173 protein-coding genes, 3 tRNA genes and 1 pseudogene (2 of these 177 cut by a window edge) are annotated in these 230686 nt (G+C 46.3%); 73 read left to right on the top strand and 104 right to left on the bottom strand.

Annotated features, from left to right (window positions below):
* Together OP864_RS14030 and pruA are read right to left on the bottom strand one after the other, a co-directional pair.
* Nucleotides 1-230: the beginning of a dihydrofolate reductase family protein gene (locus OP864_RS14030; protein ID WP_270098780.1), read on the bottom strand. Its footprint begins 301 nt before the window's first position; only the first 230 of its 531 coding nucleotides appear in the window; the start codon lies at nt 228-230; the stop codon falls past the left edge of the window.
* 202 nt (nt 231-432) lie between these two features.
* Nucleotides 433-2061: an L-glutamate gamma-semialdehyde dehydrogenase gene (pruA, locus tag OP864_RS14025; RefSeq protein ID WP_015693840.1), complete on the bottom strand. Its 1629-nt coding sequence runs from the start codon at nt 2059-2061 to the stop codon at nt 433-435.
* 246 nt (nt 2062-2307) lie between these two features.
* Here pruA and OP864_RS14020 point away from each other — a divergent pair, with 246 nt between their 5' ends.
* Complete coding sequence (locus tag OP864_RS14020) at nt 2308-3129, top strand: mechanosensitive ion channel family protein (RefSeq protein ID WP_041329737.1); 822 nt, start codon at nt 2308-2310, stop codon at nt 3127-3129.
* 576 nt (nt 3130-3705) lie between these two features.
* Here the strand turns inward: OP864_RS14020 and OP864_RS14015 are convergent.
* From OP864_RS14015 to OP864_RS13965, 11 genes are all read right to left on the bottom strand, one after another.
* On the bottom strand, nt 3706-4146 hold the full coding sequence (locus OP864_RS14015; protein WP_015693836.1) for a hypothetical protein: 441 nt from the start codon (nt 4144-4146) through the stop codon (nt 3706-3708).
* A 280-nt stretch (nt 4147-4426) separates the two neighbouring features.
* Nucleotides 4427-4858, bottom strand: coding sequence for a hypothetical protein (locus OP864_RS14010; protein WP_270098779.1), 432 nt, complete (start codon nt 4856-4858; stop codon nt 4427-4429).
* 28 nt (nt 4859-4886) lie between these two features.
* On the bottom strand, nt 4887-5318 hold the full coding sequence (locus OP864_RS14005) for a hypothetical protein (RefSeq protein ID WP_270098778.1): 432 nt from the start codon (nt 5316-5318) through the stop codon (nt 4887-4889).
* 45 nt (nt 5319-5363) lie between these two features.
* Nucleotides 5364-5840 (bottom strand): hypothetical protein, encoded by a 477-nt coding sequence (locus OP864_RS14000; RefSeq protein ID WP_270098777.1) that lies wholly within the window; start codon nt 5838-5840, stop codon nt 5364-5366.
* A 2-nt stretch (nt 5841-5842) separates the two neighbouring features.
* Nucleotides 5843-6358: a hypothetical protein gene (locus OP864_RS13995; protein WP_270098776.1), complete on the bottom strand. Its 516-nt coding sequence runs from the start codon at nt 6356-6358 to the stop codon at nt 5843-5845.
* On the bottom strand, nt 6304-6828 hold the full coding sequence (locus OP864_RS13990; RefSeq protein WP_270098775.1) for a hypothetical protein: 525 nt from the start codon (nt 6826-6828) through the stop codon (nt 6304-6306). The genes OP864_RS13995 and OP864_RS13990 overlap by 55 nt, the downstream gene beginning before the upstream one ends.
* A gap of 649 nt (nt 6829-7477) precedes the next feature.
* Complete coding sequence (locus OP864_RS13985) at nt 7478-8260, bottom strand: hypothetical protein (protein ID WP_270098774.1); 783 nt, start codon at nt 8258-8260, stop codon at nt 7478-7480.
* The gene (locus tag OP864_RS13980; RefSeq protein WP_270098773.1) at nt 8196-8750 is read right to left on the bottom strand and encodes a hypothetical protein; all 555 of its coding nucleotides are present in this window, start codon (nt 8748-8750) and stop codon (nt 8196-8198) included. Before OP864_RS13980 ends, OP864_RS13985 begins: the two co-directional genes overlap by 65 nt.
* A 45-nt stretch (nt 8751-8795) precedes the next feature.
* On the bottom strand, nt 8796-9050 hold the full coding sequence (locus OP864_RS13975; RefSeq protein ID WP_270098772.1) for a hypothetical protein: 255 nt from the start codon (nt 9048-9050) through the stop codon (nt 8796-8798).
* 82 nt (nt 9051-9132) lie between these two features.
* Nucleotides 9133-10068, bottom strand: coding sequence for a hypothetical protein (locus OP864_RS13970; RefSeq protein ID WP_270098771.1), 936 nt, complete (start codon nt 10066-10068; stop codon nt 9133-9135).
* 57 nt (nt 10069-10125) lie between these two features.
* Nucleotides 10126-10593, bottom strand: coding sequence for a hypothetical protein (locus tag OP864_RS13965; protein WP_270098770.1), 468 nt, complete (start codon nt 10591-10593; stop codon nt 10126-10128).
* 1850 nt (nt 10594-12443) lie between these two features.
* Between OP864_RS13965 and OP864_RS13960 the strand changes: the two genes are divergently transcribed.
* From OP864_RS13960 to OP864_RS16935, 7 genes are all read left to right on the top strand, one after another.
* Complete coding sequence (locus OP864_RS13960) at nt 12444-22961, top strand: T9SS type B sorting domain-containing protein (protein ID WP_270098769.1); 10518 nt, start codon at nt 12444-12446, stop codon at nt 22959-22961.
* 504 nt (nt 22962-23465) lie between these two features.
* Entirely contained in the window at nt 23466-24500 is a 1035-nt protein-coding gene (locus OP864_RS13955) for a rod shape-determining protein (RefSeq protein ID WP_002656579.1), read from the top strand.
* A 104-nt stretch (nt 24501-24604) separates the two neighbouring features.
* On the top strand, nt 24605-25450 hold the full coding sequence (mreC, locus tag OP864_RS13950) for a rod shape-determining protein MreC (RefSeq protein WP_270098767.1): 846 nt from the start codon (nt 24605-24607) through the stop codon (nt 25448-25450).
* Nucleotides 25440-25943 carry a rod shape-determining protein MreD gene (locus OP864_RS13945; protein WP_270098766.1) on the top strand — a complete coding sequence of 168 codons (504 nt, stop codon included), beginning with the start codon at nt 25440-25442 and terminating at the stop codon, nt 25941-25943. Before mreC ends, OP864_RS13945 begins: the two co-directional genes overlap by 11 nt.
* Before the next feature lie 319 nt (nt 25944-26262).
* On the top strand, nt 26263-26961 hold the full coding sequence (locus OP864_RS13940) for a DUF4230 domain-containing protein (protein WP_270098765.1): 699 nt from the start codon (nt 26263-26265) through the stop codon (nt 26959-26961).
* A gap of 13 nt (nt 26962-26974) precedes the next feature.
* Nucleotides 26975-27274, top strand: coding sequence for a rhodanese-like domain-containing protein (locus OP864_RS13935; protein WP_270098764.1), 300 nt, complete (start codon nt 26975-26977; stop codon nt 27272-27274).
* Between the two features lie 275 nt (nt 27275-27549).
* Nucleotides 27550-28047, top strand: a complete 498-nt coding sequence (locus OP864_RS16935) for a 30S ribosomal protein S16 (protein WP_284701528.1) — start codon at nt 27550-27552, stop codon at nt 28045-28047.
* Between the two features lie 58 nt (nt 28048-28105).
* On the opposite strand, the gene OP864_RS13925 is transcribed toward OP864_RS16935, so the two are convergent.
* The 3 genes from OP864_RS13925 to OP864_RS13915 form a co-directional block, all read right to left on the bottom strand.
* A complete protein-coding gene (locus OP864_RS13925; RefSeq protein ID WP_270098763.1) occupies nt 28106-29119 on the bottom strand; it encodes a hypothetical protein in 1014 nt (337 codons plus the stop codon).
* Nucleotides 29120-29219: 100 nt separating this feature from the next.
* Entirely contained in the window at nt 29220-29933 is a 714-nt protein-coding gene (locus OP864_RS13920) for a hypothetical protein (protein ID WP_270098762.1), read from the bottom strand.
* A gap of 35 nt (nt 29934-29968) precedes the next feature.
* Nucleotides 29969-30697, bottom strand: coding sequence for a DUF4412 domain-containing protein (locus OP864_RS13915; protein WP_270098761.1), 729 nt, complete (start codon nt 30695-30697; stop codon nt 29969-29971).
* A gap of 444 nt (nt 30698-31141) precedes the next feature.
* On the opposite strand from OP864_RS13915, the gene OP864_RS13910 reads away from it, so the two are divergent.
* Together OP864_RS13910 and OP864_RS13905 are read left to right on the top strand one after the other, a co-directional pair.
* Nucleotides 31142-31792, top strand: coding sequence for a peroxiredoxin-like family protein (locus OP864_RS13910; protein WP_270098760.1), 651 nt, complete (start codon nt 31142-31144; stop codon nt 31790-31792).
* Nucleotides 31793-32284: 492 nt separating this feature from the next.
* Nucleotides 32285-32908, top strand: coding sequence for a redoxin domain-containing protein (locus OP864_RS13905; protein ID WP_270098759.1), 624 nt, complete (start codon nt 32285-32287; stop codon nt 32906-32908).
* 63 nt (nt 32909-32971) lie between these two features.
* Here OP864_RS13905 and OP864_RS13900 read toward each other — a convergent pair whose 3' ends face one another.
* The 3 genes from OP864_RS13900 to OP864_RS13890 form a co-directional block, all read right to left on the bottom strand.
* Nucleotides 32972-34012: a glycosyltransferase family 9 protein gene (locus OP864_RS13900; protein WP_270098758.1), complete on the bottom strand. Its 1041-nt coding sequence runs from the start codon at nt 34010-34012 to the stop codon at nt 32972-32974.
* Nucleotides 34013-34014: 2 nt separating this feature from the next.
* Nucleotides 34015-34623: a DUF4254 domain-containing protein gene (locus OP864_RS13895; protein ID WP_015693797.1), complete on the bottom strand. Its 609-nt coding sequence runs from the start codon at nt 34621-34623 to the stop codon at nt 34015-34017.
* Between the two features lie 235 nt (nt 34624-34858).
* Nucleotides 34859-35842: a potassium channel beta subunit family protein gene (locus OP864_RS13890; RefSeq protein ID WP_270098757.1), complete on the bottom strand. Its 984-nt coding sequence runs from the start codon at nt 35840-35842 to the stop codon at nt 34859-34861.
* A 113-nt stretch (nt 35843-35955) separates the two neighbouring features.
* Here OP864_RS13890 and rpe point away from each other — a divergent pair, with 113 nt between their 5' ends.
* From rpe to OP864_RS13875, 3 genes are all read left to right on the top strand, one after another.
* Nucleotides 35956-36621 (top strand): ribulose-phosphate 3-epimerase, encoded by a 666-nt coding sequence (gene rpe, locus OP864_RS13885; protein ID WP_270098756.1) that lies wholly within the window; start codon nt 35956-35958, stop codon nt 36619-36621.
* 392 nt (nt 36622-37013) lie between these two features.
* Nucleotides 37014-37952 (top strand): methionyl-tRNA formyltransferase, encoded by a 939-nt coding sequence (fmt, locus tag OP864_RS13880; protein ID WP_270098755.1) that lies wholly within the window; start codon nt 37014-37016, stop codon nt 37950-37952.
* A 49-nt stretch (nt 37953-38001) separates the two neighbouring features.
* The gene (locus tag OP864_RS13875) at nt 38002-38742 is read left to right on the top strand and encodes a hypothetical protein (protein ID WP_270098754.1); all 741 of its coding nucleotides are present in this window, start codon (nt 38002-38004) and stop codon (nt 38740-38742) included.
* A gap of 36 nt (nt 38743-38778) precedes the next feature.
* On the opposite strand, the gene OP864_RS13870 is transcribed toward OP864_RS13875, so the two are convergent.
* Nucleotides 38779-39543, bottom strand: coding sequence for a cyclase family protein (locus OP864_RS13870; protein WP_270098753.1), 765 nt, complete (start codon nt 39541-39543; stop codon nt 38779-38781).
* A gap of 327 nt (nt 39544-39870) precedes the next feature.
* On the opposite strand from OP864_RS13870, the gene OP864_RS13865 reads away from it, so the two are divergent.
* The 3 genes from OP864_RS13865 (at nt 39871) to OP864_RS17005 (ending at nt 42879) form a co-directional block, all read left to right on the top strand.
* Nucleotides 39871-40992 carry a chorismate mutase gene (locus OP864_RS13865; RefSeq protein WP_270098752.1) on the top strand — a complete coding sequence of 374 codons (1122 nt, stop codon included), beginning with the start codon at nt 39871-39873 and terminating at the stop codon, nt 40990-40992.
* Nucleotides 40993-41203: 211 nt separating this feature from the next.
* Entirely contained in the window at nt 41204-42643 is a 1440-nt protein-coding gene (locus OP864_RS13860; protein ID WP_270098751.1) for a NupC/NupG family nucleoside CNT transporter, read from the top strand.
* Nucleotides 42644-42687: 44 nt separating this feature from the next.
* Nucleotides 42688-42879 carry a hypothetical protein gene (locus tag OP864_RS17005; RefSeq protein WP_432423424.1) on the top strand — a complete coding sequence of 64 codons (192 nt, stop codon included), beginning with the start codon at nt 42688-42690 and terminating at the stop codon, nt 42877-42879.
* 670 nt (nt 42880-43549) lie between these two features.
* Here the strand turns inward: OP864_RS17005 and OP864_RS13855 are convergent.
* The 9 genes from OP864_RS13855 to OP864_RS13815 all read right to left on the bottom strand — a co-directional run bounded on the left by OP864_RS13855 (nt 43550) and on the right by OP864_RS13815 (nt 50423).
* Nucleotides 43550-44332 (bottom strand): hypothetical protein, encoded by a 783-nt coding sequence (locus OP864_RS13855; RefSeq protein ID WP_270098750.1) that lies wholly within the window; start codon nt 44330-44332, stop codon nt 43550-43552.
* A gap of 9 nt (nt 44333-44341) precedes the next feature.
* Nucleotides 44342-44653, bottom strand: coding sequence for a hypothetical protein (locus OP864_RS13850; protein ID WP_270098749.1), 312 nt, complete (start codon nt 44651-44653; stop codon nt 44342-44344).
* The gene (locus OP864_RS13845) at nt 44625-45407 is read right to left on the bottom strand and encodes a hypothetical protein (RefSeq protein ID WP_270098748.1); all 783 of its coding nucleotides are present in this window, start codon (nt 45405-45407) and stop codon (nt 44625-44627) included. Before OP864_RS13845 ends, OP864_RS13850 begins: the two co-directional genes overlap by 29 nt.
* Before the next feature lie 12 nt (nt 45408-45419).
* Nucleotides 45420-45890: a hypothetical protein gene (locus OP864_RS13840; protein WP_270098747.1), complete on the bottom strand. Its 471-nt coding sequence runs from the start codon at nt 45888-45890 to the stop codon at nt 45420-45422.
* Nucleotides 45891-46480: 590 nt separating this feature from the next.
* On the bottom strand, nt 46481-47116 hold the full coding sequence (locus OP864_RS13835) for a hypothetical protein (protein ID WP_270098746.1): 636 nt from the start codon (nt 47114-47116) through the stop codon (nt 46481-46483).
* Between the two features lie 33 nt (nt 47117-47149).
* Nucleotides 47150-48040, bottom strand: a complete 891-nt coding sequence (locus OP864_RS13830) for a hypothetical protein (protein WP_270098745.1) — start codon at nt 48038-48040, stop codon at nt 47150-47152.
* A 35-nt stretch (nt 48041-48075) separates the two neighbouring features.
* Nucleotides 48076-48921, bottom strand: coding sequence for an Imm53 family immunity protein (locus tag OP864_RS13825; protein WP_270098744.1), 846 nt, complete (start codon nt 48919-48921; stop codon nt 48076-48078).
* A gap of 72 nt (nt 48922-48993) precedes the next feature.
* Nucleotides 48994-49818, bottom strand: coding sequence for a hypothetical protein (locus OP864_RS13820; protein WP_270098743.1), 825 nt, complete (start codon nt 49816-49818; stop codon nt 48994-48996).
* A 47-nt stretch (nt 49819-49865) separates the two neighbouring features.
* Nucleotides 49866-50423: an ankyrin repeat domain-containing protein gene (locus OP864_RS13815; RefSeq protein ID WP_270098742.1), complete on the bottom strand. Its 558-nt coding sequence runs from the start codon at nt 50421-50423 to the stop codon at nt 49866-49868.
* A gap of 855 nt (nt 50424-51278) precedes the next feature.
* Here OP864_RS13815 and OP864_RS13810 point away from each other — a divergent pair.
* From OP864_RS13810 to rffA, 3 genes are all read left to right on the top strand, one after another.
* Complete coding sequence (locus tag OP864_RS13810) at nt 51279-51989, top strand: pirin family protein (protein WP_489886455.1); 711 nt, start codon at nt 51279-51281, stop codon at nt 51987-51989.
* 29 nt (nt 51990-52018) lie between these two features.
* Entirely contained in the window at nt 52019-52642 is a 624-nt protein-coding gene (locus tag OP864_RS13805; protein WP_270098740.1) for an NAD(P)H-dependent oxidoreductase, read from the top strand.
* Between the two features lie 228 nt (nt 52643-52870).
* Nucleotides 52871-54010: a dTDP-4-amino-4,6-dideoxygalactose transaminase gene (rffA, locus tag OP864_RS13800; protein ID WP_270098739.1), complete on the top strand. Its 1140-nt coding sequence runs from the start codon at nt 52871-52873 to the stop codon at nt 54008-54010.
* Here rffA and OP864_RS13795 read toward each other — a convergent pair.
* The 3 genes from OP864_RS13795 to OP864_RS13785 all read right to left on the bottom strand — a co-directional run bounded on the left by OP864_RS13795 (nt 53991) and on the right by OP864_RS13785 (nt 59544).
* Nucleotides 53991-54611 (bottom strand): 3'-5' exonuclease, encoded by a 621-nt coding sequence (locus OP864_RS13795; protein ID WP_270098738.1) that lies wholly within the window; start codon nt 54609-54611, stop codon nt 53991-53993. The genes rffA and OP864_RS13795 overlap by 20 nt on opposite strands.
* Before the next feature lie 257 nt (nt 54612-54868).
* On the bottom strand, nt 54869-57139 hold the full coding sequence (locus OP864_RS13790; protein WP_270098737.1) for an OmpA family protein: 2271 nt from the start codon (nt 57137-57139) through the stop codon (nt 54869-54871).
* A 122-nt stretch (nt 57140-57261) separates the two neighbouring features.
* Nucleotides 57262-59544, bottom strand: coding sequence for an OmpA family protein (locus tag OP864_RS13785; protein WP_270098736.1), 2283 nt, complete (start codon nt 59542-59544; stop codon nt 57262-57264).
* 20 nt (nt 59545-59564) lie between these two features.
* On the opposite strand from OP864_RS13785, the gene OP864_RS13780 reads away from it, so the two are divergent.
* Nucleotides 59565-59849, top strand: a complete 285-nt coding sequence (locus tag OP864_RS13780; protein WP_270098735.1) for a hypothetical protein — start codon at nt 59565-59567, stop codon at nt 59847-59849.
* Nucleotides 59850-60129: 280 nt separating this feature from the next.
* Here the strand turns inward: OP864_RS13780 and acs are convergent, their stop codons facing one another.
* The 8 genes from acs to OP864_RS13740 all read right to left on the bottom strand — a co-directional run bounded on the left by acs (nt 60130) and on the right by OP864_RS13740 (nt 71169).
* Entirely contained in the window at nt 60130-62031 is a 1902-nt protein-coding gene (gene acs, locus OP864_RS13775) for an acetate--CoA ligase (protein ID WP_270098734.1), read from the bottom strand.
* A 228-nt stretch (nt 62032-62259) separates the two neighbouring features.
* Entirely contained in the window at nt 62260-62628 is a 369-nt protein-coding gene (locus OP864_RS13770; RefSeq protein WP_270098733.1) for a response regulator transcription factor, read from the bottom strand.
* Entirely contained in the window at nt 62625-65312 is a 2688-nt protein-coding gene (locus tag OP864_RS13765) for a sensor histidine kinase (RefSeq protein WP_270098732.1), read from the bottom strand. The genes OP864_RS13770 and OP864_RS13765 overlap by 4 nt, the downstream gene beginning before the upstream one ends.
* Nucleotides 65309-65506, bottom strand: coding sequence for a hypothetical protein (locus OP864_RS13760; RefSeq protein WP_270098731.1), 198 nt, complete (start codon nt 65504-65506; stop codon nt 65309-65311). The genes OP864_RS13765 and OP864_RS13760 overlap by 4 nt, the downstream gene beginning before the upstream one ends.
* A 342-nt stretch (nt 65507-65848) precedes the next feature.
* Nucleotides 65849-67669: a sodium:solute symporter family protein gene (locus OP864_RS13755; protein ID WP_270098730.1), complete on the bottom strand. Its 1821-nt coding sequence runs from the start codon at nt 67667-67669 to the stop codon at nt 65849-65851.
* A gap of 25 nt (nt 67670-67694) precedes the next feature.
* Complete coding sequence (locus OP864_RS13750) at nt 67695-67979, bottom strand: DUF4212 domain-containing protein (RefSeq protein ID WP_270098729.1); 285 nt, start codon at nt 67977-67979, stop codon at nt 67695-67697.
* A gap of 20 nt (nt 67980-67999) precedes the next feature.
* The gene (locus OP864_RS13745; RefSeq protein WP_270098728.1) at nt 68000-69226 is read right to left on the bottom strand and encodes a porin; all 1227 of its coding nucleotides are present in this window, start codon (nt 69224-69226) and stop codon (nt 68000-68002) included.
* A 674-nt stretch (nt 69227-69900) separates the two neighbouring features.
* The gene (locus OP864_RS13740) at nt 69901-71169 is read right to left on the bottom strand and encodes a pentapeptide repeat-containing protein (RefSeq protein ID WP_270098727.1); all 1269 of its coding nucleotides are present in this window, start codon (nt 71167-71169) and stop codon (nt 69901-69903) included.
* 254 nt (nt 71170-71423) lie between these two features.
* Between OP864_RS13740 and OP864_RS13735 the strand changes: the two genes are divergently transcribed.
* From OP864_RS13735 to OP864_RS13725, 3 genes are all read left to right on the top strand, one after another.
* A complete protein-coding gene (locus OP864_RS13735; RefSeq protein WP_270098726.1) occupies nt 71424-72449 on the top strand; it encodes a beta/alpha barrel domain-containing protein in 1026 nt (341 codons plus the stop codon).
* A gap of 69 nt (nt 72450-72518) precedes the next feature.
* Nucleotides 72519-73901, top strand: a complete 1383-nt coding sequence (locus OP864_RS13730) for a hydroxymethylglutaryl-CoA reductase, degradative (RefSeq protein WP_270098725.1) — start codon at nt 72519-72521, stop codon at nt 73899-73901.
* A gap of 229 nt (nt 73902-74130) precedes the next feature.
* On the top strand, nt 74131-74655 hold the full coding sequence (locus OP864_RS13725) for a shikimate kinase (RefSeq protein WP_270098724.1): 525 nt from the start codon (nt 74131-74133) through the stop codon (nt 74653-74655).
* Here OP864_RS13725 and OP864_RS13720 read toward each other — a convergent pair.
* Both OP864_RS13720 and OP864_RS13715 read right to left on the bottom strand, forming a co-directional pair.
* The gene (locus OP864_RS13720; protein WP_270098723.1) at nt 74624-75694 is read right to left on the bottom strand and encodes an HU domain-containing protein; all 1071 of its coding nucleotides are present in this window, start codon (nt 75692-75694) and stop codon (nt 74624-74626) included. The genes OP864_RS13725 and OP864_RS13720 overlap by 32 nt on opposite strands.
* Before the next feature lie 5 nt (nt 75695-75699).
* Entirely contained in the window at nt 75700-76092 is a 393-nt protein-coding gene (locus tag OP864_RS13715) for a hypothetical protein (RefSeq protein ID WP_015693751.1), read from the bottom strand.
* 525 nt (nt 76093-76617) lie between these two features.
* Between OP864_RS13715 and OP864_RS13710 the strand changes: the two genes are divergently transcribed.
* Nucleotides 76618-78444, top strand: coding sequence for a hypothetical protein (locus OP864_RS13710; RefSeq protein ID WP_270098722.1), 1827 nt, complete (start codon nt 76618-76620; stop codon nt 78442-78444).
* Here OP864_RS13710 and OP864_RS13705 read toward each other — a convergent pair.
* The 8 genes from OP864_RS13705 to OP864_RS13670 all read right to left on the bottom strand — a co-directional run bounded on the left by OP864_RS13705 (nt 78441) and on the right by OP864_RS13670 (nt 86267).
* On the bottom strand, nt 78441-78614 hold the full coding sequence (locus tag OP864_RS13705; protein ID WP_270098721.1) for a DUF6435 family protein: 174 nt from the start codon (nt 78612-78614) through the stop codon (nt 78441-78443). The genes OP864_RS13710 and OP864_RS13705 overlap by 4 nt on opposite strands.
* A gap of 55 nt (nt 78615-78669) precedes the next feature.
* Nucleotides 78670-79380, bottom strand: coding sequence for a tRNA1(Val) (adenine(37)-N6)-methyltransferase (locus OP864_RS13700; protein WP_270098720.1), 711 nt, complete (start codon nt 79378-79380; stop codon nt 78670-78672).
* 46 nt (nt 79381-79426) lie between these two features.
* A complete protein-coding gene (locus tag OP864_RS13695) occupies nt 79427-80380 on the bottom strand; it encodes a hypothetical protein (protein ID WP_270098719.1) in 954 nt (317 codons plus the stop codon).
* A 43-nt stretch (nt 80381-80423) separates the two neighbouring features.
* Nucleotides 80424-80708 carry a DUF2158 domain-containing protein gene (locus OP864_RS13690; RefSeq protein ID WP_002656666.1) on the bottom strand — a complete coding sequence of 95 codons (285 nt, stop codon included), beginning with the start codon at nt 80706-80708 and terminating at the stop codon, nt 80424-80426.
* Between the two features lie 137 nt (nt 80709-80845).
* A complete protein-coding gene (locus OP864_RS13685; RefSeq protein ID WP_270098718.1) occupies nt 80846-81346 on the bottom strand; it encodes a hypothetical protein in 501 nt (166 codons plus the stop codon).
* A 621-nt stretch (nt 81347-81967) separates the two neighbouring features.
* The gene (locus OP864_RS13680) at nt 81968-83164 is read right to left on the bottom strand and encodes a DUF1501 domain-containing protein (RefSeq protein ID WP_270098717.1); all 1197 of its coding nucleotides are present in this window, start codon (nt 83162-83164) and stop codon (nt 81968-81970) included.
* A gap of 10 nt (nt 83165-83174) precedes the next feature.
* A complete protein-coding gene (locus OP864_RS13675) occupies nt 83175-84560 on the bottom strand; it encodes a DUF1800 domain-containing protein (RefSeq protein ID WP_270098716.1) in 1386 nt (461 codons plus the stop codon).
* Between the two features lie 114 nt (nt 84561-84674).
* The gene (locus tag OP864_RS13670; RefSeq protein WP_270098715.1) at nt 84675-86267 is read right to left on the bottom strand and encodes a leucine-rich repeat domain-containing protein; all 1593 of its coding nucleotides are present in this window, start codon (nt 86265-86267) and stop codon (nt 84675-84677) included.
* A 537-nt stretch (nt 86268-86804) separates the two neighbouring features.
* Here OP864_RS13670 and dnaE point away from each other — a divergent pair.
* A complete protein-coding gene (dnaE, locus tag OP864_RS13665) occupies nt 86805-90335 on the top strand; it encodes a DNA polymerase III subunit alpha (protein WP_270098714.1) in 3531 nt (1176 codons plus the stop codon).
* Between the two features lie 74 nt (nt 90336-90409).
* Here the strand turns inward: dnaE and OP864_RS13660 are convergent, their stop codons facing one another.
* From OP864_RS13660 to OP864_RS13640, 5 genes are all read right to left on the bottom strand, one after another.
* Nucleotides 90410-90964: a hypothetical protein gene (locus tag OP864_RS13660; protein WP_270098713.1), complete on the bottom strand. Its 555-nt coding sequence runs from the start codon at nt 90962-90964 to the stop codon at nt 90410-90412.
* Nucleotides 90957-92357 (bottom strand): AAA family ATPase, encoded by a 1401-nt coding sequence (locus OP864_RS13655; protein WP_270098711.1) that lies wholly within the window; start codon nt 92355-92357, stop codon nt 90957-90959. The genes OP864_RS13660 and OP864_RS13655 overlap by 8 nt, the downstream gene beginning before the upstream one ends.
* 1363 nt (nt 92358-93720) lie before the next feature.
* Nucleotides 93721-94860: a restriction endonuclease subunit S gene (locus tag OP864_RS13650; RefSeq protein WP_270098710.1), complete on the bottom strand. Its 1140-nt coding sequence runs from the start codon at nt 94858-94860 to the stop codon at nt 93721-93723.
* 214 nt (nt 94861-95074) lie between these two features.
* Nucleotides 95075-96580 carry a type I restriction-modification system subunit M gene (locus OP864_RS13645; RefSeq protein WP_349294458.1) on the bottom strand — a complete coding sequence of 502 codons (1506 nt, stop codon included), beginning with the start codon at nt 96578-96580 and terminating at the stop codon, nt 95075-95077.
* Between the two features lie 375 nt (nt 96581-96955).
* Nucleotides 96956-100354, bottom strand: coding sequence for a DEAD/DEAH box helicase family protein (locus OP864_RS13640; RefSeq protein WP_270098708.1), 3399 nt, complete (start codon nt 100352-100354; stop codon nt 96956-96958).
* A 650-nt stretch (nt 100355-101004) separates the two neighbouring features.
* On the opposite strand from OP864_RS13640, the gene OP864_RS13635 reads away from it, so the two are divergent.
* The 7 genes from OP864_RS13635 to OP864_RS13605 all read left to right on the top strand — a co-directional run bounded on the left by OP864_RS13635 (nt 101005) and on the right by OP864_RS13605 (nt 110183).
* Nucleotides 101005-101904: an Rpn family recombination-promoting nuclease/putative transposase gene (locus tag OP864_RS13635; RefSeq protein ID WP_270100810.1), complete on the top strand. Its 900-nt coding sequence runs from the start codon at nt 101005-101007 to the stop codon at nt 101902-101904.
* A 219-nt stretch (nt 101905-102123) separates the two neighbouring features.
* The gene (locus tag OP864_RS13630; RefSeq protein WP_270100809.1) at nt 102124-102999 is read left to right on the top strand and encodes an Rpn family recombination-promoting nuclease/putative transposase; all 876 of its coding nucleotides are present in this window, start codon (nt 102124-102126) and stop codon (nt 102997-102999) included.
* A 158-nt stretch (nt 103000-103157) separates the two neighbouring features.
* Entirely contained in the window at nt 103158-103502 is a 345-nt protein-coding gene (locus OP864_RS13625; protein ID WP_270098707.1) for a ComEA family DNA-binding protein, read from the top strand.
* On the top strand, nt 103477-104010 hold the full coding sequence (locus tag OP864_RS13620) for a ComEA family DNA-binding protein (RefSeq protein WP_270098706.1): 534 nt from the start codon (nt 103477-103479) through the stop codon (nt 104008-104010). Before OP864_RS13625 ends, OP864_RS13620 begins: the two co-directional genes overlap by 26 nt.
* Before the next feature lie 271 nt (nt 104011-104281).
* Complete coding sequence (locus tag OP864_RS13615; RefSeq protein WP_270098705.1) at nt 104282-105541, top strand: T9SS type A sorting domain-containing protein; 1260 nt, start codon at nt 104282-104284, stop codon at nt 105539-105541.
* A gap of 162 nt (nt 105542-105703) precedes the next feature.
* Entirely contained in the window at nt 105704-106330 is a 627-nt protein-coding gene (locus tag OP864_RS13610; protein WP_270098704.1) for a hypothetical protein, read from the top strand.
* Nucleotides 106331-106448: 118 nt separating this feature from the next.
* Nucleotides 106449-110183, top strand: coding sequence for an nSTAND3 domain-containing NTPase (locus OP864_RS13605; protein ID WP_270098703.1), 3735 nt, complete (start codon nt 106449-106451; stop codon nt 110181-110183).
* Nucleotides 110184-110413: 230 nt separating this feature from the next.
* On the opposite strand, the gene OP864_RS13600 is transcribed toward OP864_RS13605, so the two are convergent.
* The 4 genes from OP864_RS13600 to OP864_RS13585 all read right to left on the bottom strand — a co-directional run bounded on the left by OP864_RS13600 (nt 110414) and on the right by OP864_RS13585 (nt 112020).
* Nucleotides 110414-110502: transfer RNA gene (locus tag OP864_RS13600), tRNA-Ser, on the bottom strand.
* Between the two features lie 61 nt (nt 110503-110563).
* Nucleotides 110564-110638: transfer RNA gene (locus OP864_RS13595), tRNA-Pro, on the bottom strand.
* A 20-nt stretch (nt 110639-110658) separates the two neighbouring features.
* Nucleotides 110659-110750 (bottom strand) — tRNA-Ser (locus OP864_RS13590).
* A 106-nt stretch (nt 110751-110856) separates the two neighbouring features.
* A complete protein-coding gene (locus tag OP864_RS13585) occupies nt 110857-112020 on the bottom strand; it encodes an OmpA family protein (RefSeq protein WP_270098702.1) in 1164 nt (387 codons plus the stop codon).
* A 413-nt stretch (nt 112021-112433) separates the two neighbouring features.
* Here OP864_RS13585 and OP864_RS13580 point away from each other — a divergent pair, with 413 nt between their 5' ends.
* The 10 genes from OP864_RS13580 (at nt 112434) to OP864_RS13535 (ending at nt 122979) form a co-directional block, all read left to right on the top strand.
* Nucleotides 112434-113708, top strand: a complete 1275-nt coding sequence (locus OP864_RS13580) for an aspartate kinase (protein WP_270098701.1) — start codon at nt 112434-112436, stop codon at nt 113706-113708.
* Between the two features lie 224 nt (nt 113709-113932).
* Complete coding sequence (locus tag OP864_RS13575; protein WP_270098700.1) at nt 113933-114244, top strand: hypothetical protein; 312 nt, start codon at nt 113933-113935, stop codon at nt 114242-114244.
* Between the two features lie 9 nt (nt 114245-114253).
* Nucleotides 114254-116047, top strand: coding sequence for an ABC transporter ATP-binding protein (locus OP864_RS13570; protein WP_270098699.1), 1794 nt, complete (start codon nt 114254-114256; stop codon nt 116045-116047).
* A 1-nt stretch (nt 116048) separates the two neighbouring features.
* The gene (locus OP864_RS13565) at nt 116049-116498 is read left to right on the top strand and encodes a 5' nucleotidase, NT5C type (RefSeq protein ID WP_270098697.1); all 450 of its coding nucleotides are present in this window, start codon (nt 116049-116051) and stop codon (nt 116496-116498) included.
* Nucleotides 116499-116521: 23 nt separating this feature from the next.
* Nucleotides 116522-116668 carry a hypothetical protein gene (locus tag OP864_RS13560; protein WP_270098696.1) on the top strand — a complete coding sequence of 49 codons (147 nt, stop codon included), beginning with the start codon at nt 116522-116524 and terminating at the stop codon, nt 116666-116668.
* Nucleotides 116669-117351: 683 nt separating this feature from the next.
* Nucleotides 117352-119439: a polyphosphate kinase 1 gene (gene ppk1 / locus OP864_RS13555; RefSeq protein ID WP_270098695.1), complete on the top strand. Its 2088-nt coding sequence runs from the start codon at nt 117352-117354 to the stop codon at nt 119437-119439.
* Entirely contained in the window at nt 119426-120454 is a 1029-nt protein-coding gene (gene hemE / locus OP864_RS13550) for a uroporphyrinogen decarboxylase (RefSeq protein WP_270098694.1), read from the top strand. The genes ppk1 and hemE overlap by 14 nt, the downstream gene beginning before the upstream one ends.
* A gap of 288 nt (nt 120455-120742) precedes the next feature.
* Entirely contained in the window at nt 120743-121108 is a 366-nt protein-coding gene (locus OP864_RS13545) for a CoA-binding protein (RefSeq protein ID WP_270098693.1), read from the top strand.
* Nucleotides 121109-121118: 10 nt separating this feature from the next.
* The gene (locus tag OP864_RS13540; protein WP_270098692.1) at nt 121119-122285 is read left to right on the top strand and encodes an NAD(P)/FAD-dependent oxidoreductase; all 1167 of its coding nucleotides are present in this window, start codon (nt 121119-121121) and stop codon (nt 122283-122285) included.
* Nucleotides 122272-122979, top strand: a complete 708-nt coding sequence (locus OP864_RS13535; protein WP_270098691.1) for a methyltransferase domain-containing protein — start codon at nt 122272-122274, stop codon at nt 122977-122979. Before OP864_RS13540 ends, OP864_RS13535 begins: the two co-directional genes overlap by 14 nt.
* A 274-nt stretch (nt 122980-123253) precedes the next feature.
* On the opposite strand, the gene OP864_RS13530 is transcribed toward OP864_RS13535, so the two are convergent.
* The 4 genes from OP864_RS13530 to OP864_RS13515 are packed head-to-tail and all read right to left on the bottom strand — an operon-like array spanning nt 123254 to nt 126430.
* Nucleotides 123254-124291 carry an RluA family pseudouridine synthase gene (locus OP864_RS13530; protein ID WP_270098690.1) on the bottom strand — a complete coding sequence of 346 codons (1038 nt, stop codon included), beginning with the start codon at nt 124289-124291 and terminating at the stop codon, nt 123254-123256.
* A gap of 6 nt (nt 124292-124297) precedes the next feature.
* Complete coding sequence (locus OP864_RS13525; RefSeq protein WP_270098689.1) at nt 124298-124690, bottom strand: hypothetical protein; 393 nt, start codon at nt 124688-124690, stop codon at nt 124298-124300.
* The gene (lipB, locus tag OP864_RS13520) at nt 124680-125408 is read right to left on the bottom strand and encodes a lipoyl(octanoyl) transferase LipB (RefSeq protein WP_015693707.1); all 729 of its coding nucleotides are present in this window, start codon (nt 125406-125408) and stop codon (nt 124680-124682) included. The genes OP864_RS13525 and lipB overlap by 11 nt, the downstream gene beginning before the upstream one ends.
* Before the next feature lie 29 nt (nt 125409-125437).
* The gene (locus OP864_RS13515) at nt 125438-126430 is read right to left on the bottom strand and encodes a bifunctional phosphoglucose/phosphomannose isomerase (protein ID WP_270098688.1); all 993 of its coding nucleotides are present in this window, start codon (nt 126428-126430) and stop codon (nt 125438-125440) included.
* A 113-nt stretch (nt 126431-126543) separates the two neighbouring features.
* Here OP864_RS13515 and OP864_RS13510 point away from each other — a divergent pair, with 113 nt between their 5' ends.
* Nucleotides 126544-126918 carry a YraN family protein gene (locus tag OP864_RS13510; RefSeq protein WP_270098687.1) on the top strand — a complete coding sequence of 125 codons (375 nt, stop codon included), beginning with the start codon at nt 126544-126546 and terminating at the stop codon, nt 126916-126918.
* A gap of 85 nt (nt 126919-127003) precedes the next feature.
* On the top strand, nt 127004-127645 hold the full coding sequence (locus OP864_RS13505; RefSeq protein WP_270098686.1) for a carboxypeptidase-like regulatory domain-containing protein: 642 nt from the start codon (nt 127004-127006) through the stop codon (nt 127643-127645).
* A gap of 226 nt (nt 127646-127871) precedes the next feature.
* Here OP864_RS13505 and OP864_RS13500 read toward each other — a convergent pair whose 3' ends face one another.
* The 4 genes from OP864_RS13500 to OP864_RS13485 form a co-directional block, all read right to left on the bottom strand.
* Nucleotides 127872-128291: an RNA-binding S4 domain-containing protein gene (locus tag OP864_RS13500; RefSeq protein ID WP_270098685.1), complete on the bottom strand. Its 420-nt coding sequence runs from the start codon at nt 128289-128291 to the stop codon at nt 127872-127874.
* A 271-nt stretch (nt 128292-128562) separates the two neighbouring features.
* On the bottom strand, nt 128563-129507 hold the full coding sequence (locus OP864_RS13495) for a response regulator receiver protein (protein ID WP_270098684.1): 945 nt from the start codon (nt 129505-129507) through the stop codon (nt 128563-128565).
* A gap of 4 nt (nt 129508-129511) precedes the next feature.
* Entirely contained in the window at nt 129512-132247 is a 2736-nt protein-coding gene (locus tag OP864_RS13490; RefSeq protein ID WP_270098683.1) for an N-6 DNA methylase, read from the bottom strand.
* A gap of 570 nt (nt 132248-132817) precedes the next feature.
* Nucleotides 132818-133471 (bottom strand): hypothetical protein, encoded by a 654-nt coding sequence (locus tag OP864_RS13485; RefSeq protein ID WP_270098682.1) that lies wholly within the window; start codon nt 133469-133471, stop codon nt 132818-132820.
* A 499-nt stretch (nt 133472-133970) separates the two neighbouring features.
* Between OP864_RS13485 and OP864_RS13480 the strand changes: the two genes are divergently transcribed.
* On the top strand, nt 133971-135092 hold the full coding sequence (locus OP864_RS13480) for a CapA family protein (protein ID WP_270098681.1): 1122 nt from the start codon (nt 133971-133973) through the stop codon (nt 135090-135092).
* A 3-nt stretch (nt 135093-135095) separates the two neighbouring features.
* Here OP864_RS13480 and OP864_RS13475 read toward each other — a convergent pair whose 3' ends face one another.
* Nucleotides 135096-138092 (bottom strand): caspase family protein, encoded by a 2997-nt coding sequence (locus OP864_RS13475; protein ID WP_270098680.1) that lies wholly within the window; start codon nt 138090-138092, stop codon nt 135096-135098.
* A gap of 158 nt (nt 138093-138250) precedes the next feature.
* On the opposite strand from OP864_RS13475, the gene OP864_RS13470 reads away from it, so the two are divergent.
* The gene (locus tag OP864_RS13470; RefSeq protein WP_270098679.1) at nt 138251-139939 is read left to right on the top strand and encodes a M3 family oligoendopeptidase; all 1689 of its coding nucleotides are present in this window, start codon (nt 138251-138253) and stop codon (nt 139937-139939) included.
* A gap of 138 nt (nt 139940-140077) precedes the next feature.
* Here the strand turns inward: OP864_RS13470 and OP864_RS13465 are convergent, their stop codons facing one another.
* The 3 genes from OP864_RS13465 to OP864_RS13455 form a co-directional block, all read right to left on the bottom strand.
* Nucleotides 140078-140224: a hypothetical protein gene (locus OP864_RS13465; RefSeq protein WP_015691258.1), complete on the bottom strand. Its 147-nt coding sequence runs from the start codon at nt 140222-140224 to the stop codon at nt 140078-140080.
* Between the two features lie 535 nt (nt 140225-140759).
* Nucleotides 140760-141368, bottom strand: coding sequence for a hypothetical protein (locus OP864_RS13460; RefSeq protein ID WP_270098678.1), 609 nt, complete (start codon nt 141366-141368; stop codon nt 140760-140762).
* 216 nt (nt 141369-141584) lie between these two features.
* Nucleotides 141585-142157 carry a hypothetical protein gene (locus OP864_RS13455; RefSeq protein ID WP_270098677.1) on the bottom strand — a complete coding sequence of 191 codons (573 nt, stop codon included), beginning with the start codon at nt 142155-142157 and terminating at the stop codon, nt 141585-141587.
* Nucleotides 142158-142665: 508 nt separating this feature from the next.
* Between OP864_RS13455 and OP864_RS13450 the strand changes: the two genes are divergently transcribed.
* The 7 genes from OP864_RS13450 to nadB all read left to right on the top strand — a co-directional run bounded on the left by OP864_RS13450 (nt 142666) and on the right by nadB (nt 150598).
* Complete coding sequence (locus tag OP864_RS13450; RefSeq protein WP_270098676.1) at nt 142666-143133, top strand: DUF2441 domain-containing protein; 468 nt, start codon at nt 142666-142668, stop codon at nt 143131-143133.
* 39 nt (nt 143134-143172) lie between these two features.
* The gene (locus OP864_RS13445) at nt 143173-144132 is read left to right on the top strand and encodes an acetyl-CoA carboxylase carboxyltransferase subunit alpha (RefSeq protein WP_270098675.1); all 960 of its coding nucleotides are present in this window, start codon (nt 143173-143175) and stop codon (nt 144130-144132) included.
* Nucleotides 144133-144137: 5 nt separating this feature from the next.
* Entirely contained in the window at nt 144138-144668 is a 531-nt protein-coding gene (locus tag OP864_RS13440) for a DUF6913 domain-containing protein (protein ID WP_270098674.1), read from the top strand.
* A 1-nt stretch (nt 144669) separates the two neighbouring features.
* Entirely contained in the window at nt 144670-145563 is an 894-nt protein-coding gene (gene dapA / locus OP864_RS13435) for a 4-hydroxy-tetrahydrodipicolinate synthase (RefSeq protein WP_270098673.1), read from the top strand.
* Between the two features lie 269 nt (nt 145564-145832).
* The gene (locus OP864_RS13430) at nt 145833-147470 is read left to right on the top strand and encodes an NAD+ synthase (RefSeq protein ID WP_270098672.1); all 1638 of its coding nucleotides are present in this window, start codon (nt 145833-145835) and stop codon (nt 147468-147470) included.
* A 406-nt stretch (nt 147471-147876) separates the two neighbouring features.
* Nucleotides 147877-148989 carry an anhydro-N-acetylmuramic acid kinase gene (locus OP864_RS13425; RefSeq protein WP_270098671.1) on the top strand — a complete coding sequence of 371 codons (1113 nt, stop codon included), beginning with the start codon at nt 147877-147879 and terminating at the stop codon, nt 148987-148989.
* 4 nt (nt 148990-148993) lie between these two features.
* Complete coding sequence (gene nadB, locus OP864_RS13420; RefSeq protein WP_270098670.1) at nt 148994-150598, top strand: L-aspartate oxidase; 1605 nt, start codon at nt 148994-148996, stop codon at nt 150596-150598.
* Between the two features lie 240 nt (nt 150599-150838).
* On the opposite strand, the gene OP864_RS13415 is transcribed toward nadB, so the two are convergent.
* The 3 genes from OP864_RS13415 to OP864_RS13405 form a co-directional block, all read right to left on the bottom strand.
* On the bottom strand, nt 150839-151339 hold the full coding sequence (locus tag OP864_RS13415; protein WP_015693679.1) for a type III secretion system chaperone family protein: 501 nt from the start codon (nt 151337-151339) through the stop codon (nt 150839-150841).
* 14 nt (nt 151340-151353) lie between these two features.
* Nucleotides 151354-153486, bottom strand: coding sequence for an NAD-dependent DNA ligase LigA (gene ligA, locus OP864_RS13410; protein ID WP_270098669.1), 2133 nt, complete (start codon nt 153484-153486; stop codon nt 151354-151356).
* Between the two features lie 376 nt (nt 153487-153862).
* Nucleotides 153863-154027 (bottom strand): hypothetical protein, encoded by a 165-nt coding sequence (locus OP864_RS13405; RefSeq protein WP_270098668.1) that lies wholly within the window; start codon nt 154025-154027, stop codon nt 153863-153865.
* 159 nt (nt 154028-154186) lie between these two features.
* On the opposite strand from OP864_RS13405, the gene OP864_RS13400 reads away from it, so the two are divergent.
* Nucleotides 154187-155476 (top strand): serine hydrolase, encoded by a 1290-nt coding sequence (locus tag OP864_RS13400; RefSeq protein ID WP_270098667.1) that lies wholly within the window; start codon nt 154187-154189, stop codon nt 155474-155476.
* A gap of 45 nt (nt 155477-155521) precedes the next feature.
* On the opposite strand, the gene mnmC2 is transcribed toward OP864_RS13400, so the two are convergent.
* Both mnmC2 and folE read right to left on the bottom strand, forming a co-directional pair.
* On the bottom strand, nt 155522-156211 hold the full coding sequence (mnmC2, locus tag OP864_RS13395; RefSeq protein ID WP_270098666.1) for a tRNA (5-methylaminomethyl-2-thiouridine)(34)-methyltransferase MnmC2: 690 nt from the start codon (nt 156209-156211) through the stop codon (nt 155522-155524).
* A gap of 302 nt (nt 156212-156513) precedes the next feature.
* Nucleotides 156514-157209, bottom strand: a complete 696-nt coding sequence (gene folE / locus OP864_RS13390; protein WP_270098665.1) for a GTP cyclohydrolase I FolE — start codon at nt 157207-157209, stop codon at nt 156514-156516.
* A 286-nt stretch (nt 157210-157495) separates the two neighbouring features.
* On the opposite strand from folE, the gene OP864_RS13385 reads away from it, so the two are divergent.
* Entirely contained in the window at nt 157496-158938 is a 1443-nt protein-coding gene (locus tag OP864_RS13385) for a phytoene desaturase family protein (RefSeq protein ID WP_270098664.1), read from the top strand.
* 161 nt (nt 158939-159099) lie between these two features.
* Here the strand turns inward: OP864_RS13385 and OP864_RS13380 are convergent, their stop codons facing one another.
* The 4 genes from OP864_RS13380 to OP864_RS13365 form a co-directional block, all read right to left on the bottom strand.
* Nucleotides 159100-159870: a Rossmann-like and DUF2520 domain-containing protein gene (locus OP864_RS13380; protein ID WP_270098663.1), complete on the bottom strand. Its 771-nt coding sequence runs from the start codon at nt 159868-159870 to the stop codon at nt 159100-159102.
* Between the two features lie 6 nt (nt 159871-159876).
* A complete protein-coding gene (locus OP864_RS13375) occupies nt 159877-160314 on the bottom strand; it encodes a hypothetical protein (RefSeq protein ID WP_270098662.1) in 438 nt (145 codons plus the stop codon).
* Nucleotides 160315-160370: 56 nt separating this feature from the next.
* The gene (locus tag OP864_RS13370) at nt 160371-160958 is read right to left on the bottom strand and encodes a methyltransferase domain-containing protein (protein WP_270098661.1); all 588 of its coding nucleotides are present in this window, start codon (nt 160956-160958) and stop codon (nt 160371-160373) included.
* Between the two features lie 176 nt (nt 160959-161134).
* On the bottom strand, nt 161135-161800 hold the full coding sequence (locus OP864_RS13365; protein ID WP_270098660.1) for a YggS family pyridoxal phosphate-dependent enzyme: 666 nt from the start codon (nt 161798-161800) through the stop codon (nt 161135-161137).
* Nucleotides 161801-161889: 89 nt separating this feature from the next.
* Between OP864_RS13365 and OP864_RS13360 the strand changes: the two genes are divergently transcribed.
* Nucleotides 161890-163632 (top strand): peptidase domain-containing ABC transporter, encoded by a 1743-nt coding sequence (locus tag OP864_RS13360; protein WP_270098659.1) that lies wholly within the window; start codon nt 161890-161892, stop codon nt 163630-163632.
* Nucleotides 163633-163672: 40 nt separating this feature from the next.
* On the opposite strand, the gene OP864_RS13355 is transcribed toward OP864_RS13360, so the two are convergent.
* A complete protein-coding gene (locus OP864_RS13355; protein WP_270098658.1) occupies nt 163673-164476 on the bottom strand; it encodes a hypothetical protein in 804 nt (267 codons plus the stop codon).
* Between the two features lie 236 nt (nt 164477-164712).
* On the opposite strand from OP864_RS13355, the gene OP864_RS13350 reads away from it, so the two are divergent.
* Nucleotides 164713-165165, top strand: a complete 453-nt coding sequence (locus tag OP864_RS13350; protein ID WP_270098657.1) for a hypothetical protein — start codon at nt 164713-164715, stop codon at nt 165163-165165.
* An 81-nt stretch (nt 165166-165246) separates the two neighbouring features.
* Entirely contained in the window at nt 165247-165513 is a 267-nt protein-coding gene (locus OP864_RS13345) for a hypothetical protein (RefSeq protein ID WP_270098656.1), read from the top strand.
* 230 nt (nt 165514-165743) lie between these two features.
* Here OP864_RS13345 and OP864_RS13340 read toward each other — a convergent pair whose 3' ends face one another.
* Entirely contained in the window at nt 165744-167051 is a 1308-nt protein-coding gene (locus OP864_RS13340; RefSeq protein WP_270098655.1) for a DUF2851 family protein, read from the bottom strand.
* Between the two features lie 427 nt (nt 167052-167478).
* Between OP864_RS13340 and msrA the strand changes: the two genes are divergently transcribed.
* Together msrA and OP864_RS13330 are read left to right on the top strand one after the other, a co-directional pair.
* On the top strand, nt 167479-168027 hold the full coding sequence (msrA, locus tag OP864_RS13335) for a peptide-methionine (S)-S-oxide reductase MsrA (RefSeq protein ID WP_270098654.1): 549 nt from the start codon (nt 167479-167481) through the stop codon (nt 168025-168027).
* Nucleotides 168028-168090: 63 nt separating this feature from the next.
* Nucleotides 168091-169110 (top strand): hypothetical protein, encoded by a 1020-nt coding sequence (locus OP864_RS13330; RefSeq protein ID WP_270098653.1) that lies wholly within the window; start codon nt 168091-168093, stop codon nt 169108-169110.
* A gap of 11 nt (nt 169111-169121) precedes the next feature.
* Here the strand turns inward: OP864_RS13330 and OP864_RS13325 are convergent, their stop codons facing one another.
* From OP864_RS13325 to argH, 15 genes and pseudogenes are all read right to left on the bottom strand, one after another.
* Complete coding sequence (locus tag OP864_RS13325) at nt 169122-169526, bottom strand: hypothetical protein (RefSeq protein ID WP_015693659.1); 405 nt, start codon at nt 169524-169526, stop codon at nt 169122-169124.
* A gap of 71 nt (nt 169527-169597) precedes the next feature.
* Nucleotides 169598-170860: a vWA domain-containing protein gene (locus OP864_RS13320; RefSeq protein ID WP_270098652.1), complete on the bottom strand. Its 1263-nt coding sequence runs from the start codon at nt 170858-170860 to the stop codon at nt 169598-169600.
* 2 nt (nt 170861-170862) lie between these two features.
* Nucleotides 170863-171456, bottom strand: a complete 594-nt coding sequence (locus tag OP864_RS13315; RefSeq protein WP_270098651.1) for a hypothetical protein — start codon at nt 171454-171456, stop codon at nt 170863-170865.
* 34 nt (nt 171457-171490) lie between these two features.
* Nucleotides 171491-172285, bottom strand: coding sequence for an undecaprenyl-diphosphate phosphatase (locus tag OP864_RS13310; RefSeq protein ID WP_270098650.1), 795 nt, complete (start codon nt 172283-172285; stop codon nt 171491-171493).
* 497 nt (nt 172286-172782) lie between these two features.
* Nucleotides 172783-173100, bottom strand: coding sequence for a DUF3098 domain-containing protein (locus OP864_RS13305; protein WP_270098649.1), 318 nt, complete (start codon nt 173098-173100; stop codon nt 172783-172785).
* A gap of 4 nt (nt 173101-173104) precedes the next feature.
* Nucleotides 173105-173992: a cell division protein FtsX gene (locus OP864_RS13300; protein ID WP_270098648.1), complete on the bottom strand. Its 888-nt coding sequence runs from the start codon at nt 173990-173992 to the stop codon at nt 173105-173107.
* 5 nt (nt 173993-173997) lie between these two features.
* Nucleotides 173998-175530 (bottom strand): 2,3-bisphosphoglycerate-independent phosphoglycerate mutase, encoded by a 1533-nt coding sequence (gpmI, locus tag OP864_RS13295; protein WP_270098647.1) that lies wholly within the window; start codon nt 175528-175530, stop codon nt 173998-174000.
* A 308-nt stretch (nt 175531-175838) separates the two neighbouring features.
* Entirely contained in the window at nt 175839-177098 is a 1260-nt protein-coding gene (gene clpX / locus OP864_RS13290; RefSeq protein WP_270098646.1) for an ATP-dependent Clp protease ATP-binding subunit ClpX, read from the bottom strand.
* 113 nt (nt 177099-177211) lie between these two features.
* Nucleotides 177212-177916, bottom strand: a complete 705-nt coding sequence (locus OP864_RS13285; RefSeq protein WP_015693650.1) for a ClpP family protease — start codon at nt 177914-177916, stop codon at nt 177212-177214.
* Between the two features lie 201 nt (nt 177917-178117).
* Nucleotides 178118-178555, bottom strand: a complete 438-nt coding sequence (locus OP864_RS13280) for a hypothetical protein (protein ID WP_270098645.1) — start codon at nt 178553-178555, stop codon at nt 178118-178120.
* 316 nt (nt 178556-178871) lie between these two features.
* Nucleotides 178872-180791, bottom strand: a complete 1920-nt coding sequence (locus OP864_RS13275; RefSeq protein WP_270098644.1) for a hypothetical protein — start codon at nt 180789-180791, stop codon at nt 178872-178874.
* Nucleotides 180754-181323, bottom strand: coding sequence for a hypothetical protein (locus OP864_RS13270; protein ID WP_270098643.1), 570 nt, complete (start codon nt 181321-181323; stop codon nt 180754-180756). The genes OP864_RS13275 and OP864_RS13270 overlap by 38 nt, the downstream gene beginning before the upstream one ends.
* Nucleotides 181324-181500: 177 nt before the next feature.
* Nucleotides 181501-182400 carry a hypothetical protein gene (locus tag OP864_RS13265; protein WP_270098642.1) on the bottom strand — a complete coding sequence of 300 codons (900 nt, stop codon included), beginning with the start codon at nt 182398-182400 and terminating at the stop codon, nt 181501-181503.
* A 730-nt stretch (nt 182401-183130) separates the two neighbouring features.
* Nucleotides 183131-184093 (bottom strand): annotated as a pseudogene (locus OP864_RS13255) (amidohydrolase family protein).
* Between the two features lie 71 nt (nt 184094-184164).
* Complete coding sequence (gene argH, locus OP864_RS13250; protein WP_270098639.1) at nt 184165-185502, bottom strand: argininosuccinate lyase; 1338 nt, start codon at nt 185500-185502, stop codon at nt 184165-184167.
* Between the two features lie 314 nt (nt 185503-185816).
* On the opposite strand from argH, the gene OP864_RS13245 reads away from it, so the two are divergent.
* From OP864_RS13245 to OP864_RS13225, 5 genes are all read left to right on the top strand, one after another.
* Complete coding sequence (locus OP864_RS13245; RefSeq protein WP_270098638.1) at nt 185817-187223, top strand: FAD-binding oxidoreductase; 1407 nt, start codon at nt 185817-185819, stop codon at nt 187221-187223.
* Nucleotides 187224-187758: 535 nt separating this feature from the next.
* Entirely contained in the window at nt 187759-192027 is a 4269-nt protein-coding gene (locus OP864_RS13240; protein WP_270098637.1) for a PKD domain-containing protein, read from the top strand.
* A gap of 254 nt (nt 192028-192281) precedes the next feature.
* A complete protein-coding gene (gene ffh / locus OP864_RS13235) occupies nt 192282-193625 on the top strand; it encodes a signal recognition particle protein (protein WP_270098636.1) in 1344 nt (447 codons plus the stop codon).
* A gap of 368 nt (nt 193626-193993) precedes the next feature.
* Nucleotides 193994-195142, top strand: coding sequence for a methionine aminotransferase (locus tag OP864_RS13230; RefSeq protein ID WP_270098635.1), 1149 nt, complete (start codon nt 193994-193996; stop codon nt 195140-195142).
* 342 nt (nt 195143-195484) lie between these two features.
* Entirely contained in the window at nt 195485-198043 is a 2559-nt protein-coding gene (locus OP864_RS13225) for a protein-disulfide reductase DsbD family protein (RefSeq protein WP_270098634.1), read from the top strand.
* A 60-nt stretch (nt 198044-198103) separates the two neighbouring features.
* Here OP864_RS13225 and OP864_RS13220 read toward each other — a convergent pair whose 3' ends face one another.
* Both OP864_RS13220 and OP864_RS13215 read right to left on the bottom strand, forming a co-directional pair.
* The gene (locus OP864_RS13220; RefSeq protein ID WP_270098633.1) at nt 198104-198961 is read right to left on the bottom strand and encodes a hypothetical protein; all 858 of its coding nucleotides are present in this window, start codon (nt 198959-198961) and stop codon (nt 198104-198106) included.
* 24 nt (nt 198962-198985) lie between these two features.
* Nucleotides 198986-200227: a hypothetical protein gene (locus OP864_RS13215; protein WP_270098632.1), complete on the bottom strand. Its 1242-nt coding sequence runs from the start codon at nt 200225-200227 to the stop codon at nt 198986-198988.
* Between the two features lie 441 nt (nt 200228-200668).
* Here OP864_RS13215 and OP864_RS13210 point away from each other — a divergent pair, with 441 nt between their 5' ends.
* From OP864_RS13210 to OP864_RS13185, 6 genes are all read left to right on the top strand, one after another.
* Nucleotides 200669-202099, top strand: coding sequence for a hypothetical protein (locus OP864_RS13210; RefSeq protein ID WP_270098631.1), 1431 nt, complete (start codon nt 200669-200671; stop codon nt 202097-202099).
* A gap of 10 nt (nt 202100-202109) precedes the next feature.
* A complete protein-coding gene (locus OP864_RS13205; protein ID WP_270098630.1) occupies nt 202110-202499 on the top strand; it encodes a hypothetical protein in 390 nt (129 codons plus the stop codon).
* A 51-nt stretch (nt 202500-202550) separates the two neighbouring features.
* Entirely contained in the window at nt 202551-204050 is a 1500-nt protein-coding gene (locus OP864_RS13200) for a hypothetical protein (protein WP_270098629.1), read from the top strand.
* Between the two features lie 196 nt (nt 204051-204246).
* Nucleotides 204247-207738: a hypothetical protein gene (locus OP864_RS13195; protein ID WP_270098628.1), complete on the top strand. Its 3492-nt coding sequence runs from the start codon at nt 204247-204249 to the stop codon at nt 207736-207738.
* 52 nt (nt 207739-207790) lie between these two features.
* Nucleotides 207791-208999, top strand: coding sequence for a hypothetical protein (locus tag OP864_RS13190; RefSeq protein ID WP_270098627.1), 1209 nt, complete (start codon nt 207791-207793; stop codon nt 208997-208999).
* A 134-nt stretch (nt 209000-209133) separates the two neighbouring features.
* Nucleotides 209134-210054 (top strand): peptidoglycan recognition protein family protein, encoded by a 921-nt coding sequence (locus OP864_RS13185; protein ID WP_270098626.1) that lies wholly within the window; start codon nt 209134-209136, stop codon nt 210052-210054.
* A 363-nt stretch (nt 210055-210417) separates the two neighbouring features.
* On the opposite strand, the gene OP864_RS13180 is transcribed toward OP864_RS13185, so the two are convergent.
* Nucleotides 210418-212745, bottom strand: coding sequence for a hypothetical protein (locus tag OP864_RS13180; protein WP_270098625.1), 2328 nt, complete (start codon nt 212743-212745; stop codon nt 210418-210420).
* Between the two features lie 325 nt (nt 212746-213070).
* On the opposite strand from OP864_RS13180, the gene OP864_RS13175 reads away from it, so the two are divergent.
* Both OP864_RS13175 and OP864_RS13170 read left to right on the top strand, forming a co-directional pair.
* Nucleotides 213071-219208 (top strand): alpha-2-macroglobulin family protein, encoded by a 6138-nt coding sequence (locus OP864_RS13175; RefSeq protein WP_270098624.1) that lies wholly within the window; start codon nt 213071-213073, stop codon nt 219206-219208.
* A 274-nt stretch (nt 219209-219482) separates the two neighbouring features.
* Complete coding sequence (locus OP864_RS13170; RefSeq protein ID WP_270098623.1) at nt 219483-221711, top strand: hypothetical protein; 2229 nt, start codon at nt 219483-219485, stop codon at nt 221709-221711.
* Nucleotides 221712-222081: 370 nt separating this feature from the next.
* On the opposite strand, the gene OP864_RS13165 is transcribed toward OP864_RS13170, so the two are convergent.
* From OP864_RS13165 to OP864_RS13150, 4 genes are all read right to left on the bottom strand, one after another.
* Entirely contained in the window at nt 222082-227046 is a 4965-nt protein-coding gene (locus OP864_RS13165) for a DNA repair ATPase (RefSeq protein WP_270098622.1), read from the bottom strand.
* Between the two features lie 426 nt (nt 227047-227472).
* Nucleotides 227473-229605, bottom strand: a complete 2133-nt coding sequence (locus OP864_RS13160; protein WP_270098621.1) for an SPFH domain-containing protein — start codon at nt 229603-229605, stop codon at nt 227473-227475.
* Between the two features lie 84 nt (nt 229606-229689).
* Nucleotides 229690-229929 carry a DUF6406 domain-containing protein gene (locus OP864_RS13155; protein ID WP_270098620.1) on the bottom strand — a complete coding sequence of 80 codons (240 nt, stop codon included), beginning with the start codon at nt 229927-229929 and terminating at the stop codon, nt 229690-229692.
* A gap of 70 nt (nt 229930-229999) precedes the next feature.
* Nucleotides 230000-230686: the 3' portion of a C2 family cysteine protease gene (locus OP864_RS13150; protein ID WP_270098619.1), read on the bottom strand. It continues 126 nt past the right edge of the window; 687 of the gene's 813 nt are visible here — the last part of the coding sequence; its start codon lies beyond the right edge, outside the window; the stop codon is at nt 230000-230002.

Here is a 230686-nt window from a genome sequence, read left to right as displayed (position 1 = left end):
CGACTAAATACAAAGGTTGGCTTCCCCTGATAAGGCCACGCTATCCCAAACGAACAAATAGCCGCATAGGTTTTTTGGCCCATCAATAAAAGGTCAATGCTGTCGTAAAAATCAGTGTAGCCAAAATCTTCTCCCTTGGGGTTAGGCAGTTCCTCCAACCAGTCTAACTCCCCATTAGGGCCAGCAATATAACCATCCAATGATTGAGCAATATAAAGTTTGATTTGCATAAGTGGATCACCTCCTTTTTTGGGCCTGTCTTATTTTTTGCGAAACAAATATACAGAAGCTATTTTAATTTGGTTCAAATATAAGTCCTTAAAATATTATCTGCGCTAAAAAGTGACAACAGCAAATGCCCCTTTTAGCTACAAAAAAGGCCCACTACAAAGCGTTGTAGTGGGCCATAATTTATTTTGCTAAGCCTTTAGCCTACTCTTCCAAGAAAGGATAACGGTAGTCTGTAGGAGAAACAAAGGTCTCCTTAATCGTACGTGGAGAAACCCAACGCAACAAGTTGAGGTAAGAACCCGCCTTGTCATTGGTTCCCGATGCACGACCACCACCAAAGGGCTGCTGACCAACAACGGCTCCAGTTGGCTTGTCATTTACATAAAAATTACCCGCTGTGTGACGAAGCTTTTCAATCAATTCGTTAATCACCAAACGGTCTGTAGCAAAGATAGCCCCCGTCAAAGCATAAGGAGAAGCGGTATCCAAGGCCTCAATAGTGGCATCCAATTCCTCATCTTCATAGACAAAGATGGTCATTACTGGACCAAAAAGCTCTTCTTTCATGGTCACATAATGAGGATCTTTAACCACAATTACGGTAGGCTCAATAAAGTAGCCCTCTTCCTTAGAATGATTGCCCCCAGCAATGATTTCTGCGCCCTCATCTTTTTTGGCTTGCTCAATATAAGCCGTGATTTTATCATAGGCCCGCTCATCAATTACGGCATTGACAAAGTTACTGAAATCTTCTACAGTCCCCATTTTTACAGTCTTCAGATCAGCAACTAGCTTCTCTTCTACTGCAGGCCACAAGCTCTGCGGAATATACGCTCTCGATGCTGCCGAACACTTCTGCCCCTGATACTCAAATGCACCACGCAAAAGGGCCGTAGCCACCTGATCCGCTTTGGCATCTTTATAGGCCAAAACATAATCCTTTCCGCCTGTCTCCCCAACAATACGAGGATAAGAACGATAGTTGTGAATATTCTCCCCAATGGTCTTCCACATATACTGAAAGGTCTTGGTGCTGCCCGTAAAGTGCAAGCCAGAGAGCTCCGGATGCTTAAAGCATACCTCTCCCGCTACAGGACCATCTGCAAAGACCATATTGACCACCCCAGCAGGCAAGCCCGCCTCCATAAAGAGGTCCATAATCACTTTGGCCGAGTAAATCTGCGTATCAGAAGGTTTCCAAACCACTACATTCCCCATCTGAGCAGGAGCTGCACATAAGTTGGCACAAATAGAGGTAAAGTTAAAGGGCGTTACCGCAAAGACAAAGCCCTCTAAAGGACGATGCTCCAAACGGTTCCAAATCCCTGCCGCCGAATTGGGCTGGTCGCTATATACCTGCTCCAAATAAGCCGCATTAAAACGGAAAAAGTCTACCATCTCGCAGGCTGCATCAATCTCCGCCTGAAAAACATTCTTCGATTGCGCCAACATCGTAGCCGCATTCATCCGATCCCGATAAGGCCCCGCCAACAATTCTGCCGCACGAAGAAATACCGCCGCCCGCTCTTGCCAGGGCGTGTTCTCCCAGCTACTTCTTGCCGCCAAAGCCGCATCAATAGCCATATTTACCTCTTTGGCCCCTCCCTTATGGTAGTGCCCCAATGTATGTTTAAGCTCATGCGGAGGATGAATGCTCACCAAATTGCCGGTGCGCACCTCTTTTCCCCCTATAATCATAGGAATTTCTAATTCCTGCCCCTTCAATCTCGCCAGTTCGGCTTTGAGTGATGCCCGCTCCGGACTGCCCTTGCGATAGGCTTTTACTGGCTCATTCTTAGGTGTCGGAATCTTGAAAAAAGCATTGGCCATATTAGCTGTGTTTTTATATAAGAACAAAGCAAGCTCTGTTCAACATGTAAGCAATGCGGCTAAAATAGAGAATCAGCTCTGGCTTACAAAAAAAGCCCGTCTAAAAGTTTTTTTAAGCTTTTCTGTGACCTACGGCAAAGATGCCCCTCTCTATTTTGCCTTTTGGGAAAGTTACTCCAATTTATTATTTTATCTTGCAACCAATTACACCATTTACTAACCCTTTTATTCTTAATTTTAAATTCCATGATGAATATTGAAGAAATTATCAAACTAGTTACCGAACTAGCAATTACCTATAGCCCAAAGATTTTTGGAGCTGCAGTAATCGCCTTTGTAGGCTTCTGGATTATCGGTAAGGCCACCAAGATGTTGGCCAAAATGCTAGAGAAACAAAAGATCGACGACTCCCTACGCCCTTTTCTCGTCTCGCTTACCAATATGACCCTCAAGGTGCTTTTGGTCCTCAGTATCTTTAATGTACTAGGCATCCAGATGACCTCTTTTATCGCTATCCTCGGTGCAGCTGGACTTGCCGTAGGTATGGCCCTATCGGGTACCCTGCAAAACTTTGCAGGTGGGGTAATTATCCTCATCATCAAACCCTTTAAGGTCGGAGACGTTATCCAAGCCCAAGGCTTTACCGGTGTGGTCAAAGAGATCCAAATCTTTAACACAATCCTCAAAACACCTGACAATCAGACAATTATCATCCCCAATGGCGGCCTCTCTAATGCCTCTATGACCAACTTCTCTACAGAACCTTACCGCCGCGTAGACCTTACCGTAGGCGTAGGCTATGGAGATAGCACCCAAAAAACTAGAGCCGTCCTCAACGATATTATCGCCCAAGATAAGCGCATCCTCCAAGAGCCCGCTCCCCCCTTTATCGCCCTAGCCGAACTAGCCGATAGCTCGATCAATTTCACGGTTCGCCTTTGGGTCAAATCTTCTGATTACTGGGGCGTAACCTTTGATATGAATGAAAAGATCTACAATCGCTTTAATGAAGAGGGCCTCAATATCCCTTACCCTCAAATGGATGTGCATATCCACAAAAATGATTAAGGCCATAAGACTTTCCTAACTACACTAACTATCTGGTCCGAGACTGCTGTCTTGGACCTTCTTTTTTTGGGGCCTGCCGCCAAAGGCGGCCGGGCCCTTTCAGGGCTCGCAGGTCTGCTCGGCCCTGCGGGCTTCGCCCTTGGTCTGCCGCTGCGCGGCCACCCTTACAGGCCCCTAGGCCTGCGGCCCTTCGGGCCTGTAGGATGGATATATATGTACCTGTAGGTTGAAACCTACAGCAACAAAAGTAGCCAAACTAAGCGTAAAAAAATGAGCCGAAGGTTAAAACCATCGGCCCATAATGAGTTGTAATAAACAGCAAACAAGGGCTTTAGCCCGCCAGTTTGCTCAGACCCACAACCATGGGCTTCAGCCCATGGGCGCAAAACTGCCCAGCCGCCAAAGAAGAAAGACAGCTGAGCGGCCTAGCGATGGTAGGCAGTGCGGCAAAGCCGCAGACCAAGCAAAAACTTGTTTTTTGCGCAGGGCCGAGCGAGCAGCGAGCTGCCGAACGTAGCGCCCGCCGAAGGCGGGAGGCCCCAGAAAATCATAAAATTCGTCAAATATAGAGGGCTTTTAGTTCTCCTTTTCTTTATTTAAAGCATTTAATATCAGAGATCTAAAAAGAAATATTGTAAATAAAACCATTGGCGCAAAACTAGTTGCCAAAACGTTAATCCAAAACCTTCTCAAATAAATAAAATCGCCCAATATTGGCACATAAGGCGATTTATTCACAGTAGATACGTACATTAAAACTTCATCTCCTGGCTGAAGTGGTGGACAATCCTCTCCTAAATCATTCTTTGTATAAATAAATGGATCATTATCTATCGAAAAACTTAGTTGCAAACTGTCTAACTCCTTTAAAACCACAACTCCATATACTTCCTCACCTAAGTAATAAGAATAAATTGGAGAAAAAGATGGCTTCATGAATAGTGACACAAATAAAATAAAGGCAAAAACCAATATAGTCATTAAGAGCAACTTTAACCAAATTGAAAAAATTTGCATAGGTTTTTTTTTGAGTACTTGTAAGACAAGAGTATGATATTAAGTCCGTTATAGCTCCTCCCTTCTAAGAAAAAGCTAAAGTACTAAATTCCCCCAGCTAGAAGGAGCGAAGCGACTGGCCACAACAAGGCTGGAAGCCGCAGTTCGACGACCAACGGGAGTAACCGATGTGCAGCAGTGGCCGCAGGGCCGAGCGACCCGACCAACGGGAGCCGACGCAGCGAAGCAAGTAACAGCGAGCTGCCGAAGGTAGCGCCCGCCGAAGGCGGGAGGCCCCATATTAGATTAAGAAGTTAGAGTATATCGATTTAGGATTATTTAACCACTCTAAAAACAGTTTTTCATCTGCTGTAGCCAATGGAAATCCTTCTAGCGACTGATATAATATCTCATCCCAATGTGCTATAAATGAACTTGTGGATATTTTCAAGATAGGCTTACCATATCTCAATTGTAAAAATACCTCCTCATATTCAGACAAAGGCGATTTTTTCAAACGAGCAGTAATATCGTCTACATCTAGTATATCCCATTTAAGGTTGTAGGCTGTCTCAAAAGTATCCCAAGCGATATTTCCTAGATAAGAAGTAGCCCGATAATTTTTAATTTGAGCTAAATGGAAATATTCAATTATTCCCTTTCCTCTAGCCTCCTCCACTAAGCTAAAATCAGCAGCAAAGGGCGCTAATAATGGATGTTCTAGATCTTTCATATTTAATTTAATTCCCTAATCGTTTTGCCTAGCTGCTCCGTACTAAATCAAACTTTTCCCTTAATTTAAGCAAGAAGTTTTCGTCTTTTGATGTAATCTCCCAGAAAGATGAATCGATCAACTCAATACAATATTGACATGATTTTTTCATTTCAGAATCACTTTCGTATCTCTTCAATTTATTTCTGTCCATATCGGCTATCAGCAAAATCTCTATAATTTGTGTGCATGCTTCTCCTAATTCAATAAGGTTTTGCGATGAAGTGAACTGCCCATTTTTAGATTCATTAACCTTCTTTTCAAAATCCAGCATAGGGAAATCTTCATCTTTGGCCATGGCTTCCAGCCACAAAATAGACCATTTATACTTCTCAGGAGTATCTATATTAGATAATATATCTAATAACTCAATTTCTAAAACAGTTGAGTTTAAGCTTGTAATTTTGATTGTGTTTTGCATTAGGTTATCGTTTTAATAGGTCAGATTGAGGATTTTAGGCCCCAACTACTCCAAATCAAGCTCAACAAAAGTACGTTCTTTTTCAGAAAACCCTATTCGCCTCAAATACCTCCAGTCTTTGGCGCTAAAATCTTGTTGAGTTAGGCCAAAATAAGTTTCCAATGCCTTTATTTCTAATATAATAGGCTGATCTCTTTCCAAAACTTTAAAGAAAGCGATTCCCTGATTTTTCTTAAATCCTGCTACTTTCAAAAAGAGATCTCGTTTTTTGTCATAGGCTACATAATGAGGAGCTGCAGCGTCTTGCAATTGAATGCGAAACAACAAAACAGAGGGAAATTTAGGGCCCCTCAAGCACTGCATATTAGCAGCATCTAATGCCGCAATGCCATCTGCATAAGAGGCATAAGCAGTAGAGCCCAAGCAAAGTAATTTGGCCTTAAAGTACGTATTAGACAAGCTATCCTGAGCCAATAAAGCGGCTGGCCACAAAAAGAAAAAGTAAATCACAAATCTCCACACAACTAATATACTTTTATTTCTTTTTCCATCTCCTCCGCACAATTTACCCTCCGACTCTGCTTTCTTGGAAAATGCCCCGAAAAATCTCTACGAATCGCTTTCTCGCCCCAAAATAAACGCCGCACTCGAACTCGCCTTCTAAAGGCTGAATATTCTCGCTGATCAAATCCTGCTATTCGATAAAATTGCCGCCGCCGCTCTTCATACACTAAGTAAAAAACACAGGAATTATAACTATCCGCTGCTTGCTTCGAACTGATTTTAATCAAATAAAAGCCCTTTAATTTCTTCGCCTTATAAATCTCTGCAGGCTGCTGCTGCAACAACGCTAAAAGACTATCTTTTGGAAGCTGACGATATGCAGAAACCGTTAATAATTTAGCTTGCATCAACAAACTATCTACCCCCTGCCCTTTTGCCCAAAAAGGCAAAACGAAAAAAGTAAGTAGTGCTAAAACTCGCATTAAAGCCTGCTGTGAAAATCTCCAGCTAAATACAACCATTTTAATGCCTTGCAATCTTCTATATTTTTTGTTTCTAAATCTTCTATTTTAAATACTCCACGACGATCCGAATAATATAAAATCCTACTCAATTCACAAGCATTCTCCTGACTATCGTGGTAATGATATTGTTTTTGCATAATGAGGTATATGAGCTCCCCAGTATCTCCTAATTCATAAGTAGTGAGCAGCTTTGAGCTCAGGAAACCAGCCCTCATATTTAAGTAAGCTTGGCCTGAAGTTACATAAAACATTTTCTGCTCAGGATTGACTAAAGAGGCCAAATCAACCTTATGCAACTCATTAAATGTTGAGTTGTAAAATAAGGCAGAAAGCGTGTCATTTCGACTAGCAGTCATTAAAAGTCCAGACTTAATATTGCTTAACTTTAAATCCGACAACTGTTCCGAAAAAGTTTTAGTGCTTAAATCTTGAGCATTAAGGTTTATGGCTAATAATAGTAGCCCAACAACAGTTCTAAACATCCATCTATTTTATAGTATTCTGAATTTCCCAGAGCGCCCCCTTTTCCCCCTAGATGATAAACTCTCCCCCTTTGGCGCCTGCTTATCCTCAAAAAATAATGCGACAAGACTCCTTCTCAAAAAGAGCCTATATATTTTTTTTTTGGGGCCTGCCGCCAAAGGCGGCCGGGCCCTTGCAGGGCTCGCAGGTCTGCTCGGCCCTGCGCCGCTTTCAGCGGCTCGGTCTGGCCTGCGGCCACCCTTTCAGGCCCCTAGGCCAAGTCGCTTCGCTCCTTTGCGGCGGCTTCGCCGCCTGTAGGATGGATATATATGTACCTGTAGGTTGAAACCTACAGCAACAAAAGTAGCCAAACTAAGCGTAAAAAAATGAGCCGAAGGTTAAAACCATCGGCCCATAATGAGTTGTAATAAACAGCAAACAAGGGCTTTAGCCCGCCAGTTTGCTCAGACCCACAACCATGGGCTTCAGCCCATGGCCCAAAACTGCCCAACCGCAAAAGAAGAAAGCCCAAAGAAAAAAGACAGATGAGCGGCCTAGCGATGTGCAGGGGTGGCCGAAGGCCAGACCAAGGCGGCAAAGCCGCCGCAGGGCCGAGCGAGCAGCGAGCCCCGAAACGTAGCGCCCGCCGAAGGCGGGAGGCCCAAAAAACTAGTTCATATTCCAATCCATATCACAGATACTTTCATCTGATAAAATCAACTCTAATTTTTCGAGATCTGGCTTCATTAGAATACTAAACTTAATCTCTTGTTCCTCCCCATTTTTGTCCATACAGCTACTCTTCCTGAGCCCCTCAAATACCACATCTAAATACCCATCGCCATTAACATCCTCATTTTTAAAGGCTAAGCTATCATTTAGATAACGCTGGCAGTAGCTATCTGGGGTCCGTATAAAAACAGGTATACTACAATGTCTAAGGGAGGACCATTTGAGTTTAGGCATCCCAGAAATAGCATCAAAGCCAAATATAGTATAGTAGGCTCTTTTGCCTCCTTGGTCTATGCCGCTAAATACATAAGTATCTGATGAGGTATTAAGTTTAAGCAGAAAATATTTCTCTAGAGGGATATAAAAGAGCGTATTTAGCCGCTTAGACCGTAGACAATAATACTTGCTCGCTGCTATGCGAGGCCTTCCTTCTTGCTTCAGATTCAACTCATAGAGCTCAACAGCTCCCATATTGGCCAGATCAAACGCTCTTAAAAAGCGACTATCTGCTTCCACTTCAGAGATTCCATTTTCAATTTCTATGCGATCTAAAATAGCTGCTATAGAAATATTGTTGGCCTCCTCTACCATATAGATAATCAGATTTTCTTCTGAAATAGAGCGGTAGGAAAAAGCTTTTTCGCTTGCCTTTTCATCAGGCTGTCTCGACTGACAAGCCAGGCTGCAGACGAAAACAACAAATAGCCAATATCCTCTCATCAGCTTCTTTGTTTTTAATTACTTGTTCTACAGTATAATTAGATAGTTCTTCATAGCTTATAAACAGAGAAGACTTAGCTACATCTTCAAAAACAACCTCTATCCCTGTTTTATATAAGTCGATACAATTACCTTCCCTTAACGTTCTTCCTTCCCTCAAATCCTCCTCACAGAAACCGTCAATTCTATCTTGATGAATTAACTCTCCATCCTCATTAAGGATAATTTTTCTCAAAAGAAAACATTGCTCTCCGCCAACTGCCCTAAAGGTCCAGCTAACATAAACCGCATTATCTGCTATTTGCTTAAATTTTACATCTTTAAGCAAAGGCGGTAGTATAAGTGTATCAAAGACGAGCAACTCTCCCTGAACACAATTTTTAAAAAATAAAATTGTATCTCCTTGGCCTTTTACCTCCATCTTATCACATTGACTGTGAGCTAAAACGGAACAAAAAAACATTAGCAACAAACTTATACTAGTCTTCATTTTTATTGTTTTTTGGCTGGGCTGAGCTTTTTACAACAAGAGCATCTATTCTACAGTCCTTATCCGCAGATGGGTAACTACAAAAAATAAAACGGCAAGTAGAATCAATAAATCCAAAAATTGATTTAAAAAGTCTAATTGCAACAGTGACATTATTAGAAAACCCAATGCATCTATTCTTTCTATTTCTATGCCCCAAAATACGACTTTGGGCGTACTTCTAGCTCGACCTCGCTTAAGGTAAAGGATATTCCCTGCAAGTAAAATAAGTAAGGTAACTATTTCTATAAATAGAATCATACTCGCTGCTTTTGATTAAATAGACCTAAAAACAGTTCAACTTAGGCCACTACTAGCATTTTATAATGGCTGCGACTTAAAATCACTGCAGACCTGGATAGTCAATAAAAATCCGTTCTCCCTTTTCCAAATACTCCCATTTACCAACTCTTAACGCCCATTTTTCTTTTTGACAAGCATAAGTAGTATGATAGTTTATTGATTCTTTAGGATTCCAATAAAATTTATTTTTAGGCTCTGGAATTCCTAAATCAAATTTTATGTCTTCAGCTAAATCTAGTATCCTATAGTTTGGTGCAGGATAGCTTTTTGACGATATACAAAACTGTCCTTTTATGTATCCATCTTGGTTTTCTTCCCCAAATTCGAAGTATAAAGTATCAGCTTGCAAGAAACCTTGAAAAGCAAATGTATCCACTTTTAAATTAAAGCTATCTCCCTCCACAATTTGTAGATGATATTTAGGCCATTTAAATTTTACCGGTAGTCCTAATAATGCTGTTTTTTCTAACTTTCCGACTAAGTTAATATAATGCTCATCCTTTGCAAGTGAATCTGCCGATACCTCAGTGCTATGATAGTAACCCAAAGATCTTTCTCCATCACGACTATAGTACCAATGCCCTATACGCAATGGAATTCTTTCGATAATCCAGCTATTGCTTCGCTCTCCAGTCTTATTTTTTTGAGGTTTTAGTACATATTCAGTAGGAATCTGAAACTGCCCCTTGATATAATAACTAGCTAAAGAGTCACCCAATTCAAAGTGGATTTTAGATCCAGACCTTTGTCCTTTGAATAGAAGACTATCTACTACGAACCTAAAGCTATCTTCTTCATTTATCTCAAAAGAATAACAATTCTCTATATCTGGGAACCCATATACCCCCCATTTTCCGTCACCAGACGGAAAATAGAACTGCTCCACTGGCTCTGCTGTTGCCTCTCTTTTCTCTAACCTCAACAATTGACATGAATTAAAAATAAAAACTCCTGCCAACAAGTAAACAAACTTCATAACATATTTTTTAGCCCCTAAATATCAGCTGCCTTCAGCCGCTGCAGTACCTAATAGTTATTTTGCAAAAACGAGAAGAATACTTTTGGTTGTTGTGATATTCATAGATGGAGGGCTTGGTTCTGTTGCATAATAATTAACAGCCAAACAAGTCCTTATAACTTTTGCTTTTTTCCGCGTTCGTCTCAATAAGCGCCTTAACTTTTTAGGGCTAAGTCTTAGACCATGAACTTGCACAGAATCTACTTCTGTTAAGGACTTATTTAAAAAAACTTTTAACCTAATTCCCTCCTTTAAGTCTTCACTCAACTCCTTTTTAACTTTTTTATCGCACTTAAGAAGATGGCCTAATTCAAGGATAAAAACAGCCCTATTCTCAAACCCAAACATCTCTGCATGTTCAGGTCTTTTCTTGTAATTTTCGATAAAACAACTATCTTCTTGAGCATATAAACTACTCGCTGCCAAGATAAATATAATTATTATAGCATAATACATAAACATTGATTTCATATCTAAATCCATAGTTCCAACTTCTATTTTCTCAAAATAGCTGTGCAGTATCAGTAAATATCTTTATTCTTTTTTTGGGGCCTGCCGCCTGCGGCGGCCGGGCCCTTTCAGGGCTCGCAGGTCTGCTCGGCCCTGCGGGCTTCGCCCTTGGTCTGCCGCTGCGCGGCCACCCTTTCAGGCCCCTAGGCCAAGTCGCTTCGCTCCTTTGCGGCGGCTTCGCCGCCTGTAGGATGGATATATATGTACCTGTAGGTTGAAACCTACAGCAACAAAAGTAGCCAAACTAAGCGTAAAAAAATGAGCCGAAGGTTAAAACCATCGGCCCATAATGAGTTGTAATAAACAGCAAACAAGGGCTTTAGCCCGCCAGTTTGCATAGCCCCACAACCATGGGCTTCAGCCCATGGGGCCAAAACCGCCCAGCTGCTAAAAAACGCTTTCTTTACCTCTCCTTTTTCACCCCCCAAGAAAAAGTTGAGGGACTAATAAACTAGGGCGATGGGGTTGCACAAGCCCAAAATAGGGCTCCTCTAAGGTAGAGCTTAGGTCTAAGAACCCTAAAGTAGCACTTCTCTACCGCATTTTTTAGCTTAGAAAATGGAAGAGGCCACTTATTTAGCTCAAGCTATCGGTCTAGCACCCCAAATTAGGACGCTCCTACTGCTTGATAGACGTCTGAAACTGCATTGTATAGGTCCAAAAACCCCAGAGGGGACGTCCCGAACTCCATGAGATACGTCCTCCAACCCCAGAGGGGACGTTCCGAACTCCATGAGGGACGTCCCCCAACCCCATAAGGGACGTCCCGAACTCCATGAGGTACGTCCTCCAACCCCATAAGGGACGTTCCGAACTCCATGAGGTACGTCCTCCAACCCCATAAGGGACGTCCCGAACTCCATGAGGTACGTCCCCTAACCCCATTGGGTACCTTCCTATACCCCAAAATAGACGTCCTAGGACGTCTATTTTGGGGTCCTACAACCTATATTATGTAGTTCCACAACCTATACCGTACAGTTCCCTAACGTATATCATGCACTTAGCCAACGTATATTATACACTTCTACAACCTATATCATGGAGTTCAGGACGACTCTTATGCAGTAGAGGAACCTATAACGAACAGTTTAGTAACTGTATTCAATGACTTTGACAACCTATATCGTAGAGTTCAGGGCAACTAAGAAGGAGTTTTACCAATCATTGCCTAGAGATAAGCCCCTAGGCAGAGTCTGTTTAAAATTTTGTGTCTGCTCTTTCCTGCGCCTAGGGACAAGCCCCTAGGCTAGCTTTTTCAGACAGCCCTCTGCGAGGGCCTTTGGATATGGCCCTTCTCTGCAAAAACAGATGAGCAAGGCCAGCTATATGAGCAGTTGAGACCCTTTAGGGCTGACTCCATTGGATTAGCCTAGGGGCTTGTCCCTAGGCGATGAATAACGGGCGGCGAAGCCGCCATGGCCGAAGGCCAAACGGCAAAGGCCAAATGAAAGCCCTGCCACTTCTATCCTTTGCTTTAATTTCCTGCTATTCTGCGTTATTTTTCTCAGCCATAGCTACAGCTATGCCTTTAAAAAATGCCTGGACTAGCCTCAAATTTTTATCAAAGGATGGCCGAAGCGCAGGACTTCCATTTGGCCTAGCGATGTGCAGCAGTGGCCGCAGGCCAGACCAAGGCCGTCAGGCCGCAGGGCCGAGCGAACAGCGAGCTGCGCAACGTAGCGCCGACGAGCGAAGGGAGGCGGAGGCCCCAAAAAAACAGGGTCCTTGGCAACAAGGAGGCAGGAAACAAACGTTTAGTGAAGAACTGCTAAGGATTTCTTATTTTTAGCCTTCAATTTTGTTGGACAAAAAACAGCTATATGCGACATATCTATCTATTTGGCCTTCTGTTCCTCTGCAGCTGGAGCTTGCAGGCCCAAGTTCGTCTAGAAGTGATCATCAACTCCGGAACGGCTGGGACCAGTTGTACAGATGGGATTTTTGGTGGTAGTCCAGACCCCCAATGGCGCGTCAATGTAGAAAGCCAAGGGTGGACGACCTACCCTCAATCTGGGGCTTGCTTTACCGACGCCCCCAACACCCAATACGATGAAGAATTTATTTGTGCAACAGACTATCCGGCCAATATCCAGCTCTGTTTTAGAGCCTTTGAGGATGATGGGGCGGCCTGTGTGGTGGACCAAACTTGTCTGGCCCAGATTTGTCAGAACTTTGCTACCCCAGCGCCAGGTAGCTCCCTCAATTATACCCTAAGCATTCCAAACTGTTGTGGGAATAGCAGTTGGGGGCAGGTAGATTTTACGATTCGGGCAACGGGAAGCTTTGTAAATGCGGGCCAAGCCTATGACCAAATTTGTAATGCCATCAATCTGGGGACCCTCAATAGCAATAGCTCTATTGGAGACAATGGACTGAGCAACTACGGGAACTTCTGTGCAACAAATACCTTAGAACCTAGTCCCTGGGGCAATGCCAATGAACAAGGCGTTTGGTTTCAGTTTACCACCGGCCCCAACCCCAGTGCTAGTCTCCGCTTTGAGGCCATCTCGGATCCCCAAAACCTAGGGGATGGCATCGACCTGCAATTGGCCCTTTATGAAAGTTCTAATGGCAGTTGTAATGGCGCCCTTAGCCTAGTGGCCGAAGACTATCAGGGGGCAGGTGCCCTCTATGATGAAGAAATGAGCGTAGAATGTCTACAACCCAATACCACCTACTTCCTTTTGGTAGATGGCGAAGATAGCGGCATCCCCTTTACCGATGGCGGCCAAGGCTACTTTGGCCTAGAAATCTTTGACCTTGGCGTACAGCAATCAGCCGATAGCATTTGTGCGGCCACTCATCTGGGGCCTGTTCCTACTGGGGGGCAAGTACAAACCAATGCCCTCAGCCAGTCAAACCTCTGTGCAGGCAATGCCAACGAGCCCGTTCCGGGCAACTGGAGCAATGAGCAGGGCGTTTGGTTCTCCTTTGAAGCCCCTGCCTCTGGGCATGTTATTATTGAGGCCAATAGTGACCAACCCGCCCCTTTTGGGACCGATGCGGTAGACCTTCAGCTCGCCCTTTATAGCAGCTCGACCAACAACTGTACAGGAAGCCTCAGCGAAATAGATAGCGATTATGATCCAACTGGCTTTGGAGAAGAACTAGATGTACGCTGCCTAGAAGCTGGCCGCATCTACTATATCATGGTGGATGGCTCTACCTTAAATGTAGATGGTATCTTTGACCTAGAAGTACGAGATGGCGGGATTCCGCCTGCGCCCAATGATGAAATTTGTAATACCATTGCCCTGGGTGCCCCTGCTCCTGGCGGCACCGTTGGACTTACCGATCAGAACAACTACTGTGCAGACAACCTCTTTGAGCCCATCCCCAACAACTGGGGAAATGACCGTGGGGTTTGGTACACCTTTGTTGCCCCGCCTTCGGGTAAAGTAGAGATTCGGGCAGAAAACCAAAGCTTTTTTGGCTCTGACCAAATTGATCTACAACTAGTAGTTTATGATGCGGCCAACCAAAGTTGCAACGATCCCTTGACCGAAATACAGAGTGAGCATGATGGAATTGGAGTGGTCTGGGATGAAAATATGGAAGTAGAATGCCTTACTCCAGGCAGAACCTACTTTTTGATGGTAGATGGAGAGGGGGCCCTTTTTGACCCCGACCTTCAAGAAGGCATCTTTGACCTAGAGGTTTATGGCGATCCTCGTGATCCTCCTGCAACAAATGACGATCCTTGTAATGCCATCTATTTGGGTGATCCAACGGGAGGACAAATTGGAACAAGTCCCGGCCCACAACATGGTAGCCAAAACAACTTCTGTGCAACAGGAGCTGGAGAGCCCAACCCAGGGGCATTCAACCCCAATCAGACCGTTTGGTATACCTTTACGGCCCCTGCTAGTGGTAATGTAGAAATAGAACTCAGCTCAGACGATCCCCTTAATGGCGTAGACCCTATTGATCTGCAAGTAGCCGTTTGGGAGGCGGCCAGTTGTACGGGCAGTTGGCGAGAAATGAACAGCGGCGACGACCTAGTTGTCTTTGATTTGGACCTAGAGGTCTATTGCTTAAACCCAGGGCAAATCTATTATGTGCAAGTCAATGGGGCAGATTTGGCCATCTTGGACCCAGAAGAAGGCTATTTTGATATTACCATTACAGAAATACCGCCTATTCCCGTAGCGCCCAACAACCTCATCTGTAATGCCATTCCCTTAGGAGATCCCTTTACGAACGGGCCACAAAGCATCACGAACCAGCACAACCTTTGTGCTGATGCCATTGGCGACCCCAATCCAGATGACTTTGATGCGGATCAAACCGTATGGTACAGCTTTAGCACCCCGGCCACAGGAGGACCTTATGCGGTAGACATTTCGGCCACCACCTTTACCCCTTTTAGCTCTCAAGATGCCATTGATATTCAGCTAGCCGTTTTTGAATCCTCTAATAACAGCTGTACGGGTATCCTCACTGAGGTAGAAAGTGATTATGACCCCGGCTTCTTTGATGAAGACATGGACGTACAATGTCTAGACGCAGGCAAGACCTACTTCATCATGGTGGATGGTTCCTTTCTAGATGTACAGGGTTACTTTGATTTGACGATTAGTCAGGCGCCCTCCGTACCCATTCCAACCAACGACCTCATTTGTAATGCAGAAGCCTTGGGGGCCGTACCTATTGGGGGCAGCATCAATAACAACATCAACTACGCTAACTTCTGTGCAGAAACAGAGCCCGGAGAGCCCTCTCCTTTTAATATTGAGCAGACAGTTTGGTTTAGCTTTCAGGCGCCTGCACATGTGGGGGCCAGTACCTCTTCGGAGGTCAGCATTCGCCTAGAGTCTGATCCCAACAATCAAGGCAATGGAGTAGACTTACAACTAGCCGTTTACCGTTCTTCTAATGGCAGTTGTACGGGCAACCTACAACTTTTGGAAGAGGGGGTAGACAATCCCACCCTTAGCTTTGATGCGGAAGTCAATTTAACTTGTTTGCTCCCGGGAGAGACCTATTGGGTCCAAGTAGATGGCTCTTTGATTGATGTAGAAGGCTATTTTACCATAGAAATTATAGATGATGGCGCGGGGAGCTTTCCCGCCAATGATAACATCTGTAATGCCACGCCTTTGGGGGCGGTACCCAATGGGGGCAGCATCAACAATAACGTCAGTTACAATAACTACTGTGCTACGCTAGAGCCCAATGAGCCTAACCCTTCGGCCTTTGCTGCCGATGAAACCGTCTGGTTTAGCTTTGAGGCCCCAACTTCTGGGAACATCAGCATCAGCTTAGAATCAGACCCCGCTAGTTTGGGCGACAACCCCAACTTACAGCTGGCGCTCTGGTATAGTCCGGGCGGAACCTGTGCTGGACCTTGGCTAGAAATGGGCAGTGATTACGATCCCCTGCTCAATGATGAATCAATGAGCATTACCTGCTTGGTTCCGGGGGCCACCTACTATCTACAAGTAGATGGACAAGAGGATTACTTTGGGGTAGAAGAAGGCTACTTTACTATAGAAATTGAAGATGATGGAGGAAGCACAACCTTCCCCTATAATAATAATATCTGCGATGCCTATGACTTTGGTCTCCCCACGGGCAACTTTGCCACTTTAGGCAATGAGACCAATGAATGTGCAAATGTAGAATTGGGCGAGCCTGGCTTGGGCGGCTATGCCGAGCATACCGTCTGGTATCAGTTTACAGCCCCTCCTTCGGGCCGGGTAGAAGTTGAGGTAGAAAGTAATGACCCTATCTTTGGCATTGACCCCGAGGTCTATATCTTTGGCTCTTCAACGAATAGTTGTACAGGCCAGCTCAGCTTAAGCGATGGATCGAACCTACCCACTGCTATTATCACCGAAAATGTCGAGGCGACCTGCTTGACCCCTGGCAATATCTATTTCATCCAAGTCGATGGAGAAGGTCTCAATCGAGAAGGAGAATTTAGCATTCGAGTTCGAGATATGGAGCCCCTCTTTGGTACAGGGCAACCCAATGACCCCGAGCCCGTCAATAACTACTGCCAAAATGCGATTAGTATTCCCGTTCAATCGGAATCTTGCACCAATGGTACCGGCAGCTGGAATAGCTACAACTATGGCGTTCCTACCGCTAGCCAACCAACTAGCTGTGGCCAAAACTGTGGAGAAACTTGGTACAGCTTTACTATGCCCAGTAGTGGAGTGGCTTTGGTAGAAGGAAATGATGATGGCATTAGCTCCTCCTCTCCTATTGGCGACTTCTCGGACCTTGTGGTGGTGGCCTATACTGGCGGCTGCGGCAATCTCCAACAAGTTGCCTGCGGTAGCGGTGGCCTTAGCGGAGATGTCGGCTTTGAGATTGCGGCCCCTCCGGGTAGCCAAATTCTCCTCCAAGTCTTTAATGATGGCGGAGATGACGATAATGAAAACTTTGAGCTTTGTGTATCAGAAGGCTGTGGGGCCGACAACTGCCTCAACGCTATAGCCTACCCCATTCAACCCAATGTTCCCTACTGCTTTAACACGGCTTCTGCCACTGGAGAAGGGGTTGCAGGCGGCGCTCCTGGCTATTTTGAATGTGGAGAAGGCGATGATCCAGAGCACTCCCTCTACTACTACTTTGTATCCGACTGTAATGGAAGTGCAGTAACCTTAAGTATTATCAATGCCACCTCTAGTGGAAACTGTATCGGGGGCACCGTTCCTGGGGATGGCTTTAATATCTCTTTCTTTCAGGATAGCAGCCCTTGTGATAACAACCCCGATGTGCTGGTAGATTGCCAGAGCTTTAATAGCTGTATGACCCAGCCCATCAACTGGTCCTTTACTTATAACAACCTACAGCCCAACACCCCTTATATTGTCCAAATCGATGGGGGCTTTAACTTCCTTGGTGGAAGTAATAATGGGACCTTCATGATTCAGACGACCACTAGCCCTGTGCCCATGCCAACCTCTACCCCTTCGGGTTGTGGCAGCAATAATGGTACGGCCACGGCAACTACGGTGGGGGGAACCCCTCCCTTCAGTTTCCAATGGTCCAATGGTGCAGTAGACTCTATCATTACCAACCTGAGTCCAGGCTGGTATACTGTTACGGTCACTTCTTCTGGACCTGGAGGTTGCTCGGCTATTGATAGTGTTTTTGTAGATAGCACTAATGCCTTAGGGCTTCAGCTGGCCTCTCAAAGAGATGAAAGCTGCTTGGGAAGCTGCGATGGCTCTGCCACGGTTTTGCCACTTTCTGGTTTGGCGATTAACTACAACTACTTATGGGATGCTGCTGCAGGCAGTCAAACGACAGCCACGGCCACAGGCCTTTGCGCAGGGAGCTATAGCGTTACCGTAAGTAGTAACAATGGCTGTCAGGATAGCATGACGGTCCAAATTGGCAGCCCCAACCCTGTACAAGCTAGCTTGGTCAATGGAAGCCTGCCACAATGCCCTGGCCTTTGCGATGGCTCTGCAGCCATCACGGCTACTGGCGGCAGCATTTCTACCGACTACTACTACCAATGGTCTCATGGAGATAGTACCTCTTTGGTCACTAATCTTTGTGCAGGCAATTATAGCGTGACTATTAGCGACCGTAATGGTTGTTATGATACCCTACAGCTAAATATTCCCGTACCGCCTAGTCCTATACAAATCAGTTTACTGGCTAGTCAGGACCTCAGTTGTGCAGGAGATAGCTCTGGCAGCTTTAGCTTAACGGCTGCAGGGGGACAAGCGCCCTATACCTACATTATGGCTGGAGATAGCAACCAAACGGGACAGTTCTCGGCCTTAGCCGCAGGCAACTATTTGGTCCAGGTGATTGATGATGTAGGCTGTACAGATACAATTTCGGTCAGTATTCAAGAACCAACGCCCTTAAGCGCTGGCATTAGTATCGACCAAGATTATAATGGTAGTCCCATTTCTTGCTTTGGAGCCGCTGATGCTGCCCTTAGTGCAACAGCAACAGGAGGAACGGCCAACTATAGCTACAACTGGAGCACAGGAGCAAGCAGCAATAGCCTGAACGGATTGGCAGCAGGGAATTATAGCCTTACGGTTAGCGACCAGAATGGCTGCCAAGACAGTAGTAGCATTAGTCTACAAGCACCTGACTCTATTCAGTTGAATATAGATACCCTTAGCTTCTATAATGGCTATACAGTATCTTGTGCCTCAGCTACAGACGGCCAACTAGAAGCCATTTATAGTGGCGGATGGGGCAGCCTTCAGGGCCAATGGAGCAACGGCAGTAGCCAAGCCCTACAAAATAGCCTAGCTGCGGGTAATTATTGCTTTAGCGTGACGGATATCAATGGCTGTCAGGCGAGTAGTTGTGTTTTACTCACAGCCCCCGACACCCTACTACTAGATAGTGTACAACAACAAAATATCATCTGTGCAGGTCAACAGAATGGGGAGTTGAGCGTCTTTATGCAAGGTGGTTTGCCTCCCTATAGCTACCTTTGGTCCAATGGTCAAAGGAGCAGCAATATTAGTAATTTGGCGGCAGGAAACTACCAACTTACCGTAACCGATGCCAACGGCTGTAATTGGCTAGGCAGTTGGACAATTACAGAGCCCACGCCCTTGGTCCTACAACTAGATGCCGATTCTGTGCGATGTAATGGCGGAGCAGACGGAAGTATCTCTGCCCTACTAAGTGGAGGCATTGCGCCTTATAGCTACCTTTGGTCCAATGGACAGAGCAGTAGCAGTATCAACAACCTAGCAGCAGGCCCCTACCAGCTTACGGTCACCGATGCCAATGGCTGTAGTATTGTTGCTTCGGCCCTTGTACAAGAGCCCGCCAATGCCGTTATTGCCAATGTATTGAGCAGCCAAAACCCAAGCTGCAATCAAGGAACAGATGGTTGGATTGATGCCGATGCCCAAGGGGGAACCCCCAACTATAGCTTCCTTTGGTCTACAGGAGATACAACAGAGGATCTCCAGCAACTGGCGGCAGGGAACTATAGCCTTACCGCTACCGATGCTCGAGGTTGTCAGGCCACAACAAGCATACAACTGATGGCCCCCTCGGCTATACAGCCCAGTATTAGTGTGTATAGTAATTATCATGGGGCCAGCATTAGCTGTGCAGGCGCTAGTGATGGAGCCCTTACGGCCCAAGTACAGGGCGGAACCGCCCCTTACCTCATCAGTTGGTCTACTGGGGAAAATACGGCCCTAATTCAGAATCTCTCTGCGGGCTGGTATACGGTCAGCTTTAGTGATGCCAATGGCTGTACCGCTGTTGATAGTATAGAACTTAGCGCCCCCTTGCCCCTTGCAGCCCAGCAAACAGTTAGTGCCGCTAGCTGTGCCAATAGCTGCGATGGACAGATTGTCTATCAAGCAGTAGCTGGCACGGGAACCCTAGGCCAAAATGGCTATGAATACCGCCTTTTGGGCCCCGGCCAAAACGGTCAGCTCTTTGGTCCCAACAACAACTGGAGCAACCTCTGCGCAGGCTGGTATGTTGTTCAGTTGCGAGATGGCAACGGTTGCCAAATTCAAGATAGCATAGAGATTACGGCGCCCGCTCCCCTACAACTACAGCTTAGCCAAAATGATCCTAGTTGCTTTAATGGCAACGATGGAAGCCTAACAGCTTTAGCCACAGGAGGAACAGCCCCCTACACTTACCTTTGGTCCGATGGACAAACAACAGCTACGGCCACTAACTTATCCGCAGGGAGTTATAGCCTAAGCCTAACGGATGCCAATGGCTGTATTTTGGTCCAAACAACTAGCTTGCATAGCCCTTCTCCCCTAGCCATCAACTTCCAAGTAGATTCGGCCAGTTGTGCGGGCAGTAGCGATGGGGCCATTTTAGCGATTGCAACTGGAGGAACAGCCCCCTATAGCTACCTTTGGTCCAATGGCCAAATGGGCCGACAAGCCCGAGGCTTGACCGCAGGGAACTACCAATTGACAATTAGCGATGCCCAAGGCTGCCAGTTTACCGCAAGTACTACCGTAGAAGAGCCTAGCCCCTTGCAAATTCAATTGCAAAGCAGCACCCCCAACTGTCAGGGACAAAACTCTGGAACGGCCACAGTGGTCGCTACTGGAGGAACAGCCCCCTACACTTACCTTTGGTCCGATGGACAAACGACAGCTACTGCGACTAACCTTGCCGCAGGCAGCTATCAATTGATTGTGACGGATGCTAAGGGTTGTCAGCAAAATGCTAGCGTTCAATTGAGCCAACCCACAGGCTTAGGCCTGGCCATTAACCAACTGCAGGCGCCTAGCTGCCATAATGCAGCCGATGGGGAACTAGAAGCCGTAGTAGTTGGCGGAACAGCCCCCTATCAATATAACTGGTCCAATGGTAGCAGTACCGCCAATGCCAATAACTTGGCGGCGGGCTGGTATAGCCTGACAGTTAGCGATGCTGGCGGCTGTCAACTGGTCGATAGTTTTGAACTTTTGGCTCCCGCCGCCCTACAGCTCAGCTTAAGTAGCCAAGCAGCGGGCTGTCTGCAGGGACAAGATGGAGAAGCTACCGCTAGTGTACAAGGCGGAACCCTTCCCTACAGCTTCCTTTGGTCCAATGGGGCTCAAACGCAGCAAGTAACGGGCTTGGCGGCAGGAAACTACCAACTTACGGTCACCGATGCCAATGGTTGTAGCATTCAGGGCCAAGTGGTTGTTGATGAGCCAGCTAGCGGCTTAGTAGGCTATATCAATGTACAGGATGCGCTCTGCCAAAATGGAGCATCGGGCCAGCTCACGGCGATTATTAGTGGGGGTACGCCCTTGGCCAATGGCGACTACAATTATAGTTGGTCCAATGGCGGAAATACCGCTATTCTCTCTAACCTTAGCGCTGGAAACTATAGCCTTACGGCTAGCGATGCCAATGGTTGTACCCTGAGCCTAAGCGCCCAAGTTGGCGAGCCTACAGGCATACAACTGACCTTAGTGAGTAGCCAAGATCCTCGCTGTGCAGGCGAGCTAACTGGTCAAGCCCAACTACAGGCTAGCGGCGGAACTTCGCCCTTGAGCTATCAGTGGTCGGATGGACAAACTGCTCCCACGGCCCAAAACCTAGGGGCAGGAAGCTATAGCGTGACCGTAACGGACAGAAACGGATGTACGGCTGATTTATCGGTCCAAATTACAGATCCCGCTCCACTACAGCTAAATATGCAATTGAATATGCCCGCCTGTGCCGGAGGCGATGATGGCAGCATTAGCTATCAATCTTCTTCGGTTCCTGTAAATGCCTTCCTTTGGTCCAATGGCCAAGTGGGCGAGCCTTTGACGGGCTTGGCAGCGGGTATTTACAATTTGACGGTGGTGGATCAAAATGGCTGTAGTGCTGACTTTCAGTATGTTTTGGGTGGACCGCCTGCTTTGGGCTTGACCCTCAAGCCGCAAAGCAATATTCGCTGTGCAGGAGAGCTAAGCGCTAGTGTAGAAGCCTTGGCGAGCTCGGGCACTGCGCCCTATAGCTATCTTTGGTCCAATGGCGATACCCAATCTTTGGCCCAAAACCTAGGGGCGGCCTGGTATGCCGTGACCGCCACCGACGCCAATGGTTGTCAGCAAACAGACAGCATTCAGTTTGTCGATCCCGCTCCGCTGGAGCTATCTGCAGAGGTTGATTCTGTGCGCTGTTTGGGCGAAAGCAATGGAAGTATTTTGGCCCTGGCTCAGGGTGGCTCTACTGCATTGGGCGGCTATAGTTATAGTTTAGATAGTCTAAACTGGCAGGCTTCGCCTTTCTTCCCGAACTTGGCGGCGGCTGATTATACGATTTACCTAAGAGATGCCAACGATTGTGTGGCCGATACTTTGGTGGAGGTAGAAGCGGGCTTGCCCTTCTTCTTGCAGCAATTTGGTCCAAATGATACGACCTTGGCCTATGGCGATAGCTTATTGCTTTATGCCTTGCTCAATGATAGTTTGGGGGTTAGTTTCAGTTGGAGCGAAAGCCTGAGCAATCAATTATTGAGCGATAGCAGTTATCAGTTATGGGTGCAGCCTTTTGATCGGGCGATTTATGAATTTGTGGCCCAAAATGAAAGAGGTTGTCGCTTAGACAGCAGCATTACGGTCTTTATTGACAAGGAGCGGATTGCGGCGGCCCCCAATACCTTTACGCCAAATAATGATGGGGCCAATGATCGCTTCTTTATTCAGGGCGATGAGCGCCTGCAGCTGGTCAAACTCTTTAGGGTTTATGACCGTTGGGGCGAGTTGGTCTTTGAGGGCCAAAACCTAGCGCCCAATGATCCACAGGCGGGTTGGGATGGCCAATTTAAGGGCCGCCCGATGAACTCTGGGGTCTATGCTTGGTATGCCGAACTAGAGTTTATAGATGGCCATATTTTGGTCTTAAAGGGCAGCATTCAGCTCTTGCGATAAATTTGAAAAGGGACTTTCCATTAGGGAAGTCCTTTTTTTGGGGGCCTCCCGCCTGCGGCGGGCGCTACGTTCGGCAGCTCGCTACTCGCTCGGCCCTGCGGCCTAACGGCCTTGGTCTGCGGCTGCGCCGCACTGCCTACCATCGCTAGGCCTGCGGCCCTTCGGGCCTGTAGGGCGCCAAAACATCTAGGCGGAATTGCTGGGCGGCCCTTGGGCCGCTGCTCGCCCGCAGGGTTTTACATTCGGCCTAGGGGCCTGAAGGGGTGGCCGCAGGCCAGACCGAGGCGCGCAGCGCCGAAGGGCCGAGCAGACCTGCGAGCCCCGCAAGGGCCCGGCCGCCAAAGGCGGCAGGCCCCTAAAAAATAGCTACTTACTTATTTTGACTCCTTATAAATTTACTTTAATAGATTAAAAATTATATTTTTGCGCCAAAGCAAACCAAAGCCTAAAACGCAAAGCCATTTTGCCCAACCTACTAGCCAAGTATAAAGCTTGCCACTCCTTATGAAAAAATTCTTCAACTTCTTTACCCAAGAGATTGCCATCGACTTGGGGACTGCTAATACACTTATCATCCACAACGATCAGGTAGTTGTAGATGAGCCCTCTATTGTGGCCGTAGACCGCAATACCAATGACGTTATCGCTGTAGGAAAAAAAGCGATGATGATGCACGAAAAAACCCACCAAAAAATTAAGACGATTCGCCCATTGAAAGATGGGGTAATTGCTGATTTTGAGGCGGCTGAACGCATGATTCAGGGTTTGATTGACATGATTCCGAACCGCAGAAAGCTGCTTCGGAGTATGCGCACCGTTATTTGTATTCCTTCGGGCATTACCGAGGTAGAAAAACGGGCCGTATTTGATTCTGCCGAGCATGTGGGTTCTCGCGAAACCTACCTCATTCACGAGCCTATGGCGGCTGCATTGGGGATTGGTTTGGACGTGACGGAGCCGGTTGGAAACATGATTATTGATATTGGGGGCGGAACGACGGAGATTGCCGTAATTGCCTTGGCCGGTATTGTTTGCGACCAATCTATCCGTACTGCTGGAGATGAATTTACCTTTGATATTGTAAACTATATGCGTCGGGAACACAACCTATTGATTGGGGAGCGCACCGCCGAGCAGATTAAGATTCATGTAGGGGCTGCCGAGCAGAACCTAGAGGAGCCGCCTGCAGATTATCCGGTAAATGGCCGAGATTTGATGACGGGGATTCCCAAGCAGATCATGGTTTCGCATAAAGAAATTAGCCGTTGTTTGGATAAATCGGTGGCTAAAATTGAAGAGGCTATTTTGAAGGCCTTGGAGAGTACGCCTCCAGAATTGGCGGCCGATATTTATCGGACGGGCCTATATTTGACGGGAGGTGGCGCCCTTTTGCGCGGCTTGGACAATCGGATTAGTAAGAAGACCAAATTGCCCGTACACATTGCGGAAGACCCCCTACGGGCGGTAGTGCGCGGAACGGGAATTGCCTTGCAGAACATTGCCAAATTCTCCTTCCTCATCTCTCAGAAAAGCCTCTAAAACAGAGCTATAGCCGGGGAGGTATTGTTGTGATACCTTTCTAAAATAAAGCGTGTCGGAGCGGTTAGGCTGGTCCGACACGCCCTATTTATTGCCCAACTATTATGAATAAGTTTAGCCAGCTAATTATTCGTTATCATGGTGTTTTTGCCTTCTTCATTTTGGAGTTGATTGCGCTAAACTTTTACTTTAGCCAAAATGCTACGCCAGAGAAGACCGCCTTTTTGAGTTCTGCCAATCGGCTGGTGGGGGGAATTTTCGATTATCAGAATCGTTGGTCGCGCTATTGGAACCTCTCTGCGGTAAATGATTCTTTGGCCCAAGAAAACGCCCGGCTCAAGATGCAACTGCCTAGCACAACCTTTTCGCATTTGCTCGATTCGGCCACAGTGGGGGCCGAAGACAGTTTATCGGAGCAGCAGTATCATTATTTGGCCGCAACGGTGGTCAATAATAGTGTGCATCAGCAGAAGAACTACCTGACCTTGAACCGAGGCAGCAAGCATGGGGTGCGAAAGAATACGGCGGTTTTGGCCAATACCCAAGAGGGGGTGGTGGGCGTGATTCGGGCCGTTTCTACCCATTATGCTTTGGTCATGTCTATTCTCAATACCGATAGCCGAATTAGCAGCCGAATTGGCCGCAACAACTACCTTGGCGTTTTGCGTTGGGATGGCCAAGATCCTCGCTATATGCAGCTGCACGATATTCCCAAACATTTGGGCCTGCAAAAAGGCGATAGCGTATTGACCAGCGGCTTTTCTACGGTTTTTCCCAAAGATATTTTCTTGGGCAAAATTGATAGTTTTTATATAGAGCCAGGCAGTAATTTTTACAATATTTCGGTGCAGTTGGTCAATGATTTGGGCCAGGCGGATAAGGTATATATTGTAGACAATATTCTGAGAGACGAACAACTTGAATTAGAAGCTTCTATCCATGAGCAATAACCTTTTTGGCATCAATATTTTCCGCTTTATCTTTGTTTTGTTGTTGCAGGGTCTGCTCTTCAAATATGTAGATTTTAAGCTGATTGATATTTACATTCATCCGCTTTTTGTGCTCTTGCTGCCCCTAGAAATCCCTATGGTTTTGGCCCTGATTTTGGCCTTTGCCCTAGGCTTGGGCGTCGATACTTTTCTCAATAGTTTTGGCTTGCATGCGGCCGTTATGGTGGCCTTGGCCTTTTTACGCCCCCTCATTTGCGCTATCATAGAGCCTATTTCGGGCTATGAGCCAGGCCAACTGCTAAGCAAAGAGAGCTTGGGCCGCAGCTGGATTATCCGTTATACCGCCCTGATGATGGGCGCCTACATGATTATGGCCACCCTACTAGAAGACCTGAGCTTCAGTTGGTTGTGGCTAGCTCGTTGTATCCTGAGCTTTATCATTTCCTCTCTTTTTGTGCTGCTCTATCAGTTTATTTTTAAAATTAGGGTCTAATTTTTTTGGGGCCTGCCGCCTTTGGCGGCCGGGCCCTTGCGGGGCTCGCAGGTCTGCTCGGCCCTTCAGGCTTCACTTCGTTTCGCCTTCGGTCTGGCCTGCGGCCACCCCTTCAGGCCCCTAGGCCGATGCTGTAGGTAGACACCTACAGCAAGAGGGGTATTGCTTCGCAATAATATATGAATGAGGGTCGAACCCCTCATAATTTTGGCTATAGCCGTTGCTGCCCTCCTCTAGGTCCAACTTAAAAGCGCTTATTTCAAGAAAAATATTAAAATAAAAGCTTAGTTTTAATCAACTCACCAAAGCTTTTATTGTTATGCGTTTTTTCGATTATCTTCTTTTTATGTTTTTAGGAGCATTAGGTGGAGCCGCAGGCTACCACTTTTTTATTTTGGGCCAAAATTTGGAGAAAAAAGACCCCATGCCTCAGGCTAAGCAACAAATTTTGCTAGAACGCATTAAAGAAGTAGCCAAGTTAGTGACCGTAGAGGGCGAATTCTCTAATCTGCATGAGTATAATAATTTTTATGCCTACGATATCAGTCCCTTACGCAAAAAAGCCTTGGTCAAAGTGAAGGCCAAAGTAGCCGTGGGCTACGACCTCAGTCAGTTAGATTGGGAAGTAGATGAGGTCCAAAAAATTGTTCGGGTACGCAACCTTCCCGAGCCCCAGATCTTATCTATAGACCACGACTTAGAGTATTACGACATCCAAGAAGGGGTATTTAATGCCTTTAATGAAGATGAATTGACGAGCATCAATGTGGTTGTTAAGAAAATGCTCCGAGAAGAGGCCCAAGAAAGTGAGCTGATGGGCAAAGCCCGCAGAGAAGGGCTACGCAATTTGGGCCTAATCAAACTATTGGTAGAGCAAAATGGCTGGACCTTTGAGGCCCTTCGGGCCCCTCAAAAAAATATAGAAGAACAGCAGATCGCCCCCCCTTCTGCCGATTCAATGATTAAAATTAAAATTCCTCCCCTCTCTGAGCCCAAGGGCAGTAAAGGCTCAGATTAAAATCTCCTCCCCCATGATGAATAGTATTCAGCAAATTGATTTACGGACCTTAAAAAAGTGGCAGGCCCAAAATAAGGACTTTATCCTAGTGGATGTTCGAGAGCCACACGAACATGAAGACTTTAATATTGGTGGGCAGCTCGTCCCTTTATCTGATTTGGGACCTTTTATAGAAAGAGTGCCAAAAAATAGCTGTTTGGTCCTTTATTGCCGCAAAGGGCTGCGCAGCCAACTGGCCATACAAAGAATTAGTCGGCAGCGCAAAGATTTAGATTGCTACAACCTCATTGGGGGCATCTACGAGCTGATGTAGGTCCAGAAAAGCGGGCTTTGCCCGCTTTGGCTGAGGGATAGTAGGGGGTGGCCGCAGGCCAGACCAAAGGCGAAACGAAGTGGAGCCTGAAGGGCCGAGCGAACAGCGAGCCCCCGCATAGCCCGACCCGGCCAAAGGCCGGGGCAGCCCCAAAAAAAGAAAAAGAAAAGGGTAAAAACTCGGAAAAGAATGTATCTTTGTGCTTTCGTAAAGCCCCACCGCTTGTTCAGCAAGTTCAGTGGGGGATCAAAATCACAGGCTTAAATTTTACAGACATGCCCGTAAAGATTCGTTTGCAACGCAAAGGACGCAAAAAAGCGCCTTTTTATCACATCGTTATTGCTGACTCTCGTGCTCCCCGTGACGGTAAGTACATTGAGCGCATTGGTACTTACAACCCATTGACTGTACCTGCTACAATCAATGTGGACCGTGATGCCGCTTTTGACTGGTTGATGAAAGGTGCACAACCTACCGACACTGTTCGTGCCATTTTGAAATTCAAAGGTGTATTCTACAAGAAGCATCTTCAGCGTGGTGTAGCCAAAGGTGCTCTTACTCAAGAGCAGGCTGATGCTAAACTAGCGCAATGGATTGAAGGTAAAGAAGCTGTGGTAGAGTCTCGTCGTGAGCAAACCAAGCAGCGTCTAGAAAAGCAACGTCAGATGATTTTTGGAACTCCTCCTGCCAAGCCTGAGCCTAAGGTAGAGGAAGCTCCTGAATCCACTGAGGTTGAAGCTTCTACAGAAGAAGGAACTGATGCAGAAGCCTAAGTCATTTTGACTTAAACGGACAAAGGGGATAAGCTTTAGGCTTATCCCCTTTTTTTTGTTAGTATTCAATTCGGCTGGGTAAAATCGGGTTATTTTCGTTTTGGGAGGTTTCTTCTTTCAGGGCGTTGCTAGCGTCTACTCGCCAGCCATTTTCGAAGCTGAGGTTATAGAGAACTTGGAGGTTTTCGCCATGTTGGGGTTCGGTATACCAGTTTCTTTTTTGGCGTTCCATGCTGCGGATCACATCAAAGAGGGCCAATTTAATTTTCATGATGGCTTTGCGATCAATATCATAAGCTCTTCGGCCGTTAATTTTTTCTTGGGTGCGCCATTCGAGATAAGCGATATCGGAGGCGAGGCGGCGGAGTTCGTCTTCTTTTTTCATATTGAAGCCGCCTTCTCCTTGCCAGGCCAGGTTTTCGGGATAGGCCATGCAATTGCTTAGGGCTTGGGCGGCATCGGCCACTACCCCACCCATTTGGGCCTGTTGGCCAAAGGGCTGTTCAAAGCGTTGGGTCACATAATTGAGGATGGCCCGATAGCGGCGATTGACACGGCGGTTCATGGGGTCTAGCCAGGGGGCTTCGGCCTGGGCTTCATAGCGATAATTGGCCCAAGCAAAATAGAGCGTTTGCCAATCTTCTTGTCCTTGGCCGGGCAGTTTTTCTTTTTTGAGCAGAAGCTGAGCATCTTCAAATTTGCCTTTTTTCAGCAACTTTTCAAGTTGGTCCAATAGCTTTTTTCGGGGGCTCCCATTGAGTTTATCGTTTAGCGTTTGGGCATAGGAAACAAAAGCTTGCATTTGCTCCTGATAATCGCTAATAATGTAGGCTTCTGGGTCTTTTCTTTTTTTCAAGACTCGTTCATCTTGGGCCAATTGGCAGCCTCCATAAATGGCCTTGAGCGTTTGCTCTAATTCGGGTTCAACTTCGGCGGGACTATCATCTGGTGTACAAATTGGGAATCCCCCATTGAAGCGTTGGGGCTGGGCCCATAGGCTGAGCGAGCAGCCCAGACATAAGAGGAAAAAACTAAGGTGGCGAACTAGCATAAGTAATAATTGGTTAAGCACTTTTTTGAGGGAGCGGGACAAAATAAGCCGCTTGGCTCAAAATAAAAAATTACCCCTAAGCCCAGCCTAGAGGTAATTATAAAATTAAGCGATAAAAACATTATCCGCCAATAGCGGGAGAGGTTTGCTGCAATTCTTCGCTTGTTTTTTCGGTATAACCCTCGGGGATAACCAAATCAAAATTGCTGCTTACAGGCGTAGACTTGTCCACTTCTGTGGCTAGCATAGAAAACTTACCATCGGGGCTATCTACCTCGATACCGAGGGGAAAACCGCCTAGTTTTTCGCTCACTTCGTTCATAAAAGAAACGGCGCTCACATCAATTTTGTCGGTCAAATAAATGGCCACTTTGGTTGTGGGATCTTTGGGGTTATTGGCAAACACCTTACGGCATTTGTAGCCCGCAATTTCTTTCTCCCCTCCTTTTACCTCTTTAAACTGAGTGGTAATTTCATCCAAATTGGTCATTTCCTTTTGGGCCTTCTTCACATCTTCCGAAGGGATTTTCATGGCTGTTTTTTCGCCCATCATCTGGATAAGCGCCAAGCCTTTGCTGTCCCCACTATTCATAATGAGGTCGCCCATGATTAGGCCGCCCATAACTGCCCCCGTTGCGCGGAGGTCGCCCTTGAGGAAAACCAACTTGAGCGTAGAATTATTGACCATGGCCACATTGGGGTCCTTGCTCTCTTCTACATTAAGGGTGTAGGTAATGCTCCCTTTGTTCATTTTCTTAGAACGAAATAGCTGCGCTTGGGTAGAAGGAAGGGCAAAAACAACCGCAAAGAGCAGGAATAAAACTGAATTTCTCATAGAATGGAGTATAAAATGGTAGTAAAATATCTGTTTTAGAGGCCAAAACCACCGCCTAAGCCTTGCATTCCGCCCAGCTCTTCTAGGGTTGTTTTTTCATAGCCTTCTGGAATGCTTTTGTCAAAAACCTCGGCTTTTGGGGGTTTGTTAGAAATCTCATCGGCCTCAAAAACTAACTTCATTCCTCCTTGGCTAATTTCGTACCGAAGTGGAAAACCTTCCAAACCAGGTAGCTGCTCCTGAATCTGACTTTGCCCTACAGGCTGAATCTTTTTGGTCACATACATGGTCAAAGTCTCCGAAACGCCAGGCATTTGGACCTCCACCTTATGGCATTTATAGCCCGCAATTTTTTTCCGCTTGCGCTTATAATACTTAAATGTAGGCTGGCTAGCGGCCGCATTGCTCTTTTGCTTGGCCTTGAGCTCCTCCATTTGCTCTTTGCTGAGCTCTACCGCCATGTTTTTGCCCATCATCGGTATCGACATCAACATCAGCCCCTCTTGCGCCTCATTGTCCATAATGATATTCATGTTCATCATGCCGTTCATCATGTTGATCGAGGTCTTCACCTGGCTGCCCAAAAAATAAACCTTCATCTCCGAGCCATTCAGCATCCCCGCCATAGGGTTCTCTTCTCCCCCAGCCATGTTCATCGTATACTTAATATAGCCCTCCTCCATCTTCTTTTGGGCCATCAAGCTCGTGCTGCCCAAAGCAAGGAAAAAAATAAGACTAAAAATAGCTAATTGCGCTTTTCGCATGAATAATTCTGTTTTCTATTTGAGCCCAAGGCTCTATTGGTTTGATAAAATAGTGATTACTTTTTTTTGGGGCTGCCCACTCGCTTCGCTCGGGTCGGGCTGTGTCGCAGCTCGCAGGCCTGCTCGGCCCTTCGTTTTTTTCGCTACGCTCAAAAAACTCGGTCTGGCCTTCGGCCACTGCTGTCCATCCCTCAGCCTGCGGCGGCTTCGCCGCCTGTCCTACCCAAAATAGACCACCTCAAGATACAGCCAAAATTGGCTATTTGTTCAATGACAGAACAATTTATTGGCTGGACCGCTGATTTTTAGGCTTTTATCACAAATTTAATTTTTTTTGACAAAAAAAGAGCTTACCTTTGTGACCCAAATCACATAAGGCACAATCTAGGACGACCAATTCCAACGGACTTTTATTTTAAAACAAGTAAATTTTACGCATTTAGCATGATTTCTTTAATGCTCTTATTTTTTGCATTCTTTGCAGAAGTCCCTACAGAAGTCCCCACACAAGATAGTCTCCGCCTACAAGAAGGCGAAAAAGCCCCCCTCTTTAAAACTGAAGACGTCTATGGCGAGCTAATTAAACTTAAGAAAATTCTAAAGTCTAATGAAAAAACATTGCTCGTTTTTATGCGCCACGCCTGGTGCCCCGTCTGCAATCTTCGATCTCACGAATTGATCGATAATTACAAAAATTTACAGGCGGCTGGCTATGAGGTCGTCGTCGTTTATGAATCGCCCCAAGAACAGTTGATTCGCTATGTAGAAGACCACGAACTTCCCTTTAAAGTCATTGCCGATCCCCAGGCCCTTCTTTATAAGGAATATAAGGTAGAACGCAATGCCGAAAAACTAAAAGCCTCTTTAGGCCGTAAAGAAACTTTGGCCCATATCGAAAAGGGCAAAAAAATGTACAAAAAAGAGTTTAAGTCTTATATGGCCAAAGGAGAAAGCGTAGACGCCCTCATTCCCGCCGATTTCGTCTTAGACAAAAAAGGAAGAATCCTTAAGGCTTATTATGGCGACTACCTAGACGACCATCTGCCCTTAAACACACTACTAGAACAATCTTTTCAAGATACTAATTCCCATTAGTCGATCTCCCCTCTAAATATTCTTAGGTACTCAACCTGCAAAATGTTTAGAAGAACCAAGTCCAACCAGCTCCCCCTAAGAGCTGGTTCTTTTTTGGCCCTAAAAGGAGCGAAGCGACGCGGCTGAGGGATGGTAGGGGGTGGCCCAAGGCCAGACCGAGCTTTTTTGAGCAAAGCGAAAAAAAGCGATGGGCCGAGCGAGCAGCGAGCCCCCGAACAGCCCGACCCGCCCAAGAACTCATGAGGGTTTTAACCCTCATTTTGTATAAGTTCGCAAAGCGATACCGCTTTGCGCTGGCTTTCAAGCCGGCGGAAGGGGCAGCCCCAAAAAAATCACTAAAAAATGTGACCCTCCTGTGACTTTGGTATCTATAGAACAGTAAATTTCAGACCACCTTAGTAATGAGTTAACAAACAATTAAATAGCCCATTCCATTATTATTGAAGACACTAATATAATCTTTCATAAATCTTTAATTGATAAGAACAAGTAATGAACAACCTAATTTTAATGCTAACTGGATTTTTTCTTTTTGCTCAACAAGCTCCCCTTTCAGACCGACTACATTCTGGTGATGAAGCTCCCCTTTTCAACACCACTGAAGTAAGAGGCGAAAAGCTAAAATTGCGCAAATTGCTCAAAGAGCAAGAGCGTGTTCTGTTGGTTTTTATGCGTCACGCTTGGTGCCCCGTTTGCAACCTTCGTTCGCATGAATTGATGGAGCGCTACGAAGAGCTCAAAGCCGCTAATTATGAGGTGGTCGTCGTTTATGAATCGCCTCAGGAGCAGCTCATTCGCTATGTAGAAGACCACGAACTGCCCTTTAAAGTAGTGGCCGACCCCTCTGGAGAATTGTACCGCTCTTATAAGATAGAACGCAACCCCGATAAATTGAAGGCGGCCATGCAAGATGAAAAAACCTTGGCCCATATTGAAAAGGGCAAAAAGAGCTATAAAAAAGACTTTAGAAGTTATATGGCCAAAGGAGAAAAGCCCGATGCTTTGATTCCCGCCGACTTTGTTTTGGACCATAAAGGCAATATTTTGCAGGCCTATTATGGCAAAACGCTAGACGACCATTTGCCGCTAGAAGAGCTCATTGGCGCCGAAAAATAAGTTGTTTTCCTTGATTTTACCCCTAAGAAAAAAACCTAATCGCAAGAAGCGATTAGGTTTTTTTTATGCCTGCAAAAGCGGCAGTAATTTATCGACAATTTGTTGGGGAGAAATGCTGGCCATAGCATTTTCATAGCCCTTAAACATTTTGCTGCCATTTCTGGAGCTGGGCAGCATAGGAAACTGCTCATAATCAGGTAGAAGGGCATGCGCCAAGGGTTGGCGCCAGGGGTAAAAACCAAAAGCGGGATGGCTAGCGCCCCAAAGGGAAACAATGGGCTTTTCGAAAAAGGCGGCCATATGCATATTGGAAGAATCCATGGCCAAAAAGGCCGTTAATTGGCTCATGAGGGCTAATTCATCGGAGAGGGGAAGTTGGCCAGCGACAATATGCAACTGTTTAGATTGGGCAATAGGCCATTGGCTAAACTCCTGCCCTTCTGAAGGTCCACCAAACAAATAGATTTGCAAATTTGGGCAGGCGGCCAGCAAAGCTTCTAGACTTTGCTGCATAAGGTCTAAAGGATAAGTTTTACCAGCATAGCGGGCCTTGGGCGCCACCCCCAATTTGGGTCCTTGGGGGGTTAAAAAAGGGGCCAAAGCGGTGCTTCCCTCAAAAATGGGGGGAGCGAGCTTGGCTGATAAATCGATGGGAAAACCCAATTTCGCCAAGACATCGGCATAGCGCAGATGATGCGAGCGCAAATACTGAATATTTTTATGGGCTTTGGGTGCTGCTAATTGTTTTTTGGCCCCTCTTTCCTTCTGCATTTTGGCCAAGGGAATGCCCCAAGACCAAGAGAGCAGTGGGCCAAGGACCTGTGTGCGCAACACATTGTGCATATCGGCAATGGCTAGCGGTTTGGGTCCTTTTTGCAATTCTTTAGACAAGCGCCAAATCCCGCCCAAGCCCTGATAATCTTTCTCCAGATCAATGCCGACAAACTCTAGGCGATCGATGGGAGCAAAAAAGGGGGCAAAGGCGGGTCTAGACAATAGCCGAAAGCGCAAATCGGGATATTGGGCCAGGGCTTGTCGCAAAACGGGTTGCAACATGGCCACATCTCCCATAGCCGAGAAGCGCAGGAGCAAAATTTCTTTCAAAATTAGGCCTTTTTCTGGTAGAGCACAGGGTTGAGCTGTGGATCGTTATACATTTTCATTTGGCGGTAGACCTTCATTTGTTTTTCGCCTTGGGCCAATTCTTCTAATAGCTGATCGATAGCGGTAGAGAGATCTTCTCTTTGTTCGAGCAGGATGGCTAATTTTTGCTTACAGCGAGCTTGCTGGTCTATAGGCGTATCTACTCGCTCGGCTTCGATAGCCATGTGGTAGATTTTTAGGGCCAAAATAGACAGGCGATCGATGGCCCAAGCGGGACTTTCGGTATTTAGGCGATTGCTTTTGGCGGGCACCGCTGCAAATTTGGCCAAGAAATAATCATCAATGCGTTCTACGGTATCGGTGCGCTCTTGATTAAGGGCATCGATACGGCGTTTGTAGCTCAGGGCCAAACTGGGCTCAATTTCAGGCTCGCGAATAAGGTCCTCTACATGCCACTGAACGCTATCGATCCAGTTTTTTTGGTAGAGTAAATAGTCGATAGTATCGGTAGCATAGGGGTTTTTTCCTTCTTGGTCCACTTGGTCCAAAACATGGTAAAAAGCGACCACCTCATCAAAGATTTTGTTGGCTGACTGACTGAATGATGACATATATTGTAGTATTTATTTCCTAGAATGATCGCAAAGATAATGAACTCCCGCAAAAAGGAGGGCCTAATCTAGTTTTTTAGGTTTAGCAGGGGGCTTCGCCCCCGCAGGCTGAGGGATAGTAGGCAGTGGCCGCAGGCCAGACCGAAGCGCGCAGCGCTGAAGGGCCGAGCGAATAGCGAGCTGCCGCATAGCCCGACCCGAGCGCAGCGAGGGGCAGCCCCAAATCAGCTAGATTTTAGAACATAGGAAACTCAGGTTGATTGCCTAAGATCGCTTCAATTTGGCTGTTTAGGTCTTCGGTAAATTGAGGCAAAAGCTCCAAGGCGGTCAAGGTTTCGGCTAAATGATGTGGCTTAGAAGCCCCTAAAATAACGGTACTCACATTGGGGTTCTTGGCGCACCAGGCCACGGCCAATTTGGCCACAGAGGTCCCTAATTGATCGGCTAGTTTTTGGAGTTCACGCACCTTATCCAAGCGTTCGGGCGTTAGTGAGCGCTCCTTGAGCCACTCCATGCCCTGCAAGCTCAGGCGGGTATTATCGGGAAACTCCTTGAGGTATTTATCGGTCAAAACGCCAGAGGCCAAAGGCGACCAAATGGTGGTGCCCAGCCCCACTGTTTTATAAATTTGGGCATATTCTACCTCCACTTTTTCTCTATGAAACATATTGTATTGTGGCTGCTCCATAGTTGGGCCAATCAGGCGATAATCTTTGGCCACCATATGGGCTTCCATGATTTCTTGGGCCGACCATTCTGAGGTTCCCCAATACAAAATTTTGCCCTGTTGGATCAGCGTATTCATGGCCAAAACGGTCTCTTCAATGGGCGTTTCTTTATCTGGACGATGGCAGTAAAAGAGGTCCAAATAATCAACCTGCAAGCGCTTCAGGGCGGCCTCACAGGCTTCTACCAAATGCTTGCGGCTTAGGCCTCTTTCATTGGGCAATTTGTTGCCATCGCCAAAAAAGGCTTTGCTAGAGACCAAATAGGAAGAGCGGCGCCAGCCCATTTTCTTCAAAATATTGCCCATCACAATCTCCGATTGCCCATTGGCGTAAATTTCGGCATTATCAAAAAAGTTGACGCCCTGTTCATAGGCCATTTTCATCAACTCTTCGGCGACATCATCCCCAATTTGGTTCCCAAAAGTAAGCCATGAGCCCAAAGAGAGTGCACTAACTTGCAAACCCGATTTTCCTAATCTGCGATATTCCATTTGTGGTTGTGTTGATTACATTAAAATAAAATCAAAAAACAGGGCGGGCCCAATCTTGTTTTAAAAAGCCGTACCTTTGCCCCATTCTTAGACCTAAATTAGGAATTTTACGCATGAAACACCTTATCGCCCCCTCTGTTTTGGCTTGCGACTTTGCTCGCCTGCCCGAAGAAATTGCCCTGCTCAACGAGTCTGTAGCCGATTGGATCCATCTGGATGTCATGGATGGTCGCTTTGTTCCCAACCTCACTTTCGGCATGCCCTTGGTCGAGGCCATCAACCGCCTAACGGATAAAACCTTGGATGTACACCTGATGATGTTGGAGCCCGAGCGCTATGTGGAGGCCTTCCAAAAGGCTGGAGCCGATTGGATTTCAGTGCATTATGAGGCCTGTCCTCATCTTCATCGCAACCTTCAGCAGATTAAGGCTACTGGCGCCAAAGCTGGGGTGGCCATCAATCCACATACGCCCGTCGAGGCCCTTTTTCCCGTACTAGAAGAAATTGATTTGGTCATTATTATGTCGGTTAATCCGGGTTTTGGCGGCCAAAAGTTTATCTACCACAGCATCGAGAAAATCAAAAAACTCAAGGAGGAAATTACGATCCGCAACCTGCCCACCCTAATCGAGGTAGATGGCGGCGTAGGCATGCAAAATGCCCAGGTTCTCTTGCAAGCTGGGGCCGATGTATTGGTGGCGGGCAGCGCCGTTTTCAAAGCGCCAGATCCTAAAAAAGCCATTCAGCAGCTTAAAAATATTGGCGGTTTAGCCCTTTAGGTTGATTTTTGGGGCCTCCCGCCTTCGGCGGGCGCTACGTTTACTCCCTATGGTCGTCGAACTGCAACCTAAAGGTTTTGTTGTCGTTCCACAGCTCGCTGTTGTTTTGGGGCCTCCGCTGCGGCTTCGCCTTGCGGCGCTACGTTTCGGGGCTCGCAGGTCTGCTCGGCCCTGCAGCCGCCCTTGGCGGCTTTGGTCTGGCGCTTCGCGCCCCCCCTGCACATCGCTAGGCCGAGGCTGTAGGTGGAAACCTACAGCAAAAGCGGTATTGCTTCGCAATGAGCTATAACATGAGGGTTCAAACCCTCATGAAATTAACTTCTCCGCCATCCTTGATTAAAGGAGAGCAGCCGCCCCCTATTCTCTAATTCTTCAATTTGATTCTTTAGTTTATGCGCATTATATTCATGGGCACCCCCGATTTTGCAGTTCCTAGCCTACAAGCCTTAGTTGAAGCCCCCGATTTGGAGGTAGTTGCCGTTGTGACGAGCACCGATAAATGGGGCGGCAGAGGCAATAAAACCCTGCTGCAATCGGCGGTGAAGAAATACGCCCAAAGCCAAAATATTCCCGTCCTACAACCCGAAAAATTCAGAAATCCCGACTTTCTGGAGGAGCTCCGCAGCTATAAGGCGGACCTACAAGTAGTGGTCGCCTTTAAGATGTTGCCCAAAATGGTTTGGGATATGCCTAAATTGGGAAGTATGAACCTACATGGTTCTCTTTTGCCCAAATACAGAGGGGCCGCCCCCCTCAACTGGGCCGTGATTAACGGAGAAAAAGAAACGGGTCTGACTACCTTTTTGCTCCAACATGAAATTGATACTGGAGAACTGTTGTTACAATATAAGACCCCTATTGGTCCAGCCGAAACCGTAGGCGAGCTACACGACCGCCTAATGATTGCTGGGGGCGATTTGGTGCTGCGCTCGGTCCGCCTCCTCAAAACTGGCGATTATCAAACGCAGCCGCAGGCAGAGACAGAAGTTTGTCATGCGCCCAAAATCTTTCATCAAGATTGCCAGATTAACTTTCAGCAAGGGCCCCAAAAAGTCTTTGACTTTATTCGTGGCCTTAGCCCCTACCCTGTTGCATGGACCAAAGTGGGGGGCAAAAAACTTAAGATTTACCGCAGTCAAATCATCTTTGCAGAACAAAATGCTAGCCCTGGCAGCATCTGGACCGATGGCAAGAAGTTTTTGCGGATTGCCGCCCAAGGCGCTTGGCTCGATATTTTAGAGCTGCAAGCCGAAAAACGCAAACGCATGGATGTGCAAACCTTCCTCAATGGGCAGGAACTGAGCGCTAGCAAAGTCGATGAGCTCGACTAAAGTTCGCTTTGCGCCCAATCATTGATTTGAACGCATAAAAAAAAGCAATATGTCAAAAACAATACTTTGGACCGCTACGGGCCTGCTTACGGTAGGCCTTAGCATCCTCTTTATTCGACCTGATTTTTTGGGCATGGCCCAAGAAACGGCCCCTCTAGCCGAAACGACCGTTAGTCAACAGCTCAATGAAAATCGAGGAGGAGAAAAAAAGCGAGATGCCGATTATGTAGATCCTCGGCGGCCCAGCTTGCGCAAAACCGACTTGGAGGCAGAGCGCCAAGATGATGGCAGTATTGTGATGTATGCCGATGGCTATGAAGAGGATGATTTTTCCGCTTTTGAAGAGCCTGAAAATATGTTTGAGATTCAAGGTGGAGCGGCCCAGCAATCGGCGGGTGGACTTTGGGATATTTTTCTGGAACTAGATTTTGATTTGGGGCTGGACCAAAGTTTGGAAGAAGTGATTATGCAACCGCTGTTTACCAAAGCCATTCGGGCCTATGACCAACAGATTATAGAAATAGAGGGCTTTATTATTCCGCATGATATTGTGGCCCAAGCTATGGGCCCTGGAGATGATGGGACGATGTTTATGCTTTCGGCCTTTCCCACCGCCAGTTGTTTCTTTTGCAAGGGGGCTGGACCAGAATCTGTGATGGAGGTTTATCCAAAATCGCCTATTCCTTACAGTCAGGGCAAGGTTAAAATTCGGGGGCGCTTAGAACTGAATGAATTTGACTTCTTAAAAATGGCCTATTTGCTGCGAGATGCGGAAATTGTCCGAGAATAAGTAAAAATGGCTGTCGAAAAATCGACAGCCATTTTTTTATTGGTCCTCGTTCAAGACGGGATAAATAAGGGGGCGAGAGGGGGCGGCATCTAGCTCGAAGGCGGGCACCCCCAGTTGCAGCCAATAATCGCCATCGGGGGCGGCATTGGGCACATAGATTAACTCGGTGATGCTGGCCCCAAAGCGGGGTGCATCGGGATAATTCCAGAAGGCTTTATGGGCCAAAAGGGCGCCTCCATCCTCTTCTGGATCTACAGAGGGGGTATCAATGAGGAGGTGAGGAATATTGGCTTGGCGGATAAGCAGCATAGCCTCCTCTTCGATAAAGACGGGATGGCTACCTGAATAATTTCGGCTAATTTTTTCTTCCTCATTGGGGAGGGTACGGATAATGAGGGCGGTATTGCTGGGCCAATTTTCCAGTTTGGGGACTAGTTGGTCGGCAGTAATTTGCCATTGGCCATTTTTGGGATTGGGCAAAAAAGAATGCAGGCGGGCCCAGCCATTAAAATTAGTTAAACAAGTTCGGAGGCTGTGCTGTTCTGCCGAAATGTGGCCCAGGCATTCGGTATGGGTGCCATGGCCGTGGGGATTAAAAGAGACATTAAAAAAATTGACCGAGCTGCCCATTTTGACCGAGCCCACAAAACTACCGGCCCTAACCGGCTCCATTTCGGGCCAGCCACAATGCCAGGCGCGGGGATTTTGGGCTGAGGCCGAAAGTGGGCGGGCCAAATCGTAAAAAAACTGAAAATCTATCTTTAGCGATCCTTTTTCGGGATGTTCTATTTTAGCAATCATTATCGGTTTCTTTTTTCTAGTTTTGTGGGCTTCCTACAGGCGGCGAAGCCGCCGCAAAGGAGCGAAGCGACGCGGCTGAGGGATGGGCAGCAGTGGCCGCAGGCCAGACCAAAGCGCGAAGCGCTGCAGGGCCGAGCGATCAGCGAGCTGCGAGACAGCCCGACCCGACCGCAGGAAGGGGCAGCCCCTAAAAATCCTTAAAAAAATTGGAAAAAGCTTGGAGAAAGGGGAAAAAAATTTAAAGTTTCACTACTTTCAATAAAAATTGAAACTTGCAGCTGAGCAGAACGTTAAAGAAGAAAAGCAGCGGATTTTAAACTGAGAACTATGGATTTTATACAGATAAGAGATTGGGGAATTGGATTGGAGGCGATTGCGGAAGAGCAGCCGATTTTGATATCGGGCCCTTGTAGTGCCGAGACCGAAGAGCAGTTATTGCGCAGTTGTTTGGAGCTGGCGCAAACTGGGCAGGTACATATTTTGCGGGCGGGAATTTGGAAGCCTAGAACGCGGCCCAACTCCTTTGAGGGGGTGGGAAAAGAGGGTTTAGTCTGGTTGCAAAAGGCCAAGGAATTGACGGGATTGCCGATTTGTGTGGAAGTGGCGCAGCCGGAGCATGTAGAATTGGCCTTGGCGGCTGGGATAGATATTTTATGGATTGGGGCGCGGACCAGCGTCAATCCTTTTGCCGTGCAAGCCTTGGCCGAGGCCTTGGCGGGCAAAGATGTGCCGGTGATGGTCAAAAATCCGATCAATCCAGATTTAAAGCTTTGGATGGGAGCGATTGAGCGTTTTTACCAGCAGGGGATTCGAAAAATAGCGGCTATTCATCGGGGATTTTCGGTTTATGGGGAGCAGCGTTACCGCAATGCGCCCATTTGGGAATTGCCGATTGAGTTGAAGCGGCAGTGGCCCAATTTGGAATTGATTGGGGACCCTAGTCATATTGCGGGCAAGCGAGAATTACTGGGCGAATTGGCCCAGCAGGCCCTTTATTTGAACTTTGATGGCTTGATGATTGAGAGTCACTGCCAGCCCGAGCAAGCTTGGAGTGATGCGGCCCAGCAAGTTAATGCGGCAGATTTGGAGGAACTTTTAGGGAACTTAGAGCCCTTGCGAGCGGCATCTTCTGATCCTGATTTCCTTTGCCATTTGAACGAACTGCGCAAAGAAATTGATTATTTGGACCATCAGTTATTGAAGGTTTTGGCTAGGCGGATGCAGCTTGTTCGGCAGATTGGGGAATACAAATATGAGAAGCAAATTAGCATTTTGCAATTGGAGCGTTGGGCCGAGATTTACAAAGATCGTTGTGGGCAGGCGCAGGATTTGCAACTGGCCCAAGAATTCATCAGTTTGTTAATTCAGGCCATTCATCAGGAATCCATACGCCAGCAAGAGGCTGTTTTTGCCAGCAGTCGAATTTTGGACCGCTTGCAAAAAGCTTAAAGGCGCATTGTTTTACAGCTGTTTTTTTGTTGCTTTTATGATAGTTTCCTATTTTCCGAACAACTTTTAACAAAGGGTTAAGCCAATGTTAACTAGTTGATTAGGGGACTAATTAAATTGCCTCTAATTTATTGAATAATAATAAATTAGAGGCTTTTACATTTTATTTACATTCACAGGAGGGATTTCCCTCTTTTAGAGTCAAAGCAACATGGATATTTTAAGAGGCCTTTTGGGGATTTCGGTCTTATTACTCATTCTATTTTTGGCATCCAACAACCGCAAAGCGATTGATTGGCGGCTAGTGGGCGTCGCTCTCGTCTCTCAGATTACACTAGGGGCCCTCATTATGTATGTGGATGAAGTTCGGAGTATTTTCGACTTTCTCTCTGGTTTTTTTGTGATGGTCATTGAGTTTACGGATGAGGGAGCGGCCTTAGTATTTGGGGGCTTGCTTGATACACAGTCGGTGGGTTATATCTTTGCGGTAAAGGTATTGCCCACTATTATTTTCTTCTCGGCCCTTTCGGCTATTCTCTATTATCTGGGCATTTTGCAGGCCATTATCTATGTTTTGGCTTGGGGGATGAGCAAAGTCATGCGCTTGACGGGGGCCGAGAGTTTGGCGGCTGCGGCTAATGTGTTCATTGGGCAAACCGAGGCGCCTTTGATTATCAAGCCTTATTTGGACAAAATGTCGAAATCGGAGCTTATGTGCTTAATGGTTGGCGGGATGTCGACCATTGCCGGGGGTGTACTTGCGGCTTATATTGGCTTTTTGGGCGGCGATGATCCGGTGGCTCGTCAGGAATTTGCCACGCATTTGCTCACGGCCTCGATCATGTCGGCACCGGCGGCTATTTTGGCGGCCAAAATGCTTTATCCAGAAACCTCGGAAGACATCAACAGAACGATTACTATTCCTAGAGAGCAGGTGGGTGACAACCTACTCGATGCTATTTTTAAGGGCACCACAGACGGTCTGCGTTTGGCGGTTAATGTAGGGGCCATGTTGCTTGTTTTTACGGCCCTCATGGCCTTGCTCAACAGCATGGTTAGTGGCACTGTTGGCGAGTTGATTGCTTGGTCTGCAGACAGCGGAAGCTTTCAGTTTTTTGGCGGAAATGACCTACCAGCCAATACCGTTTTACGTTGGAATGCCGAGGCGGCCAATTGGTTATTGATGGAGGAAAATAATCCAGAAGTAGCTGGAAAAGCCTTTGATGTACAGGGCATCACGCTTAATATGTACATTGAAAAAAGCACGGCTGGCCGTTTTACGGGCTTCAATTTGGAGTATATGTTGGGGCTTTTGCTCTCTCCTATTGCCTGGCTTTTGGGCACCCCTTCAGAGGATATGGTAGTTATTGGGCAGTTGTTGGGTAAAAAGACGATTCTGAATGAGTTTGTCGCCTATGCCGATATTCCCAAAGTGGAGCATATTATCAGTGAGAAATCTAAAATTATTGTCACTTACGCCCTTTGTGGTTTTGCCAACTTTGCCTCTATTGGTATTCAGATTGGGGGAATTGGCGCTATTGCTCCGGCTCGCCGCAAAGAGCTTTCTACCTTTGGCGTTAAGGCCTTAATTGGGGGAACAATTGCTTGTTTTCTAACGGCTACTATTGCGGGTATGCTCATTGGCAGCTAAGCTCCATTTATTGAATTTTAGGATACAGCTCCAAAGCAATTTTTTTGTTTTGGGGCTGTTTTTTTTGGGGCCTGCCGCCTGCGGCGGCCGGGCCCTTGCAGGGCTCGCAGGTCTGCTCGGCCCTTCAGCCCTTCGGGCTTCGGTCTGGCCTGCGGCCACCCTTGCAGGCCCCTAGGCCAAGTCGCTTCGCTCCTTTGCGGCGGCTTCGCCGCCTGCTAGCTGTGGCTGTAGGTTGAAACCCACAGCCATACAACAACGCCATTCTACATCTATAGTCATAAATTTCATAGGAACCCTAGGGCCAAGGCCCTAAATAAATATACCTGTGGGTTGAAACCCACAGCAACAAAAAAGGCCATACTAAACGCAATAAAAATGAGCCGATGGTTGAAACCATCGGCCCATAATGAGTTGTAATAAACAGCTTTATCATTTATAGCAAACAAGGGCTTTAGCCCGCCAGTTTGCATAGTCTACAACCATGGGCTTTAGCCCATGGGGCCCAAACCGCCGAAGAAGAACACCCAAAGAAAAAAGACAACTGAGCGGCCTAGCGATGTGCAGGGGTGGCCGAAGGCCAGACCCAGCGGGCGCAGCCCGCGCAGGGCCGAGCGAGCAGCGAGCCCCGAAACGTAGCGCCCGCCGAAGGCGGGAGGCCCCAAAAAACATAAATGAAAGCAGCTCCTATTGTAAGCTACCCTAATCAAGCAACTACTAGTTATAAAAAATGATTATCTTATAAAATAAAAACTAGAAGGATCCCCACCCTTCTTTCCAGGCAGAAATAAATACTCCAGAGAGATTTTGGACGCTTCCTCTAAGTCATTTTTGAAAAATGAAGGATTGTTCAAGATAAGCAGACTATTCATAAATAAAAAAAGCCCGACCACCGCCGAGCTATTCCCCTCAAGAAGGCAGCAGGGCCTTCCACTCATCCCAATCCGAATTAAGATGCTCTATAATATGCGCCGAGCATTGCCGCTGATACTCAATCGCCTCTGGACTATCATATTCCCAAGGGTCTTCATAATATTGAATAAAAACCGAATCATTCTCTAACTCCTTCACCTCATAGGCTGGCATAGAGAGTAGGGCTGATTTGTCCACATACTTCTGATAAGAAGACTTTTTTTCTACGGTAGCCCAGAAAATACTCATTCCACTAGGAGGTTCAATAATATCATTCGTTGCAAAATGATAGAATCGCTTAAAATTATGATGTATAAGAAACATATTATCTCCCTCCACAACTCGATACATCTCCCAAGCATAGTCTAAGATGGCTGCTGTTTTATCTTTGGCAAAATCATCCTCAAAAAATAAATCAAACCGAATGAATTTACTTTTATTGTTTACCATCATTCTAATATATCCAAAGTCTCCATACATCTTAAATGAACAAGCCTCCCATTGAGGAAGATAAATTGATTTAGCGATGAGTTGAACATCATGCTCTTTGGCCCAATCGATATCATCCAAATCTTCCACAACAGGCGCATTCTCTAAAACTTCCCATTCTCCTGTTTGATGTGTTTTTTTTGTATAACAAATGGTATCCACACTATAGTCTGGATTACTGAATGCCACCTTTTCCCATTGCTCTATAAATGGATTATGATAGAGTTTTTCTAATATTTTGGTTAGTACTTCTACTGAAGGTTCTACTTTATAATCTAATCCTAATTTCATGATATTCTATTAAAAAATTTTTAAAAGTCCATCTTTATCGACATACTTTACTTCCAAATTATCCATGAAGAGATCTTTCTGTTTTTGCTCAGTAATATTGTTCTCAATAAACTCCAGTATCTTTTCTTTGGCATTCTTTGCTGCCTTTTTAGCATCACCCCCCTTCTTTCCAGGCAGAAATAAATACTCCAGAGAGACTTTCTCTAAGTCATTTTTGAAAAATGAAGGATTGTTCAAGATAAGCAGACTATTCATAAATAAAAAAAGCCCGACCACTGCCGAGCTATTCCCCTCAAGAAGGCAGCAAGGCCTTCCACTCATCCCAATCCGAATTAAGATGCTCTATAATATGTGCCGAGCATTGCCGCTGATACTCAATCGCCTCAGGACTATTATATTCCCAAGGGTCTTCGTAATACTGAATAAAAACCGAATCATTCTCCAACTCCTTCACCTTATAGGCTGGCATAGAGAGTAGGGCTGATTTGTCCACAAACTTCTGATAAGAAGACTTTTTTTCTACGGTAGCCCAGAAAATACTCATTCCACTAGGAGGTTGAATAATATCATTCGTTGCAAAATGATAGAATCGCTTAAAATCATGATGCACAATAAACATATTATCCCCCTCCACTACTCGATACATTTCCCAAGCATAGTCTAAGATGGCTGCTATTTTATCTTTGGCAAAATCATCGTTAAAGTATAAGTCAATGCTAATACGATTATCGTGATTGATAACCATCATATCCATACGCAGATTATCTCCATACATCTCTAAGGAAGATGATCTCCAGTTAGGTTGATAAATTGTTTTGGCGATAAGTTGAACATCATATTCTTTGGCCCAATTGATATCATCCAAATCTTCCACAACAGGTGCATTCTCTAAAACCTCCCATTCTCCTGTTTGATGTGTTTTTTCGGTATAACAAATAGTATCTACTAGATAAGCAGGGTTACTGAATGCTACCTTTTCCCATTTAGTCATAAATGGATTATGATAGAGTTTTTCTAATATTTTGGTTAGTACTTCTACTGAAGGTTCTACCATATAATCTATTCCTAATTCCATAATATGCTTCTATTATAAAGTTTTTAAGAGCCCATCTTCCCCAATATATTTCACTTCTAGATTCTGAATTATTTTTTCTCGTTGTTTTTTATCTGTAATTGTATCTTTTATGAATTTTAAAATCTCAGCCTTCGCATTCTTTGCCGCCTTTTTAGCATCGCCCGCCTTCTTTCCAGGCAGGAATAAATACTCCAAAGAGATTTCTTCCGCCCCATCAAAGTCGGTAGAGAAGGACTTGGGATTGTTCATCAATTTGAGGTAATTATCTAGTTGGTCTAGGTCAATATTACCTTCCTCATAGCCTGTCTTCACATCCACCATTTTAGCTTGCTTTTGGCGGCCTATTGCTGAAATGACCAATTGATCAGGCTCAATATAATCTTTATTGCTAAAATTCAAATTAGGATGTTGTGTGATATCAATTTTATGGTTGTATTTGATGTTGCCTAACTTGCCAACTAAACCATCTTTCCCAAACTCCATAATTTTGGGGGTAAGGGCAGCAGCTCCAAGGCAATTTTTTGTTTTGGGGCTGTTTTTTTTGGGGCCTGCCGCCTGCGGCGGCCGGGCCCTTGCAGGGCTCGCAGGTCTGCTCGGCCCTTCAGCCCTTCGGGCTTCGGTCTGGCCTGCGGCCACCCTTTCAGGCCCCTAGGCCTGCGGCGGCTTCGCCGCCTGTAGGATGGATATATATACCTGTAGGTTGAAACCTACAGCAACCAAAGCGGCCATACTAAGCGCAATAAAATGAGCCGATGGTTGAAACCATCAGCCCATAATGAGTTGTAATAAACAGCTTTATCATTTATAGCAAACAAGGGCTTTAGCCCGACAGTTTGCATAGCCCCACAACCATGGGCTTCAGCCCATGGGCCAAAACTGCCCAACCGCCGAAGAAAACCGCCCAAAGAAAAAAGACAGCTGAGCGGCCTAGCGATGGTAGGCAGTGCGGCAAAGCCGCAGACCAAGCAAAAACTTGTTTTTTGCGCAGGGCCGAGCGAGCAGCGAGCTGCCGAACGTAGCGCCGCAAGGCGAAGCCGCAGCGGAGGCCCCAGAAACATAAATGAAAGCAGCTCCTATAAACCTTGTTCTATAGAAAAAAAATCGCCTTCATTATCTCTACATGGAATAAAAATATCTCCTTGAGGAATCCCTGAGCTAAAGTCAATATAGCTCATTTTATTCGGACAATCTTCAAAGTTTCTATAGAGGAGTACAGATTTGTTTTTTATACCTTTTGGTACGATATCAATTCCATAAAAAGAATATCGGCCTACATATTCTTTATTTTTAAATATTTCAAGAGTTGAGTACATGCGGACCACTAGTCTAGTTCTTGAATTTATCGTTATCTCTGAAAAAAAACTGAGGGTATCTTCTTGCAGACTAATTAAATCACCAAGATAATTAAGGTAAAAGTTATTGTACAAGCTATCTTCATTTTCTATGTAATACCACTGATTTAGCCTCCCTTGCGCTAAAATAGTCTTTTTAAGCTCCTGCATTTTTTCGGCTTGATTATCAAGGCCAACTAAGGTCCTAAGGGTATCTAGTGAAATAACATTTTCTATAAATCGGCTATGGCTGGGCTCTTCATAAGGTTTTAAATCATAGGCTGTTGTGGTTTCTTTCTCTGGTTGAGCTGTTGTGCAAGCGCCAAGGAGTGCCACTATAAATATTAGCAGAAGATTATACTTGGGGTGAGCCTTCATTTGTTGTGGTTTTTAAAATTTTCGACTTGTATTTCACCTAGGGTAAGCGTCTAGCTGTAAGGCATCTAAGCATTTTTTGGCTGACTTTAGCTCTGAAGATGCTATATCCAGAAGCATTATCTGAAAAATAGGATGCTTAGCGGAACCGACTGTCTGTTTTGTTCTTCGCAGAAAAAAAAGGCTACTTTCATCTCTACTTAGTTGAACATGTTGGGCATCTATAGAAAAAGACAGGCTCGCTTTGTCGGAGAAGCTATTTAGTACAATTTGGCCAAAAGCTCCAGAATATACACAGACTAGATATGATGGACTGGCAAAGGCCTCCCTGATATAAATATCCTCAGTTTTAGAAAAAAATGGATGTTTATCTGCATAAAGCGTCCCATTCCTTAGTTCAAAAAGATTTCCTTTATAACTAAAAGAGGGATTATCTACAAGGCCGATATGGCTATAATTCATACTATTATTAAAGGCTCCTCGGTTCAACACTTCTCGATAAAGGAGCATGCTTGCATTAGGGAAAGAAGCAAACTTTGTTTTTTGGGGCAGTAACTCTTCTTTAAACTGTAGTTCTTGTTTAAGGCCTTGATTATCCTCTAGTACTAGGCTGCTATCATTGATTAAATACTGTTTCTGTTTAAGCTGAACGCCCTCCCCTTCTTTCCAGCAAAAATAAGAGCGACTAGGCCAAGTTTGCAGTTTCTCATCTAGCCGATAGGTTTCGGTAAAAAAGCAAATTTCGCCCTCTCCCCCTTTATGTAAAAGGCCTGCTTTCCACTTCATACTATCCTGATAAGCACTTAAATCAGCCCAAAAGCTATCTTGGTACATCAACTGGAAACTGCTGTCTAAGTAAGCGTACTGCGAAAATGAGTTTTGCCAAAAAATGGCAGTCAAAGCTATGGTAAAAAGTAATCGGTACATCAAATGGTATTACTTTACAGTGATAGAAATTGGACTTAGAGACTTTCTACAATAATTTGTGAGCGACCAAAATTTGTTTCGGTCAGGCGAGTTTTAACAACTTGTCCTAAATGATATTCTATACTAGGTTCTACTGCTGAAATATAGTCCGAATAAAGGTCTAAATCTTTATGATAAGCCAGGCGGAAATCTGACTGCTCTAAATTTGGTAGAGCGGTAATTTTAAAATAGCCATTAGGGAGAAACTCTGCCTCATAAGATAAATAGGCCTTTGGATAAGCCTTTAATGGGGCAAATATTTCATAACTAAAAAATTTGTTTCTCCCTGCTGCCCCTAATACCTTATCTAAAAAATAACTAAAAACTTCATCTATCTGATGCAAGGGAGCCTGAATTTGGAGTTGATTTTCATGCAGAGTCAGGACGAGCCCTTTAGTCTTAGGGGGGACAATTTCAAGGCCTTCTAAATGAGTAGAAACTAGATCTACCCTAAGCAGGCATTCGCTATTGTTCAATAAACTTAGACTAATACCATAAGCCGCCTCCCAGTCTCCATCACAGTGAGCAGCATACCAATTATCCAAAGACTGAAGAGCCTTTATACAACTAGGCGGGATAGAAACCTCTTCATCTAAAGTGGCTAAAAATGAGTCTATTAGTTCTGAAATCCGATAAACAGAATACCCTATTAAGCAAGCTTCATGCTCTTGTTTACAGTAGTGCCAACGATTTTGTTCATAGCATTCTTCTTGAACTTTTGGTAGCTGGTATACTGGGCTTTGGGCTTCTATGTACCAACCGGCCATAGCATCTGTGGCTAATTTCAATTCCTTGAATTTATACTTTTTAATCCAAGAAAGGAATTCCTCTATATTCTGCATGGCTTCCTAAATTTGGTTTTTCTACAAACCGCAAGAAACGAATCTGCTGCTGTAGTAGTAGCAGGGCTAAGGTTAATACTTGAATTGGGTGATCAATACTTCTTTATTTAAAATTCTTTTTTTCAGTACCTTTTTAGGCCCTTTCAAATCTACTGTATATTCATAAAAAATTTCTAGCGGTAGGGGCCCTTCTAAGATTTCTAAAAAGAAGCTATTTGAGTAATAGCAAAAATACAACTTATTTTGCTCATTTTTAGAGGCTTCAATATCAGATATAATCAATGCATTTGTTCCCCTAAAACAAATTTCATGATGCATATAGCCATCGTCAAACAGCTGATAACCGCTTTTGCTAGGCAACTGCTTATACTTGGAAACGATCTTGGCCCAAAGGGAGTCCTTCTCACTTATGATTTTACCAAAAGGAAAATCTATTTTTTTAATGATCTCGGCCAGCTCTTCTTTTGTCAAATCACCTAGCTTACAATTCCCTATGATTAAATTTAGGGGCTTAATATCTTCAAAGGAGGAGAAAACTGTATCTCGCTTCAGCAATTCTTCTTGCGCCCACCATGACAAGAAATTGCACTCCATATTTTTATTATCTAAGGTATCTCTTTTAGTCAAGGGAAAAGCTAAGTCAAATTCATGCAGTTTCTTCTTTAAGATAGCCTCCTCTTCATCTGCAGAGATACAAGAATAAGTTAGCAAAGTATCAGGGCCTAAGACATAATACCTAGTCTTAAAATCATGAGCGAACAATACATTCAGTCCTTCAAGGTCTTTTTTGCAAATAGTTTTAGGGTTACTACAGGAGATAAAAAACAGTAGGCACAAAAATACAAGCAGTCTCAAGTAGCTATTTTTCAATAGCTTAATTACAAAAAAAGCATTCATACTTGCAAGCTTATTGAGTGTTTAAATAAAACCATCTACTAGCCTGATCATTTTTCTAAATCATCAGCTAGCTCTCTTAAATAGTCTACCACCTCTTGAGGAACATTAGAACTATTTTCTTCTAAATGCTTTAAAATTTTTGGTGACACCCTAAACCAAATCGACGGCCTCCAAAGCTTGTTTAAGTCTAATCCAAATTTCACTAAAATATCCAACAATTCAATGTTGCGATGAGAAGCTGCGATTACAATAGGGTCTGTGCATTTTATACTCACTTTAGACAAACCTTCTTCCAGAAGGACTTGAACAATTTTCAATCGCAGCCCACAATTATCATTCTCTTTCACCGCATAGAAACATGCTTTTTGCAGAAGAGTACACTCCTTTTGATTTTTACTCTGGACATTATTTAGAATTTTTAGTGAAATCTTTGACTTAAAAAAATACAATGCTTCTAAATCCCCTTTGGCAACAAGTATATTTATTATTTTAATTAAAAAACTTGGCCTCCCATCAACCCAAAAAAGATCCTTCTGTAAATCAATAAATGCACTTTGAGACCTCTTTAATTTATCAATATATTTACTATTTTTCGTTTTAAACATCTAACTTGATTTTCATCAATTTGATCAGCTACAGCAAAACATCCAGCTCCCCTAAAAAGGCTAAGCAGCAATAATAAGATCCATTTCATTAGACTTTCTTTTTAAGAACTAGTTTTTTTTGGGGCCTGCCGCCTGCGGCGGCCGGGCCCTTGCAGGGCTCGCAGGTCTGCTCGGCCCTTCAGCCCTTCGGGCTTCGGTCTGGCCTGCGGCCACCCTTTCAGGCCCCTAGGCCTGCGGCGGCTTCGCCGCCTATAGGATGGATATATATACCTGTAGGTTGAAACCTACAGCAACCAAAGCGGCCACACTAAACGCAATAAAATGGGCCGATGGTTGAAACCATCAGCCCATAACTAATTCTCAAATACTGATTTATAGCAACCAAGGGCTTTAGCCCATAGACCCAAAACCGCCCAAACCGCCAAAGAAAACAGCCCAAAAGAAAAAAGACCGCTGAGCGGCCCAGCGCTGCGCAGGGGTGGCCGCAGGCCAGACCGAAGGCGAAACGAAGTGTAGCCTGAAGGGCCGAACAGACCTGTGAGCCCCGCAGCATAGCGGCGGCCGAGCAAGGCGAAGCCGAGCCGGCCGCGGGCCCCAAAATAATACCCTCCCTCAAATAATTTTAAAAAAAATGAAGCCTCTCCTCAACTTTTTTGCAAGATTGTTATTACAATTGATGTATATACATTAAATTAGCAGCAGATGAAACGAAAACAATTTTTAAAAGCATTAGGATTGGGCAGTTTGGGGCTCTTTGCTGCCCCCAAAATGGGCCAATCTGAGCCAAAGGGGCCAGAACAGCTAGGGTTTAATCACCTTCCGGCAGATGCTGGCCAACAGCAAAAAATAGGAAAAATGAAAACCGTTTTGCATAAAGCGAATAGCCGCGGACATGCCAACCACGGCTGGCTCGATACCTACCACAGTTTTAGTTTTGCCAATTACTATAACCCCGAACGCATGGGATTTGGCGCACTCAGAGTGCTAAATGACGATAAAGTAGCCGCCGCCCGAGGCTTTGGCCGCCACCCTCATGACAATATGGAAATCATCTCGATTCCCCTCTCTGGCGACCTTGAGCATCAAGATAGTATGGGAAATGTTGCCCTGATCCAAGAAGGCGACCTCCAAGTGATGTCTGCCGGCACAGGCGTTTTCCATTCCGAAAAAAATAAAAAGCTCGACCAAGAGGTCCGCTTTCTACAAATTTGGCTGCTGCCCAATAAGAAAAATGTTAGCCCCCGCTACGACCAGATCAAGCTGGATCGGGCAAAAATGAAGAATAACCTCCTACAGGTCCTCTCACCCTCCCCAAATGATGAGGGTGTCTGGGTGCATCAAGATGCCTGGTTTCATCTAGGCCATTGGGAGGCTGGCCACCAACAAACATACAACTTTAAACGAGCCGAAAATGGCCTCTATATTTTTGTTCTCGAAGGGCAAATTAAGGCCGGCACAACAGTTTTAGATCGCCGAGATGGCCTTGGCGTTTGGAATACCCAAAAGCTGGAACTCCAAGCCACAAAAGAAGCCAAAATCCTCCTCATGGAGGTCCCAATGCACTAATATATTCTACCTCCTTAAAAAATAACAAGATGTCTTTAGTCGAAAATCTGAAATGGCGCTATGCCACCAAAAAATTTGATGCGAGCAAAAAAATTGCTGCCGAAACCCTAGAAGAAATCAAAACGGCCATCCAGCTGTCTGCCTCTTCTTATGGTCTACAGTTGTACAAAATTATTGATGTCCAAGATCCCGAACTACGCAAAAAACTCCAAGCCGCAGCCTGGGGCCAAAGCCAAATCGTAGACGCTTCTCAGCTCTTCGTTTTCACCACGCCCACTACACTTACCGCCGAACATATCGAGGAGTTTGTCCAACTTACTGCCGATACTCGCGGCCTCGATCCCGCTGTACTCAACGATTATAGCGACTTTATGAAGGGCGCTCTCTTAAAGCAAACCGAAGAAGGTGCCAAAAACTGGATGGCCAAGCAAACCTATATTGCCCTGGGCAATCTGCTGGCCGCCGCTGCCGAACTCAAGGTGGATGCCTGCCCCATGGAAGGCTTCGATGCCGCCCAATTTGATGAGATTTTGGGCCTAGAGGGCTGGACCACTTCCGTGATCGCGACCCTTGGCTACCGCCACGAAGAAGACGGTTTGCAACATGCCGCTAAGGTGCGTAAAGCCAAATCCCTCCTCTTCGAGACCAAATAAGGATAGTTTGATTTTGTGAATAGTCTGTGGGCTGGCCATTTTTGGTCAGCCCTTTTTTTATCTTGAGTTTTATTATTTGGGGCCCGCGGCCAGCTTTGCTGGCCGCCGCTATGCTCCGCGGCTCGCAGGTCTGCTCGGCCCTTCAGCCCTTCGGGCTTCGGTCTGGCCTGCGGCCACCGCTGCGCAGCGCTGGGCCAATTCCATCCCTGCTCTTAATCTCTCGCCAAAATGCAAATACCCTTTAATAAGCCCTACCTCACCGGTAAAGAAGCCCACTATCTCTATCAAGCGGTCCAATCGGGCCAATTATCTGGAAATGGTCAATTTACTAAGGCCTGCCAAAGCTTTTTTGAAAACCGCTATGGCTTCCACAAATGCCTACTGACCACCTCCTGCACCGATGCCCTCGAAATGTCCGCCCTACTCCTCAATATCCAGCCCGGCGATGAGGTCATTATGCCTTCCTACACCTTTGTATCTACCGCCAACGCCTTTGTGCTCCGTGGGGCCATTATCCGCTTTGTCGATTCTCAGGCCCAACACCCCAATCTCGATCCCCAGGCCATTTTGCCTCTGATTAACGAGAAGACCAAAGCGCTGGTGCTGGTCCATTATGCCGGCATGGCCTGCCCCATGCAAGAAATTATGGACCTCTGCCAAAAGTACCAAATTGCCCTAGTCGAAGATGCCGCCCAAGCCATTGATGGCTATTATCAGGGGCAGCCCCTCGGTAGCTTTGGGCAATTGGCCTGCTTCTCTTTTCATGAAACCAAAAATATTATTGCTGGAGAAGGCGGCCTGCTGGCCATCAACGACCCAAAACTAGCCCAAAGAGCCGAAATTATCTGGGAAAAAGGCACCAACCGAGCCGCCTTTTTTCGGGGAGAGGTCGATAAATACGGCTGGGTGGACCTCGGCTCTTCTTTTTTGCCCTCCGAAACCGTGGCGGCCTTCCTTTTTGCCCAATTGGAAGAGCTCGACCAGATCCAAAATGCCCGCAAAGAACGCTGGAACCGCTACTTTGAAGCCCTACTCCCTTTGGCCCAAAAAGGCCTAATCGAACTACCTAATATTCCAGAACACAGCAGCAATAACGCCCATCTCTTTTACCTTATTTGTAGTAGCCTAGACGAAAGAACGGCCCTGATACAAGCGCTCAGAGCCGTTGGCGTTCATGCTGTTTTTCATTATCTTCCCCTACATGCTAGTCCGTTTTATGGACCAAAACACGATGGCCGAAAACTGCCGCAGGCCCAGCGCTATGCCGACCGCCTGCTACGGCTCCCCCTCTTTTTTGAGCTCCAAGCTCAAGAACAGCAATTTATTATCGATCAGATTTTCCAGTTCTTTAAGCTGGATCGTACTTAAATTTGGGCAAATAGTTAAAGACTTCCTTCAAACAGGCTGCGGTCAATTCTGCATCTTCTAGGGCGTTGTGCATATCGCCTTCTCTTTGCAAACCAAAATACTCGGATAGGGCGCCTAGGCTAAGGCCCTTAGAAGTAGGCTGTCCGTTTTCTCGAAGTAAACGAAACAAGAAATAGGCTTGCTGATATAAATCAATGGTTTTGAAGGAGAAGGGATAAGGCTGCTTGAGGTCCATATAGGCAAAACGCAAAAAGTTGATATCGTAATGCACACTTTGTCCACAGACCACTAGGCGCTTGAGTGCCCCCGGCTTTTGATGTTCCTTCCATTTTTTGTGGCCCAAAACAGTAGTTACGGCCCAGTTTTCAAAAGCTTCTATGGCCTCATGTAGCATAGGGGCCTCCTCTAGAATGTCTAGGGTTAGGCCATGTACTTCTAGGGCAGGTAGCGAAAAGCTCTCCTCATTTTCGGGATAGACATTGGTTAAAAAGGTACTTTTTTTCTCCCAATTTTCATCATAAATGGCGGCCCCAATTTGTACAATCTCATGCCAGCCAGGCTCGGTGCCCGTCATCTCCAAATCAAATACTAGATAGTTCATCTTTGTTTTTTTTATGAGCGCTAAAGCTATTAAAAAACTGGCAATAGGGCCAAGAAAAGGCCAACTTTTGTTGCCCAAGCGGGCCGAAGCCGCCCGCCTAAGCCCAAGAAAAAAAGAGGAGCGGATGAGCGATGCGGAGCGGGTGGCCGCAGGCCAGACCAAAGCCGCCAAAGGCGGCTGCAGGGCCGAGCAGAACTGCGAGCCCCGCAGCGTAGCGACCCGCCCGCAGGGCGGGACAGCCCCAAAAAAATAAAATCTTAAAGGGCCTCTAATTTGGCGGCTAATTCTTCTTGACTAAGGTCCTCAAAAGACTGCTGCATGCGGTTCATTTCCTTTACCTCAGCGCTGAGCTCCATAAACTGTATGCGGTCGCCCAACTGCTTGATACCGATCAATTTGGCAAAATAACTTTTGGGCACATTTCTGAATCTTGCCTGATTATCGGCCCGCAGAATTCCGTTGATATTTTTAAAGACCAAAAAGTACTGCGTATTGCTAGAGGCCTGGGCGACAGTCAGATTCATCATGCCGTTCTTAGCCGAAAAGCGATCGCAATTGATCCAGCCGAGGCCAGAAACCTTCATTTGGCTCAATATTTTTCTGCGCGCTTCTTCTTTTTGCAATAGGCCATAGCGCTCTTTTTTGGCCAAAACTTCGGCGGCTAGACTATCTATTCGGGGGCAGAGTTGAGCAACCTTTTGCTGCTCCTTTTCAGCAGCCTGACTATACAGTATGTAATCGCTATAGGTCTCATTTCGCAAATTGTATCTATCCTTCTTTTTTTTCTTCTGTAGCTGCCGTTTCAGCTTGAAGTATCGTTTATATCCGCGGGGGCTAAAGCCATCAGCCTCTTCCTTGAGGAGCTGGGCCAGTTTAATTTTTATAGCCTCTAGCGCTTCATCTTTTTTCCAGATCAGAAGGGGGTTCGCCTCTCCTTTTGCAATATTTTTGGCCCAATTCTTCTTTTCCTTCTCATAATATTTATTCAAAAAGCCAATATAGCCAAGCATAGATTTTTCGTAGACATCGCCTGGCAACTCAGGGAGAAGTTCATTGGTAGCGGCAATTTCTAGGGTAAAATCGCCTGCTTTATCGGCCTGATAGACCGGTAGAACCTCCTGAAAGCCCCCCAAAGTAGAACTATATCGACCATAATCATATATATCAAAAACCGCATACAAACGCTCTTTATGCATAGCCATAAGGAGGGCCAATCGCTCATGGCTGAAGACCTCTAAATAAGCCAAAAGTTCCTTAGCTTCCTGATGCTCCTTGTCTAAAAATTCCTGATAAACTTTCTGGGCGGCCTCATAGCTGCTGCGGGCCTCATCGTAGCGGCTGCTATCCCTTTGATAGGCTCTATATTTTTTTCGCCAGTTGCGCTTTTTATTATTGTACTGCTTGCGCAGCTTGATCTTCTTTTTTCTGATTCGACGCTGGTAGCTCTCTTCGGTTTCTCCTGCTTTTTGTGGATATTTTTGGGCCAAGTACTCCTCAAATTCCATAAAACCCCGCTCCCCCTTAAAGCGAGGCGAAGACTGCTTGAACGGCTTTAAAGGTTTACGCTTAAACAAACTCAAGATCGGCTCATTGAGCAAATACAAAAGCTTTTTTTGGGCCAGAAAATAGTCACTATCTAGGGGGGCTATTCGGCTCTGTCTTTCCAGCTCTTCAGTTCCAATCCGCTGGCTGCCCGTAGCCTGCCAATTGATATCGTTGTGGGGGTTGGCGGTATTGGGGCCCTGAAAAATTTGCATGCCGGGCAGGGCGGCGGCTGCCCCCGGAAAACCAACGGTCAAGTCTTTGCCCTCGGCCAGACTCAGTTCCTCGCCATTTTCTCCCTTGGCGGCCAAGTAAATCATCCCCCCAGTTTCAATCAATTCTCCATTGGAGGTGGTGCTCAGGTTTTGCAAAATCATGTCTTTCATGCTTAGGGCCTCTTGCAAAACTAGACTGACCTGCCCCTGATAAGGGCGGCCATCTGGCCCCAAAAAGCTATTGGCTGGAATGTCAATTTGGATCCCCTCCTTGCCCTGAATAAACTTTCCTTTTTGGGCCGAAAAGCTAAACAACTGCTGCGCTTTTTTGCGCTGCTCGGCATAAAAAGAGGTCCAGACATCCTTGTTTTTGACCTCCTCAAATTCCTCTGCATTATAAAAATAGAGGTCGATGCGGCGCAACTGCTGCCGAGCTTCGGCGACAGGCAAGCTGGCATCCAAAGGCTGACGCTCATAGGGCAATTGCTCAAATTGGAGTTGCTCAAAGCCCTGTTTTTGTACAAACTGAATAATGGTTTTTGCCCGATTCTCGGCCAAAACTTCATTGTCTAGATCGCTTCCCAAATCATCGGTAAAGGGCTGGATTTTCAGCACCGATAAGGGGCGCGCCTGCAATATTTTGCTCAAATCGGCCTGCTGTTTTGCGGTCAAGCTATAGGCATTGGGGGCATAAAAAAGCTGGTATTTGTCCTGCGCTAAAAGCAAAACAGGCAAAAAGAAAAATAAACTGAAACTGAGTAGATAGGGCATAGGCTCACTGTTTTAGCTATAAGATGATGTTTCTCTAAGATATAGTGAGTGAAGCTGCAATTTGTTACAGTTTTTTTGGAGACAGCCCCCAAAAAAAGCCATCCCTAGGGATGGCTAAAACTTTAGAGGGCCTCCAATTTGGCCGCTAATTCTTTTTCGCTCACTTTTTGAAAAGGGAAATATTTTTCGTCTAATTCAAGCACTTTATCTTCCACCTCCATAAATTCTATTTGGTCGCCAAACTGCTTAATGCCAATCAGTTTAGCCTCATAGTTCTCTGGGACATTTTTAAAGGTAGCCCGACCATTGGCCCTCATAATTCCGTTGATATTTTTAAATATTAGGAAGTATTGTGCATGCCTAGAGGCCGAGGCCAAGATCAAATCCATTTTTGCGCCCTTTTCCATAAAAAATCGGTCGCAGTTGATCCAGCCAAGATTAGAAATCTTCATTTGCCTCACTACTTCTCTTGATTTCTCCTCTTTTTGCAATAAACCATAGCGCTCTTTTTTAGCCAAAACCTCAGCGGCTAGACTATCTACATTTTTGCAGACTTTACTGGCCTTTTGCTGCTCGGCTTCAATCTTCTGCATATTCAAAATACAGTTGCTATAAGCTTTGGTCTTCCATTGTTTATAGCTGACATACTCCTTTTTGGCCCAAAACATTTTTTTGATTTCCGCATATTTTTTCTGACCCAAGGGCGTAAATCCGCCTCGTTCATCCTTAAGTAAAGCGGCTAATTTTAGGCGAATTTCTTCTTGCGCTATATCCTTGGGCCAGTCCCAATATTCCTGTTTTTTTTCATCTTTCAACGGCTTGGCCCAGTTGTTTTTTTGCTGTTCTAGCTGTTTCTCAAACAAACCGAGTGCACGATTAAAAGCCTCTTCATAGGCATCAATTTTCTTGTAACTGAACTCGGGATTGAGTTCTTTGGTCTTCTCTATTTCTAATTTAAAATCGCCCAGCGCATCATACTCATAAAAAGGCAGCAACTCCATAAAACCACCTACTGTGCTTCCTGCCTGATTATATCTTTTTGGGTTGTAGCTCCTTCGGATTTCTTGGAGACAACTATCTAGCAGCTCATGTAAATGCTCATGGCTAAGAGCCTCCAAATAAGCTAGGAATTCCTGGGCCTCCTGATGTTCTCTGTTCAAAAACTCATTATAGGCCTTTTGCTCTTTTTCGTAGCGGCTACGGGCTCTGGTATAGCGGCTGCTATCCTTTTGATAGGCTCTATATTTATTTCGCCAGCTGCGCTTTTTATTATTATACTTCTTGCGCAGCTTGATCTTCTTTTTTCTGATTCGACGCTGGTAGCTCGCTTCGGTCTCTCCTGCTTTTTGTGGATATTTTTGGGCCAAGTACTCCTCAAAGGCAACAAAAGTGCGCTCCACTTTTAGTCGAGGACTCCTTAGCTTAAAGGATTTGGGGACTTCTTTTTTCTCCTTGGCCAAAAAGGGCTCCTTGAGCAAGTACAGCAATTCTTCCTTATAGCCAAAATAATCCTTGCTAAAGCTCATTGTGCTGTCCAGTTTTTCTTCTACAAAAAGCTCCAAAGGATTCCCAACGGGCTGCCAGTTGATCTCCGCATGCGGATCGGCAGTATTGGGGCCCTGAAAAATTTGCATGCCTGGCAAGGCGGCGGCGGCTCCCGGAAAACCAACGGTCAGGTCTTTGCCCTCGGCCAGACTCAATTCCTCGCCATTTTCGCCCTTGGCGGCCAAATAAACCATCCCCCCAGTTTCAATCAACTCTCCATTGGAGGTGGTGCTCAGGTTTTGCAAAATCATGTCTTTCATGCTTAGGGCCTCTTGCAAAACTAGACTGACCTGCCCCTGATAAGGGCGGCCATCTGGCCCCAAAAAACTATTTTCTGGAATGTCAATTTGGATACCATTCTTACCTTGAATAAACTTTCCTTTTTGGGCCGAAAAGCTAAACAACTGCTGCGCTTCTTTGCGTTGCTTGCTGTAAAAAGAGGTCCAGACATCCTTATTTTTGACCTCCTCAAATTCCTCTGCATTATAAAAATAGAGGTCGATGCGGCGCAACTGCTGCCGAGCTTCGGCGACAGGCAATTGCGCATCCAAAGGCTGACGTTCATAGGGCAATTGCTCAAATTGGAGTTGCTCGAAGCCCTGTTTTTGTACAAACTGAATAATGGTTTTTGCCCGATTCTCGGCCAAAACCTCATTCTCTATATCGCTTCCCAAATCATCGGTAAAGGGCTGGATTTTCAGCACCGATAAGGGGCGCGCCTGCAATATTTTGCTCAAATCGGCCTGCTGTTTTGCGGTCAAGCTATAGGCATTGGGAGCGTAAAAAAGCTGGTATTTGTCCTGCGCAAAAAGCAAAACAGGCAAAAAGAAAAACAAACTGAGGGAAAGTAAATTTCGCATAGCTTAGCGTTTAGGAGGGGATGAATTATTCTATACCTTATTATAAGGATAAAAATGTTAATGGTTACAATTCTTCTTTTTGGGGGCTGCCCCTGTGGCCTTCGGCCTTGGGTCGGGCCATTGCGCAGCTCGCTGCTCGCTCGGCCCTGCAGCGCTTTCAGCGCTTTGGTCTGCCGCCTTCGGCGGCCCTGCTACAGCCCCTCAGCCTGCGCCGCCTGCTCACTGCAAAACAGCCCATCAAAGTCTGCATACTCTATTTAACACGAAATTTTTATCAAAGGATGGCCGATAAGTTAATTTCATGAGGGTTTCAACCCTCATTTAGCGATCATTGCGAAGCAATACCATTCTTGCTGTGGGTTTCAACCCACAGTAAATAGGGCCGAAGGCCCGTCGGCCTAGGGGCCTGAAAGGGGGCCGCGAAGCGGCAGACCAAGGGCGAAGCCCGCAGGGCCGAGCAGACCTGCGAGCCCTGCAAGGGCCCGGCCGCCGAAGGCGGCAGGCCCCAAAAAATAATTAAAAAAGCCATGCAGCATCTTGGCTACATGGCGCTACAACTACCCAATAAGGGACTAAAAAACTACTTTAGGCTTGGCCCAAAACGGCCTCCTTGATTTCCTCCACCACAGAGGGATCAAGTAAAGTGGAGGTATCTCCTAGGTTGCTCACGTCTCCGCTAGCGATTTTGCGAAGAATACGTCGCATAATTTTACCCGAGCGGGTTTTTGGAAGGCCCGAAACCACCTGAATGCGGTCGGGTTTGGCAATAGGACCAATTTCGGTATTGATAAGTTCTTTGAGCTCGGCCTCTAGAGCCTCTTGGCTGCATTCTTCCTGAACAATCACAAAGGCAAAAATGCCTTGACCCTTAATTTCGTGCGGATAGCCTACTACAGCCGATTCTACGATAATATCATGCTCATTGATCACATTTTCGAGCTCGGCGGTGCCCAAACGGTGGCCCGAAACATTGATTACGTCATCTACCCGGCCAATGATCCGATAATTGCCATCGGCATCGCGTTTGGCGCCATCTCCCGTAAAATATTTGTCCTTAAACATCGAGAAATAGACCTGTTTGCAGCGGTCGTGATCGCCATAAGTCGTGCGCAACATTGAGGGCCAGGGAAACTTAACCGCCAACAAACCCTCTACATTATTTTCTGTCAATTCATTGCCCTCTGCATCGAGCAAACAAGGCTGAATACCCGGCAAGGGACGAGTAGCATAGGTGGGCTTAAGAGGCGTAATATTGGGCAAAGGCGAAATCATAATCCCGCCGGTTTCCGTTTGCCACCAAGTATCTACAATAGGGCATTGGCTCTTACCAATATACTTATTGTACCACTGCCAAGCCTCTTCATTGATGGGCTCGCCAACAGAACCCAAAACCTTGAGCGAGTTCAGACGGTAAGGCGCTACATATTCTAGGCCTTTGGCCATCAAAGCGCGGATGGCCGTGGGGGCTGTGTAGAACTGATTTACTTGATATTTATCGCAAATGGCCCAAAAACGACCCGCATCGGGCCAAGTAGGCACGCCCTCAAACATCACCGTAGTAGCACCAGCCAACAAAGGCCCATAAACAATGTAAGTGTGGCCCGTAATCCAGCCAATATCAGCCGTACACCAGTAGATGTCATTCTGCTGATACTGAAAAACGTTCACAAAGCTATAATAGGCATAAACCATATAGCCCGCAGTAGTGTGCACCACCCCTTTGGGCTTACCCGTAGAGCCCGAAGTATAGAGAATGAAGAGCATATCTTCTGCGCTCATCGTTTCGGCGGGACAGTCGGTGCTCGCAGCATTCATCGCCTCTTCCAACCAAACATCTCGGCCCGCTTGCATATGGCAAAACTTATCGCTGCGCTTAGCCACCAAAACGGTTTCTACGCAAGGACAATGACTGAGCGCCTCATCGGCAATATCTTTTAGGGGAATCACTTTGGCCCCACGCAAAGAACCATCGGCAGTAAGCACTACCTTGGCCTGCGCATCATTGATGCGGTCGGCTAAAGCATTGGCCGAAAAACCAGCAAAAACCACCGAGTGAATGGCCCCAATACGGGCACAAGCCAAGGTCGCAATAGCCAGTTCTGGAATCATCGGCATGTACAAACAAACTCGGTCGCCCTTCACTACGCCATAAGACTTGAGCACATTGGCCATCTGGCAAACCTTGGCATGCAACTCCTTATAAGTCAAGCGAATTTCAGGAGTTTTGGGTCCGTTGGGCTCCCAAATAATCGCCGTCTGATCGCCTCTTTCGGCCAAATGACGGTCTAGGCAGTTTTCCGTAATATTCAATTCGGCGCCCTCAAACCATTTGACATCGGGGCCATCAAAATTCCAAGAAAGGACATTATCCCATTTCTTTTTCCATGAAAAACTTTCGGCTACATTGGCCCAAAAAGCCTCTGGATTGGCTACGCTTTCTGCATATACTTTTTCGTATTCTTCCCAGCTGTTGATTTGGTGTTCCATATTAGAAACTATTTTGTCAGGTATGTGAAATTTATATTTTTTTGGGGCTGCCCCGCCCTGCGGGCGGGTCGGGCTGTGTCGCAGCTCGCAGGGCTGCTCGGCCCTTCGCAAAATTTCGCTTCGCTCATTTTGCTCGGTCTGGCGCTGCGCGCCACTGCTATCCATCCCTCAGCCGCTTCGCTTCGCTCGCTTGCGGCGGCTAAGCCGCCTGTAGGTCGCAAGGGCTGCTTAATCTTCTAGCATTTCTGCAATCAGTTCAACCAGCTCTTGGTTATCAAAGGGTTTGGCCAAATAGGCATCGCCACCATGGGCATAACCAGCCAATCGGTCTTGTTCTTGGCCCTTGGCGGTCAGGAAAAGGATAACGGTATCGGGCGACAATCCCTGCGTTCGCATTTCCTTGGCCATTTCTAGTCCGTCCATAATGGGCATCATAACATCTAGAATGATGAGTTGGGGACCAAATTCGGCTACTTTGGCTAGGCCTTCTTGGCCATTGGCGGCAGTAGCTACCGTATAGCCTTGGTCCTGCATCAGAAACTCTAGGGCTAGGCGGATGCTGCTCTCATCATCGACAATTAAGATTTTAGCGTTCATTTTTTTGTTGTTAGCGGTATGGAGAAATAAAAGGTAGAGCCAAAATTGGGCTGGCTACTCAGCCAGATATGGCCTCGGTGCTGCTCAATAATTTGCTTACAGATGGCTAGGCCTAGGCCGCTGCCCTTGGGCTTGTCGCGGCTGGGCATTTGCCCTTGTTTAAACTGCTCAAAGATAGATTGGTGCAGCTCGTTGGGAATCCCAATGCCATTATCAGAGACCGAAAAGATGAGCTCTTTCCCATTTTTTTCGGCATCAATTTGTATGCGCAAAGGCCGGCCAGCCTGCTTAAACTTAATGGCATTCGAGATGAGGTTGATCAGGACCTGTTTTAATCGGTCATAATCGGCCTCAACAATATAGTTGGGCCGAAGGCTTTGGAGTTTATTTTCTACGGTCACCCCATTTTGCTCCATAGACTCTTCCAAGATCAGTAAGACATCGGCTAGGAGTTCTTGGACCAAAAAGCGGGAATAGCTAAAGCTCATTTTGCGTTGCTCTAGGCGCTGAAAATCCAAAACTTCATCAATTAGGCGGCCTAGCCGCTGGCTTTCCTTAAAGATAACGGCCAGAAACTGCGCCTGCCGTTCGGCGGGCAAGCTGTCTTTGCGCTCTTTTAGGATCTGACTCAGCGATTGGATAGAGGTAAGCGGGGTGCGCAGTTCATGCGTTACCGTACTCACAAAATCGTCTTTCATCTGGGCCAATTCTTTGAGCTGCTCATTGGCCTGTTGGAGTTCGGCTTGGGTGCGCTGCAAAATGGCCGATTTACTTTCGATTTCTCGGGTATAGCGCAAAAGGGCCTCGGTTTCCTGCAACATCTTAAAGAGTTGCTTTTGGCCAATGGGCTTTTGCTTGACCATACTGGCAAAGATGGCCCGAGCAGAAGCCGTGCCTAGCACGCCCCCCAAGGTATTTTCTGCCGCCTGAATAAATTGATTATTGGCTAAGCTCATCGGGAGATAAGACTTTCCTTTTTCTTCAAAGAACTGTTCGGCCCACTCTAGGGCCTGTTCACTCATAAAGCGGCTCAAAAGGGCCACAATATCGTGGTTGAGAATTTGGCTGTGGTCATCTTCTTCGGGCTCGGCAAAAGGCGAATGGTCCTCATCATCAATAAAGAGGGCCGCCTGCGTCAGCTCCAAAGCAGAAGGTTTACTTCTGAGCGAAACGCCCACATAAAAAATGAGGTTAGTCAGCAAGCTCCAAAAAGCGGCTCTAGGCACCGGATGCTGTTCGCTATCGGCAAGCAAAGCAGCCCAATCGGGCCAAAGTGCTGGCAGCGGAAGCATAGCTCCCCAAACAATAAAGCCGGCTAAAATACCCGCCTTGGCCCCGGCTTTTGTGGCCGACCGCCAAAAGAGTCCGCCCAACATAGCTGGCGCCAACTGCGCAATGCCCACAAAAGAAACCCAACCCGTATCGACCAAAGGCCTTGCATTAGCAATAATCTTAAAGTAGATATAGGCCCAAAGAATGGTAAAGGCCACGGCTGCTCTTCGAGCAAAGACAATGCTGCTACTCAGCTGCTGCGCCTTATTCAAATCAATGGCTTTGGTCCGAATCAATATAGGAATCAGCAAATTGCTTGTGACCATAGTAGAAAGGGCCAAAGTAGCAATAATAATCATCCCAGTAGCGGCGGCCAAGCCCCCCAAAAAAGAGAGCAAAGCCAAGGCATCTTGGCCCTCTGCCAAAGGCAGACTCAGCACAAAAGAATCGGCATCATAGGCTTGGCCCTCAAAATAGAGCCGGCCAGCAATAGCGATTATTGGCACAAAAAGGTTAATCAGCAACAAATAGAGCGGAAAAAACCAACTGGCCATTTTGAGGTGTTGCTCATGGCTATTTTCTACTACCGCCACCTGAAACTGCCGAGGCAGAAACAAAATGGCCGACATAGAAATGAGGATAAACCAAGACCAATCCCAATAGCCCAAATTATCATTTCCCTGCATGCTGAGTAAAGGCCTTAACTCCTCTTTTTCCAGTGCTGCCTGAAAAATACTTCCTGGTCCATCGTACAGCCCATAAGCTACATAAAAGCCAAGGGCCAAAAAGGTCACTAACTTAAAGACCGACTCAAAGACGATGACCGCCATGAGCCCATCTCGGCGTTTACTGCTATCTAGATTTTGCGTACCAAAAAAGATGATGAAAATGGCTAGAATAATTGCAATAAAAAAAGCCGTATCACCCAAAATGGTCATCTGGCTAAAGTCTGTGGTAGCCGGATCATAGCCAATTAAGGTATTTAGGCTAACGGTAATCGCTTTTAGCTGTAGCGAGATATAAGGGACCACGCAAGCAAAGGCAATAAAGGCGACCAAACCACCCAGAAAACCGCTTTTTCCGTAACGGGCCGAAATAAAATCGGCAATAGAACTTATTCTTTGTTTTTTGGATACTCGAACCATTTGGCGCAAAAGCAAATACCAAACAGGCGAAAGCAAAAGCGGTCCCAAATAAGTCGTTAAGAAAACGGGCCCACTGCTACTCGCCTTACCCACACTGCCGTAGAAGGTCCAGGCTGTACAAAATACAGCTAAGGACAGGCTATAGGCCAAGGGATTATCGGTCCAGCTCTGCCCCTTCTCTGCTCTTCGGTTGGCCCAATAGGCCAGCACAAACAACAAAGCCAGATAGGCTAGAGCCACTGGAATGGCAAGTTGGGCTGCGCTCATTTAGTGGTTTCGTCTTCTTGCTTTAAGATCCAATATAAACCTAGCAATAAGAGCAGCCACAAACAAAGCACATAGGCGTAGAAGAGCGGTAGCACTCCAAACACCAAAGTTGACTGATTGAAACTCTTGACAATAGGATAACTGAAGAGCAAACAACAACAGCCAAACCAACTAATCAATCGCTGCTTTTGCATAGGTTAAAATCATTTTTCCCAATATATAAAAAATTAGATACCTATATAATTTTAGGGAAAAGATTTATTGGCCATAAATAGTTGGAGACCGAAAAAAAAGGAGAAATAAAGTAGTCTCCACTACTTTATTCTCCTTACAAACCTACTAAACAGAATAAGAACTTTTTGGTCCCCTTTTTTTGGGGTTTTGCAGGGGGCGAAGCCCCCGCAGGCCTAGCGATGTGTAGGGGTGGCCGAAGGCCAGACCAAGCTGCCTTTAGGCAGCGAAGGGCCGAGCGAACAGCGAGCCCCGAAACGTAGCGCCGAGGAGCGCAGCGAGGCGGAGGCCCCAAATCCTTAGTATTAGTGATCTTGTGCTTCTCCAGCTCCAGAAGGAATGCGAATCTCTTCTACAATTTGCTGCACCTCTAGAGGGGGAGCCGGCGTAAACTGGCAAATCACGATAGAGACTACAAAGTTGACGACCATAGCGACTGTTCCGAAGCCTTCGGGCGAGATGCCAAACCACCAATCATCGGCAGTAGTGGGGCCAAACATATTAAATTTGTAGTTGAGCATATAGAAAAGCATAAGGCTCAAACCGACGACCATTCCAGCAATTGCGCCTTCTTTGTTCATCCGTTTGTAGAAAATCCCCAGAATGATAGCGGGGAAGAAGGAGGCCGCAGCCAGACCAAAGGCGAGGGCCACAACGGCCGCCACAAAGCCGGGAGGATTGATCCCGAAATAACCGGCAACGACCACCGCAAAAGCGGCGCTAATTCGAGCAGCCAAAAGCTCTCCTTTTTCAGAAATGTTGGGCATGAGCTGCATTTTGAGCAAATCGTGCGCAATAGAAGTTGAAATGACGAGTAGTAGACCTGCAGCCGTAGAAAGGGCGGCGGCTAGTCCCCCTGCAGCAACCAAAGCAATCACCCAGTTGGGGAGCTCGGCAATTTCAGGGTTGGCCAACACCATAATATCACGGTCGATATAGAGTTCATTTTTGCTCGACTCATCGGGGTTGGTCACCAGACGTTCGCCATTGGCGCCATTGTCTTCGGCAAAAGTAGGCGTTTTGCCTTTGATAGCGGGACCAGCCACATACTGAATGCGGCCATCATTGTTTTTATCTGACCAAGCGACTAGGCCCGTTTCTTCCCACTTCTTGAACCAGTCGGGCATGGCTTTGTACTCTACATGCTCTTTGGTTTCTTCATTATAGACCGTTTGCAAGAGATTGGTGCGAGCAAAAGCCGCAATAGCAGGAGCCGTAGTGTATAGAATAGCAATTAGGATCAGTGCATAACCGCCAGAAAGGCGAGCCGAGCGCACATCGGGAACCGTAAAGAAGCGCACAATTACGTGAGGGAGTCCAGCCGTCCCCACCATAAGGGCACAAGTAATGGCAAAGACATCAATCATACTCTTTTTGCCCGAGGTATACTCATGAAAACCGAGGTCTCGATGCAGGCTATCTAATTTATCTAAGAGAAAAGTGCCATCTTCTAGGGTTCCGCCAAAGCCAAGCTGGGGAATAGGCGTTCCAGTCATCTGAATCGCAATAAAGATAGCGGGCACCATAAAGGCAAAAATCAAAACGCAGTATTGGGCCACCTGGGTGTAGGTAATTCCTTTCATACCGCCCAAAACGGCATAGAAAAATACGATCAGCATCCCGATCACTACCCCCCATTCGATAGAGGTTTCTAGAAAGCGAGAGAAGACCACTCCTACCCCACGCATTTGTCCAGCTACATAAGTAAAAGAGACAATAATAGCGGCCAAAACAGCCACCAAACGAGCGGTACCAGAGTAATAGCGATCTCCGATAAAATCGGGCACCGTAAACTTACCGAACTTACGCAGATAGGGCGCAATGGTCAGGGCCAAAAGGACATACCCACCGGTCCAGCCCATGAGGTACACCCCACCATCATAGCCCATAAAGGAAATCAGTCCAGCCATAGAGATAAAGGAAGCGGCAGACATCCAGTCGGCAGCCGTGGCCGCCCCATTGGTTAGGGGCGAAACCCCTCCACCAGCAACATAGAAGTCTTTGGTAGAAGAAGCTCTTGACCAAATAGCGATAAAAATATAGAGGCTAAAAGTCAGCCCAACTAAGATATAGGTCCAGCTTTGCACCGATAAAAGTGGCAAGCCAGCAAATAGATAATTCATCATTGTTCTAAGATTTTAAGGCAGTAATTTATTTGTCTAGTCCATACTTTTTGTCTAGGCGATTCATCAACCAAACATAGACAAAAACCAAAACCACAAAGGCATAGATAGCGCCCTGCTGGGCAAACCAAAACCCTAGTTTGAAGCCCCCTAATCGGATGCTATCTAGACTGGGAGCGAATAGAATTCCAGCCCCAAAAGAGACCAAGAACCAAATCACTAAAAGAATGAGTAGGTAGCGCAAATTCTCGCGCCAATAGGCCTGCATTTTTTTGTTATGGGCCTCTTTATTTTGCAAGTTGTTCTCTTCCATAAGAGTTAAATATTTAAGGGTTAGAGGAATACGGCAGCCTGCATACGGACCAAGCCTTTGCGCTCGGAGCCCGTAGCTGCTGCTTTATTGGATTGATATTCTAATGATATTTTTGCATGATGCCCCTGCATAAACCAGTTGGCGCCAATGGTCAGCCCATTGGCCGCCTCTTCAAAGGCTTCGAGTTGGCGATAAGAGCCCGCCAAGTAAAATTGTAGTCGACCTAAATCGGTAAATTCAGGCAAGAGATAACCGGTCTGTAGATAGACAATATTTCCGGTTCCAATTACATCACTGCTGCCCGTTAGGCGGTAATTTGGTCCAAAATTGTAGCGATAATAGACCCCATAGGCCGTAATCGCCCCCTTGCCCTCTCCTAGCGGAGCATCATAAAAGGCATCTACACCAAAAAGAGAGACATTATGAGAAACCGTGTCGCCTTGCAGATCTAAACTGCTGCTGCCCTTGGGGTGCAAATTGAAGCCCGCCCCAACATTAAAGACCTTCTTTTTGCCTAGGTAGGTCCCTACCATATAAGGCAGTTTGTTCGACTCTTTATCTAAAAATTGGTAGTTCAAATAACCCGCATAGACATAGCCCCCATCATTGAGGTAGGTCGCTTGGGCGGTATCTGGCGCAATGCCTTGGTCCAAGTTATTGACCAAAGCCTGATTGACCGCCAAACGGTAATCCAAACGGTCAATTTTTCCTTTGGCATAAACGCCCAAATGCCGAGCAAATTGGTCTGTCGTCCCAATCGTGGGCCAATTGAAACGAGGCGCATCTATCGTGAGCATGTTCAAAGTACTCTGGTTGCTCAAGCGAGAAATTCCGTTCCAATAGTGTAGGCCGGCCCCCATCGATAGATAATCCTTATAGACCTTGTACTCGGCCCAGGCGTCATGCATAAATAAGCTGCTTTTGGTCGATTGGCCCACAGGATGCAGCCCCGAGGCCGTTAGGCTGTTCAATCCAAAATGCGTCAAAATCAAAAAACGAGGAGATACCTGCGCATAGGCCAAAAACCGAGAACGACGCAGCATTAAATCTACCGACAGTTGGTCCTGACTGTTCATCTGGGCCGTTCCCCAGACCTGATGCCAAGTGATAAAACGAATGTATTTGCTGCCGTCTTCATTCAAATTCAATTTCAAGGGCTTATAGCTATGGTCCACTTCCTGAGACCACAATTGGCTGGAACTGCTCAACAAAAGCAGCAGTACAATTAAGCGAGATAAGGTTTTCATAGGCAATGTTTTGAGTGCGTTCTTTTATCTAGGTATAAATGTATATAAATATCTATATAGATAAAAGTCTATACTCAACTTTTTTTGCCATTTGGGCCAATTTTTTTCTACAAAACTGCTTTTAAGCCAAATTATCCTTTAAAATAGGGGCTTGAGCTAATAATTATTTGGTAAACTTTTTTAGTCATTTTGTCTACTCTCTAGCCCTCGCCTATCAAAATCCTTCTTTTTTATTGTTTTTTGGGGCCTCCCGCCTGCGGCGGGCGCTACGTTTCGCAGCTCGCTGCTCGCTCGGCCCTTCGGCGGCTTTGCCGCCTCGGTCTGGCCCTGCGGGCCACTGCTGCACATCGCTAGGCCTGCGGCGGCTCCGCCGCCTGCTAAACCGCCTAAAGGCCTTGACTAGCCTGAAACTTTTATCAAAGGATGGCCGAGAAGTTAATTTCATGAGGGTTTCAACCCTCATTTAGAGATCATTGCGAAGCAATACCATTCTTGCTGTAGGTTTCAACCTACAGTAGTCGGCCTAGGGGCCTGAAAGGGGGCCGCGAAGCGGCAGACCTAGGGCGAAATGAAATGAGCCCGCAGGGCCGAGCAGACCTGCGAGCCCTGCAAGGGCCCGGCCGCCGAAGGCGGCAGGCCCCAAAAAAACTCATCCTAATATATATAGTATCCAATTAGCGGAGGACGCCCTCTAGTTGGGCACCGGGAAAGCGAGCATCGGTAAGGATAGCGCCACGGAAATCCACCCCTCTAAGGTCGGCTAGTTCAAAATCGGCCCCTTGTAAATTGGCATTGACAAAGCTAGCCCCACGGAGGCAAGCCCGAGAGAAATCGCTACCAGCCAGTTGGGCCTCGGCAAAGATGGCTTTTTCTAGCATGGCATCGGTAAAGAGGGAAAACTGCAATTGGGCCTCACTAAAATTGAGATATTTGAGCCAAGCGCCACAAAAAGAGGCATAAGGCATTTGCAACTCTTCGAGGTCCAACTCTGCCGAAAGTCGCCGCATATCTAAAATAGCCTGTTGGCCCTTGCTTAGCTCTCTGCCCAATTGGTAGGCCCCAAAAACTTGCCCCATCAGTTGCATCATCTTCCATTGGCCGCCGGCCCCACCCGCTCGCAAAAAATCTTGATGGGCCAACAAAATGCGTTGCCATTCTTCTTCTTCTATGGCTGGCGATTGCTCGGCCCTTTGGCGCATAGCCGCACTTTTGATGGTTGAGCAATCGCTAGCGGCTTGTCCCGCTAGGGGAAACTCCTGTTCAAAAAGCAATTGTTTGAGCTGATGTTTTTGGGCCAAACTGCGCCAATCTTTTTTGCTCCATTGGCTAAGAGGCGGGCTAGGCGCCTGCAGATAAGCTTGGCGGGCACTGCTGAGGGCCTTTGTTTGCAAAACAAACTGAAAATACTGGGCCACCGAAAGGGGAAAAGAGGCCTCGAAGTTCAGGCCATATTCATCGGCAAAATAGAGCGGGGCCCCTGCTTGGCCAAAATAAATAGCCTGTATACAATAGGAAGAAAAGGCATCTAGAGGATACATCTGGCGATAAAACTGGCCTAGCGAAAGTGATTCGCCTGCAAACTGAATTTGCTCTTGGGGGCGCAAGAGCTCTTGAAGGTAGGGACTAGGGGCCAAAAGTTGCTCTATGGGCAAGAGAAAAAAGCAACCTTCCTCCTCTCTAAACTGCTGCAGCGGATAATCCCAATCTTGTGGGCCTGTTGGCCCAGCCAAGGCATTATTTTTAAAAGCCCAACGCAACTGCAGGCCATTGGTTTGTAGATAAAAGGCCTTGAGCTCGGGGGCTAAAACAATCCCCTTTTCGGCCTCCAACTCTTCTATTTTCTCGGCCCTGGCGGGCGAAAAAACTTCAAAACTAAGGAGCCTAATCGCTTCTTCCTCTGCCAGCTCTTGAGCTAAGCGCCTAAATTCTTCAAACTGTGACATGCTACTGCTTAATATTCTGTTTTTTCTGCGAAAAAGAAATGGCTAGCGGACTAAACATTATATTTAATGTACTTGTTAAAGCCCCAAATATTGTTGATTCAGCAACCGCAGGCAGAGAGTTTATTGTTAATTCTCTGCTTTTTTATTCGCTGCATGGACTTCCTGAGCCCAAAGGCCCAAAAGATAAGCTAAAAAAACTAAATTTGTTGTTCTTAGCGTTAAACTGATTAAAAAACGACCAAATACCTACTAATTTGTTTGAAGACCAAGACAAAACCGCAGTAAGCCGCAAAAAGGACCATATTGCACTGGCTTTCTCTTCCCAAGTAGGGGCCAATCAGCTCGACCCCCGCTTTAGTTATGAGCCCTTGCTTTCTAGCCATCAGGCTAAAGGCCTGCCTGAACAGGAGTTTTTGGGCAAGCGTTTCCGAGCACCGCTTTGGGTCTCTAGCATGACTGGCGGGACTGATTGGGCCAAAACAATTAACGAGAACTTAGCCCGAGCAGCCAAACAATTCGGTTTTGGAATGGGCCTAGGCAGCTGCCGGGGTCTCTTGACCGATGATAGCTTTCTGGCCGACTTTCAGATGCGTCCCATTTTAGGCTACGACCTTCCGCTTTATGCCAATTTGGGCATTGCCCAGCTAGAACAACTGCTAGACAATAAGAAAACGGAACTCATTCTCCGCCTTATCGATAAACTTCAGGCCGATGGACTGATTGTACACGTCAATCCCTTTCAGGAGTGGTTGCAACCAGAGGGCGACCGTTTCCGTTATGCTCCTATAGATACAATTGAGCGCCTGCTCGACCAATTGCCGCAAATTCCACTCATTGTAAAAGAAGTGGGCCAAGGTATGGGGAAAGAAAGTTTGCGGCAGCTGCTCCAACTCCCTTTAGCGGCTATAGATTTTGCAGCCAGTGGCGGCACTAATTTTGCGCTTTTAGAATTACTTCGGGCCGACCTAAGCCTGAAAACAGCCTACGAGCCCCTAACTTACATTGGGCATTCGGCCCCGCAAATGCTAGAGTTTGTCAATGAATTAGTAGATGAGCTAGGCGATAAATTGCGCTGCGAACAGTTAATCATCTCTGGGGGAGTCAAAAACTTTCTAGATGGTTATTATCTTTGCCAAAAATCTAAGCTCCCCGCCGTTTACGGTCAGGCCTCTGCCCTACTCAAGCACGCCCGTGGCAGTTATGAAGATTTAGAACTCTTTTTACAACAGCAAATTCAGGGACTAGAATTGGCCCATCAGTTTTTGCGCATAGTTGATTAAATAAGGGGAACTCCTGTACAGACTATTCTCTTAAAGGACTCATAAACAGAGTCTAAAAAAATATAGCCTATGAAAAATCCAAAAATTGTTTCTGGATTTTCTAAAAAATCGAAACGAGGAAAACTACGCTGGTTGGTCGAAAACTTTTTCAAGCATCCTGAAGAAGTAGCCCGAGAGCTCAAAAGCTTTTGGTATGGCGACCCTCAAAAACAAAAAATATTTGATGAGTTCAGCGAAAATACCATCACCAACTTCTATATGCCTTATGGTGTGCTGCCCAACCTCAAAATCAACGAGGAGGTCTATTGCGTGCCTATGGTCATTGAAGAAAGCTCGGTAGTAGCCGCCGCTTCTGCCGCAGCCAAATTTTGGCTAAACCGTGGTGGATTCAAAACAGAGATTCTAGCCACCAAAAAGGTGGGCCAAGTACATTTTGACTGGAAAGGCAAGCGCAAAACCCTAGAAGCGCTAATGCCCAAAATCAAACAGCTCATTCATACCGAAACCTCGCATATTACAGCTAATATGCGCAAAAGAGGGGGCGGAATTCTAGACATTGAGCTGCTCGATATGAGTGATTTAGAGCCTAACTATTTTCAGCTCCAAATGACTTTTGAGACCTGTGATTCTATGGGGGCCAACTTTATCAACTCGGTCCTTGAAGAATCTGCCCGCAGCCTCAAGCAGTTTATTGGCAGCCAAGAACAACTGCCTGCAGAAGAAAGAGAATTGACCATTATTATGGCCATTTTGTCGAATTATACGCCAGAATGCCTCGTCCGCGCTAGTGTAGAATGTCCCATTGAGGAGCTCGGCAATTTCTGCGATGGCGATATGCCCGCCGAAGAATTTGCCCGCAAATTTGAAAAGGCCCTTAATATTGCTCGCATCGACACCTACAGAGCCACCACCCACAATAAAGGAATTTTTAATGGCATTGATGCCGTGGTCATTGCTACGGGCAATGATTTTAGAGCCGTAGAAGCTTGTGGACATGCCTATGCCGCTAGAGATGGAAAATACCGCTCGCTCTCTTTTGCCGAATGCAAGGATGGCATCTTTAAGTTTTGGCTAGATATTCCCCTAGCGGTGGGTACTGTGGGCGGCCTAACGGCTCTTCACCCTATGGCCAAGCGCTCCCTAGAAATGCTCGGTCAGCCTTCTGCCGAAGAACTCATGCAGATTATTGCCGCTACGGGCTTGGCCCAAAACTTTGCCGCGGTCCGCTCTTTGGTCACAACAGGGATCCAAAAGGGCCATATGAAAATGCACCTGATGAATATCCTCAACCATTTGGAAGCCACCGAAAAAGAGGTAAAAGAGGCCTTGGTCTACTTTGCCGATAAGTTGGTTTCTTTCAGCTCGGTTCGGGAGTTTATCCAGCTTTTGCGCAGTACACCTGAGGGGATGCCTCTCCCCCTTCCCATTATGATTGAGCGCAAGAAATCTTAAAAAATAGGCCTTTGGCCCTCAAAGCTCCAGACCTTTAGTTGGTTTGGGGCTTTTTTTCTTTTTTGGGGCTGCCCCTCCCTGCGGTCGGGTCGGGCTGTGCCGCAGCTCGCAGGTCTGCTCGGCCCTTCGCAAAAAATGCTGCGCATTTTTGCTCGGTCTGGCCTTCGGCCACTGCTATCCATCCCTCAGCCGAGGCGCTTCGCGCCTACTAGACGCAAAAAAATTAAGTATGCAAAAAATCGTTTTAATGGGCTTTATGGGCGCTGGCAAAAGCTATTGGGGCCCTAAACTGGCCCAAGCCTTGGGCTACTCCTTTGTTGATTTGGACCAATATATAGTGCAGCAAGAAGGCCGTAGCATTCCCGAACTATTTGCCCAAAAAGGCGAGGCTTATTTTCGGGCCCAAGAGAAAAGCTATTTATTAGCATTATTGGAGCAGAAAGCGCCCTTAGTATTAGCTTTGGGTGGGGGCACACCCTGCCAAGCAGGCATTTTGCCTCTTTTATTGGAGCAAAAAGGGCTACAGCTCATTTTTATCGACCCGCCTTTGGCTGTATTGCAAAAGCGCCTAGCCCAAGAAGCCGAGGGGCGGCCCCTATTGGCCCAAAAAAAAGGTCCAGCACTGCAAAAATTTATTGTGCAGTACTGGACCCAAAGGCGGCCTTATTACTTACAGGCCCCTTATCGCTTTAGTGGGGAGCAATTAGATGAATTATTGGCCCTTATTCCTCGGCCACCCAAGCCTGAGCAATAACCTCTTGGCGGATGCGGCTTAGCTCTTGCTCAAAGCGGCTATGCGGATGAGCGGGAAGCAGAGCCGCTACACGGTCGAGGCCAGTATAGAGTTTTTTGACCTGTACCTTATAGCCCATAGCTTCTAATTGGGCCTTATTCCGTTCTGTATTAAAGTCTTCTTTAAAGACGCCAATGACCACAATTTTTTGGTCCAAATGTTTAGGCGAGATTTCTTCTTGAAATTCCTTGGCTGTTTTTTCGGCCACAACTTCCTCCTCTTTTTCTTCTTGGGCCAGGGGGCTACTCAAGCTTCCAGCCGAATTCTTTTGCCAGGGAGAAGTCTGTTCTTCGGCGATGTTTTCTTCTAGGGCAATGCCCATTTGTCCTTGGGCCTCTGCCTCGGCTAATGCTTGGCTGGCCATTTCATTTTTCAGTTGTTGGCGTTGCATCTGAATAAGGCCAAAATAAGTTTCTTGTTGTTCTGTGACCAGCGGCAAAATAGACGGCATGGGCGTCGTATTGGCTTCTGGTTGTGGGCCCCACCAAGGGGCCGTAGCTAGGCCAGTGGCTAAAAGTAGGCCCAAAGCGGCCATGGCATACCAGCGTTTTGCGGTTTTCTTTTTGCGCCCCTCTAAGATTACGCCTTTTTCTAGGTAAGATTTTTTGCGTAAAATGGGTTGGCAGTTAATTTCGGGATAATGATTTTGGGCCAAAACGGCTTGCTCCTTAAAGGTCGCTTCTAGTGTAGGGAGCAGGCCTTCCTTGGCCATAATGGGCAGGGGGGCTTGTTGGGCCACAAACTGCTCAATTGTTTTTTGGGCCTCAGTAGCGGCTAAAAACTCTTTTTGGACCAATTTATTTTCTAATAGCTGCAGAGGATCCTCTCTGAGGTCGGGATTAAAGACCAGGCTATAGTTAGGGGGCAGTAAAAGCTGGCCCTTATTTTCTAAACTTGCCGATTGGTATTGCCACTCAAAGGCGCCTAGGCCTGGAACAATCAGGCGGGGGTAGCGCTCCAAGATTTCGGCCATTAGGGGGAGCAGATTGGGGGTAGACATAGCGGTTAATCGATTGAAATGGCTTTTTGGATGCGTTCGGTATAGCTATGCAAAACCAAAGTATAATTGCCTTTTTCCAATTTAGACAAATCTAGCTCATAGATCGTATTGCTAGGCAAATCAAAGAGATGATCATCAATAGCTACAATTTCTTGGTTTTCATCAGAGGAGAGGCTAAGTCGGCTCATTTTTCCTCCTAGGGCCTCAAAATCGATATATAATTTTCTGCGGTTTTGGTCTATATGCAGGCTCCAATTTTCTGAGCTTTCGTCTAGTTCTGTTTCAAAGGCAGCCCAATTAATACTCTCCTCGTTTTGTTCTAATTCGGCAGTTTGTTGTGCTTGAGCAGAGAAGCCAAAGGCAAGGCATAGTAAGCTAGATAAAAAGAATGCTTTCATAGTGGCGAGCGTTGAAATTATTTTTTTTGTTAGTTGGCTTGTTGTGGGCTATAGCTGTTGAATTTAGCGGTAATTTTTTGCTAAATCGAGCTTGATAATAAGAAAAGCCCATAATAATTACAAAAAGTTTGGCTAAAAAGGTTCGGAATAAGGATAAATTAACGTCTCTTTTGGGGGAATTGTTTTGTCCTTTTGCGGATTAAGGCTGGGCACTGCAGTTGGGGCAGGCATGGCCTAGCGATGTGCAGCAGTGGCCGTTAGGCCAGACCGAGGCGCTTTGCGCCGAAGGGCCGAGCGAATAGCGAGCTGCGCAACGTAGCGCCTGCCGCAGGCAGGAGGCCCCAAAATAAAATAAGCAGAAAACAGTTTATAAGTATACTGTATCTTCCTCCCTTAGATTCTTTTTCTCTGGCCTATAAAATTCTTATATTTTTGAATGTACTGGTCTATGATAAGCTCCCCGCTTTGGTCTGAAGCTTGCAGTTTAGACCGATCCAAAACACACTACCAAAGCAATAGAATATTATGCATCAAGTATACACCCTTAGTTTTTTGTTTATGCTCTTCGGTTTTAGCTTAATGGGGCAGCCGGGTCCTTCTCCGACCAAAGCCCTATTGACCTTAGAATTTGTGCATCCGGAGACTGGGGCTCATTTTCCTTCTTTGCCCTTTAGGTTGCAGCGAGTGGAGACTGGTGAGAGCTGGCAATTTGCGACAGACAAAGAGGGCAAGGCCAACTGTTTGTTGCCCATTAACAGTCGTTATGAATTGTATGTTCGAGAGAGTAATTTGATTGCCAACATCAATATTGAGGCGGGGGAATTTCAGGAGCACCGCATTCAGATTCCCTTTGATGGGGAGGGCAGTCCGGTGGTAGAGCGCAAGGAAGAGCTCTGTCATTTGAAGATTCAGTTGATTGACCATCAGCAGCGGCCTTATTCGGCTAGGGAGCGTTTGCGTTTACAAAACAAGGCTACGGGAGAAGACTCATTGCTTTGGATAGAGGGGGGGCGTTTAGAGATTGATTTGCCCAAGCACAGTCGTTATATTTTGAGTTTTGCCAAGGCGCCCAACTATGCCGAAATTGTACTGGGCGGGCAGGATTATTGGGAGGAGCAGGTGCTTTTTGAGCGCAAAAAAGGCTATGATAAATTTCCGAGTCGGAGCCATGGTTTGGTCAACTTCAGGTATGTAGATTTGGAGGGCAATAGTGTGCCGAACGAGCCTGTAGAGGCCTTGGATCGGGCAAGTGGCGAGCGTTTTACGGCCTTTACGAACAAAGGCGGTTTGGCGCAGTTGCTCTTGCCCTTAGGGCGGACCTATTTATTCAGCACCGCTTATAATCCGCATTTTGAGGAGCGAGAAATTGTTTGTGCCGAGGGCTATGCCCTTTATGAATTGGATTTACTTTATCAGGCGCCTAGCTCTGCCGATTGGTTAAAAAGCTTTGCGCAGCAGGCGGCGCTCAACCGCCTCAATGACTCTTTGCGGGCCGATTTACTGGCCCAGGCAGCGGCCAATTTGAAGGCCCAACAAGCGGCCGAAGAAAAGCAAAAGGCGGTAGACCCCATGCTTAGTAAGCTAGACCTCAGAGGAATAAAAACCTTTAAGATTCGGAAATTGATTGAGCGAAAAAGCCAAATACTCAAAGACAGCCTCCAACTCAATCCCAAGGTTTTGGAGCATCATTACAACAAACCCGTTTTGGCCAGCCTACTCCGTTTGCAAGATGCTTGGGAAAAGCGTATTATTGTTACAGATGTCACGGCTAGCATGTCGCCTTACTTTGAAGAAATTTTGCTTTGGCACAGCCTCAACCTGATGAAAGCCACCGATAATAAGTACGTCTTTTTTAATGATGGCGACAATGAGATGAACAGCCATAAGGTGTTGGGGCGCACGGGCGGCTTGTACTACTGCCAAGGAAAGGTCATTCAGTTGGACCAAATTATTGGCCGCTTGAAAGAGGCCTCTGGTGTTCGCCGGGCAGGTGGAGATGCGCCCGAAAATGATATTGAGGCCCTTTTGGCTGCCCAAGCGCTTCGGACCGATAGCTTGGAAGAAATTATTTTGATTGCCGATGCCTTTTCGCCTGTTCGCGACATGGCCCTACTCTATCAGCTCAATTGTCCCATTCGGGTAATTCTTTGTGGCTGGGAAGAGGGCAATGAGTTTTATCCGAAAACCCCATTGCCCAATCCAGAATATCTCACAATTGCCCACCGAACAGGAGGCTCGGTGCATACGCTAACCAAAGACCTCTGGGACCTATCCAAAAAGGATGATGGAGATGTAATTGAGCTGAGTGGCCTGCGCTTTTTGCTCAAAAACCATCAGTTTATCAAAAACTAGGATTTGGCCCTCAAGGCCTCAATTTTTAGTTGCAGCGCTTCGGCAGCGGCAATTTTCTCGGCATAGAGGCGCAAATCTCCAGATCGTTGGATATCTCTGGCTTCTCTCATCAATTCCTCATATTGCTTTTCGAGTTTTTTGATGGGGTCTTTTTTGAAAAAGGAAAACATAGGCATACTGTTAAAAAGGTGATATAGGAGCTTAACAGCAGCCTTAAGAAAGCGTTTAAAAAATAATCAAGAAGTCTTTTAATAGCTGCCGATAGCTATCGGCATAGGCATAATCTGGTGGGCCCTGACGCATGATAATTTCTTGCTGTTGGGGCTTTTCTATGGGCGCTTGCCCCCATTGCAAAAGCAGGCGCTTGGGCGCCTTGCCCAAGCGGCTGATAAAATCGCAGCGGCGATGCAAAAATAAGCCGGCCTCTTGGGCCAATTCATGAAAATAAAGGGCTTGGGCAGTGGGTAAAATAATGGCCAATTGGCCAGCTGGGGCAAAAAGCGCTAGGCTGTGTTCTAGCAGTTCTTCAAAACTTAGACTTAAACTCGAGCGGGCTTGTCGGCGATCCTGATCTAGGGCCTTTGAGAATTCTGCTTCTGGATAAAAAGGAGGATTGCTCACAATCAAATCATAGCGAGCTGCACTAAAGCTTTGCAGCCCTTGGGCATACAGGCTGAGGCGGTTGGCCCAGGGACTAGCCGCAAAGTTTTTTTTGGCCTCCTCGGCCGCCTGCAAATTGATTTCTACCGCATCAATTTGAGCCTGAGCAAAACGCTGGGCCAACATGAGAGCCAGCAAACCCGTCCCTGCCCCAATGTCTAAAATCCGCCGGCCCGAACAATGCGCCCAAGCCCCTAATAAGGTCCCATCGGTCCCCACTTTCATAGCCGCCAAACGCTGCCGAACTACAAATTGCTTAAATTTAAAGTCTTGCATAAGCAAAAATAAAAAAGCAGGAGCTATTCGCTTCCTGCTTTATCTATTAAAAATCTAGGTCCAGATCAAAGTCATCCTCATCATCCATTCCTAAATCATCATCATCATCTCCAAAGTCGAAGTCATCGTCGTCGTCATCATCGTCATCATCGTCGTCGTCATCATCGTCGTCGTCATCATCATCGTCGTCGTCATCATCGTCATCATCATCGTCATCATCATCGTCATCATCATCATCGTCGTCATCGTCTCCGAATAGATCATCGTCATCGTCCAAATCTAGACCGAGGTCCTCGTCATCGTCCTCGTCATCGTCGTCATCGTCTCCGAATAGATCGTCATCATCATCTCCAAAGAGGTCATCGACATCATCATCCATATCAAAGCCGAGATCGTCATCATCATCGTCAAAATCTAGATCATCTAGGTCCAAATCATCGGCTAGCTCGTCGAGATTGAGGTCATCGAGATCGAGGTCGAGATCATCTTCATCCAAACCGAGGTCCAAATCGTCATCATCATCGAGGTCGAGGTCCAAATCGCCAAGGTCGAGATCATCTTCATCCAGATCCAAATCGAGATCCAAGTCTAAATCATCATCATCGAGGCCCAAATCCAAATCGTCGAGGTCCAAATCATCATCATCCAAACCGAGGTCGAGGTCCAAATCATCTAGATCAAAGTCGTCATCCTCTTCAATGACAGCGGCGGCGCCAGCCGCCGCGGCACCCACTGCCGCTACAGCAACTCCCGAGCCTCCGGCTTGTTCGAGTTGTACGAGTTCTAGATCTTCTTGCTTGAAGATGCCTTGTTTGAGTTGGCGGCCTTCAAACCAGATACAGTTGGGGTCGCCAAAGCTAAAGCCTTGTAATTCGAGCCGGCGATCCATGGCCTTAAAAAGCTGTCCACTTCCATCATCATCATGATTGTCTCCAATCAAGCGAACGACGGTCATGAGTATATCATTTTCTTTGTGGCGAACCACATCTCCTACTTGCATATTTTTTGGTTTAAACAGGGATTAAACTAAGCAAAAGCTGGGGCTACCAGTCGTCGTCATCATCGTCATCGTCATCGCCTCCGGCTCCTACTTCGGCCAAAAACTTACCATCGGGCGTTTTGAGGCAAACGGCCTTAAAGGTTTGGACCTTTCTTTTGGTGTTCCCTTTGGCATCTTCGGTCTGGAACTCGCAGGTGATGTCTCCTTTCTTAAATCCCTTGAGCAAAGCGGCCTTTTCTCGGCTACTTCCACTACCCGTCAAAATATTTTTAATGATCATTTCTGGGCCTCCAGATTTTAAGAGGACCACATCTCCTATTTCAGCCATATTTTTATTTTTTTGTTGCGGTTCTAAATATAGAAGATTCGCCCACGATTTACAAAGGAGATGTTAATTTTTTTCTGTAGACTTTTAGTGTACAAAAAAAAAGCGCCCAGAATTTAAACTCTGGACGCTCTATAAATTTATTTTTTCATCAAAAGCAGGGCGGCGGCTCTGGCTTCTTCTAAAAAGGAACAGCTATAGCTTTCTTTTTTGAGTTCGGCCAGTTTGGCGGCCAATTTCTTTTCATCTTGGAGTTGCTCTGCAGCCAAAACCTCCCAATAGTTGGGGTAATCTTCCAAAATAGCCGCCTGCGCTTCTTTGAGCGAACAACTTTCTTTGGTCGATTTCAAATAGGTCTTAATGTCTTCGGCCCATTTTTTTGCATCTTCGGCAGAAACATCGGCCAAAACGGCCTTAACTTCCTCCTCCCCTTCTGCATAGGCCAAATTGCCAATTAGGTCCTGCAATTCTTGCGAAATGGCAGCCGTATAAAGGTCATTGAGGCAAAAACAATGTACATCTAACTGAGCATTGAGCAAGTCTTCCGCAGTTAGTTCTACGGCTTCTTCTACTTCTTCCTCTTGGGCCCAAATCTGGGGCAGTTGTAGGGCCATCAAGGCCAAAATTAGGAAAATACGCATGGCTTAAAAAGATTAAATTCTAGGGTGAAAAATGCTTTTTAAGCTAGTTGGGCGTTCAGCCGTTTCCGGCCAAGCTAGGGAGCCCAGGGCTCCTGTCTTTTCGCTTTCCTAGCACTGTCAAAGAACTATACAACAAACTGATTAACAGTATTTAAGAGCAGTTTGGAAAATTGAGATTAGCTGCTCTTTATTTTTAATAAAGCTACTACTCTTTTTCTATTCTTCTCCCTTTTTCCGCCTTTTTTTTGCTTCTTTTTTAGTTAATATTTTGGGGCCCGCGGCCAGCAAGCTGGCCGCCGCTATGCTGCGGGGCTCGCAAGTCTGCTCGGCCCTTCAGGCTACACTTCGTTTCGCCTTTGGTCTGGCCTGCGGCCACCCCTCCGCAGCGCTGGGCCACTCCACCCTCTTTTTTGCTTTTGGCCTTGGGCTTCGGTGGTGATTTTTGGTCCAGAACAGGCGGCAAAGCCGCCTGTAAAGGGCCGAAGGCCCGCGGCTGAGGGGCTGTAGCAGGGCCGCCGAAGGCGGCAGACCAAGGAGCAAAGCGACGCAGGGCCGAGCAGACCTGCGAGCTGCGCAATGGCCCGACCCAGCCTTTGGCTGGGGCAGCCCCAAATCCTCCTTCTAAAAAATATCTAGCTTGGGCAAACTGCGGCCTAAAACCGCCTGGGCATCGGCCTGCAACCAATCGGAAAGGATGGCCTGATAGACCCGCCGAAAATCAATATCATAAATCAAATCGCCCTGATCGAGTTGGCTTAAGGAAGCCGGCGCATTATAAATGCCCGCCTTTTTGAGCCCGCCGCCCATCAAATAGAGGTTGTTGGCCGTGCCATGATCGCTGCCGCCACTGCCATTTTCGGCCAAGCGCCGCCCAAACTCCGAAAAGGTCATAATGAGGCTGTTTTCCCACTCCCCTGCTTTGCGCAACTCTTGGCGAAGAGCCGCCACCGCCTGAGCATATTGCCCCAAAAGCTGGGCCTGCTTATTTTTTTGGTTGGCATGGGTGTCAAAGCCCGTCAGACTGGCATAATAAACCTGGGTTTCGCAGCCCGCCGAAATCAACTCAGCGATCTGCTTGAGGTCCTTGCCAAAGCCCGTTTTGGGATAATCGCCAGAGGAAGTATAGAGCTGGGCTTTCTCCATTAGGTAGTTGGCCGAAGATTCGGTTTCGCCTAAAGTTTGGTACAAATAGGCCAATTGCTCGTGCTCGGCGGCATGTTGCTGCTCCAAAAGGGCCTGAATAATGGGACTATTGAGCTGTCGTTTGAACTGCTTGGGATTATTGACCGCCAAGGCCGCCATTTTATCTCCTTTGAGGGCCAAACTCAGTTGATTGTCGAGCTCGATGGCAGTATAGGGTTTGGGCTGCGGCAACTGCTCCAAATAGCGGCCCAACCAGCCTTTGGACCAAAATTCATTGGCCGCAGAGCCCGTCTGCCAAATATCCATGGACCGAAAATGAGAGCGGTCGGGATCGGGATAGCCCACGGCATTTAAAATTAGGCATTCGCCCTCTTCCCAAAGGGCCTGCAGGGGCTGCATAGCGGGGTTCCAGCCCTGCAACTCATCCAATTTGATGAGCTCCTGCTTGGGAATGGCCAAGCGGGGACGTTTTTGGTAATAAATATCGTCCTCAAAAGGGACCAAGGTATTGAGGCCATCATTGCCGCCCGTCAGTTGTAGAATAATCAGGCGGCGGCCCTTAAATTCGGTCTTGCCCTTCCAATCATTTTGATAGGCCTTGAGAAAAGCCGGCAACAGCATGGCGCCCGCCGTTACTACTGCCGATTTTTTTAGAAAACTTCTTCGATTCAACATAGGGGGAGATTTAGCAAATTTGGAATTCGGGAGTAGATAAAAGCAAGAGACTGCCGGCCTTAATTTTTTCTTCTTTCGTTTGGGCCAAGCTCAAATACGCCTGAAAATTGGGGGCCGATAGCTTGGGCGCCTGCAAAAGCAGATAATCGCTCAATGCGGCCAGGATATCCTTTTCTTGGCTACAAAGCTTATTTAGTGGGGCCAAATTGGCCCTAACGGCCAGCTTCCGAAAGCCCTTGCCACGGCCTGCGGCCTTGGGGTCGTCTTTGGGCCGAAAGACAATATTCGTTTTCTCAAAAATGGCCGCGGCCAAATTGAGGCGCATCAGCAGCAGGCTGTGGTCGATCCAGCTACGGCCGCCAGGCCAGCCCGCCACATTGGGCGGTTTGAAGAGCAGTTGGCCCAAGGCCTGCTGCGGTTGGAGCCAGGCCAGCTCGTTTTCTGCCCGAAGGTCCAGAATGCGGGCCAATTGGACCAGCAAAAGGACGGGGCTCTTAATGTTAGCGCCTAAATGCTTAGGATCATAAAACCAATCGGCCGAAAACAAAAAGCGCAAAGCGGTTTGCAAATCGTATTGGCTATTATATATCGTATCGGCTAGGGCCGAAATATGTTTTTTATTGGGCTGTCGCTCATTGACAAAAAAAGCATAGAGCTTTTCGGCCAGAAATTCGGCGCAGCGCTTTTGCTGCAAAATGATATTGATGATGTCCTCCCCAGCAAAATTGCCTGTTTGGCCCATAAAGGTTTTGCTGCCCGCATCATGTTGCCGCTCCTTGAACTGGAATTGAGCCTGCAAGGGATCGCAATGCCAGCCCGTAAAAGCCCTAGCCGATTCCTTAATATCTTGCTCACTATAATGTCCCCGCCCCAAAGTGAAGAGCTCCATCAGTTCTCGGGCAAAGTTTTCATTGGGTTTTTTCTTGCGGTTTTGCTGATTATTGAGGTACAAAATCATGGCGGTAGATTTGGAAACCGCCAAAAGCAAGTCTTTAAAGTTACCCAAGGCATGCTGCCGAATAGCGGCCAAATACTCCTCTGCATGATGATGCAATTTAGGCTCGCAGGCAAAATGCCCATGCCAGAACAAGGCCATTTTATCGAGCAAAGGACTCTCCTTTTTGGGCCGAATCATCCGCTCTACCCATTGGTTATTGACCTGATTGCGGAGTTTTCTCGACTTTTTGCGCAGTTCTCTGCGTTTTTTCTTGCTCAGGCTTTTGGGATCTTTAGGAAAGGGGAAATCTAGGGCTCGAAAAGGCTGGGCTTTGGTCTGTTTGAAAAGGGCGTCTATTTGTTGGTTTAGGGGTTCCTTTCTTTTTTTGGCCCATTCTTCGGGCCGCAGGCCAAAGCCCGCCCGAAGATGAAGATGCTTTATTTTTTCTGTTGCTTTCATGCGGTTCTCTATTTTGAGGGTAGGTCCATTTTGGCCATAAGCTTACCTTATTTTGTGCCAATTTTGGGAAGGGCATAAAAAAAGGGCGGAGATTTTTCTCCGCCCTAGGCTACATTAAAGTCGATTTTCTTTTTCAACGAGATAAGTCGTTAAGAAAGGCAGAGACTTATGGATCCGCCTTAGCTCTTCCTCTGAAATTTGCCCTTTATGGATAACTAGAAACTCCAGTGCATCTAAATTTTCTATACTTTTGGGCAGCTGCTTAATCCCCGTTCCAGAAATATCTAGATTTTTTAACTGATCTAGCCTTCCTATATCTTCAGGAAGAGCGGTCAAACGGTTGTTGTTAGACAGATCTAACCATTCTAGCGAGCGGAGCCCAGACAAACTATCGGGCAAGACTTGGAGGCGGTTTCCTCTTAAAAGCAAAACCTCTAGTTTTTCAAGCTGTCCAAAACTACTAGGCAAAGTCGTCAATTGATTATTGATTAACTCTAGTTTTCGTATTGATTGACAATTTCCCAAGCTCTTAGGTAAGCTGCTTAGTCTATTGTTGTTCACGATCAACTCTTCCAACTGCTGCAGCTGCCCCAAACTATTGGGTAGGCTTACTAATTGATTTCCATTTGAAAGTTGATCCTCCCCCAAGTTAAGGACCTTCAACTGCTTTAAATGGCCTATCTCTTCGGGCAATTGCCTAAGCTGATTATCCCCTAAACGCAAAATGCGCAAAGCCTCTGCCTGCATAAGGCCAGCGGGCAGGCGCTCCAATTGGTTTCCTTGCAATGCTAAGGTTTTGAGCTGCTTAAGTTGGCCCATACTTTCGGGCAAAGTCGCCAAAGCGTTATCCTGAATAATAAGCTGCTCCAAGGCTTGGCATTGCCCGATGGCCTTGGGCAAAGTTTCTAGATTATTTTCGGAGAGCCTCAGCTCCCTCAAATTCTTCCAATTTCCAATTGTCGTGGGAAGGCTATTCAAACTATTTCGCTCTAAATTAAGGCGTTTAAGCCGTTTGAATATCGCCATATTTCCATCCAAACGCTCCAAACTGCTGTAGGTCCAAGAGAGCTCTTCCAATTGGCTCAATTGATTGATGCTTCTAGACAAAACTATTTCTGTATTGAGCTCAATACTTAGCTTTTTCAGAGATTTAAGCTGATAAAGCGGCCAAGGCAAAGTAGAGCAGCCCGAAAGTATCAAGTTTTCGAGTTTTGGTAGCTTTCTGATGGCCGAAGAAAAGCGCCCGCTTTGGTTTTGCCAAAGCTGAAGGGTCTGCAATTCTTGCAATTGGCCAATTTCGGCCCCCATATCTCCATTGAGGTTGAGTTGCAAATACTTCAAATTTTTGAGCTGCCCAATTTCTTTGGGAAAATCCATTGGCTCCCGTAAAATAAGGGCTTCTGTGGCCGTATCTGCCTGGGCCAAATCTTCTGCAAATAGGTATTGTTGGCCAGTAAAATCTATTAGATAAAAGCTCCCCCCTTTTTTGCCCAAAAAATGTTCTTTAGATAACAGACTAGTATATAGAATGGTATCTAGCTTCAACAAATACTCAAAAGGACGATACAAGGCCTCAATTTTTGCCTGTACCTCCTCTGGCTTATCAACAAATGGATCATTTGGTAAAAAGAGAATAACGGGCTTTTCCTGTCCAAACAAATACATAGACAAAGAAAGACAATAACTAATAAGTAATATTTTTTTCATCTGATCTTTTTTAGCCTTTTGGCCATGTTTTAAAGGGTCGAAAACTACACCTTCTGCATTTTAGTTCATCTCTTTTTATTTTTTTGGGGCCTGCCGCCTTTGGCGGCCGGGCCCTTGCAGGGCTCGCAGGTCTGCTCGGCCCTGCGGCGGCTTTGCCGCCTGGGTCTGGCCCTTTGGGCCACCCTTTCAGGCCCCTAGGCCGAATGGCCTTCGGCCATTTCTTGGAGCAAGGCCCAGCCGCCGAAGAAAACAGCCAAAAGAAAAAAAACCGATGAGCGGCCCAGCGCTGCGGAGGGGTGGCCGAAGGCCAGACCGAAGGCGAAACGAAGTGGAGCCTGAAGGGCCGAGCGAAGAGCGAGCCCCGCAGCATAGCGGCGGCCAGCTTGCTGGCCGCGGGCCCCCAAAAAAAACGAAAAATAGAAAGCCAAAAAAAGGAAGAAATCAAGTCTGAAGGCATAAAAAAAACAAAAAGTTGCAAGCCTTTGGCCATCCCAACCGCCTTTTGTATGTTGTGTAGCACTCAAAAAAATAGGAAGGATGGAAGATTTTGTACATCTACATTGTCATACGCAATTTTCTTTGCTCGATGGGGCTTCGAACATTGGGGTGATGATGGATAAGGCGGCTGCAGATGGGATGAAAGCCGTAGCTTTGACCGACCATGGAAATATGTTTGGGGCCTTTAAGTTTGTGGCCGAGGCCGAAAAACGAGACCTAAAACCCATTGTCGGCTGTGAATTTTATTTGGTAGAAGACCGGCATCGCCGCAGTTTTTCTAAGGCCAAAGGCGAGCGAGACCGCCGTTTTCATCAGTTGTTATTGGCCAAAAACCAGCAGGGCTATCAAAACCTATCCAAGCTTTGTTCGCTGGGCTTTATTGAAGGGCTCTACTCCAAATTCCCTAGAATTGATAAGGAGCTGATTGAAAAATATCATGAGGGCCTGATTGCCACTAGCTGCTGTATTGGGGCCGAGATTCCCCAAGCCATTATGCACGGCAAAGTGGATGAGGCCGAGCAAAAACTCAAGTGGTGGCTCGATCTTTTTGGGGAAGATTTCTACATTGAAATTCAAAGACACCGAGGGCTAGAAAACATTGACGGTCTGGGCATTAGCCAGGAAGACATCAACCAGCAGCTCTTGAAGTTTGCCAAAAAATATGATGTAAAAGTCATTGCCACCAACGACTCTCATTATGTAGAGGAGGATGATTGGACGGCCCACGATATGTTGCTTTGTATCAATACGGGCTCTTTGGTGCAGGACCAAAACCGCTTTAAGTTTTCGAGTTCTGACTACTACTTTAAGACCAAGCAGCAGATGAACAACTTGTTCTTAGATCGGCCCGATTCGATTGCGAACACCATAGAAATCTATGACAAAATTGACAAGCTCAAGCTGGCCCGAGATGTCCTTTTGCCGGCCTTCCCCCTGCCCCAAGAGTTTAAGACGCAGGATGATTATCTGCGGCATTTGACCTATGAGGGCGCCAAGCGTCGTTATGGAAGCATCACGCCTGCCATTAAGGAGCGTTTGGACTTTGAGCTGGAGGTGATTCGGCAGTCGGGTTATCCTGGCTACTTCCTGATTGTGCAAGATTTTACCACCGTAGCCAGAGAATTAAAAGTATCGGTGGGGCCAGGTCGGGGTTCTGCTGCGGGTTCTGCCGTGGCCTATTGTGTGGGGATTACCAATGTGGACCCCATCAAGTACGACCTCCTATTTGAGCGTTTCCTCAATCCGAGTCGGGTATCTATGCCCGATATTGATATTGACTTTGATGATGTGGGTCGGGAGAAAGTGATTCAGTACGTCATTGATAAATATGGGCAAAACCAAGTGGCCCAAATTATTACTTATGGCTCTATGGCCGCCCGCTCCTCTTTGCGAGATGTGGGTCGGGTAATGGATGTGCCCCTGCCCGAGGTGGACCGAGTGGCCAAGACCTTCCCTTCTCATCTGAGCGCCACCCTCAAAAAGGTATTGGGCAAAGATGGAGTAGATCCCAAGTTATTGGGCAAGCTCAATAGTGATGAAAAAGCCCAGGCCGAGGAGTTCCGCCAATTGGCCGCAGGTCAAGACACCATTGGCGAGATGATCCGCAATGCCAAAAAGCTAGAGGGCTCTATCCGAAGTACGGGCATTCACGCCTGTGGGGTGGTGATTACGCCCGACGATATTACCAACTACGTCCCGGTGACCGTAGCCAAGGACTCTAACCTCCTGGTCTCGCAGTTTGACAACTCCGTGGCTGAGGATGCCGGCTTGCTCAAGATGGACTTTTTGGGCCTCAAAACCCTAAGCATCATCAAAGATGCCGTGGCCATGATTAAGGAAAACCATGGCGTAGACATAGAACCCGATGAACTGCCCTTGGATGACCCCAAAACCTATGAGCTCTTTCAGCGAGGAGAAACTGTGGGGATTTTCCAGTATGAATCCGCGGGTATGCAAAAGCATATGCGGGCCTTGGAGCCCACCACCTTTGCGGATCTTATTGCCATGAACGCCCTTTATCGTCCGGGGCCCTTGCAGTACATCCCCGAATTTATTGATCGGAAGCATGGCCGCAAACCCATTGTTTACGATTTGCCCGATATGGAAGAATATCTGTCCGAAACCTATGGAATTACCGTCTATCAGGAGCAAGTGATGTTGCTTTCGCAGAAATTGGCTGGCTTTAGTAAAGGCGAAGCCGATACCCTGCGTAAAGCGATGGGAAAAAAGAAGAAAAAGCTCATTGATCAGATGTTTCCCAAGTTTGAAAAAGGCGGAGTAGAACGGGGCCACCCCAAGGATGTCCTCAAAAAGATCTGGCAAGACTGGGAGGCCTTTGCCTCTTATGCTTTTAATAAATCGCATTCTACCTGCTATGCCTTTGTGGCCTTTCAGACGGCCTACCTCAAAGCGCATTATCCTGCGGAATTTATGGCTTCGGTCCTTTCGCACAACAAGGATAATATGGAGAGTGTGAGTTTCTTCATTGCCGAATGTAAGGCGCAGGGCGTAGATGTTCTAGGGCCAGATGTCAATGAAAGTAAGCTCGACTTCTATGCCACCCCCAAGGGGCGCATCCGCTTTGGGCTTTCGGCCCTAAAGGGGGTGGGCCAAGGCCCCGTAGAAGCTATTTTGGAGGCCAGAGAAGAAGCGGCTTTCACGGATCTGGTCGATATGACCCAGCGCATCAATCTGCGGGCTGCCAACCGCCGATGCTTTGAAAGTTTGGTCTTGGGCGGCGCCATGGATGCCTTTGGCCTGCCTCGAGCCGCTTATTTTGCCCCCTATGATGACCGCCAAAGCTATTTGGAGGCCGTGATTAAGTATGGTAATGCCTTTCAGAAGCAGAAAAACGACTTTAGTCAGTCGCTTTTTGGCGCCACCGCCATGGAGGAAAGCATGCCCCCGCCCAAGGTCCCCGAGGCCGATCCTTGGCCCTTGTTGACCCGCCTGAAAAAGGAGAAAGAGGTGGCCGGTTTCTACCTTTCGGGCCATCCGCTAGATGACTATAAACTAGCCGTGCAGCGACTCTGTAAGCCCATCAATGAGATGGACCAATACAAAAACCGCGAAATGGCCATTGGCGGAATCGTGGATGAGGTAGAGCATCGGGTCTCTAAAAAAGGGAAATCCTTTGCCTTTGTTACCGTAGAGGATTATACGGGCCGCTACCGCATGGGCCTTTTTGGCGAAAACTACCTGAAGTTCCGCCATCTGCTCAATCTGGATGCCGTCATTTATATCAAAGGGAAATATCAACCCCGCTGGAATAATCCGCATGAGTTTGAGCTCCGCATCAATGAAATCCGTCTGATGGATGCCGTTTCTGAGGAGAAAATCCGTGGAGTGACCATCAATTTGCCCATCCAACAACTCAATGAGCAACTGATGGAACAACTGGATTATGTCTGTAGCAAACACCCCGGCGAACAAGAGCTGGAGGTCAATTTGCTCGATATAGTAGAGCGGCTGAAACTTACCCTGCTCTCCAAAAATCGCCGCATTAGTGCCGATGACGCCTTTGTGGATGCCCTGAAAAAATTGGGGCTGGAGTATAAGTTGAGTTCTTAGGAGAGCTAGACGATTTAAGAAAAAACGCTTGGGCAACTTGCTCAGGCGTTTTTGTTTTTGGGGAGGTGGAGAGACTAAATATTTTTAATTAAAGCGGTTAACTGAAAACGGCTAGACCGATAATCACAATAGCCATTGTGGTCAAACTCATAAGACCTTCTAATATTTGTCCCTTTCTTTTGAGCATATTTATCACAAATTCGGAGCTTGCGTATTTCATAATGCTCAATTTCTAAGCCCACTCTAGCTGCCGTATTTACAATAAAATGTACAAACTCCTGAGCCGCCTCTAATTGTGGCTGTGCGCTTGTCGGCCCCAGCTTCAACTCAATTAAGAAAATATATAATCGGTCATCCCCCTGTTCTTCCGCAAAAAGAATATAATCACACATTTTCTTCAAGCCTTTTACCCCCTTCTGCCCTTTTCCCGTTTTAGGAAACTTAAAAAAAGGAAAGGCATCATCCTCATAACGATATAAACAATGAGCGACCCCAGCTCTTTTATGAATCGGATACTCCATTCGAAAACCCTTCTTTTTGCGGGTCCTGTTTTCCTCTATCAATAAATCCTGATCTGCCGCTAAATAATTTTCACTTAATATGTCTTTGATTATGTCTAAATTACTCATCGCTGTCTTGGCTTAGGGCGTCATATAAATCCTCACTAATCATATTTTGAGACTCAATCGTCTCATCTATAGACGGAATCTCAAAACCAGTCTTAGTCACCTCTAACCTACGAACGCTTAACTGCCGATAATTCCTTTTACTAACTGGGTAGTTAAAATAGGAAACAGCAACATCTTGAACCGGAATGGTCTCTTCCAATGAATAGCCATATTGCGCTCTCACTCCTTCTATTCCTGCTTCTCGAGCAGACAACATAATCAAGTTATTTAGTTCTCGCACTATATAATCACTATGCGTGCTAATGATTAAACGAAACCCCTTGGCCATTAAACGTGCAAAAATCCTTGTCAATACAAGCTGATTGTTCGGATGCAAATTGATTTCTGGCTCGTCTATGATAATTAAATCATGCTCTTTGGCTAAGTACTTCAGATAAATAACAAGACTAGCCAAAGATTTTACAATAGATGCAGTCATCTGTATCGGAAGTAACTTCTTGGGGTTTTTGTCCGACTTAAATTGTAATTCCCCATCTTCACTTACTTCTACTTTTCCATACAAAAGCTCTTTCTCCAATTCTAAGGCAAAACCAAAAAAAGGACTTCTTACCTTCTTTATCTCTGCCAAATCTTCCGCAATCAATAAACCATCTCTAACTGCTGAAGGGTATCGCTTGGTCGTTTTAAACAAAAGATCAAAACGATCTACTTTCTCCTTGCCAGTCATCGCATGAAAATGATCTATAGCCTCTTGTTTTCGTATAGATAACTCTTTGCTAAAGGTAAATATAGAGTTTCGCTCTACCGGAAGAATATACACAGAACTCACTGGAAAAATAGCCAGCTGAGCAATTAACACCGGCAATAAAAATACCTCCAAACGATTTAAATAGTCCGTAGAAATACTCTGATCCTCTACCTTCAAGGATAAACTCCCCGCCCCCTTTTCCTTGCTTACTTTTACTATATTACCATTTATATCTATCTGAAAATCAAAGGCATTTTTCAACAACCGCTTCCGCAATTCCTCTTTAGACTCCAAAAACTGAATAGTCGTCCCCTCAAAAAATTTACGCCCCATTTCTTCACTAATCCCAAATATACTATCCAAATCAGCCTTTAAATCTTCAGCTATTTTATCCCTATACGCATTGATCTCATCAAAATCTAACTGATAACTTGTCTCCTTTTCTTCAATCAATTCCTTAAACATCTCTTTTGACAAAGCCGATTTACTTCCGCTTACATAAATACGATTCTTAAAAAGACTATATAGTACATAGGCCAAGTAGGTCTTTCCTGTACCATTCGGCCCAGCAAAAACATTGAGCGGCTTAGACAAGTCTATTGTCGCTGACTTTATGGCCCCTAAGTCCTTTATCTCGATTTTCATATCTTCAGTTTTGTCAAAAAATAGATAGCGAAATATAAGCATATTTATCTAACTATGCTTTTTGATCTCTGCTGTTTTTTTGGGGCCTCCCGCCTGCGGCGGGCGCTACGCTTCAGGGCTCGCAGGTCTGCTCGGCCCTGCGGCCTAACGGCCTTGGTCTGCGGCTGCGCCGCCCCCTTTCGCATCGCTAGGCCTGCGGCCCTTCGGGCCTGCTATCCGTAGCTGCAGCTTAAAAGCCGCAGCCAATTTCGGAACCACTAAGCTAGGCTCTGGCCGCCCCATGGCCTGCAGCTTAAAAGCCGCAGGACCTGAAAACCGAATGCTTGCGCCCATCTCCAATGAAGCAGGGGCTTTTAAGCCGCTGCGGCGAGCAAGATAATGGCCCAAGAGATTGGCTGCGGCCTTTAGGCTGCAGAAATAGGGGTTTTTGCCCCCAATTGTTAGGAAATTGTTAAAAACGGAAATAATGTAACAAAATCAAAAAGGGCAAAAGTTATGTCTGAAACATAACTGGTTATGTCTGGAACATAACTAGCTATGTCTGGAACATAACTGGCTATGTCTGGAACATAACTAGCTATGTCTGGAACATAACTAGCTATGTCTGGAACATAACTAGCTATGTCTGGAACATAACTGGCTATGTCTCAAACATAACTGGCTATGTCTCAAACATAACTGGCTATGTCTGGAACATAACTAGCTATGTCTGGAACATAACTGGCTATGTCTGGAACATAACTAGCTATGTCTGGAACATAACTAGCTATGTCTGGAACATAACTAGCTATGTCTGGAACATAACTGGCTATGTCTCAAACATAACTGGCTATGTCTCAAACATAACTAGCTATGTCTGGAACATAACTAGCTATGTCTGGAACATAACTGGCTATGTCTGAAACATAACTGGCTATGTCTGAAACATAACTGGCTATGTCTGAAACATAACTGGCTATGTCTGAAACATAACTGGCTATGTCTAGAACATAACTGGCTATATAAAAGGGCCAATTTTGCGGTTTTGAACCTGGGACTGTTCAGAATTTTGTGTATTAGATAAAAGTTGGGCCTTTAGCTGGCTAGGATTTGGCCAATCATCGCCTAGGGACAAGCCCCTAGGCTAGCTAAAAAATCGACATCCCCTCCTTGGAGGGGATTTGCAGGCCAGCCAGCCGCTAACCCCATCCCCAACACAAACATTAACCGAAGCACAAAAAAGCCCCCTCCTTGGAGGGGGTGACTCTACGATTAGCCTAGGGCCTTGGCCCTAGGGTCCTGTATAATATGGGTATAGGACCTCTGCCCCCCCAACAACAAAAAAGGCCCAAACCCCTCGGTTTGGACCTGCTGCATGTCTATGCTATTTTCCCTCATAAAAGTAGGCCTGCAATAAGGACCCAAATAAATCCTCCGCCGATTGCTGGGCCGACTGAATGAGCGCCTTTTGCTTTTTTATATCTGCAGCAATTTCTGTATAACGACTAAGGTCTTCCTTTCTAGGTTTTGCTACTTTATAATCAGAAAAAAAGCTCAGAGGTACTCGTTTTTGGCCACCACTTCCCTTCATATTATGTGCGGCAATAGTTCTAAAACGATTTGAAGCCGTTACTCCATAAATCCAATCTGCTGTTACCTCTTCTTTTGCTCTCAATACATGAAATTCTGTTGATCCAAAGCCAATACCATTTGTTAAGCCGCGAACTACAGCCCCTTTTCCATTTTCCATGCAAGGGGTAATTTTAGCAAAGAGAACGTCCTCCTCTTTAAAGTACGTAAAGCCTTTATAGACTTCTCCTATTGTCTTATTCGTACTCAAATCTATTTCCCCCTTTTCAGAGACGGCTCCCATAGGAAGGAAACTTACTTCTAAATTTTCATCTAGGCCCTTAACCTCTGATTTTTTAGGATTGATTTCACAGAAGTCTGCTAAACTATATTTTCGCTCTCCTTTTCCAAACATATCCAGAAAGCTGGCCGCCAGCAAACGATCATAGTCCTTTAGGCTTTGGGCCAAGGCCTGCCGTAGCTTATCCGCCCGATCGAGCTGGGCCGCTATGGCCTTTTGCTCTGCTAAGGGGGGAAGGGGGAAAAATACCTCTGTCAAATCCTTTTTGGATATCTGCAGAAATGTTGCACCTCTTCCTTGTGATAAAAAATAGTCTTTCTTAGCTGTTAACCAGAACCATAAATACTTTCTAGATACATTTTGCTTTGTTCTAAGTACAGCTATTCCTCTTCCAGCAGAGTATACAGCATCAGACCAATTCAAATCGCCAATTGTTGCCCGAATGCACATCAATATATCTCCCTCTACTGTGTCCCTCTTTGATTCTGTTGTATATTTCTTAGGCTCAGGATAGACATCTCCAAAGTCAGCAGCTCCAGCAATTAAAGCTAAACCTTTCTCTTCATTATTATAGGAACTACCTGGAGGAGCCTGTCCCATAATTACATCCACAACCTCCCCCAGCTTTACCTTTTTCCAATCTCTCTTCTTCATTTCTTTGATTTATTTGGCTAAACAATTGGGCCTCAGCGGCAAGGGGGCGCAGCCCCCTTGGGCCCGTCAGGGCCGTTGGCCCAGCGCTGCGGAGCGGGTGGCCGTTAGGCCAGACCCAGGCGGCGAAGCCGCCGCAGGGCCGAGCGAATAGCGAGCCCCGCAGCATAGCGGCGGCCGCCCCAAATTGAAGGGCGGCCGCGGGCCCCAAAAAAAACTAATCTAAAAGCTGCTGCAAATCAGAAAGTTCTTTTAGGCTGCTTTGTAAATCCTGCTGAATCTTTTGGATAATCTCTTGGGGCGGATCATAGGCCACCGCCTCATACTGAATCTCCTTATAGCGGTTGATCGAGAGATCATAATCATTTTCTTGTAGCTCAGCAAGGGGCACCATAAAGGACTGATCGGTACGGCTGCGGTTGTCCTCCTCTTCCAGCTTGGCCCAGCGTTGCAAAATATCGGGCAGGTTATTCTCTTCATGGCTTTGGGCTTGGCCCTCTTTGCCCAAAAACTGCCGCTTATCATCTAGGGAAAAGCCATCGGCCTGCATATCGTAGAACCAGACCTTATCGGTGCCGCCCGCATTGGTTTTGGTAAAAATTAGGATGGCCGTGCTGACCCCCGCATAGGGTTTGAAAACGCCCGAAGGCATAGAAATAACGGCCTGTAGCTCCTGTTTTTCTACCAACTGCTTGCGGATTTCCTTATGGGCCTTGCTGCTGCCAAAGAGGACGCCATCGGGGATAATGACCGCCGCTCTACCGCCATTTTTGAGCAGGCGAAGAATTTGGGCCAAAAAGAGCAACTCCGACTTCTTTGTATTGACCACCTTCGTTAGTTCCTCATCCAAATCATCCTTGTCCACCGTCCCCTTAAAAGGCGGATTGGCGAGGATGAGCGAGCAACTCTCCTCTAGGTCGGCATTTCGGGGCGAAAGCGCATTGATATCGCGCAACAAAGGCTGCTCGATGCCGTGCACAAAAAGGTTCATGGCGCCCACACGGACCATAGTGGGGTCAAACTCTAGGGCCGAGAACATCTTGCTGCGGAAATGCGCCTGGTTTTCGCTTTTGACCAAGGCATCCTGATGGTTTTTTCGGACATAATCGGCGGCCTCCACCAAAAAGCCCGCAGTACCCGCCGAGGGGTCGCAAATGGTATCTTGTACATTGGGTTGCATCATATCCACCATCAGGCGGATGATATGTCGGGGCGTGCGGAACTGTCCATTTTTCCCAGCCGAAGAGAGTTTAGACAGTAGATATTCGTAGAGGTCTCCCTTGGTATCCGAGTCCTTATAATTGACCGAAGAAAGGGCCAAGACCACCTGATCCAGCAACTTAGCGGAGGGGATCATGAAGCTAGCATTTTGCATATATCGGGCAAAAATCGAGACATTCTCCTTAGACTTTCCTTGTGAGAGTTCTTCTCGCATAAAGGGAAAAACCTCATCGCGCATTTTAGCAAAGCGTTCTTCGGGGTTCATCTCCTTAAGGTTCGACCAGCGGAGGCTTTCTTGATCTTCTTCAAAAAAGACCTTTTTCTCATAGCCTTCGCCAAAGAGGGCGGCCAGTTGGTCTTGTGCATTTTGGCGGTTATCGAGTTCCTGCAGAAACATCAGGTAAGTCAGTTGCTCGATCACGGTCACGGGGTTAGTCACCCCACCCGACCAGAAGTAATTCCAAATTTTATCTATATCGTTGCGTAATTCTCCAGTAATCATAAAGGTATTTTTGTGAGGGGGAAATATAGGAAGTTTTTTGTTGGGATGTTTTTTTTGTTGGGGGTGTTTTTGTGGGGGGGCTTGGGTCATATATCTCATTTTTCTTATTATCTCCCTTCCATGCTTACAGCCCTGGGCTGAAGCCCAGGGTTGTTGACTGAGCGAACTGACGGACTAAAGTCCTTGTTCGCTTTTCTATTCTAAGGCTATTCACTATAGTAAGAAAATGATCCCAAGCCGTTTATTAGTACTCGTTATGGGCCGATGGTTTTAACCATCGGCTCATTTTTATTGCGCCTAGTATGGCCTCTTTTGTTGCTGTGGGTTTCAACCCACAGGTACTATAAAATGCCAATAGTCGCCTAGGGGCTCCCCCTAAGCCGGCTCCGTATTCTTATTTATGGCCTTAATGAGCTCTACTAGGCCTTTAACATGCCCACCGAAGAGGTCGACCAAATTGCCATGGCGATTGAAGGGTTCGCCCATAATATCTTGGGGTTGCAAATAGCCATTGGTTACAAAATGCTGCACAATCAATTGGACCAAGGCCAGTTGTTGGGCATTCCATTTTTGTTCTTGCAGATAATCGGCAAAAGTGCTTTGGACGGCGGCGGGGTCTAGCCCAATAATCGAGCGGATAAATCGGCCCAAAGAGAGCTCGCCTTGTTCGGCTTGCAGCTCTTCTTTTTTGCCCTGGGTTTGCTCGAGGATAAAGCGTTCTAGGGCTTCTACCTCGGCTAGGGTTAGGGGCTGATTGCTATGCAGCTTTTGTAGATAAAGCTGCTCCTTATTTTCGGTCAGTAGGCGGTAGAGTCGTTGTTTATAGGGCTCGGAATAGCCGCCATAGCCCTGCATTTCTCTATCTTCGGCTCCAGTCAGCTCATCGGCAAAATGGCTATAAATGGCTTGTTTTTGCTTTTTATCGAGCAGGCGAAGCAGTTCCCGCAGTTCTAGGCGGGCCTCCTCTAGTCCCCAAAAATCGAGGGCCTCAATAGCGCCGAGCTGGCGCAACTGTCTGATGAGTGGCGCTTTTTCTCGAATCTGTTTGATATTGCCTTTTTGGGCCAGCAGATCGAGGCTTTCTCGCAGGCGGTTGGCCTTTTTGCTTCGGTCTTTATTTTTCAGGAAAAGCAATTGCAGTTGCCAAATCATTTGATCAAAGCGGCGGGCGCCTAGATCGCTATCCTGATCTACCTGCGCGGCAACAGGGGCCAGTTCTTCGACAATCTCCTTCAGTTCTTTGCTATTGAGCTGATCCCAGCGGCTGCGCTGCTCATACTTTTTGTAGAGCGGATAAATGGCTTTGACCTCAATTTGGTGCTGATCTAGATCCATGAGGGCCTGCCAGGCCTCATCTCTTAGGGTCTTTTGATGGGCCAAAAAGCGTTCATCATCCTGATAATCCAGATGATTGAGGGCTTGGGCAATTTCTAGCTTAAGCTTATAGGCCCGCTCCTCCATAGAGGGGCTGCGGCTGCCTTGGCCCTTCTCAAAACTCTCCTCGAAGAAGCTCACATTATCGCAAACATCAAAGATGTAAAAGAAGGTTTTGTCTTGGCCGGGACCAAAGAGGTCGGGAGACAAACGAGTTCCCCTACCCAGCATCTGCCAAAACTTGGCATGAGAGCGCACCTTTTTGTAGAAGACCAGATTGACAATTTCGGGCACATCTACCCCCGTATCGAGCATATCTACCGAAATGGCAATTTGGGGAAGCTGTCTGGGGTCTTTAAAACGATCGTACAGCGATTCTACATGGTCCTTACTGCCATAAATGGTTTCGGCTAAGTCGGCCTGGGCCGGAAAAAGCAAATCAAAGCGCTTTTTGAGAAACTTAGCATGCTTAATATTTTTGGCAAAGATGATGGTTTTGCCCAGTTTATCGCCTTGTTCTACCTTGAGGCCCTTTTCCATCAAGAGATGGAGGATTTTATCGGCTGTGGGGGCATTAAAGAGTCGAACATCTAGCTCGCTATTGGCGATAGATTCGGGCATATCCTCCTCTTCTTCATTCATGAAACTATCTTCATACTCTTCTTTTTCGGCGGGACTAAGGTCCTTATAATGCACCCCCTCATTGGTAATTTGAGTGCTACCATCTATAATGATGGGCGGAACCAGATAGTTGGCTGCCACGGCCTCTTCAAGTGGATACTCAAAGGTGGGGTTGTTCTTTGGACAATGAAAGAGCTGATAGGTATTGCGGTCTACCTGAGCTTGGGGCGTAGCCGTTAGGCCAATTAAAATTGCATCAAAATAATCAAAGATGGCCTTATACTTCTTATAGACCGAACGGTGGGCCTCATCCACCACAATAAAATCAAATTGGGCAATGCCAAATTTTCGCTCCTCTGTTCTATTCAGATAATTGAGCATGCTGGGATAAGTAGAGAAGACCAAGCGGGCATGCTCCTCCCCTTCTTCCTTTTTATCGAGCAGACTAATGCTGCTGTAGTTTTCTAGATGATCTTTAAAAGCATGTTGGGCTTGTTTGACTAAAGTGCGGCGGTCGGCCAAAAAGAGGATCCGTTTGGCCCAGTTATTTTCAAAAAGGACCTTAGCCAAAGCCGCAGCCGTACGGGTTTTTCCGCTACCCGTGGCCATAGATAAAAGTACCGCCCGCTCTCGGTTTTCTAGGGCTTGGTTCACACTGAGCACCGCCTGCATTTGGTAGGGGCGGCCCGCAATCTGAGGGTCGGGCCCTACCGTCGAAATGGCTTTTCTATTTTTGTGCTTATAGTGTAGATGCTCTAGCTCTTCTCGGCTATAAAAGCCCAAAATAGAGCGCTCTGCCTTATAAAACTGATCATCGATGATCGTGGTTTCTAGGCCATTACTCAAAAAGATAATGGGACGACAGCCCGTAGTTCGTTCTAGGGCATCGGCATATAGTTTGGCCTGTTCCTTTCCTTTTTCGGGGTCTTTCGTAATGGATTTGGCTTCGAGAATAGCTAGGGGCAATCCTTTTTCATCAAAGAATACATAGTCGGCATAGCCCTTACGGCCAGGATACATCTCATGAATGGTATATTCTTCAACAACTTGTCGATGGTCCTTGAGATTCCAGCCCGCTTCTCGCAGCATCTGGTTAATATAGAGTTCGCGACTTTGTTGTTCGGTCCGCACTTCTGGGGCTAGGCCAGGTTCCTCGCCTTTTTTCAGCATATTGGCGCGGTTACGTTCTTTTTGCGCCTTAAACTGTGCGTTTTCTTCTTTTAGTCGCTGGTGTTCCTCCTCAATTTTCTTGAGCCGCTCGAGCTCCTTGAGGATGGTTTTTTGTTTGTCCTCAAAGCTTTTTTCTAGTTTGGCCAATTCCTTTCGGCTCAGTTCCTTTTGGGCGCTTCCGCCTAGGGGCAAATGCTCATCAGACCAGCTATGAATGGGCATAGCTTCATTGGCCGAATAACTTCGGGCCAGCCAATTCATAAAGCGAAAAACATTTTTTAGGGCTTCTTTGGCCTCTTCTCCACTCACCGCCTGGGCAGTATGGGCCGCCGCATTGCCAATTTTGCGAATATAGTCAAGGTCCCGCTGCATAGAAGGCCGCAGCATCTGCTTAAAACTGGGCTTTTGCAAAAGACCAAAAAGGGTTTCATCGGCATAGCGCTGACCCAAATCTTCATCATGGTCATAGAGCCAATAAACCGTTAATTCTAAAGTCAATCGGCTATAAAAAGCAGCCGTCCGAGGAGCGGTTAATAGGTGTTTTTCGGCCTCTCTTGCTTGGGTATAGAGCTGGGGCCATTCCTTTTTGAGGAAGTGGAAATTACTCATGTTTGTCTGTTTTGTTCTGCCCTGAAAATAATTAAAATGCGTCAAGAAGTACAAATAAAACTAACTTTTGTCCAGCCTATCTAGAATCTAATATTTTTTTTGATGTTTTGGGGCCTCCCGCCTGCGGCGGGCGGTTACTCCCTTCGGTCGTCGAACTGCGGTCTAAAGACCTTGTTGTCGTTTCGCAGCTCGCTATTTTTTTGGGGCCTCCCGCCTGCGGCGGGCGGTTACTCCCTTCGGTCGTCGAACTGCGGTCTAAAGACCTTGTTGTCGTTTCGCAGCTCGCTATTTTTTTGGGGCCTCCCGCCTGCGGCGGGCGCTACGTTTCGCAGCTCGCTATTCGCTCGGCCCTGCAGCGGCTGCGCCGCTTTGGTCTGGCCCTGCGGGCCACTGCTGCACATCGCTAGGCCGCCCCCTACTGCAGATCGGTTACTCCCTTCGGTCGTCGAACGGCGGCCTAAAGGCCTTGTTGTGGCCGGGCGCTTCGCGCCCCCAAACCGCAAATTTGGTCCAAAATTAAAATTAAGTGTATCAAACTGTTGATTATTTGGTTTTTAGTCTGTATAGTTGGTGGTATACGCAGTTTTTAGCACTGCATTTTTTCACCACCTCATTTAAATGCCTTAATTTTGGGAAAAGAAGAAAAAAAGATGATCAAGGATCGCTATATCAATCCACTAACCGATTTTGGATTTAAGAAGCTTTTTGGCGAGGCCGCCAATAAGGAGCTACTCATCCATTTTCTCAATCAGCTGCTGCCCGAAAAGCATCAGGTGGAGGATCTCGAATATCTCCCTAGCGAACGCCTGCCCTCCAGCTTTCTGGACCGAAAAGTTATTTTTGATATCTATTGCACCAGCAGCCGAGGCGAGCAGTTTATTATTGAGCTGCAACGCAGTAAGCAAAATCACTTCATCGACCGCTCTATTTTTTATAGCACCTTCCCCATTCAAGAACAATCCGAAAGGGGCGATTGGAATTTTAAGCTCTGGCCCATTTATACGATCTGTATTCTCGATTTTAAGATCAATCAGCCCAATCCCCATAATCGAGTGATCCGCTATGTACAGCTCAAGGACCAAGATAAAGAGCTTTTCTTTGAAGACCTCACCTATATTTATATCGAGCTGCCTAATTTCACCAAAACCCTAGATGAGCTAGAAGACCTACAGGATAAATGGCTTTATCTTTTCCGTTATTTGGCCAAATTAGAAGATCGGCCAGCGGCCTTGCAAGAGCGTATTTTCACGAGGCTTTTTCATGCCGCCGAAATTGCCAGCTACTCTATTGAGGAGCGCCAAAATTATGAGGTCTCTCTCAAAAAGCATCGAGATATTAAAAATGCTATCGACACCGCCCTAGAAGAGGGCCTAGAAAAAGGCAGAGCGGAGGGCCTGGAAGAAGGACTCGAACAAGGACGGGAAGAAGGCGCATTAGCAGCCAAAAAAGCCATGGCCAAGCAAATGCAAGCCGCCAACTTAGCCCTAGAACAAATTGCCAAAATTACGGGCTGCTCTTTAGAACAACTCAAAAATTGGCTAGAAGATTAGCCTTAAAGGATAGAAAGCTTGAACCTTAGCAGGTTCAAGCTTTTTCTTTTCTACTAGGCCCTAATAAATGCTTTTTGGCCCAAATTCAAAATTAAGTGTATCAAACTGTTGACTATTTGGTTTTTAGTCCTTATAGTCGGTAGTATACGCAGTTTTTAGTACTGCATTTTTTTACCACCTCATTTAAATATCTTAATTTTGGGAAAAGAAGAAAAAAAGATGATCAAGGATCGCTACATCAATCCACTGACCGATTTTGGATTTAAGAAGCTTTTTGGCGAGGCCGCCAATAAGGAGCTACTCATCCATTTTCTCAATCAGCTGCTGCCCGAAAAGCATCAGGTGGAGGACCTCGAATATCTCCCTAGCGAACGCCTGCCTTCCAGCTTTCTGGACCGAAAAGTTATTTTTGATATCTATTGCACCAGCAGCCGAGGCGAGCAGTTTATCATCGAGCTGCAACGCAGTAAGCAAAATCATTTCATCGATCGCTCTATTTTTTATAGCACTTTCCCCATTCAAGAACAATCCGAAAGGGGCGATTGGAATTTTAAGCTTTGGCCCATTTATACGATCTGTATTCTCGATTTTAAGATCAATCAGCCCAATCCCCATAATCGAGTGATTCGCTATGTACAGCTCAAGGACCAAGATAAAGAGCTTTTCTTTGAAGACCTCACTTATATTTATATCGAGCTGCCTAATTTCACCAAAACCCTAGATGAGCTAGAAGATCTACAGGATAAATGGCTTTATCTTTTCCGTTATTTGGCCAAATTAGAAGATCGGCCAGCGGCCTTGCAAGAGCGCATTTTCACAGGGCTTTTCCATGCCGCCGAAATTGCCAGCTACTCTATTGAGGAGCGCCAAAATTATGAGGTCTCCCTCAAAAAGCATCGAGATATCAAAAATGCGATTGACAGCGCCCTAGAGGAGGGTCTAGAAAAAGGACGGGAAGAAGGCCTAAAAGAAGGTGAGCTAAAGGCCAAAAAAGCCATGGCCAAGCAAATGCAGGCCGCCAACTTAGCCCTAGAACAAATTGCCCAAATTACGGGCTGCTCTCTAGAACAAATCAAAAACTGGCTAGAGGATTAGCCCAAAATAATAGAAAGCTTGAACCTACTGAGGTTCAAGCTTTTTCTTTTCCTTAGACCACAGATAAACTGAACGTAAATTTGCGTTTACAACCTTAAATCTTATCTTTAAGGGCCAAAACAAAATGAGCGATTTTGTCACCTTCAATTTCTCTCATTATGTTACAAGATTACTTTTACTACAGTCGTTCGGAGCGGGTTGCGGCCCTGACCTTAATTATCTTGATTTTATTTTTCTTTGGGCTCAATAGTTATTTGTATTGGCGGCCTAATTCAGAGCCACCATTAAAAATGGAAGTTTTACTTTTGGAGCAAGACAAAGTAGACAGTCTGGCCCCAGAAGAAATTGTATTGGCTCCATTTGACCCTAATTTGGCAGAGCAAGAGGAGCTAGAGCAACTGGGCTTATCGGCAAGGACGGCTAGGTTCATAATTAACTATCGGTCTAAGGGGGGGAAAGTATCGCTACAAAGAAGATTTGGCGAAGATTTACACCTTAGATAGTGCGGATTATATTCGCTTGAAGCCCTATATACAGTTGCCCGGGCGGCCAGCTAATTTTGAGCCCTATGAACGGAAGAAGAAAAAGCAGAAAAGGCGGCCTAAGTTTGATCGTTTAGAGATCAATTCGGCCAATGAGCAAGACTGGCAAGAGCTGCGCGGAATTGGGCCAGGCTATGCCCGAAGAATTGTAAAATTTAGAAAAGCCTTGGGCGGATTTCACAAGGTAGAGCAAGTAGCCGAGCTTTATGGTTTACCTGATTCTACCTATCAAAAAATCAAGGGGAAGCTACATTGCCGGCCACATAATATTAAGAAAATCAACTTGAATACAGCTACAGAGGAAGAGCTAAAAAGCCACCCCTACTTAAATTGGAAGCAAGCCAAGGCGATTATTCGTTGGCGAGAAGAGCAAGAACCATTTGATGGTCCACATGTCCTGCAAACCTTTTTTGAGTTTGATGATGGGAGTGGAAACTACGATCGCCTGTTGCCTTATTTGAGTTGGTAAGCTGCTTGAAGTCTAGGAATTCCATTTGGCCTAGCGATGCGGCGGGGTGGCCCGAAGGGCCAGACCCAGGCGCTGCAAGCGCCGCAGGGCCGAGCAAACCTGCGAGCCCCAAAGCGTAGCGCCGCAGCTTTGCTGCGGAGGCCCCAAAAAATAAATATTAGTTCTTCAAACTAAGTGATATTGAGGAGAGTTTACGGCTTAACAATAATTTTACAAAAGAATTTTTTTTTGTAATATTGCTGTATTGCAGTAACCAACAACATCATATTTTATGAGCAAGCTATTTTACTTCTTAATGGCCCTGTTTTTTGGGTCGAGCCTAATGGCTCAAAACGGCTGTGATGGGCAGCGTTATCGGGAGCTTATCTTCACTGATATTGACACGGCTTTGGCGGTACAATTTGGGGAGAACGTTACCTTTAATGGCGATACACAGCAATTGTATATGGATATTTATTATCCGGCGAATGATCAAATCAGCGATCGGCCGGCTATTATTTGGGCCTTTGGCGGCAGCTTTATTTCTGGCGATCGGGAGCAATTGGCTAGTCTTTGCCATTACTCGGCGCAGCAGGGCTATGTGGCTGTAGCCATTGATTATCGTTTGTATGATGGGCCTTTTTTTCCCTTGCCCGATTCATTTGACTTTTTAGATGTGGCCATCAAGGCGATGGGCGACATGAAAGCATCTGTCCGTAAATTGCGGGAAGATGCGGCCAATGGCAACCCTTATCAGATTGATACTAATTACATTTTTGCAGGAGGTGTTTCTGCTGGGGCAATTACAGCCATGCAAGCCGGTTTTGTAGATGCTACAGACCCCATTCCGGCTCATATTGACACGATTATTCAGAATAATGGTGGCTTAGAAGGCAACAGTTCTTCTAACTATCAGTATTCTTCTGAGATCCATGCCGTGATTAACTATTCTGGCGCTTTGGCTCGTACGAGCTGGATGGATGCCAACGATCCGCCCGTATTTTCGGTGCATGATGATGGCGATGATGTAGTGCCTTATGGTCCTGGTTTTGCCTCTATTAGTGCAGGGGGATTCAGCGTGGACATTGTCTATGTAGAGGGCAGCGAAACGATCACGCAAAAGGCCAATGATTTGGGCTTGACCAATGGGTTGATTACCATTCCGAATAGCAATGACCACGTTAGTTATATGTCTGGAGGCCCTAATGTGCCTACATGGCAAGACTCTGTTTTTGACAACAGCTTTTTGTTTTTGCACAATGAGGTTTGTGGTTTGGCTGCTGGAGTAGACGAACTTTCGGTGCCTTTGGTAGAAGGCCAAGTTTTTCCTAATCCTGCTCAAGAGCGGGTATTCCTTCGCCTCAACAACTGGCCAGCGGGGCAGCTACAGCTCTCGCTCTATGATCTTCAGGGGCGTCAGTTGCGTCAGTGGGCCGAAACGCCCGCTCAGCAGATTGAGATTCAGCGTCAGCAATTGCCTGCAGGTTTGTATGTTCTGCGTCTGCAACTAGAAAATGGGCAGCGTTTGGAACGGAAAGTGATTTTCAGATAGATTGCTTAGTAAAGAGTATAAAAACGCCTAGTGAGAGCTAGGCGTTTTTTTTTGCTCTAACCGCTGGACTTTGTTTTTATAGGAAGGATGACTATCTTATACTCTATTCCATAATAAATAGAAAAGCGCCTTATCCCTTAACTATATACCGCCCCCACTCAAATGAACAAAAAGACCTACCAAACAGACTATACTCCCCCTAACTTAGAAGAGGATACCGCTTTTCTAGCCAACTCCAAATCCTTAGCATTTAAGCTGGTGGATTTCTGGAAATGGAATCAATCGAACTTAATAGAAAACCGAACTAGAGGCATTCTGGCGGAATTCATTGTAAAAATGGCGCTAGACATAAATTCCCCTAGCCGTTTAGAGTGGGATGCCTATGATTTTGAAACCCAAACAGAAAAAGGGAAGGTCAAAATTGAGATAAAATCTGCTGCTTATATCCAAGCATGGGCGCAGAAAAAGCTATCTAGTATTAGCTTTGGAATTGCGCCTACTAAAGGGCTGCTGCAGGATGGAAATTACTCGGAAACATACAAAAGGCAGGCAGATATTTATATTTTCTGCCTGTTGGATCATAAGGATCAAGCAACGATCAACCCGCTGGATATGGACCAATGGTGTTTTTATCTGGCTCCAACTTCCCTTTTGAATGAAGAACTAGGCGATCAAAAGAGTTTGTCGCTGGCTCGCCTCAAAAAACTGGGGCTGAAGGCTGTAAAATATAGTGATTTGAAAATTTGCTTTGAGGTTGTTGTGGGGGGAGGTAGTGTGGGAAATATTTAAAAAATATACTATTATTGTCTCAGATGAAGTAAAGTCTATATTTAGCAAAACTCGTTTTACGACACATAAATAATCGCACAAATATACACATCCTCTACCCTAGATAAAATTGACTGATATGAGTAGACTACAAACAATAGAAAATCGGCTAAAAGAAATTAACGGAACTAGATTTCAAGAGCTTTGCGATAGTTATTTAACTATTAGAGATAATAACTATTTAGCTATATCTAGAACAGGAAGCCAAATAGGGAAACAAAAGACAACAAAAGGAACACCTGATACTTTCTTCCAATTACCTAACGGAAATTTTTTGTACGCTGAAATAACAACTGATACAAGTACAAAAAACAAGCTTGCCAATGACATAAAAGCTTGTTTTAACCCAGACAAGACAAAAATCCCCATTGAAAAAATTCAAGAAATCATTCTTTGTTTTAATTGGAATATAGGTCAAGATAAAATAATCGAATTAGATACACTTGCTCAAAGTTATAAAGCTGATATTATAATTAAATATTTGATGTTACAAGAACTAGCTTTAGAACTTCACTTAAATCATAGAGATTTAGCTCATCATTATTTAGGTCTACCTTTAGATACAGGTCAAATAGTTTCAATAGAAAACTTCATCAAGGAGTATGATAGAGCTTCAAAAGGTATTGCGACACCATTAAACAATACATTTCTACATAGAGAAACAGAACTTGAAGAATTAAGTAATGCCATAGATAGTCACGACTTTATAATTCTTACAGGAGCGCCAGGAGTTGGAAAAACAAAGTTAGCACTTGAAGCTATCAATAATTACCTATCTAAAAACAATTCTTTTCAGGCTTACTGTGTTTCTTACAAAAGCCATACTCTACTTGACGATTTGTACCAATATTTTGATGTAGACAAAGATTATATACTTTTTGTAGATGATGCAAATAGAATTGATGCATTTGAACAAATAACAGGTTTTTTTAAAGCCAATAGAAACGGAAAACTTAAGATAATAATTACAGTTAGGGATTATGCGTTTCAAGAAATTGGCAGAAAATGTCAAGAATTTTCAACTCAACGAATAGACTTGTTCAAGCTTTCAGATGAACAAATTATTGATATAATAAAACCTGAGCCATTTAAAATATTAAACCCTGATTACCATAAGGAAATAGTAAGAATTGCTGATGGAAATCCAAGATTGGCTATAATGACATCGCTTTTAGCTAAAAAAGAACAAAATTTATATGCCCTTCACAATGTATCCGATTTATTTGAAAAGTATTTTTCAACCTTCATCAAAGATGATGGTGAGTTTGAAAGCCCTTTAAACATAAAATGTCTTGGACTAATTGCTTTCTTTTATACTATTCCGTATAAAAATAGAGAAGTAACAGAATCGATTTTAAAAGAGTTTGATGTTTCGTATAATGATTTTATTGATATAATTGATACTCTCGACAAATTAGAGTTGGTAGAAATTCAATTTGAACACGTGAAAGTGCCAGAGCAAAATCTTGCGACTTTTTTCTTTTACAAAGCATTTATCAAAGATAATTTACTTTCATTCAGCACTCTCCTAAAGAACTACTTTGAAAACTATAAAATTAGATTTAAAGATACTATTATTCCTGCCAACAATACTTTTGGTCCACAAAATGTAATGGACAAAATTAACCCCGACTTGGTAGATTATTGGACGCACATTAGTTCTGACAGCAACAAATCTTTTGATTTTCTCAATTCATTTTGGTTCTATTTACAAGACCAAACTTTAGAGTTTACATATCAGCAAATAGAAGCACTTCCCAAAGTAGAAGAAACTACATACGATACTTCTTATGAAACAAATCAGTTCAATTATGACAAAGATGAAATCATTGAACTACTAGGTAATTTTTTTCGTCTTCATAGTAAAAATTTAAAGGATTCTATTGAATTATTATTTGAGTATGTATCACGTAAACCGAATAAGTTGCCCGAATTGATACATAAAATTAGAGATTTATTGGTTTTTGATAAAGATGATGAATATTCGAACTTTTATAGGCAAAAAATTTTATTCGATATTCTAATAAGAGGAGTAGAAAATAATTTGTTATTATTTTATACATCCTTTTACGAACTTGCTAAAACTTTTCTTTCTTATAAATTCCAGCAATTAAAAGGAGGTAGAAAAAATAGTTTTATTCATTATCAATATCCGATTCCAAATAGTGTTACTATTCAAGAATTCAGAACAAAAATTTGGAAGTCTCTAGAAAGTAGTTTTGACTCTCAACCAATTCTGGCTTTTAATCTTTTAAAGAATTATTCAAGAGTTTATCCAGACAATAAAGAGATAATGTCATTCGATGCCCTATTTATACTCAAGATAATTAACAAGCATTTAACTAGTCAAAGTTTTGAACATTGTAAATATGTCCAAAACCAAATAAGGTGGTTTAGAAGATACAATTTAAATTTACCCGAATTCTCAAATCTAACAGGTAAATTTGTCAATAAAACATATTTAACTTTTTTGAAAATTGATTGGGATAGACTTAGAGATAGGGAACTGTATGAATTTGATGATTTGCGAGAATATGAGCGATTAAAAGAGGCAGAAATAAGAAGCTCATTCATTTTAACCAATGAAGACGAAATCAACAATTTTTACGATACTTTCATTTTACTCAAGAATTCAGCGGACAACAAATGGAGTTATAACAATGCTCTAGATTTTGTTATTGATGAAAATTACTCAAAAGACTTAAAAATAGGCCTTGCCTTGTTAAAGAAAGTAATTGAAAATGATAATCAGGTTAACTATATTCCAAGAGTTACTTTTAGAAATCAGTTGAAAGTTGAGAATGCCGTCAATCAAATTTGGAAACTTATTCAGCAATCACAATTTGAAAATAAAGAGCTCTGGGAATTATCATTTTATGATTACATAGATGATACTTTAATCAATGATAAACTATCCGATTCATTGATTAAAACAATTTCAAAAATGGACAAACCCAGTACAATTCATTTTGGCAGACTTGAGCGATTTTTAAAAGTAAAGCCAAATCTGTTTCTGATAATTTTAAAGTTAATTACTGAAAAGAACGAAAAGAAAGGCTTACGGTTACAAGTTGGGATGGACTTTTTCAGTAAACATTTTGAAAAGCTTGGAGATGATATTGAGTTAATTAAAAAAGCTTATATCCAACAAAATATTATTCAACATCATTTTGATTATCAAGGAAAAGGATTTTTGCAAATATTAAAGGTTGATAAAAATTTCTTGATTGAGTTTGTTGAAAGTCTATATTCTTCTACTGAAAGACATAGTCTTAGTGGTGACCATAGCGATATGAGTTATGTATGGAATATAGATAATATAGAAGATACACTTATCCAAGTATTTGACTTAGTAATTGAGAAAGATTTATACTTTGGTATTTTAGAGCATTACTGCAATGTATTCTTTAGAAATCTCAAAGATGAATATAGTTCAAAAGCAGATAATTTCATCAGACAATATGTAGTCGATAATAATAAAGACTACAGGAAAATGCAAATCATTGTCGACCTAATAAGAAATTCAAGAAAAAAATTATTTGAAGAGATTTTCTTGTTATTTATTTCATTAAATCAAGATAAAGAAACTTTTGGCAAGTTAATGTGGAGAAAAAATGGTGGGACTTATTCTGGAGATGTTATTATTGGAGACATCCAAGCCTCAGAATGGAGAAACTTATTGGAAATCGCTAATAAATCGGATCTGGGAATAAAATTGATCCCAATAAAGAGTTATATCAATAAAAAAATTGAATCTTGCTTAAGAAATGCAGACAAAGAAAAAGCTAATAGATTTTTAAGGAAAAATTATTAGTGTCAAAGTACATATAATTTATATTGTAGCTTGCTCCACTCTAAAAGAAATCATAACAGACATCAACCACCTCACCGACATAATTACTAGCAAGAACTAATATAAATTAAGAAGAGCCCCACCACAACACAAAAATCCCCGACCACTCCAGTGCTCGGGGATTTCCTTCCCCTCCATTTTACCCACAAAAAAAACCCAACTACTTCCCAGTAGTCGGGTTTTTTTCGCAGCGGAGGAAGCGGGATTCGAACCCGCGGTACCCCTTTCGAAGTACGTCAGTTTAGCAAACTGGTGGTTTCAGCCACTCACCCATTCCTCCATATATCATAAACTTAGTATAAAAGGCCCCAATCATCTCTACGATAATTAGGACCTTTTTGTCGGGGTTACAGGATTCGAACCTGTGACCTCCTGCTCCCAAAGCAGGCGCGCTAACCGAACTGCGCCAAACCCCGAATTGGCCAAAGCCAAAATCTGGCGGAGGAAGCGGGATTCGAACCCGCGGTACCCCTTTCGAAGTACGTCAGTTTAGCAAACTGGTGGTTTCAGCCACTCACCCATTCCTCCGAGTGCGTTGCAAATATAAGACGGCTTTCTGATTTGTCCAAACCTTTTTGCAAAAAAAATGCCCCCTTTTTCAAGGAGGCTCGCTAATATATTGTTAATCAAAGAGTCAGTTCCTCTCCAATTTTGTAATTTTTATTTCTACCCGCTGGTTGCACTTCCGCCCCTCCCGAGTCTCATTATCCGCTATGGGCTTGCGCTTACCATATCCCCGATAACTGATCCGTCGACGATCTACCCCCTTGGCCGTCAAATAAGCCGAAATGCTCTTGGCCCGAGCCCGCGATAGTTTGTCGCAGTAGTCATGCGTGGGCAAGCCATTGGTATGCCCCCCCACTTCTATCGATACGCCCTTGTTCTTTTTCATAAAGGCCACCAATTCATTCAACTCCAATGCCGCCGCAGGCGTAATGCTCGATGAATCCGCCTGAAAATAAAGGTTGTCCAAACGGAATTTATCCCCCAAAGCCAAGTCTTCCGCCTTCAAATCTCCCTTGAAATCCCCACGATCCACTTCTTTTACCTCCTCTTTAGGCTCCTCTTTCGCCTCCGGCAATACCGGCTCTTCCTTGGGCGATGGCTTGACATTGGTCTTCTTTTCCGGATCTACCTGTGCCAATATGGGGTTGTCCGGCTTTTCTTCCGGAATCTCACAACTGTAAATCTCCGAGGCATTGTCCAACAACAAGTTCCCATTGTAGTAAAACATGGTGGGCGTCTTATAATAGGCCTCCAACACAAAGTATCGATAGCTTTTCTTTGGCGTAAACTCAAATTTATAGGGCCGCCAGTCCGTATGACTCACCATATCACTACTGGCCAATAATTCCGCCTTCTCCCGCGGAGAGTTCCCCCCATATATCCGCAATATCGCCCCCTTGTTAAAGTTGGTCAACTCATTGGGCTTGCGCTTGGTCGGACTCACATACTGCGCCGACCGTGCCAAGTATATGCTAAAACGATAACATTGCCCCTCCCGTATCGGCCGTGCCAATCGCTGACTCACCGCTTCCCAGGTCTTGTTGTCTCGCACCACCAACCCCAAATAGGTGTTGTCGTCATGCGCCGCCTGCGTCACGCCAAAGCCCCCAAAGGGCTGCACATCGGGCGGAGACTCCCCCGCAAATCCACAGTCTATCCAGCCCCTAGGCTGCCAACCCGGCCGTGGCTCGTCCTCAAATGAAGGGTTCTCCAAATAAATGATTTCTGTCTGAGCCCCTAGCATGCCGCAAAATGCAACTAATGCTAAAGCCACTAATGTCGATCGATTCATATATTATTTTTTGGTCTATTTTTTCTTTTTTTTAGGGGCCTCCGCTGCGGCTTCGCCTTGCGGCGCTACGTTCCGCAGCTCGCTATTCGCTCGGCCCTTCGCCGCTTTCAGCGGCTCGGTCTGGCCCTGCGGGCCACTGCTGCACATCGCTAGGCCAAATGCTCCTCCTCCGCTTTTACACTCCCCAGATGAAAGCTGCAAGCAACTTAAGGCATAATAATATTAGGCCCTTTCCTCCGCATAGACAGCCGTTTTTAAGGCCCAGCTGCGTAAAATTAGCATTTCAACTAGAAGATGCCTAGTTTTTAGCCTAGTTCATTGTACTTTTGCAAACAGATCAAGCAGTCTTTGCCTTATACACTTTCTTCAGAGTGAATAAGAACAAGTTTTACCTTATTTAATAAATTGCCCTTATGCCTGTTTTCAAGTTTGGTGGCGCTTCTATTAAAGATGTGCCCGCAATCAAAAATGTGGTCCAAATCCTTCGCCAATATCAACAAGAAAATCTCTTGCTCGTTGTCTCCGCCTCCGGAAAAACAACCAACGCCCTAGAGAAAGTGGTGCTGGCCTATGTGCAACAAACAGGCCAAGCAGAGGTTTTACTCCAAGCCGTCCGCCAACAACATTTAGAACTACTCCAAGGCCTTTTCAATAACCCCCAACACCCTATCTATGATGAAATCAATGACCTCTTTGTCGATGTAGAATGGATCCTTGAAGAAGAACCCCAAGATAGCTACGATTACCTATATGACCAGATTGTCTCTCTAGGCGAACTACTCTCTACTAGCATCCTGGCCGCCTACCTCAATGAAGAAGGACTAAAAACACATTGGCTGGATGTCCGCGATTGTATCCTCACCGATAATAATTATCGCGACGCTCAAGTGGATTGGACCGAAACCCAAAACCGCATCCAAAAGATCGTCCCCCCCCTACTCCAAAATCAATTGGTCCTTACGCAAGGCTTTCTCGGTAGTAGTAGCGAGAATTTTACCACCACCCTGGGCCGTGAAGGCTCCGATTATACCGCCGCTATTTTTGCCTCTTGCCTCAATAGCCAAGAACTAACCATCTGGAAGGATGTGCCCGGCCTGCTCAATGCAGACCCCCGCCTCTTTAACAATACCATCCAACTCGATAATATCTCTTATGCCGAGGCCATAGAAATGACTTATTATGGGGCACAAGTGATCCACCCCAAAACATTACGCCCCCTCCAAAATAAAAATATTCCCCTCTGGGTAAAGTCCTTTGTCCAACCCCAAGAAAGAGGCAGCCTAGTCTCTGCCGAAGAGGTCGAACAATACCCGCCGATTTTTGTGGTCAAAAAAAATCAAGCCCTACTAAAAATTAAGGCCAAAGATTTTCATTTTGTGGATGAAGCCCGCTTCTCGGCCCTATTTGCTAGCTTTGCCAAACACCGTATTAAGGTCAATATGACCCAAAATACCGCCCTGGCTTTTTCAGTCTGTATCAATTATGAACCCCAAAAGCTAGGCGGCCTGCTAGAGGAACTGGCCCAAGCCTATATGACCGAACTGCGCAGCGATCTCCAACTGATTAGCCTGCGCCACCAAACCGATGAAGCCCTCAGTATGCTTCGCCACAATAAAGAAATTTTACTCGAAGAGCATATTGGCTGCACCAGCCAACTACTCATTGCCGCAGAGGCCAACTGGTCCTAAGGACTTAGGCAGGGCGGGCGCAAAGCGCCCGCTCTCCTGAGGGGCTCGCCCCCTCAGCGCCCGCCTTGCCCTATCGGCTGAGGGATGGACAGCAGTGGCCGAAGGCCAGACCCAGGCGGCAAAGCCGCCGCAGGGCCGAGCAGACCTGCGAGCTGCGACCCAGCCCGACCCAGCGCTCCGCGCTGGGGCAGCCCCCAAAAAAACAACTACTAAACAACAACCTTATGTCTAAAAAACAAGCTAAACCCACAGAAAACCGCTTCCGCGTTCGTGTGGTCTACGGATTTCTAAAAAAACTTCGCATCGTTATTCTAGGCGATGTAGAAGAAGGCCAGGTTCAGGCCGGTATGCAACTAGTGACCAAGCTGGGCAAAGAGCTGGGCAGCTGGGAAATTGAAGAGGTCCTGAAAATGGACTTCATTAACCAACACGAAAATCAGAAATTTATCGGTTTGCAGCTCATTTGTAAAAGCGAACAGGACTTCAACCTTTTGAAGTCGCTCCGTGTTTATGATGAAATTGTGCATATTCGCTAAACCAACTGCATGTCTAACGCTAATCAAGAAAGGGGCAATTATGCCGACCGTCAGCTGTTCTTTCGGCTGCTCAAGTTGGTCCGCCCCTACAGATTTATTTTTATTACCGCCGCTACCCTCTCTATTGTCTTGGCCCCACTGGCCATCCTCAGGCCCTATTTGGTCCAATTGAGTGTGGATCAATATATTCTTGCCGGCAATTATCAAGGTCTACTCTGGATAGTAGGCCTTTTGTTTGGGGTCCTGCTCTTTGAAGGCGCCCTGCAATATTTCTTTACTTATATTACTGGCCTTTTGGGCCAATCTGTGATTAAGGACCTGCGACTGCGGGTTTTTAAACATATCAATAGCCTGCGGCTGAGCTACTTTGACCGCACGCCAATCGGCAACTCTACCACCCGCACTATCAATGATATTGAAACGATCAATACGGTCTTTTCTCAAGGTGCCATTACGATTGTTGCCGATGTTTTGACCCTCTTTTTTGTGCTGGGCATTATGCTTTATTCTAGCTGGAGCCTCACTTTGGTCTGCCTGACTACCTTGCCCCTGCTCATCTGGGGCTCTTATTGGTTTAAGGAGGCCGTGAAAAAGGCCTACGAAAGCGTGCGAACGGAAGTGTCTAAGATGAATGCCTTTTTGCAAGAACGCATCACGGGCATGCGCATCGTTCAGATCTTTAATGCCGAACAACAAGAGCTCAAAAAGTTTGATGCGATCAATAAACGCTATACGGAGGCCAACATTCGCTCTATTTTTTATTATGCGATCTTCTTCCCTATGGTCGAGATTCTCTCGGCAGCTTCTTTGGGCCTTATGGTCTGGTACGGGGCCCAATCGGTCCTTAGTGAAGAGGTAAGTATTGGGGTGCTAGTGGCTTTTCCGCTCTATCTGGGCATGCTTTTCCGCCCCGTTCGGATGCTGGCCGATAAATTCAACTCCCTGCAAATGGGACTGGTAGCCGCCAATCGAGTTTTTAACCTCATTGATAGCAACAAACAGATCCAGAATAATGGCGAGCAAAAGGTAGAGAAGTTGGCTGGCAGCATCCGCTTTGATAAGGTCCACTTTTCTTATGAACAAGATAAAAAAGCCGAAGAAGTAGAGAAATGGATTCTGAAAGGACTCAGCTTTGAGCTGCCCGCAGGCCAAACGATGGCTATTGTAGGGAGTACGGGCGCCGGAAAGACCACGATTATCAATATCATTAACCGATTTTACGATATCCATAAGGGCCAAATCTTTATTGATGATACCGAAATTCGGAATTATGAGCTCAGTAGTCTGCGTAGCCGCATCGCTATTGTGCTACAAGATGTATTTCTCTTTTCAGGCTCGGTCTATGAAAATATCTGCCTGCGAGAGGAAAATATCAGCCTAGAGCAGGTGATTGCCGCCGCCAAAATGATTGGGGCCCATGAGTTTATTGAGCGCCTGCCCGGCGGCTATGACTATCAGGTGATGGAAAGAGGCGCCACCTTGTCTATGGGCCAACGGCAACTGATCTCTTTTGTTCGGGCCCTTGTTTTTGATCCCGATATTCTGATCTTAGATGAGGCCACCTCGGCTATTGATCCCGAAACAGAAGGCATTATACAGTATGCTATTGAGAAATTGATTGCCAAACGAACCTCTATTATTATTGCCCACCGCCTGTCGACTATTCAACATGCCGACCAAATTCTGGTCCTCGATAAAGGACGAAAAATGGAGATGGGCGACCACCAAACTCTAATGCAAAAACCCGACGGCTTTTACCGTGACCTAGTGGAAACGGCCTATAGCGTCAATCAAACCGATTAAGATGAAAAAGATCCTTTATTTTGACATGGACAATGTGCTGGTGGATTTCCCCTCGGCCTTTGCCCAGCTTTCTGCCGATACCTTGGCCCAGTATGAGGGCCGCCTAGATGAGGTACCCGGTATTTTTTCCCTCATGCAGCCCCTAACAGGAGCTTTGGCCGCCTTTGAAGAGCTCAGCCAATTGTTTGATGCCTATTTATTGTCTACCGCTCCTTGGGAAAACCCCTCGGCTTGGTCTGACAAGCTGCTCTGGGTGAAAAAACATCTGGGCCAAAATGCCCACAAACGCCTTATTCTCTCCCACAATAAGCAGCTCAATCAGGGCCACTTCCTTATTGATGACCGCCTAAAGAATGGTGCCGATCGCTTTGCTGGAGAACATATCCATTTTGGCCAAACGCCCTTTGAAGATTGGGAAAAAGTAGTGGCCTATCTGAGAACAAAGGTCTAGAGAGCTCTAAATGACTTCTTTTTATGGCGAAAGATAATCGCAAGAAACAAAAGTCCGCAGTACAATTTGTATTGCGGACTTTTTTTGGCTTTAGGGGATTCCCCCTAGCCATCTGGATCCTTACATTTAAGCTGGGGATTCCCCCTAGCCATCTGGATCGTTACATTTAGCTGTGGGGATTCCCCACAGCCATCTGGATCCTTACATTTAGCTGTGGGGATTCCCCACAGCCATCTGGATCCTTACATTTAGCTGTGGGGATTCCCCACAGCCATCTGGATCCTTACATTTAGCCGTGGGGATTCCCCACAGCCATCTGGATCCTTACATTTAACTGTGGGGATTCCCCACAGCCGTCTGGATCGTTACATTTAGCCGTGGGGATTCCCCACAGCCATCTGGATCGTTACATTTAGCCGTGGGGATTCCCCACAGCCATCTGGATCGTTACATTTAACTGTGGGGGCATCTAAATTGTCCTATTGCTTTTTTCGGGGACTCCCCTACTACTGTTTAGCCAGAGGCGCTTAGCGCTTAAATTATGAAGACGCTTCTATTTTGAGCGGCTAAAATGCGCTGACTTTCTGCTTAAAGGCCAAGAGTCAATTGGCCCAGCGCTGCGCAGCCGTGGCCCGAAGGGCCAGACCAAAGCCCGCAGGGCTGCAGGGCCGAGCAGACCTGCGAGCGGCGCAGCATAGCGGCGGCCGACCTAGGCCAAAGGCCTAGCCGGCCGCGGGCCCCAAAAAAAGGATAGAATCGAGAAGAAAAAAAAGCAGATTCCAGAATCTATCCCTCAAGTTTCTATATTTGTAGGCAAAGCGATTTTACAAACAACAGACAGACAACTTGGGTTATGGCAACGATCAGAACAGATGAAAACTTTCCGTACAGCAACCGCGATTTGAGCTGGTTAGCCTTTAATTATCGGGTGTTACAAGAGGCCAAAGACCCTTCGGTTCCTCTTTTTGAACGCATTAAGTTCTTAGCGATTTACTCCTCTAATTTGGATGAGTTTTTTAGGGTGCGGGTGGCCTCGATCAAGAGCCTCATTCGCTTGGGCAAACGGACCAAAAAGGCCATTGACTTTCCACCAGAAGAAGTTTTGGACCGCATCAATGAAACCGTGCGGCAACAACAACTAGAGTTTACCGAAATTTATCAGAAACACATCTTGCCCCTTTTGGCCGCCATCAATATTCATTTGGTCAAAGAGGCCGATTTGAAGAAAACCCAGACCGATTTTCTGGATAAATACATTGAAGAAAAGCTGATCCCCTATCTGCAGCCCATGCTGATTGTCAAACATAAGATTAGGACCTTCCTGATCAATAATGCCCTTTATTTGGGGGTAGAATTGGGGACAAAAGGGCGGACCCCTCGTTATGCCGTGGTGCGCATCCCCTCTCATCGTTTCCCTCGCTTTTTGGTCTTGCCCTCCGAGCAAGAAAACGAGCGCCTGATTATTATGTTGGATGATATTGTGCGCTATGCCCTGCCTCGGATTTTCCCCGGCTATAGTATAGAAAACAGCTACTCTTTCAAGATGACCCGAGATGCAGAAATGTACCTCGAAGATGAATATTCGGGCGATCTGATTGAGAAGATCCGCAAGGGGCTGAACAAGCGAAATATTGGGGCCAGTACCCGCTTTGTCTATGACCGAAATATGCCCGCCAATTTGTTGCGCTTTCTGATGCAAGCCTTTAGCGTGAAGAGCAGCGACCTCCAACCCGAGGGCCGTTATCACAACAACTTTGACCTTTTTCAGTTTCCCAACTTTGGGCTACAGCATCTGCAAGATGATCCCTTGCCTCCGCTAAAACATCCTACGCTATCTAAGGCGCAGGTCCTTTTTGATTGCATTAGTGAAGGGGACCATTTGGTGCATTACCCCTATCAGCGCTACAATTACGTCATCAAGTTATTGGAGCAGGCCGCCTATGATCCCGATGTCAAACGCATTCGGATTTTGCAGTATCGGGTGGCCAAGGATTCGCAAATCATTGCGGCTTTGCGCTCGGCCATTGCAGAAGGGAAAGAGGTAATGGTCTTTGTGGAGGTCAAAGCCCGCTTTGATGAAGAAGCCAATTTGGATTGGGCCGAAAAACTAGAGAAATGGGGCGCTATCGTAAAATATAGTCTGCCCGAACTCAAGGTGCACTCCAAAATTCTGTCTATTTCTAGAGAAGAAAAAGGCAAACTACAAGACTACTGCTACCTCAGTACGGGCAATTTTCATGAGGGCACCGCCCGCCTCTATGAAGATTATGGCTTTTTTACCAAAGATAAACGACTTACGAAAGAGGTGGATAAAGTCCTCAACTATTTAGAACATGGCGAGCTGCCCAAAAAGCCCTTTAAACACCTATTGGTGGGGCAATTTCGGATGCGGAAAAACATCTATGCCATGATTGATCGAGAAATAGAGCTGGCCCAGGCAGGCCAAGAAGCCCGAATTACCGTAAAGCTAAATAGTCTGCAAGACCACCGCATGATTCGCCGACTCTATGAGGCCAGCGAGGCGGGGGTAAAGATCGACCTTATTGTTCGGGGGATTTTCGGTTTGCAGACGGGCATCGAGGGCTACTCCAAAAACATTCGGGCCATCTCTATTGTTGATCGCTTTTTAGAGCACTCTCGGATCTATCACTTTCATAATGCGGGAGAGGACAAGATCTATTTATCTTCTGCCGACTGGATGACGCGCAATTTATATTACCGAATTGAGTGTGCTTTTCCGATTTATGACAAGGGCTTGCAAGAAGAAATTAAAGATTTTCTAAATTTGCAGCTCAAAGACAATGTCAAAGCCCGAATCTTGGACCCCAAGCTGTCCAACCATTACAAAATTGATGAAGGTCAAAGGCCCTTTCGCTCGCAGTTAGAGGTCTATGCCTATTATAAAAAACAACTAGAAGCTTCTCAGCATGCTAAAAAATGATTTGTTTCTCCGGGTGGCCAAAGGCGAAGCCACAGAACGTCCGCCCGTTTGGTTGATGCGTCAAGCTGGACGCATTTTGCCTCAATATCGCGCCATTCGCAATAGTCTTTCTGGCTTTAAGGAGTTGGTCGAACGGCCCGAATTGGCCGCAGAGGTCACCATCCAACCCGTAGATGAACTAGGGGTAGATGCCGCCATTATTTTCTCCGATATTCTCGTTATTCCCGAGGCCATGGGCCTCCCTTATGAGATGGTCGAGAAGAAAGGACCTCGCTTTCCTAAAACCATCGAAACGGCCAAAGACATCGAGCAGCTATTGGTTGGCGATGCCGCCGCCGAGGAACTACAATATGTCTATGAGGCCCTAAAAATCACCAAGAAAGAGCTAGATGGTCGGGTCCCCTTGATCGGTTTTGCCGGCGCGCCCTTTACCATTTTCTGCTACATGATTGAAGGCCAAGGTAGCAAGACCTTTTCTAAGGCCAAAAAGCTCATGTACCAAGAGCCAGAGCTAGCCCATCTGCTTTTGCAAAAGATTACCGATACGACTTTGGCCTACCTCAAGAAAAAGGTAGCCGCTGGAGCCGACCTCATCCAGCTCTTTGATTCTTGGGCCGGTGTGCTTCGCCCAGCCGATTTCCGCGCCTTTTCTTTGCCCTATATGGCTCGCATCGCCGAGGGCTTGAGCAGCAGCGTTCCCGTAACGATTTTTGCCAAAGGAGCCTGGCACTCTATGTCACAAATGGCGGCCACTTCGGCTTCGGTCTTGGGCTGTACCTGGACCCAAAACCCCAAGCAATTGCGTCAAGAGCTAGGTCAACATCAAGTTTTGCAAGGTCTTTTGGACCCCTGCGCCCTTTATGCCGACCCCAAAACCATTGAGGCCCAAGCGATTCAGATGCTCAAGGATTTTGGTCCGCACCATATTGCTAACCTTGGCCATGGCGTTTATCCCGATACGCCCCTAGACAATGTCAAGGTCTTTGTCGATACCGTGAAAAATTTCCGCTACTAGGCCATTTTGCCTTTATGGAAGCGAAGAAGAAGAAGTTGTAGGTTTACAACTTCTTTTTTTTGGGGCTGCCCCGCCCTGCGGGCGGGTCGGGCCATTGCGCAGCTCGCAGGTCTGCTCGGCCCTGCGCGGGCTGCGCCCGCTGGGTCTGCCGCCTTCGGCGGCCCTGCTACAGCCCCTCAGCCTGCGGCGGCTTCGCCGCCTGTCCCCCGCAATAGGACCAAAAAGGGCGGCGGTTCAAAACTTTTAGGGCGCTATTTCCTTTCATTACTATCATTAAACCAAAATAGAATGAGTACCTTAATTATTGGGGCCTCTAGCAAGCCCGATCGCTACGCTTATGAGGCCGCCCGCCGCCTTTTAGCCATTGGAGAAACCGTTTATCCCTTGGGCTACAGAGCGGGAAAAACCGCTGGAGATCTAGACATATTGACTGAATTTCCCGATGAGGCTCAAATAGATAGTATCACCTTATACCTCCGCCCAAGTTTACAAAAAGAATACTTTGAGCAGATTGTTGCCTTGGCCCCTAAGCGCATTATCTTTAATCCAGGAACAGAAAACCCAGCCTTTCAACAACGTCTGCAAGCGGCTCTGCCCCAAGCGGAAATCATGGCGGCCTGTACCCTTGTCTTAATTAACTTAGAGCAATACTAATCCCTAAGCTGTGGCCCTATACTCCCCTTCCCCCACTCCTTTTTATGATGTCATCCTCATTGGTGGAGGTCTTGCTGGCCTCTGCTGCGCCCTTCCTTTGGCCAAAAGAGGGCTAAAGGTCCTACTCATTGAGCAAAAGGAGTATCCCTTTCACAAAGTTTGTGGGGAATACATCTCTAAGGAGGTGCTGCCCTACCTCAACAGCTTGGGCTTTGATCCTTTTGCTCATGGAGCCGTTGATATTCGGCGTTTTGCCCTAAGCTCCTTAAAGGGGAAGCAGGTCCAAACTACTTTGCCTTTAGGAGGTTTTGGTTTGTCTCGCCATCGGATGGACCAAAAGCTCTATGAATTGGCCTTGGGGGCGGGGGTAGAGTTTGCCTTGGGGCAAAAAGTCAATCAGCTAAAAGAAATTGGACCAAAAAACTGGCTGGTCTACAGCCAGCAGGGGCAGCAGTATCGGGCGGCCATGGTCTTGGGCGCACAGGGCAAGCGCTCCTTGGTTGATCGGCAGCTTGAGCGGGGGTTCATGCAAGAGCGGGCGGGCTTTATGGCGGTCAAATGCCATTATGAGGGCGACTTTCCAGAAGATTTGGTGGCCCTACACAACTTTGAGGGAGGCTATTGCGGCTTATCTAGAGTAGAAGATGGCCGAATCAACCTTTGTTATTTGGTGGCTCAGCGGCAGCTCAAGCGGGCCGGCAGCATTAAGGAATTGGAGCGTACTGTTTTGGGGCAAAACCCTTATTTAGAGCAAGCGTTTCGGGAGTTTAGGCCTGTCTTTTCTCGGCCCTTGAGCATTAGCAATATTTATTTTAGGCCCAAGCCTTTGGTAGAGCAAGGGCTGCCCATGCTGGGCGATGCTGCGGGCCTGATCTATCCGCTTTCGGGCAATGGGATGGCCATGGCGATAGGTTCTGCGGCCATTATGCAAGCCTTAGTGCCCCAGTATTTGGAGGGCCAGCTGAGTCAAGCTGAATTTTTGGCCCAATATGCGGCGGCTTGGCAAAAAAACTATAGCTTGAGGTTGCAGGCGGGGCGAAAGCTGCAACATTTCTTTGGCCGCCCCTTTTGGTCCAATTTGGGCGTGCAATTATTTGCGGGCCTACCCTTTATGCAAAAAACAATTATTCGCTGGACGCATGGCCGTCCATTAACGCCTTGGGATGCTCTACTTTAAACAGCGGTCGGACAAAGAAGAAATCATGGATGATTTGGAGATGGAGGGGCCAGAGCTCAAGGCCACTTTGGAGCAAATTGCCTGGGTGAATAAACTATTGGGGGGATTGGCGATTAGTCAGGCCGCCTTGGCCCAACTGCTGCAAACTTGGCCCAAAGAAAAGCCTTTGCGCTTAGTGGATCTGGGTTGCGGGGGCGGTGATGCCCTGCGCGCCTTTGCCCTTTGGGGCCGTAAGAGGGGCTACCGCTTAGATTTGCTGGGGATAGATGCCAATGCCTACTGTTTGGAGCAAGCCCGTTTGTGGTCCAGTGATTTTCCAGAAATCCGTTATGCCCAACTTGATGTTTTTGGGGAAGAATTTGCGGCCTTAGAATTTGATGTGGCCCATTGCGCCCTCTTTCTGCATCATTTTGAGGAAGAAGCCTTGGACCGTCTGCTCCTACAGCTAAAGGGGCAGGCCCAATGGGGCGGCATTGTCAATGATTTAGAGCGCTCGAAACTGGCCCATTTTCTCTTTCGTTTAGTGACTAAACTGCTGGGCGCTAGTCCGATGGTCCGTTATGATGGACTACTTTCCATACAGAAATCTTTTTTGGGCCGAGAGTGGCGGGAGCGGCTGGGGCGCTTGGGCTATCGGCACTATCGTTTGGCTTGGGCTTGGGCCTTTCGGCATAAAATACTTTGGTGGAAATAGGAAATGCTGGACGAAGAAAGCCGCCCCTATGGCCGAAAGCCAAATAGAAGCTTAAAATTTTTATCAAAGGATGGCCGAAGCGGAGGACTTCCATTTGGCCTAGCGATGCGGAGGGGTGGCCGAAGGCCAGACCGAAGGCGAAACGAAGTGAAGCCTGAAGGGCCGAGCAGACCTGCGAGCCCCGCAGCGTAGCGCCTGCCGCAGGCAGGAGGCCCCAAAAAATAATCGCAGCAGAACACTAAGATTCTACTGCGATTATTGAGGGAGAAAAGATCTAGTCATAAATCTTAAAGCGGCCCTCGGTATATTTTTCCCATTTATCTAGGGCCTGTTGGAAATAATCGGGCAGCGGGGCTTCCAGATAAATTTCCTCTCCTGTTTTGGGATGTTCAAAGCCCAGAGAATAGGCGTGCAGCGCTTGGTGGGGAAGAATTTTGAAGCAATTCTCGACAAACTGTCGGTACTTACTGAAGATCGTTCCTTTGACGATGCGGTCGCCATTATAGAGCTCATCATTGAAGAGCGGGTGGCCGATGTGCTTCATGTGCACACGAATTTGGTGGGTCCGTCCTGTTTCCAGTTGGCATTCGACCAAAGTCACATAGCCAAAGCGTTTGAGGACCTTATAATGCGTCACGGCATGTTTACCGTATTCCTCATCTTCATGCACACAAAAGCGTTTGCGATTTTTGGGATCGCGGCCAATATGGCCAGTGATTGTTCCCTCTTCGGCTTCTACATCGCCCCAGACTAGAGCGCGATATTTACGTTTAATTGTGTGATTAAAAAACTGCTTAGAGAGATGTTGGATCGCCTCTTCGGTTTTGGCCACCACTAGAATTCCCGTAGTAAATTTATCGATACGGTGGACTAATCCGGGGTAGCTACCATTGCCTTGGGGCAAATCTTTAAAATGCCAAGCGAGGGCATTGACGAGGGTGCCGGTATAATTGCCCACGCCGGGGTGGACCACCATGCCAGCGGGTTTGTAGACCATGAGGACCTCCTCATCTTCATAGCGAATATCTAAGGGAATATCTTGGGCGATCACCTCTCCTTTTGGGCGAGCGCGGCGCCAGCGCACCTTAATTAAGTCATGTGGCTTAATCTTTTGGTTGCTTTTGGCTTCCTTATCGTTTACCGTCACATAGCCGGCATCGATACCACGTTGCACCTTAGAGCGGGTCATGCGCTCCATGCGTTGCATCAGAAACTTATCTAATCGCATTGGTTCCTGTCCGGGATCGGCTTTATACTCATACCAATCGAACAAGGGTTCATCCTCGAATTCCTTTTCCTCTTTAGGGTCCATAAATTTTTACTTGATTAAAACGCCCAATTCGTTAAGAATGGGAATATGTGTAAAGTAAGCGGCCTGAATACTACCGGCCACAAAGACGTACTTTCGGTCGTACATATAATCTTTCCATAAAAAGCTGATCCAATATTCATTGGCCATTTGCACGAGATCTTTATGCAGGGGTTCAATTTTTTGGAACGAGCCTGAGGGTACCTCCTCAAAATAGTATCGGATATTGGCGGTTTCCACCTCCTTATCATTTAGGCGGCCATAGCCTCTAGCCGAGACGATCAACTGCTTGATGGGTTCTTTTTTGAGGTTGAGTAGGTAGACATCCCAAAAGCCGTCGGCAGCGGGGACAATAGCGAGGCCCACTCCTTCTACTTTTTTAATGGGAATATCATTTTTCATGCTGTAGTAAATTTGGCGCTAGGCTAAAATCTAATTCGGCTGCAAAGATATCTGCAAAATGCCGAGAAAGCAAACTTTTGACCTCCTCTTCTGCTACGGGCCGTCCCAATTCTTGGGCTAGGGAGGTCACGCCCTTATCTTGGATACCACAAGGGATGATATGGCCGAAGTAGCTCATATCGGTATTGATATTAAAGGCAAAGCCGTGCATGGTCACCCAACGGCTCAGATGCACCCCAATTGCGCAGATTTTGCGGGCATTGGGGCCATCTTCATCTAGCCAGACACCAGACTCGCCTTTGATGCGGCCGGCGGTAATGCCATAATCTTTCAGTGTACGGATCACCATTTCTTCGATACTGCGGATATATCGGCCAATATCGGTAAAAAAGCAATCGAGGTCCAAAATGGGATAGCCCACAATTTGGCCCAAGCCATGATAAGTAATATCTCCCCCCCGGTTAATTTTCACAAAACTGGCCTCATGGGCTTGCAAGCCCGCCTCATCGAGTAGTAAATGGGCTTCTTTGCCATTTCGGCCTAGGGTATAGACATGGGGGTGTTCACAAAATAGAAAATGGCCAAACTGCTCTAGCTCCTCCCCTGCTCTTTGTCGCTTTTTGCGATCGATACAGGCATTGAAAAGTTCGGTTTGGTAGGCCCAGGCCTCCTCATAATTGATGCGGCCGAGTTCTTCTACTTTTACGTTCTTGCTCATCTTGCTTGTTTTTTGGACCAGCTTATTATTTAGGCTTGGCCGGCCAATTCTCCTTTTAGGAAATCAATCACTTTTACTTCGGTGGCATCTACTTGGCGCAAAACAGAAAGCTCCCAAGAGATCCAGTCGCCCAAATGTACGGCATAGATCGCCTCTTCAATCAAGCTATCGCCCTTAAGTTTGATCTCGATCAAGGTTTGGGTGTAGTGGTTAATGATTTCCTTATTGATTTTGATGCGGGCTTGATTGCGCTCATGCTCAAACTTACTTCTGAAAATCAAGACAGCAAAATCGCCCTCTTGTTTACGCCAGCCTACCAATTCGTTATGGTTCATTTCGGGAATTAGATGATGGCCACAAAGGATTTTTGCATTTTCGTTGAGCTGCTGGCGCAAACGCAAAACAACAGATCCCATACGATCATGGGTATAGAGAACGGGAAACTTGCCGCTCATGAACTGCGCCATTTTCTTGGCCTTCTCCATGATGTCGGCCTGCTCTTTTTCTAGCAAAAGGATACTTTGCTTGAGCTGCTCGATGCGCTCGGCCTTGGCACAACCAAAGAACTTTAGGATAAATAGCTGCTGCACCAAAGAAAGGCCCAAACAAGCGCGGGGAGGACTACCCGCATGTGGCAATTGAACGAAATCTAATCCATGCTCTTCGGCCAAGGCTTTCATTTTACCACCAGAGCTGACACAAACAATTTTGGCCCCTTTTTCAATGGCTGCCTCTAGGCCAATTAGGGTCTCTTCGGTATTGCCCGAAAAAGAAGAGCAAATGACCAAGCTATGGGGGTTGACATAATTGGGCAAATCATAGCCCTTAACCACTTCCATAGGCAAAGGACGCTCCTCTGCCGTGAATTCCTTGGCAAAGTTGGCCCCAATACCAGAGCCGCCCATTCCCACAACCACAATATTGCGCAATTCCTGCTTAGGAGCAGTTAATGTTATATTCTCGCCGATTGCAATGGCCTCCGTCAACTGAGCGCCAAAGTTTTTGATTAGTTCATTCATCATGATAATTTCAAGATTTTGTTAATAGCCCTTTCAAGCTATGTATATATCGTATGTTTTAGTATACTACTTCTATTGCGGTGCAGCTTGTCAAAGCTGCGAAAGATAAAAAAATTATGGCAAAACATCACAAGATAGGCATCTTGGGCGAAAAGATGGCCCTAGAATACCTTTTGAAGCAAGGCTATCAGTTAAAGGCTAAAAACTGGCGCTATGGGCGGGCCGAAATAGACCTGATTGTTTTTAAAAAAAACGTTCTCATTTTTGTAGAGGTCAAAACCCGAAAAAACGCCACTTTTGGTCCACCCGAATTAGCCGTTACCCCCAAAAAGCAACAGCTTCTTTTTGAGGCCGCTGCAGCCTATATGCATGCCCAAAATTATGAGGAGGAAATCCGTTTTGATGTGATTGCCATTCAGCTTTCGGCCCATGAAGCCATCAAACATTTTGAAGACGCTTTTTTCCCTATCTGGGATGGAAAGACCAACTAAAAAGCGCAAATTAGCGTTGCTTTGGCAGAGGACCTTTAAGCAGCTTCTCCAATTTGATCATTAAGACTTACTAAATATAAAACGCATGAAATACTTGCTTTCTTTTCTCCCCCTTCTTCTTTTTGCCCTACCTCAGTTTAGCCAAGCCCAGCCGCTTTCGGTCGATGATATTGTTGAGGTGACGGGTATTGTGATTACGCCTGGCCCCAACGGAAAGGTGGCCCCCATTCCCTTTGCCACGGTGGCCGTAGAAAATGGCCTGCGCGGTACCTATGCCAATATGGACGGTATGTTTTCTATTGTGGTCAAAAAGGGCGAAACGATGCAGTTTTCGGCTGTAGGCTTTGCGACCCAAGAAATTACGATTCCCGAAGATTTTGAGGGCCTCTATCGCTCTATTGTGGTCCAACTAGAAACCGAGGATATCAATATGGCAGAGGTTTTGGTTTTCCCTTGGCCCGATCGCAACAACTTTAGAGCAGAGTTTTTGGCCATGCAACCCACCCAAGCCCAAAACCTGCAAGCTTTGGCCGAGGGCAAGCTCAGCCGCCAACAACTACTTGCCATGCAGGAAGAAATGGATATGGATGGCCGAGAAAATGCCTCGCTTTACCTCCGCCAACAAGCCAGCAGCTATTCTTATCAGGGACAACAGCAGGCTATGCCCGTCCTCAACCCCATGGCTTGGGCCCAATTCTTCAAGCAGTTTAAGAAGAAGGATAAGTAGTTTATTTTTTGGGGCCTGCCGCCTGCGGCGGCCGGGCTGTGCACTAGCTCGCTGCTCGCTCGGCCCTTCAGCGCTGCGCGCTTCGGTCTGGCCTGCGGCCACTAGTTACCATCCCTAGGCCGATGCTGTGGGGACAGCCCCACAGCCCAAGCGCTACCCTTTGGGGCAAGATAAAAAAGCCCGATCTACAAAAGTAGATCGGGCTTTTTATGGTCCAAGAGAAAACTTATTCCTCCTCTTCCCAGTCCAATTGTTCTAACATGCTATCGCCTTCTTTAAAGCCATCAATTTGGCGGCGATCTCTTTTGGTGGGACGGCCAGCGCCTTTTTCTCTAAATTCTGCCGCTCGGCCATTCATAAACCAAGCCTTAAATTTATTGAGTTCCTCTTCTGGCGTATGGTCCTCATAACAAGGCTCTGCCAATTTGGCCGATACCCGCTTTTCGATCAGTTCGACCACCTTAAAGCGCATATTGAAGTTATTTTTTCGGACCTCCAACAAATCGCCTCTTTTCACAAAAGAAGAGGGCTTTAGGATTTGCCCATCTACACGTACATGCCCTTTTTTGCAGGCATTACTGGCCATGGTTCGGCTTTTAAAAATACGGACCGACCATAACCACTTATCTACTCTTACCTTATCCATGATTTAATTTTACTTTTTTTCAGGAGCTCCAACAAGGGAAACTAAAAAGATGGTTCCATTTGTCCAAATTTTTCTGGCCCTAGCTAAGCCCCTCCTAAATTCAACCGCCGAAGAAAATTGCCAAAAGCAAAAAAAACTGTGGAGCGGACTAGCGATGTGCAGCAGTGGCCGCAGGCCAGACCAAGGCGCTGCAAGCGCCGCAGGGCCGAGCGAACAGCGAGCTGCGCAACGTAGCGCCGCAAGGCGAAGCCGTAGCGGAGGCCCCAAATCCTTATCGAGGGGGTTGAAAATCGTGCATAATACTGCCTTCTCTCAAGCCATTTTCGATACTGTCCTTTACCCAGAGAATAATGTCTAAAAGCCCATTGATAAAGGTTTTGACGGTATAGGGCGTGATCGGATAATTGTAATACTCGCTAGATTCTGGTGCCTTGTGCTGCACAATACTGCTGAGGGTGGCATAAATGATATAGGTCAGAAAAGAGACGTGCATAGGGGCCAGTTTTCGGACCTTAATGAGCTCGATGAGGTCTTTGGTTCGGCTTTGTCCATCCATTCCATATAGCAGCGGATCGACCTTGAGGGCCTCTCGGCAAAAGACGTTGAGGATAGACTCTTCTAGGCGGCGGACAAAGGCCAGGCGCTCCAGCATTTGCTCTCTTTTGGCCATGGATTTATCGGCTAAGATGCTGAGCAAAAGCGAAACATCTTCTTGGTCCAGATAGCGGTCGGCAAAGTCAAAGACCTCGGGAAACTGCTGTTTGATTTTGCTATTTTCTAGTTGGCCCACCTCCTGATGCAGAAACTCAAAAAGGGCTTGCATTTCTTCTTCATCTACGGCCGTTTTCTTTTTATCAAAGAGGGCGGCCCGTTGGCGCAAGCTAGGCTCTAGCTGCACTCTCCAAGCCGTATGCACACAAAAAGGCAGGGGCCGTTCTTGGCGCAGCTCCATCTCTCTAAGGCGCATAATGGCCTCGTGCACAAAGTTTTCGGCCTCGGTTCCTTTGGCTTGTTGTGGATGAATAGGCGCCTTGCCATCTAGAATAACAGCTTGGTATTTACTGTTATTTTGTAGTTCGTGTAGGCCCTCTTGCAAGTTTGTTTTGTTGGTAATGAGGACCTGATACTTGCGGGCCCGTTTAATAAAGGGGCTAGCAAATTGTTGATCGTCATCAATCATTAAAACCTGTATTGGTCGGCGGCGTTTTTTGCTCATATTCTTATTTTCTGTAGGGCAAGATAATATCAAATTGCACCTTAAAGGGGTCGCGTTTATCTATTTGCTCCTTATAGTATAGGCTGCCCTCATGATTCTCAATAATTTGGTGGATGAGGTAGCCCCCGATACCCGAATGTCCAGTATCGCCAGCATAATTGCCGTAGGAGACAAAATCCTCAAAGGTAAAAGAATTTGGGAAAGCTTTTCCATCATTTTTATATTCTATCAATACTTCTTCTTGTTCCTCTAGCAAAGAAACGGAAAAGCGGATCAGATGTTTTTTATCCTTAGAAAAGCCATGGCGGCGGGCATTTTCTACAAAATTGCTCAGGGCCGTGGCCAGTTGTGCTCGGTCGATGAGGGTGGCAATGGGCAATTCTCGGCCTCTTTCATCATCTTCTACCTCAATTTGGATAGAGAACTGTTTTTCTTGGGCATAAAGCTGGGCCCAATCCTCTAAAAAGTCGCGCAACAATAGATGTTCCAATTGCATGCGCTCCTTATCGGCGGAGATGATGTTGCTAGCCGCATCAATGCTATTGATGGTATAAATGAGTTGTTTCTCAATTTTGCGCACCACCTTACCCAATTGGTCCTCTTCTTCGGCCTCTTCGCCCTCAAAAAGGGGATAAATAGAATCGCTCCAGCTCAGGGGCGTTTGCTCCTCAATTTTATCACCTAGAAAGTCCTTAATATTTTTGAGCTCGGTCAGTATGGCGGGCAGACGATTGCCTAGTTCATGCTGCAAAGAGGAAATAATGCGCATTTGTCGGTTTTGGGCCGTTTGCTTATCCAAATTGAGGCGGCTGCGCAGGGTTTCCACCTTATGCTCTTCTTCTTTGAGCAAAGACCATTTGGTTTCTTGGACCAATTTGATTTGCTCCTCTAGGCTGAGCAAAGGCATTTGCAATTGGCCAAATTCCCGCTCCGATATCTGCAAGGCTTCATGATCGGTCCTGAACATATTGAACTGGGCCAAAAACAGCTTTTGATGCAATTGGACCAAAAAGTATTCTTTGTTGATCTTCTTTTGCTGCAAATCAAAAACCAGCACCGATTTACTCACAATAATGGCTTGGCCGCTATACTCAAAATAGCTGGCCCGCAAGCGCTTGCCTTTCCGATTGACCAAAAAGGCCGAATGCTGCAAGATCCGCCCTTCCTCCTCCTCCTGTTCGCCAAAGGGACAAAGTTTGGGCAGGGCCAACTGATAATCCGCAAACTGCAGCGCCAAATCTCGACTACTCACAAAGGGGTATTCATGAAACTGCTGCTCTTTTTTATGCACCCAAAGCGCTGGCAACTCTCCCGCCATCACTTCTTGTACCTTGACCAAGGCATTTTGATCGGCCAAAGCCTCTAGTTCCTGAATAAAGGGGGCGGCATAGCGCTTGGCATTGAGGTTGGCCCGCTGCTCGAGCAGTTGCTCTACCGTTTTACTCACCACATAACCCGCTAGCTCCTGCGGCACTTTCTCGCCACAGCTATGATAAGCCGAAACAATGGCCGCAATTTGCTGACTCTCCAAACGGTGGCGCACCCGACTCTTGGAGGTGGGTTGCAGTTGAGAAGCATTGATAAAAAGGACTTTTCCCTTGCGTTTGGCGGGCTTATTTTTATGCAAATAGAGCAGGCAAATAGGGGCTTGACTGGCATAGAGCAGGCCAGCTGGTAGGGTAATCACGGCATCCACCACATCGCGGCGAAGCAAGTACTCTCGCAAGCGGCGCTCTTGCCGCTCTTTGAAGAGGGCCCGCATGGGCAAAACGGCAATCATTCGCCCATTCTCATTGAGTTGCTCCAACATCAACTGCACAAAAAGGCTGTTGCAATCGGTCTCTTCTTGGCCCACATCTAGGGGCAGTTTGACATAAGATCGATGCTTAACGGCTCGCAAATCGATTTCTTCGCCAAAGGGGAAGTTGGCCAGGGCCAGATCAAATTGCTGAGGGGGTTGGGGCGGGTGAAGCAGGCTATTATTTTGCTCCACAACGGCCTCATAGGCCCCATTCATGAGCAAATTCATTTTGCAAAAGGCCCAGGTAATTTGATCTACTTCTTGGGCCAGAATATTTAAAGTAGTCGCTTCTTGCATAAGCGCAACTAGGCTCCCTGCCTGTCCCGCCGCAGGTTCATAGACCGATTCTCCCGATTTGGGAGAGAGCAAAAGGGCCATGAGTTTATTGAGAAAAAGCGGGGTGGTGGCGCTACCGCCCGCCTTGCCCCTTCTTTGGGCCGCTCGGCTCAGGCTTTTATTAAAGAAGGCCCCAAACTGCGCAATAGAAAACTGCTTGAGCGAAAAATCGACCTGTTCCAATAGGCCAAATACTCGGGCCAGATGCTGGGCATCGGCCTTATCTTGTAGGGCCACCATTAGGGGGGCAAAAATATTTTCTAAAGAGGGGTTGGCCCTAGAAATCGCCACCAGGGCATCTCGCAAATCGCCAAAGGCCTGCTGTTCGTTTTGGGCCAACTGCTGCCTAAAATTGTGTAGGATCTGCCGTTGTTTTTCCGAAATCTTAATGAAGGCCAATTCGCCTTCTTCTTGTAGACAAATCAGGCGCTTATAAAAGATTAGGCTCAGCAAGACATTGGCCGAGTTACTGAGGTCCCAGGTCCCTCGCAAAGCATCCAAACTGCTACTAAATAGGTTGTCCAATTGGTTTTCTAGCTCCTCCTTGCTGCTGGGCGTCCAGCCCGAAGAGATCTGTATTTGATCAAAGTTGATAGATTCCATAGGTATTTTGGCTTGTCGGTTATAGTGTGTCTCTAAATATAGGGTTTTTTATTAACATCTATCTGCTTGTTGTTTTGGGGCCTCCGCCTCGCTACGCTCGTCGGCGCTACGTTTACTCCCTTTGGTCGTCGAACTGCGGCTTTTAGCCTTGTTGTCGCAGCTCGCTGATGTTTTGGGGCCTCCCGCCTTCGGCGGGCGCTACGTTCCGCAGCTCGCTATTCGCTCGGCCCTGCGGCCTGACGGCCTTGGTCTGCGGCTGCGCCGCACTGCTGCACATCGCTAGGCCTGCGGCGGCTGCGCCGCCTGCTATATGGGCCTGTAGGTTGAAAATTTTGTGTATGCCCTTTTTGCGCCTAGGGAGCTGCAGCTTAAAAGCCGCAGCCAATTTCGGAACAATTAAGCTAGATTTTGGTAGCCCCATGGCCTGCAGCTTAAAAGCCGCAGGACCTGAAAACAAAACCTACCCCTAACTCCTAAAAAGCAGGGGCTTTTAAGCCGCTGCGGCGAGCAAAATGATGGCCCAACTAGATTGGCTGCGGCCTTTAGGCTGCAGGTACAGATAGTATGTAACTATACACAAATTCCGAATAGCATCTCCCACTTTACAAATGCCATTTCACAAATTGCGAATAGCATAACCCGCTTTACAAATGCCATTTCACAAATTGCGAATAGCATCTCCCACTTTACAATTGCCATTTCACAAATTGCGAATAGCATCCCCCACTTTACAATTGCCGTTTCACAAATTGCGAATAGCATCCCCCGCTTTACAATTGCCATTTCACAAATTGCGAATAGCATCCCCCGCTTTACAATTGCCGTTTCACAAATTGCGAATAGCATCCCCCGCTTTACAATTGCCATTTCACAAATTACGAATAGCATCCCCCACTTTACAATTGCCGTTTCACAAATTGCGAATAGCATAACCCACTTTACAATTGCCGTTTCACAAATTGCGAATAGCATCCCCCGCTTTACAATTGCCGTTTCACAAATTCCGAATAGCATCCCCCGCTTTACAATTGCCATTTCACAAATTACGAATAGCATCCCCCGCTTTACAATTGCCGTTTCACAAATTCCGAATAGCATCCCCCGCTTTACAATTGCCATTTCACAAATTCCGAATAGCATCCCCCGCTTTACAATTGCCGTTTCACAAATTGCGAATAGCATAACCCGCTTTACAAATGCCATTTCACAAATTCCGAATAGCATACCCCAAATGGAACATGTTGTAAGATATAAGGGGGCCTGTAGGATCGATATATACCTGTAGGTTGAAACCTACAGCAACAAAAGCGGCCATACTAAGCACAATAAAAATGAGCCGATGGTTAAAACCATCGGCCCATATCATTTATAGCAAGCAAGGGCTTTAGCCCGCCAGTTTGCATAGACCCACAACCATGGGCTTCAGCCCATGGCGCAGAACAACTCCACACAAAATTCAGCGATAAAAACAATTGCTATGCTAAGGGCCACAAATTGCCCAGCCGCCAAAGAAGAAAGCCAAAATAAAAAAGGCAGATGAGCGGCCTAGCGATGCGAAAGGGGGCGGCGCAGCCGCAGACCAAGGCCGTCAGGCCGCAGGGCCGAGCAGACCTGCGAGCCCTGAAGCGTAGCGCCGCAAGGCAAAGCCGCAGCGGAGGCCCCAAAAAGAAATAAAAAAAAGCTTCATAAGCGCTATCTTTCGGTCCATACAAAAGCTTCTGTTATGCCTTATTACCTTCTATTCCTTTGTCTTTTATTTTGGTCTTGCGGCTCAGAAAAGTTAGGGCCTGAGGCGGCTCCGCCCCCGCTTTATCAGTCGGCAGCAGATAGTTTGGCGGCGGTTAGGGATTGGCCTATGTCCCCTGCGCCGAAGGATAGTTTTTGGTTGGCTGCGGTGGGGGATATTGTGCCGGGGACCAATCATCCGATGGTGCTTTTGCCGCCTCATTTGGGGCGAGATTTGATTGGGGAGCAGCTCCTGCCCTATTTGCGGGAGGCCGAGCTTAGTTTTGGAAATTTTGAGACCGTTTTGCGGGATTCTGGCGGGCGGCCCAAGGCTTGTTATGACCCTAAAAGCTGCTTTCGCTTTCGTTTGCCCCCTGTTTATGTAAAGCCTTTTCAGCGGGCGGGCTTTGACATTTTGAACATTGCCAGCAACCATATGGATGATTTTGGGCGGGCCGACCGCTTGAATACAGAACGGCAACTGCAAGACATGGGATTTATGCCCGCGGGATTGGCGCATCGGCCCTGTGTGTATTTTGTTCGGGCGGGTCGTTCTTGTGCATTTTGTGCTTTTTCGCCTTTTTATGGCAGCTTTAATATGAAAGATACGGCAGCGGTTCGGGCGCAAATCCGAAAAGCCAAGGCCAATTCGGAGCTCCTAATTGTTTCTTTGCATGGAGGGGCCGAGGGGTCGGAATATCGGCATCAGCCCAAGGAAAAAGCCGAGATTTTTCTGGGTTTTAATCGGGGCAACCTCTATGAGACCGCCCATCTTTGCGTAGATGCGGGGGCCGACCTCATTATTGGTACTGGTCCGCATGTGAGTCGGGGCATGGAGCTCTACAAAGAGCGTTTGATCCTCTATAGTTTGGGGAATTTTTGCACCTACAGCTTTCGGATGAGTCGTTATGGAGCCCATGCGCCCCTGCTGCGAGTTGCCTTGGGGCGAGAGGGGCAATTTTTGGCGGGACAAATTATTCCCATTGTCCAAAAACATGGGGGCATGCCCCGTTTGGACCCCAAAGGTTTGGCGATAAATGACTTAAGAGAGCTCAGCCGTTCGGATTTTCCGGAGAGCCTGTTGTGGATTCGGGAGGATGGTTGGTTTTTTAGGGAGTAGTAGTTAATTTTTTATTTTAATTTTAGAATTTTTACCTATAACTATTTGTGCTTTCTCTTCAATATGGAATGCATGAAATATTTTCTGACGCTTATTACTAGACACTGGGAACATATATATATAGTTAACAACTATTCTTCGAAGAACAGAAAATGGAAGATAATTATTTTCAAATTCTTTTGCTATTTGATCCATCACAGAAGATGGAAGAACCCCGTAACTAGTAGAAAATGCTATTTGAATAATTTTATTTGCATTATTAGGATTCTTATTAACCAAAGCATCCATTGAGTTCTGTAATTTTTTGTACCCGATTGAAGCCCCTAACTTAGTTATTATTCCATATGTAATCATTGAACACAAATCAAATATATATTGCCTAGTAGCTTCTTCTATCTCTTGGGGCAACCCTTTTTTCAAAACCAGGTCTTTCTTTAAAATAGACTCTATTTCTCTGATAAGAGCTATTTTATTTTCTAAAATTTTATCAAAAAAGTATGTATTTGTCCTCAACGTTAAATCACATGCGCACTTTATAATTTCCTCTTTTTCACCTCCAGTTAAAGCCCCCCAATGTTTTTTTGCAATTTGTCCAAGAATCTCAATAGCCTTAAAAGCAAAATTATATTCCGAAAACATATCTAGATCTCCAAAATCATCTTCATATAAATCCTCTCCAATTCCAATTGGCTCAATAAATTCCGCTTCATCATTAAACTCCTTTTCAAGCATATCTATAGAATCTTTTTCTTGATTCCTTTCTTTCCGTATAGTATCTTGACTTTTCCTTTCAATAATTTTTTTAGGTACGTGTTCTATCAACTTGTTAATGGGGGCAACATCCTTATCTAAGTTAGCCTCTGACACACTTTCAAATAATTCATTTGTTATTTTAAGAACTTGCTTTATTATAAATTTATCTTTAGACAAATGAGTTAAAAACATTACTATAGAAGAATACTTCTCAACATGTAACTTCTTACACATTTTTGATATATTACCACGAACCATTTCTCCATAAGTCTTACCATTATATTGACATAAAGCGTTTTCTTTATCTGTATCAAAGGGCTCACTACTGTTTAAATTATCTGCAAAAAACTTAGCCAAGAAAAAATAAAATATATATTTATATTTAACATCTATAACTGACCCTTTAACGACTAATAGCTTAGCTCTTTCCAGGTATCCTAAAGTTGATTTAGGTTCATATGTACTAGGAATTGAAAACTTCTCAGAATACAAATTATGAAATTCCTTAAACTCTTGGAATTCAATAGAGGTATCTCCATTTTCATATAAAAAGAAGGCTAAATTTGTCATATAATTATGATAAAAGCTTATATCATTTGTTTCTTTTAAAACATTTGATAGAGCATTATTTATCAATAATTCATAATAAAAACCATGTAAAGTATATTCAGGCTTTTGTACATTACCTTCTAATGATTGAAGTAATGTAATAATAAACAAAGGATAAGAAGGGACATAATTTCGCCCTAAAGCATTCTTAATTTGACTCTTAGCTAAATCAACTTTACTCCAGAAAACCTCATCTGCAGACTCTATTCCTTCTTTCTCTCCTAAAAAATACCATTTTTTAACTATCTCTTCTCTTTTCAAATGCCCTAATGGTAGTATAGTATACATACTATACTCAGAATAAGCTTCTGAACATATACTACTATCATCCAAAGCATCTAACCTAATCGCTGGAGAGCTAAAAACGTGTACATGTTTATAAGTGGATGATAAATTCTTGAAAAAGAGTAACCTAAATTTATTCTCTTTAAGATTAATTCCGTCATAATCATCAATAATGACTACTATTTTTTGAGCATCTTTAGCTAATTTCTTCGCCTTATCTTTAGAAAGGTTATATTGTTCTAATAGGCCTTTTTCGACCAGAGAAATTATTGTTTTTTTATCTGGTTTACGTACATTTTTACCTCTAACTATAACTGGGATAAAACTCTCAATATATTTACTACAAAACAACCTTTTTGCCAATGTTGTTTTACCACTTTTATCTTCGCCTAAATAGATGTTTTTATCTTTAGTAATTATTTTATCAAATACATATGTCTTTAACTTTCCCTTTCCATCTTTAGATCTATCTAAGCTAAAATCAGGAGGCACAAATAAGTCTACTAAATTTACTTCGGGAACTTTACTGTGTGTTATCTTTATACCTAAATCATTTAGGTATAAATCAAAATCATCGTTAATCTGTAAGTCGTATTCAAAATCATCCTCAGTGGCCCCATCTTTATCTTCGACAAATTCATTCTTTAAAAAAAAGACAAACTCTCCGCCTGCTACATGATTTTTCAGTTCTTGAATAGGTTCACAAATAGGCTGTTGCAGAACATCTTCACCTACTTTCTTTTTCAACTCTGCTCCAAGTTCAGATACAGCAAACTTAGCCTTTGTATTTTCTTCTAAGTACATTTTAAGCCTTTGAAAAAATGGGCTTTCCTCTCTACCATCAGACACAGGCTCCTTTCCTCCTGAAGCTAAAAGATATCGTGATGATTGCAGATACCTTTTATCATAACTATCATTCCTGCCCCTTAAAGATCCTCCTCCTCTTGTTATAAAACTTCCTGAAAAACAGCAGTCAAGTATTAGTAATACATGTTTAGATTTAATTAAAGTAAGGTAGTCATGTAAAAGGGTAGTATAAGAAATCCACTCTGCTCTCTCTGTACCGTCATAAGGCACCAAATAACCTCTTTCTGTATCAGGATCCATTTCACCATGTCCTGCAAAAAACAATATCAAATTACTCTCTTCATCTAAATGCTTCAATTCTATAAATGAATTCACTATATTCTTTCTAGAAGCTTCCTCACCTAAAAGATATCTTAATTCTTCAAAACCATATCTTTCTTCTAAAATCTTTATTAATTTTTGAGTATCAGACTCTGCATTTGACAATGTTTTAAATCGGTTAGATTCATATTCATTAACCCCTATTGCTAATAAGTAGTTTTTCATCTTGCTTGGTTATTAGTTTTAACTAAAAGAAGTGCTACTCGGCACTATGTCAAGTAAATATAAGAATCCCCCCCCCAACAAAAAAAATAATCCTCCCCCATTTCCAAAAAGATGGTTGTACCTTAGCAGTCTTCCTTATTCCACACACAACCATAAATATGCAATTTAAAGACTTTCCGTATCAGCGCCCAGCGCTTGAGCAGATCAAAAGCGAATACCAGGCCCTCCTCAAGGCCTTTGAGGCGGCCCCTACGGCCCAAGATGCCATTGCCATTCGGCAGCAGATTTCAGATTTGAGCTTGCGCTTTAGTGGCCCTTACAATCTGGCTTCGGTCCGCCATTCTATTGATACTCGCGATGCTTTTTATCAAGAAGAAAAGAGCTTTTTCGATCAGGCGGCTCCAGAGATTTCGGCCCTATCCAATGCCTTTAGCAAGGCGCTTTTGGCCTCTCCGCACAAGGCCGAAATGGCCGAGCAGTTGGGCCAGCATCTCTTCAATTTGGAGGAGATGGCCCTCAAAACCTTTCAGCCCGAAATTATTGAGGACCTCAAAGAGCAAAACCGCCTTTCTACTCGCTATCAAGAGATTAAGGCGCAGGCCCAAATCGAATTTGAAGGCGAAACCTACAATCTTTCTACCCTCAGTCCCCTAGAGCTCTCTACCGATAGAGGCCAGCGCAAAGGCGCTCAAACGGCCAAATGGGAGTACTATGATAGTATCTCGGAAGAGGTGGAAGATATTTTTGACCAGCTCGTCAAGCTACGCCACAAAATGGCCCAAAAGCTGGGCTATGAGAATTATATCGAACTGGGTTATGCCCGCATGGCCCGCAGCGATTATGGTCCCCAAGAGGTGGCCAAATTCCGCAAGCAGATTGAGGAGCAGGTGGTGCCCCTGGCCCAAACCCTCTACAAAAAACAAGCGGAACGCATCGGTATCGATAAGATGGAGTTCTACGATTTTGCCCTAGAGTTTTTGGATGGCAACCCTACGCCCAAAGGCGATGTGGACTGGATGGTCCAACAGGCCGATCAGATGTATAGCGAGCTGTCTGCAGAAACAAAGGAGTTTTTCCGCTTTATGCAGGACAAAGGCCTGCTCGAACTAGCCTCCAAAGATGGCAAGCGAAATGGGGGCTATTGCACTTATCTCCGCGAATATCAGGCGCCCTTTATTTTCTCCAATTTTAATGGTAGCGCCCATGATTTTACGGTCCTTACCCATGAGGCGGGCCACGCTTTTCAATGCTACCTAACGGGCCGCTCTGGAGCCGATCCCGACTATATTTGGCCCACTTATGAGGCCTGCGAAATCCACTCGATGAGTATGGAGTTCTTTAGCTGGCCTTGGGTCGAGCAGTTCTTCAAAGAGGATAGCGAGAAGTTCAAATTGGCCCATCTTAGCGGAGCCGTCACCTTTTTGCCCTATGGCGCTGCTGTCGATGAGTTTCAGCACTTAGTCTATGAACACCCAGAATGGACGCCCGCCCAGCGCAATGCCGCTTGGCTGGAGCTAGAAGAGCGCTATCTGCCCCATCTCAAATCAAGCGAATCGGGACAGCCTTTCTTGCAAAGAGGCGGCTACTGGCAGCGCCAAACGCATATTTTTGCCAGCCCTTTCTATTATATTGATTATGTTTTGGCCCAAATTTGCGCCTTTCAGTTTTGGGATCGCCAACTTCAGGCGCCCGAAAAAGCGTGGAGCGATTACATCAAACTTTGCGAAACTGGTGGCCGCCATTCTTTCCTCAAATTATTGGAAATCGCCAATTTACAATCGCCTTTTTTGCCCGATACCGTAGAAAAAGCCCTGCGTCCCGTCAGAGCCTTTTTGGCCCAAGAATAAATAATTCCTGAACTAGAGCTGCCGTTTTTTCGGTGGCTCTTTTTTTTGTTTTTTGGGGCCTGCCGCCTGCGGCGGCCGGGCTGTTTCGCAGCTCGCTATTCGCTCGGCCCTTCGGCGCTTTCAGCGCCTTGGTCTGGCCTAACGGCCACTGCTGTCCATCCCTAGGCCTGCGGCGGCTTCGCCGCCTGCTAGCTGTGGCTGCAGGTTGAAACCAGCAGCCATACAACAACCCCATTCTACATCTATAGTGCGGAGAGGATTAAAATCCTCTACCGCTTTGAACAAGGGTTATTTTTTCTTCGGTTGTTTGATTTTGCTTTTGTCTCCCCCATAAATTTCATAGGAACCTAGGGCCAAGGCCCTAGGCTATTGAAAAAATCGCCATCCCCTCCTTCGAGGGGATTTTTCTTTGCGGTTGTGGTTGGACGGTTGTTGTTTTTCTTGGAGCTATTTTTTTTTCCATTTTCCAGCAAACAAGGGCTTTAGCCCGCCAGTTTGCTCAGACCCACAACCATGGGCTTCAGCCCATGGGCCCAAAACTGCCCAACCGTTAAAAGACGCTTTCTTTATTTCTTCTTTTTCAAAAGAGCCGAGAAAAAGTTGAGGGACTAATATTGAAATTTTGTGTCTGCCCTTTCCTGCGCCTAGGGGCTTGTCCCTAGGCGATGAATGGCAGGCGGCAAAGCCGCTATGGCCAAAGGCCAAACGGCCTAGCGATGTGCAGCAGTGCGGCGAAGCCGCAGACCAAGGCCGTCAGGCCGCAGGGCCGAGCGAGCAGCGAGCTGCGGAACGTAGCGCCCGCCGAAGGCGGGAGGCCTATTTACCAATTTAGTTGCATTATTTCTTTAGGCTCAAGTCCCTTATACCTTAGAAAAAAATGATTTGCTCCTATAGATACAGAATCGATACAAAGGAAAATATCCTGACACTCAGGGTCTTCAACTTCTTTTTCCAAAAAAGGCTCAAAATTATTAGTATTGGCAATCTTCATCATTCCTTTTACTCGATCAAAAAAAGCATAATTATTAGAAATAGAATCAAAAACAACTCCATCATAAATGACATGTTCTTTTGAAAAATTTTCTTCTCTTAGATAAATTGACCACTCTGGCTCACAATGAATACAACGATCCAGACACAAAACGCTTTGATTTGACCATACTACCTCTATTCCATGGCGATAAACAATATCACAATAAAACAAGTATTTTTCCAATACGAATTCAGCAGAATCACTATTCTCTACAACTTTTAATTTATACTCATTTTTTGACACATAAAAAAACTTCAATTTCCTATCAGCTAAAATAATATCATCTGGCAAATCACATTGCTTCTCTTGTACCTTTTTTATATTAGGCGGACTAGTACTGAATCTTGTACACCCCAAAAAGCCTAATACTAAAAGAATATAATATAGTTTTTTCATCAATAAGCAGTATTTGAATGGGCACCTTCCTTAGCATCTTCTACAGGTAAAGGATTGCTTGAAATAATGTTAAGTGGTTTTGGAGTAAATTTAAAAAATACATCATTAACTACAGCAGCTGACCTTAAGCATACTCTACCTTTTGAGTATGGGCCCTTTCTCGGGGGCTTGTCCCCAGGCAATAAATGGCAGGCGGGCGGCCCCGCTTAAAACCAACTACCAATCTGGCTGGCTGTATAATTCACCAACATCTAGTTTGTAGTATACATCGTTTCGCTCTTTAGCATGGCTTGAATCAGGGTAGTAATCAACTCTTGACGAAGAATAAGTTTTTATTTTGTATACCACTATTCTATCCTCAAATATTTTTGCCCAGCCTATGACATAATATCCACAATATGCGTAGTCATAAGTTTTGATAATTAGCTCCCCATCTTTAATTAAATAATAACCAGTATAGCCATTAACCATATTATTGGCCACCTCATTATTTAGACTGTCTAATCCTGTACTGCTAAACAGTTTACCGTCTGTAAAAAAACGCATAAAATAACATTTTGGTGGATCATAAATAGCTGGATCATCACATGCATAATAGATCGCAGTTGTATCTATCAAGTCTTTAGGGTAAAGGTCCTCTGCTTTAGTCACATACCAATCTTTAAACTTTTTAGGAATGACATTTTCTCTAGCTGTTCTCGTATCAGTACAAATAGCGCAAGAATATTGCAGCAAAAGCAGCAAACCAACTAGGGCCAGTTGATATGAGCGGTAGTTCTTCTTTTTCATAAAAAGCATCTATTTTATATCTCAAGATGCTCATTTATTTGGTTTCCCCTATTTCTTTTGCTCTAGTGCAGCTAATGAGGTGTAATAAACAGCAAAGAAGGGCTTTAGCCCACTCTTTGCATAGCCCCACAACCATGGGCTTCAGCCCATGGGCCCAAAACTGCCCAGCCGCCAAAGAAGAAAGCACGGACTGAAAAATGTTTATTTATGGAGGGTTTCAACCCTCCATTGAACACAAAAATGCATTCGTTAATTGGCTGTAGGTTTCAACCTACAGGCCCATATAGCAGGCCCCTAGGGCCGCAGGCCTAGCGATGGTAGGCAGTGCGGCGAAGCCGCAGACCAAGCAAAAACTTGTTTTTTGCGCAGGGCCGAGCAGACCTGCGAGCTGCCGAACGTAGCGCCGCAGCTTTGCTGCGGAGGCCCCTAAAAAAGCAGAAGAAGCAAAGGGAATCTGGAAAAAAATAAATATTCTTCTTAGCTTTGTGCGAGCCAAAAATGCCCAATTATGTTGATGTATCATTTATCCAAAAGAGAAATACGAGCTGGTAGTCAATTGACCCGGGGCGTATATGGGGAGCGGATCCGCCGCGATGATTTTTTAAAGGCGGCCTATGCCAGCTACCTCAAAGAAGAGATATTTGAAGACATTCGGCAGCGGTATTATCCTGATGCGCCTTCTCGCTTTAAGGCCGTTTTTTTGTTTACAGATTTGACGACGGCCAAGGCTTTTTGGGCCAATCAGGACCATTATCAGTCTTATATTTATAGTGTTCGTTTGGCAGAAGATGCCCAGCCCTTTGTGGCCGAAATGGAGCTTTTGCGAACAGACGGACTCCCCTATCCCGATATTTTGGAACGAGCGCATGCCTACTGGCAGCAAAAACAACAGCCCGAATCAATGAGCCTAGAGGCCATTTGTACCGGTACTGTATTGGTGGAGGAGCTGATTTTGCCTCCTTCTTCTATCTTATAAGCCTTCGGGCCATTCAATAGCGTAATAAAACCAGAGCTTATGGTATTTCTAGATTTTGAACAACCCCTAGAAGAACTACATAATAAAATGGAGGCGCTCCGCGAACGCCAAGACCTGACCGAAGAAGAAATTGAGGAGCAGGTAGCAAAGTTGGAGAAATTGCAATCTACTTTGCGTCGCAAAATTTATAACAACCTAACGGGTTGGCAGCGGGTACAGCTTTCTCGTCACCCCAAGCGTCCTTACACCCTTTCTTATATTGAGATGATGTGTAGCCGTTTTGTAGAAATGCAGGGCGACCGTTGTTTCCGTGATGATAAGGCGATCGTTGGTGGTGTAGGTCGTTTGGACAATATGACGGTGATGTTTGTGGGCCACCAAAAAGGGGCCGACACCAAAGCCCGTCAGTACCGCAATTTTGGTATGCCCAACCCAGAGGGCTACCGCAAGGCTTTGCGCCTTTTCAAAACGGCAGAGCGCTTTAATATGCCTATCGTTTGCTTGATTGACACCCCCGGTGCTTTTCCGGGTATTGAGGCCGAAGACCGTGGACAGGCCGAGGCCATTGCCCGCAACCTCTTTGAAATGGCCCGTTTGACCGTTCCCGTTATCTGTGTCATCATTGGCGAAGGGGCATCTGGTGGTGCCTTGGGCATTGGTGTGGGCAACCGCATCTTTATGTTGGAAAACACTTGGTATACCGTTATTTCGCCAGAATCTTGCTCTAATATCCTTTGGAAAACCATCGATTATAAGAAAGAAGCTGCCGAGGCCCTAAAATTGACGGCTCCCGATGCCCTAGAACTGGGGATCATTGATGGTGTAGTGAAGGAGCCTTTGGGCGGTGCGCATATTCAGCCCGAAGCCATGGCCAAGGCCCTCAAAAAGCATTTGAAGAAAGAAATCAACGAGCTTAAGAAATTGAGCCCCGAAGAATTGGTGGCCCAAAGAATTGAGAAGTTTAGCGCGATGGGCCCCACAGAAACGATCAAAAAATAGTAGGGATGGGATTAAAGTCTGGCCTTCAGCAAATGGCCTATAAGCAAGCATTAAAACCACATTTGGCGCAGCAACCTGCTCCGCAGGCCCTCAATTTTTTGCAATTGCAAAAGATTGCCATTCTCTTTGATGCCAGCTCGGCCTCAAATACAGAAGCGATTTTGGCCTATGCGAAGAGTTTGCAAAAAATGAAAAAGGAGGTGCAGCTTTTGGCCTATTGGCCCGAAAAAGAACTGCCTGAAGGACTACCCTATGAGGCCTTTTCTACTAAGGAACTCAATTGGGCGGGGGTCCCTAAAGGAGAACAAATTGATGCTTTTTTGGCCCATAAATATGATTTGCTCATTGCCCTTTATGTTGGCGAACAGTTGCCGCTCGACTTTCTGCTGCAGGCCGCCCCTAGCAAAATGCGACTGGGTTTCTTTGAAGAAGGCCGTACCGATCAATTTGATTTGATGGTGCATGCCGCCAAAAAACCCATGTCCGAGCTCCTAAAAGAAATTCATCAGTATTTAGAACGCATAAACAAAAAATAGCATGTACGCTTCTCTTATTCGGCAATTGCGTGGTACTGGGGTCGCCCTAGTTACCCCCTTCAAAGCTGGCCAAATTGATTATCCCGCACTGCAAAAACTCATTGACCACTGTATTGAGGGGGGCGTAGAGTTTTTAGTGAGCATGGGCACCACTGGCGAGTCGGTTACGCTCTCTAAGGAAGAGAAAAAAGCCTTGTTGGCCTTTACAAAAAAGGCGATTGCCGGCCGTGTACCCTTGGTTTTGGGCCATGGAGGCAACAATACCGCCGCCCTAATCGAAGAGCTGCAAGCTATTGATTTGGAGGGTGTTGACGCTATTCTATCGGCTTCTCCAGCCTATAACAAACCCAGTCAAGAGGGTATTTATCAGCATTATATGGAGTTTGCGGCCAATTGTCCCTTGCCCATTATTCTCTATAATGTGCCTGGCCGAACCAGCAGTAATATTTCTGCCGCCACTTGCATCCGCTTGGCCAAGGCCAGCAAGCAGTTTATTGGCGTGAAGGAAGCCTCTGGCAATTTGGGCCAAGCGATGGAGATTATCCAGGGAGCGCCCAGAGAGTTTGCCCTTTGGTCTGGCGATGACAACCTCACTTTGGCCCTGATCGCATTGGGTGGCGATGGCGTGATTTCGGTGGTGGGCAATGCCTATCCTCTGCGCTTTTCGGAGATGGTCCGTCATGGCCTAGAAGATGAGTTTCGGGAGGCCCGGGCCCTGCACTACACCCTCAGCCAATTGGTAGATTTGCTCTTTGTAGAGGGCAATCCCGCCGGCATCAAATGGGTGCTCAACGCCATTGGCATTATGGAAAATGAGTTGCGTTTGCCTTTGGTCCCCATGCAAAACGAGCCGTATATCAAGGCCCTAAAAGCCGAGGTAGATGCGCTTCGATAAGCAAAAATGACTTAAAATTATATGGCCCAGTTCTGTTTTAGGACTGGGCTTTTTTGTGGGTTTTTGGCCCGCTATGCGCTAGTCGTTCTCATAATAAGCCTAAGGCTGGATTCTACTCCACTGCCTCATAATAGACCAACACCCATTCTAGCAAAAGAAAAAAGGGACTTTGCTTATTTTTTAAACAAAGTACGTAAAATCAGCAACTTTTTTTCTAGATTGTCGTTTGAATCCCCAACACCTACTTAGTTTACATAACAAACAAAGCTATGAAAATTGCAATCGCTCAACTCAACTACCATATTGGCCACTTTGAACAAAACTTGGCCAAAATGCTTCGAGCTACAGAAGAAGCCAAGGCCCAAGGGGCTGATATTGTTGTTTTTGGAGAATTGGCTAGCACGGGTTACCCCGCTAGAGATTTCTTAGAATTTGATGATTTTATTGCCAAAAGCGATGCTTTGGTCCAAGAGTTAGCCGAAGCGGCTCAGGGTATTGCCATTGTGCTCGGCGCCCCCTCTCGCAATCCCGTTCCAGAAGGCAAAGACCTCTATAATTCTGCTTACTTTTTGGCGGATGGCAAAATTTTGCATCGGCAGCATAAGGCCCTTTTGCCCACTTACGATATTTTTGATGAGTATCGTTACTTTGAGCCCGCTACTGAATTTAAATTGGTAGAGTATAAGGGCTATAAAATTGCGCTTTCTATTTGTGAGGACATCTGGAATGTAGGCAATGAAAATCCACTTTATACGATCTGCCCCCTCGATGAGCAGTTTAAACAGAGCCCTGATTTTATTCTCAATCTATCGGCTTCGCCTTTTAGTTTCTCTCAGGCCCAAGAGCGCCTAGCTATTATCAAGGAGAATGTGCAGCGCTATAAGTTGCCTTTTTTCTATGTGAATCATGTGGGTGCCCAAACGGAAATCATTTTTGATGGAGGCTCGGCGGTTTTCTCCCCCAATGCAGAGCTTTTTGAAGAGCTGCCTTATTTTGAGGAGTGCATCAAAACCTTTGACCTTAAGTCGGTGCGCCTAGGCCAAACGCCCAAGGCCCAAACCAAAGAAAAAATGCAACTGATTGAAGATGCTTTGATTCTCGGTATCCGCGATTATTTTGGCAAATTGGGCCTAAAGAAAGCCATTTTTGGCCTTTCTGGCGGCATTGACTCTGCTGTGGTGGCGGTTTTGGCAGCCAAGGCCTTGGGCCCACAAAATGTGCGCTGCCTGCTCATGCCTTCTCAGTTTTCTTCTCAGCATTCTATTCAGGATGCACGGCAATTGGCCCAAAATCTCAATATTCAGTACGATACCATTTTTATTGAGGATATTTACAAGGCTTATCAAAAGGAGTTGGCTCCTATTTTTGCAGGCACCAATTTCGATTTGGCCGAGGAAAACCTACAGGCCCGAGCTCGTGGTATGCTCCTGATGGCGGTCTCGAATAAGTTTGGTAATATCCTGCTCAATACCTCTAATAAGAGTGAGGCAGCGGTGGGCTACGGCACGCTCTATGGCGATATGGCTGGCGGCCTCTCCATTATTGGCGACCTCTACAAAACTGAGGTTTTTGAGCTTGCCCGCTTTATGAATATGGAGGGCGAATTGATTCCAGAAAATATTATTAGCAAGCCCCCCAGTGCCGAACTTCGCCCCGATCAGTTTGATAGTGATAGTTTGCCCGACTATAATATTCTGGACCAAATTTTATTTCAGTACATTGAGCGCCGCCAAGGCCCCAAAGAGATCATCCAACAAGGTTTTGACGCTCAGTTGGTCCGCCGAGTGCTCAAAATGGTCAATCGCAATGAGTTTAAGCGGGCCCAAACGCCCCCTACGCTCCGCATTTCGAGAAAGGCTTTTGGAATGGGCCGCAGAATGCCTATTGTAGGTCGCTATTTGAATTAGTATTAGGGGCCTCCGCAGCAAAGCTGCGGCGCTATGGTCCGCAGCTCGCAGGTCTGCTCGGCCCTGCGCAGGCTGCGCCTGCTCGGTCTGCCGCCTTTGGCGGCACTGCTCCCCAGCGCTAGGCCCTGCCATTCTGCTGTAAGAACGGTATTCGTCGCTGCGCTCCTCATTCCTTAATATTAACCCGCCCACCCTCCCCTCCAATGGATTCCCTAAGGAATCCATTGGGGGAGTTTGGGCCATTTTTGCATCTTGCAGGCCCAAAGGGCCCTCGGCTGAGGGATGGACAGCAGTGGCGCAAAGCGCCAGACCCAGCCGCCTTTGGCGGCGCAGGGCCGAGCGAACAGCGAGCTGCGACACAGCCCGACCCAGCCTTTGGCTGGGGCAGCCCCAAAAAAACAACAGCATGTCCAGCAAAAACTACTATATCCTTGGCCTAATGTCAGGCTCCTCCCTAGATGGACTAGACCTCGCCTACTGCCGTATGCAATGGGGCCAAAACGGCCTAGAAAACTGGGAGCTGCTCGCCGCCCAAAGCCTACCCTACTCCAACAGTTGGGAGGATCGGCTGCGGGCCCTACCCCAGCAATCGGCCCTCATTTATGCCAAAACCGACCAATACTTTGGCTTTTATATGGCCGAATTAGTGCAGCAGTTTTTGGCCCAAAACAACATTCGGCGGCTCGACTTCATTGCCTCGCATGGACATACCGTTTTTCATGAGCCCGATAAACGTTTTGGAGCACAAATTGGGCGGGGCAGCGCCTTGGCCGCCCTCACAAAACGGCCCGTGATTAGCGACTTTAGAAGCCAAGACCTCAGTTTGTCTGGAGAAGGTGCCCCCCTAGCCCCCATTGCCGACGCCTACCTATTTCCGGGCTACAATTATTACCTCAACCTAGGCGGCATTGCCAACTTATCGGCCAAGGCAGGCCAAAACTGGCGCGCCTTTGACTTTGCCCCAGCCAACCAGCTACTCAACTTTTTGGCCCAAGAAAAGGGCGCTAGCTATGATAAAGGCGGCCAATGGGCCAGCCAAGGAGAGGTTCAAGAAGAATTACTGGCCACCCTGCTCTCCGACCCATTTTATCAGCAAACTTATCCCAAATCGCTCTCTAATGCTTGGGTGCAAGGACCACAGCTCCGCATCTTAGCCGAATTTGAGGCGAGTACAGAAGATAAACTGGCTACAGTTTGCGAACTCATTGGAATTAGCCTGCGCCAAAGCATTTTGGACCTCCAAAAAGAGGAGGGCTTTGGGCAGGCCGGTAAACTCTTGGTCTCTGGTGGGGGCGCTTTTAATCACTACCTTTTGGGCCAATTACAAGCCTATGTAGAAGATTTGGGCATTGAGATTTTTCTGCCCGACAACAACATTATCGAATTTAAAGAAGCCCTACTAATGGCCCTACTTGGCCTACTGCGTTGGGAAAAACAAACAAATGCCTGGCCCCAAGTGACCGGCGCAAAAAAAGCAAGTATCAATGGGGGTATCCACTGGCCGCCCCCCAAATCTTAAGATTATGAAAAAAGTAGATATTTTGGTCTTGGGCTCTGGCGTGGCCGGACTCAGCTTTGCCATTCGGATGGCCCAAAAACAGCCCCAAACGAGTATTGCCGTACTCAGCAAAACCATCTCTTCAGAGAGTAATACCAGCTATGCCCAAGGTGGGGTGGCTGCCGTTTGGGACGATCAGAAAGACTCTTACCAAAAGCATATTGAAGACACCCTAGATGCTGGCGATGGCCTCTGTGATGAGGAAATTGTTCGGATTGTAGTAGAAGAGGGCCCTAGCCGAGTGCGCGAGCTCATTGACTGGGGCACTCGCTTTGACAAAGAAAAGCAGGAAGAACAGTATGATTTGGGCCGAGAAGGCGGACATTCAGAAAACCGCATCTTGCATTATAAAGACATCACTGGCCGAGAAATTCAGCGGGCATTGTTGGCCAAAGCCAAAGAGCTCCCCAATATTGAAGTCTTAGAGCATCATTTTGCTATTGACCTCTTGACGCAGCATCATTTGGGCCGTTGGGTCACTCGACTTAGTCCCAATATTGAGTGCTATGGTTGCTACTCCCTCAACTTAAAAACTAATCGAGCGGAGCGCATTTTGGCCAAAGCCACTGTTATGGCTTCTGGTGGTGCGGGACAGGTCTATAAATCGACCACCAACCCAACGATTGCCACAGGAGACGGCATGGCCATGACCTATCGGGCCAAAGGAAGAGTGCGAAATATGGAATTTGTGCAATTTCACCCTACCGCCCTTTATAATCCCGCTGGAGAAAATCCCGTTTTCTTGGTCTCTGAGGCCGTCCGTGGATTTGGAGGCATCTTAAAAGATGCCGAGGGCCAAGAATTCATGCAGAAATACGACCCCCGAAAATCTTTGGCCCCTCGTGATATTGTGGCTAGAGCCATTGACCAAGAGATGAAAAATAGTGGCTCTGACTGCATGTATTTAGATTGTCGGCATTTGGATCAGGAAGCATTTTTGGCCCATTTTCCCAATATTTATGAAAAATGCAAAAGCATCGGTATCGATCCCTTTGAGCAGATGATCCCCGTAGTACCCGCCTGCCATTACTTTTGTGGCGGCATTGAAACCGATGCTTGGGGACAAACCTCTATCCATCGCCTTTATGCCTGCGGCGAATGCACCAGCACCGGCCTACATGGGGCCAACCGCCTAGCTTCCAACTCCTTGCTAGAGGGCCTCGTCTTTGCCGATCGCATTGCCAAGGATCTGGACCAAAAACTAGCAGAATGGGACTGGAAAGAGGGGATTCCCGCCTGGGAAGCCACAGGCAGTCAAGACCCCAAAGAATTGGTCCTCATTACCCAAAGTATGAAAGAGCTCAAAGAAATTATGAGTAGTTATGTGGGTATTGTACGCTCTAACCTGCGTTTGGAGCGGGCCTTTTCTCGCTTGCGCCTACTCTATGAAGAGACAGAAGAACTATATAACAAAAGTAGAATTTCGCCTGCGCTTTGCGAGCTGCGCAACCTGATTACCGTGGCCTATTTGGTCACTCGCTCGGCGGCTATCCGCCGAGAAAGTCGGGGGCTACATTTTACGACTGATTATCCCAACCGACAAGAGTATTTAGATGATACTCGCCTATAAAAGCAAAATGGCCCATAACGAATTGTTATGGGCCATTTTTTATTGGTTCTAGAGGCCCGAAGGCCCAGACCCAGCCGCCGAAGGCGGCGCAGGGCCAAGCAGAGCTGCGAGCTGCGCAATGGCCCGACCCGACCAATAATTCATGAGGGTTTCCACCCTCATTTTGTGTAGCTTCGCAAAGCGATACCGCTTTGCGCTGGGTTTTAACCTAGCGGAAGGGGCAGCCCCAAAAACTAGATCTTACTCATCATCTAATTTGAAAGGCGTATGTTCCTTTTTGCTTGTTTCTTTATCATCAATGCCCATAAAGCGCTTTCTGAGCAGGCTAGTAAATTGCAGGGCAAAATAGCTCTGGCTGCTTAGCGAGTACTCAATTTCCTCCACGCTCATCTCCTCGATAAAGTAAGTAGAGCTGAGGTAAACCACCTCATGGCCAGCCTGTTCTCTGGTCATCGAGAAGCTCTCGGTAATGAGTTGGTGGTTCGTTTTGAGGATTAACTCCATTAACTCCTGACGAGCTTCGATAGCGGCGGGCACCACCACGATAGGCGAAACGATCACGAGGCTAGGGCGTTTTTTCTGCTCAAAAGTGGTCGATTCTCTGAGGAGGACCACAACTTGGGCATTGCCGCGATGCAAATGCCAGCGGTTTTCTTTGTCGGTGCGGCAGACCTTGGGGTCTACGCCCAATTTCTGGATAGCCGCTTCAATAGTAGCGTAGTAATCAGCTAGTTGTTTCATGGTTATTATAAGTTTTACGACTGCCCGTCTAGTTGGGCTAAAAATTCTGCTTCTGTAAGGATATTGATGCCCAAATCTTGGGCTTTTTTGAGTTTGGAGCCGGCTTTTTCGCCCACTACCAAAAAGTCTAGATTTTTGGAGACCGAAGAGGCGGCAATGCCCCCAGCGGCCAGCAGGCGTTTTTTGGCTTCCGAGCGGCTCATCTCTTGCAAACTGCCCGTAAACAGGACCTTTTTATTGGCAAAGGGGCCTTCTTTGGGGCCATCTTGGGGTTTTTCTTCTTCTAATTGTTTGAGGTTGAGGCCCAATTCGCCTAGCTCCTCCAACAACTGTTGGATGGCCGGCAATTGAAAGCTATCATAGACCGACTGGGCCATTTTTGGGCCCACATCCTTTAGCTCGCTGAGCTGCTCGATGCTCCAATTTTTGAGTTCTCGGATATCGGAGACCACCGCCGCCAAAATCTTGGCATTACCCGCCCCCACATGCCGCAGGCCAAGGGCATAAATGAGGCGGAAAATCGGTTGATTTTTGGAGGCCTCAATCGCCTCTTGCAATTTGGCTACAGAGCGCTGGCCAAAGCCCTCGAACTGAGCAATTTTTTCATAATCTAGGCGGTAAACATCGGCTAGGCCATGCAGCAGGCCCTCCTCATAAAACTTCTCGACATAAGCGGCGCCAAAACCAGAAATATCCATAGCTCCCTTAGAGACAAAATGCTTGATGCGCTCTAGGATTTGGGCCTCACAATCGGGGTTGATACAGCGCCAAACGGCTTCGCCCTCAGGACGTTCCAGCAAAGAATCGCAAACGGGACAATTGCTTGGAAAAACGATGGGCTGCTCCTCCCCTGTCCGCAAATCCTCTAGGGGTTTAACGATTTGGGGGATTACATCTCCCGCTCTTTTGACCAGTACATGATCGCCAATGCGCAAATCTTTTTCGGCAATTTGCTCAGCATTATGTAGAGAAACCGAGCTCACGGTCACCCCAGCCAACTCGACAGGGCGAATTTTGGCCACGGGCGTAATGGCCCCCGTTCGGCCCACCTGATATTCTACGGTTTCTAGGATAGAACTGGCCTCTTTGGCCGTAAATTTATAGGCAATCGCCCAGCGGGGATGATGATTGGTGTAGCCGCAAATTTCTTGTAGGGCCAAGTTATTCAGCTTGACCACCATGCCATCAATTTCGTAGGCATAATCTTCTCTTTGGGCCTCCCATTGGGCGCAAAAATCGCCTACGGCGGTAATATTGGGGCAAAGTGCCCGCTCTTTATCGGCCGTTGGGACCTTAAAACCTAGGTCGGCCAAACAGGCCAAAATATCCCAATGGCTCTCAAATTGGTCCAAAACATTTTCGGCTTCGGCATTAACCGCAAAGCCCATTTGATAGACAAAAGCCTCTAATGATCGGGCTTTTACTTGCTGTGGATCTTTTAGGCGAAGGCAACCCGTTGCGGCATTTCTGGGGTTGGCAAAAAGGGCCTCTCCTGCGGCGGCACGCTTTTCATTGACCCGCTCAAAACGATCTTTTCGGATCAGGGCCTCTCCGCGCAGTTCCACTTTTTGGATGCCGTATTTACTAAAATTGGCCTGTAAGGGAATGCTAGCAATGGCACGGGCATTGGCCGTGATTTCATCGCCTTTTTCTCCATTTCCGCGAGTGGCGGCACGAACCAACTGATCATTTTCATAAACCAACACAATTGTTCCCCCATCAAACTTGGGTTCTACACAATAGGCCAGTTCATTTTGGGCCAAATCTTCGGGTAACAAACGGCGAAGACGCTGCTCAAAATCCTGAAGATCCTCCATATTTTCAGAGTTCTCCAAAGAAAGCGTAGGCGTCAGATGCTCCACCGTCGGAAAGCCCTCTGTCAGGTCGCTAGACACTCTTTGCGTGGGCGAATGCGGGAAAACCCATTGGGGAGCCGCCTCTTCCAAGCGCTTCAATTCTCGAAATAACTGATCATATTCATAATCACTCAGCAGGGGCTGATCGAGCACATAATAGCGCCATTCATGATAAGTAATCAGGGCAATTAGCTCCTGAATAACAGCCTCTTCTGTAGGCAATGGCTTTTGGGCCAAGAGCGCTTTAGAGCGCTCAAATAATTCTTTTTGCTCTTGAGCAGAGTAACGCATAAGTTAAGGTATGAAATTTTTTTGTGCTGTTGGGGCCTCCGCCTCGCTGCGCTCGTCGGCGCTATGTTGCGGGGCTCGCAAGTCTGCTCGGCCCTTCAGGCTCCACTTCGTTTCGCCTTTGGTCTGGCCTTCGGCCACCCCTCCACAGCGCTAGGCCAGGGACCGTTTGGGCGGCTTTGGCAGCTCCAATTTATTGAAAAATTTTCTCTGCGCTATGCGGGCAACGCTTAAAGATTCGCTTCTCTAAATCTTGGAGAAAAAACTCTCTTTGCGCATCAGAAAGGCCTTTTTTGTAGGGCTCAAACTCCTCTGCAAAGCAGGGGTTTAGGCCAGTGGCATATTGGAAGCCTTCTTCTAGCAGCTCATAGTCTCCAGTTTAAACCTCTTCCATTAGGGTGCACTCACAGAAACTGGTGGCCAAATTATTTTTGATACGGTCATCGCGAAAAGCGATATAGTCAATCGTATAGATGAGGACGACCAAAAAAAAGAGGACCGCCGCTCCTGTGATACTCCACTGGATAATGGTTTTCCGTTCCATAAGATAATTGGGTAAATTATTAAGTGTGTATGCGTAGTAGAATGTAGTATGCTATGCCTTAGAAAGGTAAGAGATTTATAGCGTTAAACTAATTTTTTTTGGCCTTCTTTTGGGCCTTTTTTTTGTGGTGGCTGACACAAATTATAAAAACCAAAATACATGAAATTTATCTACCTCTCTATATTCTGTCTTTTATTGGGGCAGAATATTCAAGCCCAAGGGCTCTATTTTCCAGATCAAGCAGGAAATTGGGACAGTCTATCTCCTCAAGACTTAGGCTATTGTGAAGCGCAGATAGACAGCCTCTATCAGTTTCTGGATCAATCAGATAGCAAGGCCTTTATCCTCTTAAAAGATGGCAAAATTGTGCTCGAGCAATACTTTAATGGGCATAGCGCCAGCGACAATTGGTATTGGGCCTCGGCGGGCAAAACCCTAACCGCCTTTTTAGTGGGCCAAGCCCTAGCCGATGGGCAACTCAGTCTAACCGATAGCAGTTCGCATTATTTGGGCAGCGGCTGGAGCAGTTGTAGCCCTCAGCAAGAGGGGGCCATTCAAATTATTCATCAGCTCAGCATGACTTCTGGCTTGGATGATGGCGTAATGGACCATACTTGCACCGAAGATAGCTGCCTGATTTATCTTACTGATCCCGCTTTGCGTTGGGCCTACCACAATGGCCCCTACACCCTTTTGGATGGCGTATTGACGCAGGCCACGGGCCTCAGCATGAACCAATATGTCAATCAAAAAATCAAGCAACCCATTGGAATGAATGGCAGTTTTGTTCCCTTAGGCTATAACAATGTTTACTTTAGCACGGCCCGTTCTATGGCCCGTTTTGGCTTATTACTATTGGCCGATGGGCAATGGGATGGACAAAGTATTTTGGCAGATACCGCTTATTTGGGCGCTATGCGCAGGCCTTCTCAAGCGCTTAATCCAGCTTATGGCTATTTGACTTGGCTGAATGGGCAAAGCAGTTATTTGTTGCCGGGCAGTCAATTTAGTTTTTCTGGACCACTAATGCCCGCTGCACCTAATGATTGTTATATGGCTTTGGGGAAAAACGGGCAATTTATCAATATCGTCCCTTCTGAAAATTTAGTTTGGATTCGGATGGGCCAAGAGCCCAATGGCTATGATGTGCCCGCAGAGCTCTGCAATGATATTTGGCAATACATCAACAACTTGAGTTGTCCGAATTCGGTAGTGGAATTGGACCAAGAAAAATGGCAAATTTACCCCAATCCAAATCAGGGCAAAGTTCATATTTCGGGCCTCTTGGGGGCCTTTAGTTGGCGCTTATTGAGTATTGAAGGCAAAATTTTGCAGGCGGGGCAAAGCCATCATTCTCAACTTGATTTTTCCTCTTGGCCTGCGGCCTATTACCGCTTAGAGATAGCCCAAAATGGCCAGAGAAAATACTTGAGTTGGGTAAAATACTAAGTTTAGTTCAAGAAAAAAGCCTTGCATTTCTGCAAGGCTTTTTTCTTAGGCCTCCTTAAAGGCTCTGGTCATTTCTCTTTTGCCTTTTGGGCCAGGCAGGGCTTCTACCCTAAAGCCGATACTTTTGAGTAATCGCTTAAAGGCGCCTTTGGCGCAGTAGGTCGTTAGGCAAGCGCCGGGGCGCATGGCCTCATAAATCTTTTTGAGCATGGGTTCCTCCCAAAGTTCGGCTTGCACATTGGGAGAGAAAGCATCATAGTAGACAATATCAAAAGCATTCTGGGCCGATAAGTCCTCAAAACGCTGAATATTCAAGCAGAAATTAAAGTTTTCGGCTAGGGTTTGCCAGCGGTTGGGCTGGCTGTGCATAGCGAGAAAAGTAGCTTGGCTAGTTGGGGCCGCTAGTTCTTGGGTATAATTAAGGGCCTGGGCAGTTTCGCTAGAAATGGGATAAGCCTCTAGGGCCAAATACTGAATTTGGCATTGGGGGGCTTCTTTTTGGCTATACAAATAGCTCATGAGGGCATTTAGGCCGGTACCAAAACCAATTTCTAAAATAGCTAATTGCTCTGGCCCCTTAGTGAGTTGATGGGCCAAGGCCGCTTGTATAAAAACAGTATCCGTTTCTTGGATAGCGCCATGTGTAGAGTGGTAACTGGCGGCAAACTTTGCCGACTCTAGGCTGTGAGAGCCATCGGCGGTGAGGATAATTTTAGCGTTAGAATCTGCTTGCATATAATCTACTGAATTGGATCAGGTCAAAATAAGATTTTTTGATGTTTATACAACAGCCTAAGGAAAGAAGTTGTTTAGTGGGTCCTTTATATTTGCGGTAGACAGGGCGCGAAGCGCCCGCAGGCCTAGCGATGCGGAAGGGTGGCCCGCAGGGCCAGACCGAGCTGGCAAAGCCAGCGAAGGGCCGAGCGAGCAGCGAGCCCTGAAGCGTAGCGCCGCAGCTTTGCTGCGGAGGCCCCAAAAAAAAGGCCCTCTTCCCAGAGGACCTACAACAATAAACATCTAGCTGTAAGGAGCAACATTTAGTAGCGGACATCATGGTGAATGGCAGCTAAAAACTCCTTGCGGAACTGCTCTTTTTCAAATTGACCACTGTAGGCGGTTGTTACCGTACTACTAGATATATCTTGGATGCCTCGGGTAGAGACACACATATGTTTTGCATCAATATAAACGGCCACATCATTGGTGCCTAGGCTCGTTTTGAGTTCTTCTAAGATTTGGCGGCTTAGGCGTTCTTGCACCTGCGGGCGTTTGGCATAATACTGCACTAATCGGTTAATCTTTGAGAGGCCGATCACTTTACCATTGGGAATATATGCTACATGGGCCTTGCCATAGATGGGCAAAAAGTGGTGTTCGCAGGTAGATTGCAACAAAATGTTCTTCTCGATCAGCATTTCTTCATACTGATATTTATTTTCGAAAAGGGCAATTTTGGGTTTATTGGCTGGATTGAGGCCACTAAAAATCTCCTTAACATACATTTTGGCCACTCGGTAGGGCGTACCTTTTAGGGAGTCATCGTTGAGATCGAGCCCCATAATTTCCATGATAGCCTTAAAATGGGCTTGAATCTGCTCTACTTTTTCCTCATCGGAAAGCAAAAAAGCATCCTCTCGCATAGGCGTATCGATAGAGCTAAGGATATGTTGGTCCCCCATTTCATCAAATAGGGCCTGCTCTTGGGCAGTGAGTGTTTTTACGGATTGGTTCATCTTGATTGAATTTACTTCTGAAAAAATAGGCAGATAAAAAATTCAGAAAAAGCTCTGCTACTTTTTTTGTCGTTAGATACGACTGAATTTTACGGTTCGTTTAGCTTTTCGCCTTTAAAATTTGCGGCCAGCTAAAACAACAAAGCTAAGAGAATCTGTTGATTTAGAGTAGGCAGTTTGCACATTTTGGGAAATTAGGTGTAGATCTCTGACGCCTTTTCAAACAGGCCTTGCTTTTTTTTGTTTAAAATACTACTTAGACTAGTTAAAAAAAATTAACAGAAAAATGAAAATAGGCATTATTGGCTCGGGCATGGGGAGTCTTTCTGCGGGGGCGCTCTTGGCCAAGGATGGACATGCTGTTCATATTATAGAACAAAATTATTTGCCTGGGGGTTGCACAAGTTCTTATTATCGTAAGGGCTTTATTTTTGAGGCCGGGGCCACCACTGTAGTGGGCTTAGACGAGCATATGCCTTTGCGCTATATTTTAGAGCAAACGGCGATCCAAATTGATATGAAGCCCTTGGATCGGCCCATGCAAATTCGGCTAAAAAATGGGCAGCAGCTAGAGCGATTTGCCAATTTGGAAGATTGGATTAGGGAGGCCGAGCGCATTTTTGGCCCAAAAGGGCAGGCGGCTTTTTGGCGGCGCGCCTATGCGATTAGTCAGTTTGTTTGGGAAACCTCCTTGCAGCAGCAGAGTTTTCCGCCCTCTTCTTGGCGAGATTTGGGGCCTATGATCAAGGGGTTTCGGCCCAAGCAGTTGGCTTTTGCGGGACTCACCTTTCGCTCGATGAAAAAGATGCTGCAACAATATGGACTAGACAAAAATCCCGATTTCATTGCCTTTGTCAATGAGCAGCTGCTCATTACGGCCCAAAATTACCTAGAAGAGGTCAATGTTTTATTTGGGGCCACGGCGCTTTGCTACACGCTTTTCGGAAATTATTATGTCTATGGAGGGCTCTACCAACTGGTCAAACCTTTTTGCGATTATATTGAGGCCCAAGGCGGGCAGCTTCATTTGCGGCGAAAAGTAGAGCAGATTGAGCGCAAAAATGGGCAATATATTTTGCAGACTAATCAGGGCCCAATGGCTTTTGATCGCCTGATTTCGGGTATTCCTATCAATAATTTACTCGATATTTGGCCCAATAAAAAGCTACATCAGCGCTATAAAAAGCGGTTGTTGCAGAGCCCGCAGCTCAATTCGGCTTTTCAGATGGGCATAGGCTTTAAACGACGAGAGGACTCCCCTGTTTTGCACCATCAAATACATCTCAAACAGCCACTTTCTCAGATTGGAAGCCAGAGTATTTTCCTCAGTTTTTCGGACCCCATAGATTGGTATCGAGCGCCTTTGGGCCAGGGCGTAGCCTCTATTTCTACACATATTCCAGACCCCGCCCGCCGGCCCGTTAAAGACAAGGCCGCCCTAGAAGAAGAGATCCTAAAGGTCTTGGACGAGCAGGGCTATATTGCTCAAGATCAGGTTTTGTACCGGCATAGCTCGGCTTCTAGCAGCTGGGAAAGCTGGACCCAGCGCAAGTTTGGTTTTGTGGGCGGTTATCCCCAATTTCTCCGCATTAAGCCCTGGCAAATGCTGGATGCTCGCCTAGAGAAGGGCGCCTATCTTTGTGGCGACACGGCTTATCCGGGGCAGGGAATTCCGGGCGTGGCCCTTTCGGGCATTATTGCCTATAAAAAGTTGTTGTTGGATGGCTAGTTTTTGGGGCCTGCCGCCTTTGGCGGCCGGGCCCTTGCAGGGCTCGCTCTCTGCTCGGCCCTTCAGCCCTTCGGGCTTCGGTCTGGCCTTCGGCCACCCTTTCAGGCCCCTAGGCCTGCGGGCGCTTCGCGCCCTGTCCGCCGCAGAAGTGGGGCTAGCCCTTAGAGGTCCTCCTCAATGCGTTGACTCAGCAATTGGTAGAGGGCCAGCAACTGCGGTTGATGCTCGGCCAAATAGGCCTGATGTTTTTGCATGCTGCTTTGGTCTCCTCGGATGGCGGGGCCCGTTTGAAAGTCTTTGGCAGGACCTTCTTCTAGGCGCTGGGCGCTTTGCAAAATTAGGGGAAAAAGAATTTCTGGATCGATTTGGGCCTGCTCACAAATGCTTTGGCCCATGGCAAAAAGATAGTTACTGAAATTATTGACCATAACGGCGGCCAGATGCAGAGCTGGCCATTGTTCCTCTGCTAATAAATGGTAGCGGCAGCCTAGCGATTTGGCCAAATCCTTTAATTGCTCCAAAAGAACAGGAGAAGAAGCCGCCAAACAGATCGGAATGCGGGCCAAATCGGGTAAATAGCCCTCATGAAAACTTTGCAAAGGATAAAAAATGCCGTATTGCTTGGCTTGAGCCAGTGCGCTTAATGGCGTAGCCCCCGAGCAGTGCAAAATCAGTCGTTCATTACGGATACTTTGAGGCAATTGGGCCAATACCTCAGCAATGGCTCTATCATGCACCGCCAGTAAATAATAACCCGCTTGATTCTCTAATTGATCGAGGGCAAAAACCGCTTGGCCCCCTAAGTCCTGAGCCGCTTTTTGGGCCTTTTCAGGGGTTCTGCTATAGCATTGCCCAATGCTATGCCCCGCCTTTAAAAAAGCATGGCCTAGCGCTTGGCCGACCTTTCCCGTACCTATAATATGTATCTGCATCTTGTATTAGCGCAATTTGGCCACCGAAAAACGGCGGTAGGTTGCCTCACCAAGGATGACCACATAATACTCGCCAGCTTGGAATTGGCTAAAATCTAAATCGAGTTTTTGGTTTTTTCCGGCTTGAATGGGCGGAAAAAACTGTTGTTGCAAGCTGCCGTTTTGGTCCAGGATACTACAAACTAGCGATTCGTTAGTTTCTTCTGTTTCTAAAGAAACCTTTAGGCCTTCTTGCAAAACTTTGCTTTGTTCGGAGATATTGGGCAGTTGTTCTAGATCAATTTTGGCCCAATTGATTTTTCGTTTAGTTCTTTCTTCTGCGGCAGAAGAGCGCAGCTCTTCTAACTCTAGACTTTGCTGTTGGTCCAAGGGAGAATCCGTTGGAGTAGTTTGGCAAGAAAAGAGCAGACTAAGGAGACAAAAAGCGGTGCAATAACGAAGCATAATAGTTGGTCTTTTGGATCCTTAAATATAGCTTATATTAGGGAGCTAGGCAAACCTTAGGGCCGCAGTTGCACAAAATACTCTTTGCCTGCTCGGGGTTTAATGGAGTTATGGCAATCATTTATTTGGACCGAAGAAAAATAAGCCTTAAAAAGTTGTTGATAGCTGGCTAGGCTACCGCCAAAGGGTGGGCCTTCTTGGCAGAGCGGAAAATTGAACAGCAGGCCAATAAGTTGGCCTGTGGGGGCCAGTAAGCTAGCCATTTTTTGGGCATATTGGGGCCGAAGTTTGGGCGGTAGGGCGCAGAAAAAAGTTTGTTCGATGATGAGGTCAAAATTATCTTCTTGCAGGGCAAAAAAATCGCCTTGATGAAAGTGGCTAGGGGGCAAATCGCTCAGCTTTTCTTGGAGTTGGCTTAGTGGTTCTTGGGCCCAATCGCAGAGGTGGATATTTCTAAAGCCTTTTTGGTAGAGATATTGGGCCTCATGGCCGTGGCCACAGCCTGGAATAAGAATTTTGAGGTCCAAATCCTCCAGCTGATCAATATAAGTAGCAATAGGGCGAGTGCAGCTGCCGGCGTTCCAGCCCGTAGTTTGCTCGAGGTATCGATTTTGCCAATAGTCGGCAGATAGTTTTTCTTTCATGCTAGTTTATTTTAGGATCTTGCAGGCGCGGAGCGCCGCAGGCTGAGGGATAGAAAGCAGGGCCGCCGCAGGCGGCAGACCAAAGCGCTGAAAGCGCTGCAGGGCCGAGCGAATAGCGAGCTGCGACATAGCCCGACCCGAGCGAAGCGAGTGGGCAGCCCCAAATCATCATGCTGCTAACGTTGGCCAAAAAGGGCCGAGCCAATACGGACCAGCGTACTGCCTTGTTGTAGGGCCAATTTATAATCTCCGGACATGCCCATAGAGAGCTCCTTAAAGCTAGGATCTTGGGCAAAAAACTGTTCTTTTAGCCTTTGGAAATAGCTGGCTAATTGGCCAAACTCGGCCAAAACCTGTTCCTGATTATCGCTAAAGCTGGCCATGCCCATCAGGCCAACAATTTTGATATTTTTCATTTGGGCGTACTCTTCAGAGGTTAAGAGCGCCTGAGCGTTGGTCCAATTGAGGCCAAATTTACTCTCTTCTTGGGCAATATGAAATTGGAGCAGACAGGGAATGATTCTGTTATTTTTTTGGGCCTCCTTGTTAATCTCCTTTAAGAGGCGGAGGCTATCTACGGCATGAATCAGGCTCACAAAAGGGGCAATATATTTCACTTTATTGCGCTGTAGGTGGCCAATTAGATGCCATTCAATATCTTTGGGGAGGCTTTCGGCCTTTTCTAGGAGTTCCTGCACCTTATTTTCGCCAAAAATGCGTTGTCCTTGATCGTAGAGGGCCTGAATAGCGGCAGCGGGTTTAGTTTTGGAAACCGCCACCAATTCCGTTTGTCCATTGGCCAACTCCTTCTTAATGTTTTGATAAAAATCTAGATCTAGCATAAAAACCTTTGCTTTTTTTTGCTGTTGTGGAATAGGAAACCGTATTTTTGATAGTATTACTATCATTTCAACCCCTTCTAAATCATCTTATGGCTTCAGTTCAGCCTTCTTTTAAGCCGCTCAAGCGGCTAGGCAAGATGTTATACCTTGACCGCAAAGATATTTATTTAGTCAGTTTTTACGCTTTTTTTGCGGGCCTTTTAGGTTTGGGTATTCCTTTGGGAATACAAGCGATCATTAACTACATTGCGATTGGAGAGACCACGACCAGTTGGTACACCCTCTGTTTTTTGATTACCGGGGCTAGTGTGGCGGTGGGGATCACTCGTTATATGCAAGTATTGATTGCGGAGGGAATTCAGCAGCGGATATTTACGCGTTCGGCCTTTGAGTTTGCCTATCGGATTCCGCGCTTCAAGATGGAGAGCATTCGGGAGGCTTATGCGCCCGAATTGTCCAACCGTTTCTTTGACACCTTATCGGTGCAAAAGGGGGTACCCAAGCTCATCATTGATTTGCCGGCTTCTGTATTACAAATTCTATTTGGGTTAATTTTGTTGGCGACCTACCACCCTTTCTTCGTTTTTTTTGGACTAACCTTACTATTTGTATTGGTGGCTATTTTATACTTTACCTATCAGGAAGGTTTGGCCAGCAGCTTGCGCGAATCAAAATATAAATATAAAGTAGCCTATTGGTTAGAGGAATTGGGGCGGACCATGGGCTCCTTTAAGTTGGCTGGGCGCACTCAATATCCCCTAGAAAAAACCGATGAGTTGGTGGGGAGTTACCTCAAGCATCGGCAGAGTCATTTTGCGGTTTATCGACAGCAGTTTATGAGCATGGTGGGTGTTCGGGGAGGCGCCACCTTGGCCCTATTGTTATTGGGTGGAGGCTTGGTTATTTCGAATGAAATGAACATTGGGCAATTTGTAGCGGCAGAAATCATGATTATCATGGTGCTCAATGCCTTGGAGAAGATTATTTTGAGCATGGAAACCGTTTTTGATGTCCTGACGGCCATTGAGAAAATTGCCCATGTTACGGATTTGCCTTTGGAAGAAGAGGAAGGGATTGATTTTCAGGAAATTGTTGGAAACAAGGGGATTCATCTTCGGGTACACAAAATGAGTTATCATCCAGAGCCGCTGATGCCGCCGGTACTCAAAGATATTTCTTTTGAGTTGGGCGGAGGAGAGCACCTTTGCATTACGGGTTTTGCCGATTCGGGAAAAACGACTCTCTTGCGAATTTTGCTAGGCTTGTACCAAAACTTTAAGGGGACCATTGATTATAACCAAATGCCCATTCGCAACCTCAACCTGAGTAGCTTGCGCTCTTATATGGGCGATTACTTGAGGGAAGAGCATTTATTTTATGGCAATTTGCTAGAAAACATTGCCATGGGGAGAAAAGATGTTACGGCCCAGGATGTCCTTTCTACTTGTCGGGCGGTAGGACTTGACCGCTTTTTGCAGGAGCATCCAGAAGGTTTAGACGCCATGATTCCCTCCGATGGACAGGGCTTATCGCAATCAACGATCAAAAAGATTTTATTGGCCCGTTGTATTGTGGACCATCCTCGTTTTTTGGCCGCCGAAAACCTCTTGGTTGGTTTAGAAAGTAGAGAAAAGCGGATGTTGACGAATTTGCTTACTGCGCCTAATGCGCCTTGGACCTTAGTGGCCGTTAGCCGCTCTTCTGAGCTGGCCGCCCGCTGTAAACGAGTCATTGTTCTGGATAAGGGCGAGATTATTTTTAATGGCTGTTATAATGAGCTAAAAAAACAGCCTTACTTCAACGAACTATTTGATGGCTGCGAAGAGGCCTAAAAACCAAAGACCAAAGCTAGTTTAGCTTTGGTCTTTTTTATTACTTCAATACTTCTGACTCGAATTGCCAGACTCGGCCCCCTCCCCCATTATTGGACAAAATGCTCCGAATCAATTGCATTTCTGGCCAAAGGTCGTTAATCATGCCATCTGTGCGAGCCAAACGCTCATAATCACTAATGATGGGCCGAAAAAAACTAAATAACAACTCTGGATTTAGGCCTCTGGCCCCCTGCAAATTCTTGAGCACCTGAAAACGCCGATTGGGCTGATGCAACAAAAACTGATAGAGCGGCAAAGAACGAACAAAAGCCCCTGGAATACGAGCCAAAAGCGTTAGGGCCGCATCCGCCAAGGCGATGTCATCGGCCTCGGCCATCATCTGAATATAACGCTCCTGAGGGGCTACTTCTCGACCAAAATCTTGTAGGCCCAATAATAAACGAGCCGCCAAAGCTTCATCCTTGCTGCCCAAAGCATCAAAAAATCGCAAAATTTCTGCTTTTGTTGGAATCCTTCGGAACTTTTGCAAATTCTCCGCAGTTGTGGCCTTAATTTTCACGGTCTTCCTCCGCTTTAGGTCCAAGATAATGGCCTTAAACTTTGGATTGGGACAATAAAATAACAACAACTTTTCTAAAGCCTGCAAACGCTGCTGCATAGCATTGTCGGCCCCCTCATAAATTTGAAATAAAGCCTCTTTTTCTTCCCTTGGCCAAAGCGCCTCCCACAAAGAAAGCCGCAAATCATATTTATGCCGATCAAAAATTTCTACATTCTCTTCTGCCGAAAGCGGACTTTGCTCTTGCAGAAAATCTAAATTTTTTTGATGTTTGGGATCCATATCGCTAAGTTGTTAAAAAAAACTTAATAAATTGCAGAATAGCTGCTGCCTCAAGTCAATAATTTAACGATTATTTCCTAATTTTCTTGGCTAAAAAGAAGGCTGCCCAAAAAAAGTAGCGAATACATCAAAAATTAACCTAGGATTTAAATAGCTTACTAGACTTTTGTTTAATTTTGTAGCCGCTTTTTAAATCAACCCAGCTTGAATTTATTCTCAAGTAGAAATTACACCAAATGAAAAAGGTTTTTCACGCTTTTCTATTTTTACTCTTTAGCTTGGCTATTTTTTCTTGCAATAATGAAACCGCCAAAGTTGAAGATAATGAACCTAAAAGCGCTGAAGTAGCGCAAGATAGTAGCCAAAAAGAAGAAGTAGCCAAGGCTGCCGAAAAAACACTTTTGGGCAAATGGTCTGTGGTCCAAACGGAAAGTAAAGGCAAAACCGAGAATTTTGAAAAAGGCGCTCTTCTCTTTATCTTCGAAAAGGATGGTAAACTTAATATGATTAACGAGCAAGATAATTCTACCTCCGAATATGAACTAATCGAGGAAGAAAACATCATTAAGGTAACCAATACTAATGATGCTCCAGAAACCTGGACCATTAAAGAATGGGACGAAAAGACCCTCATATTTACCGCCAATTCTCCCGATGGAGAAGAGATTTCGGCCATCCTAAAGCGCTAAGCGCCAACAAATTAGACAATAATCACTTATTGTATATAATCAGACTATTCACATTTTTTTGATCTATCAAACATTCCAACCATGAAATTTTTGAATCTATTGTTCGTAATGGTTTTCGCTTTTGCTATCACTTCTTGCGGTGAAGAAGCGCCCAAGAAAGAAGAAGTTAAACAAGAAGAAACTACCAAAGAAGGTGGTGAAGAAGTAAAGGAAGAAGGCAACACTGAAGCCGCTCCTGAAACTGAAGCTACAACTGAAGGCGAAGGTGAAGCTGCTCCTGCTGAGGGTGAAGCTGCTCCCGCTGAAGGCGAAGCTAAAGAAGAAAGCCACGAAGGTCACGATCACTAGTCTCTAGCGATCTAGAATAAGAGAGGCGCTCAACTTTTGTTGGGTGCCTTTTTTTTATGTTTTTTGGGGCTGCCCCTGCGGCCTACGGCCTTGGGTCGGGCTCTGTCGTGGCTCGCAGGTCTGCTCGGCCCTGCAGTTTTTTTCGCTTCGCTTCAAAAAACTTGGGTCTGGCCTTCGGCCACCACTATCCATCCCTCAGCCGTTTTGGCCTTCGGCCAAATTGGGCCATTTTAGGGCTCCAAGGCTTGCTTTCGAATCAGGCGGTGGCCAATGCTGCAAGACAAACAACGGCGCTCTACACAATAACACTTATAGAGTTGAATCAGGGCCTGCGACTGCTGGGCATCCTTGGCCGAAATATCCCAACTCCCCCAATTTCTCAAAATCTGATTATTTTCTGCGGGCAACTGCCCCAATAGGTCCAGCAGCAAGTCTATCTCTTTTTCTTGGCCATTGGCCTGAGCATGCAAAAAGCGAAAAGGGGCCAAAAAATTGATAAAAAGCAACTGAATACTCTCCTTGCCCAAGCTTTTCTGCTTGCGGGCCTGGCTCTGTTTTCCCAAGCGATAATGGCTCAACCAATAGGGAGAACTTATTTTAACGCCAAATAAAGCCTGCAAAGCGTTTAGGGAATCTACCTCCATAAATTTGGACCAAAGATTTTCCTTTTGCAAAAGTCCAATCAAAAGAATGAGGCGAAAACTAGGCAGGGCCGAAGGGCGCAGGCCCCCAAAATTCCAGGCTAAGGGCAAAGCCGTTCCGAGCAGCTCCTTTTCTTGCAAATAAGCATACTCTTGGGCCAAAGCCTGACTATAATCATCTTCTGTTTGGGCCAAAAAGCCCGCCCGACCAAAAAACAGCGCTTCTAGCTGTTTGGGCCGGCCCAAATACTTTCGCCAAAGCCGATAAGGCAAAGCCTGCCCTAGGCGCTGAAAGTTTTCGGCATTTTGGCCCAAACCAAAATGAGCAATGAGCTGTTCATAAAAACAGGCGGTCCAATCGCCTCGCCAATGGCTTAGGCGCTTGCGTAAGGCTGCGGCTTTTTGCTCTAAGCGCTCAATGGTTAGGCGCTCCATCCAAATGGACCATTCTAAAGGATCGATTTGGGGAAGTTGTGGCCCACAGGCAATGGGCTGTTCTAGCTCGCCGAGCAAGCGCATCCCCTGCTCAAAAAGAGCGGGAGAAATGCGTCCCCGCAAAGCCAAAGCGGGCAAACGGCTACCATCTGCCCGCCGAATAATTTGGTCCTCATCATAGACCAGATGCAAAATGACATTTTCATAATTGGGGTCGTTTTGATGCCCATGCCGCAACCAATCAGAGGCGCGTTTGTGGACCTCCACCTGCCCCGCCCAAAGGGTGCCCCCAATATAAATTCGGGCATCGGAAAAATCGGGGCCAGCGGCATGCTGGTTCCAATGCCCCGGATAAACCAACTGAATTTCTTGGCCCTCGGCCGTGCGCAAAAAACGCTTATCGTATAGCTGAAAGCGCCAGATATAGTGCAAAAAGGATTCGGGAAAAGGATATTTACTCATCGCTAAATTTTTAAATACAGCTAAAGTTAGCTAAAAATAACGCTAGTAGCAACAAAATAATTAATTTTGTTTATCCTAGTGTTTAATTGTAGTAAAAATCCTTTTGGCGCCAGAAGGCTGGGCTTTGCCCAGCCTGGCTGAGGGATGGACAGCAGTGGCCGAAGGCCAGACCTAGGGCTTTTGAAGCGAAGCGAAAAAGCCCGCAGGGCCGAGCGAACAGCGAGCTGCGAAACAGCCCGACCCGAGCGAAGCGAGGGGCAGCCCCAAATCAACATCCGGAGGATAAAATATCTCGTTTAAAAAGAAAAGAACTATGTGGAAACCATTATTTTCGTTGGCTGTTAGTGTACTAATTTTATGTCAATACGCTTGCAGGCCGACCAACAGCCCCGCTGTAGTTGGGGCAAGCGACAAAACGGTAGAATCTATGGAAGGATTAGCAGTGGCCACCTTAGGCGCGGGTTGTTTTTGGTGTGTAGAGGCCATTTTTCAGGACCTCAAGGGGGTCAAAAAAGTAGTATCTGGCTATGCTGGAGGGCAGCTAGAAAACCCGACCTACAAGGCGGTTTGTGCTGGAACAACTGGTCATGCCGAAGTGGTCCAAATTACCTTTGACCCTGAGGTATTGTCCTATGCCGACCTATTGGAAGTCTTTTTCTTTACGCATAATCCAACGACCCTGAATCGGCAGGGAAATGATGTGGGCACCCAATATCGCTCGGCAATTTTTTATCATTCGGAGGAGCAAAAAGCGGTAGCGGAGAAAGTGAAAGCAGAAATGGCTAGTGAATTTGCGGACCCTATTGTGACGGAAATTGTGGCCTTTGATCGTTTTTATGCGGCCGAGGATTATCATCAGGACTATTATAATTTGAATGCGAATAAGAATCCTTATTGTTCGGCGGTGATTAGTCCGAAGGTGAATAAATTTCGGAAAAACTACAAGGATAAATTGAAAGAGGAATTGAAGAAGTAGTTCCTTAAAAAAAAGAGGCGAATCGCCTCTTTTTTTTTGTACTTTTAGGACAAAGCCTTGTCCATGTTACTATTAAAATCTTGGTTAGACCTTGTTCAGCAGCTACTGACCTCTCCTGTTCTTTTGATGGGGTTATTTGTGGCTTTGATTGTTTTGCTCTTCCTCATCTCTCGTTTGAACAACTACTTAGAGGTGCGTGGGGTAGACCGTGCGATTGCGATTACTCGGGGGATTGTGGGGTCTTTTATTTGGTTTATTGTGGTGCCCACGGCCCTATTTATTTTTGTCAATGTGGTGGCCTTAATTTTCCAGGTTCCCTTAGTGAGTATTAGTTTTTTGGGCAACTGGATTGGCTTGACGGCCTCTTCTTATTGGTGGCTGCTTCGCTGTATGTTTAACAGTGCCGATTTGAATGGGGCCGAGACCTCTTACAGCTTGCATTCGATTATTCGGATTTTATGGATTTTGATTCCCTTTAGTTTAATTTGGTTTCGGACCAATAAGGGACGGATTCCGCGTTTAATTTTGATTCCGATTATCATTGTTGTTTTTGTAGTTACACAGGGAAAAAAGGCCGATGAAACCTTTATTACCAAACAATTTGAGATGGAAACCCTGCGGGCTCTTCCGGTAATTGGGTTTGTTTTTGAGGAGCCTGAAGCGGGAACGGGGCAAGGCAGCATGCACCCAACCACCCGTAAAATTATCTCGGTGGTTTTGGTCCTTTTTGTATTGGGGGGCTTGGCTGCGGGCTTAGTAGCCGAGCAAAGGGTAATTGGATTGATTGTAGTGGCCGTAGGCATTGGGGGATTCATGCTGATTATGCCTTCGGGGCAAAGCAAAGACATTTTGGCAGAGGGCTTAACCGAAGAAGAGAAAAAAGAGAGTCCCTTTCATCATGACATTGACAGCTTGGTACATCGGCTAGATAGTTTTTACGAATTGGAGGGAGTCAACTCATTAGAGGTTTATTATATTACGGTAAAACTAGATGCGGCCTATAGGGCACAAAGAGAAAAGGAGCCCTTTCCGGACTCCCTTTGTCTTCGTTACAAAGACTTTTTCTACGATTGGTGTCATTAGGACCAATAGTTTTACTGCTTTTTGAGCTGCATGCGAATATCTTTATCCTCAAAAAAGATTTTGAGCTGCAGTTCGTCCTCTTTAGCTTCTAGCACATCAATTTTGAGTTGTCCGCCAGCAATAATCAGTTGCTTATCTTCAATTTTATAGGCTTCTGGATTATTCAGGCCAAACTGTTCGAGCAAGGCAAAGTCGAGTTGTTCCTCGGCCAAAAACTTGAGTCTTGCACCAGCCTGTTGCTTGGCGGAATCTTCGACAAAGAGCACATCTTCGCTATTGCCATCAATGCTGCCCGCCACGCAAAGCCATTCGCCAGTCAGTTTTTCCTTAGTTAAAGCGGCTGTTTCTGTTTGGGGGGCATCGCCTTGGCAAGCCATAAAAAGCAGGCTAAAGCAGAGTAGGTAAATTTGTTTCATAGGATATGAATTGGGTGTACAATAGTAGACCTATTTTTTGCCGATCTACATCTTCAATGATACAAAAAAATTTAGAAACCGCCTTTGCTTTGCATTTTAACTTTTCGGCCGGGCAGGCTCTCCCAATTTTCGGTGCCCAAGCCATTGGGGCTAATCATCCAGAGCAATGGGACCCGGCAGCGGACTTCGGGTTTGGCGGCAAAGCCATCGGTAAAATAAATTAAGGCATCGGGGCGATAATCTTCATTGGCCCATTTGATGGGGGCATCAAAACGGGTACCGCCACGCCCTTGGACCAGCTCGGGCGTTCTGCCTCTGTAGGGATAAATGCGTTGGATATCGACATCGCATTCGACTACCATAATTTCGGCCCCTTGTTTCCAAATATGATAGAGCTCACTAAAAAAGAGCTGCAATTCTTCTTGATTGACGGAGCCCGAGCTATCTAGGGCCACCCCAATTTTTTGTTTGCGCTGAATCTTAATTCCGGGGCTTGTCCCATAGCGCTTAGAGGGCTTTTTGATCGTGTTTCTGATGCGGGTTCGGCTACTAGATGCCGCAAAAAGCCGCAGGGTTCTGCGCCAATTGATGCTGGGCTGCAAACTCTTCATCAGTTGGTCCAAATACTCCTGCAATTGGGCCGGCAAATTCGTGTAATTTCTCGTCTTTAAGCGCTCTAAGCTATTTTGGATGGCATCATTGACAAAGGCCTCTATAATTTTTTGCTCCGAGGGGCTCTGCTGCTGAATATCATCCCAAAAAGCATGCTGCTCCAAATGGGGGTGTTCCTCTTCTAAAAGCGCCTGCAACTTTTGTTGGGCCGAGTTAAATTCATCATTTTCTTCGCTACCTCCTCCCCCATTCATCATCTCTTCTAGTTCATCAGATAGGCGTTTGTAGTAGTAATCTAGGCTTTGGCCCCGCTCTAGCGAGAAATCGGGAAAATCTTCTAAACGTATAGCTTCTTCTTCCAATTGGTCCGAATCAATATATTGGTTGACGGCCAAATCGGCGGCAATGCCATAGAGTTGCTTGTTCCCAAAATCCCTGGCCCGCAAAATATGCTTAAACACAATATGTAAAATCTGATGCTTGATGGCCCCATAACGCAGTGCCGCGGTTTGCTTGGGCGTTGCCCCCTTGAGCTTTTCCTCCCAATAGCTAGGGTTTACCAAGAGCTTGAGCATTTGGCTGCCGCCCAAACGCAGGGCCATGCTTTCGGTATCCTGACTGACATCTCGCAATAAAGAAGAGAAAAAATGACCATAAAAAGCCTCTTTCAGCATCAGCTGAATGCTCGTTTTGGCTAATTCATCAAGTATTTTTTGAGACATAACTAAGCGCGTTCACAATATTCAAAATACAAAAAGCGATCAATCAGGATATTGCCCCGATAAGGAAGCAATGTTGGCGTTTTGTAGTAACATTCTATAATAATATAGGAATATTTGGCCTTAGTAATGAAGTTGAACTGATATGTTTTCCATTCGTAATGGCTAATTGGCGCCGAGCTGGCCAATAACTGCAAAGGCTCCTCCGCAGTTTTGGCGCCCCACAAACGAAAACAGGCCGCCCCCGTATAGCCCGCATAGGCCTGCGAACGAGAGAGGTCCAATTCAAATTTATAACATTTATCTTTTTTTAGGGCCTTGGGCAATTTGGCCGCTACCGACTCAAAAGTGCCGTCTTCTCGACAAATCAGTCCCATAAAAGTATTGCCATCTGTTGGGCGCTGATACACCCCCCAAGGTCCCGGCAAAATATCTGGGGTAGAATTATAACTGCTGCTTTCCCAACCCTCCGGATTGAGCGCATCTCTAGGCGCTCCCTCAAAAGAGCCGTTGGGCAACCAAAATTTTGGCCCCTCTTGCCCCCAAAGCCCTAGGGCAAAAAAGCAAACAAATAGGCTTGTCAATATCTTTCTGGACATAAGCAAATCTCATCTTCGCTTTGTTTTGGTCCAACTAGCCCAGGAACAATTTGGCCAAGATAGCTAGCCCTCCCACAACAAAGCAATAAATAGAAAAATAGAGCAATTTCCCTTTTTTGACCAAGTTGAGCATCCAGCTACAGGCAAAAACACCCACAATCAAGGCCGCAAAAAAGCCCGCCAACAAAGGTAAACTCTCTGCTGTATTTAGCTCTAAATCTCCACTGAGCAAATCTTTAGCCAGCTTGCCCAAAATTAAGGGAATGACCATGAGGAAGGAAAAACGAGCCGCCTCTTCTTTGTCAATTTTGAGCAAAACGGAGGTCGAAATCGTAGAACCCGAGCGAGAAACTCCCGGCAAAAGCGCCACGGCCTGAGATAAACCAATCAAAAAGGCATCTTTATAACTCACTTTTTTGTTGGTCATTTTTGCCCGATCCGCCAAAAAGAGTAAAGCTCCCGTTAGCCAAAGCATGCCACCCACCAAAATAATTTGTCCCTCAAAAAGTTGCTCGATTTGCTCATCGAATAAGAGGCCCACTACTGCCGCTGGCAACATAGAAATGACCACTTTGAGCGAAAACTGCAGCTCTTCATTCCAAGCAAACTGAAAGAGCCCCTTGAGCACCCTCGCCACTTCTTTCCAAAGCACAATCAAGGTACTAATCACGGTGGCCACATGCAAAACGACCGATAGGGTCAGGCTGTCTTTTGGCGTATAACCCAAAAAATATTTGGCCAGCTCAATATGGCCGCTACTGCTCACAGGTAGGTATTCGGTTAGGCCCTGTACAATGCCTAGAATGATGTTGTAGATGTAGTTTTCCATGCCTTTTTTACCGCTTTGACAACTGCGGTTTTCTTTTTTATTTTTTTGGGGCTGCCCCGCCCTACGGGCGGGTCGGGCTGTGTCGCAGCTCGCTGTTCGCTCGGCCCTGCGCCGCCTTCGGCGGCTGGGTCTGGCCCTTCGGGCCACTGCTATCCATCCCTCAGCCAAGGCGCTTCGCGCCTTCAGGACCAGAAAATGCCCAAGCGCCCCCCGAAGGGATTCCCTAAGGAATCCCGTAGAGGGGTGGGTGGGCGGGAACTATCTACGCATGAGGAGCTTAGCGACGAATACCGCTTAAAAGGGGAAGCCCCGCAGCCAAAGAATAGGGCCAAAAGAGAAAAGACGGTTGAGCGGCCCAGCGCTGCGAAGGGGTGGCCAAAGGCCAGACCGAAGCCGCCATAGGCGGCTGAAGGGCCGAACAGTCTTGTGAGCCCCGCAGCATAGCGGCGGCCAGCAAGCTGGCCGCGGGCCCCAAATCCCTTATATCAGCCTGATGACTAAATCGTTTTGGGCGCTTCTATTTCTTCTGCAGGATACTGCTCTTGATAAGCCTGCTCTGCCGCCTTATCTTCTGGCGTTTGGAAAAATAGCGCATAGGCAAAAACACCCAAGCCCAAAAGGACCACAAAAGGAGCCAGCGTAATTCGGCGGAAGCTATAGATTTCTTCGGCTTTCCAAACATTGGGGTCTTCCATTCCGCCACCAGACATAAGGAAAAAGCCGACGATGACCAACAAAACGGCAGCGCCCATCATCATATAATGTTTTTTACCATATAGCAGCTCTGGCTGCTCTTTTTTAGTTCTTCTACTCATGCTATTATTTTTGTTCTTGGCTCCAAAAAGAAAGGGGTTGGGCCAAATATTTTTTTAAGCTATACCAACTGCTTAGCCAGGAAATCCCCAGGCCAAAGGCCAAAAGCAACAAACTATTGCTGAGGAGAGCGCCAAAACTGAGGTAGGGCCAAAATCCCAAGGCCCAAATGCTCAATAAGAGGGCAAGACTGGCCAAGGCCCCGCAATATAAGCCATTATAAATACTTTTTTGCAAAAAAGGGCGGCGCAAAAAATCGGGATTGGCCCCAACAATTTGCAGTAATTCAATTTGTTCTCGGTTGCTGAGTAGCTGCAACCGCAGATGATGCCGCAGCAGTGTGAGGGCCAGCAAAACAAAAAAGAGGACAAAAATACTGCTCAGCCAACTCAGGCGGCTCAGCCAATCTTCTCCGCCCAACAAAGGAGTTTTTGCATAGCTTACCTCTACCACAAAGTCCTCTTTTTCCAAGGCTTCTAGCTGTTTGGCATATTGGCCCAAAGCTTCGCTCTTCATCTGAAAGCTAATGGCGTTGGGCAAAAGGTTTTCGCCAAGGACCAAAATGTCTTCCTCTTTGAGGTCGCCATCAGCCAACATCTCTTCTAGGGCTTCTTCTTTAGAAATATACTGCAAACTCCCCTCTTTAATATAATCTTGACTAGCCAGCTCCTTTTGGAAGCGGAAGACCTCGGCCTCATTGGCCCCATCGGCCAATTCTATATAAAAGGGAATACTTTCTCGCAGTTGTTTGAGGCTCGATTGACCATAGGTAGATAGCAAAAGCAGTCCACCCAACAAATAGAGCAGCAGACTAAGGGCCAAAAAGGCGTAGCTATTGTGGCGGCCCTTTTTGGGATATAAATTTTGTTCTTTTTTGGCAGCAGCTAAAGGCATCTCTTCTAATCGTTTGTCAATAAGTTTTGGCCCTGCATCAGCTCGGGAACGGGCAAGTTCATTGCCGCTAAAATTGTGGGGGCAATATCGGCCAAGCTCCCATCTTTGATTTGGTAGTTATCGACATCTTTGGCCACAAAAATACAGGGAACGGGATTGGTGGTATGGGCCGTATGTGGACTGCCATCATCATTAATCATATAATCAGAGTTCCCATGATCGGCCAGAATAATCATCCCATAATTTTGTTGGATAAGCTGATGTACCAACTTTTGTAGACATTCATCTACCGCCTCGGCAGCTTTGATAGCGGCCTCAAAAACGCCAGTATGGCCCACCATATCGGCATTGGCATAATTGAGGCAAAGGAAATCGGGTTCTTGGTCTTTGAGTTCCTCAATAATGCGGTTGGTGAGCGGATAAGCGCTCATTTCTGGCTGCAAATCGTAGGTGGCCACTTTGGGCGAAGGGATAATGATCCGTCTTTCTTTGGGGTAAGGCTCTTCTCGGCCTCCATTAAAAAAGAAAGTGACATGCGGATACTTTTCGGTTTCGGCAATGCGGATTTGGCTTTTGCCGGCCTGGGCCAGACATTCGCCTAAGGTTTGACTAAGATCTTGCTTTTCATAAATGACTTGAGTTTTCTGAAAACTTTCGTCATAGCGGGTCATGCTATACAAACTAATATCTAGGGGCTGCATTCCTTCATTTGGGAAGGCCTCTTCGACCAAAGCGCGGCAAATTTGGCGGGGGCGGTCGGTGCGGAAATTATAGAAAATGACTACATCTCCCGCTTCAATTTGGGCCAAGGGTTGGCCTTTGTCATCTTGCATATAATAAGCCTCGACAAACTCATCGCTTTGGCCGGCTGCATAACTCTTTTCGATAGCTTCTTGGGCAGAGTTTACGGCAGTACCTTGGCCTTGGGTCCAGAGCGCATAGGCTTTTTGGGTACGTTCCCAGCGCTGGTCTCGGTCCATAGCATAATAGCGACCAATAACAGAGGCGATTTGGCTAGGGTGTTGGGCGATGCTATTTTCTAGCTCTTGAATAAATTGTTTACCGCCATCGGGGGCGGTATCTCGGCCATCGGTAATAGCGTGAATAAATACCTTTTCGAGGCCTTCTTCCTTGGCCATTTGGGAGAGTGCCTTGAGGTGGTCGATATGGGCATGCACCCCACCATCGGAGAGGAGGCCCACTAAATGCAATTTAGAGGCTTTGCTCGCTTGCATAGCGGCTTTGAGTTGTTTTTGCTCAAAGAAACGGCCCTCTACAATTTCTTTATTGATTCTTGTGAGTTCTTGATAAACCACACGGCCTGCGCCCAAGTGAATATGTCCCACTTCGGAGTTGCCCATTTGGCCTTTGGGCAGGCCAACGGCCTGCCCAAAAGTAGTCAATTGGCTATTGGGATAATTGCGCAACAGGCTATTAATGAAAGGCGTATTTGCTTGGGCCAAAGCGCTACGCTGGGGGTCTGGGCCAAGGCCCCAACCGTCTAGAATGACTAAGGCAAAACGTTGAAAAGTAGACATAAAACGAAATTAAGTAATGAGGAGGAGCAAAGATAATAAAGAAGTTCTTGAACTCATTTAACTGGCCCTATCTTTTGCGTTTAGCAGGGCCGAAGGCCCGCATAGGAGCGAAGCGACTGGCCTAGCGATGGTAGGCAGTGCGGCGCAGCCGCAGACCAAGCAAAACTTGTTTTTGCGCAGGGCCGAGCGAACAGCGAGCTGCCGAACGTAGCGCCCGCCGAAGGCGGGAGGCCCCTAAAAATAGTAAAAAAAGAGATGAGCTTCTGCGGGGAGAAACTCATCTCTAGATAATGTATGACTAATTACAATTAGGCGGCGCTCATGCTAGCTAGCTTGCGTTTGCTGAGTTTTTCCTTGGCATAATCGAGCGTTAGGATAAACTCATCGACCTCTTGCGAGGGCAACTCAAACATGGCATCGGTCATAATGGCTTCGCAGATAGAGCGGAGGCCACGGGCGCCGAGATTATAATCTAGGGTTTTGTCCACGATAAAATCGAGGGCAGCTTCTTCAATTTCGAGGCGGATTCCTTCGAGTTCGAATAAGCGTTGATATTGTCTGATCAGGGCATTTTTGGGCTCTGTGAGAATAGAGCGCAGGGTCGCACGATCGAGGGGGTTGAGGTAAGTGAGCACGGGCATTCGGCCGAGCAATTCGGGAATAAGGCCAAAAGACTTGAGGTCATGATGGCTAACGAACTGCAAGAGATCTTCGCGGTCCACTCTTTCCTCCTCTTCCTTAGCAAAGCCAATGACTTGGCTATTGATTCTTCGGGCGATATTTTTTTCTACGCCGGCAAAAGCGCCGCCACAGATAAAGAGAATATTTTTGGTATTGAGTTTCACCATTTTTTGTTCTGGATGTTTGTGGCCACCTTGAGGGGGAACCAAAACATCGGTACCTTCTAGCATTTTGAGCAGTGATTGCTGCACGCCTTCGCCAGAAACATCTCTAGTGATAGAGGGATTATCGCCTTTGCGGGCAATTTTATCAATTTCGTCGATATAGACAATTCCTCTTTCAGCGGCGGCCACATCATAGTCGCAAGCTTGCAAGAGGCGGGTCAGCATACTTTCCACATCTTCGCCCACATAGCCGGCTTGAGTAAAGACGGTGGCATCGACGATCGTGAAGGGGACATTAAGCATTTTGGCGATTGTTTTGGCCAGCAGGGTTTTTCCTGTTCCGGTACGGCCGACCATAATCACATTAGATTTTTCGACCTCTACGATCTCCTCTTCTTGGATTTTCTTTTGGTGTTTAGCTTCTTCGCGGATGCGTTTATAGTGGTTATAAACGGCCACGGCCAGAATCTTTTTACTTTGTTCTTGGCCAATCACGTATTGGTCCAGATGCGCCTTAATATCCATTGGGCGGAGCAGTTCGGGCAGGGCTTCTGCGTCAAATGTTTCGCCTTTGGGCTGCAACAGTTCTTCGCTAATAATGGCATGGGCTTGCTCTACACAAAACTCACAGATATAGCCTTCGATGCCAGCGATTAGCATTTGGGCCTCAGACTTGGGGCGTTGGCAAAAAGAGCAGTGGGGTTCTTTTTGTTTTTTAGACATTCTTCTTGGTTCATTATTTAGCCTTGCCTCTTGGCTAGGCACTCACTTAAAAAGGTTCAGCCCTTGAGGCCTGGGGCATCAATGGGCTGAACGATTGGGCAGTTGATTAGCCCTTATTTTTGGCGGCTGAGTACTTCATCCACCAGGCCGTATTCTTTAGCGGCATTGGCGCGCATCCAGTTGTCACGGTCACAATCTTTTTCAATTACATCATAGGGTTGGCCCGTATGGCTAGCTAAAATGTCATAGAGTTCTTTTTGGAGCTCTTTGATCAATTTGTAAGAGATTTCCATATCAGAAACCTGTCCTTGCATACCGCCCAAAGGCTGGTGGATCATCACTCTAGAGTGAGGCAAACAGCTCCGTTTTCCTTTTTCTCCAGCGGCCAAAAGTACAGCGCCCATAGAGGCCGCCAAACCGGTACAAATTGTGGCCACATCGGGGGCAATATACTGCATAGTGTCATAAATCCCTAGACCTGCGATCACAGAGCCACCGGGGCTATTGACAAAAATCTGCACATCTCTTTTGGGGTCGGTAGACTCCAAGAAAAGCAACTGCGCTTGCACCACATTGGCTACATAATCGTTGATGCCTACGCCAAGAAAGATAATGCGGTCCATCATCAGGCGAGAGAAAACGTCTACGGCAGCTACATTCATTTGGCGCTCCTCAATCACATTGGGCGTAAAGTTGCCAATTTGAGGGATGCGAGGCATCATGCCGCGAGTAGATTGCTGTGCGTATTGTTCTAGGTGTAGGCTGTCCATATTAAGATGCTTGACAGCGTACTTCTTAAATTCATTTTGATCAAACATAAAAAGCGATTTTTTACTGAAGGATTTGTATGGGGTTGCGGTTTAGCCCTTTTAGGCGCTTAAACTACATTTTTATATACAATCTTGCAACATTAAAGTTGTGCCAAGGCTTTTTTTCTGACAAATCGTCAGTTTTGCTGAGAAGAAGGGGCAAAACTAGGCAGCGAGGCTTATTTTTTGGCCTGCTTACTTTCATCTAGACTACCAACTTGCATCTCCACAACACTCAAGCTCAATCTCTGAATTTTCCTCTTTATAAACTATAGAAAAAGATTTCAGGCTCAGAGGTTGGCAGCCATAGCTGATAAATGCGCCTTCAATAAGACTTGTATTTTTATCTATTTCTTCAAACTTAGCGGATAAAAATACTTCTTTAAAATATCCCATATTCAGGTTAATCAACCCAGTTGGTTTAGATGTTACAATAACCACTTTTTTTTGAATAAAAATAGTCGTGTCAGCTAAAACATCTGACATATCAAATATCCGTATAGGAATAGCTGGGGATTCATTAGTTTTCAAATAAGCTTGAACTCCCTTATGTTCTAGCAATTTGGTTACGATTTCCCGAAGATCAATTTCTTGAGAAAAACAGCTAGAAGAGCAGCATATACTCAAAATGAAAACTACGTACTTCATACAAAAGGTGGTTAACTAACTTACAATCATGAATTGATTACTTGTCTTAGTTAATGTTTGCACAAAGAAAAGTTACAAAGGCAGTTTATTTATTTTCTGGGGCTTGCCCGCCCGATGGGCGGGCCGGGCTGTTTCGCAGCTCGCTATTCGCTCGGCCCTGCGCGGGCGTAGCCCGCTTGGTCTGGCCTGACGGCCACTGCTGTCCATCCCTAAGCCTGCGGCGGCTTCGCCGCCTGCTAGCTGTGGCTGCAACTTGAAACCATCAGCCAGACAACAGCGGCATTGCTTCGCAATGCTAGCAGAATGAGAGTTGGCTTTAGTCTTTAAGCAAAACAAAGTAACCTGCCATATCTTTTGATTCTGTGCGTTTAACTTCGTTCAGTACATAGCTGAGAGGTTGAAAGTCTTTGCCTTTTAGTTCTTTGAGGTGGTTATTTAAGCGTTCTGTCAATTTTTGGCAGACCTCATTAACTGTACCTTCATTGTATGAATGTCTAAAAGTAGCTCTGAAAATCAATTGTGTAGCCTTGGTAGTTGCTATTCGCGCTGCCATCTCCTTGATTTTAGCCTGAAAGTTATCGAGTAAAATTCCACCAAACTCCTTTTCATATCTGCTCTCTTCTTTACTGTAAATACCAAAGGTATTACTGAGTAGATAGGTCTTATTCAGTTGAAGGTCCTGTCCAAAAGCAACATTTTTATCACGCAGCTCTTTTTTTGTCTGAATTTCTTTCTTGTACTTATCGGTCTTGGCAATTTCCTCATGAAATTTAGAAGCCTCCGCTCTAGCTGCAATGAGCCTAAGCACTATTTCTTCATCCACTCCATACCCTCTTGCATGATTTGCAAAGCCCTTTATTTTACCTAATAGCTCATGCTCCGCAATAATTTCTTTTAACTCTTTAAGAGAGCCATATTTTACTGTTGTTGGGTCAACTCCAAAAGTTCTGGCTTTGGCTTGAAGAGCTATTCTTTCTTTTTGCTCTTCTCGATTTTGGGCCTCTTGTCTCCGTCTTTTGGCTAAGGAGTTGGCATATTGAGAAGCTGTAGAGGGGCAACCGTCTTCAGTTTGATTAAAATTAGCTTTTTTGTCTTTACCTCTACTTTCTTCTTTAGGTTTTGTCATCAATGATTCATAATTCTGGGATACATCATATTGGTCCATCCCCGTACTTGCTGCGCCTTGACCTTTGTAGCTAATAGTTGTATTGGGAAATACTTTTTTTAACTCAAGAAGAGATGCAACTTGAGTCGTTTTCTCAGGGAATGCTATTCTGAAAATTTCGGCATTAACTTCTTCATCATTTGTAAACTTTGTCTTAATAACTTTTGATGGATCAACCATATTTCCATCCAGCGGAAAAGCGGTATATTCACAAATTTGAACAACAGAGGTATTGGATTTTTCAAAAAGTTCTTGTAATGAGGCTTTCATCAAACGATCGACCTGATCGCCCAATGTTAGATTTGACTTTTCCAAATTCTCTGAGGCCTCATGAATAGACTCTATGAAAACCTTAAATTTGATATATTTACTAGGCAGGCTTAAGGATTCATCCGAATTTATTTTTTTTAAAAAACTCTTGAGTTGTAAGTTGATTTTAGTGACACCTTTTAGATCTTCTGTTTTTTCATACATTAGTTTTTTCCTTATATCTAACTCTAAGGACGCACTGAGGCTCGCTTTAGTAATTGCAGCTGGAGAAGAGGGGGCTAGTGCCGTCAATATTTCGATAACCTCATCAAAGAGAGGTAAATGATTTTGGACTAATTTTGTTGCCTTATTAGTTATTTTTTCAACAACATAGCCTTTTATTCCTCCTTCTGAAGGAATACTTTCGGATAAATCTAGACTATCTAGGATGCATTTTGCATAATCAAAGGAGCTTTCACTAAAGTCAAAAATAGTTGAGAGGACCTGCTTTATAGCACTGGTATATGTATCGGCAACCGTTTTGGAATCTTGGAATGCATCGAGTACTCTGGAGGCTGTTATATCACTAAGTTCTTCACTCTGAAGGACCTTTACAAGCTCTTCATTAACAGAAATAAAGGCTTCAGTTTCTCTTAATTGTTGTTCATAAAATTCTCGTTGCGTACTTAACTCTTTATCTAAAGGGTTGCTTATTTCTTGTTTGCGAAGCTTGTGTACAAGGTTTTTGTAATTTTCTTGCTCCTCCTTGAAGGCAAGTAAAATTTTACTTATTTCCGATAATATTTTTTCTTTTCTGTCCATGACTTATTTTAGTGATTCGGGTTCGGTAAGAAGATTCTATGAATTGATTTGGTAATAAATCCATTTTTTTTAATATACTATCAGCCAATATATAAGATCCTGTATCATTTTGAATATATGAAAATATGTAATCGCCATTCATATGAAAATATGACCTTCTGATTATATGTATTGACTCGCTATCTAGTTTTTTATTGAATTCGTTTTCTATTATAGCAGGGATGATTTTAGGGTCAAAGCTAAGTCCTCTATCATTTTTTGTATTGCTTATCATAAGGATTGACTTAGTATAAGCATAGTTGTCTTTAGGCATGTATTCTATTAAGTCGTATTCTTGTATGGGAATATTTTTTGGATTAAAAAAGTCTAATCCATGGAAAGAGTCAATTACTATAGAGTAATGCTTAGAAGTGGAGATGGATTTTAGTAATCTTTTCCTACCAAAACTATATATTGAACTTTCTTTATATATACTTATAGTCGCATCATTAGATTCTTTCTGTGGATGATATACCATCAGCGCTACTTCCATTGTGTCATTTTCAATTTTGCTGCTAGATAACTCTGTAATCTTTCCATCGGTCCAAGTTGTGTCGCCCTCAACAATAGGTTCGGCTAGACTATCCTTATCTATAGTTTTTTGAGGGGGGCCTCCTCACAGCTGCTGAAAAATAAAAAGCCACTCATGCTTAGCAGAAGCAAGCTCATTTTAGATAGATATTCCATAGGCTTTAAATTTAGTTTTAAGTTCATTTTTAAGTGATTGTAATTTATTCGAACTTTGGTTTAAGTCATTTAATAAAGTGTGGAGTTCCCCCCGCACTTCATCCAAATTCCCCTCTACTGTTCGGTTTTTTAAATGCTGTTTTAGCTTGGCCACAATCTTAATTAGCCGAGGTTCTTTGGCCTTCACCTCTGCTACAAAAGCGCTGTATTTCTCCTGTTTTTTTTCACTGATTTCCTCCAATTTATCTTGTAGGGATTTAGAGAGTTTTAGTAGGCGAAGCGATAACTGATAATGTCGCTCTTCAATTTTTTCTGGCGTCTTGGCCTTAAGTATGGGAATGACATTCTTGGCGACCAAGGCAAAGGTTTTCTTGTAGGCCCTGATAATGCTAATCATCTTTTGATCATCATTTTCTTGCTCTACTTCGGCCTCTATTTGGTCTATTTCTTCTGCTTCTAGACCTACTTCTTGCAGCCCCAAATCTCCCTTGAAGATGTCTACCGTAAAGCCCAATTTCTTAAATAGCTTTTTGCCATTTTTCTTCATCTTTGCAGGCTTGCCCTTGCCGTCATTTAAGGCAATGCGCATGATAGGCGGCTGCCCCTCTACTTCCTGAAAATAACAGACTCCCTTGGCAAAGTCTTTTTCTGCCTTTCGGTCAGTTTTTAGCCCCTTATAATATTTCATTAGGGAGCCAGATAATTTGCCCAGCAAAATTAACGTCCCTAGCGAACCACAACTAAAAGTATAATCAGATAAAACGATAACGCCAGTTTGCCCAAAAGCAGCAGCCCGTTTTACCTCTCGCTCAATCAACTTGATGTACTGCACTTCGGTCAAGTTTTTTAGCTCATCTAACTTAATTTTAGATTTAAAAGCCATACGCTAAAGTTTTTACGGTTACTAGATACGACTAAAGTAGTGGCTTTTTTTCGCAAATGCAAGTTATATCTTAAAGTTTATTCATTTTTTATTTTCTGGGGCTTGCCCGCCCGATGGGCGGGCCGGGCTGTTTCGCAGCTCGCTATTACTTGCTTCGCTGCGTCGGCTCCCTTTGGTCGGGTCGCTCGGCCCTGCGCGGGCGTAGCCCGCTTGGTCTGGCCTCACGGCCACTGCTGTCCATCCCTAAGCCTGCGGCCCTTCGGGCCTGTAGGATGGATATATACCTGTAGGTTGAAACCTACAGCAACAAAAGAGGCCATACTAAGCACAATAAATATGAGCCGATGGTTAAAACCATCGGCTCATAATGAGTTGTGATAAACAGCTTTATCATTTATAGCAAACAAGGGCTTTAGCCCGCCAGTTTGCTCAGACCCGCAACCATGGGCTTCAGCCCATGGGCCCCCAACCGCCAAAGAAGAAAGCCAAAAGGGAAAAGACCGTTGAGCGGCCCAGCGCTGCGCAGGGGTGGCGCAAAGCGCCAGACCAAAGCCGCCAAAGGCGGCTGCAGGGCCGAACAGACCTGTGAGCCCCGCAGCATAGCGGCGGCCAAGCGAGGCGAAGCCGAGACGGCCGCGGGCCCCAAAATAATAGGATCAATCCTAACAGCAAAAGCCGCCTCCTAAACAGAGACGGCTTTTCTAATTGGGTGGCTGGAAATAACTAATCGCTATTTCTCGATGCCTAAAGCTTTAAGGCCGTTTACCGTGGCAATCTTGGCCAACTCCTCTACATTATAAAAGTGACAAGCCTCTAACATGACCCGCATTTCGGTCCAAAGGTCGCCATCAGAAAAAGGCTTGTAGATGTCGCAAATATTGTCTGTGCCAAAAGCAACATTGAGGCCCGCAGGCACCATCTCGTCTACGGGCGTAATGGAGTTATGGCTGGGGGCCAAACGCTCTGTGCGGTTGTGGTCAATCCAAGCCGTAGGACAAGAAATGATGTGTACCTCCGCCTTCTTGAGCAACTCATATACCTACTCCCGATACTGACGAGGATGGGCCGCCAAGGAAATACAATGAATGGCTGATACCTTGCCCTGCATGCCATGCTCTATGGTTTTATGCGCGAGCTGCTCGGTCTCCTTTTCTTCATCTGTATTGAACTGATCGACATGCACATGCACGAGTTTGCCCTTCTCCTTGGCCGTAGACAACAAAATGTCTAAATGCTCATCTTCTCGACCGAAATCTTTGGCTGGCAAACCGCCAATGATGTCCACAAAATCTACCGACATATCAAACCATTTGCGGGCCTTGGGATCAATTACGCCCTTGAGGACCTGATTGGCAAAACGAATCTCTAGGTCGTTTTTGTAGTTCTCTCTAATCTTCATGGCCGCCTTGATGGCCTTGTCCTCAATCTTATCATCAACGTCAATGAAGGTGCCAATGGCCTGCGCCCCCTGCTCAATAAAAAGCTCTACGGCCTGCGACATTCTGCGGTAAATGTCATCTACCGTGGCGGCCTGCTTCATCTCATCGACCAAATGCCATTTTTCTTTGAGATAAGAATAACTGTACTGGAAATTATCGGGCGTAAGGGTATAGGCCCGATCGAGATGCGCATGCGTGTTTACCCATCCGCCTAATGTTTTGATTTTTTCCTGAACCAGTTGCTTAGGATTCATAACTGTTGCTGTTATTTGAAGAAATTTGACAAAAAAAAAGGAGCTGACGTTTCCGCCAACTCCATATAAAGTTAATCGCTAAGTAGGGCCGCCAATGCCGCCTCAATTTTATCGAATGAAAAGCCCTTGAGCGTAGACTGCATCAAGGTCTCAATCTTATCATTACACAAATTACCAATGCTGCCCTCATGCTGATGCTGAATATCTCGACTCGGCTCAAATTGCCCCGCCTCAATGTCTTCCCCAATCTTTTTATAGGCATCTCGGAAGGTCATCCCCTCCAAAACCATCTGATTGACCACTTCTACAGAAAAGAGATAGCGATACTTCTCTTGGTCCAAAATGTTTTGCTTGACCTTTATCTGCTGTAAACTATAATCCGTGATCGCTACGCAATCTTTGATCTCCGCAAATACCGGCAAGAAGCTCTCTTTGATGATCTGTAGGTCTCGATGATAGCCCGAAGCCAGATTGGCCGTGATCAACATGATCTCATTGGGCAAGGCCATGATCTTATTGCACTTGGCCCGAATCAACTCAAAGACATCGGGATTCTTTTTGTGCGGCATAATGCTCGAGCCCGTGGTCAAACTAGTCGGAAAGCTAATGAAGCCAAAGTTCTGACTAATATATAGACAAACATCCTGCGCCATCTTGGCCAAGGTCCCCGCAATGGAGGCCAAGGCTTCGGCTACCAAACGCTCGGTTTTGCCCCGCCCCATCTGGGCATAGACCACATTGTAGTTCAAACTATCAAAACCTAATAAATCAGTGGTCATCTGACGGTCCAAAGGAAAAGAAGAACCATATCCCGCAGCCGATCCCAATGGGTTTTTATTCGCTACCTTAAAGGCCGCCTGCAAAACTAAAAGATCATCGACCAAACTCTCGGCATAGGCCGCAAACCAAAGCCCAAAAGAAGAAGGCATGGCTACCTGATAATGCGTGTAGCCTGGCAATAAGACCTCTTTGTATTTTTCACTCTGCTGTAATAAGGTATGAAAAAGCGGAACCACGAGTTCCACCAATTCCTGAATCTCCGCTCTAATGAACAACTTGAGGTCCAACAATACTTGGTCATTGCGCGAACGGCCCGAATGAATCTTCTTGCCCAAATCACCCAATCTTCGACTCAATAAAAGCTCTACCTGAGAATGTACATCCTCTATCCCCTCTTCTATCTCAAAATTCCCCGCTTCTATTTCTGCATGTATTTTACGGAGTTCTGCCTGCAAAATAGGCAGCTCTTGGCTGCCTAGAAGATCGATGCTTTCTAGCATCTGAATATGTGCTAATGTTCCACGAACATCATGTTTGGCCAAAAGGAGGTCCAGTTCTCGGTCCTTGCCAATCGTAAAACGTTCAATTTCCTTAGACACCGCCACGCCATCTTTCTGCCAAAGCTTCATAAGAGGGATATTATCTGTTGTTCTAAATAGTAAGCTACTGCTTGCCTACTTTGTCCTAAATTGGCACAAAGCTAAGCCCTTAAGGAGGAGGAGTAAAATCTGAAGGCCTAATTTAATGTTAAGCCTTTGTTAGTTGGGGGTTAAGGAGCCAAGGAACCGTATTGCTCCCTTGGATTAGCCTCCCGGGCTACATTCCAAGCAAGTAAAACCCATAAAATCTTAACAAAGCCTTAGGAAGTTGATTAAACTTGACCCACTTAACAATAATCTCTTTCTTTGCGTTAATCATACATATAATATAAAGCGGTATAAACATGAGCATCAAGAGAAGAATCCTTTCGGAGGCCGAAAAAGAGGCCTTAGCCCAGTTTGTGGCCCCCGAAAATGCAGCAAGCGCCCAAGACGTCTTGGCCCAATATGGTCAGGACCATACCGAAGACCTTTGTTTTCTGGCCGAAATCCTATTGAAACCCGCCCAACTCGAAGAACTGCAGGCTATTGTTCGTTATTGTTGGGAAAATGAGATCCCCATTACGCCCAGAGGAGCTGGAACGGGCCTAGCGGGTGGCGCCCTGCCTGTAGCTGGGGGCGTTTTGCTGAGCATGGAAAACTTCAATCAGATTGTAGAGATCGATGAGGAGAATTTGCAAGTTACGGTAGAGGCTGGCGTCATTACGGAAGAGCTACAAAATACCCTGGCCGAAAAAGGCCTCTATTATCCACCCGATCCAGCCAGCAGAGGCTGGTCATTTATTGGGGGAAATATTGCGACCAATGCGGGCGGTCCCCGCGCCCTAAAGTATGGGGTGGTTAAGGACTATGTGCTCAATCTGCAACTGGTCTTGGCCGATGGCTCAGTCATTTGGACCGGCGCCAACACCCTCAAAAACTCGACGGGTTTTAATTTGACCCAATTGATTGTGGGGAGTGAGGGTTGTTTGGGCATTGTGGTTCGGGCGGTGCTTCGCCTGATCCCCTTGCCCAGCAAACGCTTATTGATGTTGGCCCCATTTCGCTCGGCAGAAGGGGCTTGCGCGGCAGTTTCCGCTATTTTTCGGGCGGGAATTACCCCCTCGGCCCTAGAATTTATGGAACGGGCGGCTATAGATCGAGCCATTGAATACATGGGCGGCAGCCCTTTGCCCCTTCCAGAAGAAACGGCGGCCCAACTCATTATTGAGGTAGATGGGCATTATCTAGAGCCCCTTTATGCTGATTGCGAGAAGATTCAGGAAGTCTTGGACCAATTTGATTGCATAGAACTGCTTTTTGCCGACAATGAGGAGCAGCAGCGGCAAATTTGGCAAAGTCGGCGCAATGTCGGGCAGGCCGTAAAAAGTCACTCTATATATAAGGAGGAAGATACGGTGGTCCCCAGGGCCAAATTGCCCCAACTTTTGGCGGGCGTAAAAGAGATTGGCGCAAAATATGGCTTTAGCTCCATCTGCTACGGCCATGCCGGCGATGGCAATTTACACGTTAATATTATTAAGGGCCAATTGAGCGAAGACGCTTGGCAAAATGAGCTGCCCAAGGGCATCCGAGAAATCTTTGAGCTGACCACTAGTTTGGGTGGCACCATTTCTGGAGAGCACGGCATCGGTTTGGTACAGCGCCCTTATATGGACATTGCTTTTGCGCCCAGCGCGCTGCAACTACTCAAAAATATTAAGGCGAGTTTTGACCCCAAAGGCATTCTCAATCCGTATAAAGTACTTTAGCTCAGTTTATTCCGAGCGCCCCTAGGGCAATAGTTCTTTGGGCCATCTACATCATCTTCTCCATAAAGGAGCAAAGTTTGCTGATGGTTTGGGGCCTCCGCTGCGGCTTCGCCTTGCGGCGCTACGTTCCGCAGCTCGCTATTCGCTCGGCCCTTCGCCAGCTTCGCTGGCTCGGTCTGGCCCTGCGGGCCACTGCTGCACATCGCTAGGCCAAATGGACCTGCTGCGCCCTAAAGGGCTTGTTGTGGCCAAATGGAGCTGCTGCGCTTTGGCCAAGCTGGCCTGCCCCCTTGTAGCAGAGCCATCTCCGCCCAGAGCGCCTCGGCTGAGGGATGGCAGGGGGTGGCCGCAGGCCAGACCAAGCTTTTTTGAGCAAAGCGAAAAAAAGCGACAACAAGGCTGAAAGCCGCAGTTCGATGACCAAAGGGAGTAACGGCCGAGCAGACCTGCGAGCCCCCGCACAGCCCGACCCGAAGGCCCCAAGGGCCGAAGGGGCAGCCCCAAATTATCTTCCCCCTCCTAAAAAACAAAATCAATGAAATTCTCTTCGCTACTTTTTTTAGCCCTACTGCTTTTATTTGGACCAAAAAGTCAGGCCACGCATATTGTGGGTGGCGTCATTAGCTATGAATGTCTGGGTTTTAATAGCAGCACCCAAATGATGAGTATTCGCCTCACCCTCAAGGTCTACCGAGATGCCATCAATGGGCAAGCCGGCTTTGATAACCCCGCTAGCGTGGGAATTTTTAGAGGAAGTAATAATTTGCTCTACCAAAATCTCAGTTTGAGCAGCCCCGTTATTACTACCGCCCCAATTGATCTGAGCAACCCCTGTTTGTCGGTGAGTCCCGGTAGTGTGGAGGTGGAAGAGGGGGTTTATACTACCAGCATCAACCTGCCCTATGATGCCGATGGCTACTATATATCGTATCAGCGTTGTTGCCGAAACAACACCATCAATAACCTCGTGCAGCCAGGTTCGGTAGGGGCCACCTACAGCATATTTTTGTCAGGATCGGCCATGCTATCTTGCAACAGCAGCCCTGTTTTCAACAACTATCCGCCCATTGTAATCTGTGCCAACCAGCCCCTAGTTTTTGACCATGCGGCCACGGACCAAGATGGGCATACGCTTCGCTACTCTCTTTGTACGCCCTCTACGGGAGCCTCTTCATTGGATCCAGCGCCCTCTCCCCCAGCGGCCCCGCCCTATGTGAATGTGCCTTTTTCCGCCGGCTTGTCGGCAACTAACCCCATGCCCGCCAACCCCGCCCTCAGCATTGACCCCAATACGGGCCTACTGACGGGAACGCCCACACAAATCGGGCAGTATGTGGTGGGGGTTTGTGTATCGGAGTTTGATGCCAATGGCAACCTTTTAAGCAGCACCTTAAGAGACTTTCAGTTTAATGTAGAGCCCTGTTTTTCTAACCTCAATGCCGCCATCTTTGCCGACTCTGTGAGTGCTGATGGCCAAGGATTTCTGCTCAATCAATGCGATGATAATACCTTTCGGTTTACCAACCAAAGTACCGCCAATCCGCAGGGGCTCATTACTGCCTATGAGTGGTATTTTGATTTGAATAATGGCACGGCCGCCACTTCTTCTTTCAATAATCCCACTATTGTTTTTCCTGGCCCCGATGTATATAATGGCTGGTTGGTGGCCAATCCGGGCCAAGTTGGCTGCACCGATACGGCTTATATTACCGTAGAGGTCTATCCGCCCATTTACCCTAATTGGGGAGTAGTTATTGACTCCTGCAACCCCAGTGTACCGCCCCTGCAGTTTATCGACTCGACCACCATTGGGGGCCTAGGAACCATTGTAGCTTGGGATTGGGACTTTGGAGATGGCAGCAGCAGCAACCAACAAAACCCCAACCATCTCTTCCCCAATGCGGGCCAATATCAGGTCAATTTGGTAGTTACCGATAGCAATGGCTGCGAGGACCAAATTGGCTTTCCAGTAGATTGGTATCCGCCAGCTATTCCACAATTTACCGTAGATGACCCCAATGGTTGCGAGCCGCATTATGCGACCTTTACGCATAGCTCCTTTCCCTTTACTTCAGCCTATCAGAGCATTTGGGACTTTGGGGATGGGGACAGTTCCAACCTGAGCCCAACAGTGGGCCATGCCTACCCCAATCCGGGCCAATATGATGTCAGTTTGACCCATGTTTCGCCTTGGGGTTGTGTCAGTCAGGACCTACAGCCGCAACTCATAGAAGTTTATGAGGGGCCTACTGCCGCTTATAATTATACTTATGATAGCTGTGAGTATGCTGCCGTAGATTTCTTTGATGCCTCTGGCCCAAACAGCCAGGGCGATGCTATTGTCAGTTGGAATTGGGACTTTATGGATGGGACCCTAGAAACAACCCAAAACAGTAGCCATTTATATGCTTTGGCGGGGACCTATCCCGTTCAATTGGCCATTACAGACATCAATGGCTGTACCGATACGATTTCGGATAGCATTCAATGGTATCCCAAGCCCGTAATTGATGTGAGCTTAACGGACAACAGTGGCTGTCGGCCCTCTATCATTAGCTTTATCAACAACTCTTACCCCATCAATGGTTATAGCACCATTTGGGACTTTGGGGATGGGGCCTCGGATACGGCGGCTAGTCCCAGCCATATTTATACGCAGGCGGGGGTATACCCGATAGAGTTAGTGATCACCTCTCCTTTGGGCTGTACCGATAGCTTTTTGGATACCGTCAGCATCTTTGAATTGCCAACGGCCCAATTTAGCAGCAGTTTTGATCCTTGCGTCATTGGGGCCGTCAGTTTTGATGAACAGGCCCAGACCAACCCCGCAGGCACGCCCCTGCAATTTTGGCAATGGGACTTTGATGATGGGACCATTTTATCGGCCCAAGATACCAGCCATTTATATAATTTGGCGGGCGACTTTGAGGTCCAACTCATTGTAGAAGATACCAATAGCTGTCGAGATACGGTTGTACAAACCGTAGCCTGGCATCCTGCGCCCATTGTGGCCGTAGATGTCAGTGATAGTGTGGGTTGTGAACCTTTGAATGTAGACTTTATCAATAACTCCTACCCGATTAACGGCTATAGCACCCAATGGAACTTTGGGGATGGGGGCAGCGATACCGCAGCCAGTCCTAGCTATATCTATCAACAGCCTGGAGAGTATTTGGTCCATTTATACATCCTTTCTCCTACGGGTTGTACTGGCGACTTTTACGATACCATTGTGGTGCATGAAAACCCCAATGCCCAGTTTAGCTATAGTTTTGACTCTTGCGAATATACAGGGGTCTTCTTTAGCCAAGAATCAACGACTAATCTAGCGGGAGACAGTCTTCGTCTTTGGGATTGGGACTTTGGCAATGGGCAAAGCGCAATTTTATCTACTCATCAGGATACCGTGATTAGTTATCCGCCTAGAGACAGCTACTACATCCAACTGATTGTAGAGGATGTAAATGCTTGTAGAGATACGAGTATACAGCTTATGCCTTATTACCCTGCCCCTGTTTTTCCGGTCAATAGTCATTCGACAGAGGCCTGTGTGCCCGTAGCGGTAAACTTTGATAATAATATATTGAATGATTATCCGGGCTACAGCTTCCTTTGGTCCTTTGGCGATGGCAATAGCACAACTGCTTTTGACAGCAACTATGTCTATGAGAACGGCGGGACCTACTACGCCAGCCTATTGGTCCGTACGGCTTCGGGTTGTGAGCAGACCTTCTATGATACCATTCAGGCAAATGGTTTGCCCGAGGCCCGTTTTGATAGTCGATATGATGCCTGTGAAATTGGGGCCATGCGTTTCCGCAACCTCTCGGTCCCGAGTAATGAAGGCATTTTGACGCAGAGCTTCTGGAGTTTTGGGGATGGCAATAGCAGTACAGATCCTTTAGTGGACCATTTTTACAACTACCCCGATACGGGCTATTATGTGGTCCAATTGGAAGTAGAGGATGAAAACGGTTGTCAGGACCAAACCACAGATAGTGTCTATTGGCGGCCCCTGCCCATCTTCCCTGTCGATTTGCGGCCGCTACGGCTTTGCGGTCCCTCTACCGTCCCTATGCCTGAGGGATACCCCTACCCCATTGAGGGCTATAGCTATAGTTGGGATTTGGGCGATGGTCGCCGGAGCAATGCCGCTCAGCCTGATTTGAGTTACAGCAGTTTTGGCAGTTATCCCTTGTCTTTGCGGGTCAATTCTACTGCGGGCTGTGTAGACAGTTTTTCGGCCCAGATTGATATTTTAGAAGAGCCAGTAGCGGGCTTTAGTTTTGCGGCGGTTAATGCAGGGGAGATTTCCTTTCAAAACCCAGAGGTCCAGTTTACAGATCAGTCGATGCGGGCCAACCTTTGGTCTTGGGACTTTGGCGATGGACAGCAGGTCTTGCAGCAAAACCCCATACACAACTATGCAGATACGGGTTTATATTTGGTGCAGCAAGTGGTTTATCATCGCAATGGTTGCCCCGACACGGCCCAGGCGGTCGTGGATATTAGTCCGCAAATTACCTACTTCTTGCCCAATGCCTTTACGCCCAATGATGACGGCAAAAACGATGGCTATCGGGGTGAGGGCTACTTAGACTTTATTGAGCAATTTGATATGCGGATTTACAACCGTTGGGGCGAAGAAGTATTTCGGACGACAGACCCCAGAGCCGAATGGAACGGGCGCATACAGAACAATGGGCGCAAATGCCAGGCGGGCGTTTATGTGGTGCAGGTCCAGATTTCGGGAGCCCGAGGCTTTAGAAAAGAGATTAAGGGCTTTGCCACTATTGTTTACTAAAGCTGGGGCTTTGGAGGGGACAGGGCGCGCAAGCGCCCGCAGGCTGAGGGGCTGAAGCAGGGCCGCGAAGCGGCAGACCGAGGCCGTAGGCCGAAGGGCCGAGCAGGCCTGCGAGCTGCGCAATGGCCCGACCCGCCCGCAGGGCGGGGCAGCCCCAAAAAAATTTAAAAAAACTATAAAAAATGCTTATATTTGCCCCTCTAAACCCCAATCATCTCTCCATCTCAACTAAGAAGAAATAGATCTCTATATTTATGTTTAGCAATTTACAAGATAATTTAGATGCGGCCTTTAAGAACCTTTCGGGTGACGGTAAGTTGACCGAAATCAATGTGGCCACCTCCGTTAAAGCGATTCGCCGTGCATTGGTTGATGCCGATGTAAACTACAAGATTGCCAAATCTTTTACGGATAAAGTAAAGGAAGAGGCCCTTGGAAAGCGCAACGTATTGAAATCGGTACGTCCGGGTGATTTGATGGTTAAAATCGTTCAGGATGAGTTGGTTGAATTGATGGGTGGACAATCTGTAGGGATTAACATCAAGGCCAATCCGGGTATTGTTTTGATTGCTGGTCTACAAGGTTCTGGTAAAACGACCTTTACGGGTAAGCTTTCTCGCCACTTGAAAAACAAGCGCAACAAAAAAGTAATGGTGATTGCTTGTGACGTTTATCGTCCTGCGGCCATCAATCAGTTGGCGGTTGTTGCCGAGCAGGTGGGTGTTGACATCTACAAAGAGATGGACAACAAAAACCCCGTAGAGATTGCGCTAAACGGTATTGCCGAGGCCAAAAAAGGAAAATATGATGTCGTGATCGTCGATACTGCGGGTCGTTTGGCCGTAGATGAGGAGATGATGACGGAGATTGCTGCAGTAAAAAAAGCGATCCAGCCCACAGAGACGCTATTTGTAGTGGATTCGATGACTGGACAGGATGCGGTAAACACGGCCAAGGCCTTTAACGATCGCATCAATTATGATGGGGTAGTTTTGACCAAGTTGGACGGGGATACTCGTGGTGGTGCTGCTCTTTCGATCAAATACACCGTAGGTAAGCCGATTAAGTTTATCTCTATGGGAGAGAAAATGGACACCTTGGACATTTTCCACCCCGATCGTATGGCCCAGCGTATTTTGGGCATGGGAGATATCATTTCATTGGTAGAAAAGGCCCAAGAGGACTTTGATGAGAAGGAAGCCAAGCGCCTAGAGAAGAAGATTCGTAAAAATCAGTTTGACTTTAACGACTTTCTCAAGCAGTTGGCCCAAATCCGCAAGATGGGTAACCTCAAGAGCTTGATCGGGATGATTCCTGGTATGGGCAAGATTGCCAAGGACATTGACATTGACGACAATGCCTTTAATAAAATTGAGGCCATCATTCTTTCTATGACTCCTGAAGAGCGGGGAAATCCTGGCGTGATCAATGGTAGCCGCAAAAAGCGGATTGCCAAAGGAAGCGGAAACCGCGTAGAGGAGATCAATCAGTTTTTGCGTCAGTTTGAGCAAATGCGTAAGATGATGTTCCAGATGAGTAAGATGCAAGCGGGGGGCGGCAATATGCGCATGCCTAACATCCCTAGAGGATTCCGTTAGAAGATCGACCAACTATATACACTAAGAGCTGCCTTTGGGTGGCTCTTTTTTTTTGTAATTACAGGCAGAACTTATTATTTTCGGGACCTTTATTTGGGGCTGCCCCTTCCGCTGGGTTGAAACCCAGCGCAAAGCGGTATCGCTTTGCGAAGCTATACAAAATGAGGGTTAAAACCCTCATGAGTTCTCGCTCGGGTCGGGCCATTGCGCAGCTCGCAAGTCTGCTCGGCCCTTCGGCGCAAAGCGCCTCGGTCTGCCGCCTTTGGCGGCCCTGCTACAGCCCCTCAGCCGCGTCGCTTCGCTCCTTGAGGCGGCTGCGCCGCCTAAATGGCCCCCTTCTCTCCTCATCTTCTTTAGCAAAAGAAACTATGATTCAGTTTTCCTCTAAATTTCCATCGGCAGAGACCACTATATTCTCGGTCATGTCGGCCTTGGCCCAAAAGCATGAGGCCATCAACCTATCGCAGGGCTTTCCGAACTATCCGGTAGATCCTCGCTTGATTGAGCTGGTCCATAAATATATGTTGGCGGGTAAAAACCAATATGCGCCCATGGCTGGAGTGCCTGAGCTCAACCAGCGTTTGGCCCAAAAAATTGAAGCCCTTTATGGGGCCAGTTATGATCCAGCTACAGAGATTACCATTACGGCAGGAGCTACCGAAGCCATCTTTTCCTCTATAATGGCCTTTGTTCGCCCAGGCGATGAGGTCATTATTATTGAGCCCGCCTATGATTGTTATCTACCTGCCATTGAGTTGGCGGGGGCCAAGGCGGTGTCCTATGCCCTCAAAGCACCCGATTGGACCATAGATTGGGAGGAATTGGGCCAACTGATTACAGAAAAAACGCGGATGTTCATCATTAACAGTCCACACAATCCCATTGGGCGTTGCTTTAGGGAGGAAGACATGCAGGCCCTAACTGATCTTTTGGCGCCGACCAACATTATACTATTGAGTGATGAGGTCTATGAGCATATTGTCTTTGATGGGCAAAAGCATTTATCGGCCCTCTCCTATCCAGCTTTGCGAGATCGGACCTTGGCTACTTATTCCTTTGGGAAAACCTTGCACAGCACGGGTTGGAAAATGGGCTATGTAGTGGGAGCGGCTCGGCTCATGCGAGAATTTAGGATGGTCCATCAATTCAATGTCTTTTCGGCCAATACGGCTGTGCAATACGCCATAGCCGAATATCTAGAAGACCCCAACACTTATTTGGGGCTATCGGCTTTCTTTCAGGCCAAGCGGGACCTCTTTTTGGGCCTTATGAAAGATACGCCCTTTCAGTTTGAGCCTTCTGGGGGCAGTTATTTTCAGTTGGGGGATTATAGCCAAATCTCGGAGTTGAATGATGTAGACTTTGCTCGTTGGTTGACCATAGAAAAGGGCGTGGCCGTGATTCCGCTTTCTCCATTTTACAGCCAAGAGCAGCCCGATAACAAGGTGGTCCGTTTTTGTTTTGCCAAAACCGAGGAGACCTTAGCGGCGGCGGCTCGGCGGCTGCATGGGCTATAGATATTTTGGAGGGGACAGGCGGCGAAGCCGCCGCAGGCTGAGGGATGGAAAGTGGTGCGGCGCAGCCGCAGACCTAGGGGCTGAAGCGAAGTGAAAGCCCCGCAGGGCCGAGCAGACCTGCGAGCCACGGCACAGCCCGACCCGACCGCAGGGAGGGGCAGCCCCAAAAAAGCATTGTCACAATTTTACAATTCTCAAAAGTTCTGCTTAACCTTTGATTAACGCCCATTAAGCGATATATTTTTTAGCTTTGTCTAAAGCCAATGAGATTGGCAAGGCTGTTTGTACTTCATACAGTTCTTTAAAAACAAGCATTTTCCTATATTTTTTATATCCATCAGTATGTTAAGGACCCTATTTACTTTTTTGTCCCTCTTTGCCATTTTGGGCAGTTTATCGGCCCAAACGCCCGTTCGTTGGCGTCATGAGGCCAAAGCGCTAGGCAATGGGCAATACAGCATCACCTTTAAGGCCAAAATTGAAAAAGGCTGGTATGTCTATTCCCTCTACTTGCCCTCAGCAGATGGGCCAGTGGCCACCTCTGTTACTATAGAGGAGGGAGAATTTACGCCTGTTGGAAAAGCCAGTGAAAGCAGTAGCGATCCAGCAAATAAGAAATCGGGGTTTGATGAGATTTTCGAGATGCAAGTGACCAAGTATAAGAATGACTTGCAGATTTTGAAGACCGTGGCCACGCCTAATAAGCAGCAACACTTGGTCGGTTATTTAGAGTACATGACTTGTAATGACCAAAGTTGTTTGCCTCCAACCAACTATGAATTTGACATTGATTTGGCGGCTTTGCCTCAGCCCAAGGCGGCCCAAGAGTCTACTGAAGATGGGAAATCGGGCCAAGTTGCCCCCAAAGCAAAAGATGCTTCCAATACAACGGCCCAGCTAGATCCCGCTGCTGAAACGCCCAAAGAAGAAGTAGCCGTAGAGGAAGAAACAGCGCCAAATAGTAGTGCTGTAGAGGGGCAGCCCATCAGCTGGAGCTATGAAATGCGTTTGATTGAAGGGAACAGCTATGAGCTCATCTTTAGAGCAGAAATGACTGAGGGCTGGCATACCTACTCGCAGTTTTTGGAGGGAGAAGATGGTCCCGTAGCGACCAAACTCAACTTTGTAGAAGGCGATCATTTCAAGCTACTTTCTGGTCCCACAGAAAGCACCAATGATCCTAAGAATAAAGTCTCTGGTTTTGATCCGCTTTTTAACATGAAGCTGACCAAATACAAAAACCAACTAGAGATTCGACAGCGGGTAGAAGTATTGGACAGCAGCAAAGCCCTAGAGGGCTTTTTGACCTATATGATTTGTGATAAGGAGCAATGCTTGCCCCCTACCGATTTGGAATTTAGCTTTTTTAAGGCCGCAGCGGCAAGCACGCCCAAAATTGATCCGAATAAAGTATTGACGGGCATTGATCGCCCCGATATTCGCAGCAGCTTAAAAGCTGCAGCAGCTCGTGGGAACTGTGGGACCGAGGTAGAAAGTGCCAACCTCAGCCTTTGGATGATTTTCTTCTTTGGCTTTATTGGGGGATTATTTGCCTTATTGACGCCCTGCGTTTTTCCGATGATTCCGCTGACGGTTTCTTTCTTTACCAAACGCAGCCAATCTAAGGCCGAGGGGATTCGCAATGCGACCATTTACGGCCTTTCTATCATTGGCATCTATGTAGCTTTGGGGATGTTTGTGACCATTGTATTTGGAGAGAATGCCTTGAACTGGTTATCTACGCACTGGATTCCCAACCTGAGCTTTTTTATTCTCTTCATTGCCTTTGCCATTTCTTTCTTTGGCTACTATGAAATTACGCTGCCCTCTTCTTGGTCCAATGAAACCGATAGAGCGGCCGACCGTGGTGGTTTGCTAGGGATTTTCTTTATGGCCTTTACGCTTTCTTTGGTCTCTTTCTCTTGTACAGGTCCTATTATCGGGACGCTTTTGGTACAAGCTGCAGAGGGTGGCCAATTGGCCCCTGCTGTGGGGATGCTCGGTTTTTCTTCTGCTTTGGCCCTTCCTTTTGCGCTCTTCTCGGCCTTTCCGGGTTGGCTCAACTCCTTGCCCCGTTCTGGTGGCTGGATGAATGTAGTGAAAGTGGTCTTGGGTTTTGTGGAGGTGGCCTTGGCCTTCAAATTCCTTTCTAAGGCCGATATGACCATGCACTGGGAGCTGCTCAAATATGAAACCTTCTTGGGGATTTATGTGGTCGTAGCTTTTGCTATGGGGATTTACCTTTTGGGCTTTATTCGTTTTCCACACGATATGAAAGGCGCTAAAATTAGCCTTCCTCGCAAAGGCTTGGGCTTGTTTAGCATTGCTTTGGCTACTTATTTTGCCCTAGGCTTTACGGTAGATGAAAAAACGGGCACCTATGCCACTCCTCCTATTATGAGTGGATTGGCTCCTCCTGCCTGCTACTCTTACTATCATCCTTGCGACTGTCCCGCTGGACTACAAAACTGCTTTCACGATTATGAAGAAGGTTTGGCTTATGCTAGAGAGCAGAAGTTGCCCATCATGATTGACTTTACGGGTTATGGCTGTGAAAACTGCCGCAAAATGGAAGACCAAGTTTGGGTTAAGCCTGAAATCAATAAAATTCTGAATGAAGAATATGTGCTCATTTCTCTTTATGTAGATGATCGCACAAAATTAGAGAAGACCCTTATCGCTCCTGATGGCCAAAAGATTCGGAATGTGGGGAATAAGTGGGCCGCCTTCGAGCGCCTCAACTTTGGCCAAGTGTCTCAGCCGCTATACGTGCTGATGGCTCCCGATGAGACGATCCTCAATACCCCTGTGGGCGCTGTCTTTGATGCCGATAAATATCAGGAATTTTTGGAGTGCGGATTAAGCAATTATGCACTTTGGGGCAAGGGAGAGTTAAAATAACTTGAGCTTGTTGACAAAAAAGCCCTGCTCTTAGGAGCAGGGCTTTTCTGTTTTTGGGCCTTATTTATTCATCACCGAATTACAGGATTCGTATTTGACATATTTGCCTAGCTTTTTGTGGCCCTGCAAAATATTGATTTCGGTCATGGCTTGATAGACCCCTCTTTGGTGGGCCATACAAAGATACTGCATGGCTTTGATGCACATCTCTTTGCGTTGTTTTTTGCCATTGCCAAAAAGGCCTTTGCGGTCTTCGGCCATCTCGACCAGGGTGGCGGCAATTTGCATATACTCTCTATTGATTTGATCATTGACGGCCTGGTTTTGTTTTTGAGCCTGATTCACTTGATCCTGAATCTGCATCAATCTATTTTCGGCTTCTTGGATACTGGCTTGGGCGGCCTGCAAATCATTAGATTGTCGCTCAATCTTGGCTGTTTTAGTCGCATTTTCTTCTCGGAGGGTACTATTTTCGACCTCCAGTTCTTCTACTCTACCGCTCAGGCGGTTAATTTCTGCTTGTTGTTCGGAGAGCAATTTTTTCTGGGCCGCAATACTTCTGCGCAGGCCGGCATTATTCAGCAAACTGGATTGCGATTTGGCCAAATCGGCTTCTAGGCGTTCAATTTTGGCGGTGCTGGCCTTAATAATATCTTCAATTTTGCCTAGGCGTTCTGCCTGAGAGGCATCAGAGAGGTCAATGCCCCCTGCTTCTAGGCCTTCTTGGGCGGCGGTATAATCTAGCACCTGCTCAATAGCCTCATCGATTTCGGTCATTTCTTGGCCCATTTCGGCTAGCAGGATACTATCTTGGCGGATGCGGTCATTGAGTTGGCTAATTTCGGCGGCCTGTTCATTGGCACAACCAGCCAGCAATAGCGAAAGGGCCAAACTGGCCCCAAAAAAGGTCTTTTTCATCTGTTGGTTATTTTAAGTAAAAAATTACAATGCTTTTAGACTTGCCTTGGGCAAATCGAAGAGGAGTTTGCCGCCTTCTAGGCGGTAGTTTCCTTGGCCCAGTCCTTCTAGCTCTACCGTTTGGCCCTCAAAGCGGAGCTCCCCTTTTAGGTGGCTTTTGGCCCGCCCAAAGACCTTATACTGAAAGCTAATTCCTTGGGCGTGTTTCTCTTGGCTTTGGATGCGGATACGGCGCAAACGGCCATTGATTTTCCCTTGAAACTGAATGGGCAAACTGCTCAAAGGGGCGCTAGTTGCTGCCTTGGGGCTAGGCGTTTCTTCTGCTTTGGCGGGAGCTTCTTTTTCTTGGGCTTCGGGCCAATCTTCGGGCAGCAGGCGTTCTTGGCTATTGACAGAAATGCGCAGGCGGCTGCTGTCTTTATTCCAGCGCAACTCTTCTACTTGAAGTACAAATTTGGGCCGCAGACAATACTCTTCTAGCGACTCGAAAAGCAGGCCTTCCGTTTCGGAAATGGCCAAAGTAAAATCAGTTTGGGGATAAGCTTGGCGCAGGCAGGCAAAAGTTTTATAGCGTTCTTCGGGCAGCAGTTGGTGCATTTTGGGCAAGTTGTCTTGCAGTCGTTCTAGAGATTTTGGACCACAATCTTGGGCATAGCTAGCCGCAATATGCTGCAGTTCTTTTTTTGCTGTTTCGGCCTTTGTTTTTGGCCAAAACTGCAGTGCTAAAAAGAGCAGTAGGCCCAAGCCCAGAGCGCCGCCGGCCCAGGGCGCTATTTTGCGCAAAAGGGGGGCATAATCTTTTTTAGGGGGCACCACCTCTAGGGTTTGTTGGACCAATTCACCGGGGTTTTCGCCCCAAACCTTGAGCTCATAAGATTGAGTTTGGGCGGGCAGATCGAGCAAAATTTGTTCTCTTTGCAGGGGAATTTCTTCGCCATTGAGGCTTATTTTTTTGGCCCCGCTCAATTGCCAGCTCAGCTGTAGTTGCTGGCCCAAAAACTGCTGCGAAAAAGAGAGGATTTGGGGAGCTGGATAGACCAGCAGCCGTTCTGTCGTCTGAATATTAGAGTCTAAATTGAGGGCAATGAGCACAAAATTATAGGTTTTTTTGGGGTCTCTTCTGGCCTTATATTGCTGCTCAAAATGGAAATCGCCAATAGATTGTAGCTGGATGCTATGGGCATTTTCGGTGGTCCAGCTCAGTAGAATCTGATCGGCATCTAGTTGGTCCAACTCAAAAGAGAGGATTTTAGGTACATTATTCATTTGTGTTTTATTTCTTTTGTTTTGGGGCTGCCCCGCCCTACGGGCGGGTCGGGCTGTGCCGGGGCTCGCAGGGATGCTCGGCCCTGCGCTTTTTCGCTTTGCTCAAAAGCTGGGTCTGCGGCTGCGCCGCCCCCCTATCCATCCCTCAGCCGAGGCGGCTGCGCCGCCTGATCAGGACCAATTTACTTTGTCTGCGTAAAAATACAGAAGAAACAAATAAAATTTTGATTTTTTCAGTAAGTTTGGGAGGAAAAGATATTGCGTTTTGCAGGCGGCGAAGCCGCCGCAGGCTTAGCTGCCTGTAAGGGTGCCCCGCAGGGGCAGACCGAGGTGGGCGCAGCTCGCCGAGGGCCGAGCAGACCTGCGAGCCCTGCAAGGGAGCGACCTGAGCGAAGCGAGGGGAAGCCCCAAAAAATAACAAAAAAGACTATAATTATTCCCATGAACTTAAAGAAATACAGCCCCCTTTTATTGGCGGCCTTGGGCCTAACGGCCTGTGGTGGCGGGGAAGACCGTGCCCTAGAATCTGCTATTCGGAAAGTCCTAAAAGATGGGCAAGTGACTACCGAAGAATGGCAAGATTTGCAAGCGCAATCGGCCAATGGGCCTTATTCGGATTGTGCAAAATTATTGACATTGGTCGAGAAAGTGAACGCCAATGTTCAGCAAAAAGCCGAGCAACTGCCTAGTTGTGAAGCCGTTAAGAAAGCGGAGCAAAAAACGGCCCTATCCTTTGCCCTATTTGTAGAAAACTCGAACAGCATGATGGGCTATTTTACGGGCAACACGGCCTTTAAGGATGCCATGATGGATTTGGGGAGTCGGATAGAGGAAAAGGGGAAAAAGAACGACTACTACTTTATCAATGATCAGCCGCATAAAATTGGGCAAGACTACGAGGAATTCATTCAGAAAATGGACCGTAAAACGGCCATAAAAGTGGGGAACATCCGTATTTCTAAGCTAGATGAAATGTTGGGCGAGGCGGTTCGGCAAGTGACCGAAGAGGGAAAAACGGCCATTTTGGCCTCTGACTTCATTTATGATGTGAATCGACAGAACCCCAAGGATGCTTTTCCCAAATTGAAATACTCGATTAAGGGGAAGTTGCAGAAATTGAGAGAGCAGGGCGATTATGGCCTACTTTTGCTCAAGATGAGCTCCTTATATGATGGCAAATACTATGATTATCAGGATCGGCCGACGAGCATTAAGGAAAAGCGGCCTTATTACATCTGTATTTTGGGCAAGAACGCTCAATTGCAAGAAATGTACTTGCATTATGATTTGAAGAGCATTCGGGGTTTTGAGGAAGCGATTATTTTTTATCAGCCCGATGGACAGGCCTATTATCATTCGGTTTTGGGGCAGAGCTATAAGGCGGGGCAATTTTCTCGGCCAAGAGGGCAAGAATTGATTCAGTCTATAGAAAAGCCCGAACTAGACAAGCGCAGTGGCCGCTTTGAGATGGCCCTCGCCATTGATTTGAGCAAATTGCCAGCCCCTGCTTCCTATGCTTTGGACAAGGCAAATTACTCGGTTGATGGCGGAAACTTTAGCATTAAGGAAATTTTGCCCCTAGCAACTGCTGAAATTCATAAAAATGACCAGCGATATTTGGGGACTGCCAGCCATATTTTTATTTTAGAGAGCTCAGAATTACCCAAAGATAATTTTGAAATTAAACTAGCACTCAAAAAGCAGTTGCCTGCTTGGGTAGCCGCTGCACATACGGAAGACGACCGTAAGATTAAGGAGCAAATGGATAAAACCTTGGGCCTTCAGTATTGGGTTTCTGGCATTTCAGAAGCCTTTAATGAATTGGGCGAGGATAACCACTATTTTCAAATAAAGCTTCCTGTAAGCAACTAAAGACTAAACAATGAACGGATTTTTTGCAAAAATGATCGAGCTGATTTACAGCTCACAAATGACCAATGACCTTTACGACAACAACATATATGGTGTAGCGGGTTTGGTGATGATTTTGGTGCCTGTTTTAGGGGCCTTGATTTTTTACTTTGGCTTTGACAAAGCGCGTTATGTGGGTTGGAAAGCCTGGGCCCTGAGTTTTTTGCTCAGCATTTTGAGCAGTTTTTTGATTTGTTGGCTTTGGCCACAATCGGCCATGGGCAAAGCGGGTTTAGACTATGCGAGTAGCGAGTACGTCTACTTTTCGGCCATCACCTCTATTTATTCGGTGATTATTTTTATGATTTGCACCTTTGTTCTCCGTTTTCGGACCACCAACCTCCTTCACTCTCCTTTTTAGACTTCAAACTCAAGGAATTCATTTAGATGGATTCAACTAAACACATTTTTCATGGATCGTTTATTTTTATTTTGTATTGGCGGAACGGGCGCTCGGGTTTTACGCTCGCTGGTCCATTTACTTGCTGCGGGGGTAGAGCTACCTGTCCGCGAATTGATTCCCATTATTATTGATCCTGACAAAGAGAACGGCAATGTCGAGCAAAGTATCAAATTGCTCAATGCTTATCAGGAAATACGAGACAAGGCTCATTCTGCAGGCAGTAGTTTTTTCAAGACCTCCATTCGCCGCCTCTCCGAGGTCGTTGATGGCGATATTGCTGGCCTGAGCAATGAGTTTCGGGCGGGTGCCCAAACGGGCGAGCGGCAGACCTTCAAAGACTTTTTGGAGTTTGACAGCATGGATGCGGCCACTCGTTCTTTGCTTCAGCTCTTGTATAGCGAGCGGAATAATTTGCAGTCGGACCTCAGTATTGGCTTTAAGGGCAATCCGCATATGGGGACCGTAGTGCTCAATAAATTTCAGGAATCGGCCGATTTTCGGGCCTTTGTCAATATGGTCTCGGATAACGACCGCATTTTTATTGTCAGTTCTATTTTTGGCGGAACGGGAGCCGCTGGTTTTCCGCTTTTGGTCAAAAATATCCGCCATCCGCATAGCGACTATCAAAGTAAGCAGGCCACCCTCAAGCAGGTCCCTTTGGGCGCCCTGACTATGCTCCCTTATTTTGGGGTAGAAAGCAAGCCAGGCAGCCCTATTCAGAACACCTTTATGGGCAAAACCAAGGCCGCCCTTTCTTTTTATGGCGATGATCTTCGGGGCATTAACAGCCTCTATTATTTGGGCGATGACAAACAAAAAGAGGTGGATAATCAGCCAGGGGGCGCTAGCCAACAGAACCGCGCTCATTTTGCGGAGTTGGTGGCGGCTTTGGCTGTTATTGATTTTGCCAAAATGCCTCAGGACAAACTGAAAACCAATGCGGAGGGCATTGCTTTGCAGCCTTCTTTTAAAGAATTTGGACTTTTGGTCGATGAGAGCAATCCCGATCAATTGAGTTTGCGCAATCTTGCGTCTAGCAGCAGGCAACAAATTGGTCCACATCTAATTAAAATGTACTATGCGCTTTTGTTTGCCAAAAACCAATTGGCCGAGTCGCTAGCCACCAAAAACCATCCCTTTGTCAAGGGCAGCACGGGGGTTCCGCTCAGCCCTTCCCTCATCAATGCGCCCTTTTTTGCCGATCGGCTCAACCCTTATTTCACTCAGTTTCAGGATTGGCTCATCGAATTGGCCCAAAATAGCCGCGCTTTTGCCCCTTTCAACCTACAAACCGAGGCCCTAGATGCCAAAGTGGTGGGGGTCGAGCAGCTCAAGAAAGGCTTTTTCAGAAAAACTTCGGATTGGGATTATGCCGTTTTTGAGGGCTACCTCAATGATGTAGAAAGCAATATGGGCGGACTCTCTGCCGAGCAAAAACTCTTGGCCCTCCTCTCTCAGGGAACCGAAGAGCTCTATAAAGAACGCATCCAAACGGGTTTGTTAGGTTAATTTTTTTGGGGCCTCCGCAGCAAGCTGCGGCGCTACGTTTCGGGGCTCGCAAGTCTGCTCGGCCCTTCGCTTTTCGCTGCGCTCAAAGCTTGGTCTGGCCTGACGGCCACCCCTGCACATCGCTAGGCCGTTTTGGCCCAAGGGCCAATATGGGCGGACAACAATATTTTAAACGACCATCACAAGATAGATACAAATGAATTTAAAAGAAGAAGTACTGCGTTTGCATTCGGCCAATCAGGTAGGCACCGACTGGCATGAAACGGGCAAAATGCACGATAGCCAAATTGAACAGATTAAAGACCCTTCTGGGGAACATCACAATATTGCCATTACCTCTATTCCTTCGCCTTTTGCGCGCATCCACCTCACAGAAAATGCCTTTGAGCGGGTGCACAAAATGGCCGATTTAGATCCCTCTCGCTTACATGGCAACAGCATCCACCACCGCCTTATTTCCGAGGCCCTAGATGTGGCCCAACTCTTTTTTGAGTATGATAATGTACGTGCTCGAAATATGGAGGTAGATATTGTTCGCTGGAATATTGAAGATAATATTGCCGCTCTCAATCGCAATCCCAAACATGCCGTTTTGGGCCATGCCTTAGAACTCTTTATTAAGAACTCGGCCCAAAACTCGGGACTTTCGCTCCTCCAAGATATTTATATCTTGCGCTGGAACTACCTACCCGTGGGCGGTACCTGCGCCTCTACCCTATTCTTTTCTTCGCCCAATATTCCAGACCCCAAAGAACAGGGCCAACAAATCGTCTTTGGAGAAGATAGTTTATTTGACAATAGCTTTTGTCCGCTCTACAATCGAGAAAAAGACTTTATTCGCTACCTCTACCAATTGTTTTATCGCTATCCTAAGCTAAAACAAACCGCCAATCTGATGTGGAAATACATGGAGGTCAGCCTGCGCCAAATCAACCGCACCGATCCCGATCTCTTTAAAGAGCTCAAGGCCCTAGAAAATAAACTGGAAGATACCCTGCGCCAAGATATGGACCGCAGTTATAGTATCGCCAATTTTGCTGGCCCCAATACCCAAATCGAAATTCTTCCCGATGTCGTTTTGTACAAACGCAAAGAGGGAGAAAGCAGCGCAGAAACCGACTTTGCCATTGGCTCCTTTAGCCAGCCTGGAGAGGTCAACCAAAAATATAGTCAGCTGCATCCCGACCAAAAAGTGCCGCTTCTTTTGCAAGATAAATTGCAAGCGAGCCTGCTCTATATGGGCAGCCGTTGGCGCTTTGAGACCAAGGTTCCCCCTGTGGACCACAAGCCATTGCAAGAGCGTCAGCTGCCCGATATTAACAATAAATACCCCTATCTCACTATTTCTGATTTCCTAGAAGACTATCTACTAGAGCTGCCCTTTGAGGCCGAACAAGATAGCTTCTTCATGGGGCATTTACTCAACTTTAACCTTACCGACCGAGCACAGGCCATTTTGGGAGACCGCCACTTTGCCCTCCCTATTAAGCCTCTGTTCTTCTCCTTTTTCGAGCCAGAAGACCTGATGCGGCAACTGCCCGATGGGCGGCCCGTCTTTAGTATCGAAAAACTGAGTAGCTCTTCTTTTAAGGTCAATCTGCGCCTACCCATTAGCAAAAACAATCAGTTTTTGAACCTAGAGCGCATCTATTACCGCAATGCAGAACCCCATATTGATGCTCAGCACAATGATGGCGCTATCCGAAGCAGCCAACTCAACCTAGCCATTATGCCGCTGCTCCAAACAGCCAAGCATCTTCGGGTCGGTTTAGTCGATATTGAACATAAAGATTATGAAATCAAGTTCTTTAAGGCCAGCCAAGAGGTCCACCTGCAAAATGTAAAAGAACAAAAACGAAGCTTAGGCAGCACTGGCGCTCTAGCTAGCTCGCAGTACTTTGCCCTACAAGAGCCCTTTGACTATTTGCAGCTTACTCAAGAAGGCCGCTATGCTGCCATTATTTTGCCCAAATGGCGCAAAGTAGCCAACCAAAGTAAGTCCTTTAGCTTTGCAATTGACTTTGGGACCACCAATACGCATATTGAATACTCAGAAGGGCATGGTAACCCCAAAACCTTCGATATTGGAAAACAGGATGCTCAATTGGCCCAACTCAACAACCAAGAGTATCGCCTGAGCTTCCCTGAACTCAATAGTTATTTCCTCAAAGAGCTCCTTCCTCTAGAAATTGGTGGAGAATACCACTTCCCCTCTAGAACGGCGCTCACAGAACGCCAAAACCTAAACTGGCAGCAGGCCGCACAAAGTTATTTAGACTATAACCCCACCCTCTATTTTGAACAGGATAGTAGCCTGCCCCAATCTAAAATCATTACCAACCTCAAATGGGGAGACCTAAGCGGAAATTCCGATGAGGGCCAAAGAAGAGTGCGCGCCTACCTCGAATCACTGATGTTTATGATTCATAATAAGGTGCTGCTCAATGGTGGCGACCTCAATAAGGTCGAACTCCTCTGGTTCTACCCCTCTAGCATGAGCCGAAGAAGCAAAAGTGAGCTCCGCCGAAATTGGGAGGACCTCGCCAAAGCTTACCTTGGCCCCAATGCCAAAATTAGCGACCTGCCCGAATCTGAAGCCCCCTACTACGAACATGCAGATACCGCTATCGGTAGCCAACCCTCTGTAAATATCGATATTGGTGGAGGAACTACCGATGTACAAGTTTTTGAAAAAGGACAACCTACTTTCCATACCTCTTTCCGCTTTGCCGGAGATACCCTCTTTGGTAATGGCTATGGTAGACAGCAATCCTTAGAAAATGGCTTTGTCAAGGCCTTCTCTAGCCAAGTAGAAAACTACCTAGATGCCAATCCCGAACTGGGCCGCTTTATGAGCGTCTACCAACAGCTTAGCGATCCCGCCAAAGGACGCTCTGCAGACCTCAATAGCTTTTTCTTCTCTCTAGAAGGCAATATCCGCAATACAAATCCTGATCTTCACTTCTCTTTTGCCGAAAAACTTCGACAAGATGAAGACTTTAGTATTGCTTTCTATACCTTCCACTTGGCCATTTTATACCATACCGCCTGCTGGATGAAAGCTCAAGATCTAGCGATGCCGCAGTATATTTTCTACTCAGGGAATACCTCCAAAAGCTTAGACTATTTGGATAATGACCCCAGAAAAGAATTACTAGAAGAATTGGCCGGACGAGTCTTTGAAAGAGTCTATCAAAAAGAATATGACCGCATTCGCCTAGAGTTAAGAGTAAGTAGCCAACCAAAAGAAGCCACTTGTAAAGGCGGACTCAAACTTCTTCGCCACCAAAACCGCAACAGTGGGCGAATTTCTTCTACCGTTCTTTTGTCTAGCCATGCTATGTTGCTCGGAGATCGCACTGGTCCCCGCCTCACTTATAATCAAATGATTGAGGACCAAGAACGGAATTTCAAGGAAGGAGCCCTCAAGTCTTATCTAGATTTTGTCGACCTTATTCTAGATCTCGGCTATGAGTTCCGCTGGTCCGATTTGGGCATCCCCGTCGGAAAAATCCAAGACTACAAACAGGTCCTTTCTTATAATCTAGAGGCTTTCTATGAAGCCGGACTTAGAGAACGGCTCCAACTCACTGATCCCGCAGACCTCATTGAGGAAACTCTCTTTTTCTATCCCCTAGTTGGGGCCCTGCACCGCCTTATTCTGGAGATTGGAAATAAGCGCATCTAAATACAATGGAGCGCTGGCCCTGAGGGCTAGCGCTCTCCCAAACCATAACCCTATGTCAAAATACAAAACACTGCTATGCGCTGCTTTTCTGCTCCCAGCTAGCCTTTGGGCCCAACAAACAAGCTGGAATCCACAAGAGCAAACAGCCATTATTGAAGAAATAAAAACAAGCTGTAATTGTCAAGTTGATGGCTTCAATTTGGTCGATGTCAGCACTATTTTTAAACAATCTTTTGGCGCTGAAGGAAAAGGTAAGGGCAATAATATTTTATTAGGCGCTTACCAAAGTTTAAAGCTACACGAATGGAAGCCCAATACAGATAGTAGCTTTTGGGCCCAAAAGCTAAAAGACTACCCTAGCGCTAATAACAAATGGGATAGCATTTTTCGACAGCCCACGATTGCCCTTCTCCGAAAAGAAACAGAGCAACAAAAACTGGCGCAAATCCTGATTTGCCAAAGCATAGAAAAGATACATGCCTACTACCTTCAACATCCAGAAGAGCTGCAGGCAGCTCCCGCTCAACGAGCCTACTACCAATCACTCACTAAGCTAGAACAAGCTCCAGTAAAAGCCGAAAAACCCAAGGCAAAGACAGCCCAAGCAGAGGCCTCCACGGGCTTACCCTATGGCTGGATTAGCGGCGGTTTGGCTATTGGCTTTTTGTTGGGCCTATTTATTGGCGCCGCCGTTCGACCAGCTAAAAAGAAGGAAGAAAAGAGCAATTTTGCCAGCCCAGAAGAACAGCTCCAAAGTAAAAATAGACAGCTCCAAAAAGAAGTGGCCGCCGCTCAACAACGATTGCAAAGTGCAGAGAAAGATATTAAGCGGTATAAACAAGAAATTGAACGGCTGAAAGATGATTTAATCGCCCAAAATCGAGAAAAACGGCCTTTGCAAGAGCATAAAACGGAGCCATCTCCTACTCCTCAAAAACCTAAAATGAAAGCCTACCTCAACGCTCCCCCCGATCCAAAAGATGGACTATTTTACGGCCAAGACATTAGCCAAACGCCTAGCCCTACTAGCCTTTTTCTACTAGAGTATGTAGATGAACAGAGCCAAGAAGCTAGCTTTAGTCTGCGTCTAGAACCTGCTGTACTCGCTAGAGTAAATACCGACCATCGAAATTATTTACGGGCCTCTGCCGATATTTATCAAGATGGCCAAATCCCCCCTCATGCCAAAATCACCCCCGGCCTATTGGTCCGACAGGGTCAAGGTTGGCGAGTAAAGAAAAAGATGATTATCAACTGGTAAAATGATAAGCTGCTGATTTTTTCGGCAGCTTTTTTTTGGTCCTCCCCAAAGAAAGTCTCCAACAAAAGCCAACTAGGCTAAAAAGTTGCTAACTAATCAAAAACAACTGATTTTCTAAGCTTCAACCTTTCCCTATGAGCAATCCCACAATCAGAAGAAATGACCAAGGTCAGGCCGTCAAAAGTCTGCAGCAGCAACTTAGTCAATTGGGCTACCCTTTGGTGGCCGATGGTCTTTTTGGCGCCGTGACCGAACAGGCGGTCAAGAAATTCCAGAAAAAAGAAGGCCTTTGGGCCGATGGTGTTGTTGGACCAAAAACCTGGGCCAAAATCAATCAACGAATCAACCAGCATCCCCAAGCTTTTGACCCAATTGTCGACCAATATCTAGATTTAGGCCCCGGCGAGTATATCCATAGCAGCAGCAAAAAAATTGGCGTTTGTTTACATCATACGGTTTCTGGGGGCCGGCCCGAGCGGGTGGTGGAGGTCTGGAAAGCCGACCGCCGAGGCCCTGTAGGCACCCATTTTGTCATCGGCAGAGGGGGCGCCTCGGGCAATGCCGAAAGCGACGGAAAAATTGTGCAATGTATTCCAATCGATGCTTGGGCCCACCATATTCTGAGCAAACGCATGGGCTTTTCCAATGAGCACAACATTTTGGTCAATCAATCTTATGTGGGCATTGAGCTTTGTAGCTGGGGCATTTTGGAGAAAAAAAATGGCCGCTACTATGCTTTGGGCGGCAAAATTGAGGTGCCAGCCAATGAGGTGGCCATCTTGCCGCAGCCTTTCCGAACCTATACATATTGGCATAAATACAGCCCCGCCCAACTCGATGCCCTCTATCGGCTGTTGGTGGTTTTGGGCCAAAAACTCCATATCAATTATGGCCAAGATGGCCCCATGAACGACTGGTTTGAACTGAGCTGGGAGGCTATGGCCCTCCGCCGAAAACTCTGCACCCACACCAACTTTGAATACGGCAAATTTGATACTTTTCCGCAGGCCGAACTCATCAATGTCTTGCAAAAGGTCTATCGCCTATTTAAATAACAAGGGCTTCTAAGGAAGAACGATTTTAATCGTTTTTCCTTTTTTTTGGGGCTGCCCCTTCCGCTAGGTTGAAACCCAGCGCAAAGCGGTATCGCTTTGCGAAGCTATACAAAATGAGGGTTAAAACCCTCATGAATTATCGCTCGGGTCGGGCTGTCTCGCAGCTCGCTGTTCGCTCGGCCCTTCAGCCGCCTTTGGCGGCTTCGGTCTGGCCTTCGGCCACTGCTGCCCATCCCTCAGCCGCGGGCCTTCGGCCCTTTTTACTGTAGGTTGAAACCTACAGCAACAGCGGTATTGCTGCGCAATCCTTTATTAAAAAAGCAAAGCCCCAAACTCCCGTTTGGGGCTTGGAGTAACTGGTTTTTATTTTTTTACTTTGGGCAGTTGTTCCCAAAAGATGCTTGCTTTATGTTTATCATCTACCTTCAACCCATAGTTGGGTATAGGATTGAACTTAGTAGGACCTGTTAAGTGGTTTTGGAGGAGCAGGCTTTCGATTCCTTTGGGATAAGAACTTAACTTGACCTCCATTTTTGCTAGGTAATCTATTTTTATTTCGGGGTTCTTAATATCAAAGGATATTGGCCCTATACTTACTGAAGAGCCAAAGTATTTGCGGATTTCTTCTAATAGATAAAAAGGAATATCATCCTCATCAAGCGTCGATAAAGCAGTGGTGTCTATCCCCAATATAGAGAATAGATCAATCTCGGCACGAACGCTAAATACCCAATAGCTATCCATGCTATTTCCATTCCTTTGGCGTCGAACAGTATCTGATGTTAGGCTATGAATTTTCATATTGGCTATATTAGCCCCTCCTACAATGACGGGGCTTTTGCTCTCATCAAAAGAGAGAAACGCAACTTGCCGAAGGCTGTTACCTACTCCGGGGGCTATCCCATATTCATATTTTAGTGGAAAACCAATAGTCACTTTATCAAAGTGAGCAAGTCTTTCTTCTCCTTGAAGTGAAAATGTTATTGGCATTTGGGCCAAGTTGTAAACAGCATCTATAGGCTCTAAAAGCAGTGGTTTTGCTCCCTGACAACGACTTGCTCGAATTGCTTTTTCCCATTCTTTGGCTGGCGATAAGAGCACTACCGCACTATCTGCCAATTGCTTAATCTCTTCAGCTAATAAGTTATGGAAAGGATCTACTCGTTGAAAATCTTTATCGCCCAGAAAATCATCCCAAACTTCTGTGGTAAAATCTTTCATATAAAGATGATCTTCCTTGGGGTCGATTTGATCCATTTTAGCTAAAAAATAGTCTTCTAAAAGAGGTATTTTTAGCCCAGTTGCTGTCGATGCTGAAAAAAGATAGCTTAGACTAGCCTTCCATCGCTTTTTGTTTAGACAGTAATTGCTAATATTAGGATCTTTTATACTGGGCTGTAGTTTTTCAAACCAAGCTTCAATTTTTTCTTTTAGCTGTATAATGGCCACTTCTCGACTTGGCTGGCTTTTGCGTAATCTAGGATCAAAGCAACTACTTAACCAATCTGGGGGATAGAGTTCTTTACCTGCTGGAGGAGCTCCTTCTACCCACTCTTGTTTTTGAAAATCATAAAACTCCTGAAGAAAGAGATGGGTACTAAAGGCTGTAGAAAGCTCTAGGCTATTTTCAATCTTTACCACTAATTCTCGTATGGAGTATTGCTTGCTACTATCTAGTTGAGCAGCCAATTGTTTAATGAGTTCTGCCCGAACAAGAGGATGTCCTGTATTTCCTTTTCCTAAAAATTCTATTAACTCCTTGGCAGAAATATAGTACTCTACACCTTTGGCTAATGCAGTTGTTTCTTCTGAACTCTCTATGACATGAAGCTTGTTCAAAATATTACTGTTGCAATACCTTAGAACTTCATTGAATCTAGCCAGTTCTTCTCGGTAAGTAGAATCTGCTTCTTTTTTTTCCTCTATTTCTCTCTCTTTCTTCGCCTCCAACTCCTCCTCCGTCAAAAAGTCGTCTTTGGCCAAGGCTTGGTCCAAAATGCTTTCTAGTTGGTTTGGGGAAAGGACATAGTTTTTAAAGTCTAGGGAAGTTTCTATTTGTTTATGGTCTGATCTGCCATCTTTGCTAGCAGCTTTTTTTTCATAGTTAGCAAAAATAGCTTCGAGTTCTTCTAAAAAGGCTGTAGGTGATTTTTTGTCTGCAGCTTGTACGCTAGCATAAAGTTCGTCTTCAAGCTCTTTGATAATAGACTTTCTTTTTTTGTAAGTAAAAAGGTTGTAAATACCACTCAAATCAGATTGAGGGGAGCTGGTTTTCCAAGTTGCAGCTCCTCTTACATTAGTTTTTGCTTTTTTACAAGTCTTCTGCATATCTACACAATAGGCTTGAAATAATTGCCAAAATTTATCCTTAGGAATATCCTCTTGCTTAAGGGCCAAAAATAGCTGCTCCAAATTGGCCTTATCCATTTTGAGCTCCGGCTTAAAGGCTTTTAAGCCCTCTTTGGTCTTGAGCAAAGCCGCCTTTAGGCTCGGGCGATCAGGGTCCTCTGCAGGAAGCTCCTGATAAAGCGCATAGAGCTCTTGATATTGGGCCAAGGTTTCTTCATAAAGGGCTGTATCTTCTTGATACTGCTGCTGTTTTGCTAAAAAAAGTTCTCGTTGGTTCATCTGTAATAGATTTAGGTGGCCAAAAAATAAACTGGATAAGAGAAAAATGGCTAATGCTTTCATCGCTTTGTTTTTGTGTTTACCTAAAAGTAGTAACTTTTATTTGTAAACGCAAAACAAGTTTGGATTTTTGGCTGCAGAAATGGCCGAAGGCCATTCGGCCTAGCGATGTGCAGCAGTGCGGCGCAGCCGCAGACCAAGGCCGTCAGGCCGCAGGGCCGAGCGAACAGCGAGCTGCGAAACGTAGCGCCGACGACCGAAGGGAGGCGGAGGCCCCAAAACAACAAGTCTTAAAGAAAACAAAAGAAGGATAAGAGCGCCCACTATTGCGAAAAAAGTTGCATCTTCTAGTGGATCCCCTTTATCTTCTTTCATTAAAACGAAGCCAATGAAAAAATACCCATTATGGCTATTATTTAGCCTTTTAATTAGTACCCAGATGTTTTCCCAAAACTATGAAAAGGCCTGGCTAGAGATTGACTCTTTAGATAGGCAGGGCTTGCCGGAATCGGCCCTTAAAAAGACGGACAGTTTGCTGCAAATTATTCGAAAAGCAGAGGCTGGACCAGCTCGAACGGCGCATTATGTCAAGGGCTTGTTGTATTACAATAAGTTTCAGGGCAGTTTAGAAGAGGACGGTTTAGTGAAGTCCATTTATCGCTTGGAAGAAGAGATGCAAAAGGCCGAGGGCAGTGAAAAAGCGCTCTTGCAGTCTATGGTGGCTCAGCTTTATCATGAGTATTTGAGCAATCACTATTATAAGTTCTCGGATCGGAGCAAGGTGAATGATTTGGAGCTCCAAGACATTCGGACTTGGGATATTGAGCGAATTACGGAGCAGGCATTTGCTTTGTATTGGGCTTCTTTGTCGAATCCAGCGGCCTTAGAGTTAGAGTTGGGGCAATTTGCGCCCATTTTGTCTCGGACAGATTTTGATGCAGATTTGCAGCCTACGCTTTATGAATTATTGGCCCAAAGAGCCCTCAATTTCTTTGAAAATGAGAACAGCTATTTGAGTCAGCCCGCTTATCAGTTTTATGTGGAATCGCCTGCGCTTTTTGCTGTTGGGCAGGAGTTTGTTGGGCAAAAAATTGAGAGCAGAGATAGCTTTTCGCATAAATGGCAGACCTTAAAACTGTATCAGAAAATTGTGGCCAGATCGCTAGAAAGAAAGTCGCCTTTGGTCCTCTTACAGTTTGAGTTGCGTCGCTTAAAATGGACTTATTCACAATCTATTAATGCGGACAAGGATGCGCTTTATTTGGCTGCTTTGACCGCCTTGGAAGAAAAATATGAGGGACAGGCTGCTGTGGCCGAAATCATTTTTGCCAAAGCGACTTATTATAAGCAAATAGGGCAGGGTTATTCGCCTAGTCAGCCAGATCCAAAGGCGCGTTGGGCCTTAAAAGTGGCCGATTCTATAGCCACAAGCATTATTGCCGATTACCCCAAGAGTTTTGGGGCCAAGCAGGCGCAAAGCTTAAAGGTAGAGCTGGCGCAAAAGTATTTGCAGCATAGAATAGAGCGTTATTTGCCTTTAAATCAGGCGGGCCTCATTCGTTTGGATTATAAAAACTTGAGTCAGGTTCATCTGCGCCTCATCAAGTTGAGCGAGTCGGAGCTAGAGCGTTTTCAGGAAATTCGCTATGAATATCAGGAGCAAATAGACTTTTTGGCCAAAAGAGATCCCGTATATAGCCAGTCTCATCAGTTAATTGACTCTGGAGATTTTCAGATGCATGGCACAGAGCTCATGATTCCCGCCCAAGCGGATCCAGGCATTTATGTCGTTCAGCTTTCGGCTAATGCAGACTTTAGTTATGCCAAGAATGCGAATAGTATTGCTGTGGTTCAGTTGACCAATTTGGGCCTCATTCAGCGGCAAGAAAAGGGCCTCTATGAGTTTATTGTCGTTAATCGCTGGACGGGAGAACCTCAAAAAGGAGTAAAAGTAGAATTTAGAGAGCGACAATATAATAGCTTCAGCAAAAAATACAACTGGAAGCGCCTGAAGTCGGTGCTTACAGATGGAATGGGCTATGCCTTGAGTAAAAACATCAAGAGAGATGATGATTACTATAGCTATAACATTCGGATAGAGAAAGGGAAAGACTTTCTTTTGCCAGAAAGCAGCTTTTATAATTACGATTATGAGGAGCCTAGAGTGAATGGCAGTACAGAAATTCGATTTTTTAGCGATCGGGCCATTTATCGCCCCGGACAGACCATCTACTTTAAGGGCATTGCCTTGTACAGCAAAGGCGAGCAGTATAAGGTCGTCAAAAATCAGGAATATGCCATCTCGCTATTTGATGTCAATGGGCAGAAGCTAGAAGAGCTCAGACTTACCACCAATGAATACGGTAGCTTGCAGGGCAGTTTTACGGCTCCCACCACTGGCTTAATGGGACAAATGACCATTCGGAATACGAGCCTAGGCTACTACAGTAGCCACAGCATTCGAGTAGAAGAATACAAGCGTCCCAAGTTTGAGGTCAACTTCTTGCCTCAGGAAGAAGCCTATAAACTCAATGATCAAGTTACTGTTTTGGCTCAGGCAGAAGCCTTGGCGGGTCCTGCTATTAGTGAGGCCAAATTTAGCTATCGAGTAGTCCGAGAAGTGCGCTTCCCCTATTGGCGTTATTGGGGCTGGAACCCTTGGTCGGGCCAAAGCCAAGAAATTACCAAAGGAGAAGGCGTAACAGATGAGAAAGGAGTGGCCAAAATTGAATTTGAGGCCGTTCCAGACAAAAGCATCAGCCTAGATAAGCAGCCTGTTTTTAACTATACCATTTATGTAGATGTAACAGACATCAATGGAGAGACCCGTTCTAGCCAAACCTCTGTTCGAGTAGGCGCCATAGCCTTAGACCTCTCTGTTGACTTGAAAAGCGAGTTGGACCAAGGGCAAAAGCTAGGCAAGCTAAAACTCAATAGCCGCAACCTCAATGGTGGTTTTGAGCCCGCTCTGCTCGAATTGAGCTGGGAGCGCCTAGAAGAGCCCGAAAACATTTATGTTAAGCGCCAATGGGAGCTACCCGATTATTACAGCTTGGGCGAGCAGGAGTTTAAGGCTGCTTTTCCACATATTGCCTATAAGCAAGAGGACCAAAGCCGCAACTGGAAGGTGCTCAAAAAGCAGGCAAAAAGCAGCATCAATACCGCAGAGCAAAAAGAAATTGATCTGCAGAAATTGCTCAAGAAGTGGCCCACAGGCTACTATCGCCTGAGCGTAAAAACTACCGATAAGTATGGCCAAGAGATTAAGCTAGAACGAGAGTTCCGCTTGTTTAATAGCCAAACTAAAAAAGCAAGTGTACAAGATATTCTCTTTGCCAACCAAAGTAGCTTTACCGTAGAGCCAGGCGAAAAGATTGAATTTGCCCTAGCTTCAGCTACAGATTTTCCCGTACTCTTCGAGTGCGATCAAAAAGGGATAGGCATTAGCCAGAGAAGCTGGTTGCAATTAGGCGAAAAATGGAACAAACAAAGCTATACCGTTAAGGAAGATGATCGGGGCAATCTCTATTTCCGTCTAGTCGGCCTGCGCTATAACCGCAGCTTTAGCCAACGTATCAATGTTTATGTGCCACATAGCAACAAAAAACTCAATATAGAGCTCTCTACCTTTAGAGATAAGTTGCAGCCTGGCCAAGAAGAACGTTGGGAACTTAAAATTACAGGACCCAATAAGGCCGCTGCAGAAGCAGAGCTTGTCGCCTCGCTCTATGATGCTTCTCTAGATGCTTTAGTCAGTCATAATTGGGGCTTGTCATTGTATGGCGCTTATTATGGCAGCAGCAACTGGTCCACCAACTGCATGTCTGTAGAACAAGCTAGCCTAGTAGCCGCCTTCGACTGGAACCTCTCTTATAGCTACCCTAGCCACAAATGGAGTAGCCTCAACTGGCAGGGCTTTTCTTTCTATGATTGGGGCTTTAGCCCTAGAAGAATGTATAAGTCTCGTTCTAGAGCTACAAGAGCTGCGGGCCGTGCAGAGAAGAAAGAAGCAGAAGTGTTTGGAGAACCTGCAATGGAAGAAGCTATGGTCGACGACTTTGCAGAAAAAACAGCTCCCCCTCCCCCCACCCCTATTACAGATAGTGGACTAGCCGAAGCGCCCGAAGAGCCCAGCGACAAAGATGCAGGAGACTTAGGAGACGTAAAGGTCCGTACCAACCTCAATGAAACCGTCTTTTTCTTCCCTCAGCTGCGCACCGATAAAGAAGGAAATGTCATTTTGTCCTTTACCATGAATGAGGCCCTTACTCGCTGGCGCTTGATGCTTTTGGCCCATACAGAAGACCTCAAAGTAGGGCAAAAAGAGGCCTTTGTACAGACGCAAAAGGACCTTATGGTGGTCCCTAATGCCCCCCGATTCTTCCGCCAAGGCGATAAAATGGAGTTTTCGGCAAAAATCAACTCTTTGGTAGATAAGGAGCTAGAAGGCGAAGCCCAATTGCTGCTTTTTGATGCCTATAGCATGCAAGCGATTGATGCCGAATGGGCCAATAAAAACAATCGCCAAAGCTTTAGCCTAAAGGCCAAAGGCGCTATGGCCCTAAGCTGGGAATTAGAGGTTCCCAGCAACTGGACCACTCCTGTGGTGCATCGAATTGTTGCCAAAGCTGGACAATTTAGCGATGGAGAGGAAAGTAGCTTGCCTGTTTTGAGCAACCGTATGTTGGTGACCGAAAGCATGCCCCTACCCGTTCGAGGAAAAACCAATAAAAACTTTGAGTTTAAGCGTATGCAGGAACTCAGTAAGTCAAATACCCTCGAACACTATAGCTATACTTTAGAGTTTACGCCTAATCCTGCTTGGTATGCGGTGCAGTCGCTCCCCTACCTCATGGAATACCCCCATGAGTGTAGCGAGCAGTTGTTCTCTCGCTATTATGCCAACAGTTTGGCCGCTAATGTGGCCAATTCACATCCCAAAATTAAGCGAGTGTTTGAGGCTTGGAAAGCCGCTGGCTCTAAAGCTCTAGAAAGCAATTTGAGCAAAAACCAAGCACTCAAAAATGCCCTTTTGGAAGAAACCCCCTGGGTTTTGCAGGCCCAATCAGAAGCCCAACAAAAGAAGCATCTAGGCGTTTTGTTTGATCTCAATCGCATGGGCCAAGAACAAAAACAAGCCTTGCGCAAATTGGCCGATCGCCAGCTGGGCAATGGTGGTTTCCCTTGGTTCCCCGGTGGCCGAGATAGCTGGTACATCAGCCAATATATTGTAGAAGGCATGGGCCATTTGCAAGTGATGGGCGTGGCCCAAGAAAATGAGCCCATGAGCCAGGATATGATCATCAAAGCGGTTCAGTATATCGATAATGAATTGCTCGATCATTACGATCGCTTGCAGGCGACCGCCAAACGCCAAAAAGATCCAGAAGCTTACCTCAAAGAGGACCATCTGGATTATATGGTGATCCATTATTTCTATGCCCGCAGCTTTTTCCCTAAGGTGGAGTTGAAAAGCCGCCGCCTAAGAGAGGCTAGAGCCTATTATACTGGACAAATGCAGACTTACGCCCTCAAGAAGTCAATTTACATGCAAGGTATGATTGCCCTTGCCCTACACCGCGACGAAAACCTTCCCGAAGTACAGCAGAGCATTATCAAATCCTTAAAAGAACGAGCCCTCAAATCGGAAGAAATGGGCATGTACTGGCAGTCGCCACATGGCTATTTCTGGTACGAATTGCCCATCGAACGCCATTGTTTGATGATCGAACTCTTTGATGAGGTGGCCAATGATCAAGAAACGGTGGAAGCACTCAAAACTTGGTTGCTCAAGGCCAAGCAAACGACGCATTGGAAAACCACTAAGGCAACCGCCGCCGCCTGTTATGCCCTCTTGGCCCGTGGAGAAAACTATTTGGTCGATAGCCAACCCGTTGATATCAAATTGGGGGGAGAACTACTGGACCAACAAGCCTTGAATCCCGAGCCTGGCACGGGCTACATCAAAAAACGCTGGTCGGCTAAGGAAATTCAACCGAAAATGGCCCAAGTAGAAATCAAAAATCCCAATGCTTCTGTGGCTTGGGGCGCGATCTACTGGCAGTATTTCGAGCAACTCGATAAGATTGAAAGCTTTGAAGAAACGCCTTTGCAACTCAAAAAGCAGCTCTTTAAGCAAGTAAAAGGCGATCGAGGGCTAGAATTACAGCCCATCACCGCCGAAAAAGGCCTAGAAGTAGGCGATTTGGTCATGGTCCGCATCGAACTTCGTGTGGATCGAGATATGGAATATGTCCACCTCAAAGACCAAAGAGCCGCCGCTTTTGAGCCTACCAATGTGCTCAGCCAATATAAATACCAAGGCGGCTTAGGCTATTACGAAAGCACCAAAGATGCCGCTACGCACTTCTTTTTCTCTTATCTGAGCAAAGGAACCTATGTCTTTGAATACCCTGTTCGAGTGGCCCAAAAAGGCGACTTTAGCAACGGAATTAGCAGCATTCAATGCATGTACGCCCCCGAGTTTTCTTCACATTCTCAAGGTATCCGCCTAGAAGTAAAATAAACAAGGCCCTTTAGCATTTTTTACCCCTCATCAGCATCTTCTGATGGGGGGTATTTTTTTGGGGCCTCCGCTGCGGCTTCGCCTTGCGGCGCTACGTTTCGCAGCTCGCTATTCGCTCGGCCCTGCGGCCTGACGGCCTTGGTCTGCGGCTGCGCCGCACTGCTGCACATCGCTAGGCCAAATGGCCTTCGGCCATTTTTGGATAAAAATTTTAAACTAATTTTGCGTTTACAAATAAAAGTTACTACCTTTGAATAAACACAAAAACAAAACAATGAAAGCATTAGCCATTTTTCTCTTATCCAGTTTATTTTTTGGTCAGCTAAATCTATTACAGATGAACCAGCGAGAACTTTTTTTGGCAAAACAGCAGCAGTATCAAGAAGATACAGCCCTTTATGAAGAAACCTTGGCCCAATATCAAGAGCTTTATGCGCTTTATCAGGAACTTCCTGCAGAGGATCCCGATCGCCCGAGCCTAAAGGCGGCTTTGCTCAAGACCAAAGAGGGCTTAAAAGCCTTTAAGCCACAGCTCAAAACAGATAAGGCCAATTTGGAGCAGCTATTTTCGGTCCTTAAGCAAGAGGATATTCCTAAAACTGATTTTTTATTAGAGTTTGCTCTAAATGCTCGAAAAGTTGCTTTAAAAGCACGAAAACTTCAAGGCAATATCCAAAAAGACGAATGGAGGGAAACCTTACACCTTGATGAGCTTTACATTAAATTCAAGGAAGGTAAAAAGCTCAAAGTTTGCCGTCTAATTGCCGCAGATATTAAGGCTTTAGTAGAGCAGGCAGACAACAAGCCGCCCAGCCTATTTTTAGAAGAATTGGCCCAAATTTTTGAGCGTTATGATGCAGTAGAAAAGATTAAGAAGTATAGAGCTAAATCCCGCTTTATTGAGTCCACCATTGCGCCTTATGTCCTTTCCCCCAACCAACTAGAAAGCATTTTGGACCAAGCCTTGGCCAAAAATGACTTTTTGACGGAGGAGGAACTAATAGAGCAGCAAGAAAAGGATCTTCTCCTGCTAGAAGAAAAACTAGCTGGGGTAATCAGCTATATTAAAATGAAAATCAATAATGAATACGACTTGCTCCCGCCTGCTGAGGAATACTTCAAGTATAAAATTAAGTCTACCTCCTGCATTTCTAATTTGATGGCTGCCAGGCAAGGGATACACCCTAAATTGCACAGCTATTTATTTCAAAATTGGGCCGCTGCGATTCAAGCAGAGCAAGAGTATGATCCTCAATTATTGAAGAAAATACTTGTGGACAATACTAAACTTCCAAAAGACTTTGCAGAAAATTGGTTTAAGGAAGATATGGCTATTGCCAAAATCAATGAACAAAAGTTATTGGCCAATAATTGGTCTACAGGATGTTTTGTAAAAGAGCAGCTCCTCCTTGAAATGAAAGACGAAGAAGCAAAAAAATGGATTCGATCAGCCTGCTCAGCTTGGATCAGTGAATTTAAAACGCTTCTTCGTCAAAACCCTCAGCGCTGCATCAATAAAGATCAGTTCCTCGCTAGTTTAGAACATGAATTTATGGAGGGAATAAAGGGGGAAGATGCCTTTTTTGTTTATGACCGAATTAAAGAGATAGTCTTATCATCTAAAATGAAGTTTTTGAATGGGGAAAAAACAAAGTTTTCACAGCAGCAACTTTTAGACTGCGTCTTTCAAGATAGCATTTTAGGACTTGGAGAAGAGGAGAGACTAAACGCAGTGATTAGTCGGCTAAAAGCAAATCCTGAAATTCAAGTACAAAAAGACTATTTGCTTAAATTTAAAATCATCTTACTTCCTGCTCCTGCTGGTTTAGAATATACAGTTTTGCAAGCGAGTCGATGCGCTTATAAAGCCATTCAAAAACCAGAATTTAAAGACTCTAGTTACTTTGTCCAACTAGCATTTAAACATGCTGATTTCCCCTATATCAACTTTGATGGAGAGATGCGCCTGAAAGTAGATTATGCGCTGAAAAATGTCTTATTTCAAGGCAAGTCAACGCCTGCAGCCTTTGTTGTTGCACTTAATGATGAGGGAGAAAAATGGATAAACGGCTATAATAATGAAGGGGTATCATTAACCGCCTCGGTCATTGAGCAAAAGTGCTTAGCACCCAAGTTTGAAAAATGTATAGCGACCACAATAATTGCCGTTCAACTAGTAGTAAACTATGATATAGAGACATTTCTAGGGATCACCAAAGATAAATGGATAGCGAAGGGAGAAGACCCTGCCAATAGTGCTGATCTTAGTCGATTAGCACAAGCCTTAAGTTTTAATATTGGCAATTATATTAGTGCGGACCCCAGCAGTTGGTCGCGTATAAAAAAGGGGCCTTCTATGCGCATTCGCTTCGACCTAAAATTGTCTTCTGAGCTCATTGCTGATAAAGTTCAACAAGTAGCTTTAGATTTTAAACAAAATCAATCTGGTCCTTGGACGGTTAGCCTAAAAAGGGATAGTTCTTGGAGAGAAAAACAAGCCTAAATGGCCTATTTTTTTGGCCCTTTTCGCTTAGACCAAAGCCCCAAACTTCCGTTTGGGGCTTTGCTTTTTTGCGGCCAATCCATCCAGCTTTTGTATAATTTTAGATGCCGTTCAATCCATGAGGGTTTTAACCCTCATTCAGATATCATTGCGCAGCAATACCGCTGTTGCTGTAGGTTTCAACCTACAGTAAAAAGGGCCGAAGGCCCGCAGGCTGAGGGGCTGTAGCAGGGCCGCCGCAGGCGGCAGACCAAGGCGGCGAAGCCGCCGCAGGGCCGAGCAGACCTGCGAGCTGCGCAATGGCCCGACCCAGCCAAAGGCTGGGGCAGCCCCAAAAAAAAGACTCCCAAAAATGGAAGTCTTTTTCGTACTAGCGTTTCTTAAAGGATGGACCAGCAGTTCGTTTGCTGGGCGCCTCTACAGGCCGTTTGGCCGCCTCTTCTATCCCCTTGAGAATAGCCTTTTGGATATGCCCAAGTTGATCGGAAAAGTTGGAGAGCTGCGCCACCATTTGGACCATGGGGTTTTGCTCATCGCCCTGCAATAAACGGTCTTTGACATAAGCCGCTTTGACCTCTTCCCAGCGTTTTCGCTCCTCCTCGGTTTGTAGGCCCATCATCTCTTTGAGCTTGAGCATATTGGCCTCGGCGCTGGTGGTCAAGGTTTGTGATTCCCCTTTATAATGCGAGATCAACAAGGTTTCAATCTCCTCATCATTCATCACGGCCACCACTTTTTCCGCCAATTTGTTCATGTTCCGATACGAGCCCTGCAAAAGGAAGGGCGGCTCGGTTCGGTAGGCATCGGGCATCGCCGCCGATTTGATATAGCCTTGGTTGACCTTGAGAATGACGTCTCGAATGCGCAGCATTTTTTTCAAAACCGCCGCATATTCGTTAAGCTCCTGAGGCGAGTGATTGGCCCGAAACTCTAGGCCCTCTCTGCGGCCCGTTTGGGCAAACTCCAAAATGGGATACAAATCATCAATAGATTTGGCCGCCAATTTTTGGGTAACAGGATTGGAAGTCAAGGAGTTTTCTATATAACTGAGCTCGAAAATATCTTGCGTTTTTCCAATAATATCCCCCAAATTGTAAATATCGGCCCGGTTGGCCAACATATCGGGAATGCGGAACTTGTCCCCACTTTCCGTATAAGGGTTACCCGCCATGACTACCGAAACCCGCTTACCACGCAAATCATAGGTTTTGGTTTGGCCCTGATAAACCCCCTCAATTTTTCGCTGTCCATCCGTCAAAGAGATGAATTTTTGCAAAAACTCGGGATGACAGTGCTGAATATCATCCAGATAAATCATCACATTATCGCCCATTTCCAAAGAGAGGTTGAGCTTTTCGAGCTCTTTGCGTGCCCCCGCATTCTTGGCCTCTGAAGGATCTAAAGAGACCACATCATGTCCAATAGCTGGACCGTTAATCTTCATAAAGATCAAGCCCAAGCGGTTGGCCACATATTCCATTAAGGTGGTTTTACCATAACCAGGAGGCGAAATGAGGAGCAACATCCCCATGCGGTCCGTTCGGCTGCCCTCGCCCAAAGTACCGATTTGCTTGGCCAAGTTATCGCCAAAAATGGGGAGATATAGCTGGTCAATCAGTTTGTTTCGGACAAAAGAGGACAGTACTCTAGGCTTAAACTCGCTCAATCGCAACTGCTCCTTAAACTGATGCGTCAGGTCTTTTTTCATCTGAATAAAACGCTCATACAAAGGCAGATCTTGGGCCATATAGGCCTGCATTTTATCCATAAAGCGGTTGTAATCGAGGAAATAGCGCCCATTTTCGCCAATGTTGTTGTGCTCTCCCCGCAAGCCAAGCAGCTCTTGCTGTGTATTCACCTGCAAGACCTGACTCTCCTGATATTGGCCCAATAACAAAATCAAAGCGGCCTCATCCAAATAGGCTTTGGGCTGCTCTTGGCTATCGCAGAAGGCATTGAGCCACTGCCGCAATAACTCAAATTGCTGTTTGGGAAACTCATCCAGCTCTCGAATGGCCTGTTCAAAATCCTTTTGCATGGCCTCTCCCTCTAAAAGGGCCAAAAAGGCCTGCTTGAGGTCATGCGCTTGGCCCGAAATCAAGAAGTAGTTGCGCTTGGCCCGCTCTTTTAGCAAGTAGCGAGCCGCTTGAGCCGCCAAATGCGGAGCAAACAAAGCCGTTTGGGCCAAATAATCCTGAATATCCGCCTCCAAATCTTCTAGCAAGCGGTCAAATTCCTTGCTTTTGGGAAACAATTTGAGCAGTTGCCCAGCAGAACGCAACTGCTTGTCCAACAACTGCCGCTCTTCTTCCTCCAAATGGCGGAGGTAATACAATTGCGCCAATACTCGACTTTCTGGACCAAAAGACAGATGATCAATATGCTGATGCAAATAGAGCAAACTGCCCAATATCTGCGCCGCATCCTCATCGTGAATGCCCTTGTTGTAGCCATCCTGGTAGCGGCTCGCCATGAATTTCTGCACATAAGGCAAAATCTCATCTTCTTTGAGCCAGTTTTGCTTGGCTTCTAGCTCTTTGAGTACCAAATAAGCCAGAAATTCGGCCCGATAGACCTGAGCATTTTCAGAAGGATAACTTTGGTCCCAAACCGATTTGGTGGCTAAAAAATCTGGGTCCTCAACTTCCTGAAAAAAGCCCGTTCCCGTCAAATGATAATACATCCCGCCCGAACGAGGGACCATGGTCAAATCCAAACTTTGGGTATTGACCGCAAAACTGTGGCGACCAAAGCGAATGGCATTGCCCCCGCCCTGGAAAAGATCTTCCTTGTCCCGAAGCTGACGCAAAGCATCTTCCTGAATGGTTTTGAGCTGCGTCTGTAGATCGCCCGCCTTATTGCTATCGCCCAATTCTCTAAGCTGCTCAATGCTTTCGCGCAGCTTATCAATCATGAGGTCAGAGGCAAAAAAGCCGTTAATCTCGACCACCGATTTTAATTTATTGGCCCGATTGCGCACCCCTTTCAAAATCCGCTCGGCTGCCGTTTGCAAAGCCGATGAGCGGCGGTTGATAGCCTCGACCAAGCTGAGCTTTTTGGTCTCAAATACGTTGTAGACCTCTTCTCGCTTTTCCGAAATCTTGAGAATAAACTCATCAAATTCGGCAAATTTGCTTTCTAGCTCTTCTACCTGAATCATCAATTTACTTAGGTACTCCTCGCATTTGCTGGGCGTATCCGAGATGTCGATATAGTTGATGATCGACTGGTCGATCAGCTTCATCTGGGCCGCAAATTCAGCTTGGCCCTCGGCAGAAGTGAGCTCTTTGAGGCGGCGACGAAGGGCCGCTTTAATTTGGTTGAGCAGGGAGAAAATATCGGTAATGCTGTCGATAATTCGAGTGGTTTGGGTCGCATCCTCAATCTTGAGGTTAGACACAATCTCGATCAACATCTCTAGCTCTTTACCAATGCCATCAATGCGTTCCTCTAGTTTTTTCCCTTGCTGAGCCGTTTCTACCGCCGGAATTTCCTTTTTGGCCTCATCTACTTTTTGCATATAGGGCTCCAAAGCATCGGGCCGCAGCAAAAAGGCCACACATTCGGTAGAAAGGAGCGCTAGTTTTTCGGCAGCTTGGGCCTCTAAGCCTTCAATATAAGGGAGGTCGGCATAACGCAAATCCTTGAGCGAGATGATTTCCCCACGGATAATCCGCAACTCAGATAAGAAGTTGACGAAAACACCAATCTGATTAAAGCTAGCTTGCTCAACCTCCTTAAATAAGGTGTTGGCCCGCTGCCCTACTTCTTGAATATTTTCTTTGCTCGCCTTCTTGATGGCCTGTACTTTCTCAAACTCATCAATGGCGGCATTGGCCGCTTGGCGAATCTCCCCCAAGGGCGCATCGATCCCAAAAGCCTGTGGGTCCTTGATCCAATAATAGGCATCGAGGATGTCATTAGACTTTTTGGTCAGGTCAAAATAAAGATCGCTATAGGTTTCATCCTTGCCCAATAAGCTCAGTAGCTCTTGACATTCGGCCATAGCCCGCACAATGTCGCGGTTGCCCACCTTGTACAAAAAGCTATCGGTATGCTCAGAGGGAATGATGTCGCCCTCAATATAAGGCGTTTGCCAAATCTGAATCATATGGTGCTTGGTCGCACTCTCCTCCGCTCTAAAATAACAGAGTTCTCCATTCGGGAAAAGGGTGTAGCCATGGCAATGAATGGGCGTGGCCACCTGCTGCTCAATCACATTATAAGAGAGCAAAATATAGGTCCCTTTTTGCTGATTGTAGAAGCTGAATAGATGGTCTTCTCCATTGGGAGATTGTACCCGACGCTCAAACTTATAGCCACTACCACCCGCCTTATCAAAGACTTTATAGTCGCCAGTTTGCAGATAAAAACCATTGGCAAAGATGAGCCCTTGGCTGCCCGGCAACAAAATTCCCGAATGTTCTAAGGTGTCAATTCGCTCTACCGATTGTAGCTTTTCATTAAAGACAAAATAGCGAGCATCTTCTAAATAAGGAGCCATGCTCAAGACGATCAAATTGCCCAAATCGGCAAATTGGATGTCCGCATCTTCTAGTTTTTGGTCCTTTTGGACCACCTCTTCCCGATAAACTCCCTGCCCATCAGCGGTATTGTCTTCTACCTTAATGGTCAAATCGCCGCCCACGGTTTCTACAAACACACGGTCCAAAATGGAAATATGCGGATGATCGCCATAGCGGTACATTTCCCGACTCACTTTTTTCCACTCAAACTCATGCTGAGCTGGAAATTTATAGCGATGCTCGCCCGGTTGGTTGAAATAGAGCAATTGCCCATCTCGGACCTCCCACTTGAACATTTTGCTGTCGTTCACATCCTCACTAAGCTGAAAGACCATATAGAAAAATGGACTATTCTGCTCAATGGCGAATTTGGCAAAAACCGCATCCTTATAATAGCGGAATAGGTTGCTAAAGTCGGTTAAAAACTGGCGATTTTGGCCCTCAAAAAGGGGGCTCAAATCACTTTCCTCAAAGCGATCGCCATTAAATTGATAGGCGCTAAAAATATCTTCTAGCTTAATTTCGGACCGAAGGCCCATTTGCACATTATAACCAAAAATACAGAAGTCGCCCACCGCAATAATATCGCGGGCCACACAATTATTTTCGGTATTGATGCGAGAGTTCCCTTTGAGTTCTAGCTCAATAGCACCAAAGACCTCTTTCCGAGCTACATTTAGCTCATCTAGGCGGCCTCTCAACTCTTTTCCGTAGCGGTTCAATCGGCCCTTAATGACCTCATAGGTGCCGCTTTCGAGTTGGCTATTTTGCTCTTCTTCCTGTTCTGGGGCTATATTTTCCTTTGCCATAATTTTTTTTGGAGATTTTCTTGGGGCTGCCCCGCCCTGCGGGCGGGTCGGGCTGTGTCGGGGCTCGCAGGTTTGCTCGGCCCTGCGCGGGCTGCGCCCGCTGGGTCTGCGGCTTCGCCGCCCCCCTTTCCATCCCTCAGCCGGGCGCTGCGCGCCTCTGCGGCGGCTAGGCCGCCTACTCAAGGACCAAAATGAAATGAAAAAACGCCTAGCCGTCCTTTTGGTCCACTAAGCGTTTTTTTGCGGTTTTGATTGGGGCGGCGCAGCCGCCCGGCCCTTGGGCCGAACGGACTAGCGATGGGGAGCAGTGGCCCGCAGGGCCAGACCGAAGCGCTTTAGCGCTGAAGGGCCGAGCAAACCTGCGAGCTGCGGACCGTAGCGCCCGCAGCCCCAATTTAAAGGGCTGCGGGAGGCCCCAAATCAGAATTAGCCTAGCAAGTCAGCAGCAGATTGGTTGTTGATGCCCAAGCTACTCACCTGGTCCATCATGCTGCGGATAAGGTCTTTTTGGTTGCCGCTCACCTTGCCATACAACTGAGACAAAAGTGCAGAAATGGTTAGGTCGCGGAGGGTATCGCTACCGATATTGTACTCCTGAGCAAACTCCCGTAGGCGGCTAAATAGGCCCTGCTCTACGCCATTGCCCAAAAGTGCGGCCTTGGCATCTTGCAAATGCTTCGAGCTGTCGATCAGGCGATCTACAGATTTGCCCTTGTTGATCGAGTTGAGCAAAGAATCGAAGAATTGCGTTTCGCCACCCACGATATCGATGCGGGCGTTGCTCAAAGACTGGCCGAGGAGGCGAGCTTGGGCCTCGGCAATAGCGCGACGAGCTTCGATTTCGGCCAAAGCGATTTGGCGCTCTTGCTCCAAGCGGAGTTTGTATTCTTCATGCTCTCGGCCTACGCCGTCTAGGGCCTTCATGGCCTCTGCTTTGGCGGCCAAACCTTTGGCTTCGGCAGCTAGGCGCAATTCGATCACGCTAGCTTCAGAGGTACCTTTTTGCGAGATGAGTTGGGCCTCCACGGTTCCTTTTTCACGGTTCACTTCGGCCTCGGCCAAACCTTGTTTGCGAGTGGCTTCGGCTTTGGCCTCAATGGCTTTGGCTTCGGCTAGGGCTTTTTGCTCAATCAAGCGGGCCTCTACATTGCCTTCAAGTTCGGCAGCTTCGGCACGGGCCTGCATGACTTCGGCCTCGGCCAAACCAACAGTGGCTTCTTCAGCGGCTTTGGCTTCGGCGGCAATTTTGCGAGCTTCGGCTTCCTTCTGCTGAGCGGCTTTTTTGGCATCGGCCTCAATAATAATTTGTTGGGCCTTGATTTCCGCCACCGCTTTTTCGGCTTCTGCCCGGCGAGTTTCCTCTACCTTTTGGGTCTCCGTGGTCTTTTGTACGTTAATCATGGCCACTTGGCGTTCGCGCTCTGCTTCGGCCAACTGGATAGCATCTTGGATCTTCTGATCCTCTTCAATGGTCTTTTTCTCTTCGGCCTTACGCTCCTTGATAATCGCTTGAATATCTCGCTTTTTGGCTTCTAGGACCTTTTCCTTTTCGATCCGGGCCTCTCCTACCGAACGCTCTTTTTTCTCTACCTCCAAAAGGCGGTCAATCTCGATGCGTTCGTTTTCTACGGCCTCGGTGCGTTCCTTATTTTTGCGGGCCACAATGATTTCCCGCTCCTTATTTTCCTCGGCAATGCCCTCTTGGCGATGGGCTTCTTTGCGCTTGAGTTCAGTTTCCAAGTTCTTAGAAATCACCAATTGCTCGGCCTCATTGGTTTGCTCTGACTGCAAGATGGTCAAGGCTCTTTTTTGGCGCTCTTCTTTTTCTGCCTGTTGGAGCTCAAGTTGCAAGATAGCTTCACGAGCTTCTACATCTTGTTGCTTGATGGTTTTTTCTCGCTCGCGGCGGATAAAGTTGGTCTTTTCAATTTGGATTGAAGTCAATTCTTCAATCTTCTTGATCCCCTCAGAGTCTAGGATATTATCCTGCTTTAGGGCCGTGATAGGCGTTTGCTCGAGGTAATCAATCGCACAGTCATCCAAAACATAGCCGTTGAGGTCGGTGCCAATGGTTTCCAGAATCTTGTTCTTAAACTTGTTGCGCTCGGTATAGAGGTCAATCAAGTCAAACTGCTTACCTACTGTTTTTAGGGCCTCAGAGAATTTAGCATCAAAAAGGCTGTTGAGCGTTTCCTGCTTAGACGCACGGGCGCAACCAATGGCCTGGGCCACTTCGAGAATCGACTGTTTGTCTTTATTGACCCGAACGAAGAACACGACTTTAATATCGGCACGAAGGTTATCTTGGCAGATCAACCCTTCACTACCTGTACGGCCTACCTCAATCGTTTTGATCGAGATATCCATTTCTTCTACTTTGTGCAAAACGGGAACGACAAACATTCCACTATCATAAACGACCTTGGTTCCACCAAAGCCAGTTCTAATTAGTGCACGTCCCTGGGGGACCTTTCGGTGGCAACGGGCCACAAGAATAACAAAGCCGATCAAGACGAGCAGAATCACTCCGCCGACGATGAGCATAATTTGCGGGAACATGAGCAAAATGTTTTAGAGTTGTTGAGTAAAATTTGGGGTTATCTGGGCATTTGAGGGGCCCGTTAGAAGAAGTTGAGGACTCATTTAGTCCACTTCTGTTAAGACAAGGTAAGGAAATTTGCGATTTTCGCCATCTGGATGTAGAGATTTGAGCTGGTATTTTTTGCCCTGGATCTCGAACTCATCGCCTAGGGATAATTCAAATTCTTTTTCTTCTTGAAAGTAAAGCAGGACCGCCATTTCGGTATTTACGGTAGCTGCAGAAACCGTAGCGCTGCCCAAAGGAGCGGGCACGCCCTGTTCAATAATATATTCTTTTGCCATTTCTTCTGTTTTGGGGGCTTGGGCGCAGGCCTGCAAGCAAAACAGCAGGCCCAAGCTCCAAATAAATAATCTATTTATCGCCGATGCTAAAGTCATAGAAATATTCTTTTAGCGTATCAAAATCAATTTCGAGGTGGTAGTAGCCCCAGGGGTTGCGCAGCTTAACTTTGCCGCCATTCACGCCCATAACCGCATAAGAGTGGCCATGTACTACTCGCTGCCCATCTTTGAGCTTGGTTTGCTGGCTATCGTCATTGCCCTTAGTATCGGCCGCTACCATCCGCTTATCTTCTAAGGCTTCGGTAATCATCTCTTCGATTTCTTTGGCCGAGTAGCTCTTGGTTTTATAGACATCGCCATCTTCTCCAGTGAGTAGGCCCATGGCTTTTTCTACATAGCCGCCATGAATATCCTGATAGCTGCCCTGATATTGGGCATAGGCTTTTTCGAGTAGCATCACCCAAAGCTCTTGATCGCCTAGGCGAGCATAGGCGGGATTTCCATTTTCATCTACTGGAAATTCGGGTTTTACTTTGACGGTTACGGGGCTACGGTCCCAAGAGATCCAGTACTTATAGACGTGTAGGGTCACATCATAGGTCCCATCTCCATTGTCTTTAATCAGCTTTTTGATGGCCCCGGGGTCTGTTTTGGCCAAGCTGGCCACGGCGGCGAGAAAGTAGCAATCGCCCAGATAGCCCTGTTGCACATCATTGGGGTCTACACTATTAGTATCGGACCAGCCTTTTTTGAAAAT

The organism is Saprospira grandis, from assembly GCF_027594745.1.
GTDB lineage: Bacteria > Bacteroidota > Bacteroidia > Chitinophagales > Saprospiraceae > Saprospira > Saprospira grandis.
The sequence above is the reverse complement of the archived record's forward strand: the minus strand, read 5'-3'. Positions and strand labels throughout refer to the sequence as shown.

Bases quoted from the DNA above. Each gene is read 5' to 3' on its own strand.
- pruA (WP_015693840.1), bottom strand. From the start codon at position 2,061: ATGGCCAATGCTTTTTTCAAGATTCCGACACCTAAGAATGAGCCAGTA.
- OP864_RS14020 (WP_041329737.1), top strand. From the start codon at position 2,308: ATGATGAATATTGAAGAAATTATCAAACTAGTTACCGAACTAGCAATT.
- OP864_RS14015 (WP_015693836.1), bottom strand. From the start codon at position 4,146: ATGCAAATTTTTTCAATTTGGTTAAAGTTGCTCTTAATGACTATATTG.
- OP864_RS14010 (WP_270098779.1), bottom strand. From the start codon at position 4,858: ATGAAAGATCTAGAACATCCATTATTAGCGCCCTTTGCTGCTGATTTT.
- OP864_RS14005 (WP_270098778.1), bottom strand. From the start codon at position 5,318: ATGCAAAACACAATCAAAATTACAAGCTTAAACTCAACTGTTTTAGAA.
- OP864_RS13990 (WP_270098775.1), bottom strand. From the start codon at position 6,828: ATGTTTAGAACTGTTGTTGGGCTACTATTATTAGCCATAAACCTTAAT.
- OP864_RS13985 (WP_270098774.1), bottom strand. From the start codon at position 8,260: ATGAGAGGATATTGGCTATTTGTTGTTTTCGTCTGCAGCCTGGCTTGT.
- OP864_RS13980 (WP_270098773.1), bottom strand. From the start codon at position 8,750: ATGAAGACTAGTATAAGTTTGTTGCTAATGTTTTTTTGTTCCGTTTTA.
- OP864_RS13975 (WP_270098772.1), bottom strand. From the start codon at position 9,050: ATGATTCTATTTATAGAAATAGTTACCTTACTTATTTTACTTGCAGGG.
- OP864_RS13970 (WP_270098771.1), bottom strand. From the start codon at position 10,068: ATGAAGTTTGTTTACTTGTTGGCAGGAGTTTTTATTTTTAATTCATGT.
- OP864_RS13965 (WP_270098770.1), bottom strand. From the start codon at position 10,593: ATGGATTTAGATATGAAATCAATGTTTATGTATTATGCTATAATAATT.
- OP864_RS13960 (WP_270098769.1), top strand. From the start codon at position 12,444: ATGCGACATATCTATCTATTTGGCCTTCTGTTCCTCTGCAGCTGGAGC.
- OP864_RS13955 (WP_002656579.1), top strand. From the start codon at position 23,466: ATGAAAAAATTCTTCAACTTCTTTACCCAAGAGATTGCCATCGACTTG.
- mreC (WP_270098767.1), top strand. From the start codon at position 24,605: ATGAATAAGTTTAGCCAGCTAATTATTCGTTATCATGGTGTTTTTGCC.
- OP864_RS13945 (WP_270098766.1), top strand. From the start codon at position 25,440: ATGAGCAATAACCTTTTTGGCATCAATATTTTCCGCTTTATCTTTGTT.
- OP864_RS13940 (WP_270098765.1), top strand. From the start codon at position 26,263: ATGCGTTTTTTCGATTATCTTCTTTTTATGTTTTTAGGAGCATTAGGT.
- OP864_RS13935 (WP_270098764.1), top strand. From the start codon at position 26,975: ATGATGAATAGTATTCAGCAAATTGATTTACGGACCTTAAAAAAGTGG.
- OP864_RS16935 (WP_284701528.1), top strand. From the start codon at position 27,550: ATGCCCGTAAAGATTCGTTTGCAACGCAAAGGACGCAAAAAAGCGCCT.
- OP864_RS13920 (WP_270098762.1), bottom strand. From the start codon at position 29,933: ATGAGAAATTCAGTTTTATTCCTGCTCTTTGCGGTTGTTTTTGCCCTT.
- OP864_RS13915 (WP_270098761.1), bottom strand. From the start codon at position 30,697: ATGCGAAAAGCGCAATTAGCTATTTTTAGTCTTATTTTTTTCCTTGCT.
- OP864_RS13910 (WP_270098760.1), top strand. From the start codon at position 31,142: ATGATTTCTTTAATGCTCTTATTTTTTGCATTCTTTGCAGAAGTCCCT.
- OP864_RS13905 (WP_270098759.1), top strand. From the start codon at position 32,285: ATGAACAACCTAATTTTAATGCTAACTGGATTTTTTCTTTTTGCTCAA.
- OP864_RS13895 (WP_015693797.1), bottom strand. From the start codon at position 34,623: ATGTCATCATTCAGTCAGTCAGCCAACAAAATCTTTGATGAGGTGGTC.
- OP864_RS13890 (WP_270098757.1), bottom strand. From the start codon at position 35,842: ATGGAATATCGCAGATTAGGAAAATCGGGTTTGCAAGTTAGTGCACTC.
- rpe (WP_270098756.1), top strand. From the start codon at position 35,956: ATGAAACACCTTATCGCCCCCTCTGTTTTGGCTTGCGACTTTGCTCGC.
- fmt (WP_270098755.1), top strand. From the start codon at position 37,014: ATGCGCATTATATTCATGGGCACCCCCGATTTTGCAGTTCCTAGCCTA.
- OP864_RS13875 (WP_270098754.1), top strand. From the start codon at position 38,002: ATGTCAAAAACAATACTTTGGACCGCTACGGGCCTGCTTACGGTAGGC.
- OP864_RS13870 (WP_270098753.1), bottom strand. From the start codon at position 39,543: ATGATTGCTAAAATAGAACATCCCGAAAAAGGATCGCTAAAGATAGAT.
- OP864_RS13865 (WP_270098752.1), top strand. From the start codon at position 39,871: ATGGATTTTATACAGATAAGAGATTGGGGAATTGGATTGGAGGCGATT.
- OP864_RS13860 (WP_270098751.1), top strand. From the start codon at position 41,204: ATGGATATTTTAAGAGGCCTTTTGGGGATTTCGGTCTTATTACTCATT.
- OP864_RS13855 (WP_270098750.1), bottom strand. From the start codon at position 44,332: ATGAAATTAGGATTAGATTATAAAGTAGAACCTTCAGTAGAAGTACTA.
- OP864_RS13850 (WP_270098749.1), bottom strand. From the start codon at position 44,653: ATGAGTGGAAGGCCTTGCTGCCTTCTTGAGGGGAATAGCTCGGCAGTG.
- OP864_RS13845 (WP_270098748.1), bottom strand. From the start codon at position 45,407: ATGGAATTAGGAATAGATTATATGGTAGAACCTTCAGTAGAAGTACTA.
- OP864_RS13840 (WP_270098747.1), bottom strand. From the start codon at position 45,890: ATGGAGTTTGGGAAAGATGGTTTAGTTGGCAAGTTAGGCAACATCAAA.
- OP864_RS13835 (WP_270098746.1), bottom strand. From the start codon at position 47,116: ATGAAGGCTCACCCCAAGTATAATCTTCTGCTAATATTTATAGTGGCA.
- OP864_RS13830 (WP_270098745.1), bottom strand. From the start codon at position 48,040: ATGTACCGATTACTTTTTACCATAGCTTTGACTGCCATTTTTTGGCAA.
- OP864_RS13825 (WP_270098744.1), bottom strand. From the start codon at position 48,921: ATGCAGAATATAGAGGAATTCCTTTCTTGGATTAAAAAGTATAAATTC.
- OP864_RS13820 (WP_270098743.1), bottom strand. From the start codon at position 49,818: ATGAATGCTTTTTTTGTAATTAAGCTATTGAAAAATAGCTACTTGAGA.
- OP864_RS13815 (WP_270098742.1), bottom strand. From the start codon at position 50,423: ATGTTTAAAACGAAAAATAGTAAATATATTGATAAATTAAAGAGGTCT.
- OP864_RS13810 (WP_489886455.1), top strand. From the start codon at position 51,279: ATGAAAACCGTTTTGCATAAAGCGAATAGCCGCGGACATGCCAACCAC.
- OP864_RS13805 (WP_270098740.1), top strand. From the start codon at position 52,019: ATGTCTTTAGTCGAAAATCTGAAATGGCGCTATGCCACCAAAAAATTT.
- rffA (WP_270098739.1), top strand. From the start codon at position 52,871: ATGCAAATACCCTTTAATAAGCCCTACCTCACCGGTAAAGAAGCCCAC.
- OP864_RS13795 (WP_270098738.1), bottom strand. From the start codon at position 54,611: ATGAACTATCTAGTATTTGATTTGGAGATGACGGGCACCGAGCCTGGC.
- OP864_RS13790 (WP_270098737.1), bottom strand. From the start codon at position 57,139: ATGCCCTATCTACTCAGTTTCAGTTTATTTTTCTTTTTGCCTGTTTTG.
- OP864_RS13785 (WP_270098736.1), bottom strand. From the start codon at position 59,544: ATGCGAAATTTACTTTCCCTCAGTTTGTTTTTCTTTTTGCCTGTTTTG.
- OP864_RS13780 (WP_270098735.1), top strand. From the start codon at position 59,565: ATGAATTATTCTATACCTTATTATAAGGATAAAAATGTTAATGGTTAC.
- acs (WP_270098734.1), bottom strand. From the start codon at position 62,031: ATGGAACACCAAATCAACAGCTGGGAAGAATACGAAAAAGTATATGCA.
- OP864_RS13770 (WP_270098733.1), bottom strand. From the start codon at position 62,628: ATGAACGCTAAAATCTTAATTGTCGATGATGAGAGCAGCATCCGCCTA.
- OP864_RS13765 (WP_270098732.1), bottom strand. From the start codon at position 65,312: ATGAGCGCAGCCCAACTTGCCATTCCAGTGGCTCTAGCCTATCTGGCT.
- OP864_RS13760 (WP_270098731.1), bottom strand. From the start codon at position 65,506: ATGCAAAAGCAGCGATTGATTAGTTGGTTTGGCTGTTGTTGTTTGCTC.
- OP864_RS13755 (WP_270098730.1), bottom strand. From the start codon at position 67,669: ATGATGAATTATCTATTTGCTGGCTTGCCACTTTTATCGGTGCAAAGC.
- OP864_RS13750 (WP_270098729.1), bottom strand. From the start codon at position 67,979: ATGGAAGAGAACAACTTGCAAAATAAAGAGGCCCATAACAAAAAAATG.
- OP864_RS13745 (WP_270098728.1), bottom strand. From the start codon at position 69,226: ATGAAAACCTTATCTCGCTTAATTGTACTGCTGCTTTTGTTGAGCAGT.
- OP864_RS13740 (WP_270098727.1), bottom strand. From the start codon at position 71,169: ATGTCACAGTTTGAAGAATTTAGGCGCTTAGCTCAAGAGCTGGCAGAG.
- OP864_RS13730 (WP_270098725.1), top strand. From the start codon at position 72,519: ATGAAAAATCCAAAAATTGTTTCTGGATTTTCTAAAAAATCGAAACGA.
- OP864_RS13725 (WP_270098724.1), top strand. From the start codon at position 74,131: ATGCAAAAAATCGTTTTAATGGGCTTTATGGGCGCTGGCAAAAGCTAT.
- OP864_RS13720 (WP_270098723.1), bottom strand. From the start codon at position 75,694: ATGTCTACCCCCAATCTGCTCCCCCTAATGGCCGAAATCTTGGAGCGC.
- OP864_RS13715 (WP_015693751.1), bottom strand. From the start codon at position 76,092: ATGAAAGCATTCTTTTTATCTAGCTTACTATGCCTTGCCTTTGGCTTC.
- OP864_RS13710 (WP_270098722.1), top strand. From the start codon at position 76,618: ATGCATCAAGTATACACCCTTAGTTTTTTGTTTATGCTCTTCGGTTTT.
- OP864_RS13705 (WP_270098721.1), bottom strand. From the start codon at position 78,614: ATGTTTTCCTTTTTCAAAAAAGACCCCATCAAAAAACTCGAAAAGCAA.
- OP864_RS13700 (WP_270098720.1), bottom strand. From the start codon at position 79,380: ATGCAAGACTTTAAATTTAAGCAATTTGTAGTTCGGCAGCGTTTGGCG.
- OP864_RS13695 (WP_270098719.1), bottom strand. From the start codon at position 80,380: ATGCAAGTAGGAGATGTGGTTCGCCACAAAGAAAATGATATACTCATG.
- OP864_RS13690 (WP_002656666.1), bottom strand. From the start codon at position 80,708: ATGGCTGAAATAGGAGATGTGGTCCTCTTAAAATCTGGAGGCCCAGAA.
- OP864_RS13685 (WP_270098718.1), bottom strand. From the start codon at position 81,346: ATGCGTATTTTCCTAATTTTGGCCTTGATGGCCCTACAACTGCCCCAG.
- OP864_RS13680 (WP_270098717.1), bottom strand. From the start codon at position 83,164: ATGTTGAATCGAAGAAGTTTTCTAAAAAAATCGGCAGTAGTAACGGCG.
- OP864_RS13675 (WP_270098716.1), bottom strand. From the start codon at position 84,560: ATGAAAGCAACAGAAAAAATAAAGCATCTTCATCTTCGGGCGGGCTTT.
- OP864_RS13670 (WP_270098715.1), bottom strand. From the start codon at position 86,267: ATGAAAAAAATATTACTTATTAGTTATTGTCTTTCTTTGTCTATGTAT.
- dnaE (WP_270098714.1), top strand. From the start codon at position 86,805: ATGGAAGATTTTGTACATCTACATTGTCATACGCAATTTTCTTTGCTC.
- OP864_RS13660 (WP_270098713.1), bottom strand. From the start codon at position 90,964: ATGAGTAATTTAGACATAATCAAAGACATATTAAGTGAAAATTATTTA.
- OP864_RS13655 (WP_270098711.1), bottom strand. From the start codon at position 92,357: ATGAAAATCGAGATAAAGGACTTAGGGGCCATAAAGTCAGCGACAATA.
- OP864_RS13650 (WP_270098710.1), bottom strand. From the start codon at position 94,860: ATGAAGAAGAGAGATTGGAAAAAGGTAAAGCTGGGGGAGGTTGTGGAT.
- OP864_RS13645 (WP_349294458.1), bottom strand. From the start codon at position 96,580: ATGATTACTGGAGAATTACGCAACGATATAGATAAAATTTGGAATTAC.
- OP864_RS13640 (WP_270098708.1), bottom strand. From the start codon at position 100,354: ATGAGTAATTTCCACTTCCTCAAAAAGGAATGGCCCCAGCTCTATACC.
- OP864_RS13635 (WP_270100810.1), top strand. From the start codon at position 101,005: ATGATCAAGGATCGCTATATCAATCCACTAACCGATTTTGGATTTAAG.
- OP864_RS13630 (WP_270100809.1), top strand. From the start codon at position 102,124: ATGATCAAGGATCGCTACATCAATCCACTGACCGATTTTGGATTTAAG.
- OP864_RS13625 (WP_270098707.1), top strand. From the start codon at position 103,158: ATGTTACAAGATTACTTTTACTACAGTCGTTCGGAGCGGGTTGCGGCC.
- OP864_RS13615 (WP_270098705.1), top strand. From the start codon at position 104,282: ATGAGCAAGCTATTTTACTTCTTAATGGCCCTGTTTTTTGGGTCGAGC.
- OP864_RS13610 (WP_270098704.1), top strand. From the start codon at position 105,704: ATGAACAAAAAGACCTACCAAACAGACTATACTCCCCCTAACTTAGAA.
- OP864_RS13605 (WP_270098703.1), top strand. From the start codon at position 106,449: ATGAGTAGACTACAAACAATAGAAAATCGGCTAAAAGAAATTAACGGA.
- OP864_RS13585 (WP_270098702.1), bottom strand. From the start codon at position 112,020: ATGAATCGATCGACATTAGTGGCTTTAGCATTAGTTGCATTTTGCGGC.
- OP864_RS13580 (WP_270098701.1), top strand. From the start codon at position 112,434: ATGCCTGTTTTCAAGTTTGGTGGCGCTTCTATTAAAGATGTGCCCGCA.
- OP864_RS13575 (WP_270098700.1), top strand. From the start codon at position 113,933: ATGTCTAAAAAACAAGCTAAACCCACAGAAAACCGCTTCCGCGTTCGT.
- OP864_RS13570 (WP_270098699.1), top strand. From the start codon at position 114,254: ATGTCTAACGCTAATCAAGAAAGGGGCAATTATGCCGACCGTCAGCTG.
- OP864_RS13565 (WP_270098697.1), top strand. From the start codon at position 116,049: ATGAAAAAGATCCTTTATTTTGACATGGACAATGTGCTGGTGGATTTC.
- OP864_RS13560 (WP_270098696.1), top strand. From the start codon at position 116,522: ATGGCGAAAGATAATCGCAAGAAACAAAAGTCCGCAGTACAATTTGTA.
- ppk1 (WP_270098695.1), top strand. From the start codon at position 117,352: ATGGCAACGATCAGAACAGATGAAAACTTTCCGTACAGCAACCGCGAT.
- hemE (WP_270098694.1), top strand. From the start codon at position 119,426: ATGCTAAAAAATGATTTGTTTCTCCGGGTGGCCAAAGGCGAAGCCACA.
- OP864_RS13545 (WP_270098693.1), top strand. From the start codon at position 120,743: ATGAGTACCTTAATTATTGGGGCCTCTAGCAAGCCCGATCGCTACGCT.
- OP864_RS13535 (WP_270098691.1), top strand. From the start codon at position 122,272: ATGCTCTACTTTAAACAGCGGTCGGACAAAGAAGAAATCATGGATGAT.
- OP864_RS13530 (WP_270098690.1), bottom strand. From the start codon at position 124,291: ATGGACCCTAAAGAGGAAAAGGAATTCGAGGATGAACCCTTGTTCGAT.
- OP864_RS13525 (WP_270098689.1), bottom strand. From the start codon at position 124,690: ATGAAAAATGATATTCCCATTAAAAAAGTAGAAGGAGTGGGCCTCGCT.
- lipB (WP_015693707.1), bottom strand. From the start codon at position 125,408: ATGAGCAAGAACGTAAAAGTAGAAGAACTCGGCCGCATCAATTATGAG.
- OP864_RS13515 (WP_270098688.1), bottom strand. From the start codon at position 126,430: ATGATGAATGAACTAATCAAAAACTTTGGCGCTCAGTTGACGGAGGCC.
- OP864_RS13510 (WP_270098687.1), top strand. From the start codon at position 126,544: ATGGCAAAACATCACAAGATAGGCATCTTGGGCGAAAAGATGGCCCTA.
- OP864_RS13505 (WP_270098686.1), top strand. From the start codon at position 127,004: ATGAAATACTTGCTTTCTTTTCTCCCCCTTCTTCTTTTTGCCCTACCT.
- OP864_RS13500 (WP_270098685.1), bottom strand. From the start codon at position 128,291: ATGGATAAGGTAAGAGTAGATAAGTGGTTATGGTCGGTCCGTATTTTT.
- OP864_RS13495 (WP_270098684.1), bottom strand. From the start codon at position 129,507: ATGAGCAAAAAACGCCGCCGACCAATACAGGTTTTAATGATTGATGAC.
- OP864_RS13490 (WP_270098683.1), bottom strand. From the start codon at position 132,247: ATGGAATCTATCAACTTTGATCAAATACAGATCTCTTCGGGCTGGACG.
- OP864_RS13485 (WP_270098682.1), bottom strand. From the start codon at position 133,471: ATGCTATTCGGAATTTGTGAAATGGCATTTGTAAAGCGGGTTATGCTA.
- OP864_RS13480 (WP_270098681.1), top strand. From the start codon at position 133,971: ATGCCTTATTACCTTCTATTCCTTTGTCTTTTATTTTGGTCTTGCGGC.
- OP864_RS13475 (WP_270098680.1), bottom strand. From the start codon at position 138,092: ATGAAAAACTACTTATTAGCAATAGGGGTTAATGAATATGAATCTAAC.
- OP864_RS13470 (WP_270098679.1), top strand. From the start codon at position 138,251: ATGCAATTTAAAGACTTTCCGTATCAGCGCCCAGCGCTTGAGCAGATC.
- OP864_RS13460 (WP_270098678.1), bottom strand. From the start codon at position 141,368: ATGAAAAAACTATATTATATTCTTTTAGTATTAGGCTTTTTGGGGTGT.
- OP864_RS13455 (WP_270098677.1), bottom strand. From the start codon at position 142,157: ATGAAAAAGAAGAACTACCGCTCATATCAACTGGCCCTAGTTGGTTTG.
- OP864_RS13450 (WP_270098676.1), top strand. From the start codon at position 142,666: ATGTTGATGTATCATTTATCCAAAAGAGAAATACGAGCTGGTAGTCAA.
- OP864_RS13445 (WP_270098675.1), top strand. From the start codon at position 143,173: ATGGTATTTCTAGATTTTGAACAACCCCTAGAAGAACTACATAATAAA.
- OP864_RS13440 (WP_270098674.1), top strand. From the start codon at position 144,138: ATGGGATTAAAGTCTGGCCTTCAGCAAATGGCCTATAAGCAAGCATTA.
- dapA (WP_270098673.1), top strand. From the start codon at position 144,670: ATGTACGCTTCTCTTATTCGGCAATTGCGTGGTACTGGGGTCGCCCTA.
- OP864_RS13430 (WP_270098672.1), top strand. From the start codon at position 145,833: ATGAAAATTGCAATCGCTCAACTCAACTACCATATTGGCCACTTTGAA.
- OP864_RS13425 (WP_270098671.1), top strand. From the start codon at position 147,877: ATGTCCAGCAAAAACTACTATATCCTTGGCCTAATGTCAGGCTCCTCC.
- nadB (WP_270098670.1), top strand. From the start codon at position 148,994: ATGAAAAAAGTAGATATTTTGGTCTTGGGCTCTGGCGTGGCCGGACTC.
- OP864_RS13415 (WP_015693679.1), bottom strand. From the start codon at position 151,339: ATGAAACAACTAGCTGATTACTACGCTACTATTGAAGCGGCTATCCAG.
- ligA (WP_270098669.1), bottom strand. From the start codon at position 153,486: ATGCGTTACTCTGCTCAAGAGCAAAAAGAATTATTTGAGCGCTCTAAA.
- OP864_RS13405 (WP_270098668.1), bottom strand. From the start codon at position 154,027: ATGGAACGGAAAACCATTATCCAGTGGAGTATCACAGGAGCGGCGGTC.
- OP864_RS13400 (WP_270098667.1), top strand. From the start codon at position 154,187: ATGAAATTTATCTACCTCTCTATATTCTGTCTTTTATTGGGGCAGAAT.
- mnmC2 (WP_270098666.1), bottom strand. From the start codon at position 156,211: ATGCAAGCAGATTCTAACGCTAAAATTATCCTCACCGCCGATGGCTCT.
- folE (WP_270098665.1), bottom strand. From the start codon at position 157,209: ATGAACCAATCCGTAAAAACACTCACTGCCCAAGAGCAGGCCCTATTT.
- OP864_RS13385 (WP_270098664.1), top strand. From the start codon at position 157,496: ATGAAAATAGGCATTATTGGCTCGGGCATGGGGAGTCTTTCTGCGGGG.
- OP864_RS13380 (WP_270098663.1), bottom strand. From the start codon at position 159,870: ATGCAGATACATATTATAGGTACGGGAAAGGTCGGCCAAGCGCTAGGC.
- OP864_RS13375 (WP_270098662.1), bottom strand. From the start codon at position 160,314: ATGCTTCGTTATTGCACCGCTTTTTGTCTCCTTAGTCTGCTCTTTTCT.
- OP864_RS13370 (WP_270098661.1), bottom strand. From the start codon at position 160,958: ATGAAAGAAAAACTATCTGCCGACTATTGGCAAAATCGATACCTCGAG.
- OP864_RS13365 (WP_270098660.1), bottom strand. From the start codon at position 161,800: ATGCTAGATCTAGATTTTTATCAAAACATTAAGAAGGAGTTGGCCAAT.
- OP864_RS13360 (WP_270098659.1), top strand. From the start codon at position 161,890: ATGGCTTCAGTTCAGCCTTCTTTTAAGCCGCTCAAGCGGCTAGGCAAG.
- OP864_RS13355 (WP_270098658.1), bottom strand. From the start codon at position 164,476: ATGGATCCCAAACATCAAAAAAATTTAGATTTTCTGCAAGAGCAAAGT.
- OP864_RS13350 (WP_270098657.1), top strand. From the start codon at position 164,713: ATGAAAAAGGTTTTTCACGCTTTTCTATTTTTACTCTTTAGCTTGGCT.
- OP864_RS13345 (WP_270098656.1), top strand. From the start codon at position 165,247: ATGAAATTTTTGAATCTATTGTTCGTAATGGTTTTCGCTTTTGCTATC.
- OP864_RS13340 (WP_270098655.1), bottom strand. From the start codon at position 167,051: ATGAGTAAATATCCTTTTCCCGAATCCTTTTTGCACTATATCTGGCGC.
- msrA (WP_270098654.1), top strand. From the start codon at position 167,479: ATGGAAGGATTAGCAGTGGCCACCTTAGGCGCGGGTTGTTTTTGGTGT.
- OP864_RS13330 (WP_270098653.1), top strand. From the start codon at position 168,091: ATGTTACTATTAAAATCTTGGTTAGACCTTGTTCAGCAGCTACTGACC.
- OP864_RS13325 (WP_015693659.1), bottom strand. From the start codon at position 169,526: ATGAAACAAATTTACCTACTCTGCTTTAGCCTGCTTTTTATGGCTTGC.
- OP864_RS13320 (WP_270098652.1), bottom strand. From the start codon at position 170,860: ATGTCTCAAAAAATACTTGATGAATTAGCCAAAACGAGCATTCAGCTG.
- OP864_RS13315 (WP_270098651.1), bottom strand. From the start codon at position 171,456: ATGTCCAGAAAGATATTGACAAGCCTATTTGTTTGCTTTTTTGCCCTA.
- OP864_RS13310 (WP_270098650.1), bottom strand. From the start codon at position 172,285: ATGGAAAACTACATCTACAACATCATTCTAGGCATTGTACAGGGCCTA.
- OP864_RS13305 (WP_270098649.1), bottom strand. From the start codon at position 173,100: ATGAGTAGAAGAACTAAAAAAGAGCAGCCAGAGCTGCTATATGGTAAA.
- OP864_RS13300 (WP_270098648.1), bottom strand. From the start codon at position 173,992: ATGCCTTTAGCTGCTGCCAAAAAAGAACAAAATTTATATCCCAAAAAG.
- gpmI (WP_270098647.1), bottom strand. From the start codon at position 175,530: ATGTCTACTTTTCAACGTTTTGCCTTAGTCATTCTAGACGGTTGGGGC.
- clpX (WP_270098646.1), bottom strand. From the start codon at position 177,098: ATGTCTAAAAAACAAAAAGAACCCCACTGCTCTTTTTGCCAACGCCCC.
- OP864_RS13285 (WP_015693650.1), bottom strand. From the start codon at position 177,916: ATGTTTGATCAAAATGAATTTAAGAAGTACGCTGTCAAGCATCTTAAT.
- OP864_RS13280 (WP_270098645.1), bottom strand. From the start codon at position 178,555: ATGAAGTACGTAGTTTTCATTTTGAGTATATGCTGCTCTTCTAGCTGT.
- OP864_RS13275 (WP_270098644.1), bottom strand. From the start codon at position 180,791: ATGGACAGAAAAGAAAAAATATTATCGGAAATAAGTAAAATTTTACTT.
- OP864_RS13270 (WP_270098643.1), bottom strand. From the start codon at position 181,323: ATGGAAGTAGCGCTGATGGTATATCATCCACAGAAAGAATCTAATGAT.
- OP864_RS13265 (WP_270098642.1), bottom strand. From the start codon at position 182,400: ATGGCTTTTAAATCTAAAATTAAGTTAGATGAGCTAAAAAACTTGACC.
- argH (WP_270098639.1), bottom strand. From the start codon at position 185,502: ATGAAGCTTTGGCAGAAAGATGGCGTGGCGGTGTCTAAGGAAATTGAA.
- OP864_RS13245 (WP_270098638.1), top strand. From the start codon at position 185,817: ATGAGCATCAAGAGAAGAATCCTTTCGGAGGCCGAAAAAGAGGCCTTA.
- OP864_RS13240 (WP_270098637.1), top strand. From the start codon at position 187,759: ATGAAATTCTCTTCGCTACTTTTTTTAGCCCTACTGCTTTTATTTGGA.
- ffh (WP_270098636.1), top strand. From the start codon at position 192,282: ATGTTTAGCAATTTACAAGATAATTTAGATGCGGCCTTTAAGAACCTT.
- OP864_RS13230 (WP_270098635.1), top strand. From the start codon at position 193,994: ATGATTCAGTTTTCCTCTAAATTTCCATCGGCAGAGACCACTATATTC.
- OP864_RS13225 (WP_270098634.1), top strand. From the start codon at position 195,485: ATGTTAAGGACCCTATTTACTTTTTTGTCCCTCTTTGCCATTTTGGGC.
- OP864_RS13220 (WP_270098633.1), bottom strand. From the start codon at position 198,961: ATGAAAAAGACCTTTTTTGGGGCCAGTTTGGCCCTTTCGCTATTGCTG.
- OP864_RS13215 (WP_270098632.1), bottom strand. From the start codon at position 200,227: ATGAATAATGTACCTAAAATCCTCTCTTTTGAGTTGGACCAACTAGAT.
- OP864_RS13210 (WP_270098631.1), top strand. From the start codon at position 200,669: ATGAACTTAAAGAAATACAGCCCCCTTTTATTGGCGGCCTTGGGCCTA.
- OP864_RS13205 (WP_270098630.1), top strand. From the start codon at position 202,110: ATGAACGGATTTTTTGCAAAAATGATCGAGCTGATTTACAGCTCACAA.
- OP864_RS13200 (WP_270098629.1), top strand. From the start codon at position 202,551: ATGGATCGTTTATTTTTATTTTGTATTGGCGGAACGGGCGCTCGGGTT.
- OP864_RS13195 (WP_270098628.1), top strand. From the start codon at position 204,247: ATGAATTTAAAAGAAGAAGTACTGCGTTTGCATTCGGCCAATCAGGTA.
- OP864_RS13190 (WP_270098627.1), top strand. From the start codon at position 207,791: ATGTCAAAATACAAAACACTGCTATGCGCTGCTTTTCTGCTCCCAGCT.
- OP864_RS13185 (WP_270098626.1), top strand. From the start codon at position 209,134: ATGAGCAATCCCACAATCAGAAGAAATGACCAAGGTCAGGCCGTCAAA.
- OP864_RS13180 (WP_270098625.1), bottom strand. From the start codon at position 212,745: ATGAAAGCATTAGCCATTTTTCTCTTATCCAGTTTATTTTTTGGCCAC.
- OP864_RS13175 (WP_270098624.1), top strand. From the start codon at position 213,071: ATGAAAAAATACCCATTATGGCTATTATTTAGCCTTTTAATTAGTACC.
- OP864_RS13170 (WP_270098623.1), top strand. From the start codon at position 219,483: ATGAAAGCATTAGCCATTTTTCTCTTATCCAGTTTATTTTTTGGTCAG.
- OP864_RS13165 (WP_270098622.1), bottom strand. From the start codon at position 227,046: ATGGCAAAGGAAAATATAGCCCCAGAACAGGAAGAAGAGCAAAATAGC.
- OP864_RS13160 (WP_270098621.1), bottom strand. From the start codon at position 229,605: ATGTTCCCGCAAATTATGCTCATCGTCGGCGGAGTGATTCTGCTCGTC.
- OP864_RS13155 (WP_270098620.1), bottom strand. From the start codon at position 229,929: ATGGCAAAAGAATATATTATTGAACAGGGCGTGCCCGCTCCTTTGGGC.